Below are 225594 nucleotides of genomic sequence, written 5' to 3' on the forward strand. Positions count from 1 at the left end.
GCAAGCCACAGGGTCCCGCGCGGGCTGACCGCGTGCTGGATGCGGTCGGTGACCGACAGGCCATCCGTGCCCGTCCGTGTCGCCATCACCAGTCCCACGATGTAGCGCCGCAGCGCCGGGGACAGGTGCACCTGCACCACCTCCGCCTTCATCGCGGCAAGCGTCTGAAGGTCGAGGCAGGACACCGCCTGCCCGGCGGGCGCGCGCAACTCCCCCTCGACCAGATCGAGGATCGCCAGTTCGGTGTCCTCGTCCGGCAGGTCGAGCAGAACGTGGAACAGGAACCGGTCGAGCTGCGCCTCCGGCAGGGGGAAAGTGCCTTCCTGTTCGAGCGGGTTCTGCGTCGCCACGACCATGAAGGGCTCCGGCAGAGCACGCGCGATGCCGCCGCTGGTCACCTGCCCCTCCGCCATGGCCTCGAGCAGGGCGGATTGCACCTTGGGCGGGGCGCGGTTGATCTCGTCCACCAGCACGAGCGACTGGAAGACCGGCCCGGGAAGGAAGACCATCTCGCTGGTTTCCTGCCGCCACGCCTGCGTGCCCGTCACGTCGGAGGGCATCAGGTCGGGGGTGCACTGGATGCGGGAAAAACTGCCCTCCACCGCCTCCGACAGCCGCCGCACGGACCGCGTCTTGGCCAGCCCCGGCGGCCCCTCGATCAGGATGTGACCGCCGGTCAGCAGGCAGATCACCAGCCGTTCGACCAGCGTCGACTGTCCGATCAGCCCGGATTCCATGCGCTGCGTCAGACGCCGCGCCGCATCCGTCAGCGTGCCTGCAGGTGCCAGATCTTCCATGCGCTCCTCCCATAGGTGCCCGCGCAGGAAGGCACGAACCCGCGGAAGGACAAAGCTTTTCCGACGGAATCCGGGAATGTCGGGCAATTTGCCCGCGACAAGACGGCACGATTGCCCGATCCTCGGGAACGCGGAGATCGGGGAGGACACACCATGAGTCTGAGGCTGCGGCTGGTTCTGACGCTCTGGCTGGTGACGCTGCTGGCCGGGGCGATCACCATAGGGTTCGCCGCGGCAGGCGCGTACGACGCCGCCGACCGTGCAACCCGAAATACCCTGACCCGCGCGGGCTACGTCCTCGAACGCAACTACCACATGGAGCCGCGCGCAGGCGATCCGCTCTATGCCGAGATGACGTCGATCAAGCTGCTGGGGCTGATGGCTCCGGGCACCTGCATCCGGTTCGAACAGCGTCTGATCTCGGAGCGGCGGCTCTGTTCGAGCTGGCAGATGTTCGGGCCGGTCGCGCCGGATCGGTTCCGCAAGACCGTCACGCGCATCTTCGGCGCGATCGAACCGGCGAAGGGCAATGGCAGCGCCTCGCAGGACAGCGTCTTCGGGATCGAGGTGACCTTCGATCCGGTGGCCGCCGCGACGCTGGCGTGGCAGCGGGTGAAGCTGGCGCTCTGGCAGACGCTTGGGATGGCGGCGGGTGTGCTGTGCCTTGGTACGCTGGCGATCTATTCCCGGCTGGAACCCGTCGGTCCGATCGTCCGCGGACTGGATCGCCTGAGCGCCGGTGACCTCGACACCCGCGTGCCCCCCTCCGGCGCGCCGGAGTTCCGCAAGATCGCCGAAGCGGTCAACCGCCTCGCGCAGCAGCTGAAGACCGGCACCGAAGCGCGGCGCCTCCTGACCCGCCGGCTGATCGAGGTCGAGGATGTGGAGCGGCGGCAACTTGCCCGCGACCTGCACGACGAGTTCGGCCAGATGCTGACGGCGACCGCGGCGCTGGCCGCCTCCATCAGCCTTGCCGCGCCCCCATCGAACCCGGCGCTCGCCCGCGATGCCGATGCCATCGGCGCCAACATCCGCGCCATGATGACCTGCCTGCGCGGCGCCTTTGCAAGGCTTCGGCCGCCGGACCTCGACGAGGTAGGCCTGATCGCCAGCCTGCGCGGCATGCTGGGGGGATGGCAGGCGCAAAGCGGGGCACGGCTGACACTGGACAGCACGCTGGACGAGGACGGACTGAGCGGCGCCGTGGCGCTGGACCTCTACCGGATCGTGCAGGAGTGCGTCACCAACGCCATGCGGCACGGCGCGCCGTCCCGCGTGGAGGTGGCGCTGCACTCCGGCGGTGACACCATCGTCCTGACGGTGGCGGACGACGGCGGCGGCGGTATCGACGGGCGCGCGCCTGGCCACGGGTTGATCGGTATGTCGGAGAGGACGGAGGCGATGGGAGGCACGCTGCGGCTCGAGGATACGGGCAGCGGTGTGCGGATCCGCGTGACCCTCCCGGACACACGGGGGCGCTGCGCGGCATGAAGGACTACAGCGTCATCATCATCGACGACCACCCGGTCGTGCGCGAGGGCTACCGCCGCCTGATCGACCTGCAGCCGGGGCTGAAGATCGTGGGCGAGGCGGAGGACGCCCGCTCTGCCTATGCGGCCTTCCGCGACCTGCGCCCCGACGTCGTGGTCATGGACGTGACCCTGCCCGGGGCCAGCGGGATCGAGGCGATCCGCCACATCCGCCAGTACGACGACACCGCGCGCATCGTGGTCTTCACCATGCACCTCAGCGCCGCCTTCGCGCTGAAGGCCATCAAGGCGGGCGCCACCAGCTACATCACGAAAAGCAGCGATCCCAAGGTGCTGATCGAGGCGATCTTCGGCGCGCTGCGCGGGCAGACTGTGATCTCGCCCGACGTGATCGAGGCCATCGCCCGCGACCGCATCTCCGGCGTGGGGACCGGGCTCACCGATCTCAGCCCGCGGCAGACCGAGATCCTATGCCTCCTGGCCCGGGGGTGGTCCGCCGAGCGCATCGCCGGGGAACTGTCCATCAGCCAGAAGACCGTCCGCAACAATCACTACCAGATCAAGAGCATACTGGGCATGGAGACGGACGCCCAGCTGGTCTGGTTCGCGCTCGAGACAGGGCTGCTGCAAGCGGTCTGAATTGTCCCGGCCTTCTCGGTACTGATTTCTGTGGGGGCGCCATTTTTGTGGCGGTCAGGCGGGTTGGCATGTCGCCTGACCGGGCAGCAGCACATGGCCATCATTGCGGGCTTGGGCCAATCGAATCTCTACCGAAGATGCAGGGATTGGCGCCTTTCGCGTCCGTCACGCACGCCGCTTTCGGGGCCGAACAGACACCGGATACGAGGCGCTCCGCCTATGCCCCCGACGGAGGGGAACGACAGGCATGATTGTCGCGTTCACTTACTAAATGAAAGGCTTCTGACATGAACAAGTTCTTGATCGGCAGCGCCGTGGCGCTTGCTTTGACGACAACCTCCCTTTCCGCGGCCCCGATCCACGCAAAGGGCAACGCCGGAGGCTTCACCGTCGCCCAGGGCGAACAGGTCTGGCTCGCCAAGGGACCGCAGGGCAACGGTAACGGCAAAGGCAATGGTGGCGGCAACGCCAAGTTGCTGAAAAAGGGCAACGGCAACGGCAATGCCGGGAAGGGTAATCCGGGCAACGGGAACGCCCAGGCCGACAACGGCAAGGGCAAGGACAAGCCCGGCAAGGGCAACGCCCAGGCCAACAACGGCAATGGAAACGGCAAGGGCAAGCCCGAGAATGCCGGCGGCCCGAAGAACAACGGAAACGGTGTCGCGCAAGCTGCGAACGGCAACGGCAACGGCAAGGCGGGCAAGGGTCGCAAGGCCTACACCGCCGCCGAGCGTGAGGAAGTGGTGAAGCGCATCGTCTCCACCCCGGCACCCGCAGGCCGTGACATGACCCGCGTCATCGGGGCCACCGCGCTGGCCCTCGCGACGCCGCAGCTTCTCTGGTCCGACGTGACCGACGATGAACTCATCACCTACACCAACTGCCCGCCGGGGCTGGCCAAGAAGGATCCGCCCTGCGTGCCGCCGGGCCTCGCCAAGAAGGGCGTGACCTATGACGAATGGGTGTCCTACGACCGCGACCGCTACGAGGAAATCTGGCTTGAGCGCCGCGACGAATGGCTTGGTCGCGGTGTGGACGTCGACCCGGACCCGGACCTGCTGCTCTTGCAGTCGGACCAGATCGCCGAGCTCTTCAACCTCGCGCCCGCACCGGACGGCCAGCGGTACGCCCTGATCGACGGCCTGCCCGTGCTGCTCGGCGAAGAGGACTACACCTCGCTGCTGCTGGTCAACCAGACGGCACAGGCGGCCGACCTGCTGAACGGAGTGCCGATCGCACCGACGGCGGCTTTGACGCAGGAAGAGCTCATCAACCTCTACCGCCTGCCGCAGCTTGGCGCGGACGAGAACTATGCCGTGGTGAACGGTCAGCTCGTGCAGTTGAACGACTCGGAATACGAGCTTCTTCAGATGATCCGCATCGCGCGGGCCGTGCTGTAAACCATGCGTCGACCCACCCCTACGGTGCGGACGCAACCGGAAATGAAGCAGCCGCCGGGTAACCGGCGGCTGTTTTCATGTCGGCGGAGGTTGCTGTCCTTCCGACCCCCGCCCGTCTTCAGACCACCGGGGTCAGGACCGGCTCTCCGCGCAGGTGGGCGCGCAGGTTCTTCACCACGAGGTCGCCCATTGCCGCGCGGGTCTTGTGCGTGGCGCTGCCGATGTGCGGCAGCAAGACGACGTTCTCCTGTGTCCGGAGCGCCTCCGGCACATGCGGTTCCTGCGCAAAGACGTCGAGCGCCGCACCCGCGATGGTGCCCTTCGACAGCGCGTCGATCAGCGCCTCTTCGTCCACCAGATCGCCGCGGGCAACGTTCACCAGCCGCCCGTCGGAGCCCAGTGCCTCCAGCACCTCGGCGCTGACGATGCCGCGCGTCTGCGGCGTGCTGGGAGCGATCACCACCAGCCAGTCGACGTCCCGCGCCATGGAGACCGGGTCGGCGTAATACTGGTAGGGCTGGTGCGCCTGCTCGGACCGGCCGTGATAGACGACGCGCATGGAGAAGGCCTGCGCCAGCCGGGCGATGGCCTTGCCGATCCGCCCCAGCCCGATGATCCCCACCGTCGCGCCGGTCAGCTCGGCGGTCAGCGGCATGGCGCCCTCGCTCTCCCACCGGCCTGCGCGGACGTATTCGTGGCTGTCGGGCACCCGGTGCGCCAGCGCCAGCATCAGGGCAAGCGTCACCTCCGCCACGCAGTCGTTCAGCACGTCCGGCGTGTTGGTCACGCGGACGCCGTGCTCCTTCGCCGCCTCGACGTCGACCGCATCGTAACCCACCCCGAAGGAGGAGATGATCTCCAGGTCGGGCAGCGCCTCGATGATCTCGCGCGAACAGCCCGTGCCGCCGCCGGTGGCAATGAAGCGGACGCCTGCAGGCAAGGCGGCAAGGAAGGCCGCCTTGTCCTCTGCGTCGCAATAGCGGTGCAGGGTGAAATCCTGGTCGAGCTGGTCGACCACGCGCGGCGTGAGGTTTGCAACAAGGAGAAGATCGGGTTTGGTCATGGTCATATCGGTCTTTGGTCAGTTGGATGTGTCGGTGGCCGCCGTCCCGGACCCTTTGCGGCGCAGCAGCATCAAGACAAGCGGCAGCATCCAGACGGCGATGGTGAACAGCCCCAGCCCGGCAGAGATGGGCCGTTCGAAGAAGGCAAGGAAGCTGCCGTCGGACTTGATCATTGAGGTGACGAAGTTCTGCTCCAGCATCGGTCCGAGCACCAGCCCGAGGATCGCGGGCGCGATGGGGATGTCGTTCTCCTCCATCAGGAAACCGATGATGCCGAAGACGAACATCAGCCAGATCCCGAAGACGGAGTTGTTGATGGCGAAGGACCCAACCATGCAGAACATCAGGATGATCGGCATCAGCACACGCTGCGGGATGGACAACACCTGCCGCGCGCCCTTGATCGCCAGCCAGCCCAGCGGCAGCATCAACAGGTTGGCGACGAGGAAGACGATGAACACCGCGTAGATCATCTGCGGCTGGGTGATGAAGACCATCGGGCCGGGGTTGATGCCCTTGATGTAGAGCACGCCGATGACGATGGCGGTGATGGAGTCGCCGGGAATACCGAACACCAGTGCCGGGATCCACGCCCCGGACATGGCGCCGTTGTTGGCCGATCCGGCCTCTACCAGACCCTCCACGTGGCCCTTGCCGAACTTCTCGGGCGTCTTGGAGAACTTCTTGGACACCGCGTAGCTGATCCATGCGGCGATGTCGGCCCCTGCACCGGGCAATGCACCGATGGCGGTGCCAAGCGCACTGCCGCGCAGCGCCTGCACCGGGTACTTGCGCATGTTCTTGAACTGCTCGCGAAAGATCCCGCGGTTGCCGGTGGCGGGCGGCTTCTCGTCGCTGCCACGGTGGATGAAGGCGCGGATGACCTCCGATACGGCGAACAGGCCGATCATCGCGGGAATGAACTGTACGCCGCCCATCAGCTCGACGTTGCCGAAGGTGTAGCGCGGCTCGCCGGCCGGGTTCTCCAGCCCCACCGTGGCGGCGAAGAGCCCGATGAAGAGCGAGATCAGCCCGCGCGCCGGAGAGCCCGGCGAGATGAAGACCGCGCAGGACAGGCCGAGGACGACGAGCCAGAAGTATTCGAAGGACGAGAACTTCAGCGCGACCTCGGCCAGCACCGGCGATGCGGTGATCAGCACCAGCGTGCCGAAGATGCCGCCCAGCGAGGAAAAGACCAGCGACGCACCGAGCGCCGCCTCGGGCCTGCCCTGTTTGGTCAGGGCGTAGGCGTCCTGCACGTAGGCGGCGCTGGCGGGTGTGCCGGGCATCCTGAGCAAGGTGCCCGGGATGTCGCCTGCAAAGATCGCCATGGCGGTGGCCGTGACGATGGCGGCGATGGCGGGCACCGGCTCCATGAAGAAGGTGACGGGCACAAGGAGCGCCGTGGCCATGGTGGCCGTGAGCCCCGGGATCGCACCGACGAACATGCCGAAGGCTGCCGCGGCAAGGATGACCAGCAGGACGTATGGCTGAAAGACAAGACCGGCGGCTTCGGCGACTACGGACATGACGGCCTCACCAAAGGAACGGCAGGAAGGGGCTGCGCGGCAGCGGCACCAGCAGCAGCTTGCCGAAGCTCTGCTGGATCGCCAGGGCGGCGACCAGCGCGACCGGCACGGCGATCACGAGGCGCACGCCCAGAACGAGCATCGCCAGCACCATCACCGCAAGCGCCGTCGGCAGGAACCCCAGTAGTGGCGACAGCAGGATGTAGGCGAGGATCAGCAGCAGGACGCAGGCCATGCGGATCAGCGAGGCGGTGTTGCCCGTCCATTCCGCCAGCCGCAGGCCCGGCAGCCGTTCGCCCGCCATGACCGCCTTGACGATCAGGAAGAGCCCGGTCAGCACCGTCACCAGCGCGATGGCGCGCGGCATGGTGCCTGCGCCGTAGGCCTGTCCGGGGATTGCCTTGAAGTTCCAGGCCGAGATGTAGATCGCGATGCCCCCCAGCAGGGTCAACAGCCCAAGGGTCAGATCGGTGACGCGCATTCTGCTGTCCTCGTTGATTGGTCCCGGAAGACGGGAAAAGGGCCGGAGGTGATGCCATCATCCCCCGGCCCCCGCTGTCGGTCGGACCTTACTCGGCCGCCAGACCGGCCTTCTTCATGACCTCGCCGAAGGCGGCATCGTCGTCTGCGACGATCTGCGTGGCCTCGTCGCCGCGCGCCCACCGCAGGCCGAAGCCGCGGTCCTTCATGAACGTCTGGTACTCTTCCGAGTTGTAGGCGGTTTCGATGGCGTCCATCAGCTTGGTCTTCACGTCGTCGGGCAGACCGTCCGGAGCGGCGACGGAGCGCCACACGGCGACCGTCCAGTCAGACCCGGTGGATTCCGCCAGCGTTGGCACGTCCGGGAAGGCGTTCTGCCGTTCCGCCGACATGGTGGCCAGTGCCACGACACGGTTCGCGTCGATCATCGAACGGCCCTCGGCCAGCGACGACGGCACGATGTCCACACCGCCCGCGACCATGTCGGTCAGGCCGGGCGCGGCGCCCTGGCTGGGGACGAAGGTCACGTGGTCGGGGGCCAGCCCCTCGGACAGGAGCCACCCGGCGAGGCCTACGTGCCAGATGCCGCCCTGCCCGGTGCCGGACGCCTTGTAGGTGCCCGCAGGCTCGCTCTTTATGCTCTCCAGCAGCGCCTCGACGCTGTCGAAGCCCGAGTCGGCCGAAACCATGACGCCGCCCGGATCGGCGTTGACGATGGCGAGGATGTCGAAGTCCTCGTAGGTCAGCTCGGTCAGGCCCTGCCAGTGCATCATGTCGATCTCGATGGTCATGATGCCGATGGTGTAGCCGTCGGGCTCGGCGTTCGCGATGGCGCTGTGGCCCACCACGCCCGAGCCGCCGGTGCGGTTCACCACGTTGACCGGCACGCCCAGCTCCTTCTGGATCTCGGCGCCCAGCAGACGGCCGACGGCATCGGTGCCGCCGCCCGCGCCCCACGGCACGATCAGCTGGATCGGCCGCTCGGGGTACTCTGCCCAGGCGGCGCCGGTCACGGCGGCAAGCGTCACGGCCGCGGCGGCGGCGGTTTTCATGAAGTTCATGGTAATCCTCCTCTTTTCCCTGTTTCCGGCTGCGGGTCAAACGCGCCCGCGCCGCGAATCTGCGAGGGGTCGGAAGCGGATCGGCACGCCCGCGGCACATGTCCGCATGGCGCCGATGCTGTCCGTGGTTCCCCCCGTAGTCTCCTCCACCGTTGACGCTATCCAGCGCAGTGATAACGTTCCAATGAAACAATCCACTTCTGCGATCGCGAAAAGCGATTGCTCTTCCGGGGAGGCACAGGCTGGACAGGGACATCACCGCCAACCTCAAGGTGCGGCATCTTTCGCTGATCGTGGCGCTTGCCGATCACGGCACGACCCACAGCGCGGCGGACGCGCTCAACATGACGCAATCGACCGCGTCCAAGATGCTGCGGGACGTCGAGGAGATCTTTCAGGCCTCCCTGTTCGAGCGCAGCCCGCGCGGCATGGTGCTGACGCCGCTGGGCCAGTTCGCCGTGGACAACGCGCGGGCGCAACTTTCGCGGCTGCAACGGTTTTCCGAGGAGTTCTCCGCCCGGCGTGCCGGCGGTTACGGGACGCTGGCCATCGGCGCCATCACCGGGGCGGCGCCGGACCTGGTGGCCCGCGCCGTGGCCGAGATCAAGGCCCGCCGCCCGCAGCTCTCCGTGGCTCTGCACGGAGAGACCAGCGACGGCATCCTGTCGGAACTGGAGGCCGGGCGGCTCGACCTGGCCGTCGGGCGGTTCAGCGCAGAACGGCACAGGACCGTGTTCTCCTTCGAACCGCTGGCGGAGGAACGGCTAGTCGTGGTGGCGCGCTCCGGTCACAGGCTGGCCAGCGGCGCGCGGCGGCTCGACGACCTCCAGGACTGCGCCTGGGCGTTGCAGCCGGAAAGCAACCCCTCACGCCAGGTGCTCGACGCGGCCTTCGACCGGGCGGGCCTGCGGCGTCCGCGGGACACCATCGAATGTTCGTCGATCCTGCTGATCCTGAACTTGGTGCAGGAGTCCGAGGCCGTGGCCCTGCTGCCCGCAGCGGTGGTTCAGGCGCATGTGAAGGCAGGATTGTTCACCGTCCTGGACATACGGCCGGAGATCCGGCTGTCGGGCTTCGGCCTCGTCACGCGCCGCAAGGAACCGCTGGAGCCCGTCGCGCTGGAGTTCTGCGACATCCTGCGCGCCCGCGCCCGCGGGGACAGCCCGCGCCGGACGACCGGGCGCGCCGGGTCTTCCCGAACCTAGACGGCAACGCGGTCGGGCATGGCCCTGCCCCGTCCCCGCTCTGCACAGTCGTCGACCGGATCGGGCAGACCGGGCGCCCTCAGCGCGCCTGTTCCAGTTCGGAGAGGGCGTCGCGCAGGGTCTCGACCTCGTTGAGGTGGTGCAACGCGGCGTCGCCCAGGGCTTCGGCGGTATCGGCGGCCAGCAGGCGCAGAACCGTCATGACGCCCACGTAGCTGTCCAGCGGCAAGGCGGTCTCCACCGCGCAGGTCAGCGTCCATGTGGCGAAGGCGGGCGCTTCGCGCAGCCCTTTGTCCGCCACCAGGACAAGCCGCGCGCCGCGCCCGGCCAGCAGCCGCACGAGGTGCCCGAACTGCGCCGGGCGGCGGCGCAGGCCGATCACCACGACCACGTCGCCCGGGCCGACCCCGGCGATGCCTTCTGCCAGCGTCTGCCCTTCCAGCGCGAGGGGCGCCACATCGGCCCGCAACTGCGCAAGCTGTGCGGTCAGGTAATCCGCGAGGAAACGGCTGTTCCGGAACCCGATAAGGCGCACCTGACGCGCCTCCGCCAGTGCCCCGGCGATCTCGACCAACATGCGCGGGTCGATCTGGGCCAGCGTCGCCTCGATCACGCCTGCCTCCGCGCGCAGCAGGTCGGCATGGCTCGACGCCATCTGCATGTCGCCCTTCATGAACAGCGGGGAGCCGGTCTCGCGCAGGGTGCGGGCGTCCTGGCGCGCATCCTCGAAACTGCGATAGCCGAGCCGCTGCACGAAGCGGCTGACCGTCGCGTTGGACACCCCCGCCAACCCGGCCAGTTCCGAGGCGGTCCAGACCGGCATCTCGGAGGGCGCATTCAGGATCGTGTCCGCCACGCGCGTCTCGCGGTCGGGCAGGCTGGCATAGGTCTCGTGGATTCGCCGCAGCAGGGAGCCACGCGCATCGGAAGGGGCGTCAGCGTTCATGTTCCATGACATTTACCCCTTTTCATCGACATGCAAACTCATTTTCACCGCCACCTGCTCCGTCATGCCGCCCCCTCTCCCCATATCGAAAACGACCGTTTCCCGGGCGCCGGCACGCCGGGTCTGCCACATTTCCGGGCAAACCGTGGCCGCAATCCTGTTTTCACCATTTTAACTTATACGAAAATCAGTTTTCATGCCACCCTCGGCACATGGCCCTTCCCGGCAGGAACCGACCCGCCGGCACGGCCCTGCACAACAAGAATGACAAAGACCCGCCCGACAGATCCAACAGAGAGGAAGACCATGCACCGCCGAACCCTCCTTCAATCCGCACTGGCCGGCACCGCGCTTGGCGCCCTGGCCCCCGCCACGCGAGCCTTTGCCGCCACCGACATCCTCTGGATGACATGGGAGAACCTGGCCAAGGACGAGTACCTCGCGCCCTTCCTGTCCGCCCATGACGTGACGCTCACCAAGACCTTCATCGGCACCGACGACGAACAGTTCGCCAAACTGCGCGCCGGCGGCGCCTCGTCGGTCGACCTCATCACGCCCGGGCTCGACAAGGTGGAGTTCTACACCGCCTCCGACCTGCTTCAGCCGATCGACTTCGAGAAAGTGCCGAACGCCGCCCTGCTTTACGACACGTTCAAGCAGACCCCGCTGGGCAAGGTCGATGGCGAGACCTACGGCATCCCGTTCTATTGGGGCATCAACCCCATCGTCTACCGCGCCGACCTGATGGACGAGGAACCCGACTGGTCGGTGTTCTTCGAAGGCGACAAGTACGACGGCAAGCTCGCCATGCGGGACTACGCGCTCGAAGGCATCATGATCGCGGCCATGTACCTCGGAATCCCGGAGTCCGAGATGTTCGACATGGACGACACCCAGCTGGCCGAGATCAAGCGCGTGCTGATGATCCAGAAGTCCAAGCTCAGGACCTACTGGAACTCCATCGGCGACCTGACCAACCTGTTTGCCACCGGCGAAGTGGTCTGCGCCTTTTCCTGGGTGCCGCCCTACTACGACCTGCGCGCGCAGGGCATCGACATGGGCATGGCAAAGCCCGAGGCCGGCGTGATCGGCTGGTGCGACACCATTGCCGTGCCGAAGGGCGTCGAGGGCGAGCGGCTGGACGCCACCTTCGCGCTGGTGAACTACCTGCTCGGCCCCGAGTACGGCAAGATGCTGGCCACGGGCGGCCCCTATGCGCAATCGACCAGCGCCGCGCGCGACATGCTGAGCCCGGAAGAGCAGTCGAAGATCTTCGTCGACGACCTGTCGGTGATGGACAGCTTCGTCTGGAAGAAGAACCCGCCGCGCTACAACGAGTGGGTCGCGCTCTGGAACGAGGTCAAGGCAAGCTGATGCCGGCCCTCCTGGAAGCGTCCGCGCTGACAAAGACCTACGGTCGCGTGACGGCCGTGGCCGGGGTGGATTTCACCCTGGCCGAAAACAGCTACGTGACGCTTCTGGGACCCTCCGGCTGCGGCAAGACGTCGATCCTGCGGATGATCGGCGGGTTCGAGGACGTCAGCTCCGGCGCCCTGCGCCTTGACGGCAAGCGGCTGGACCAGGTGCCGGCCGCAAAGCGCCCGATCAACACCGTCTTCCAGAACTACGCGCTATTCCCGCATCTCACGGTGCTGGAGAACGCGGGCTTCGGTCTGGCCTATGCGGGCAATTCCCGGGCCGAGATCGCCACCCGCGCCCATGACGTCCTGAAGACCGTGCAGATGGAGGGGTTTGCCGAGCGCCGCCCCTCGCAACTCTCCGGCGGGCAGCAGCAGCGCGTGGCGCTGGCGCGTGCCATCGTCAACCGGCCGCGCCTGCTGCTGCTGGACGAGCCGCTCTCCGCGCTCGACCGGCGCATGCGCAAGGACATGCAGATCGAGCTGAAGGATCTGCAAAGGCGGCTCGGCATGACCTTCCTGCATGTGACTCACGACCAGGAGGAGGCCTTCGCCCTCTCCGACAGCATCGTCGTCATGCGCGATGGCCGCATCGAACAACAGGGCCGCCCGCAGGACATCTACGCCCGTCCGCGCACCGCCTGGGTCGCCGATTTCATCGGTGGCGCCACCTGCGTGCCCGGCGAGGTCCGCGCCCGGACGGGCGAGACCGCCACCCTGGACACCCCCCTTGGCACCTTCACCTGCCCGGCGGCGGCAGAGGCCAAGGGCGGCGCGGTACTCTGCCTGCGCCCCGAGCAGGTGGGGCTGGCGGACGAGGGCATCCCCGCGACCGTCACCCACTGCGTCTTCCGCGGCGCGGACTGGCTGATCGAGTGCAGCGCGGGGAACCTGACCGTGCAGGCGACCCATGCGGGCACCCCTCCCGATCCCGGCGCGACCGTGGCGCTGGCCTTCGATCCGTCCCGCGCGTGGATCGCCGCATGACCCGGCTGGGCACCATATTGGCGAGCCCCGTGGTGGCGGCCCTTCTGGCGCTCTGCCTCGCGCCGCTGGCGATCCTTTTCGTCTACAGCTTCTACCAGGTGGATTTCGTCGCCATCTCGCGCGAACCGACCCTGGCCAACTACGCCAAGATCGCCGGGTCCGCGACCTATCGCAGCCTGATCGCCCGCGCCTTCGGCTCTGCCGCGCTTGTGGTCGTCATCACAGCCGTGATCGCCTACCCGGTGGCGTGGTTCCTGGCCAAGCGGGTGGGCGCGGCGAAGTCGACGCTGCTCACGCTCCTCCTTGTGCCGCTCTACTCCGGGGACCTTGTCCGCATCTTCGCATGGCGCGTGCTGCTGGGGGCCGAAGGCGTCATCAACCGCAGCCTGATGTGGCTCGGCATCATCGAGACACCGCTGCAGAGCCTGCTGTTCAGTCCCCTCGCCACCCATATCGCCCTCGTCTACAACTACCTGCCCTTCATGGTCATCGGGCTCTGGCTGGCGTTCGAGGCGCTGGACGACGCCTGGCTCGAAGCCGCCGCCGACCTCGGCGCCCCGGCCCGGGACAGGTTCCGCCGCGTGGTGCTGCCGCTGACCCTGCCCGGGCTGATCGCCGGCGGGCTGATGGTCTTCCTCATGGTGGCGGGCGACTACCTGACGCCGCAACTGCTGGGCGGCGCGTCTGGCATCACCATCATCTCCGCCATCAACGACCTCTTCGGCACGGCCTTCGACTGGCCGCTCGGGTCGGCCATCGCCTGGACCATGCTCGCGATCCTGATGATGGCCTTCGCCGCCGGGGCGCTTGCGATCCGCCGGTCGAGCCTCGTGGAGGGCCGCACATGACCCGCGCCGCCCAAAGCTGGACCCTGCTGGTCTTCGGATTCATGTACCTGCCCATCGCGGTGATCCTGATGTTCTCGCTCAACGCGTCGGACATCATGGCCCTGCCGCTGCGCGGCTTCACCATGGAGTGGTACGACGCCATCCTGCACGACGGGCGCCTGGGGCAAGGCTTCCTGACGACGCTGAAGACCGCCTTCCCCGTCGCCATCCTCGCCACCCTCTTCGGGGCGCTCGCGGCACTGGCGCTGACGGTCTACCCGATGCGGTTCCGCGGCCTGATGGTGGTCATGCTCCTCCTGCCCTTCCTCGTGCCCAAGCTGATCCTCGCGGTCAGCCAGTTGATCCTGCTGAAGGAACTCGGGCTCGACCGCGGCCTCTGGACGGTGATCGCCGGACAATCCGTCATCGTGCTGCCGTTCTGCACGATCATCATCGCCTCCGTCCTGATCCGCATCGACCTGCGCCTCGTCGAGGCAGCCGAGGACCTCGGCGCCTCCCGTTTCGAGAGCTTTCGCCGCGTGATCCTGCCGTTGATGCGCAACGGGTTGATGGCCTCCTGGGTGATCGCCTTCGTGCTGTCCTCGGCGGAATACGTGCTCACCGCCTTCCTGGGCGGCCGGGAACAACCGCTGTCGGTGCTGGTGGCCTCCGACTTCCGCTTCAACCTTTCCCCCAGTCTCAACGCCCTCGCCGTGCTGATCGTGCTGGGCAACATCGCGCTCGTGGTGCTGGCAGAGTCGATCCGCCGCCGCTCCGGGCGCGCGAACCGAGGACTTTCATGAAATACGACACGCCTTTCGGGACCTCTGCCGAACTGATCCTGAACCCGCATTTCGACGCAGCGGCAGACTATGGCGCCACGCAGCAGGCGGTGCTGAACGACGCGGCCTTCGACACGGCGCGGGCCACGATTTCCGCCTGGCCCGGTTATGCGCCGACGCCGCTCCACGCATTGCCGGGACTGGCGGCCGAGGCCGGTGTCGCCGCGATCCACTACAAGGACGAAAGCGCGCGCTTCGGCCTCGGCAGTTTCAAGGCACTCGGAGGGGCCTATGCCGTGCTGCGACTGCTGGTGCGGACCATCGCCGAGGAAAAGGGGGTGGAAGCCACGGTAGCCGAGATCCTCGCCGGCGCGCACGACGACGTGGTGAACGGCATCACCGTCTGCTGCGCGACCGACGGCAACCATGGCCGGTCCGTCGCATGGGGGGCGCAGACCTTCGGCTGCCACTGCGTCATCTTCATCCACGCCACCGTCTCGGACGGGCGCAAGCAGGCCATCGAGGGCTACGGGGCGGAGGTCCGGCGCTGCGCCGGAAACTACGACGACAGCGTGCGCGAAGCCGACCGCACCGCCCGCGAAGAGGGCTGGACGGTTGTCTCCGACACCTCCTACCCCGGTTATACCGAGATCCCCAAGGACGTGATGCAGGGCTACGAACTCATGGCAGCCGAGGCGGCCGAGGCGCTGCCCCGGCCGCCCACACACGTCTTCATCCAGACCGGCGTCGGCGGCGTGGCGGCGGCGGTCGCGGCGCAGCTCCGGCGGCGGTACGGCACGCAGGCGCCCAAGGTGATCCTCGCCGACCCGGAGAAGTCCGCCTGCTGGCTGGAAACGCTGCGCCACGGCGAACCGACCCCGGTGCACGGCGATCTCGACACGCTCATGGCCGGGCTGGCCTGCGGCGAGATCTCCCTTCTGGCGTGGGACGTGCTGAAGCCGCTGGCCTTCGCTGCCGTGTCTGTCGCCGACGAGGATGCCGTGGCCCTGATGCGCCGGCTCGCCGATCCGCACCCGGGCGATCCGGCCATCGTCGCAGGGGAAAGCGCGGTCGCCGGGCTGTCCGCGCTCATGGCCGCCGACGCCCATGCCCCGGCCCGAACGGCGTTGGGGCTGGACGAAACCGCGCGCGTGCTGGTCTTCGGCACGGAGGGCGACACCGACCCGGCGCTATACACCGAACTGGTGGGCCGCCCCGCCGATGCCGTCCGGGGCGCCGCATGATCGACCTCGACCGGCTCCTCGCGCGCATCGAACACCTCGGACAGGTCGGCGCCCTCCCCGGCGGAGGGTGCAAGCGGCTCGCGCTCTCGCCCGAGGACGCCGCCGGTCGCGCATTGGTCACCGCATGGTTCCGCGACCTGGGGCTCGAGGTGACAACCGACGTGATCGGCAACACCTGGGCCATCCGTCCCGGCCTGCGCGACCTGCCGCCCGTGGTCATGGGATCGCACATCGACACCGTCGCCACCGGCGGGCTGTATGACGGCACGCTCGGCGTGCTGGCGGGGCTCGAAGTGATCCAAAGCGCCATCGAGGCGGGCATCGAGACCGATCACCCGCTCGCCGTCGCCTTCTTCACCAACGAGGAAGGCGCCCGCTTCGCCCCCGACATGATGGGCTCCGGCGTGGCGACGGGGGCGCTGCCGCTCGACGCGATGCTGGCCAGCCGCGGCATCGACGATGTGACCGTCGGCGACGCACTGACCTCCATCGGTGCCCGCGGCGACGCCCCTGTCGGCGCGCTGTCCCCGGCGGCCTACCTCGAACTGCACATCGAACAGGGCCCGGTGCTGGAAGCCGAAGGGCTGCAGATCGGTGTGGTGACGGGTGTGCAGGGCATCTCGTGGACCGAATTCACCGTAAAGGGCCGCTCGGCGCACGCGGGCACGACCCCCATGCCCATGCGCCGGGATGCGGGCCACGTGGCCGCCGCCATCGCCATGGAGGCGCGCGCCATCGCCACCGATTTCGCCCCCCCGCAGCTCGCCACCGTGGGCCGCCTGTCGTTCTCTCCGGACCTCGTCAACGTGGTGCCCGAACGCGCCACGCTGACCGTCGACCTGCGCAACACCGACGAGAACCGCCTGGCCAAGGCCGAGGCGCGGCTCTTCGCCTTCGCGGAGGCCGCGGCACGCAAGGAGGGCTGCACCCTGACCCGCCGCGCGCTGGCCCGCTTCGAACCCGTCGCCTTCGACCCGGCGCTGGTGGACGACATCGCCGCCGAAGCCGACCGACTGGGCTACAGCCACCGCCGGATGCCCTCCGGCGCGGGACATGACGCGCAGATGTTCGCGCCGGTCTGCCCCTCTGCCATGATCTTCGTCCCGTCCCGCGACGGCATCAGCCACAACACCGAGGAATACACCGCGCCCGAGGACCTGGCACGCGGCGCGCGGCTTCTGGCCCACGTCGCCCTCGCCCGGGCGGGTCAAACGAAAGGACCCCGCGCATGAGCCGCAAGATCGTCGCCGCCACCGCCCAGCTTGGCCCCATCGCCCGGGACGAACCGCGCGCCTCTGCCGTCGCCCGCATGATCGCCCTGATGCGGGAGGCGCATGCCCGCGGCGCGCGTCTTGTGGTGTTCCCTGAACTGGCGCTGACCACCTTCTTCCCGCGCTGGCTGCTGGAAGAGCCGGAGCTCGACCGGTTCTACGAGACGGAGATGCCCAGCCCCGAAACCATGCCGCTGTTCGAGGCCGCTATGGAGATGGGCATCGGGTTCTACCTGGGCTTTGCCGAACTGCTGTTCGACGGCGAAAGGGAACGCCGCTTCAACACCTCGATCTTCGTGACGCCCGATGGACGGATCGCGGGCAAGTACCGCAAGGTTCACCTGCCCGGCCACTACAACTACGAGGACTGGCGCGCCTTCCAGCACCTCGAAAAGCGGTACTTCGAACACGGCGACCTCGGGTTTCCGGTGTTCGAGGCGATGGGCGGCACCATGGGCATGTGCCTGTGCAACGACCGCCGCTGGCCCGAGACATTCCGAGTGCTCGGCCTGCGCGGCGCGGAACTCATCATGCTGGGTTACAACACGCCGCAGCACTATCCGCAGGCGCCCGAACACGACCATCTGCAGGACTTCCACAACCACCTGTCGATGCAGCACGGCGCCTATGCCAACGGCGCGTGGGTGATCGGCACCGCCAAGGCCGGGCTGGAGGAAGGCTGCGAGCTGATCGGCGGCTCCTGCATCATCGCGCCGACCGGAGAGATCATCGCCCGCACCCAAGGCCGGGGCGACGAGGTGGCGGTGGCGGAGATCGACCTCGACCGCTGCCGCGAGCTGCGGGAAAACGTGTTCAACTTCACCCTGCACCGCGAACCGGGCGACTACGGACCGATCTGCGAGGGGGCAGCCGACCGTGACCGGACGCGGGCCGAGACCACCCGCAACAGCCACTTCACCGGCACGGGACCCGCGACCTCGGAGTGACCTTTCCGGGCGGCTCTGCCGGGGTGCGGCGGGACGCCAGCCCCGCCCCGCCCGTCCATTTTGCCACCGTTCGATGTACCGAGGAAAGCAAAAGGCCCGTAGCACGTACCGGGCCTCGCGCCTCTGTCGAGATTGACAATTCTCCGGTTTGAGCCACCTGTTGTGCACGTCGAGCCAGAAGCAGAGCCGGTCAGGCCCCGGGAGACGCCCCATACGCCGGTCATGTCCGCCTGCTCCGAACAGACCGCAAAGGAGCGCGCCATCGAAGCTCAAGTGATCGCCATAATCATCGTGTTGCCGTTCGCCCTCGCCTTCATCTACGCGGGGGTTCACGAATACATGCGCTTCAAGTCCGATGGCCGGGCCAACTACGGGCTTGTCTACAACGAAGAGACAGGCACCACCCACATCACCGGCATACCCGAGGACGAAGAAGCCTTCGACCCCGACGAATTCGACCCCAACAACTACAGGGATCTGGAACTCCGGCGCGGGTCCGACGACGAGAGGTCGTGACCCTGTTCCGTCCGGTCGCCTGAACGGGACCCCGGCAGGTCGCAGATGCGCCCCGGTCCCGCGGATCGCCGCCATCTCGGACCGCCGACACAGCCAGCCAGGCGTGATAGACTGTCGTTGCACGTGGGGCCGGAAGCTCATGGACCTGACACAGATATCGCTTGTCGCAGCCGCGGAGATGATCCGTTCCGCACGGATGTCCTGCCGCGAGTTTGTAGAGACGCTGATCCTGCACGCCGAGGAACACGCCGACCTCAATGCCTTCACCCGGTTCGATGCGGAGGAGGTTCGCCGCGCCGCGCGTGAAGCGGACAGGCGTCAACGGGCCGGCGGTGACTTGGGCGCCTTGCATGGCATGCCCGTGGCCATAAAGGACTGCATCGACATCGCCGGGATGGCCACGACCGCGGCGACACCGGCCCTGAAGGACCATGTCGTCGGCCGCACCGCATCCGTGGTGCAATCCCTGCAATCGGCCGGCGCCATCGTCTTCGGCAAGACCAACATGTACGAACTGGCGTTCGGCATCACGGGCAACAACGACCACACCGGCCCGGCCCTGAACCCGCACGACCGGACCCGCTCTGCCGGGGGAAGCAGCAGCGGATCGGCTGTGGCCGTGGCGGCAGGAATCGTCCCGGCCTCCGTAGGTACGGACACGGCAGGTTCGGTCCGCATTCCGGCGTCGTTCTGCGGCGTGTTCGGCTTTCGGCCCTCAACCGGCCGTTACGGCAGCGACGGGGTCATGCCGGTGTTTCCGACGCGCGACGTTCCCGGCCTGTTTGCCCGCTCGGCCGAAGATCTGTTGCTGCTGGATGCCGTCCTGGCCGATGAAAAGGACGTTCCCGACATCCCGCTTAAGGGCGTCAGGCTTGGCCTGCCCGGTGGCTATTTCCTGTCCGATCTGGAAAGCGGTGTCGCGGCAGCATTCGAAGAAACCCTTGCACGGCTGGTTTCCTGCGGTGTCGAGATCGTCGATGCGGCGATGCCCGACGTCCCGCATTGGCTGAAGGAAATGGCCGGTCCGATCCGCGCGTGGGAGCTGCCGAGAGCGCTGGAGGCCTACCTGAAGGCGTCGGGCGCGCCTGTCGACTTCCGTTCATTGATCTCCGGCGTTGCAGGCTCATACGTGCGGGAGGAGTTCGAAGAGGCGATGCTAGGCGCCGATGACGAGGACCTGGGCGAAAGATACCGGCACGTGATCTCCGTCGCGCTTCCCGAATACCGGAAAAGGTACGTCGAACACCTCAGGCACAACGGACTGGACGCCATCGTCTTTCCCACGACACCGATTGCAGCGACGCCTCTGGGTGAGGAGAGGAACGTCATCATCGATGGTCAGCAGGTCTCCGTCTGGAAGACCTTGCGGAACACCGAACCGGCGACATTCTTCGGCGCACCCGGGGTGACGATGCCGATGTCACGCAAGGTTCACGGCGTTCCGGTGGGGTTCGAACTCGATGGGCTGCCGGGAGAGGACCGAAGACTGCTGGCTGTTGCGGCAAGGATTTCAGAAGGGCTTCGAGGGCGCGGCACCGGCTGAGGGCCACACAGCCTCATTGATCGGCCCTGGCAGGACCGACCTTGTCTCGCCGCAAGATGCGCAGCAGACAGGCGCCCGGTCACGTCCTCGCCCGGCCGGCGGCCAGTTCGGCGATCTCCTCCGTGATCTCGTCCTGCCGCAGCCTCCGTGATGTGGCGACCAGACTGTCCAGCTTGTCGGCCACGTTCTCGTGTGCGGCCACCATCGCACGCATCCGGGCGATGTTCTCGGCGGCAAAGGCAAGCACGACCGCCTCGATGAGTTCGGCGACGATGTACTCCTCGGTCAGGGACGCCAGCAGCCTGTCCGGCGGGAGCGTGATCCGCGGCTCGCCGGATCTGCCGCCGTGGGCAAAGCGCGCATAGTCGAATGGCACCAGCCGCTTCGTCACGACCTCGAAACCGCCGGCGCTGACAGGGGCGGCGTGGACCACCCGGACCTGTGCCACGGACGCCTCCGCCAGCATGGCAAAGAGCGCGTCGGTCATCCGTGTGACCAGCGCCACTGCCTGCGCCGGATGCACGATCATCTCTCCGCTCCAGCGCACGTGCCGATGCGCCTCCGCCGCGAGGATCGCGCCCCTGTGACCCACGAGAAGCAGATCGTTGCCGCCCGACAGCAGCGGGTCCGCCGCTGCGAAGACCTGTTCGTTGTAGGTCCCGACAAAGCCCTGCTCTGCCGCGATGAGGATGACGGCGCCGCGCTTGTCCTGCGTAGGAGCCGTGTCGGCCTCCGGCACCGGGAACATCGCCAGCGCCTCGGCAATTGCCTCGCCGATGGTCCCGGCATAGGCGCGGATGGCGGCGGCATGGTCCCGCGCCTCCTGCACCCGGGCGGTGGCGATCCCGCGCATCGCACCGACGACGGTCCCCAGTTTTTCGACCGAACCGATGCGGCCCTCCAGTTCGGCGAGGCGCCCGGTCATGACGCGCCCGCCTTCCCGTCCATGTCGCGGACCAGTGCGGCCACCGCCTCAGACAGGACGGCGCGTGTCTGCGCGTCCAGCTGCCGGGTGTCGCGCAGGTTGTCCATCGCGCTGGCTGCATGGCTGCGCAACCACCCCGGCAGACGCGCCCGGAGCGTGGCCATGCGCTCGGGCGCCATCCCGTCCAGCGCGCCATCGGCGTGGGCCGCAAGAAGCGCCACCTGCACCGCCATCCCGAGGCCCGCGAACTTCGGCTGGGTCAGCAGCGACCGGATGCGCCGCCCGCGATCCAGTTGCTGCCGCACCCGGTCGTTGGTTACACCGCCGAAACGGCTGAACATCTCCAGCTCCTGGAACTGCGCGTAGTCCAGCCGCACCCGGCCCGAAACCTGCCGAAGGGCGGGCCATTGCGCCTTGCCGCCGACCCGGCTCACCGACAGCCCCACGTCCACCGCGGGCCGGTGGTTCGCCGCGAACAGCGCGGTGTCGAGCACGATCTGCCCGTCGGTGATCGAGATCAGGTTGGTCGGGATATAGGCCGACAGGCTGCCCGCGTCGGTCTCGGCAATCGGCAGCGCGGTGAGGGACCCGCCCCCCCGTTCCGGCGCCAGCTTCGCCGCCCGCTCAAGGAGCCGCGCGTGCAGGTAGAAGATGTCGCCCGGATAGGCCTCCCGCCCCGGCGGCTCATGGGTGAGGAGCGCAAGTTCGCGGTGGGTCGCCGCATGGCGCGTCAGGTCGTCGATCACGATCAGCGCATGCCGGCCCGCGTCGCGGAAATGCTCAGCCATGGTCATGCCCGCGAAGGGCGCGATCCACTGCAGGCCCGGGCTGGCAGAAGCGCCGCCGACGACGAAAATGCAGCGCTCCGGCGCGCCGTGGCTGCGCACCGCCTCGATCACCCGCTGGACCGCGGCGGCCGGCTGGCCCACGGCGACATAGACGCAGATCACGTCGCTGTCCTTCTGGTTGACGATCGCATCCACGGCGAGGGACGTCTTGCCGGTGGCGCGGTCGCCGACGATCAGCTCCCGCTGGCCGCGCCCCAGAGAGAAGAGGCTGTCCACCACGAGCACGCCCGTCTCCAGCGGTTCCGTCACCTCCGCGCGGTCGATGATGGCGGGGGCGGGCCGTTCCACCGGCAGCCGCATCTCCGTCTCCGGATCGTCGCCACCGTCGAGCGGACGGCCCAGCGGATCCACCACCCGCCCCAGAAGCGCATCGCCCACCGGCACCTCGAGCACGCCGCCGGTGTCCGCCACCCGCTGCCCTGCCCCGATGCGGCTGCCGTCGTCGCAGATCACCACGTCGATCTCCTCCGGCCCGAGGCTGTGGGCAAAGCCCAGCTCGCCGCCCTCGAACCGCAGGAGCGCCCCCATCGCCGCGTCCGGCAGGCCCGACACCTGCGCGATACCGTCGGCGATCCGCTCGACCCGCCCGACCGCCAGCGCCTCCGGCGCAAGGCGCGCGCGATCAAGGGCGGCACGGCTGCGGGCCAGCCAGTCGGACGGGGCGTCAGGCGTGGTCATCGGCTGCGATCCTCTCCGCCATCCCGTCCAGATCGGCGCGGAGCGTATTGCGGACAACGGCGTGCGGCGTGTGCAACTCCAGCCCGGCGATCAGGCTCTCGTCCGTCTCCACCCGCACGTTCACAGGGTGGCCCAGCACCGCCGCCAGGCGCGCCGCCACCTCCGCCTGCTCCCCCGCTGCAAGGTCGCGCGCCGCGCGCAGCACCACCGGACCGTCCGTCCCGATCCGCGCCTGCGCCGCGTCGGGCAGCGTCCCCACCGCCTCGGCCAGACCGTCGGCGAAAGCCGCCGCCCGCGCGTCATCAGGCAAGCGATCAAGCAGCCGTTCCGTCATGTCCACCGCCAGTGCCGCCGCCTCCGCCCGCCAGCGGTGCGCCTCCGCCTTGTGCAGCCGGGCGAGGTCGGCGCGCGCCTCGGTCTGCATCCTCTCGGCCTCCGCCCTGGCATCGTCCAGCATCTGCCGCTTGCGGGTCCCGGCCTCCGCCTCCGCCGCGGCGATCAGATCCGAGCGATCCCGTGCAACCGCGTCCTTGTGGGCCTCTGCCTCCGCCAGCGCCGTTTCTGCCGCCGCGCGCGCTGCCTCGGCCTCGTCCAGCACGGCATGCGCCGCCGCCTGCCGCTCGGCGATGATCCGGCTGACCGGGCGGAACAGGAAGCGCGCCAGAAGCCAGACCAGGACGAGCGCGTTCACCGTCTGCAGGCCGAAGGTCCACCAGTCGAAATCCAAGGTGCTGTCCGATCAGACGAAGGGGTTGGCAAAGAGCAGAAGCAGCGCGACGACCAGCGTGTAGATCGCCATCGTCTCGATCATCGCCAGACCGACAAAGAGCGTCCGGCTCAGCGTGCCTGCCGCTTCGGGCTGGCGGGCGATGGCGTCCATGGCGGCGGCGACGGCGCGCCCCTCGGCCAGCGCCGGACCGATGGCGCCGAAACTCACGGCGAGCGCCGCCGCGAGGATCGAGACGATTTCGACGAGATTGCCTGTCATTGCGGAATGTCCTTCGGGTTGAGGCGGGGTTCGGGGCGGTCCTCACCGACCGCGGCCCCGATGAAGACGGTTGCGAGAACCGCGAAGATGTAGGCCTGCACGGCCCCGGTCAGCAGGTCGAGCGCCATGAGCGGGATCGGCACGATCAGCCCGGCCAGCGACAGCACGATGCCGACCACGAAGACGCCGCTCATCACGTTGCCGAACAGCCGGACGACAAGCGAGAAGGTGCGCGTGATCTGCTCGACGATGTTCAGCGGGATCATCACCCAGGACGGTTCCGCGAAGGTGGCGAGATAGCCCTTCACGCCGCGCCCGCGGATGCCGGACACCACCGTCGCGATCAGCACCACGACCGCCAGCGCCGCGTCCGTTTCGAGATGCGCGGTCGGCGGCTCCACCTCCGGGATCAGCGCGGACCAGTTGGCGGTCAGCACGAACAGGAAGAGCGTCCCGATCAGCGCGCGGAACGGCGCCGGGTCGCGGCGCATCGTGTCGCCGACCTGATCGTCCACGACGCCCACGAACAGCTCCAGCACAGTCTGCGTCCGGTCGGGACGCAAACGGAGCTTGCGGGTGGCGAGGAAGGCAAAGAGGCCAAGCGCCACCATGATGCCCCATGTCACCACCACCGGGGCGCTGATGCCCACGGGTCCCAGGTGGAACAGGATGTCGAGGTCGAGCGGGTTCTCCATCACGGCGCCCCCCTTGTGCGGCGCAGAACGATGGTGCGCCCCGCAAAAAGCCCGAGACTGCCCGCCAGAAGCGGCAGCGCCCCCGCCAGCGCAAGCGCCACGAGCCCGCCCGCCAGCACCGCGAGCCGCACGAGTTGCAGCGCCAGCGCCCGCAGCGCGTTGTCCGCCGAGAGGTACAACTCCGTGACCCGGCGCAGCGTCGCGAAATGGATCAGGCCAAGCACCAGTCCCGTCAGGAAGGCTGTGATGGCGACGGGCACGGGGTTGGCGGCGAAGAGGTCGGTCATTGGTGATGCATCCATGTCCAGGCGGAATAGAACCCTATCGCGGCACCGATCAGGATCGCGGGGGCGGTGAAGAAGATGCCGGTCTCGAAATGCCGGTCCGCCGCCCGGCCCAGCAGGATGCCCAGCAGGATCGGCATGAGGATGGCCCATCCGAGGATGCCGATCTGGCCCATGCGCCTGCCGAAGGACGGTTCCGGCACGTCCCGGGCCAGCTTCTCGCGGTCCGCGGACCGGCGGGCGGCCTCTGCCGTGCGGTCGGGGATGGAGGGGTCAGGCGCCATCGGCACGCCCTCCGTCATCGGGGCCAACCTGGGGCGGATGGTCGAAGGCGCCGGGCCGGTCGGGCCGCAGGTAGCGCATGATCTGCCGCACGGCGCGCGAATGCAGCCGGGTCTGTTCGACGCGCGCGCCGCGCCCTGCATCCTGTTCCTCGTGGCGCAGCCGCGCCACCCGGGCAATCAGGTCGTCGAGGTCGTCGCCCAGAACCCCCTCGCGGCAGGCGATCGCCACGTCCGCACCGCCGGTCACCGTCAACACCCCGGCGCGCAGCGCGCAGTAGCCCCTCCGCCCCGCCCCGTCGCGCCAGCGCACGACGGAGGCCGGCAAGGCGGTCAGGTAGTCCGAATGCCCGGGCAGGATGCCGAAATGGCCGCTCTCGTCCTCCGCCCGGACGGACCGCACGTCCGCCGCATCGACCAGCACCGCCATCGGCGTGGTGATCGTCAGGTGCAGCGCCCCCCTCATGCCACCGCCCGTGCCCCGCGCCCGGCCTCCTCCTTGGCGCGGGCCTCCTCGAAGGTGCCCACCATGTAGAGCGACCCTTCGTCCCAGTCGTCCGCCTCACCGGCGAGGATCGCGTTGCACCCGGCGACGGTGTCGCCGATGTCGACCGACCGCCCCTCGATGCCGGTGAAGGCCTCCGTCACCGTGAAGGGCTGCGTCAGGAACCGTTGCAGGCGCCGCGCCCGGGCCACCGCATCGCGATCCTCCCGCCCCAGTTCCTCGACCCCGAGCAGGGAGATCACGTCTTGCAGTTCCCTGTAGTGCTCGATGGTGCGGCGGACCCGGTTGGCCGTGGCGACATGGTCTTCGCCCAGCACCAGCGGGTCGAGCAGGACAGAGGTCGACGCGATGGGATCGACCGCCGGGTACATGCCCTCCGCCGCCATCGCCCGGCTCAGCACCACCGTGCTGTCCACATGCGACGCGATGGTGGTGACGGCCGGATCGGTGAAGTCGTCGGCCGGCACGTAGACCGCCTGGATGGCCGTGACCGACGCCGACCCGCGTGCCGCGATCCGCTCCTGCAACTCGGCCACCTCGGTCGCCAGAGTGGGCTGGTAGCCGACGCGGCTGGACATGCGGCCCAGCACGCCCGACACCTCCGCCCCTGCCTGGACAAAGCGGAACACGTTGTCCATCAACAGAAGCACGTTGCGGTGCCGGTCGTCCCGGAAGTGCTCGGCAATGGCCATGGCGGCCAGCGGCACCCGCCAGCGCGCGCCCGGCGGTTCGTTCATCTGGCCATAGACCAGCACCGTCCGGCCCAGCACGCCCGCACGGGTCATGTCCGACAGCATCTCGTGCCCCTCGCGCGACCGCTCGCCCACGCCGCAGAATACCGAGATCCCCTCGTAATGCGCGACCATGGCCTGGATCAGCTCCATGACTAGGACCGTCTTGCCGACACCGGCACCGCCGAACATCGCCTCCTTGCCGCCGCGCGACAGCGGGGCCAGCAGGTCCACCACCTTGATCCCGGTACGGAACACATCGTGACGGCCCGCCTGCTCCGACAGCGGCGGCGGCGCGTTGTGGATCGGCCGCCGGGGCGTGTCCTCTGGCAGCGGCGCGCCCCGGTCCCGCGCCACCCCGGTGACATCCAGCAGCCGACCGAGCACGGCCTCACCCACCGGCACCCGGACCGGACCGCCGGTGCGCCGCACAGCCATGCCGCGCCGCAGCCCGTTGGTGGGCTTCAGCGCGATGGCGCGCACGGTCGTGGCATCCAGATGCGACTGCACCTCGGCGACAAAGGCCTCGCCCTCCGTGCCGTCTACCTCGACCGCGTCATGGATCGCCGGCAGGTCCTCCGCCCGGAAGACGATGTCCAGAAGCGCCCCGCGGATGGCGAGGATGCGACCGTGATCCGGATGTTCCGCCATGCGAAGAAGAGCCCCCTGAACCGATGTGCAACTGCAGCAATCATAGCGGGCCGGCCGAACCGTCACACGATCCAGATCAAATGGCTCCGCATTTCCGGTATCGCTGCCCGCAACTCCGGCTTTCGGGGCCAACGGGTGACAAGCGGTCCTCTGTCCCCCCGGGGCCAAACGGCCCCGATCCGCAGACACCCGATGACACCGATCATACCTCTCCGATACTTTTTCATTATGGACGGTCGCGGGCCTCCTTCTCTATCCTGTCGGACACCGATGAAAGGAGAGCACGATGTGCCAAGTTTTTGCCGGCCAGGATCCTGCGCGATACACCTCGACGACGCGGCGTTTGCGGCTGAACGGGCAAAGCACCAGCATCCGGCTTGAAAATGCCTTCTGGGACATTCTCGACCAGATCGCCGAGGCCGACGACATGTCGACACCGGCCTTCGTCTCGCGTCTGCACTCGGAAGTGCTTGAAACCCGGGGCGAACCCGTCAATTTCACGTCGCTTCTGCGCACTGCATGCCTTGTCTTCGTGGGCCAGTCGGGCAAGACCGCTCACCACGACAGAACCACACCGATGGCCGCCGAATAGGCAGTCAGATCACAAAACGTGCATGTAGTACGTCCCTACTACCCGCACGCGCCGAATATCCTTCATCCTGAATTGGTCAATAATTCGAACCGATTCAGGAGGCCCCGTTGGCCAAAGCCATCCACAGCATGATCCGCGTCCTCGACGAGGACCGCTCCGTCACGTTCTACCGCAAGGCCTTCGGGCTGGAAATCGCCGACCGGCTGGATTTCCCGGAGTTCACGCTCGTCTACCTGAGCAACGACGAAACCGGCTTCGAAGTCGAACTGACCGTCAACAAGGGCCGGACGGAGCCCTACGACCTCGGCGACGGCTACGGCCACCTCGCCGTGTCGGTCGACGATCTCGATGCCGAACATGCCCGTTTCGAGGCCGAGGGCCTCGCCCCCCGCAAGCTTGTCGAATTCGCGCCCGCCGGTGAACTGGTCGGCCGCTTCTTCTTTGTCGCCGATCCCGACGGCTACCAGATCGAAGTGCTCGAACGCTCGGGGCGCTTCAAGTGACGCACTGACCCAGATTTTTTCAAGGGAGGAGACCACATGAACACCAACAGCAGCCCCAAGGGGCTCACACGCCGGCAGTTGCTGTCCCGCGCCAGCGCCGCCGGTGCCGCCTTCGTTGCGGGGGCGGGCTTCATCGCCGCGCCGGACGCGGCCTGGGCCTACGAGACAACGCATCTCGACTCCCAGGTCTTCGCGACGCTGGTGCAGATGGCGCGCGACATCTACCCGCACGACCGCATCCCCGACGCCAACTACGTCGAGGCGGTGAAGGGCTATGACATGCCGGAAACCGCGGTGGCGATCACTGCGGGCATCGCGGCGCTGGATGCGGCCGCCCGCGGCAAGGGCTTTGCGTCCTACATCGACACCGGCTGGGAACGCGACCGCGTGGATATCCTGCGCGGCATGGAGGAGAGCGCGTTCTTCCAGCAGGTCCGGGGCGGGCTCGTGACCGGGCTCTACAACCAGAAATCGGTCTGGCCGATCTTTGGCTACGAGGGGGAGAGCTACTCGCAGGGTGGCTACATCGACCGCGGCTTCGACGACATCAACTGGTTGTAATCGGCGGCCATCCTCCCGCCCCGCCTCTCCCGCCGAACGCCGTGCCAGATGCGCAGGGCCCCTTCGACGGATGCAGAAGCGAGACGAGAGGCCGGCTCCGGGAGGAGAATGAACATGACTGCACCCTTTGATCTCAACGACGACAGCGTTGTCGTCATCATCGGCACGGGGGCCGGTGGCGGCACGCTGGCCAACGAACTGGCCCAGAAGGGCATCAGCGTCGTCGCTCTGGAAGCGGGCGGGCGCTACCTGCCCGAGGACTATGTCAACGACGAGTGGGAGAGCTTCGGCCAACTGGCCTGGACCGATCCGCGCACCACGTCCGGCGACTGGCGCGTGGCGAAGGACTTCAGCGGCCTGCCCGCGTGGATCGTCAAGGCCGTGGGCGGCACGACGACCCACTGGGCCGGCGCCTCGCTGCGGTTCCAGGATCACGAGTGGAAGGCCAGGACCACCTACGGCGACGTGACGGGGGCCAACCTGCTCGACTGGCCGATCGACGCCGCCGAAATGGCGCCGTGGTACGACAAGGCCGAGGAGAAGATGGGCGTGACCCGCACGGGCAACCGCCCCGGCCTGCCCGGCAACAACAACTACAAGGTGTTCGAGGCGGGCGCCAAGGCGCTTGGCTACACCGAGGTCCACACCGGCCGCATGGCGATCCAGACCCGCGACGACGGCGACCGCATCCCCTGCCAGCAGACCGGCTTCTGCTTCCAGGGCTGCAAGTGGGGCGCCAAGTGGTCGACCGCCTACACCGAGGTCCCGGCAGGCGAGGACACAGGCAACCTCGAAGTGCGCGAGCGCGCCCATGTGGCCCGCATCCTGCACGACGACAGCGGCAAGGTGACGGGCGTCGAGTACTTCGACGCGGACGGCAACCTGCAGATGCAGAAGGCACGGATCGTCTGCGTCGCGGGCAACTCCTTCGAAAGCCCGCGCCTGCTGCTGAACTCCGCCTCGTCGATGTTCCCGGACGGCCTCGCCAACAGCTCGGGCCAGGTGGGGCGCAACTACATGCGCCACATGACCGGGTCGGTCTATGCGACCTTCGACAAGCCGGTGCGCATGTGGCGCGGCACCACCATGGCGGGCATCGTGCAGGACGAGGCGCGGCACGATCCGTCGCGCGGCTTCGTCGGCGGCTACGAGCTGGAAACCCTGTCGCTCGGCATTCCGTTCATGGCCGCCTTCCTCGACCCCGGCGCCTGGGGGCGGGAGTTCACCTCCGCCCTCGACAGCTACGAGAACATGGCCGGGATGTGGATCGTCGGCGAGGACATGCCGCAGGAGACCAACCGCGTCACGCTGAACCACGACGTCACCGACCAGCACGGCCTGCCGGTGGCCAACGTCCACTTCAGCGACCACGCCAACGACAAGGCGATGCGCGCCCATGCCTACAAGCAGGGCATCGCCATGTACGAGGCGGTGGGCGCGACCCGCGTGTTCCCGACGCCGCCCTACCCGTCCACGCACAACCTCGGCACCAACCGGATGTCCGAGAACCCGCGCGACGGCGTGGTGAACAAGCACGGTCAGACCCACGACATCGCGAACCTGTTCATCTCGGACGGCTCGCAGTTCACCACCGGCGCGGCAGAGAACCCGACGCTGACGATCGTGGCGCTGGCGATCCGGCAGGCGGATCACATCGCTGCCGAGATGTCGCGCGGTACGCTCTGACGCGACGCTGATCCCCGGACCGGGCGCAGCCCTGCTGCGCCCGGTTCTGTTTTTCCGGCCCCGCCCGGATGCCGCCTTCCCCTGCCACCCGCAGAAAATCCGGTCCGGGCGATTGACGCGCACCGTGACGGATGCAAGTGTCCCCGCACTAGCGACGGGGGCGCTCGGGAAACCGGGCTGAGACGTACCCTTCGAACCTGAACCGGATAATGCCGGCGGAGGGAGGCGCAGCGGAACGTCCGGGCTATGCCCCGTCCTTCGTCCGATGTCTTCCATGCCGTCCGGCAAAGGAGGACACGATGCAGACACCGGACACATACCTCGACCACATGCGCGCCACCGCACCGCTGGTGCAGAACATCACCAACTTCGTCGCGATGAACGTCATGGCGAACGTCATGCTCGCCGCCGGCGCGTCGCCCGCCATGGTGCACGCACAGGAGGAGGCGGCCGAATTCGCCGCCATCGCCAGCGCCCTGACCGTCAACATCGGGACACTGTCGCCCGCATGGACAGCCTCCATGCAGACCGCCGCCAAGGCCGCCAACGACCGCGGCAAACCTTGGGTGCTCGATCCCGTCGCCGTCGGCGCCACCACCTACCGGCGGGAAGTCGGCGCAAAGCTCCTCGCCCTGAACCCCACCGTCATCCGCGGCAACGCTTCCGAGATCATCGCCCTCGCCGGTGAGGGCGCCTCCGGCAAGGGGGTGGATGCGGGCGACGCGGTCTCGCAGGCCTCGGACGCAGCCGTCCGCCTCGCGCGCCGGACCGGGGGCGTGGTGGCCGTGACCGGGGCTGCGGACCTCGTGACCGACGGCACCCGCTTTGCCGAGGTCGAGAACGGCCACCCGCTCATGCCGCGCATCACCGCGCTGGGATGTTCCCTGACCGGCATCGTCGGCGCCTTCATCGCCGGTCAGGACCCGTTCGAGGCGACGGTCGCCGCGCTGGCCTACTACGGCCTTGCCGGAGAGAGGGCCGGCGAAAAGGCGAAAGGCCCGGGATCGTTCCAGGTGGCCTTCCTCGACGCGCTCTACACGCTCGACGGGCAGGACCTGGCGCGCGGCGCGCGGATCATCCGGCCATGATACCGCCGCTCTGTTTCGTCACCGACGCGACGGCCCCTGCCCCGGTTCCAGCGCAGGCAATCGCGGCGGCACAGGGCGGCGCGGGCTGGATCCAGCTCCGCGACAAGACCCGGTCTGACGCCGATCTCCTGCCGCTCGCCCGTGAGCTGAAGGCTGCGCTCGTGCCCCTCGGTGCCCGGCTGATCGTCAACGACCGGGTGGAGGTCGCCATCGCCGCCGGCGCCCACGGCCTGCATATCGGTCAGGGCGACGGCGACCCCGCCGCCATCCGGGCGCGCATCGGGCCGGACATGATCCTCGGCCTCTCGGTCGAGCACGCGGACCAGCTGGCGGCCGTTCCGGAGGGCGTCGATTACCTCGGCGTCGGGCCGGTCTACGCCACCGGGTCGAAGCCCGATCACGCCCCCCCCATCGGCATCGACGGCTTCGCCGACATCGCGGCGCGCACCGCGTTGCCCTGCATCGCCATCGGCGGCCTGACCGCCCGAGACGCCGCCGCGCTGAAGGCGGCGGGCGGGCACGGCATGGCCGTCGTCTCCGCCATATCGCGGGCCGCCGACATGACCGCCGTGGCCCGTGCCCTTTGCGACGCATGGAGGACAACATGATCCCCAACATCCTCTCCATCGCGGGCTCCGACCCTTCAGGCGGCGCGGGCATACAGGCCGACATCAAGGCGATCTCCGCCATGGGCGGCTATGCCATGACCGCGATCACCGCGCTGACGGTGCAGAACACAAGGGGCGTCACCGGCGTCAGCCTCTGCGACACGGGGCTGATCGCCGACCAGATCGCCGCCATCCGCGCGGACATCCATATCCACGCCGTCAAGATCGGCATGCTCGGCGACGCCGCCATCATCGAGACGGTGACCCGGGGCATCGACGGGCTCGACTGCCCCGTGGTGCTGGACCCGGTGATGGTCGCCAAGGGCGGCGACCGGCTGCTGCAGGAACCCGCGGTGAAGGCGCTGTGCGCCATGCTGCCCTGCGCCACGGTCATCACCCCGAACCTGCCGGAAGCCGCCGACCTGCTCGACTGGCCGGAGGCCACGACCCGCGCGGAGATGGTCGCGCACGCCCGCGCCCTCCTCGACCTCGGACCACGCGCCGTGCTGCTGAAGGGCGGCCACCTGCCCGGCGACACCAGCCCGGACCTGCTGGCCACGCGCGAGGGCGAGACCTGGTTCGACGCCCCGCGCAGCCCGACCCGCAACACCCACGGCACCGGCTGCACCTACGCCTCCGCGCTGGCCACGGCGCTTGGCGCGGGCCTGCCGCTCGACCGGGCGGTGGACCGGGCCAAGCGCTACATCGGCGCGGCCATCGCTGCGGCGGACAGGCTGCGCGTCGGCTCCGGCCACGGGCCGGTCAATCACTTCTACCAGATGGATACCCTGAAATGACCTTCACAGACGACCTTGCCGCACAGACCCTCTCGCTCCGGCAGCAGATCCACGACATGCCCTTCAACACGGAAATGGCGACCGGACACCTGCGCCGGGATGTCTTCCAGGGCTACATCGTGCAGGACGCGCTCTACCTCGAAGGGTTCGCCCGGGCGCTGTCGCTTGCCGCCGCCAAGGCGCCCGACTCCGCCGCCGTCGCGCAGCTTGCCGGGTCCGCCGCCGGTGCCATCGCGGTGGAGCGCGAACTCCACACGCATTACATGGACCGTTTCGGCGTGTCGGAGGCGATGCTGGCCCGGATGGCCCCCTCTGCCGCCTGCGATCACTACGTGTCCTTCCTGCTGAGAACCGCGGCCCTCGGCCCCTTTGCGGAGGCGGTGGCCGCCCTCCTGCCCTGCTTCTGGATCTACCGCGACGTGGGCCGCGACATCGCGACCCGCAGCGCGCCGGACAATCCCTATGCGGCGTGGATCGACACCTATTCGGGCGAAGCCTTCGACGAAAGCGTCGCGCGAATGATGGCCCTGACCGACCGGCTGGGCGCAGAGGCGGACGCCCCGGCGCGGGCGCGCATGTCGGAGGCTTTCGAACGGGCGTGCTGGCACGAATGGCGGTTCTGGGACAGCGCCTACCGGATGGACGGCTGGACGCAGCCCGCAGACATGCCCGCATCCGGCCGGAAGGCCGCCGCCCCGACGGCCTGAACGCCACGGGGCGGAGCGGTTCACCCGCTCCGCCCCACCCGGTTTCCACGTGGTGCAGACCGCCACCCCGCGAATCCACGCCTCCGCCACGCAGGTCGACGTGCCGCCGGGCAGCGCCGCAAGGAACGTCTTCCGCGGCAGCGGGACGACATAATGCCCCGATATGAAAACGAAACATTAATTAACGCATTCACAATAAAGCTGATAACCTTTTCACAAGAAAAAATCCCGCCTCGCCCCTGCCGAGGCATTTCAGAACAGCCTTGAATTCCGCCTGTTTCCCGCGACCGGGCAACTTGAGCATTTACCCGCACCCTCCACCGGAAGGTTCATTTCAGCATGGCGTACACCACCCCCCCGGCCCCGATCGATTTCCAGACCATGCTCGAGGCCGGAACCACCTTCGATACAGTCAACCGGATCGGAGACGATGTCTCCCAGGTCGTCGCCGTGAACGACAATGGCGATTTCGTCGTGGCGTGGTCCTACATTTATTCCGCGTCGGATTCCGACGTCGTGTTCAGGGAATACAACGCCGACGGTACGCCCAAGGGGGTGGCTCATACGGTCGCCGACAGCGCGGATGCCGAAACGGTCACCGACATCGCCTATGCCCCCGACGGAACGGTCCTTGTCGTCTACAGCTCGGTGACGAGCGGTATCGAGAACGTCTTCGTCCAGCGGGTCACAACCACCGGCACCCGCATCGGATCCGCGATCCAGGTGGAAAGCGACGCGGCGACGGTGGCCAACAAGGACCAGTCGAACGGCAAGATCGCGGTATTCGACAACGGCGATTACGCGGTCGTGTATCAGAACGCGTTCTCCAGCACCGACAAGGATGTCCGCCTGCGCCTGTTCAATGCCGACGACACGGCAAAGGCTGCGTCGCAGTACGTCTCCACGGCTGCGTCCGACCAGTCTGACCCGGACATCGCCGCGCTCGCCAGCAAGGACACGGGCGACGGCAGCTTTGCCTTCGCGGTGACCCTGACTCAGGAAGAGGTGGACAACACCGGGTCGCCCAACGATGTCTCGCTCTACCGGTACGATTTCAGCGGGACGCTTCTCGGCAACACGACCGTGAACACCGTCACGAACCGGTCGGAGGGCAACTCTGCCGTCGCCGTGGACGCGGACGGGCGGATCTACGTGGCCTTCGGCTCCACCGACGGCGCGACCGGAGGTCAGGTCTTCTATCGGCGCTTCGAATCGAACGGGACCGCCGTGGACGCAAGCCAGGTCTTCGTCACGTCGACACAACTGCCGCTGCCGAACACCGATATCGACGTCAGTGACGACGGACGCTTCGTCCTCGCCTTTGACGGTTTCACCACCCAGAACGTCACCGTCAAGATGTATGCGGCCGACGGGACCGCCGATACCACCCGCGGCTTCGACGGCACCGGCAGCGAGCTTGGCCCGTCGGTCGCCATCACCACCGACGGCGCGCGGACGGTCGTGGCCGCGCTGAGCGACATCGGACTGACGTACCACGAGGCCCGCTTTTCCGTCTACGAGGGCATAGGCTTCCAGGCCGGCACCGGCGGCAGCGACACGCTGGTCGGCACGGATCTCGGCATAGACCAGAAGGATCACCTCGTCGGGGGAAGCGGCGACGACACCCTGACCGGCGGAGAAGGCGCAGACACACTGGACGGCGGCGACGACGACGACAGCGTGGCCGGCGGCGCCGGTGACGACCTGATCATCGGCGGGACGGGCTCCGACATGATCGATGGCGGTGCCGACACCGATACGCTCGACTACTCCGCGCTGTCCGGCTCTGTGATCGTGGATGCCAACTCCGGCGAGAGCCAACATTCCCTCGGGGATCTGGACAATTTCACAAGCATCGAACGCTTCATCCTGACCGGTTCCGGCGACGTGTTTTTCGGCGATTCCGGCGATATGTTCGTCAGCGCACTCGGCGGCAACGATCACCTGACGAATGGCCCGGGACGCGACACCCTTCTCGGCGGGTCCGGGAACGACACCATCAGTTTCATATATGGCGACGGCCAGTCGGGGCAGAGCTTCGATGGCGGTCCGGACTCTGACACGTTGTTCTTCGACGGTAATCTTCCCTACAGCAGCTTCAACCTGCGCGATGACACCGTGGTCGGCTTCGAAGTCATAACCGTCGATCAGAACTTCGGGTATCCCGGCGCGCCGACCCGCATTTCAATGACGGCAGCGCAGATCAGCACGATCAACACGGTCGAGGTCCTCAAGATCGGTAGCGATCTCGTCGGCCTCGACCTCCATATCTACATGGAGGACACCACGGCGCTCGATCTCTCGGCCGTCTCGATCTCGACCATGTCAGACGCGGACGGCACCGGCTTCTCCATCTTTGGCGATGACGACGCCGAAAGCGTGACCGGGACGGCTCTGGGCGACAACATCCGGACCCAGGGCGGCGAGGACACGGTCGACGCCCTGGGCGGCGACGACACGATCGAGCTCGGCGGCGGCGGGTCCTATTCGGGCGGAGACGACGACGATCTCTTCATCCTGCTCGACGGCCTTCCCATCGGTGACGGCGTCGGCGACATCGTCAACGGCGGCCCCGGCAACGACACGCTCGACATGAGCGGCGTCACCGGCACCGGCATGAAGGTCAACCGGCCCGGTTTCAGCCTCGACACGAACGTGTCGTCCCTCGACGACCCGGCCCAATCCACCGAAATGATCAGGGTAGAACACTACATCGGCACCGACCAGGGCGACGATTTCCTGATGTACGCCGGAGACGTCTCAATCGAAGGCCGTGGCGGCAACGATACCATCCTGGCTGGCTTCAATTCACAGACGATCAGCGGCGGCGACGGCGATGACGTGATCGACAGCGACTTCGAGCTGGTGTCCAGCATCAGCGACAATCTGAGCGGTGACGCAGGCAACGACACCCTGAGGGGCTCGGAGTCCGGTTCGGACACGATCGACGGCGGCGCCGACAACGACGAGATCGACGGCCGGGGCGGTGAGGACCGCCTGATCGGCGGGCTCGGCGACGACACGATAGATGGCGGCGCGGCCACGGATACAGCGGTCTATGCCGGGGCGCGGGGGGATTTCGCGGTGTCGGTGACGCGTGACGGGACCGTGTTCGTCGAGGACCTGAACCCCGACGACGGCGACGAAGGTCGCGATGTGCTGCAACGGGTCGAGAGGCTGGAATTCGCAGACGGCATCGTGAACGTCAGCACGCTTGCAAGCGGCGCCTTCGGCGAGACCGGGACGGTCGTTCTGACCCACCAGAAGACCACCCTGACCCTCCAGCGCACCTACATCGACCCGGTGGTGATCGCCTTCGTCGCCTCCGACACCGGCGCGCATGAGGTCAACGCGCGCATCCAGCAGGTCTCCGGCAACACGCTGCGGATGTTCGTGCAGGAGCCCGATTACCTCGACGGGATACATCCCACGGGCGAAACGGTGCATTACATGGTGGTCGAAGCCGGAAGCTGGATCCTGCCCGACGGCACGCTCATCGAGGCCGGGACCCTGACCTCCGGCACCCTCGCGGAGGCTGGCTTCGACCAGGTCGCCTTCGACAGCGAGTTCGACAGCGCGCCGGTGGTCATCTCCCAGGTCCAGACCACCAACGGCCCGGCCTTTGTCACCACCCGGCAGAACGGCACGAGCGCCGAGGGCTTCGGCGTGAGCATGCAGGAGGAGGAGGCCGCCACAGACGGCGTGCACAACGCCGAGAAGATCGGCTGGATCGCCATCGAGGGCGGCAGCGGATCCGTCGCGGGGTTCGCCTGGGAGGCGGGACAGGTCTCCAACGTGCAGGCCTCGAACACCGCGGCACAGCTCTCGTTCGCGGCGGGCGGTGTGGTCGCGGGGCTGTCGAGCTACGGCGGCAGCGACCCGGCCTGGGCCGGCGGCACCGGTCTGAACGGCACCACCTTCAACGTCCGGGTCGAGGAGGACAAGAGCGCCGACGGCGAGACGGCGCACGGCCCGGAAACCGTTGATTACTTTGCCTTCTCCGGATCGCAGACGCTGGCCGCCGCACCGCGTCAGGAGATCCTGGAAACCGGCAGCGCGACCCTCACCCACCAGCAGACGACCCTGACCCTCGGCCGCACCTACGACAACCCGGTGGTGCTGGCCTACGTCGAGACCGACAACGGCCTGCAAGAGGTCAACGCACGCATCACTCAGGTCACGGGCAACAGCGTGACCCTGCGCGTGCAGGAGCCCGACTACCTCGACGGCCTGCATCCTGTGGGCGAGCGGGTGCATTACATGGTGGTCGAGGCGGGCACTTGGGTCCTGCCCGACGGCACGGTGATAGAGGCCGGCACGCTGAACACCGCCAATCTCACGGCGGACGGGTTCGAGCAGGTCAGCTTCGCCGCCGACTTCGACGCGGCGCCGGTTGTGCTGAGCCAGGTGCAGGGCACCAACGGCCCCTCCTTCGTCACCACGCGGCAGCAGGGCTCGACCGTGGACGGCTTCGAGGTGGCGATGCAGGAGGAGGAGGCCTCAACCGACGGCGTGCACAACGCAGAGACGATCGGCTGGGTCGCGATCGAGGCGGGCACGGGCCAATTCGGAGGCTTCTCGTGGGAGGCAGGGCGCCTTTCAGGCGTGCAGGGCTCCGTCACCGCGGCGCCTTTGTCGCTGGCGGCGGACGGCGTGCTGGCGGGCCTCTCGACCTACGGCGGCAGCGACCCGGCCTGGGCGGGCGGCCCGGGCCTCGACGGCACGATCTTCAACGTGCGCGTCGAGGAGGACAAGAGCCTCGACAGCGAAACCGCCCACGGCAACGAGACCGTCGACTACTTCGCCTTCGCGGGCAGCGGGATCGTCTCTGCCTACGACTACGACCTCTTCGTGTAGGGAGGGCGAGGGGCGGCGGCCCCCGCGCGGCGTCAGGTGTTGAAGAGGAAATGCAGCACGTCGCCGTCCTGCACCACGTAGCCCTTGCCCTCGGCCCGCATCTTGCCGGCCTCTTTCGCCGGACCTTCACCGCCGAGCGCAACGTAATCGTCGTAGGCGATGGTCTCGGCCCGGATGAAGCCCTTCTCGAAATCGCCGTGGATCACGCCCGCGGCCTGCGGTGCGCCGGTGCCCTTGCGGATCGTCCAGGCGCGCGCCTCCTTCGGCCCCACGGTAAAGTAGGTCTGCAGGCCCAGAAGCTCGTAGCCCGCCTTGATGAGACGGTCGAGACCGGCCTCTTCCAGACCCAGCTCGCCCAGGAATTCCTGCGCTTCCTCGGCGTCGAGCTGGCTGATCTCTTCCTCGATCTTGGCCGAGATCACCACCGCCGAATTGCCCTGCGCCGCCGCCATCTCGAAGACCTTGGCCGACAGGGCGTTGCCTTCCGAGGCGTCGCCCTCGTCGACATTGCAGACGTAGAGCACCGGCTTCGCGGTCAGAAGCTGCATCATCCGCCACGCCTTCATGTCCTCGGCGTCGACCTCGACCACGCGCGCGGGCTTGCCCTGCTCCAGCACCTCCAGCGCCATCTTCATCAGGCGCTCCTGCTGGACCGCCTCCTTGTCGCCGCCGCGCACCTTGCGGACGATGTTCTGCAGGCGCTTCTCCAGCGATTCCATGTCGGCGATGATCAGCTCGGTCTCGATGGTCTCCGCGTCGGACACCGGATCGACCCGGCCGTCGACGTGGGTCACGTCATCGTCCTCGAAGCAGCGCAGCACATGCGCGATGGCGTCGACCTCGCGGATGTTGGCAAGGAACTGGTTGCCCAGGCCCTCCCCCTTCGACGCGCCCTTCACGAGGCCCGCGATGTCCACGAAGGTCATCCGCGTCGGGATGATCTGCTTGGACCCGGCGATCCCGGCCAGCTTGTCCAGCCGCGGGTCCGGCACCGCCACGTCGCCCACGTTGGGTTCGATCGTGCAGAAGGGAAAGTTCGCCGCCTGCGCCGCGGCGGTCTTCGTCAACGCGTTGAACAGCGTGGACTTGCCCACGTTCGGCAGTCCAACGATCCCCATCCGAAATCCCATCACATCGCTCCAAGCCAAGGGTCCGGGGCCTTCTAGGCAGAGCGTCGCCCAAACGCAAGGCGAGGCATTGACCCGGAGGCCCTCCACCGATTACGTTGATATCAAATTAATGAAGGAGACGACCATGCAGATTACCCCGTACCTGTTCTTCAAGGGCAACTGCCGCGCGGCCTTTACCCGCTACGCGGAAATCCTCGACCTGCCCGCGCCGCAGATCATGGACTTCTCCCAGTTGCCGGAGGCGGACAAGGCGAACATGGCCGGTGCGCCCGAGGACGCGGTGATGCACGCCATGCTCATGCTGCCCTCGGGCGCGCTGATGGGCTCCGACGACATCGGTCCGGATGTCCAGCCGATGGCCGGCTGCTCCGTCAACCTGACGGTCGCCACGGCGCAGGAGGCCAACCGCATCTTCGACGCCCTCGCCGAAGGCGGCGAGATTCGCATGCCGCTGGCCGAGACGTTCTGGACCCCCGCCTTCGGCACGCTCACCGATGCCTTCGGCATCCGCTGGATGGTCATGGCCGAAGCGCCGCAGGGCTGACGCAGACGCAAAAGGCGCGGGACACCTGCCCCGCGCCTCCGGTCATGTCCCTTGAAAGGTCTCAGCCGAAACGGTTCGGCGCGTTCTCGGGTGCCTTGGCGAACCAGACGATCAGGATGATGAAACCGATGAGCGGGATGAACACCAGCAGCTGCCACCAGCCGGACCGGTCGATGTCGTGCAGACGGCGGGCGCCGATGGCGATCTGCGGCACGATGATGGCCAGCGACCAGAGGCCGCCGAGGATCGGTACGCCGATGATCGCGTCGATGATGTTCGCCACGATCGACACGACGAAGCAGGCCAGCCACGCCTTCCAGAATTCGCCGCGGTTCGAGCGGCCCTCGAAGTTGATGTAATTCTTGAAGAACCGGCTCAGCGCCTCGCCGAAAGCCACGTCCTCGCGGTAGTTGCCGCCCCCCGCCGGGGCATGCGCCATGGTGGTGTCCATCAATCTGTCTCCTGTAAATGCATATTCTTGTAAGTGTTTCGCGTTTCCGGCGCCCGCGCGGGGGCCTTCCTCCAGTAAATCACCGGCAGGGGTTTTCGATCAATGGTGAAATACCCCCACCCGGGCCTCAGACCTCAGACCGGCATGGCGATCAGGCCGCGGCCCCGGGTCCAGAAGCGCGTCATCAACAGCACCGCCGCCACCGCCAGCCCGCAGACCAGCCCCAGCCAGACACCCACGGCGCCGAGGCCCAGCGAGAAGCCGAAGACCAGGGCGGCGGGCATGCCCACGCCCCAGTAGGCCAGCGTCGCCATGATCATCGGCACGCGCGTGTCGTGCAGCCCGCGCAGAAGACCCACGTGGATCACCTGCAGCGCGTCCATCAGCTGGAACAGCGCCGCCATCAGCAGCAGCAGGCGGCCCACGCGCAGGATCTCGTCGCGCAGCGGGGACAGCGGGTCGATGAAGGCGCTCAGCAGCAGGTTCGGCACCGACACGAACAGCAGCACCGACAACGCCACCGCGACCAGCCCCATCCACAGCGCCACCTTGGCGCCGCGCATCAGGTGGTCGCTGTCGCCCCGGCCAAGCGCGTTGCCCGCGCGCACCGTCGCGGCGTTCGACAGGCCAAGCTGCACCATGAAGGTCGCGGTCGAGATCTGCAGCGCGATGCCATGCGCAGCCAGCGCCACCGCGCCCAGCCAGCCCATAAGCACCGAGGACCCGGCAAACAGCGCCACTTCGGCCAGCGTCGTCAGCCCGATGGGCCATCCCAGCGCGAAGACGCGGAAGAACATCTCGCGGTCGGGGCGCCACATCCGCACGAAGAGCGTGTGCTCCGGCAGCACCCGCACGGCGTAGATCACGATCAGCACCAGCGACAGAATCTGCACGCCGAGCGAGGCGATGGCCGCGCCCGCGATGCCCAGCTCGGGCAGGCCCCACTTGCCGAAGACCAGTGCATAGTTGGCCACGCCGTTGGCCGCCGCCGCCGCCACCGTGACCCAGAGCACGACACGCGTCCGCTCCAGCCCGGCGAGGTAGTTCTTCAGCACCATCACGCCAAGCGCCGGCAGCATGCCCCAGCCCGCGATCCGCAGGTAGTCCTGCGCCAGCCGCGCGATCTCCTCCGCCTGCCCCATCGCCCGCAGCAACGGGTCCGAGAACCACAGGAGCGGCATGACCAGCACGAAGTACATGGTCGAGATCCACAGCGCCATGCGCGTGGACCGGCGGATCATCACCTCGTCGCCCTTGGCGGCGAAGGTCGCCACCATCGGCAGGATCGCCCAGGCGAACCCGGCGCCGAACAGGAACAGCGTGAAGAACAGCGAGGTCGCCAGCGTCAGCGCCGCCAGTTCCGGCACGCCGTACCAGCCCAGCACCACCGTATCGGTCAACCCGATGGCGAATTGCGCAAGGTGCCCGCCGACAAGCGGCAGGCCAAGGCTCAGCAACGCTTTCGCGTGCTGAGGATATGTCATCACCGTCCGGGTCATGATGTGGCGATTACGTGGGCATTCGTCCCGCCGCAAGCATGTGTTTCCGCACGCTTCAGGTGCGGATATGAGAATTGTGTGTTAACGTAGCGGAAATTACTCCTCGCATTGACACCCGAATGGCCGATCCGATTGACCTCGATCACCTCTTTCAGGATGCACGCGCCTTTCTCGGGGAGCTGGCGCAGTCCAACTCGCGTGAGTGGTTCCAGACCCAGAAAACCCGCTACGACACGGAGCTGAAGCGCCCCTCCGAGAAGCTGCTGGCCGAAACCGCCACGTGGCTCGAGGCCGAGACCGGGCAGCAGCCCCGCACCAAGCTCTTCCGCCCCTACCGCGACGTGCGCTTCTCGCCGGACAAGACGCCCTACCACACGCACCTGCACATGATGTGGTCGATGCGCGACGGGCGGGCGTGGATGCTGGGCATCGCGCCCGACTATGCCACCATGGGCGTGGGCATCATGGCCTTCGGCCCGGCGCAGGCCGACCGCTTCCGCACAGCCATTGCCGGCCCCGAAGGCGAGACGCTGGAAGACCTTCTCGCCCAGGGCTGGCGCATCGATCCCCCGGCGCTGAAACGTGTACCCGCGCCCTACCCCGCCGACCACCCCCGCGCCGATCTTCTGCGGCACAAGGGGCTGGTGGCCTGGGCCGACGGCCTCGACGACGCGCTGACCGGCGACATAGGCACGGGCGTCCGCGACGTCATGATCCGCGCGCGGCCCATCATGGGCTGGCTCGCCACCGTCGCCTGACCGACCGGCCGTCCCGCTCTGACCTCGCTCAGACCTCGGTCAGAACGTCCCGCCAGGAATGCGCGGGCTGGTAACCCAGCATCTCCTTGGCCTTGCGGTTCGAATAGAAGGTCTCCCGCTCGCCCATCTCGCGCTTGACCGGCACACCCGCATAGAAGCGTTCGCGCACCTCTGCGTTGCTCAGTGCCACGGACAGATCGTCGTTCGAGACGTTGAAAACCTCGTAGCCCAACCCGTCGGTCTTCAGGCAGCACTCCACCATCTGGCCAAGATCCCGCACGTCGATATAGGCAAAGATGTTGCGCCGCCGGAGCGACGGGTCCGCCACGAAGGACGGGAACATCTCGGTGTATTCGTGCGGCTCGATCACGTTGTTGATCCTGAGCCCATAGATGTCGCGGCCCCAGCGCGCGTGAAAGCTGCGCCCCGTCGCCTCGTTGCAGACCTTCGAGCAGGCATAGGCGTCCTGCGGCACGGTGGGATGTTCCTCGTCGACCGGCACGTACTCCGGCTTCACCTCGCCATCTGCAAAGCAGACGCCGTAGGTCGTCTCCGACGAGGCAAAGATCACCTTGGGAACGCCCGCCTTCATCGCCGCCTCCAGCACGTTGTAGGTCGACAGCGTGTTGACCCGGAAGGTCTCGCAGTCGGGCTTGATGAGGATGCGCGGGATCGCCGCGAAATGCACCACGGCATCGAAGGACGGCAGCCCGGTGCCGGGTTCCAGTTCGTCGAGGTCGGCATAGCTCTGCATGGCAGAGAACACCTGCCCCGGATCGGTCAGGTCGCAGATCATGTTATCCACGCCCTCCGCCTCCAGCGGCACGAGGTCGAGGTTCAGAACCCCGTGCCCCTGTTTCACGAGGTAGGGCACCACGTGCCGCCCCGCCTTGCCCGCTCCGCCGGTGAACAGAATACGCATGTTGCCTCCCTTGCAGTCCTGTCGCGATGGCGGGGCCATTGATTTTCCCCGCCCGTTCCGGCAACAGACCTAGAACGCTGACCGGAGAGAACCATGACCCGCATCGAATCCAAGTTCGCCCAACTTCGCGAGGAAGGAAAGAAAGCCTTTGTCGCCTACATCATGGCGGGCGATCCGGATGTGGACAGCTCGCTGGCGGTGATGAAGGGCCTGCCCGAGGCCGGGGTCGACGTGATCGAGCTGGGCCTGCCCTTCACCGACCCCATGGCCGACGGCGAGACCATCCAGCTTGCCGGGCAGCGCGCGCTCGAAGGCGGGATGACGCTGGTGAAGACGCTCGACATGGTGCGCGCCTTCCGCGCCGGCGACAACACCACGCCGATCGTTCTGATGGGCTACTACAACCCGATCTATTCGCGCGGGGTGGACCGCTTTCTTGCAGAGGCGAAGGAGGCCGGGATCGACGGGCTGATCATCGTCGACCTGCCGCCCGAGGAAGACGAGGAGCTCTGCCTGCCCGCGCAGGCGGCGGGCCTGAACTTCATCCGCCTTGCAACGCCCACCACCGACGACAAGCGCCTGCCGAAGGTCATGCAGAACACCTCCGGCTTCGTCTATTACGTGTCGATCACCGGGATCACCGGCGCCGCCGCCGCCGAGGCGGGCGACGTGGGCCCCGAGGTCGCCCGCATCAAGGCGGTGAGCGACCTGCCGGTGATCGTGGGCTTCGGCATCCGCACGCCGGAACGCGCCAAGGCCATCGCCGAGGTCGCCGACGGCTGCGTGGTCGGCACCGCCATCGTCGGCCAGATCGCCGAGGGCAAGTCCACGGCGGAGGTCCTGTCCTTCGTGAAGACGCTGGCCGACGGCGCGCACAGCGCCTGACGGTCCGTCCCGGACGGTTCCCGGTTTCGCCACAGGTGTCGTTCCGGCTGCGCCTGGCCGATCCGCCGATTGTCGTGCTCCGCACGACCGGGGGCGCCGCCCCCGGACCCCCGAGGTATTTTTGCCAAGATGAAGGGGGGCAACGTGACGACGGGTCTGATCGGGAAGTAGGACGGGTCTGGGGAACGGCCTGCGAGGGGGACGGCCGAGCCCGGGGTCAGGAGGGGCTGCGCAGGAGGCGGGCCATTTCCTGCACCAGCTCCTCGCGCCGGAAGGGTTTGCCCACATGGGCGTCGATGCCCTGCGCGGCATAGTCCGAAACCTGATGCGTCATCACGTTGGCGGTGAGCGCCATGATCGGCACGCGCGGCCGGCCCGCCCCCGCCTCCCACGCGCGGATCTCGGCGGCGGCGGCGAGGCCGTCCATCACCGGCATGTTCACGTCCATCAGCACGAGGTCGAAGGGCCGCGTCCTGCAGAGCGCCACAGCCTGCGCGCCGTCCGTCACCATCCGCAGGTCGAGGTCGAAGGGCTTCAGCACCAGCCGCAGCACCTTCTGGTTGGTCTGGCTGTCCTCCGCCACGAGAACCCGCCAGCGCCGGGCGTTCAGGATCTGCTCAGCCTCGTACCCCTCGGACCGGTCGACCCGCCGGTCGGCCACGGGCGCCGCGCCAAGTGCCACGGTTGCCACGAAGCAGGCGCCGCCGCCGGGGGCGTGTTCGTGCACGAGGTCGCCCCCCAGCAGCCGGCAGAAGCGGCGCGAGATCGCAAGCCCCAGCCCCGTGCCGCCATGGGTGCGCGACACGCTCGGGTCGCCCTGCGTGAAGGGGTGGAACAGTTTGCGGCGCTGCGCCTCCGACACGCCGGGGCCGCTGTCGGTCACCCGCATCTCGAGCCGACCGTCCCGCACCGTCAGCCGGGCAGAGACCGCGCCCTCCCGGGTGAACTTGAAGGCGTTCGACAGGAGGTTCGACAGCACCTGCCGCAGCCGGGTCGGATCGCTGACCACCAGCGCCCTCTCCGCCGTCACCTCCACCGTGAACGCCAGCCCGCGCGAGGCCGCCGTCTCTGCAAAGAGGGCGCGCTCGTCCGCCGCGAAGGCGCGCAGGTCGAAGGGGCGCATCTCCACCTCCATCCGGCCCGCCTCGATCTTCGACAGGTCGAGCAGGTCGTTCAGCAGGTCCAGCAGCACCCGGCCCGACGACAGGATCACCTGCGCCATCTCGTGCTGTTCCGGCGGCAGCGCGCTTTCCTCCAGCCCGGCGGCCATGCCGAGGATCGCGTTCATCGGCGTGCGGATCTCGTGGCTGATGACCGCGAGAAAGCCGCTTTTGGCGTCGTTGGCCGCCTCCGCCTCCGCCCGGGCGCGTTCCAGTTCCTCCGTCCGGCTGCGGACCGCCTCTTCCAGCGCCTCCGCCTGTTCGCGCAACGCCTTGTTGGCCTCCCACAGGGCGCGGCTCTTCTCTTCCAGCAGGGCTTCGGCCTCTGCGCGGGCCTTCAGCGCGCGTTCGTAGCGGGCGCGGGACACCATGTCGCCCGGAAGGGATGACGGCTCCCCCAAGCTACCGCTCCACCGCCACGTCGAACACCGCCTCGCCGTCCGAGACCCGCGCCACGCCGACCCTGAGCGGTGTGCCGTAATGCGCCCCGCAGGCGTGGATCATCCCCTCGCAGAAGGCCACCAGCGGGCGCGGCGAGACGTAGCGCATCCGCAGCCCCTCCCCCTGCCACGTGGTTTCGAACCGCGGCAGTTCGGCATCCGGGTAAAGCTTGCGCACCTCGACGTGCACCTCCGTCTCGACCGACTGAAGCAGGTCCAGCGGACCGTCCTTCGCCGCGAAGACGTCGGGATAAAGCTCCGTGAAGCGGGTGTGCATCCACGCCCCGAAACGCCGTTGCAGGTCTTCCGCCGCAAGACCCGTCCGCCCCGACAGCGCCGTGACGATCGCCAGAAGCTCCGAACAGGGGTAGTTGCCCACGCGGCTGTAGGCACCGCCCGATGCGAGCGCCAGATCGTCAAGAACCTCGTCCACCGCCGCCTCTCCGACGACGCCCTCTGCCATGGCCAGCAGCTCCGTGAACACGATCCCCTTCATCCGATCCTCCCGGCATCACGCGGGCGGAGCCTAGCTGCGGCCGGTGAAGACGGGCTTAAGCCCCTTGCCACGCAATTCCCCGATTGGTAACCAACTCTTACCAAAATCAGCGGAAAAGAGGTCCCCATGCCCGTCATCACCAACATCGAGGACCTCAAGCGCGTCTACCGCCGCCGCGTGCCGAAGATGTTCTATGACTACTGCGAATCCGGGTCGTGGTCGGAACAGACCTTCCGCGAGAACGTCTCGGACTTCGACGACATCTACCTGCGCCAGCGCGTCGCCATCGACATGGCCAACCGTTCGACGAAGACGCAGATGATCGGGCAGGACGTGGCAATGCCCGTGGCGCTCGCCCCGGTCGGGCTGACCGGCATGCAGAACGCCGACGGCGAGATCAAGGCGGCCCGCGCCGCCGAGGCCTTCGGGGTGCCCTACTGCCTGTCCACCATGTCGATCTGTTCCATCGAGGACGTGGCCTCGCACACCTCGAAACCCTTCTGGATGCAGGTCTACACCCTGAAGGACGACGACTACATGCAGCGGCTCTTCGACCGGGCGAAGGCGGCGAAATGTTCGGCCGCCGTCATCACCGTCGACCTGCAGCTTCTGGGCCAGCGCCACAAGGACCTGAAGAACGGCCTCTCGGCCCCGCCGAAGCTGACGCCGAAGTCCGTGGCCAACATGATGACCAAGGTGCCGTGGGGGCTGGAAATGCTCCAGACCAAGCGCCGCTTCTTCGGCAACATCGTGGGCCATGCCAAGGGGGTCACCGATCCCTCGTCGCTGACCACCTGGACCGCCGAAAGCTTCGACCAGTCGCTGAACTGGGACCGTATCCGCGAATTCCGCAAGATGTGGGACGGGCCGCTCATCATCAAGGGCATCATCGACCCGCGCGATGCGCTGGAGGCCTGCAACGTCGGTGCCGACGCCATCGTGGTGTCGAACCACGGCGGCCGGCAGCTTGACGGCGCGCTGTCATCCATCCGCGCGCTGGAACCGATCCTCGACGCCGTGGGCGACCGGATCGAGGTGCATCTCGATTCAGGTGTCCGCTCCGGTCAGGACGTGCTGAAGGCGGTGGCCATGGGCGCCAAGGGCTGCTGGATCGGCCGCGCCTACGTCTACGGGCTGGGCGCCATGGGCCAGGCCGGCGTCACCAAGGCGCTGGAGGTCATCCACAAGGAACTCGACACCTCCATGGCGCTCTGCGGGCACCGCGACATCAACACCGTCGACCGCGACATCCTCATGGTCCCGCGCGGCTTCTCCGGCGACTGGGCCTGACATCCGGGCTGCGGCGGCGGCGCGTTACGGGCGCGCCGCCCCGGCCATTGTTTCCCGCCTCACACCAGTCCCGCGGCGGAACATCGTTAACCGCCGAAGTTGGCATCGAAACAATCCGTTTCCAAATGCGCCGCCTTGGTTTTGCCTCAATCTGACGTAATTGCCGAATTGCTGCCGTATTCTCCCCTGCGCGAGCCGCATCTAGCCGCGCTTTCGCCAAAATGTGCCCATTCCGGCCATATTTCAGGGAGACTTCAATGCCAGACCCCAAGGTATTCAACTACACGATGGACGGGCTGTCCTATTCGGTCACCGTCTACGAAGAGGACGGAAAGATCCTCGCCGACATCGAGATGCTCGAAGGCTCGATGGACGTGAACGCCGTCTACTTCGGTGACGACGACTATTCCGGCTCCAGCACATCGCTTGGCGGCCCGCTCAACATGAACGGCGCGCAGTACGACGGCGAGAAGGTGCAATGGGACGGCGCCTCCTACGTCAGCGACCCCGGCCTCGGGCCCGACGCCGACGAGAAGGAAAGCTACATCCACGCCGGTGACACGCTGACCCTCGAACTCGACGCCGACAGCCTCGACGACATCGACATCTTCGGCATCCGCGCCACCTCCACCACGACCGACGCCGGCTCCATCAAGGCCGTCTCCGGCGATCCCGAGGAACCGGAAGAGCCCGAGGACCCCGATGAGCCGACCTTCGACAAGGTCCTCTTCGGCACCGAGGTGGACGAAGCCGGCAACGTGATCGACGGCGTCACCCTCACCGCGCTCGACGATCCGGCCTACGGCATCCAGCTCCCCGAGGGGACCGAGCCCACCTTCGACAACTACCTCGCCTTCTTCGACGAGGAGGTCGAGGGCTACGACGTGGAGTCCCTCGAAACCATCCGCTTCTTCACCACCAGCCCCGAAGGCTGGGCGGTCCAGATCGGAGAGCTCCCCGCCCCCGAGGACGGCTGGACCAGCGTCGACGACGTGCTCGAGGACTACGACGCCCTGGTCGATTCCGGCGCCTTCGATACCGAAGACCCCGGCGCCGAGGGCCTGAGCCTGATCGCCGCGCTCAGCACCGGCGACGAGGAAGAGGACGCCCCCGTCGAAGAAGAGCCCGAACCCGAAGCGGAGATGGACCTCGTCTGACCGCCGCGCGGCCCGGGGCGGCGCAACACCCCCGCCCCCAACACGGACCCGCAAACGAAAAAACCCCGGCCAGCGCCGCAACGCTCCGGCCGGGGCACGTGCACCCTGACGCATCCGCCCGCAGACGCGGGCCCCGGATCAGCCCTTGCCGCCCGTGCCGTCCGTTCCGCCATCGCTCTCCTGGGCGAGGCGCGCGGCCCGCAGCGCGGCGGTCTTCTCGTCCCGCTTCCGCGTCTCCGTGTCGATCAGCTCCTTGGCGACCTCCGAGGTCTTCTCCATCGCGGTCTTCGGATGCGGCTTCACCGCCTTGAACGCCGATTCAAGACGTGTGCGGCGCGCGTCGGCCGTTTCCGCGCGCGCCTTCATCATGTCTCCGAACGTCGGCTTCACGCCAGTTCCACGTCCTTGGCGGATTCGCGACCGTCGCGACCCTCCTCGATCTCGAACGTCAGAGCCTGGCCGTCTTCCACGGTCCGCAGCCCCGCCCGTTCGAGCGCCGAGATGTGCAGGAACACGTCCTTGCTCCCGCCCTCAGGCTGGATGAAGCCGAAGCCCTTGTTTGCATTGAACCATTTCACGGTGCCTTTGGCCATCGTGGGTCTCCCTCATGTGTGCTGCCCGCAGAATGCGACAGCCCGGCCGGTCAGATCGAGAAGCAGACTGAGGCCGGTGAAGGAGACAGGTGCGGTCGGAATAACGTAGCCTTCTACAGATAAGCCTCGGAGGCGGGTTTGCAAGGGGGGGGGGGGGGGGCGTGAAGACAATTGTCGGCACGACTACAACCATCTGTCGATTGAAAACCACCAACGAGACAAGAAAGTCAACCAATCCAATTTATACCGGACAGTCCCACTGGCGCCCCGGATCGTCGATAAAAGTTGCGAGATTCTTCAAAATTCGCTTATCTTTCAAGTGAAACGGAGGGCGCCACCTTGCATGATCTGAAGATAATCGACGCATACCTTTCCATTCCAGCGGGAATTGAGTTTAAAGTTCCCAAATTTACAGTCATAATTGGGCAAAACGGTAGCGGAAAATCTCACCTTTTACAAGCACTATCAGGATTACACAGCCGATCAAAAAACACAGGCAACCCTCGAGCAGTTCAAATTCGTTTAGGCGCCCTGACTAAATTCGGGAACAGACCTTATGATGTCGCAAGAATTTTTGAAGACCTCAAGAGACAGTCATCCTGGATCAAGATAGCCCTCAAGACATTCGCACTCGACGACATCGGAAGCATGGAAGAGAGATTGAAAGAAACCGAATTCGAAAGAGGTCAATACCTAGACGAAAGGGGCGCGATAGAATTCCTTATCAAAGCGCATGAATTAGGATTTGATCTGTCAAAACCGACACCTTATATAGCAGGGTTACTCACGCCAATTTCCAAGCTATCAGAAACATCCCTATTGAACCTGAAAGACGTGGACCTAAAGTCATTGTTTTTTGAATACAAAACAAGACAAAGTCACAACGATTTTGTCGCCTATCAGTTTCAGAGCGGAAAGAATCCATTCAAACCGCTTTCGGAAATCGAATTTAAAGAATTCTTTGGGCCCTCGCCTTGGGAGTCCCTTAATGACACGCTTGAGCAATTAGGCCTGCCCTATGAATTTCAAGAGCCACCCGACCCGTTGGATTTCGATGACTACAAAATAGAACTACTTCACAAAAGCAAAGGAATTGGTGTTGAACCATCATCCCTATCATCTGGGGAACTAACACTCCTTTCGATCTCCACTCTTATGAATATCTTGCCCGCCACTGGAAATAAAGATCTTATCCTGCTTTTTGATGAACCCGACGCCAGCCTGCATCCATCAAATTGCAAAACTCTCGTAAAATTAATCCGCGAGTCTTTAGTAGGGAAGCACGGATACTCAGCCATTGTAACCACTCACTCCCCAACAACTGTGGCAATTTGCCCTGAAGACTCAATATATGAAATGAATGCTTTAAGCAGGACACCTGAAAAAATAGAACAACAAAAGGCGCTAGATGTGCTGACCGAAGGCGTTGACGAGTTCCGAATTTCTACAAAAAACATCCGCCAGATTTACACTGAGGGAGCCGATCCTGAAATCTACCAACAGCTATTTTTTTGCCTCAACAGAGCGAAGCCCTTCAACTACCGGGCCGTGTTCCCCCAGACCGGAGGAAGAGCGAACCGAGAGACGGTCGTCAACATTGTTAAACTATTGAACGACGCCGGGAACGATTTAGCGAAAGGAGTCACAGACTGGGACACAGTTGAAACAAGACTAATTGCACCAAACGTTGAAATCCTTGGAGGCAATAGGTACTCCTTGGAAAACTACATCCTTGATCCGATTTACGTAGCCTTGGCGACACGCGCGCCAAACTCAAACAGGCCTTTCTCTAATTTAGATTTAAATTGGGAGATCGGGCTTTCAGAGATTTTCGCAATGAAGGGGAAAGACCTTCAAGCGCTTTCCGATTCGGTTCTACAAAGATGCGAGATCGATCCAGAACATGAAACTGAATGCTTGCTGGAAAACGGAGAAAGCGTCAAACTCCCAAATAAATTTTTAAAACTAAAAGGCCACACATGGTCTCATGCATTAGTAAAGCACTTTGGCAACGAACTAAAACGGTTCACTAATAGCGATCCTCATTACGACAAGCTGATGCCTCTACTGATGAAGACAATCCGCGATTTTCCCGCATTCTTATCGGTCGACATTCGTTACACGTTTGACAAATTTTAAAAATCCCCGTCGGCCGGCCCGCACGCACAGCGTGTTGGGCCGCGGTCCAAAAACCAAACGTAGCAATGAGCGCACAATATGCCATTAACCCATTGTTAACAAAAGGAGGTTTCGCCGCGAAACCTCCCTCCCGGCACCGAGCCTTCATCCGGGGCCCCGTGGGCTCCAGATAAGCCTTGCCAAATCCCCCGATCCGCGCTACCCGCACGACCTCACGCGGGGTGACAGCCTTGGAGGCACCCCGCCCTAACTTATGGAGAAACAAATGGCTGGTGAGATTCCGGATCTTCAGGCCCAGGAACGCACGGGGACGGGCAAGGGCGCCGCTCGCGCCGCACGCCGTGACGGCATGGTTCCTGGCATCGTGTTTGGTGGCGACAAAGAGCCCCTGCCGATCAACATCCCCTTCAACGTGCTGCTGAAGCGCCTCAAGCAGGGCCGCTTCAAGTCGACCCTCTTCAACCTGCAGGTCGAAGGCCACGAGGACGTCCGCGTCATCTGCCGCGACGTGCAGCGCGATATCGTGAAGGACCTTCCGACCCACGTCGACTTCATGCGCCTGCGCCGCACCTCGAAGGTGAACCTCTTCATTCCCGTCGAATTCCTCAACGAAGAGACCGCCCCCGGCATTCGCAAGGGCGGCGTCCTGACCGTCGTGCGTCCGGAAGTCGAGCTGGTCGTGACCGCCGGCGAGATCCCGGAGAAGGTCGTGGTCGACCTCGGCGGCATGCAGATCGGCGACATCGTTCACATCAACGACGTCACCCTCCCCGAGGGCACGAAGGCCACCATCGACCGGAACTTCGTCATCGCCAACATCTCGGCACCGTCGGGCCTCAAGGCCTCCGACGACGCGGATGAAGCGGCCGAAGAGACCGAAGAAGCCGAAGCCTGACACCGGCCCCGCGGCGACCCGTTTCGCCGCGAACCCGAACGCCAGAGCCCCCGCCCGCAAGCGGGGGCTTTTTCGTGCCTATTCCAGCACCTGCACCGCCTCGAAGATCTCCAGCTCCGGCGGCCCGAGGTACATCCCCGTCGACGCCTTCGCCCCGCCGTGCGCCTTGCGGAAGGCCTCCGACTTCGTCCACGCCACGAAGCTCGCCTCGTCCTCCCACACCGTGTGCGAGGCATAGAGGACATGGTCCTCCCGCTCCGGCCCCTTCATCAGCGCGAAGCTCCGGAAACCCGGCACCTCCTTCAGATGGCTGTCGCGGCTGGTCCACATCTCCTCGAAGGCTGCGGCCTGCGCGGGCACGACCTTGAACCGGTTCATCGTCAGATACATCGCTCAACCCCTTGGTAATTCAACGCTCATTGGTCTAGATAGGGTCAGCGAACCAGCCTGCGGAGGGGCACGTGCAGATTTTCGTTGGCCTCGGCAACCCCGGGGCGAAATACGCCGCCAACCGGCACAACATCGGCTTCATGGCGATGGACCGGATCGCCGAGGACCATGGCTTCGGCCCGTGGAAGTCGAAATTCCAGGGCCAGATCGCCGAAGGGCGGCTGGGCGGCGACAAGGTGATCCTGCTGAAGCCCGAGACCTTCATGAACCTCTCCGGCCAGTCGGTGGGCGAGGCCATGCGGTTCTACAAGCTGGAGCCGGGCGACATCACGGTGTTCCACGATGAACTGGACCTCGCCCCTGGTAAATGCCGGGTCAAGATGGCGGGCGGTCATGCCGGGCACAACGGGCTGCGCTCGATTCACGGCCATATCGGCGAGGCCTACCGCCGCGTCCGGCTGGGCATCGGGCATCCGGGCCGCAAGGAACTGGTGGCGGCCTACGTGCTGCACGATTTCCACAAGGCCGATCAGGAGTGGCTGGACGACCTGCTGCGCGGCATCTCGGACGGGGCGCCGCAACTGGCCGATGGCGACGCGGGCAAGTTTCAGAACGCCGTGGCGCTCAGGACAGCGCCGCCGCGGTCCTCCGGCAGTGCCGCCAAGAAGGATGAAGCGCCCGCCGCAAAGCCCGATCCCGACACGGAAAAACCCGACGCGCGCAGCCCCCTGCAGCGGCTGGCCGACAAGTTCCGGTGATGCGCCGGCTCATCAGACGCACCGGGCAGATCCTGGCGGTGCTGCTGCTGATCCTCGCCGCCCTCGCGGCGTGGAAACACGAAGAGATCAAACGTCTGCGCGCGGTCACCACGCTCTTCGACGAGGACAGGATCGTCCATAATTTCAGCCACATGGATGCGCTTTTCGAAAGCACCCCCATGCCGGTCCCTGCCCCGCCGGAGCCTCTGCCCCCCGGCCCTGCGCTGAGCATGCCCGCCGACTGGGACGACTGGCTGGCGCGCCGCGCCGTGACCGGCGTCGTGGTGCTGAAGGACGGCAAACGTGTACACGAGGACTACCGGCTGGGCACGCAGCAGTCGGACCAGCGCATTTCCTGGTCTGTGGCCAAATCCTATTTGTCCGGGCTTGTCGGCATCCTGCTGGCCGAGGGTCATGTGGACAGCCTGGACGACCTCGTGACGCGCTACGTGCCCGAACTGGAGGGCAGCGCCTATGAGGGTGTGACGATCCGCAACGTGTTGCAGATGACCTCCGGCGTGACCTTCGACGAGGATTACCTCGATTTCTGGAGCGACATCAACAAGATGGGGCGCGTCCTTGCGCTTGGCGGCTCGATGGACGATTTTGCCGCCGGGTTGTCGGAGCGCGACGGCCCCGCAGGCGAGCTTTGGCACTACGTGTCGATCGACACCCATGTGCTGGGCATGGTGGTGCGCGGCGCGACGGGGCGGTCTCTGCCCGACCTGATGGCGGAAAAGCTGCTGGTGCCGATGGGGACATATGGCACGCCCTATTACCTGACAGACGGTTACGGCGTGGCCTTCGCGTTGGGTGGCCTGAACGTCACCACGCGCGACTACGCCCGCATGGGCGAGATGTTCCGCCTTGGCGGCGTCCTGCAGGGCCGTCAGATCGTGCCGCAGGACTGGGTCGAGGAGAGCACGGCCGCCTCTGCCCCGACCGAGGCAGGCAAGCTGCGCTACGGCTACCAGTGGTGGATCCCGGCGGACGCACGTAAAGGTGAATTCATTGCGCGTGGCGTTTACGGCCAATACGTCTATGTCGACCGTCAGAGCCAGACCGTCGTGGCCATCAACGCCGCCGACAGGAATTTTCGCGACGCCGATGCCTTCGACGACGCGCTGGCCATGTTCCGGCAAATCGCGGGAGGGACGAGATGATTCAGAAAGACAAGGAAATCAACGTACTGGGGGAGCCTCTGGCGGCCTGCTCCAACGAACCGCTGACCGGCTTCTTTCGTGACGGGCACTGCAACACCTGCGCGGAGGACCGCGGCAGCCACACCGTCTGCGCCGTGATGACGGCGGAATTCCTCGCCTATTCGAAATACGTGGGCAACGACCTGTCTACCCCGCGCCCCGAATTCCGCTTTGCGGGCCTGAAGCCCGGCGACGCCTGGTGCCTCTGCGCGGGGCGGTTCTTGCAAGCCCATGACGAGGGTTGCGCGCCGAAGGTCAACCTGGCCGCCACGCACGCCCGCGCGCTGGACATCGTGCCGCTGGACGTGCTGGAAGCGCACCGCACCGATGGTCCGGAAAAGGGTTGAGGATAACCTCTCAACCCCTTGGCATTGCTGTGGGAAGCGTTGGTTTTGACGGGTGTGCCGTGGCGATGACCTGAAGATCTTGCTTTTTTGCGATGTTATAGGGGCCGGTGAAGTCATTCCCTAGGGCCGTCCTGTCGTATACACGATCAATCCCCAAGGTTATCCACAGGGAATGGTCAGGCGGCTTTCGGTGTCTGTTCCACGAAAAGCTCCTCGATGAACAGGCTGAGGAGCTGCGCCCTGCCCGACACGGAGGCCTTGCGGTAGATCGCATTGGTCTGCGCCTTTACGGTGCCCTCGGACGTCTGGCGCATCGCGGCGATTTCCCCGGTCGACAGCCCCTTGATCAGGAACATCGCCACGTCACGCTCTGCCGGGGAGAGCGACCATTCGGTGAAGCGTTCCTCGATCACTTCCATGAGCGCGCCCGAGGCCAGCCTGAGCCGCGATTCCGCGTCGGCCTGGCGCAGCATCGCGCTGCGCAGGAGCACACCGCTGGCGATCACCCCGAGCAGCAGGCCGAGAATGGCGCCGATCTCGATCAGCTCCATCAGCGCCCAGGAGACGGGGTTGTACTGCAGGCCGAGGAGCGAGGCGAGCACGTCCCACAGCAGAAAGCTGCCGCAAACGAGTTGCAGCAGCAGGAGCAGAGCGAAGACGGGCCAGACCTTCACGAGGCGCGGAATGCGTGTATGAGCATTCACGCAGTTTGGCGCTTGCTCGTCGAATGGTCGAGAGAAGACTGATCGTCTTTGCCGCCGCCGTTGGATTTGCCGGACGAATTCCCCTTGTCGGACTTGTCCTTGCCGTTTCCGGACCCGCCAGACGAATTGCCGCCGGAAGAATTCCCGCCGGAGTTGTTGTTGCCGGAAGAGTTGGAGGATTTGCCGGAGCTGTTGCCCGATCCGCCGCTGGCGGAGGACGAGCTGCCGGCACCCGATGCATTGTTGGCGGCCTGCGGCGTGGTGGTGCGGGACTTCGGCGCGGCGCTGTCTTCGCGGCCGCTGTGGTAGTCGCGCAGGATCGCCCCGGTGGAGGGGTTCAGCACGATTTCCCGGTCGCCGGACTTGCCGGTGGCGGTCACCCTGATCCGCCCGAGCAGCGTGCGCTGGACGCGGATTTCCCCGTAGTTCTCGGCGCGCAGGCGCTCGACGATCTGATCGACCGCCGACTGGGCCAGTGCCGCCGTGCCGGACAGGAGCATGGCGGCGATGAGCGGGGCGAGGACGAGGCGTTTCACGAACGGTCTCCAGAAATTGCAGTCCGTGTCGGTACGGACGGACATGTCTGCGCCGACATCGCGGATGTTCTGAAAGTCGACACGGCGGGGCGCCGCAAACACTGCCATCTTACCGAGCTTGCCGCACGCGGAGCAGGTGTTGGGGACATTACTTCGCGTCACGATAAGACAACATGCGCCCCGCCGTATCTGCATCCGACATGGTACAGCGCTGGCGGAATGACAATAAACTCCCGGAAAAGCGGCATAAACCTGAGTTTAGCACCGCTTTTCCGGAAGGCTTCGCAAAGTGTTATCCCATATCAACGCCAAGATGCTTGGCGACGGTGAAGATGTCCTTGTCGCCGCGGCCACAGAGGTTCATGCAGATGATGTGATCCTTAGGAAGCTCCGGCGCGATCTTCATCACATGGGCCAAGGCGTGGGACGGTTCGAGCGCGGGGATGATTCCCTCCGTCTCGCAGCACAGCTGGAACGCCTCCAGCGCCTCCTTGTCGGTGATCGCGACGTATTGCGCGCGGCCGATCTCGTGCAGCCAGGCGTGTTCCGGCCCGATGCCCGGGTAATCGAGACCCGCGGAGATCGAGAACCCTTCGAGGATCTGCCCGTCGTCGTCCTGAAGCAGGTAGGTGCGGTTGCCGTGCAGAACGCCCGGACGTCCGCCCGTCAGGGAGGCGCAGTGCTCCATCTTGTCGTTCACGCCCTTGCCGCCGGCCTCGACCCCGATGATCGAGACCTCCTTGTCGTCGAGGAACGGGTAGAACAGCCCCATGGCGTTGGAGCCGCCGCCGATGGCGGCGATGATGGTGTCGGGCAGACGGCCCTCGGCCTCCATCATCTGTTCCTTGGCTTCCTTGCCGATGATCGCCTGGAAGTCGCGGACCATCGCCGGATACGGGTGCGGGCCGGCCACGGTGCCGATGCAGTAGAAGGTGTCGCGCACGTTGGTCACCCAGTCGCGCAGCGCGTCGTTCATCGCGTCCTTCAGCGTGCCGCGGCCGGAGGTCACGGGAATCACCTCGGCGCCCAGCAGCTTCATCCGGAAGACGTTGGGCTGCTGGCGTTCGACGTCATGCGCGCCCATGTAGACCACGCATTTCAGGCCGAACTTGGCGCAGACGGTGGCGGTGGCCACGCCGTGCTGCCCTGCCCCGGTTTCCGCGATGATCCGGGTCTTGCCCATGCGTCGGGCGAGGATGATCTGGCCCAGCACGTTGTTGATCTTGTGCGCGCCGGTGTGGTTCAGCTCGTCGCGCTTCATGTAGACCTTGGCGCCACCCAGACGCTCGGTCATCCGTTCCGCGAAGTAGAGAGGCGACGGACGGCCGACGTAATGCTTCCAGAGGAAGTCCATCTCGGACCAGAAGCTGTCGTCGGTCTTGGCCTTCTCGTACTCTTCCTCAAGCGAGAGGATGAGCGGCATAAGCGTTTCCGACACGAAGCGCCCGCCGAAGATGCCGAAGCGGCCCTTCTCGTCCGGGCCGGTCATGAAACTGTTAACGAGATCGTCCATAACGCCTCTCCTCATGTGTGTGCATGGGCTGAATAGGGCATTTGGACGGCCTTGGCGAGAGCGGTCAGGCGCGCGCGGCGGCCCTTTCCAGCGCCGGATAGCGCAGTCCGAGGGTCAGCCCGCGAGCGGCAAAGGCCACGAGCAGCGACAGCCACAGCCCGTGATTCTCCATCGGCCCGATCAGGAGGAAGACGCTGGCGAAGTAGCATGCCGCCGAGATCACCATCATGTTGCGCATGTCGCCGGTGCGGGTGGCACCGATGAAGATCCCGTCGAGCATCCATGACGCCAGACCGACCAGCGGCGCGGCGACCATCCACGGCAGGTAGGAACGCGCGGCCTCGCGCACCGCGGAGTCGGCGGCCATGGCGTCGATGATGAACCCGCCGAGCAGCGCGAAGCCCAGTGCGAAGATGACATTGCAGATCAGCCCCCAGAGGCTGGTCATCAGCGCGGCGCGGCGGACGCGGTCGATGGCCCGGGCACCCACCGCCTGCCCCACCAGCGCCTCCGCCGCGAAGGCGAAGCCGTCGAGCGCATAGGCCATGATGTGCAGGAACTGCAGCAGCACCTGGTTTGCGGCAAGCGTCACGTCGCCGAACCGCCCGCCCAGCAGCAGGAAGGAGACGAAGATCGATTCCAGCATCAGCGAGCGGATCAGGATGTCGGTGTTGACCACCGCCATGCGCTTCAGCTTCACGCGGTCGAAGACGCGGTCCCAGTCGCGCCATGACGGCACGCGGAAGGCGGCACGGCAGAGGAAAAGTCCCATTGCGAGACCGGACCATTCGGCGATGAAGGTCGCGGTGGCCACGCCGGTGACGCCCCAGCCCAGCGACAGCACGAACCACAGATCGAGGGCGACGTTGATGCCGTTCATCCAGAGCTGCAGCAGGAAGACGTCGCGGGTCCGCTCCTGCGCGATCAACCAGCCGTTGATACCGTAAATGGCGATGGCGGCGGGCGCGGACCAGATGCGGATGCTCATGTAGTCGCGGGCGAGCGCCTCGACCTCGGCGCTGGCGGGCGAGACGGCGAAGGCCACGCGGTAGACCAACGCCTGCAGCACGATCAGCGCGAGCCCCCCGGCGAGGCCGATCATCAGGGCGCGGGTCAGGAGGGCGGCGACCTCGGCGCGGTTGCCCTCTCCGGCGGCCTGCGCGGTCAGCCCGGCGGTGCCCATCCGGAGGAAGCCGAAGAGCCAGTAGATGGCGGTCAGGACGACGCTGCCGACACCCACGGCGGCGATCGGTTCGGGCGACGGGATCTGCCCGACGACGCCGGTGTCGACCGCGCCCAGCAGCGGCACGGTGACGTTGGCCAGAAGGATCGGCAGGGCAATCTTCAGGACCCGCCCATTGGTGATCGGTGCAAAAGCGGGTGAGGTCATGCCGTTTTCCTTCGGGACTTGCACCGCTGTTTGAAACGATGCCGCCGGGAGGTCAAGGCGGTGGGGGGCGCGTGCCGGGGCGCGCGGGTCAGCCCTGCTGGCCGCGCGGCATCAGGAAATGCGCGGTGGCCTGCGCGAAGGGCCGGTCGCGGTTGTCCTGCCATGCCTCGGCCTGGACAGAGGCGTAGCGCCGGCCGGAGCGGGTGACGCGGGCGCGGCCGTAGGCGTCGCGCGGCAGGCCCGAGCGCAGGTAATCGACGGTGAAGTCGATGGTCTTGGGCAGGCGCGGCAACTGACCCGAGGCCATGGCGTCGAGGTCCAGCGCGCCGGATTCGAGGTCGCCCCAGAGCCAGGTCCAGTTGAGCGTGACCATGGCGGTGACTTCGAGGAAGGCCGCCGTCACGCCGCCGTGGATCGCCTGCAGGAAGGGGTTGCCGATCAGGTCCTCGCGGAAGGGCAGCACGGCGGTCAGCTCGTCGCCGCGGCGGTCGAATGTGACGCCGAGGTAGGCGATGTAGGGCACGCCGGAGACCAGCGCCGAAAGGGCCGCGTCGCGGCGCTGCTTGACCACCTGGACGGGTTCGGGGGCGGCACGGTTCATGTCATGTCTCCGCGGTCTTTGGTGTTGGGCGCCTGTTCGACGGTGAAGGTCCCCGTGGCGGCGGCCACCGGGCGGTCGGTGTCGTCGTCGCAGGCGGTGGCGCGGATGAAGGCGACGGAGCGCGTGATATGGTAACACTCGGCCCGCGCGGTGATGGTCTGGCCCGGGGTCGCGGGGCGCATGTAGTCGATGCGCAGGCTGATCGTCGCGGTGCCGGCGGGGGCACGCGGGTGGCTCATGACGGCGGCGCCCGAGCAGGTGTCCATCAGCGCCGAGACCGCGCCGCCGTGGATCACCCCGCTTTCCGGATCGCCGATGAAGCGGCTGTCGTAGGGCATTTCGATCACCGCGACGCCTTCGCCGATGTCGACGATGTGCATGCCGAGCGCCTTCGAATGTGGGATCGTCTCGATGAATTGCCGCGCGATGCGGGCCTTGTCGACGGTCATGCTGGGACTCCTGCGGCGGGTTGGGGCGGACGGTGCCATGCCGCTCAAAAAGGGTCAATCGGCGGGCCAATCTTGCCAGACGCAACGCTGCGGCATAGCTTTTCCCGGTACGAGCTGGAGAGAGTGGGATGGGCAACGTGCGATTGAGCTTCAAGGAGATGTGCGCGAAGTTCGATGTCACGCCGCGTACCCTGCGGTATTACGAGTACATCGAACTGCTCTCGCCGGAGCGCGAGGGACGCTCGCGTTTCTACGGTGCGCGGGAAATCGCCCGCATGACGCTGATCCTGCGCGGGCGCAAGTTCGGCTTCCCGCTGGAGGACATCCGGCAGTGGCTGACCATCTACGAGCAGGACGGAAACCAGGCGCAGATGCGCGCATGGGTTGTACTGGCGGACAAGCAGCTCAAGGAACTCGAAGAGCAGAAACAGCAGATCGAGGAAGCGCTCACCGAACTCAAAGCGCTTCGGGACGAAACTGCGCAGTCGCTCGGTTCGTGACAAACTCCTTTGTCCGGGCGCTTTGAGCGTTCTTCTTATGCGGGTAAGGTTTACCTTACCCAACGTCCGCGTGATCCATGTAACAAAATTGCTATGTGTACGCCGGGCCCGTGCAGGAAGTTACGTCAGTTACCATGTGACGCAGCGTATGAGTTACGTCACCGAAATTTCCCATTGTAAGAATGGATCGAAATCCGCACCTCGGGCGTCTCTTCTATGAGAAACCGAGGAAAGCGGACATGACCGAAGACAAACTGATGACCATTAGGGAGATGTGCGACGCCTACGAGGTGACCCCCCGGACCCTGCGTTTCTATGAGCAGAAAGAGCTTCTGGCCCCCATCCGGGAAGGACAGAAGCGGCTCTACACGAAACGCGAACGGGCACGCCTCGTGCTGATTCTGCGCGGCAAGCGCTTCGGGTTCAGCCTTGAGGACATTCGCCAGCTCCTGGACCTGTACGAACTGGGCGACCAGCAGCGCACGCAGCTGGAAAAGGCCTACGAAATTGCCGAAGCGCGGCTGGACGAGATGATCCGGCAACGCGACGACCTCGACAGCGCGATCGTCGAGCTGAAGGAACAGATGAAGTGGGGCGAGAAGATGCTCGGCTCCATGGAAGAGAAGAAGGCGGCGGCAGAGTAGATGTCCCGCTGAACCACCGGCGCGCCGACACGCGCGCAGGATCAAGGGAGAGAGACATGCCGACATACAATGCCCCCGTGAAGGACCAGATGTTCGTTCTGAACGACGTCCTGAAGATCGGCACGGCGGACATACCGGGATACGAGGACCTGGACAGGGATACTGTCCAAGCGATCCTGGACGAGGCGGGAAAGGTCGCACGCGACGTGCTGGCTCCGCTGAACGTGGTCGGCGATACAGAAGGATGCGTCCTCGAAAACGGCGTGGTGCGCACGCCGAAGGGTTTCAAGGACGCGTTCGACCAGGTGCGGGAGGGCGGCTGGACGGCGCTCGACTGCGATCCGGAATTCGGCGGTCAGGGCCTGCCCTACGTGGTCGCCACGGCAGTGGGCGAGCAGTTCTCGGCCGCGAACATGGCTTTCAACATGTACCAGGGGCTCACTCACGGCGCCTATTCGGCCATCCACACTCACGGGACCGACGACCAGAAAGCCACGTTCCTGCCGCGCATGGTGACCTGTGAATGGACCGGCACCATGAACCTGACGGAGCCGCATTGCGGCACCGACCTCGGCCTGATGCGCACCAAGGCGGAGCCGCAGGACGACGGCACCTACAGGATCACCGGGCAGAAGATCTTCATCTCTGCCGGCGACCACGACATGTCCGACAACGTCGTGCACCTCGTGCTGGCGAAGATACCCGGCGGCCCCGACGGCATCAAGGGCGTGTCGCTGTTCATCGTGCCGAAGTTCCTCGTGAACGAGGACGGCAGCCTCGGCGACCGCAACGAGGTCTCGGTCGGCAAGATCGAGGAGAAGATGGGCATCCACGGCAACTCCACCTGCGTCATGAACTACGACGGCGCGACGGGCTACCTGCTGGGTGAGGCGCACAAGGGGATGCGCGCCATGTTCACCATGATGAACGAGGCGCGGATGGGCGTGGGCCTGCAGGGCTATGCGCAGGCCGACGTGGCCTACCAGAACGCGCTCGAGTACGCCAAGGACCGGCTTCAGGGCCGCGACGTGACGGGGGCAAAGAACCCGGACGGCCCCGCCGATCCGCTGATCGTGCATCCCGACATCCGCCGTTCGCTGATGGACCAGAAGTCCTTTGTCGAGGGCGCGCGCGCCTTCGTCTACTGGGGCGCGTCGATGATCGACCGCGCGCACCGCAACTCGGACAAGGACGCGGACGGGCTGATCTCGCTGATGACGCCGGTCATCAAGGGCTTCCTGACCGACCGCGGCTTCGACATGTGCATCCAGGCGCAGCAGGTCTACGGCGGCCACGGCTACATCGAGGAATGGGGCATGTCGCAGTTCGCCCGCGACGCCCGGATCGCGATGATCTACGAAGGTGCGAACGGCGTGCAGGCGCTGGACCTCGTGGGCCGCAAGCTGGCGCAGGACGGCGGCAAGCACGTCATGGCCTTCTTCGACATGGTGAAGTCCTACATCGCCGAGGCGAAGGGCAAGGACGAGGCCTTCGACAAGGCCTTCCTGGAGCCGCTGAAGGCCGCCTCGAAGGACCTGCAGGGTGCGGGCATGTACTTCATGCAGAACGGCATGAAGAACCCGAACGCTGCGCTGTCGGGGTCCTATGACTTCATGCACCTCTTCGGGCATGTCTGCCTTGGTCTGATGTGGGCGAAGATGGCGGAGGCCGCGACCGAGGTGCTGGCCTCGGGTGCGGGGGATGCCGAATTCCTCAAGGCGAAGATCGACACGGGTCGCTACTACATGGCGCGGCAGCTGCCGATGACCGCGACGCACCTGAAGCGGATCGAGAGCGGCGCGGACCCGGTGATGGCGCTTGAGGCGGACGCCTTTTGAGAGGAAGGTGGGGTATAACCCCACCCTACTCCGGAGGAGCCCGTGCCCAAACGCTTTCGCCTGACCCGACGCTTCCCGGTGGCCATGACGGAAGACGGCTACCGCAGGCTGAGGGCCTTCGCGCAGGAGGCCGGGCTGGATGAGGGAGAGGCGCTGTCCTTTCTCTTCGAACACTTCGAGAGCGTCACGGACGAACATGCGCTGGCCCATCGCCTGCGCCTGTTCAACGCCGAGCTGGAGGCCCGCAAGCGATGAGCCCCGCGCGGCGTCCGTGCCATGGCGGGCGGCCCGTCCGCGGACCGCGCCGCACCGCCTGAACAGGATGGAAGACTGCTGATGACCTGGATGACCGACGAACACGCCATGCTGGCGGAGATGACGCGAAAGTTCATCGAGACCGAGTGGCAGCCGCTGTACGACAAGTGGCGCAAGCAGGGCCAGATGGACCGCGAGACCTGGACGCAGGCGGGCGAGCTCGGCCTGCTCTGCCCCTCGGTGCCGGAGGAATACGGCGGCGCGGGCGGCGACTTCGGCCACGAGGCGGTGATCCTGATCGAGGCGGCGCGCGCCAACCTCGCCTCCTGGGGGCATGGCATCCACTCGGGCATCGTGGCGCATTACATCCTGGCCTACGGTACGGAAGAGCAGAAGGTGCGCTGGCTGCCGAAGATGGTGACCGGCGAGCTGGTGGGCGCGCTGGCGATGACCGAACCCTCGGGCGGCTCGGACGTGCAGAACCTGAAGACCCGGGCGGTGCGTGACGGCAACGCCTACCGGCTGTCGGGGCAGAAGACCTTCATCACCAACGGCCAGCACGCCAACCTGATCGTGGTGGCGGCCAAGACCGACCCGTCGCAGGGGTCGAAGGGCACCTCGCTGATGGTGGTGGAGACCGATGGCGCGGAGGGATTCACCCGCGGCCGCAACCTCGAGAAGATCGGCTGCCATGCTGCGGACACCTCGGAGCTGTTCTTCGACAACGTGGAATTGCCGCCCGAGAACCTGCTGGGCGGCGAGGAAGGCCAGGGGTTCTACCAGATGATGAAGCAGCTCCCGCAGGAGCGGCTGATCATCGGCTGCGGCGCGGTGGGTGCGATGGAGGGCGCGGTGGCGCGTACCATCGCCTACTGCAAGGAACGCGAGGCCTTCGGCGGCCCGCTGACCCAGTTCCAGAACACCCGCTTCAAGCTGGCGGAATGCGCCACCAAGACGAAGGTGGCGCGCGCCTTCCTCGACAGCTGCATGGTCCAGCACCTGAAGGGCGAACTGACCGTCGAAACGGCTGCCATGGCGAAATACTGGCTGTCGGACACGCAGGGCGAGGTGCTGGACGAATGCCTGCAACTGCACGGCGGCTACGGCTACATGCAGGAATACGCGGTGGCCGAGATGTGGACGGACGCCCGGGTGCAGCGCATCTACGGCGGCACGAACGAGATCATGAAGGAACTGATCGCGCGCGCCCTCTGACGGAGGGGCGCGTGGCGAGGGAGGAATTCGAGTATTTGGAAAGCAGAGAAACAGGAAGGTCGCACATCGGAACCCCGCTCCGGGGCGGCGGTCGACCTTCCTGCCTTGCCTGCGCCTTTGGCGAGATGCAGGGCTTCTCCGCTTGCGGTCATCGGCTCTCCAGCCTGTACCGCCACATGAGGATCGGGCATCGGAGTTAACGCCCGCTTACCAGGGAAGCGCCCTTGTGCTTCTTTGCTTCGAAAATACTCCACGGGGGTCCGGGGGTGTGAAACCCCCGGTCCTGCAAGGGACACAGGCGCTTTGGGAGGTGCTGCGATATGACGATGACACTCTACTGCTTTGGCGAGTCGGGCCATTCCTACAAGGCGGCGCTGGCGCTGCAGCTGGCGGGGCTGGACTGGCGACCGCAGCAGGTCGATTTCTTCGGCGGCGAGACGCGCGGGGCGGCCTACCGCGCCGAGGTCAACGAGATGGGCGAATGCCCGGTGCTGGTGGACGGCGAGGTGAAGCTGAGCCAGTCGGGGGTGATCCAGCAGTATCTGTCGGACACCTACGGGCATTTCGGCGGCACGACGCCGGAGGAGAAGCGCGAGGTGCTGCGGTGGGTCTTGTGGGACAACCACAAGCTCTCGTCCATGGCCGGGATGACGCGGTTCCTGATGAACTTCCTGCCCGAGGACAAGCGCCCGGCGGAGGTGATCGCCTTCAACCAGGGGCGGCTCAAGTCGGCCTATGGCATCCTCGACGCGCATCTGAAGGGGCGTGACTGGATCGTGGGCGACGGGCCGACCAATGCGGACCTTACCTGCTGCGGTTACCTCTATTACCCGGAGCCCTTCGGCTTCGACCGGGGCGACTGGCCGGAGATCGACCGCTGGCTGGGCAACATCCAGGGCCTCGACGGCTGGAAGGCGCCTTACGACCTGATGCCGGGTTCTCCGGCGGACCGGGCCTGAGCCATGCGCCGGGCGGCGGGAATGGCAGGTTGGCAGGGCCGTGCGGGCCGGGATCTCCCGGCTGGCACGGGCAGGACCTGCCTGACGGCGCCGGCCGCCCTGGTGGCACGAAATTCGAAATACACGACGATGAAAGGACGGGTCTCATGACCGAAGCCTATATCTATGACGCCGTGCGCACGCCGCGCGGCAAGGGACGCAAGGACGGCGCGCTGCACGAGGTGACCTCGCTGCGTCTTTCGGCGCAGGTTTTGAACGCGGTGAAGGAGCGCAACGGGCTCGACGGCCATGCCGTTGAGGACGTGATCTGGGGCAACGTCACGCAGGTCGGCGAACAGGGCGGCTGCCTCGCACGCTCGGCGGTGCTGGCTTCCGATCTCGACGAGTCGATCCCCGGCCTCGCCATCAACCGGTTCTGCGCCAGCGGGCTGGAGGCGGTGAACCTCGCCGCCAACCAGGTCAAGGGCGGCGCCGGATCGGCCTATATCGCCGGCGGCGTGGAGATGATGGGCCGCGTGGCCATGGGCTCGGACGGGGCGGCGATTGCCGTCGATCCCAGCCTTGCCATGGACCGCTACTTCGTCCCGCAGGGCATCAGCGCCGACATCATCGCGACGGAATACGGCTTCTCGCGCGATGACGCGGACGCACTGGCAGTGGAGAGCCAGCGGCGCGCGGCGGCGGCCTGGGAGGACAACCGCTTCGAAAAGTCCGTGGTGACGGTGCGCGACGTGAACGGCCTGCCGATCCTCGACCGGGACGAATACATGCGCCCCGGCACCGACATGCAGAGCCTCGGTGCGCTGAAGCCGTCGTTCAAGGACATGGGCGAGGTCATGCCGGGCTTCGACGCGGTTGCGCTGATGAAGTACCCGCATCTGGAGCGGATCAACCACATCCACCACGCGGGCAACTCCTCGGGGATCGTCGACGGCTCGGCCGCCGTTCTGATCGGCAACAAGGCGTTCGGCGAACAGTACGGGCTGAAGCCGCGGGCAAAGATCCGGGCGACCTGCAAGATCGGCACCGATCCGACCATCATGCTGACCGGCCCGGTTCCGGCGACGGAAAAGATCCTGAAGGACGCGGGCATGTCGATCGGCGACATCGACCTCTTCGAGGTGAACGAGGCCTTCGCCAGCGTGGTGCTGCGCTTCATGCAGGCGTTCGACGTGCCGGACGACAAGGTGAACGTGAACGGCGGCTCCATCGCCATGGGCCACCCGCTGGGCGCGACCGGGGCGATCATCCTGGGTACCCTGCTGGACGAGCTCGAGCGCACCGGCAAGGGCACCGGGCTGGCCACGCTGTGCATCGCCTCGGGCATGGGGGCGGCGACGATCATCGAACGGGTGTGATCGCTTCGCTTTGCGCGAACCGGGTTTCCGTTGCGCCACCGGGCCGTGTATGACGGCTGCAGGATGTCCCGCCGGCACAGGCGGGACGGCAAGACTGGAAGAAGGAAGGCAGAATGCCGAAGATCAACTTGGAGAGCGTTCCTGCGCGGACCGGGTCGGGGTATCCCGCGCCCTACGACGCGCAGGTGGCCGGCCGCAGCGTGCAGCGGCTGGGCGATGCCGGCGGCCTGTCGCAGTTCGGCGCGAACCTCGTGCGGCTGGCGCCCGGGTCGATGTCCTCGCTGCGTCACTGGCACGTCCGCCAGGACGAGTTCATGATGATGACCGAGGGCGAGCTGGTGCTGGTCGAGGACAACGGCGAGACGGTGTTGCATCCGGGCGACTGCTGCGCCTTCCCCGCCGGGGTCGAGAACGGCCATCACCTGGTGAACCGTTCGGACAGCGAGGCGGCCTTCCTCGTGATCGGCACCCGGACGGAGCGGGAGACCGGCTGGTATACGGACGTCGATCTGAAGGTCGAGGTCACGGACGGCCAGATGCGTTTCACCCGTCGCGACGGGTCGTCGCTCGGGCAGGATGCGGGCACCCCGCAGCCGGTGAAGGGAGAGATCTTCGCCGAGCTGGGCAGGCGGCTGACCAAGGCGCTGCTGACCGGGGATTTCGAGCTGTACAAGACGGTCTTCCACCTGCCGCTGAGCGTCTACCCGCGCGCGGGCGACCCCTACACGCTGAGCACGGAGGCGGAGCTGCGCCAGGATTTCGACCTCTACCACGCGGCGGTGAAGGAGCAGGGCATCGACGACATCCGGCGCGACGTGGTCCGCATCCTGCGGCCCGATCCGGAAAGCAAGGTGGTCGAGGCGGAGATGCACTTTGTGAGCGGTACGGAAGAGATCGTGGAGCCCTTCGTGACCACCTTCCGGCTGGAGAAGCACGGTCCCGGCTGGCGGATCGCGCGGATCATCAGCTCGCTCGGACACATCAGCTGGACCCGGGGACAGTCCCGGATCCGCGAGAACCTGAAATTCGAACTGGACTGAAGGCGCGGGCGTCCTGCCCGGCCCGGTCCCTACACTGACTAGACAAGAGGCGGAGACAACATGACCGATTTCACCAGTGCGACGGACGCCGACGGCGTCGCGGTCATCACATGGGACGTGCCCGGCAAGTCGATGAACGTGCTGAGCCTTGAAGGGCTGGAGGAACTTGACGGGCTGGTGGATGCCGCCCTCGCCGACGAGGCCGTGAAGGGCATCGTCATCACCTCCGGCAAGGACACCTTTGCCGGCGGCATGGACCTCAACATCATTGCCAAGATGAAGGACATGGTGGGCGACGACCCGGCCAAGGGCCTTTTCGAGGGCGTGATGCGGATGCACGGCGTGCTGCGCAAGATCGAACGCGCGGGCATGGATGCGAAGACCAACAAGGGTGGCAAGCCCATCGCGGCCGCCCTGCCCGGCACGGCGCTGGGGATCGGGCTCGAACTGCCTCTCGCCACGCACCGGATCTTTGCCGCCGACAACCCGAAGGCCAAGATCGGCCTGCCGGAGATCATGGTCGGCATCTTCCCCGGCGCGGGCGGCACGACGCGGCTGGTTCGCAAGATGGGCGCGATGGCGGCCTCTCCCTTCCTGCTGGAGGGCAAGCTGTCCGCCCCGGCCAAAGCGAAATCGGCAGGCATCATCGACGAGGTGGTCGAGGATCCGCTGGCCGCGGCGAAGGCATGGGTGCTGAACGCCAAGGACGCCGACATCCTGAAGCCCTGGGACGCGAAGGGCTACAAGATGCCCGGCGGCGCGCCCTATCACCCGGCGGGCTTCATGACCTTCGTCGGCGCCTCGGCCATGGTGAACGGCAAGACCAAGGGCGTCTACCCGGCGGCCAAGGCGCTGCTGTCGGCGGTCTATGAAGGCGCGCTGGTGCCCTTCGACACCGCGCTGAAGATCGAGGCGCGCTGGTTCACCAACGTCCTGATGAACCCGTCGTCGGGCGCGATGATCCGGTCGCTCTTCATCAACAAGGAAGCGCTTGAGAAGGGCGCGGTGCGTCCCGAGGGCGTGCCGGACCAGCGAGTGAAGAAGGTCGGCGTGCTGGGCGCGGGCATGATGGGCGCGGGCATCGCGATGGTCAGCGCGCAGGCGGGCATCGAGGTGGTGCTGATCGACCAGAAGCAGGAGGCCGCCGACCGCGGCAAGGCCTACACCGAAAGCTTCATGGACAAGGGCATCGCGAAGAAGAAGGCGACGCCCGAGAAGAAGGAAGAGGTGCTGGGCCGGATCACCGCGACCACGGATTACTCCGCTTTGGCCGATGCCGACCTGATCATCGAGGCGGTCTTCGAGGACCCGAAGGTCAAGGCCGAGGTGACGAAGGCGGTCGACGCGGTGACCTCCGATGACTGCATCTTTGCCACCAACACTTCCACCCTGCCGATCTCGGAGTTGGCGAAGGCGTCGAAGAACCCGGAGCAGTTCATTGGCATCCACTTCTTCTCGCCCGTCGAGAAGATGATGCTGGTGGAGATCATCCGGGGCAAGGAAACCGGCGACCGCGCGGTGGCCAAGGCGCTGGACTACGTGCGCCAGATCCGCAAGACGCCGATCGTCGTGAACGACGCGCGCTTCTTCTACGCCAACCGCTGCATCATCCCCTACATCAACGAGGGCATCCGGATGGTGAAGGAGGGTGTCTCCCCTGCCCTGATCGAGAATGCCGCGAAGCTGGTGGGCATGCCGCTGGGGCCGCTGCAACTGGTGGACGAGACCTCCATCGACCTCGGTGCCAAGATCGCGCGGGCGACGCGGGCGGCGATGGGCGATGCCTATCCCGATGGCGAAGTCGACGAGGTCATCTTCTGGATGGAGGAACAGGGCCGTCTGGGGCGCAAGGCCAAGGCCGGGTTCTACGACTACGACGACTCGGGCAAGCGGCAGGGCCTGTCGGAGACCGTGAAGGCGAAGTACCCTGAGGCGGAGGACCAGCCTTCCCTGACCGACGTCCAGCACCGTCTGCTGTTCGTGCAGTCGCTCGAGGCCGTCCGCGCGCTGGAAGACGGCGTGCTGATGGACATCCGCGAGGGCGACGTGGGCGCGATCCTCGGCTGGGGCTTTGCGCCGTGGTCGGGCGGCCCGCTGAGCTGGCTCGACATGCTGGGCGCGGCTTATGCGGCCGAACGCTGCGACGGCCTGGAAGAGGCCTACGGTCCCCGGTTCCACTGCCCGGACCTGCTGCGCGACATGGCCTCCAAGGGCCAGAGCTTCTACGGCCGTTTCGGAACGCAGGCCGAAGCCGCCTGATGCGTGTTCCCGCCCGCGCCCTGCAACCGGGGTGCGGGCGATTTTCGCGTGGAGCCCCTGCCCTCAGTCGGCGTGCAGCGCGGCGAAGCGTTCGGCCCTGTCGATCTGCGGGGCCAGCGTGCACCAGCGGCCGCCGGTCTCGACCCAATGCGCCGCACGGGCATCGGCCTCGATCACGATTCGGTCGGGCGCGGTGGTCACGATGTCGAAGGGCAGCAGGTTCAGGAAGAGGACAAGCGCTTCGGTGGTCAGGCACATGGGAGGCAACTCCGTTTCTGGTTCGGTCTGTGGCGTCCTCCCACTGGCGCCGCGATGAGCCTAGCATCGGTTCTGATTTTCATGCTGCAGCGCAGCGAAAATTCAGGGCGCATGCGGCGGTCGTGCCCAATCGGTCCGCCAACTTCCTCAGAAAGACTGTTTTTTCATCGCGGTTCATGTGTCACGATGCCGTGAAGCAACGCCGACGGATGTGTTTTGCACCTCTCCGGTTTGCCTCTGCCTGGAGGCTGGGATCGTCGCAACGCTGCTGTTAACCTGTAATGTGCACACCCTGTGCGTGCGCACACTTTCCCGAAGAGGGCTGTCAGATGGTCGATCTCACCCCTTTGCCCGCGCTCCTGGCCACCGAGGACTGGCCCGAGGCCGAGCGTCTCCTGCGGTCTGCCGCGGCCGAGGAAGAAGCCACCGCGCCGGTCTGCTACAACCTGGCCAAGGTTCTGGAAAAGCAGGAGAAACATGCCTCCCGCGAGGACTGGTTGCGCCGCGCGCTGGCGCGCGATCCGGCGCATGGCAAGGCGTGGTTCGAACTGGGGCGCCTGCGGCTCGCCGCTGACAACCTGGAGGAGGCGGAGGCGGCCTTTTCGCGCGCGGCCGAGCACATGCCGCAGGACATGGAAAGCTGGCGGATGGTGATGCGCGTAAGGCTGCGCCTGGGGCTGTGGGACGGTGTGCGCGATGCGCTGATGTACCTGCCGAGCGATGCCGAGACGCGCAGCGTTGCACGCAGTGTCGCGGCCGAGATCCAGCGCCAGACGCGCGGCCTTTGCCGGCCCGCGGTGCAGCCCCGTCCGGCCTGACCCCAGCATCTACGGCTGCCCGTCGCGCACTTGCTCAAATTGAAACTTCTCGCATTCGCCCGAACTGGCTTCGGTGCGGTCAGGCCCCTTGTTTTCCTGACTATCCGTAGCGCTGCGCGCCGGTGCGCGTGAGATCATCCGCACATTCCGGCGCCTCGCAGCGCAATGTGGCGTCCTTTCCATGAAACTCGGAACTCTTTGTTAAGACAGCGTGCGTATTCCTGCTGAGCGTCAAACGCGCCGCACGACAGGCGCACGAAGTGCCACGAGGGATGCTGTTCGCGATGCCAGACATAAATTTCCATGCGCTCGGGCCACACCGCGCCCGTTCCGGTGAAGACCCGCTCGTTTCGTTTCTGCTGAACGCGCGGAAGGCCCCGGTGACGGTATCGGCGCGCGACGTGGCGCGGCTCGATTCCCACCGGCTGCAACTGCTTCTGGTGGCGCAGAAACAGTGGGAGGCCGACGCGGTGAAGTTCGAAGTCACCGAGATGTCGCCCTCCTTCCGCGAAGGGCTCGAACGGCTTGGGCTCACATCCGACCATTTCGACAGGGAGTTGCCCCAATGACGACCAAGGTCCTGGCGATCGACGATTCGCGTACCATCCGCAACCTGCTTCGCGTCTCTCTGGAGGGGGCCGGGTTCGAGTTTCATTCCGCCTGCGACGGGCAGGAAGGGGTGGACATCTTTCCGGAGGTCGATCCGGACGTCGTGATCACCGACATCAACATGCCGAAGATGGACGGCTTCGGCGTGATCGACACGCTGCGGGGCGGACCGAACCGGACAAACGTGCCGATTCTCGTCCTCACCACGGAGAGTTCGGACGATCTGAAGGCGCGCGCCCGCAATGCCGGCGCGACCGGATGGATCGTGAAACCTTTCGATGACGCATCGCTGGTCTCGGTGCTGCGCCGACTGACGGGACACATGGGCTGATGAGCGGGAATTCGATCAGGGACACCTTCTTCGAGGAATGCGAAGAGCTTCTCGAAGCGCTGGTGGAAGGTCTGGCCTCCATGGAGGAGAGCCCGGACGACATGGAAATCATCAACGCGGTCTTCCGCGCGGTGCATTCGATCAAGGGCGGCGCGGGGGCCTTCGGTCTCGAACGGCTGGTCAGTTTCGCCCACGCCTTCGAGACGGTGCTCGACAAGGTTCGCGACAAGGAACTCGGCATCGACGAGAAGCTGATGTCGGTGGCGCACCGCTCCGGCGACCAGCTGTCGGATCTCGTGGCCTCCGCCCGCGACGACAGCCCCTTGGACGAGGCGGCGGAAGACGAACTCAAGAAGGAGCTGGAAAGCTACCTCGGCGGCAGCGCCGATGCCGAGGAGTTCTCCTTCGACGCGCTGACGCTGGACTTCGGCGGGGGCGGCGCGACCGCCGCCGTGGAAGAGGCCGAGGCAACCGGGCAGCGGGTGTTCTCCATCCGGTTCAAGCCGATGAAGGCGCTCTATGAAAACGGCCACGAGCCGCTGCTGATCTTCGATGCCCTGGCAGAGTTCGGCACGCTCAGCGTGACGGCCGACCTGTCCGGCCTGCCGGCCTTCGACGCCTTCGATCCGAACGACGCGGTGATCTCCTGGACGCTGACGCTCACGACCGGGGAAAGCGAGACGACCCTGCACGAGGTCTTCGAGTTCGTCGAAGGGCTGTGCGAACTGGACGTCAGCGTGGAGGAAGGCGCGGCCCCCCGGTCATGGTGGCCGCCCCACCGCCAGCCGCCTCCGCCCCTATAGCGGATGACTTGCATGACGACGACCACGACGAGGTACACGCCCCGTCCAGCAGCGCAAAGACGCCCTCTGCGTCGGCCTCCAAGGAAGCGCGCGGCCCGAAGCCCACGCTGCGCGTCGATCTCGACCGGGTGGACCGGCTGATCAACACGGTGGGCGAGCTGATCATCAATCAGGCCATGATCTCGCAGCGGATCGAGGAACTGGATCTGCCGACCGTGGCGCACCTGACCAACGAACTGGAGGCCTACAAGCTTCTGGCGCGCGACATCCAGGAAGGCGTCATGGCGATCCGCGCCCAGCCGGTGAAACCCCTCTTCCAACGCATGTCGCGCATCGTCCGCGAAGCGTCCGATGCCACTGGCAAGAAGTCGAAACTGGTGACGGTGGGCGACTCGACCGAGGTCGACAAGACGGTGATCGAACGGCTCGCCGATCCGTTGACGCACATGATCCGCAACGCCGTGGACCACGGGCTCGAAAAGCCCGATGTGCGCGAAGCTGCGGGAAAGGACGTGGTCGGCACGATCCGCCTTTCGGCTGCGCATCGCTCCGGCAGCGTCTTCATCGAGATCTCCGACGACGGCGCCGGCCTGAACCGCGAACGCATCCTCGAAAAGGCGATCGAGAAGAACCTCGTCGCGCCGGAGGCGGAGCTTTCCGACCCGGAGATCGACAACCTTCTGTTCCTGCCCGGTTTTTCGACTGCGGGCCAGGTGTCGAGCCTCTCGGGCCGCGGGGTCGGGATGGATGTGGTCAAGAACGCCGTTCAGGCGCTTGGCGGCCGGGTCTCCATCACCTCGACGCAGGGCAAGGGCACCACGTTCACCATCGTCCTGCCCCTGACGCTGGCCGTGATGGACGGGTTCGTCATCTCCGTCTCGGACCAGACGATGGTCATCCCGATCTCCTCGATCCTGGAGACGATCCGCCCCAATCCGCGCGACATTCACACCGTCGGAACGGATAGCGAGGTCGTCAGCGTGCGCGGCTCCTACGTGCCGATTGTCGATGTCGCCGAGAGCCTCGGCCTCGAACACGCCGGCGCGCGCAACAACACCGGCATCCTGCTGCTGGTCACGACCGAGATGCAGGGGCTGACCGCGCTCCGGGTCACGGCCATCCACGATCAACGTCAGGTCGTCATCAAGAGCCTGGAAAGCAACTATGCGGCGATCCCGGGTGTCTCGGCAGCCACCATTCTCGGCGACGGCAAGATTGCCCTGATCCTCGACCCGGAAGAAATCATCAGGCTTGGCCATTCTTCCGGACCAGACCTTTTTGCTCAGCACACCAGAATGGAGCTTCGTCATGTCTGAACCAGCAGAAATGCGCGCGGATACGCAGTTCGAATTCATCACCTTCTCGGCCGGCGGTCAGAACTACTGCCTGGAGATCACGCAGATCCGGGAGATCCGGCGCTGGACCCCGGTGACCGCTCTGCCCCACACCCCCAAGGACGTGCTGGGCGTGATGAACCTGCGCGGGGCGGTCATTCCCATCTTCGACCTGGCAGCACGGTTCGGCCTGGGATCGACGCCCGCAAACGAGCGCAACGTGGTGATCGTGGCCGCCATGGAAGGCACGACCATCGGCCTGCTGGTGGAATCCGTCTCGGAAATCCTCTCGGTGGAGAAAAGCGCCATCCAGGAGACGCCGGACATCAAGTCCGAAGCGACGCGACACAGCATCCTCGGGATGATCTCCGTCGACGACACCATGGTCCGGGTCGTCAACCTCGAAGCCGTGCTGGAGTCGGGCAAGGGCGTCACCTCATGACACAAGCGGAAGTTGGCAGCACACTCAGGGAGATCCCGTTCAGCGATGCCGACTTCCGGGCAATCGCGGATCTGGCCCTGGCGGAGTTCGGCCTCAACCTTGCCGAAAGCAAGAAGCCGCTGGTCTATTCCCGCCTTTCCAAGCGGCTGAAGGCACGCGACGTGCCGAGCTTTCCGCTTTACCTGGCACTGCTGGAACGCAAGGAAGAGAACGACGAACGGCTTGAGCTGATCTCGGCCCTGACGACCAACGTCACCAGTTTCTTCCGCGAGAAGCACCATTTCGACATGCTGCGCGACGAACGCGTCCCGGCGATGATCGAAAAGATCAGGGCGGGCGAACGCATACGCATCTGGTCGGCAGGTTGTTCGTCCGGCCAGGAGCCTTACTCGATCGCCATGACCATCCTGGACAAGATCCCGGACGCGGCCCGTCAGAATGTGAAGATCCTCGCCACCGACATCGATCCGAAGATCGTGGAGCGTGCCCGCAACGGACAATACCCGGAAACGGAAGGCACGGGCATACCGCCCGCTTTCCTTCAGAAGTGGACGCAAAAGGTCCCGCCGAACGAGATCCGAATGTCGAACGAGTTGCGCTCGCTGATCACCTTTGCGGAGCTGAACCTGATGAGCGAATGGCCTTTCCAGGGGCCGTTCGACGCGATCTTCTGCCGCAACGTCGCCATCTATTTCAACCAGGAGACGCAGCAGCGCCTCTGGTCCCGTTTCGCCGACAAGCTCGCGCCGGACGCACTGTTCTGCATCGGCCATTCGGAACGGGTCACCGGCCCCGCCACCCAGCAACTGGCGGCAACCGGCATCACCAGCTATCGCAAGACCGGGTCCACCGGTCGGCACGCATCATAACAGGAGACTGAGATGAGCTTGAAGGACTCGCTGAGAATCATGGTGGTCGACGACATGGCCACCAGCCGTGGGCTCATTACCCAGGCCTTGGACGACATCGGCATCAAGAATTACATCACCGAAAACGACGGGCGCAAGGCACTGGAACGCCTCGGCGCCAACCCGGTCCATCTGGTCCTGTCGGACTACAACATGCCCGGGCTCGACGGTCTGGGACTGCTCAAGGCGGTGCGCAGCTCTGCCGCCACGCAGAAGATCGGGTTCATTCTCGTGACCGGACGCCCCACGCCCGAGATCGTTGCACAGGCGAAACAGCTTGGCCTGAACAACATGATCAAGAAGCCTTTCACCTCGGACACCATGAAGCAGTGCATCGAAAGTGTCGTGGGACGGTTGTGATGCGCATGGAGCCGCCCCCCTTGCCTCTCAGACTGGCGGCTGAACGCGTGTCGGCCGAGCTTGAAGCGCTGTATGACCGGCTCGAACGGCTGGAGTACGGGCTGGACATGGTGTTCATGCACACCACCGAAGCCCTCGACGGCCAGACGATCAGCATGCTTCAGGAACTGGACATGCTCCGGCAATCGCTGGGCGCGCTTGCCGATTTCCTCGTGCATCTGGCGAGGGATACGAACGAGTGCGGTCTCGTCAACCCTGAAGAGGCGCTGAGGTCGGTGCCGCTCAGGGACATGGCGGTCAGGCTCGGCGGCAAGACGAAGGCCGAGCCGGTCAGCGGCCACGCGGAACTGTTCTGAGCGCCGCCGCCTACACGTAACGCCAGCGCCGGCCTCTCCGCCGGCTTGCAGAGGTCGAGGAATGGTTACCCACAGCGTCATCGTTGCGACACCCGACGGACTTCAGCGCAACCGTCTGGCCCGGATCGTCGACACTGCGCCGGAGTTCGAAGTGATCGCCTGCACAAGCGATCTCATGAACACCTACAACGAGGTGGAAGAACGGCTGCCCAACGCCGTGCTGATCGCCGAAGTGCTTGCGAACCTGCCGGAGTTCGAGGTCATGCACGCGCTATTCTCGACTCTGGACATCCGCTGGCTGGTGATCACCGGGCGGGGCGCTGCCAGCGCGAACCTCGCGCGCGCGCACAAGCCGCGGCGCAGCAGTGCCGACCTGTTCTCGATCCCCATGGATTCACCGGCCGACACGGTCATCGAGCAGCTGAAAAGCCTGACGCGCACCGCGGCCTCCAGACGGCCCGCCGCCAAGAAGCCGGTCCATACCCCGCCGCCAGCGCCGCGCCCGACAGCTAGAACACCGCCCCCGGAACTGCCGAGGCGGCCGCAGCCCGGCGTGCCCAGAGGACAGGGCAGTCCGCTGATCCTGATCGGCGCCAGCACGGGCGGCGTGGACGCATTGCTGAGCGTGCTGGACAGTTTCCCGTCCGATTGCCCGCCCACCCTGATCGTGCAGCACACCGGTTCAGGTTTCGGCGAAAGCTTGGTCAGCCTGCTGGACCGGCAATGTCGTGCCCGCGTCGAACTGGCGACAAGCAGCCGTCCGCTGCGGCCCGGTGTCATCACGGTCGGGGCCGGCGTCCGCAGGCACCTCGTCATCGAGGATGCAGCGGCCCGCACCTGCGGCCTGGGCGACGAGACCCCGGTCTCCGGCCATGTGCCGTCGGTCGACGCACTGTTTCATTCCGCGGTGCCGCTCGGGCCCTGCATTGCCGCGGCCCTGCTGACGGGCATGGGGCGGGACGGCGCGGTCGGGCTCAAGGCGTTGCGCGATGCGGGCGCGATGACCGTCGCGCAGGATCAGGCAACAGCGGTTGTCTACGGCATGCCGCGCGCCGCGGCAGAGCTGGACGCCGCGGTGCGTATCATGCCGCTCGACAAGATCGGACCGGCTTTGTTGCAGTATGCGGCAGGCACAAGACAGGAACGCAGGGAGGTCATGCGATGATGGCGAAACCGGAGAAGCTGATCAACGTCATCCAGGGCGACTACGTGATATCGGAGGACTCCGACGCGGTGCTGACGACGGTGCTCGGGTCCTGCATCGCGGTCTGTTTCGTTGATCCTGTCCGCAAGATCGGCGGCATGAACCACTTCCTCCTGCCCAGCCGGGAAGGGCTTGAGGGGGCGAACGTGCGCTACGGCGCCTACGCGATGGAGCTTCTGATCAACGGCCTTCTCAAACGCGGCGCGGACCGGTCGCGCCTTCAGGCGAAGATGTTCGGCGGAGCCAGCATGATGGGCAACTTGCGCGACATCGGCGCCTCCAACGCGGCCTTTGCCCGGAAGTTCCTCAAGGACGAGGACATACCGATCACGGCAGAAAGCACAGGCGGCACCTCGGCGCGGCGGATCCGTTTCTGGCCGACGGACGGGCGGGTGCGCCAATTGCTGGTCAGCGCCGACGTGGAGCCGCTGCCGGTGGAGAAACCCGCACCGGTGCCGCGCCCGGTCAAGGACGACATAACGCTTTTCTGAGAAGGGTGTGGGGCTGCAATGGCCGCATGTTCGTCCCCTGCGCGATCTGCTAGGCAGGCCCGGACGACGAAGCCCGGCCGGATCGCGGCATGGGGCGCGCGCGCCGGTTGCCTGAACGGCCCCCTCGGGTCGCGGCATCGGTGGCGCAGATCCGGAAGGCCAAACGATGCAGGACAAACCCCTGCCCTATACCCGCGACCTGCTGCTGATCGGCGGCGGTCACACCCATGCATTGGTGCTGCGCATGTGGGGCATGTCCGCTCTGCCCGGCGCCCGGGTGACGGTGATCAACCCGGAGCCCACCGCGCCCTATTCGGGCATGTTGCCGGGGCATCTGGCGGGACACTACGACCGCCGCGCACTGGACATCGACCTCGTGCAACTGGGGCGGTTTGCCGGGGCACGGGTGATCGTCGGCCGGGTGACGGGCCTCGATACGGTCGCGCGGGTGGCCAAGCTGGAGGACGGGCGGCAGATCGCTTTCGACGTGGCCTCGGTCGACGTGGGCATCACGAGCGACATGCCGACCCTGCCCGGCTTCGCCGCCAACGCCGTACCGGCCAAGCCGCTCGGCCCCTTTGCCTCGGCCTGGGAGCGATACCTGGAGGGCAGCAGTCCCGCGAAAGTCGCGGTGGTCGGCGGCGGTGTCGCGGGCGCGGAGATCGCGCTGGCCATGGCGCATGCCCTCGTCGCTCGCGGGCGCAGCGCGGAAGTCCACCTTGTGGAGCGTGACACGGCGCTCTCCGCCCTGCCCCCGCGCAGTGCTGCCCGTCTGCGCGCGGCCTTCGCGGGCATGGGCGTGACGGTGCACGAAGGCGCCGACGTCAGCGCAGTGACCGAAGACGGCGTCATGATCGGCGACCGTCTGCTGGAAGCAGATTTTGTCTGTGGCGCCGCGGGCGCGCGCCCGCAGGCCTGGCTAGGCGAGACAGGGCTGGCCCTTCACGACGGTTTCGTCGCGGTGGGGCCAACTCTGGAGACCTCCGTCACCGGGATCTTCGCAACCGGGGATTGCGCCCACATGACCGCGTCGCCCCGGCCCAAGGCGGGCGTTTATGCCGTGCGGCAGGCGCCGGTGCTGCTGCACAACCTGCGCGCGCGGCTGTCCGTTCAGGACCGGCTGAAACGCTACCGCCCGCAGCGCGACTACCTGAAGCTGATCTCGCTGGGGGAGAAAGCGGCCCTTGGCGACCGCTTCGGGATGACCTTCCAGGGCAAGTGGGTCTGGCGGTGGAAAGACCATATCGACCGAACGTTCATGGACAAGTTCCGCGACCTGCCCGCCATGACGCAGCCGGCGCTGCCGCGCGACCATGCCGATGGTCTGGCCGATCTGCTTGCAGGCAAACCGCTGTGCGGCGGCTGCGGCGCCAAGGTCGGACAGGAAGCGTTGATGGCCGCACTGGCCGAGACCGGCGGCACCGCCCTGCCCGGCGACGATGCGGCCGTCTTGACCATGGGCGCGGAACGCATGGTGCTGAGCACGGACCACCTGCGCGAGATGGTGCGCGATCCGGAGGTCATGACCCGCCTCGCCGCGCATCACGCCCTCGGCGACATCTGGGCGATGGGTGCCGAACCGCACAGCGCGACGGCCAACATCGTCCTGCCGCAGATGGCACCGCGCCTCGCGGGCCGCACCCTGCGCGAAGTCATGTCGGCGGCGCATGAGGTCATGGCCGAGGCCGGCGCGACCATCGTCGGCGGCCACACCTCGCAGGGGGCCGAAATGACCATCGGCTTCACGATCCTCGGCCGCGCGCCCGGGACGCCGATCACGCTGGACGGTGCCCGCCCCGGCGACATCCTCGTGCTGACGAAGCCCATCGGCTCGGGTCTGATCATGGCGGCAGAGATGCAGGGGCTGGCCGACGGCGATTGGGTGGTCGGCGCGCTGCGGCAGATGACCCGGTCCCAAGGCGCAGCCTCCCGCCTCCTGCGCGTGGCGCATGCGATGACGGATGTCACGGGCTTCGGCCTTGCCGGGCACCTGCGCAACATCTGCCTGAACTCCGCCGTGGGGGCAGAGCTGCGGCTCGACGATGTGCCCCTTCTGAACGGCGCGTTGGAACTGGCGGAGACCGACCTGCGCGCCTCGCTCTTTACCGAGAACCGCGCGCTTCTGCCCGACGCGCCTGCCGGTCCGCGGGCCGATCTGCTGTTCGATCCGCAAACCGCCGGGGGCCTGTTGGCCGCCGTCCCCGAGGCGGAACGCGGCGTCCTCGCCCGGCTGCGCGAGGCCGGCTATCCCGTGGCCGAGATCGGGCGGATCACTGACCGCGTCGGTCAGATCTCGATCGTCTGAAGCCGCTCCGCGATGCGATCCGCGAGGTCGTCCTGCGCCGCCTCTGTCAGCGCATCGGCGTGGAAGACCTCCAGCACGCGGGGCGTCAGCGCCGACATGGACTTGCGGTAGGCCGGGTCATAGTGGTCGGCGGCGAGCGAATGGCAAAGCGTTTCCAGCCGCCCTTCCCCCACGAGTTCCCCCCAGTGGTCGACCAGCGCGTGGCCCCGGTGGTAACGCAGGGGCGCGAGTTTCTCCATCAGCGCCGCACCGTCGGCCAGGATGTCGGCGTAGGCCTCCGCCAGGTAACGTGCGCGCACTTCCACCGGGATCTCGACCTCCAGCCACGGCGCGGCCTTCATCCCCTCCCACAGCGACGGCGGCAGGTTGATGTCGCCGATCTTGCTGCTTTCGGCCTCGACGATCACCGGGCGGTCCGGCGACAGCTCCAGGAGCCGCTGCGCCAGCTCCGTCTCGAACGCCTTCTGGCTGGGCTGTCCGTCGGCCATGCCGCCCAGAAGCGAGCCGCGGTGGTTGGCCAGCCCCTCGAGGTCGAGCACCTGCACCCCGCGCCGCCCCAGCCGGTGCAGGAGTTCGGTCTTGGCGCTGCCGGTGTAGCCGCCGAGCTGGATGAACCGATGCGGCAGGGTGTTGTCGTAAAGGTATCCGCTCACCAGCCGGCGGAAGGTTCGGTAGCCGCCGTCGATCAGCCCGGGCCGCCAGCCGATCTCGCCCAGCATCCATGCGAAACTGCCCGAGCGCTGCCCGCCACGCCAGCAATAGACCAGCGGCCGCCAGTTGCCCTCGTGGTGCGACAGCGAGGTGCGCAGATGGCGGGCGGCGTTCTCGAACACCAGCGCGGCGCCGATCTTGCGGGCCTTGAAGGGGCTCTCCTGCTTGTACATCGTGCCGACGCGCGCCCGCTCCTCATTGTCGAGGACCGGCAGGTTGATGGCGCCGGGCACGTGGTCCTCGGCAAATTCCGCCGGGCTGCGCACATCGATGACCGTGTCGAAGCCGTGATCCAGCAGCTCGGGAAGCGTTTTCGGAGAGAGTTTCATCCCCGCGATTTAGCCTTGCACGCGCCGCGAGGGAAGAGGCTGCTGCGTGTTGGAAAAAAGCGTCGATTTTCCGCTGGACACCGGTTTCGGCCTCGACTAAACCGCCTCCACCCGAAGGCGGTGCCCTCTGAGAGAGGACAGGCCTTGACCCGTGCCCGGGTAGCTCAGGGGTAGAGCAGTGGATTGAAAATCCTCGTGTCGGTGGTTCGATTCCGCCCCCGGGCACCATTTACTCAAACATCAGTGATGATTGGACCGCTTTCTGCGAGCGGCCGTTTTGATCGTCCGCCCGTTCAGACCGACATGGTCCAGAAGTACGTGGGTTTATTCCATACCCCCACTTGGCTTGCGGCCAATTGAAGAGGATCGGCGCACGTCACACGCCCGGCTTGGGCGGGGCTTTCGGGATGAAGAGGGCGCGGTCCGGTTTGATGTCCAGCAGCGGCGTGCCGTCGAGGCAGTCGAGGCCGCGCACGGTGAGGGTGCCGTGCTCGATCCGGTCGAGGCGGACGATGGATGTGCCGATGGGATTGGGCCGGACGGGAGAGCGGAGCGCGAAGGTGCCGAAGGTCGTGACGTCGGCGCGGGGCGACTGGGTGAGGAGGTCTCGCCTGGACCGGTCGAGCCAGTAGAGCACCTCAATCGTGGCGTAGGCCTCGAGTCCTGCGAGCGCCGGGTGCCAGGCCTCGTCCACGACGAGCGTGCATTCCGGCCCGTCCTCGCTGCCCTGCCGCGGACAGTCGCGCCGGTCGGTCCAGGGCGTCCGGATGCGGCCGATGAAGGTCAGCCGGGCGTCGGCTGCCGGGGCATCAGCGACCGTCGCTTCCCCTGCGCGGATGTCCTTGTCGGTCATGCTCCCCCCTCCCCCTGGTGCCACATCGCCCGCTTCTCATGCTGGCGCGGGGCGCGGTGAAAGGCCAGAGCCGGAGAAGGGCTACTCTGCCGCGACGAGCGTGGCGGGATGCGACGCGGCCGCCATGGACTTCGGGTAGCGCACAAAAAGGATCGCCGGGCTGCGTACGCCTTCGGCGCGGATCGTGTCGGGCAGCGTGTCGAGCGTGCAGGCCACATGCCGCTCGGCCTTTGTGCTGACGGAGGCCACGATGTCCACCGGGCAGGCCCCGGGGGCACCGGCCTCCATGAGGTCGCGGCGCACCGCGCCGGCCTTCTCCACCGCCATGTAAAAGGCCACCGCCGTTCCCGGATGTGCAAGGCGCGCGCGCGCCGGATCGGCCTCGCCGGGTCGGCAGGTGCCGGTCGTGATGGCGAATGTGTCGATCTCTCCGCGCTCGGTCAGCGGTGTCTTCAGGCGGGCGGCGGCGGCAGAGGCGGCGGTGATGCCGGGGACGATCTCCACCTCGATGCCTGCGGCTTCGGCGGCGGCCAGTTCCTCTGCCGCGCGGCCGAAGACCGAAGGGTCGCCGGATTTCAGGCGGACGACGCGGCGCCCCTTACCGGCTTCGGCGACGATCAGCCGGTCGATGTGATCCTGCGGCCAGGCGCAGGCGCCCACCTCCTTGCCGACGTAAACCCGGTCGGCGTCGCGGCGGGCAAGCTCCAGCACCTCCGGATCGACCAGGCGGTCGTAGAAGATGACGTCGGCCTGCTGCAACCTCTGGACCGCGCAAAGGGTCAGCAGGTCGCGCGCGCCCGGACCCGCGCCGACCAGCGCGATGTGCCCTTTGGCTTCGGGGGAGGTGCCTGCGTTCACGGCCTCCTTCAACAGGCGTGCGGCCTCGCGTTCCCGCCCGTCGAGGTGGGCGCGGAAGGGTTCGCCGTCGAAGGCCCATTCCCAGAAGCCGCGGCGGCGTTGGGGGGCAACACGTTCGGCGACCGCGCCGCGCAGGCGGCCCGCCAGCGCCACGAAGGGCCCGAGGCGCGGCGGCAGCATGGTTTCGATGTCGGTCTTGATGCGGCGGCCCAGGACGGGGGCCGCGCCTTCGGTGCCGATGGCGACGACAACCGGGGCGCGGTCGACGATGGAGGGCGTGAAGGCATCGCACATCTCGGGCCGGTCGACGACGTTGACCACCGCCCCTGCCGCCCGCGCGAGGCAGGCCAGCGCAGCGTCATGCGCGGGGCAGCCGGTGGCGATGAAGGTCAGCGCCGCGCCGTCGAAAGTGCGTGCGTCCGGGGCGGCCTCATGGCGCACCCGGCCGGAAGCGATGAGGCCGTCCAGCTCCGGATCCCCGATGGGGCCGGTGACGACGATCTCGGCCTCTGTCTTCAGCACGAGCCGGCATTTGCGAGCCGCCTCCTCGCCGCCGCCGCAGATGACCACACGGCGTCCGTCCATGCGCAGGAACATCGGAAAATTCTTCATGTCCAGTCTCCAGACTTGTCTCCAGAACGCGAAAAAGGCCGCCGACACGGTCACGACCCATGTCGTGACGCATCGAGCAGCCTTGCTCATTTCACCCGTTTTCGGGAACAGCGACGCCGTTGCCGCTGATCGAAGCCTTAACGGCGGCCCGCGATTCGGCGCAAGCCAAACATGCCGCGCTGCCGCATGTTTGCCTTTGCAGCCGTTGAGACGCCCAAAACAGCGGCATTTAGTGTGCGACTGGCGCCACGAAGGGCAGCGGATCAGCCGGTGACGGTGCGCAGCAGGTCGAAGGAGGCCATGAGAAGGCCTTCCGCCTTGTCGGCAGGCAGATTGTGGAACTCCGGCGCGAAGGCCTCCATCGACACGGGGCCGGTGTAGCCCGCCGCCTTCAGCGCCGAGAGCTGGCCGAGGTTGTCCATCCGGTCGTCCTCCGTCACCACACCGCGGTCGCGGTCCGCTATGGTGACCAGAGAAATGTCGGGATCGGTCACGCCCGAGACATGCACCATGCCGGTCCAGTCGGCGAAGATCTCCGTCTCGCCGGACAGGAAGTGGTGGAATGTGTCGTGCACCAGCCTGAAGCGGCCCGCGCCGCCCACCGCTTCGATGGCCTCGATGGCCTCGGCCTTTGTGCGCAGCGAGGACTGGACGAAGCCCAAAGGCTCCACCAGCGCGGTCATGTCGGCCTCTTCCAGAAGCGGCAGGATCTCCCTTAGGGCGGTCTTCACCGCGTCGAGATCGTCGAGCCCGGTGCCGTCGTTGCGCGGGATCAGGCTGATGGTCTCGGCCTCAAGATCCTGCGCGATGGTGATGAGCGAGGCCACTTCCTGCGCCTTCGCATCGGACCAGTCGTTGAACATGCCGACCTGGCTCAGCCCGAAGATGCGCAGCCCCAGTGCCTGAGCCTCCTCGCAGACGGTTTCGGCGGTGAAGCCTTCGAACAGCGGGCGGCCCAGGTCGTTGCGGAATTCCACGCCCGCGCAGCCGGTGCGCTTCGCCAACATCAAAAGCGCCCTCCAGTCGAGGCGCGGCGTCGTCATATGGTTGAGCGCAAGCTGCATCGGTCCCTCCCCTGCCGCGATCCGTGGCGCGGCACAATCGAGAGACGACCACGGCCCGGCGCGCCGCACAAGGGTTTCCGCTCAGGCGTGGGCTCTGACGATGCCGGAGGTCACCCACTCATCGAAGGTCTCGAGCACCGCATCAGTGAAGGCGGTGTCGTTGATGTGAGCGCCCAGCTCGCGCAGCGTGACGTTCGGCGGGCAGGCCTTGCGAACCTCGTCGATGAAGGCGGCGAGCCCCTCGGCGTCATGCAGCGGTCCGCCCGGGCGATCCCACTCGTTGCCGCCCTGGAGGGGGAGGAAGAAGACCGTCTCGCCCTCGGCCTTGGCCAGCTTGGCGCATAGGGCCTGCGCCACCTCCCTGCGCTGACGCGCGTCCAGCAGGACGGAGGACAGGAGGCGGTTGTGGGCGTGGACTTCCTGATCCGCCAGCCGCGCGGGCGCCGCCTGCCAGCCGACGAAGTCTACGAGGTCGTAGCACCCCGGCGCCACCATCTGCGGCACGCCGCGCCGTCCGGCGTTGGTCATGCGGTCCGCTCCGGCGCTGATCGTCGAGCCCATGAGGTGGTTTCCCACCTCCTGCGGCGCGAAGTCCATGACGCAGGCAAAGGCGCCCTCGGCGGCCAGCGACTCGAAGGCGCGCCCGCCCATGCCGGTGGCGTGGAAGACGGCGACCTCGAAGCCGCGCGCCTCCAGCTCCGGCTTCAGGGCCACCATGTAGCGCAGCACGGTCTTGCCGAAGGAGGTCATGCCGATCAGCGGGCGGTCGCGGTCGGGGCGCTCGACGGCACGGGCGGCGCCCAGCACCGCGCCCGCGGCCTGCGACAGCGAAGCCTTGCAGACGGAGTTCAGGCCATAGAGACCGCCCGCCCAGAGGATCATCTGGATGTCCGCCGCGAGCCGTTCCGCCGGAATCAGCGGCGAGAAGGAGACGGTCGAGACGACGTATTTCGGCACACCCAGCGGCAGTGCCGCGCAGACGTCCAGCGCGAGGTCCGTGCCCATGGTGCCGCCCAGCACGATCACCCCGTCGATCCGCCCTTCGGTATGGAGCCGGAGCGCCACGGTAGAGGCCCCCGCCGCCATGATCTGCATCGCGGCGTTTTCATCTTCCGTGGCGATGGCCGCTGCGATGGACGATCCGCCCGCTTCCGCCACATCGTGCTTGGAAACGTCGCAGGGGCGTTCGGGATCGCCCAGCACGCTCACGTCCATCGTCAGCACGCCGCCGCCCTGCCCCCGGATCACCCCGGCGATGTAGTCAAGTTCGTCGTTCTTGGTGTCGTAGGTGCCCACGACGAGGATGGTGCGGTCCGGCGCGGCGTCGGTCATCTCAGGGCTCCAGCTTGATCCAGGCGGTCTTCAGGTCGAGGTACTTGTCGAAGGCGTGCAGGGACTTGTCGTGGCCGTTGCCGGACTGTTTCACACCGCCCAGGGGCACGGTCAGGTCCGTGCCGCCGTAGGTGTTCACATGCACGACACCGGCGCGGATGCGGCGCACCATGCGATGCGCGCGCGACAGGTCGGAGGTCCAGACCGCCGCCGCCAGCCCGAAGTCCGTGCCGTTCGCGAGGGCCACCGCTTCCTCCTCCGTATCGAAGGCCATGACGGCGAGGACGGGGCCGAAGACCTCTTCCTGCGCGAGCCGGTCGGTGGGGTCGACGCCGGTGACGATGGTCGGCTCCATGTAGTAGCCACCCGTGTCTTCGAGAATGCGACGCCCGCCCAGCACTGTCCGTCCCAGCCCGCGCGCCTCCTCGACGAAGGCAAGGTTCTGCTGGAGTTGCCTCAGCGAATTGACCGCGCCCGCGTTGGTCGCCGGGTCGAGCGGATCGCCGACCTTCATGCCCTGCGCCACATCGGCCAGCAGCGCCGTGAATTCTTCAGCGATGGTGCGTTCGACCAGCAGGCGGGAGCCCGCGACGCAGACCTGCCCGGCATTGCGGAAGATCCCGGCGGCAGAGACCTTGGCCGCCTCGCGCAGGTCGGGGGCGTCGGCGAAGACCACGTTCGGCGACTTGCCCCCGAGTTCGAGGTAGACGCGCTTCATGTTCGACCGGGCCGAGGCTTCGAGCAGGCGGCGCCCGGTGGGGCCCGAGCCGGTGAAGACCAGCACATCCACGTCCATGGAATGCGCCAGCGCGTCGCCGACCACGGCGCCCTCGCCGCAGACCACGTTCAGCACGCCCGGCGGCAGTCCGGCCTCCAGAGCCAGTTCCGCGATCCGCACCAGCGTGAGGGAGGCGGTTTCGGCGGGTTTGAGGACGACCGAACAGCCCGCCGCCAGCGCCGGTCCCAGCTTCCACGCGCCGATCATCAGGGGGAAGTTCCACGGCACGATGGCGGCGACGACGCCCGCCGGTTCGCGGTGAACGAGGCCGAGGATGCCGTCGGCGGTCGGCGCGATCTCTCCGCCGATCTTGTCGATAGCTTCGGCGTAGTAGCGGATCGTGGCGGCGGCGGAGAGCGGCTCCGCCTTCAGCGCCATGCCGATCTCCGTCCCGTTGTCGCGCACGCCCAGGACAGCGAGGTCGAGCGCCCGCGCTTCGATCAGGTCGGCCCATTTCAACAGGACCTTCTTGCGGTCTGCGGGGGCACGTCCCGCCCAGCGGCGGTCCTCGAAGGCGGCGCGCGCCGCGGTGACGGCGCGGGCGGCATCGTCCCGCGTGCCTTTGGCCATGGTGGTCAGGGCGCGCCCGTCCAGCGGAGAGATCACCTCCATCTCGGCGCCATCGGAGGCAGCGCAGGACGCGCCGTCGATGACGTGGCGCGCGGGCGGAACCTCTGCGGTTCTCAGTTCGGATAGTCGTGACATGTCCATAGGTGCGCCCCTTGTCGGTTCATTATTCAAACCTGTGGTGGTGATATATTGGGCGGCGGTTGCGGCAGCTGTCAATCCGGCCCTTTTCGCAAAGAAGACGATTGACAGGTTGCGGATCGCGTCTGATGATATTTTCACACCGATGGTTCAAATAATGATCCACAATACCAGGGAGACGACCATGAAATCCATCTTCACCGCCTCTGTCGCGGCGCTGGCTCTGACCGCCGGTGCGGCGCTGGCCGAGTATCCCGAGAAGCCGGTCACCTTCATCGTGCCGTGGCCCCCGGGCGACCTCGAGGACGTGCTGACCCGCATGATCGCCGAGGACTTCCAGGAGGAATACGGCGTCGCGGCTGCGGTCGTGAACAAACCCGGCGGCGGCGGCGGCCCCTTCCCCGGCGCCATCGAGGTGGCGAACGCGCCCGCCGACGGCTACACCATCGGATCGTTTGTCCCGGCCGTCGCGCTGATCGGCCACGAGATCGACATCCCGGAACTGGCGCCGGAGAAGTTCGACCCCATCGGCATCTTCCTGACCTACCCCTTCGTGATCGCGGCGGGCGGCAACGCCCCCTACTCCAGCATGGAAGAACTGGCCGAGTACGCCAGGGAAAACGACGTGGTGCTGGGCCACTTCGGCGATGTGCTGACACCGACGCAGGTGACCAAGGCGCTGGCCGCGAACATGGATTTCGAATGGGCCTCCGACGCGGCGTTTGACGCGCTGGACTGCAACACGCTGGCCTCCGGCGACGCGGACGTCATCAACACCACGCTGCAACTGGTGCTGCCCTGCCTCGACCAGGTGAAGGTGCTGGTGTCGATCACCGGCGAGCGGATCTCGAAGGTTCCGGACACGCCGACCATCGGCGAGGTGGACCCATCGCTGAACATCTCGCTCTGGAACGGGCTGTTCGTCGGAAAGGACACGCCGCAGGACGTGCGCGACAAGATCGCCGCCGTTGCCGAGAAGACCGTGATGTCCGAGCGCGCCCAGAAGGTGGCCGAGGAAACCGGCGCACTGGTCTACTGGAAGAACGCCGAGGAAAGCGCGGAGATCATCGCCAAGGACAAGGAGACGCTTGGCGCGATTTCCGAGGCGCTCGGCCAGTAACATCTGCCACCGGAGGGGCCGCGTGACGGCCCCTCCCTTCCCCACACCCGCTGGCAAGGGCCACCCATCGTGAGCACGGAATCCGAACTTCAGGCGCGCACCCGCGTCTCTGGCCAGATCGTCTTTATCGGCGCGGCGCTGCTGGTGTCGCTCGTGCTGCTGGTGCAGATCCCGACGCAGACCACATGGATCGAGGACGCCAAGAGCTTTGCCGCGCAGCCGCGCTTCTGGCCCGGGGTCGCCATCGTGACCATGGTCGTGACTTTCGGTCTGCACCTGTGGCTGATGAAGCGCCGCCGCCCCGTCGGCGCCGACTGGGCCGAGGCCAAGCGATGGCTCGAGCCGATGGAATACGCCGTCTGGTTCATGGTCTATGTCTTCGCCGTGCCTTGGATCGGCTTCCTGCCGATGAGCATCGCCTTCGCCGCCGCGCTGACGTGGCGGCTGGGATATCGCACCCCCTTGTACCTGTGGCTTGCCGTGGTCTTTGCCGTGGGGACCGTCCTGCTGTTCAAGGGGTTCCTCGGCGTGAAGATCCCCGGTGCCGCGCTATATGAACTGCTGCCGGACGCGCTCCGCAGCTTTGCCCTGCAGTACCTCTGATGGACGTGTTTTTCGCAGCCCTCGACGTTCTGGCCCGCTGGGACGTGATGCTGGCCCTGGTGGTCGGCTCCATCGGCGGTGTGGCCATCGGGGCGATCCCCGGCGTGGGCCCCGCCGTCGCCATCGCCATCCTTCTGCCCGCGACGTTCAGCATGGATCCGATCGTCGGCCTGACCATGCTGCTGGGCATCTACGGGTCGTCGATGTACGGCGGCGCGATCCCGGCGATCCTGATCAACACCCCTGGCACGGCGGTCAATGCGCTGACCACCTACGACGGCTTCCCCATGACCCTGCGCGGAGAGGGCCGCCGCGCCCTGTCGCTGGCCTATTCCGCAAGTTTCTTCGGCGGCATCTTCTCTGTCCTCTGCCTGATCCTGCTGTCGCCCGTGCTGGCAAAGGTCGCGCCGATGTTCGGCTCGCGCGAGATCTTCCTCGCTGCGCTTCTGGGGATCATCCTCGTGGTGACCGCGCACAAGGGCCAGATGCTGATCGCCGCCGCGCTGTCGGGTTTCGGCATCCTGCTGTCGACGGTGGGGCTGGAGCCGGTCAAGTACACCCGCCGCTTCACCTTCGAGCAGACATGGCTGGCCTCCGGCGTCGACCTGATCGTGGTGGTGCTGGGCCTGTTCGCGCTGAGCCAGGCCTTCCTCCTGCTGACCATGGACGACGAGAAGATCCGCATGCCCCGGTCGCGAGGCTCGCTGTTCCAGGGCTTCCGGGAGCTGATGCGGCATCCGCGCGTCGCGGGAATTTCCGCCTCCTTCGGGGTGCTGATGGGCATGATCCCCGGCGTGGGCGAATTCACTGCGCAGTTCATGTCCTACACCTCGGCCCGCAAGCTGTCGAAGTCGCCCGAGGCCTTCGGCCATGGATCGTCCGAAGGGCTGATCGCGTCGGAGACCGCGAACAACGCCGTGCCCGCCGCCGCGATGATCCCGCTCCTGGCGCTTGGCATCCCCGGAGAGGCGCTGACCGCCATGATGCTGTCAGTCTTCTACGTGCACAACGTGGTGCCGGGGCCGGGCCTGTTCCTCTACCAGATGGATTTCGTCGTGGCGCTCTACATCGCGCTGCTGATCCTGAACGTGCTGGTGGTGGCCTTCCTGCTGGTCTCGACCGGGGCTCTGGTGAAGCTGACACAGATCCCCAACCGCTTCCTCGGCATGTGCATCCTGCTTCTGTCCTTCGTCGGCGTGTACTCGATCCGCAACTCCGCGGTCGACTGCGCCATCGCCGCCGTCTTCGGCCTGTTCGGCTACGTGCTGAAGCGGCTGAACCTGCCCATTGTGCCCATCGTGCTGGGCATGGTGCTGGGCAACATCATGGAGGTGAAGCTGCGCGCCGCGATGAACCGGGTGAACACGCCATGGGACTTCATCGACCGGCCCATTGCCTTCGTGCTGTTCGCGGTGATCGTGCTGATCGTCGTCAGCACGATCTGGAAGACGTGGCGCGACTGGCGGCCGGTGGACCGCCGCAGCCTTGCCCGCAAGTCGTCGGCTCGCTTCGCGAAACGCATCTCGGGGCGCAAGAGCCGCCACTTCGACGACCGCCTGAAAATCCAACGCAGAAAGCGCACCTATGACCATCTGGGCTCCTGAAGACGACGGGCACGCCGATCTCGGCTCCCACGATTCCTTTGCGGACGGTGCGCCGTACAACACCTTCGCCCGCATGCGGTCCGAGGCGCCGTGTGCCTGGTCGGACTTCGCGCATGGCAAGGGGTACTGGTCGATCACGCGGCACGAAGACGTGGTGCAGATGATCCGCGACACGGAGACCTTCACCTCCGCCCGCGGCATCCGGATGGAGGATCAGACCCACGAGGAATACATGGCCCGCCGCACCTTCCAGGAGACGGACGGGCGCGAGCACCGCAAGGTCCGCATGAAGGTGGCCAAGGCATTCTCCGCCCCCGTGGTGGCAGGCTTCGAAGGGCAGATCCGCGACCTTTGCGGGCCGATCCTCGACCGCGCGCTGGAGATGGGCACATTCGACGCCACGCGCGAGATCGCCCGCGAATTGCCGATGCGGATGCTGGGCCAGATCCTCGGCACGCCCGAGGAGGACCTGCCCTGGCTGGTCGAGAAGGGCGATGCGCTGATGGCCAATTCGGACCCCGACTTCACCGAGCACGTGGTCGACCGGATGGACACCGACGCCTACCGGATGATGCCGTTCAACTCCCCCGCCGGGGCGGAACTGTACGAATATGCCCGCGACCTGATGGACCGGAAGAACGCCGCCGGGGAAACGGATGGCGTGCTGCACATGGTCCTCCAGCCCGACGAGAACGGCGAGACCATCTCGGAGACCGAGTTCCGCAACTTCTTTTGCCTGCTGGTGGCGGCGGGCAACGACACCACCCGCTACTCCATCGCCGCGGGCATACAGGCGCTGGCGCGTCAGCCCGGGCTGCTGGAACAGTTCCAGTCCGGCGAGGTCTGGGCCACCGGCACCGACGAGATCGTCCGATGGGCCTCCCCCGCCACCTACTTCCGCCGCACGGCGACGAAGGACGTGGAAGTGCACGGTCAGACCATCCGCGCGGGCGACAAGGTGCTCTACTGGTTCGCCTCCGCCAACCGCGACGATACGGTGTTCGACGATCCCTACAGGCTCGACCTGACGCGCAAGCCCAACAGGCAGCTCGCATGGGGCCAGGGCGGCCCGCATGTCTGCCTCGGGATGCACCTCGCCCGGCTCGAGGTGCGCGTGCTGTTCCAGGAACTCTGCGCCCGGATCAGGGCCATCGCCCCCGCCGGGCCGGAAGCGTTCGTCCGATCCAACTTCGTCAACGGTATCAAACGTCTGCCCGTGACAGTAACCCCGGCCTAGGGCACCGGCCCGGTGCCTGCCACTTCGCCTCCTGAGGACAGGTTCGTGTCCTACCCACTTCGCCACCTGAGGACAGGTTCCTTGTCCTACCCGCTTCGCTACCTGAGGACAGGTTCCTTGTCCTACCGCTTCGCTACTTGAGGACAGCTTCCTTGTCCTACCGCTTCGCTACTTGAGGACCATATGCAAGACCGCCTGCGCGCCATGTTCTGTGACCACCTCTCGATCTGCCGGGGGAAGTATCTGCCGGGATCGAAGATCGGCGACGAAAGCAGCCGTTTCGCCCGCGCGACCTTTGGCGTGCATTACGACCGCGACCTGCTGCTGGACGCGCCGCACGCCAAGGTGCGCGAGGGGATGCCCGACATGGAACTGCGCTGGCAGGCCTCCGACATCCGCGAGGGGTGGGAACCGTCGACCCGCGTGGTTCTGGGCGACCTCTACGACGAGGACGGCCCCCTGCCGCTCTGCCCCCGCGGCGCGCTGAAACGCGCCATCGCGGACTGGGAGAAGCTGGGCCTCAAACCAAAGCTCGGGATCGAGCTGGAGGCCTTCGCCCTCCAGGGCGATGAGACCGGGCGCCTGCGGCCCTACGATGCGCCGGGCGGCGTGGTCTACGGCACCGGCCCCTTCGCCGATCCAATGCACATCAACGATATGATCTGGGCCAAGGCCGAGGCGCTCGGGTTCCGGCTGGACATGATCACCGCCGAATATGACAGCCCGCAGTATGAATACACGCTGACCTTTGACGACGCGCTGAAGGCGGTGGACGATATCGTGCTGTTCCGCCAGATGGCCCGGGAGATCGCGCTGAACCACGGCGTCGTGCTGACCTTTCTGCCGAAGCCCATCCCGGAACTGGGCGGCTCCGGCATGCACATCAACTTCTCCTTCGCCGACGAGGGCGGCCGGAACGCACTGTCGACCGGGCCGAAAGGTGGCCCCGATCACCTGAACGACCTGTCGCGCGGTTGCCTTGCCGGGCTGGTGCGCCACCACAAGGGGCTGGCCGCGCTGGTGGCACCGACGACCGGCAGCTACCTGCGCCTGCAACCCGGCGCGATGTCGGGCTACTGGAGGAACTGGGGCGGTGACCATCGCGGCGTGACCACGCGCATCTCGACCGAGGGCGGCGCCAAGGCACGGCTGGAACACCGGATGGCCGATGCTTCCGCCAATCCCTACACCGCCGCCGCCGCCGTGCTTCAGGCCGCGCGTCTGGGGGTAGAGGGCAAGTACGATCTGCCACCGATGGAGACGGGCGACGGCTTCGACCGCATCGATGCCAAGGAGAGCACGGCGCAGAACCTGCGGCAGGCGGTGCGTGATCTGTCCGCCGACACCGCGCTGGCAGAGGCCGTGGGACCGGAGCTTTGCGCGCATCAGGTCTTCATGAAGGAGCGCGAGTTCCGAAAGACCCGCGACCTTGAACCGAACGCCCTTCTCGATTTCTACGTGTGGTTCGTGTGATGCACATCGCCATCCTCATAACCAACACCGATTTCAGCGACTTCGCGGCGGCCCGCCCCGACGACGGCGAGAAGTTCGCGACCCTGCTGGGCACCGCCCGACCGGACTGGCGGTTCTCGCCTTCTTGGGTCTGCAAGGACGACTTCCCCGAGGACGTGTCGGCGTTCGACGGGCTGGTCATCACCGGAAGCCCGGCCAGCGTGACGGAGGATGCCCCGTGGATGCTGCGCCTGAAAAAGTTGGTGCTGGCGGCCATCGACCGGCGGCAAAAGGTGTACGGCGCCTGTTTCGGCCATCAGCTGATCGCGCGCGCGCTCGGCGCCCGGATCGTCCGCAATCCGGGTGGCTGGGGGCATGGCCTTCTGCCGCTGCACCGTGTCACGCCGATGCCATGGGCCATCGGTCCGGAGCAGATGCGGTTCTACGGCTCGCATATCGAGCAGGTGGCCGAGGCGCCCAAAGGCACTGACATCGTGTACGAGGGCGACGGTCTGCCGGTGGCCGGGCTGATGATGTGCGATCACCTGTTCACCGTGCAGCACCATCCGGAGATGTCGCACGGGTTCATCTGCGATCTGGTGGAGGAATACGCGGACGTGGTCGGCCCGGAGGTCACCGCGCGCGCCCGGCAGAGCCTTCACGAACCGGCCGACCGGAGCTTCATCGGCGAGGAGATCGCCCGCTTCTTCGAGTGGGGGCGCTGATGGGCACGATAACCAAGGCGCTGGACCTGCTGAACCATTTTACCGCCGCGCGGGCGGAGATCGGGCTGGGCGAGTTCGCCCGCCTCGCCGGGCGCGACAAGGCGACGGTGCACCGTCACCTGACCGAGCTGACAGGGAACGGGTTCCTCGAACAGCATCCCGTCACGCGCGCCTACCGGCTCGGTCCTGCGCTCTTGCGGCTGGCCGGGGTGCGCGAGGCCGCCTTCCCGGTGCGCAAGCTGCTCCGGCCCATCGTGTCGGCGCTGGCCGAAGCGACCGGAGAGCTGGCCCATGCCTCGATCCTGCAGGGCGACGCGCTGTCGACGGTGGTTCATGCCGATCCCCACCTGCACGGCATCCAGGTTCATTTCGACGAGGCCGAGGTGCTGCCGCTGCACGCCACCTCCTCCGGGCTGGCGGTGCTGGCCTTCGGTCCGGAAGATCTGCGCGCGCGCGTCCTGTCGCGGCCGCTGACGCATCACACCGGCAAGACGGTCACCGATCCGGCCCGCCTGAAGGCCATGATCGAAGACGTCCGGCAAAGCGGGCTCGCCCAATCGGACGGCACTTTCGACGCGGAGGTCGCCTCTCAGGGGGTGCCGATCTATGGCGAGGACGGACGGGTGATCGGCGCGCTGTCGGTCGCCGTTCCGGCTGTCCGCGCCCACCCGGACCGACTGGTCGAGATCGCAGACAAACTGCGCCATGCCGCCCGCGATGCCTCGCGCTCGCTGGGCGGGGCATGGCCCGAGACACATGACACACGCCGGCCCACTCCGGCGGAACGATAAGAGGCCCCCGATGAAAGACAGCAACTTCCTCAAGGAAAACAACGCGCGCCACCTGTGGCACCCGATGGCACATCCCGCCGACAGCCTTGCCAACCCGCCGGACATCATCGTCGGCGGCGAAGGGGTGGAGATCACCGATGTCGACGGCTTCCGCTCTGTCGATGCGGTGGGGGGCCTTTGGAACGTGAACCTCGGCTATTCCTGCCAGCCGGTGAAGGACGCCATTACCGAGCAACTCGACCGGCTGCCGTACTACTCGATCTTCCGGGGCACATCGAACGACGCGGTGATCGAGCTGTCGTGGATGCTGAAGGAGTTCTTTGCGCCCGACGGGCTGAGCCGCGCCTTCTTCACCTCCGGCGGGTCGGATTCGGTCGAGGTGTCGCTGCGCCTCGCCCGGCAGTACCACAAGCTGCGCGGAGAGGCCGGGCGGACCAAGTTCCTGAGCCTCAAGAAGGGCTACCACGGCACGCATACGCTGGGCGCCTCGGTCAACGGCAACGCGAACTTCCGCACGCAGTACGAACCGCTGATGGCGGGCTGTTTCCACATCCCCGCGCCCTACACCTACCGCAACCCGTTCAACGAGACCGACCCGGAGCGGCTGGCGCAGATGTGTCTTGCCGCGCTGGAGGACGAGATCGCCTTCCAGGGCGCAGGCACCATCGCCGCCTTCATCATGGAACCGGTGCTGGGCGCAGGCGGGGTCATCCCGCCGCACGCAAGTTTCATGCCCGGCGTGCGCGAGATCTGCGACCGCAACGGCATCCTTCTGATCGCCGACGAGGTCATCACCGCCTTCGGACGCACCGGCGACTGGACGGGCTCGCGCCATTGGGGCGTCCAGCCCGACATGGCCTGCACCGCGAAGGCGATCACCAACGGGTACTTCCCCTTCGGCGCCGTCATGCTGTCGGACAAGATCGTGGAGGTGTTCGAATCCGACACCTCCGGCAAGGGCTCCATCGGGTCTGGCTACACCTATTCGGGCCACCCGGTCGGCGCGGCGGCGGCCATCGCCTGCCTGAAGGAAACGGAGCGGCTGTCGATCAAGGACAACGCGGCAGCGCGGGGGGCGCAGCTTTTCGAGGGGCTGAACGCGCTGAAGGAGAAGTTCGAGCTGATGGGCGACGTGCGCGGCGGGCATGGCCTGATGTGCGCGCTCGAGCTGGTGTCTGACCGGGGCTCCAAGACCGCGATCGACAAGAAGACCATCGGCCGGATCCACCGCGCCACCTATGAGGCAGGCGCGATGGTGCGGGTTTCCGGGCCGAATATCATCCTCTCGCCGCCGCTGATCCTGACGGCCGCGCATGTGGACACGATTCTTTCGGCGCTCGACGCCGGGTTCGCCTCAGTCGCATGACCCCTCGGCGCGTCCCGCAACCGGGGCGCGCCGAGGCAGGGATCAGGCCGCCTTCAGCGCGGTGATGACGCCGCGCATCTCGGCCATGCCACGCATCCGCCCGATCAGCGGATAGCCGGGGAAATTGTCGCGGGTGAGGTCGTCGAGCAGGTCGTGACCATGATCGGGCCGCCAAGGGATATTGGCATCCGCACGGCCCTCTGCCCGCCTCCGCGCCTCCTCGTCCAGAAGGACGCGCGCAAGGGCCACCATGTCGGTGTCGCCCTCCAGATGCGCCGCCTCCTCGAACGACCCGTCGGGTTCCTTGCGGACGTTGCGCAGGTGGGCGAAGTGGATGCGGTCGGCGTGGGTCCGGGCGATGGCGACGGGATCGTTGGCAGGGCCCGCCCCCAGCGAACCGGAGCAAAGCGTCAGGCCGTTGGCGACGCTGTCGACCGCACCCATGACCCAAGCCACGTCCTCGGCGCCCGAGACGACCCTCGGCAGGCCCAGGATGTTGCGCGGCGGATCGTCCGGGTGCACGCAGAGCCGCACGCCAAGCTCTTCGGCGGTGGGCACCACCTCTTCGAGGAACCGTTTGAAGTTCGCGCGGATGTCGTCGCGGGTCATCCCGTCGTAGCGCGCCAGCGCCGCGCGGAGCTGTTCTATGTCGTAGCGGTCGTAGGCGCCCGGCAGGCCGCACATGATCGCGTTCAGCAGCGCGGCATGGTCATCTTCGGAAGATTCCGCATGCCAAGCCGCCGCCTTCGTCACGACCTCGGCGGAATAGTCGTCCTCTGCCGCGGCGCGACCCAGCATGTGCAGCTCGAACGCCGCCATCTTCACCGCGTCGAAGCGCAGGCAGGTCCCGCCCGAGGCCACCGGCGCGGCAAGGTCCGTCCGGGTCCAGTCGATGAGGGGCATGAAGTTGTAGCAGATCGCGGTGACGCCCTCGGCGGCGAGGTAGGCCATCGACTGACGGTAATTCGCGAACAGCGTCCCGAGATCGCCGGTGCCCAGCTTGATGTCTTCGTGCAGCGGCAGGCTTTCGCAGACGACCCATTCCATGCCCGCCGCGCGGATGCGGGACGTGCGTTCGGCGACCGCCTCCCGCGACCACACTTCGCCATAGGGGATCTCGTGCAGCGCGGTCACGATGCCGGATGCGCCTGTCTGGAGGATCTGGTTCAGCGAGATCGTGTCGAGATCCCCATACCACCGCCAGCTTTCGATCATATCGTTCTCTTCCCTGCCAACCCGCCACCCGCGTGGCACGGGATTCTGGTATACCATTCGCCGCGATTTGCAAACGCCGGGTGAAAAAGGGCGGGTCCGCGCGCCGAAATCAACCTTACGTCAACTTTTGCCCGACAACCCTTCCATTACCGCGCCCGTCATTGCAGTTTGCCGCAAAGGCACGGCGACGGTCGCCGGCCACGCAGCGAAGAAGGTCTTGCCCCCAGATGCGCGCGTTCTGTCTCTTTGTCCTGCTGCTTGCGGGTCCCGTTGCCGCGCGGAGCGTGACCGACAGCGCAGGGCGCGTCGTCGAGATCCCCGACGAGGTGCAGACGGTCTTTGCCGCCGGTCCGACCGCAGCGGTGCTTACCTATATCGTGAAGCCCGACACCCTGCCCGGCTGGCCGCGCGCCCTGCGTCCCGAGGAACGGACCTACATCGCCGCGCCCTACCGTGACCTGCCGGAAACCGGGCGGCTCACCGGACGCGGCGGTGAAGCGAACCTCGAGCGGGTGCTGTCCCTGCGGCCCGACCTGATCATCGACTTCGGTTCTGTCCTCGACACCTACATCGATCTCGCGGACCGGGTGCAGGACCAGACGGGCATTCCCTACATCCTCGTCGATGGCCGGTTCGAGGCAACGCCAGACGCGCTGCGCCTCGTCGGAGACATCCTCAGCGTGCCCGACCGCGGAGAGACGCTGGCCGCAGATGTCGAGGACACCTTTGCCCGGATCGACGCGATCCTGTCCGGCATCCCCGAAGAGGACCGGCCGCGCGTCTACCTGGCGCGGGGGCCTGACGGGCTGGAGACCGGGATGAAAGGCTCCATCAACACCGAGATCATCGAGCGCGCCGGGGGCCGCAACGTGGCCGACGACGGCGGTGCGACGCGCGGGCTGGTGAACGCCTCGATGGAGCAGGTCATCGTCGCCAATCCGGACACCATTGTCACCTGGGACGACACTTTCTATCCAGGCGTCTTCGACGATCCGCTGTGGGCCGGGATCGACGCGGTGCAGAGCGGGCGTGTGTACCTTTCGCCGGTCGAGCCCTTTGGCTGGATCGACGGCCCGCCCTCCGTCAACCGGATGATCGGGCTGATCTGGATGGCGGGGCTGCTGTATCCGGATCAATGGACGTCGGACCTGCGCGACGACACGCGCGCGTTCTACCGGCGCTACTATCACGTGGACCTCGACGAGGACGAACTGGACAGGCTTCTGGAATGGACGGACGGGCGACCCCCGAGGTAGGCAACCCGCCAAGGGACCGCGCGGCACGCATCCTGACGGGGGCGACGCTGACCGGCGTGTTGATCGCGCTGGTCTGCATGACGGCCTTTGCCGCGATCATGATCGGCCCCTACGCCCTTTCCCCGGGCGAGGTGCTGGCCACGCTCGCGGGCCGGGGGGACACGCAATCCACCATCGTGGTCTGGAGGATCCGCCTGCCGCGCGTCGCCGCAGCACTTATGGTGGGTGCGGCGCTGGCGGCGGCGGGGGCCAGTTACCAGGCGCTGTTCCGCAACCCGCTTGTATCGCCGGACATCCTCGGAGTATCCGCCGGGGCCGGGCTGGGCGCCGTCGCGGGCATCTTCCTGTCGCTGCCGGTCGTTGCGATCCAGGGCTCGGCCTTCGTCGGCGGCATGGTCGCAGTGGGGGTGGTCATGCTGGTGGCCTCGGCGGTGCGCGGCACGGACCGGACCCTGTCGCTCGTGCTGATCGGCGTGGTGATCGGCGCGCTGGCAGGGGCGGTGACGTCGCTTCTGAAGGTCATGGCGGACCCCTACGACCAGCTTCCGGCGATCACCTTCTGGCTGCTGGGATCGCTCGCGGCCACCACCTCCGACGATATCATGCCCGCGCTGCCCCTCGTCCTGCTCGGTCTGGTGCCACTGTGGCTGTTGCGCTGGCGGATCAACGTGCTCTCCCTCGGCGACGAGGAGGCCCGGTCGCTCGGCATCGACGCCGGCCGAACCCGGTTCCTCGTCATCGCCGCAGCCACGCTTGTCACCGCGAGCGTGACCGCGCTGGCGGGCGTGGTCGGTTGGGTCGGGTTGGTGATCCCGCATATCGCGAGGATGATTGCCGGGCCGGGGTTTGGCAGGCTGCTGCCCACATCGGTGCTGATCGGCGCACTCTACCTGCTGGTGGTGGACACCGCCGCCCGCTCCCTTGCCGCCGCAGAGATCCCGCTTGGCATCCTCACCGCCGTCATCGGCGCGCCTTTCTTCGTCTGGCTCCTCGCCCGCGGGCGGCGGGGCTGGTCCTGATGCTGGTCGCACGCGATCTGTCCATCGGCTACGGACAGCAGGTGATCGGTTCCGGCCTTGGCCTAGAGGTGGCACCGGGCGACGTGCTGTGCCTGCTCGGTCCGAACGGCTGCGGGAAGACGACGCTGTTCCGCACGCTTCTGGGATTGCTGCCGCCGCTCTCGGGCGAGGTCCTGCTTTCCGGCAAGCCCATCACCGCGCAGCGCCGGGCCGAGGTTGCGCGGCAGATCTCCTACGTGCCGCAGGCACACGCCCCGCCCTTCCCGTTCGAGGCGCTGGACGTCGTGCTGATGGGTCGGACCGCGCGCCTCGGCGCCTTCGGCCAGCCCTCCCGCACTGACCGGGAGGCGGCCTTTGCCGCCATGGTGCAACTGGGGATCGGAGACCTCGCCGCCTCCGACTACTCCCGCCTGTCCGGCGGCCAACGGCAACTGGTGCTGATCGCCCGCGCGCTTGCGCAGGAGGCACCGCTGATGGTCATGGACGAACCGACCGCCAGCCTCGACTTCGGCAACGAGGCGCAGGTGCTGGCGCGGATTTCCGCCCTGGCCCGCGCCGCGGCACATGGCGCTCATGGTGTCGTTCTGTCCACCCACAACCCCGACCACGCCTTCCAGCTTGGCGCGCGCGTCCTGTTGATGAAGGCCGGGCAAAGGGTGGCGGAGGGCCCCTGCGACGAGGTGCTGACCACTCAGACCCTGAGCGCGGTCTACGGCATCGGCGTCACGGTGGAGACCACGCCTTCGGGCCGCAAAGTCTGCCTGCCGGGCCTGCCCGCGGCACCATCCGGCGGCGCGCGGCGCGTGGGGGATGCGGGCCTGTGACGCCCTGACGATGCGATCTGACGTTGACGAGTTTACATGGCGGCAGACATGCTGCATCGATTGCTCAATCGATTGAGCGGCCCGATGGGGCGCGCCGGAGATGATCAAGCCCTCAAGCGAAACCGGGCTCATGTCCTGCAGCGGGGTATCTCGGGCGTAGCGCGCCGGGCCTGACTTGGAGGAGGAACCGGATGTCCCAGACACGAAATCGCGCCGCCTGCGCAGCGGCAAGGACAGGTCAAGGCTCGGGCGGAATTAATGCGTGGTGCGGGAAGGAACTGGCCTGCGGTTGGCCACACGGCTCAGGCGGCTCGGACATGACGATGACACGGCACATGGCTTTCCCGCCCGAAAGAGAGGTTGACTGAGATGAAACACCTGATCGGTATCGACGTGGGCACAGGGTCGGCGCGGGCCGGGGTCTTTGACGAGACGGGCGTCCTGAAGGGATCCGCCGTGCAGGAGATCGCGATCTGGAAAGGCGACGGCAACCGGGTCGAGCAGTCCTCCGTCGACATCTGGTCCGCCGTCTGCCAGGCCGTGCGCGGGGCGGTCGACGCCTCCGGTGTGGACCCGGCCAGCGTGGCCGGCATCGGCTTCGATGCCACCTGTTCGCTGGTGATCCTCGGCCAAGGCGGCTTGCCGCTGCCGGTCAGCGAAGATCGCAACATCATCGTCTGGATGGATCACCGCGCCACCGGACAGGCGGAGCGGATCAACGCGCTTGGCCATCCGGTGCTGGACTACGTGGGCGGCGTGATCTCGCCCGAGATGGAGACGCCCAAGCTCCTCTGGTTGAAGGAGAACGCGCCCGACATCTACGACGTTGCTTGGCAGTTCATGGATCTCACCGACTTCCTGACGTGGAAGGCGTCGGGCGATCTGGCCCGGTCTGTCTGCACCGTCACCTGCAAGTGGACCTACCTCGCCCACGAGAACCGCTGGGACGCGAGTTATTTCGAGAAGGTCGGGCTGGGCGATCTGAGCCGCGACGACTTCTTCCGGATCGGCAGCCGGGTGGTGCCCGCCGGGACAGCGCTTGGCCATGGTTTGACCGCCGAGGCCGCCGAAGACATGGGCCTGCCGGAGGGCACACCGGTCGGCGCCGGGCTGATCGACGCGCATGCCGGGGGTCTGGGAACGGTCGGAACGGCGGGCGATCCGACGCGCGACCTTGCCTACGTCTTCGGCACATCTTCCTGCACGATGACGACCACAGCCGAGCCTGCCTTCGTGCCGGGGGTCTGGGGGCCCTACCATTCGGCGATGGTCCCGGGCATGTGGCTGAACGAAGGCGGCCAATCGGCGGCGGGTGCTGCGGTGGACCAGCTGATCGACCATCACCCTTTCGCGCAGGTGGCCCACCGGCAGGCCAAGGCGGCAGGACAGTCCCTGCCCGCGTGGCTGGCGGATCGTGTGGGGGGCCGGGACGTGACCCAACTGGCCGCCGGGGTCCATGTTGTCCCCGAGGTTCTGGGCAACCGCGCGCCTCATGCCGACCCGCACCGGCGCGCCACCGTCATGGGGCTTGGCATGGATCGCGGGCCGGAGAGCCTGCTGGCGCTCTACCTCGCCACGCTGTGCGGACTGGGCTACGGGTTGCGCCAGATCATCGCTGCGCAGGCCGCCGCCGGTGCCGGGGTGGACCGCATCGCGGTGAGCGGCGGCGCGGGACGGCATCCGCTGGTCAGACAGATCCTCGCCGATACGACGGGCAAACCGGTGCTGGCGCCCGAGACAGACGAACCCGTGCTGCTGGGGGCCGCGATGCTGGGGGCACTGGCGTCCGGGTTGCGTAAAGATGCGGGCGACGCGATGCGCGCCATGTCGCGCGCCGGTGTCATCAACCATCCCGATGCGGAAGCAGTCCGGCGCCACGAAGGCAGATATGCCATCTTCGAGGCGCTTCAGGATGTGGCCGCACGGGCGAAGGCCTAGACACCTTGCGCCGGGGCGGCCGACAGACAGCCGCCCCAAAGTGCGTCGGATCAGCTTGCGGCCAGGACCCTGCTTCTCTGCTCCCCCAGCCCCGCGATGCCAAGCGAAACGGTCTCTCCGCCCTTCAAGTAACGCGGCGGGGTCTTTCCCATGCCGACGCCCGGGGGCGTGCCGGTGGAGATCACGTCGCCGGGCTGCAGGCTCATGAACCGACTGCAATAGGCGACCAGATGGGGAACCTTGAAGATCAGCGTGGCGGTGCTGCCCGACTGCATCCGTTCGCCGTCGACGTCGAGCCACATGTCGAGCGCGTCGACATCGCTCACCTCGTCGGGCGTAACGAGCCACGGGCCGGTCGGTCCGAACGTGTCGCAGCCCTTGCCCTTGTCCCAAGACCCCGCGCGATGCAGCTGGAAGTCACGCTCTGACACGTCGTTGATGACGCAGAACCCGGCGACATGGTCCATCGCGTCGGCCTCCTCGATGTAGACGCCGGGCGCGCCGATCACCACGCCAAGCTCGACCTCCCAGTCGGTCTTTTCCGAGCCGCGCGGAACCTGGATCGGGTCGTTCGGCCCGCAGATGGCAGAGGTCCACTTGTTGAAGATGATCGGCTCTTCCGGGATGGGCATGCCGGATTCGGCGGCGTGATCGGCGTAGTTGAGGCCGATGCAGATGAACTTGCCGATGCCCCCGACACAAGGACCGAGGCGCAGGTCGTCCTGCGGCGTGCCCTCGACCCGCGGCAGGCTGGACGGATCGAGATTGCGCAGCGCGGCAAGGCCTTCGGGGCGCAGCACGTCGCCGGAGATGTCCGCCACCACGCCGGAGAGGTCGCGCACATGGCCCTCGCTGTCCAGAAGCCCGGGTTTCTCGGCCCCGGGCGGGCCGTAGCGCAGAAGTTTCATGTCTGGTCCTTTCCTTGATGTCCGGCGAGGGCACAGCCCGGGTTGCGGACCTGCCGAGGCCGGAGCGTGCGGTTCACGCCACCTCCTGGCCAATGCCCGAAATCGCCTGGATCAGGCTGTCCTCGGTCACTTCCTCGGAGGTGAAGGTCCGCATGATGCGGCCCGAGTACATGGCGACGATCCGGTCGGAGACGTGCAAGACCTCCGGCATTTCCGAGCTGATGACCATGACAGCATAGCCCTGCGCTGCCAGTTCGCGCAGCAGCTTGTGGATCTCCGACTTGGAGCCGACGTCGATGCCGCGCGTGGGTTCGTCCACGATCAGCACTTCGGGGTGCATGGAGAGCCACTTGCCGATGACGATCTTCTGCTGGTTGCCGCCCGACAGGTTGCCGACCTTCTGTTTCCAGCCGGGCGTGCGGATGTCGAGCCGGTCGCGGTACTGGTCGAAGATCGCCACCTCGGCCCCTTCGGCCATGAACGGCCCGGTCTTCAGGTCGTCGACCTGCGGCAGGGTCATGTTGTCCCGGCAGTTCATGCCAAGCACCAGCCCCTGCCCCTTGCGGTCCTCGGGGACTAGGGAGATGCCCTTTGAGATGGCGTCCGTCGGGCTGTGTATGCTGACCTCCTTGCCCGCCAGCCGGATCTGCCCGGCAGAGGGGGTTCGCAGGCCGAAGAGAGTTTCCGCGATCTCGGTCCGCCCGGCGCCGACCAGGCCGTAGAAGCCCACGACCTCGCCGCGCCGGATCTCGAAGGAGACGTCCTTGTAGAGCTTGCCGCAGGACAGGCCCCGCACCTCCAGCGCAACCTCTCCCAGTTCGTGGTGCGCGGCGTTGCGGCTGAGGTCGAGCTTGCGGCCGATCATCATCTGCGTCACCGCCTCCTCCGTGGTCTCGGCGGTGTTCACCGTGCCCTGGTACTGGCCGTCGCGCAGGATAGAGATGCGGTCGGTGATGCGGAAGATCTCTTCCATGCGGTGGGAGATGTAGATGACCCCCACCCCGTCACGCTTCAGGTCGGCGATCACGTCGAACAGGACGACCTTCTCCGCATCGGTCAGAGAGGCGGTGGGCTCGTCGAAGATCACCGCCTTGGCGTCCACGGTCAGGGCGCGGGCGATCTCCACCATCTGCTGGTTGGCGATCGACAGGTCGCCAACCCGGGTGCGCGCGTCGAAGCCCACGTTCAGCTTGCCGAGGATCGCGTCGGTCTTCTTCGTGAGCGTCGCCCAGTCGACCCGGCCGAAGCTCTTTCGCGGCAGTTCTCCGAGGTAGATGTTCTCGGCCACGCTCAGTTCCTCGGCGAGGCTGAGCTCCTGGTGGATGAAGACGATGCCCTTGGCCTTCGCCTCAAGCGGGCCGGCCATGACGACCTTTTGGTCGCCCATGTAGATCGCGCCTTCGGTGGGCTGGTGGATGCCGCCGAGCACTTTCATCAGGGTCGACTTGCCGGCCCCGTTCTCGCCCATGAGGGCGTGAACTTCGCCGGGCATGACGGAGAGCGACACCCCGTCCAGCGCCCGGACGCCGGGGAAGGTCTTGACGATGTCTTCGAGACGCAGAACCGGTTGTGTCATACCCTCAGCTCCTCTTTGCCCTTGATGTTCAACTGCCGGTCGAGGAACAGAACCGCGATCAGGATCAGACCGATCACAAGGTTTACCGTTGAAGTATCTGCCCCGATGTGGCCCAGCCCCTTGCGCAGAAGCTGGATCGCGATGACCCCGCCGAAGGTGCCGATGACGTTGCCTGCCCCGCCGGTGATCTTGGTGCCGCCCAGCACGACCGCTGTGATGACCCAGAGCTCGTAGAGCTGCCCGTCGTTGGGGTTCACCGACCCGCTTTCCGAGTAGAAGACCACCGCCGACAGTGCGGCGAGGAAGCCGATGATGGCGAAGTTGATCATCATGTGCGGGCCGACGCGGATGCCCGCATTCACCGCCGCCTCGCGGTTGTCGCCGATGGCATAGGCGTTGCGGCCATGCACCGTGCGGGCCATGAGGAACCACATCACGAGCGTGACGCCCAGCAGGAACCATGTGGCGGTCGCCAGCCCGAGGAACTCTGCCTCGGCGAAGTCCACCAGCGTCCAGTTGAGGTGGCTTGTCGGGTTCTCGCCGTTGAACATGAAGACGATGCCGCGGTAGCCCAGCATGGACCCAAGCGTGACGATGAAGGCGTCGACGCCGGTCTTCCATACGATCAGACCGTTCAGCGCGCCCAGCAGCGTACCGACCGTCAGGGCCAGCAGCCACGCCACCGGGATCACCCAGTCGCCGAGGCCCGCGAAGATCGGCCAGGTCATGGAGTCGAGCAGGATGATCGCCGCGATGGCGAAAGTGGCGCCGACCGACAGGTCGATGTTGCCGTTCACCATGACGATGGTCATGCCCATGGCGATGATGCCGATGGGCGCCGACTGCTTGAACAGCAGCAGCATGTTCTCGAGGTCCATGAACGCCTTGTCGGAGACCGAGAGGTATTCGCCCGCGATGCTGAAGAACAGCAGTTCCAGCAGGATGAAGCCCCAGATCGCGCCGCCCTTGAGCGCTGCGGAGAAATTGACCTTTTGCATTGCCGTGCCTCCCTTACGCGATCATGGACCAGAGCTTGCCGCGCTTGGCCGCAATATCCAGCCAGACCGCGAGAATAATGATGATCCAGGTGACGACGAACTGGACGTAGAACTGCAAGCCCACGAGCAGCAGCCCGTTCTGGATGAAGCCGAGGATCAGCACCCCGATCACGGTCTTGAAGATCGTTCCCGACCCGCCCAGCAACGACGCCCCGCCAAGGATCACCGCGGCCAGCACCTCGAGTTCCAGCCCCTGCCCCACGGTGTTCTGCGACCCGAGCGAGCGGCTGGCCTGGATCAGGCCGGCGGTCGCAACACAGCCCGCCGAGATCAGGTAGCAGGTGAAGACGGTGCGCGCCCTGCGGATGCCCGAGAAGGTCGCCGCCGTGCCGTTGCCGCCCACCGCGTAGACCTTGCGCCCGAAGGGCGTCCTCGCCAGCGCCAGCCCGAGGAACGCGGCCAGTGCCAAGAAGATCAGGATCGGGACGGGAATGCCAAGCGCCGTGCCCTGCCCGAAGACGGAGAACCATGTGCCCTCCTTGTCCGCGATGTCCATGTTCTGGCCGCCGGAATAGGTCAGCGTCAGACCGTGGATCGCAGACAGCATCCCCAGCGTCACGATCAGCGAGTTGAGCCTGAGATAGCCGACCAGGAACCCGATGAAGGCGCCGAGGCATAGGGTCATGGCGAACATCAGCGGAATGGCCAGCGCGGGGCCGACCTTGTCGTGCAGGTCGAGCACCACGATGGTCGAGAAGGACATCATCGATCCGACCGACAGGTCGAGGTTGCCGCTGATGACGACAAACGTCACGCCAAGCGCCATCACGCCCAGGATCGCGGACGACCGCACGACGCTGAAGACGTTGTCGACGGAAATGAACTTCGGATTGGCGATGGTGAAGGCGATCATGAACAGCGCGAAGGCGATCAGGATACCCTGTTTCGCCAGAACGCTGCCGATCTCCCTTTTGTCGAAAACTGCCATGATCCCCTCCCTGAAATCGCAGGCCTGCGTATGGTATCGAACGTGTGGTCGGTGGGCGATGTCAGACCAGCGTCATCCCCCCGTCGATCATCACGATCTGCCCGGTCATGTAGTCGCTCTCTCGCGACGCGAGGAAGGTGGTCGTTCCCGTGATGTCGGGCGGCGTGGCAACACGGCCCTTGAGTATCGAGGAGGAGAACTCCTCCATCGCCTGACCGGGCCGGGCAGAGGCGCCGATCTCCATAAGGTCGCGGTCGACCTGTTCCCACATCTCGGTCTTCACGACACCGGGCGCGAAGCCGGTCACGGTAATCCCGTGCCTGGCAAGGTCGCGAGCGCCGGATTGCGTCAGCGACACCACAGCGAACTTCGACGCGCAGTAGGGTGCCACATTGTCGAAGCCTTGACGGCTCGCGACAGAGGCGGTGTTGACGATCTTGCCCGCCATGCCATCGGGTCCCCGGCCCTGCGCCATCATCTGACGGGCCGCCTCCTGCATGCCGATCATGCAGCCCAGACCGTTCACGCCCATGATGAAATTCCAGTTGGCTTCGTCCACGTCCATGAAGTTCATCGGCTTGTTGACGCCCGCGTTGTTGAACTTCACGTCGAGCCGTCCGAAGGTCTCGACGGTGTGGTCGATCATCGCGCGAACGGCGGTGCGGTCCGTCACGTCCACCCGGGCCGAGGTCACGTTCTGCGCGTCGAAGCGTGCGCTGTTCTGTTCGGCGACCGCGGCGACACCGTCACCGTCGATGTCGGCAAAACAGACCTTCGCGCCCTCTTCCAGCAGCGCCTCGCCGATTGCGCGGCCGATGCCGCGCGCCGCGCCCGTCACGATGCAGGCGCGCCCCGTCACACGTCCCATGGCGTGTTTCCTCACATGTCTTGGGTTTGGTCCAACCGACAATGCGGGGCACGCAGGTATTTGCGCGCGCCCCGCACCGCGGGAGGATCGATCAGAACACCGGCTTGGAGAACTCTTCCATGTTGTCCTGGGTGATCTTCGGCGTGTCGAAGTAGTTCAGGAACGGCACCTCTTCACCGCTCAGCACGTCGACCGCGGTCTGCAGCGCGGCCTTCGCGTCGTCGACCGGCGACTGGTAGATCGAACCCCAGTAGTCGCCCGCTGCCATGGCCTCGTAGCCCACGGCGAAGTTGGTCGCGCCGACAAAGATGATGCCGTCGCGGCCCGCGGCCTTGGCGGCGTTCAGCGCGCCCACACCCATGTTGTCGTCGCCGGCATAGACGCCGTCGATGTCATCGTACTTCACGAGGAAGGCTTCCATGACCTGCTGCGACTTCTCGCGGTTCCAGTCGCCCGGCTGGGTGTCGACGACGGTCACGTTCGGGCAGACCTCCGGCAGGCGGTCCTCAAAGCCCTTGGCGCGCTCGATGGCGGTGGTGTAGCCCGGCTGGCCGGTGATGTGGACGACCTGCGCCTCGTCCTCGATGCCCATTTCCTTGAACTTGTCGCACATGATCTCGGCCGAGCGGGCGCCCTGCGTGATGTTGTCCGGACCAGAGAAGGACTTCACGAAATCGAAGCCCTGCTCGGCGATGTTCGAATTGGTCACGATGACCGGTATGCCGGCCTGGTGCGCCTTGCGAACAGCGGGGATCACCGCTTCGCCGTTGGTCGGCCAGATGATGATGGCGTCCACATCCTGCTGGATGAGGTCTTCCATCTGCGCGATCTGGCGGGCCACGTCGCCGCCCGCGTCGAGCACGATGGTCTCGACCATGTCGTTGGCCTCTGCCGCCTCGATGAAGGCCTTCTCGTAGGTGGTCTGGTAGCTGTCGACGCCCACGTTGTTCTGCGTGATGCCGATCTTCATCGCGCCGCCGTGGCTTTCGGCAAAGGCGGCCCCGCCGAACGTGACCGCTGCGGTGGTGACCGCAAGAATCGTCCTGATCTTCATGTTATTCCTCCCATGGAATTGACTGAGCGGGTGCCGCACCTCTTGCGACCATCCCCGGGGCTCCTCCCGGGCCCCCTGAACCATCCGGCCTGGCCGAATGAACGTGACTCAGCGTGCCCGGTTTTGACGCAGAGGCATCCATCAAAAATATCCGAAATGAGATATGATTTATCCAGAATGGACAGATTCTCGATACGCACCGGGGATCACATTGGACATCCTGCAAGGAGACCCGCGGTGACACAACGCGATTCATCCAAGATGGATGCGGCGAATGGGCCGCACAGCCACCCGAACATCAAGAAGAAGACGCAGGCCATGAACGACATGGGAGGACATGACCGACAAAGCCCCGCCGCACCGCTGGCGAAGCCGGAGGCCGTGGAGATCCTGTCCTTCCTCGAAGCCTTCAGCGACGAGCTTGAGGGCGCGCTCGACCTCGTGGCCCCAAACGCGCACCTGCGCATGATGATGCACCTGCTGCAGGGGCACCTGGACGGCAAGACGGTCACGCCCACTTCGCTGATCGGCGCCAGCCGCGTGCCCTATGCCACGGCGAACCGACGACTGAAGGAGATGGTCGATGCCGGCCTGATCGAACAGCGCCCGCGCACCGCTACCGGCAAGAGCTTCTCGATGCACCCCAGCGAGGCGATGATCGAGACGTGGATGCAGCTGTCGGGCCGCCTGCGCCGCTTGGGCGAAACCACCTTCGGCGGGCCGGGCCGTGGGCAGGACACCCGCGACTATTACTTCGGCGGCAGCTACATCGCCGCGCAGTCCATCCCGCCGCTGCGGGTGCTGCACGAACCGCTTAAGGTCTCGGGCGGGCTGCGGGTGCTGGTGCATGGCGATCCGACCTTCATGGTCATGGACACGCTCAAGCGCCAGTTCGAACAGGTGATCGGCACGGAGATCAGCCAGCGCGCCTTTTCCATCGACCGCCTGCGCGAAGAGGCCCTGCGCAACGCCGCCCGCGACGCCAGCCGCTACGACATAATCGCGGTGGACCTTCCGTGGATCGGCGAGTTCGCCAGCAAGAACGTCCTCATGCCGCTGGACGATGCCATGGACCTTTCCCGGCTCGACCCGGCGGACTTTCACACCGCGGGCTGGCAAGGCGCGCATTGGGGCGGACGGGCCTACGGCGTACCGGCGCAGACCACGCCGGAACTCCTGTTCTACCGCCATGACTTGTTCGCCAAGGCCGGGCTTGAGCCGCCCTCCACCACCGAAACGCTGCTGGATGCGGCGCGTGCGCTGCATGACCCGCAGCGCGGCAAGTACGGCATCGCCTGGAACGCCGCGCGCGGGACTGCGCTGGGTCACACGGTGCTGATGACCTTTGCCGACTTCGGCCAGCCGATCCTCGACCTTCCGGAACAAGCGGGCGGTTTCGGGACGGAACACCTCGCCCGGGGTCATTACCGCGCGACGATCAACACCGATGCCGGTCTGGCCGCGGCCGAGTTCCTGCTGGAGCTTCTGAAGTATTCGCCCCCCGACATCCTGTCGATGTCCTGGTACGAGCGGGTCCGCCCCTATGCCGCCGGGAAGGTGGCCATGGCCTACGGCTATACGCTGCTGGCCCCCTACTTCGAACTGGACGAGACCTCGCCCGCCTGCGGCCAGACTACCTACCTGCCACATCCGCCGGCACCGGGCATGCGGCCCGTCGCCCCGGTCGGCGGCTACGTCATGGGCATCCCCGCCAACCTCGCGCCAGAACGGGTGCCCGCGGCGGTCGAAGCGCTGCGGGTCTTCACCTCGCCGGAGGCGCAGAAGCTGTACGTGCAGAACGGCAGCCGCACCAACCCGCGCTACTCGGTCGGGGCGGATCCGGACGTGCGCCGCCTCTCGACCATCTTCGAGGCGGTCGACGGGATGTCATGGCGCGACGAACTGCAATTCTGGCCGCGCCCGCCGGTGCCGGAGATCGGCGACATCTTCAAGATCTGCGGCGAGGAATTCCACGACATGCTCCGCGGGATTGTCTCCCCGCGCGAGGCTTTGCGCCGCGCACAGGACCGCGCCGACGCATTGATCGGACAAAACGGGACACCGTGATAGGAGGAGGAAATCACCATGGACCCCAATCGCTTGAAGGGAAAGAACATCCTGATCACCGGTGCCGCGCGCGGCATGGGTGCGGCCAGCGCCGAAAGCTTTGCCGCGCAGGGGGCGAACGTCTGCCTCGGCGACCTGGACGAGGCCGAGGCGCAGAAGGTCGCTGACCGGATCAACGCCGCCGGGAACGGCCGCGCCATCGCGGTGAAGATGGACGTGACCAAACGGGAGGATAACGCGGCCGCCGTCGCGGCCGTGGTGGACGCCTTCGGATCGATCAACGTCGCCCTGTTCAACGCGGGCCTGAACAAGCCCCGGTTCTTCATGGATATCGATGAGGACAACTGGGACATGATCATGAACGTCAACACCAAGGCCATGTGGCTTGGCATGCAGGAGACGGCGAAGCAGATGATCGCGCAGGGCCCGATGGAGGATCATCCCTACAAGCTGATCAACGTGGGCAGCATCGCCTCCCGCAAGCCGCTGGTAGACGTGACCGTCTATTGTACGTCGAAATACGGCTGTCTGGCGCTGACCGAATGCGGCGCGCTCGGACTGGCCGAACACAACATCACCGTCAACGGCTATGCGCCCGGCGTGGTCGTCACCCCGCTGTGGGAGCAGCTCGACAAGGACCTGGTCGAGATCGGCTTCAAGGAACGCGAGGGGCAGGCCTACGACGACATCGTCGCCAACAACCTCGTCATCAAGCGCGTCTCCTACCCCAAGGACATCACCGGGACCGCATCCTTCCTGGCGTCCGACGACAGCGACTACATGACCGGCCAGATGATCTCCATCGACGGCGGCTGGGTCACGAAGTAACCCACTGACTTTCCGAACAATTTCAACCCACGCAACGGGCCGCCCGCGCGACCCGGAGGAGCTTTCCATGTCCCGCGCACTGATGCCGAACCTGCTGACCCCGCAAGACCTCGAACCCAATTGGGAGTGGCGCGAACGCCTTCCCGCATGGGGCCATACCTCAGTCGACTTCGAACGCCGCATCGACCATGACCGCCTGCGCCGCTACCGGCTGGCCCGGACGCGGCAGGCGCTGCAGAACTCGCCCGCAGGCACGCTCTTGCTGTTCGACGTGAACAACATCCGCTACGTTTCGGCCACCAAGATCGGCGAATGGGAGCGGGACAAGATGTGCCGCTTCTGCCTGCTGACCGGCGACGACAGCCCCTACGTCTGGGATTTCGGATCGGCCGCCGAGCATCACAAGCGCTACTCCGACTGGCTGGAACCCAGCCATTGCCTTGCCGGCGTGGTGGGGATGCGCGGGACGATCCCGCCTGAATTCGGCCTGATGAAGAAATACGCCAAGCAGATCGCCGGGCTGATCCGCGACGCAGGAATGGGCGACATGCCGGTGGGTGTCGATTATGCCGAGACGGCGATGTTCCACGCGCTGCAAGAGGAGGGTCTGCACGTCGTCGACGGCCAGCAGATCATGCTCGCCGCGCGCGAGATCAAGAACTGGGACGAGATCCAGCTTCTGACGCAGGCGGCCAGCATGGTCGATGGCGTTTACCACATGATCTACGAAGAGCTGAAACCCGGCATCCGCGAGAACGACATCGTCGCGCTGTCGAACAAGATGCTCTACGAGATGGGCTCGGACGACGTGGAGGCGATCAACGCCATTTCCGGCGAGCGCTGCAACCCGCACCCGCACAACTTCACCGACCGCTACTTCCGCCCCGGGGATCAGGCCTTCTTCGACATCCTGCAATCCTACCAGGGCTACCGGACCTGCTACTACCGGACCTTCAACATCGGCCGCGCGACGCCGTCGCAGAACGATGCCTACGTAAAGGCGCGTGAGTGGATCGACGCCTCGATTGCCGCGATCAAGCCGGGGGTGACGACAGATCAGGTGGCAAAGCTCTGGCCCAAGGCAGAGGAATTCGGATTTCCGAACGAGGACGCCGCCTTCGGCCTGCAGTTCGGCCACGGTCTGGGTCTGGCGCTGCACGAACGCCCGATCATCTCGCGTGCCGTCAGCCTCGATCACCCGATGGAGATCCAGACCGGAATGGTCTTTGCGCTGGAAACCTATTGCCCGGCGACCGACGGCTACTCCGCCGCGCGGATCGAGGAAGAGGTCGTCGTGACCGAGAAGGGCTGCGAGGTCATCTCCCTCTTCCCCGCCGAAGACCTGCCCATCGCGAACCGGTACTGAGCGATGCGCAATCCGTTCGATCTGACAGGCCGCAAGGCCCTTGTCACCGGCGGGGCGACCGGCATCGGTGAGGGCATCGCCCTCGCCCTTGCCGCCGCCGGTGCCGACGTTGCCCTCACCTACCGGAGCCACCAGCCCGAGGATACGCTGGCCCGGATCGAGGCTGTGGGACGCAAGGCCGCCGCCGTGCGCGCCGATTTCGCCGGGATGGACGAGGCCGGCGCCAGGGAGGTTGTGACCTTCGCTGCCGACGCGCTTGGCGGGCTAGACATCCTCGTCAACAATGCGGGCATCATCCATCGCGAGGACTCGACCGACATGGCGCTGGACGACTGGCGCCGAGTGCTTTCCGTTAACCTCGATTCCGTGTGGCTTCTTTCACAGGCCGCCGGACAACGCATGGTCGCCCAAGGAAGCGGGAAGATCGTCATCGTGTCTTCGGTGCTCGGCTCGCAGGGGGGGCTGCGGGTGCCGGCCTATGCCTCCTCGAAACACGCGGTGTTGGGCCTGACAAAGGCGCTTTGCAACGAGTGGGCGCCGCACGGCGTGAACGTCAACGCCATCGCCCCCGGCTACACCGCCACGGACAACACGCAGGCACTGCGCGACGATCCCGACCGCTCGAAGGCGCTGCTGGACCGCATACCGGCAGGCCGCTTCGCCGAGCCGTCGGAGATCGCGGGCGCCGCGGTGTTCCTCGCCTCCGAAGCCGCCGCCTACTGCCACGGCAGTTGCGTGACGGTGGACGGCGGCTGGCTCGCCCGATGAAGGAGAAGACCATGGAACAGACACTTGCGGGCAAGACCGCCCTCGTCACCGCCGCCGCCAACGGTATCGGGCGAGCGTCTGCCGAGGCGCTGGCCGCGCGCGGTGCGACGGTCATCGCCACCGACATCGACGGCGACGGCGTGGCCCGGATTGCCGAGGGGACAGACCGGATCAGCGCGCACCGACTGGACGTGCTGGACGCAGACGCCGTCGCGGCGCTGATCGCCGATCTCCCGCCGGTCGACATCCTCGTGAACTGCGCCGGATGGGTGCATGACGGCAGCATCCTCGACTGTGACGATGCGGTGTGGGACCGGTCGTTCGAGCTGAACGCCAAGGCCCTCTTCCGGCTGACGAAGGCCGTCCTGCCGGGCATGCTGGACAAGGGTGCGGGCTCCATCGTCAACATCGCCTCCATCGTATCGAGCGAGAAAGGCGCGCCGCGCCGCTTCGCCTACGGCGCCTCCAAGGCCGCGATCATCGGCATGACCAAGTCGATCGCCGCCGATTTCGTGAAGGACGGCATACGCTGCAACGCGATCTGCCCGGGCACCGTGCAAAGCCCCTCGCTCGAAGACCGGCTGCGCGCGACAGGCGACTTCGACAAGGCGCTGGCCAGTTTTACCGCCCGCCAGCCCATGGGCCGCCTCGGCAAGCCGGAGGAGATCGCCGCGATGGTCTGCTACCTCGCCGGCGACCTGGCGGGTTTCACCACGGGGCAGGCCTTTGCCGTCGACGGCGGGTGGTCGATCTGATGCGACTGGACCGTGCCGCCTCCATCGACGATCTGCGCGACATGGCCCGTCGCCGCATCCCGCGCTTTGCCTTCGATCTGGTTGATGGCGGCGCGGAGTCAGAGCGCAACATGCGCCGCAACTGCACCGCCTTCGAGGAGATGGAACTGGTGCCGCGCTACATGGTCGATGTCTCGAAAATCGACACGCGCACGGAGGTTTTCGGTCAGACCTACAATGCCCCCTTCGGCATGGCCCCCATCGGCATGCTCAACGCCTTCTGGCCGGGGGCGGACATCGCGCTGGCGCAGCTTTGCAAGCGGGAGAACCTGCCCTATGTCGCCTCTTCCGCCGCCTCAACCACGCTGGAGGCGCTGGCCGAGGCCGCGGATGGCAACGGCTGGTTCCAGCTCTACGTCTCGGGGGACGGCACGGTGACGGAGGGGCTCGTGTCCCGCGCCGAGGCTGCGGGCTACGACGTGATGCTCGTCACCGCCGATGTGCCCGCCGCCGGGAAGCGGGACCGCGACATCCGCAACCAGCTGGCCGTGCCGTTCCGGATCACGCCGGAGGTCGCGCTGGGGCTCCTGGCCCATCCCCGCTGGTCGCTGGAGACGCTCCTTCACGGAAAACCCAACATCGCCAACTATGCCGACCTGCTGCAATCCGCGACGTCCTACGCCGAGGTTCAGAAGACCCTCATCACGCCGGCATTCGATTGGGAGGCCCTGCAGCGGCTGCGCGACCGCTGGGGCGGCAAGCTGCTGGTGAAGGGCATCCTCCACCCCGACGACGCCCTGCGTTGCGCCGGGACCGGGTGCGACGGCATCGTCGTCTCCAACCACGGCGGCCGCCAGGTCGCCTTCGGCCCAGCCACCGCGGACGTTCTGCCCGGCATCGCAAAGGCGGTCGCGGGCCGGATGAAGGTGATCGTGGACAGTGGCATCCGGCGGGGTGCGGACCTCATGCGCGCAAAGGCCCTGGGGGCAGACTTCGCCCTGACCGGACGGGCGCTCGCCTTCGGCGTGGGCGCAGGCGGCGCGCATGGCGCGGCGCGGGCGGTGGAGATCCTCGAGCTGGAACTGGTGCGCGCCCTGGGCCAACTCGGCGTCCCCCACTTCGGCGACGTCGGCCCCGAGCACCTGGCACGGTCGCGAACGTAAAGGGCTGTGGGTTGAAGAGATCGTCTGCGCGTTCCGGCGGTATAGGCTGCTGCCGCTGGACGCCTCCCTCTATGCGCTACACCCCACGATCACGCACTTGACGCGGCCGGCGCTCCATCGGTGTCTTCCGCGGCACGGTGTTTTGCGTTTGCCGGATATCGAGGGAAACAAGCCCAGAAGCCAAAGGTTCAAACGCTACCCGGTTAGGATCTTCCACATCGACATCGCCGGGGTTCAGACCGCTGAGGGCAAGCTTTTTCTCCATGTGACCATTCACCGGACCAGGAAATTCGCGGTGACCCAACTGGTCGAGCAGGCGAACCGCAAGACGGCCTTGGGAGTTTCTGGAGCTTCTCCTCCAAGGCCTGCCCTATGGGATCCACACGATCCTGTCAGATAAGGGCATCCAGTTTGCCAAACTGCCGCGAAACCGCAAGACGAACCATTATCGGCCGATACGCTTCGACATGACCTGTGAGGACGATGGGATGGAGCATCAGCTGACGAAGCCGACCGTCCGGGGGGCAACGGCCAAATCCAGCCCATGAACCGCAAGATCAAGGACGCGACCGTCAAGCGGAACGCGCCGTCTCACCCTTTCAAACGATGCATCGCGGCAAATACGCGCCGAGATAAGTGTCACACGTAGGCCAAAGCGGAAGAGGCCGAGACAGGGACCGAGAACAGACGCCTTCGAACCTCCCTGAACGAGGTCGAAAAAGGAACCGAAATCATCGGGCGGTGATGCTGATGGAAAAACTGCGCCGAGCGCCCGGTGGGGGCGGCGGACAGGAGCCAACACGGCGGATCAGTCGAACCGCCACGCGGTCGAGCGCAGCATTGCCCGACCGACCAGCCAGACCGACGCCCGTAACCCGGCCACTGGTGCTCACGCTGAATGACACGCGCGCCGTGCCGCCGCCGGACACATTGGGTCTTCCCGCCCGCGACACACAGGACATCACCAAGCCGGGATAGTTGTTTGCTGCCGCATTGCCCGCCGCCTGCCTCTTGCTGTCGCCGGACCCGCTTTGGCGGTTGGTCGCCTGGCGCGACCCGTTGGTCGATCCGGCGCGGGCGTTCTGCTGAGCGTTGCCGCGTGGGGCTGCGGAGGCCGCCTTGGTCCTTGCAGTGCGGGCTGCGCGCTGCCTGGTTTCGAAGGCCCTGGCCTTGGGGGCGACGGTTTCCTCGAAGGCCGCCGTGCGCGCGGGCGGCGGGCGCAACGACCGCGCCACGCTGGCATGGGTTGGGGCTTCACCGGATACGGATTCGGTCTCGGCCACCGGCGGCGTCGCCGCCAAGCGACCGGTCGCGGAAGCCTCGGGCCGCATCGCCTGCAGGGGTTGCACGGGCAAAGCGGCAATGCGCTCCGGAAGAAACTCGGGTTGTGCCTCTTCAGACGGGGTGAGCGCAAGGCTGCTCAAGGTATCAAGTGGCGCGGAAACTGCCGCCTCCGGCAAGACCGTGGCACTTTCGCGCGGTGTCTCGCCTGGGATCGTTTGGGGGCGTTGGTGCGGCGCGGTCTCGGGGCGTTCGGCAGGGGCCAGCGGCTCAGTCTGCGCCCTGTCCGCGGGTTGCACCTCATCCTGCGCCGCGGCAAGGGGCTGCGCCGCCGTCGGCTCCAGTCGATCCTCCGTCTCCGCAGCATGCATTGTCCCGGCCACGAGATCCGCGAAGGACGCGCCCAACTGCACCTCGGACCTGCCCGCCGCACCTTCGGTCTGGACAGGCTCGCCGGTCAGGAGCACCAGCGCGACCGCCGCATGGGCGCTGGTGGCGACCAGCGCCGCGGCAAGTTTCACCGGATGGGAGTGCGCGATCATTCCAGCCCCCTTTCTGTCACCAGAACCACGCTTTGTGCCCCAGCGGTGCGAAGCGCGCGCCCCAGTTGCACTAGGTCCTGCGCTGGCAGGTCGCGGTCCGGCACAATCCGCACGCGGACGCGCTCTTCCTCTGTGAGACTGGCCAGATGTGCCTCGGCGGAGACGACTTCGGCACCGCGATACGTCATCCGCCCGTCCACATGTACGACCAACGCATTCGCCGGGCTCTGCCTGTCGAGGTCTGCGGTGCGCACGAGGCTGAGGGCCTTGTCCAGCGGTTGCGCGAGAGTGCCCGCGACGAGGAAGAAGATCAGCATCAGGAAAACGATATTGATGAGCGCGGTGGTGGGTTCGCGGTCGGATGTGTGGCGGCGGCGTTGCATCAGGACTGCTCCAGCACTGTAACTTTGGCCCCGGGCACCTGGCGCAGGGCCACCAACAGGTCCGTCAGCCGTTGCGCGCTGACCGCATCCCGCAGAGCGACGAGCACGACGGGGTCCTGCGTCTCTCCGAAACGGTCGCGGAGCGTTTCGAGCGCCACGGTGCGGCCATTGATATCCAGCGTCTCCGCACCCAGACGCAGAAAGAAGGGAGGCGCGTCGCTGGAGACTGCCGCAGCGCCACCGGCTCCAGCAGCCGCAAGCTCGACCTCGGAGAAGCGGGTAAACGTCGAACTCAGCATGAAGAACAGTAGCAGCAGGAAGATGACGTCAATCAGAGAGGTCATCGAGAGCCTGCGACGACGGGTGCGTTTACGCATGGGACGGCCTGCGCGGTTCGACCGGTTCGGGCATGCGCCCCTGCTGTGTGCCGAAGCCCTGATCCCTTCCGGCGGGCGACAGGATGGCGCACAGAGATTGCCCCGCCAGCACGCGTTCCTTGTCCATACGCGCCTCGAACCAGCTGAGCACGACCGAGGTGGGCATGGCCACGGCCAGCCCCACCGCCGTCGTCAGCAGCGCCACCCAGATGCCGCCAGCCAGAATGGAGGGATCGACCTGACTGCCCGCCTCTTGCAGGGCCTGAAAAGCGGAGATCATACCGAGCACCGTGCCGAAAAGCCCGAGGAGCGGCGCCAGTTGCGCCACCGAATCGAGCAGTCGGAATCCACGCTCCAGGCGGGCAAAGCGCATCTCTGCCTCCGCCTCCAGCCGCGCGCCGTCCTCTTGCCCGGCCATGGCCATGGCGATCACGGGAGCAAGATAGCTTGTCGATCTCTTGAGGTGCCGCCGCGCATCGGACCGATCCCCACCGTCCCATGCTGCCACCGCCTGCCCAAGCGCCATGTGCCGCCCGACACCAGCCGAATGGAATTGCCACAGCTTGTAGAGCACCACCGAAAGCACCACGACCGACATGGCGCAGAGCAGCAGCACGACCGGCCCGCCAAGGTCGTAGATCCGCTCGATCGCATTCCGCAACTCCATCATCAGCCGATCACCTCCACGTCGATCCGCGAGCGCAGGTTCAGCGCCTTGCCGCAGAAATCTTCCACGGCGGTCGTTTCGGTATCCGTTTCGCAGGTCTGCGCGCCGTTGATCAGTACCTGCCCGAGGGTGTCGCAGTTGAGTTGCGGCACGACGAATTGCCGGACACGGGTCCGCATCGCTGGCAGCGCCCCGAAGTCGAACAGGGTCATCCGGTCCACCGCACCGGATTTGTCGAAGAGCACCGCTTCGAAGACGGCGGATTTCAGGTCGGTTTCAAAGCCGTTCAAGACGACAAAGCTCATGCGGCAATTGCCGTCCTGCGCTTCGATGGAGTTCAGTTCGATGGTCAGCTTGTCGGACGCATCCTCCTGCGCCTGGGCGGGGAAGGCCAGCAGCGCGGTGGTGGTCACGGCAAGTAGCGAAGTCAATGCACGTGGCATTCTTGCGGTCTCCTGCATGAGGACGGGTATATAGCTGGCACCGTGATGAGGGGCGTTCCCACCGGGCTGGCTGAACATGAAAGCCCGAGGCGGGCTGCGCTTCTGGTCACGCCTTAACCCGATGAGATAGCTTGGTTAAGTGGACCGGAGGGGATGCCCCCGGTCCTGCGGGCCTCAGAAGGACTTGGTGAGCGCCACCTTGAAGGTACGCCCCGGCGCCTTGCGCGTGGCCGAGGACAGATGCCCGACGTAGTCGAGGTCCAGAGCATTTTCGATGCCGAACCGCACTTCCGACCCTTCCAGCCATTTCACATCGGCGGGCCGCCATGTGGCGCGCAGGTTGTGGACCGTGGCGTCCGACAGGTCGGCGCCGGCGGAATCACGGCGGTCAGTCGCATGAACGACTTCCCAGCTCAGGTCGAGACGGTCGTCCCACTTCCGGCCGATGGCCAGTTGCACACGGTCCGACGCGCTGTTGCGCCATACGGCGCTGGTGCCATCGGGGTCGAACTCTGTGCCTTCGCCGACGTGCCCGGCGAGGTCGAAGTAAAGACCCGAAGCCATGCCATAGGAGGCTTCCAGCTCGACCCCCTTGGTTTCCACCCGGTCGAGGTCCGTCGAGGTGTCGCCCGATGCGGTGTACGTGGTGATGTCCCAAAGCTCCGTCTTGTAGAGATTGCCGCGCAGGGTCAGGTTGTCGCCCCGCGCAAAGACATCCATCCCGGTGTAGGCCGCGCCCAATTCGAAGGTCTTGGATTTCTCCGTCATGTCGAGCCGGCGCTGGGACGTCGCGGAGGCGCCCAGATCGTCGATCAGCGGCAGACCCTCGGTATAGGCCGCCGAGCCGAAGATCGAGAAACCGTTACCGAAGTCATATCCCAGCGCCAGCCCGCCCATGAGCGCATCTTTTTCATAGTTCTGCGGCACTCCGACCAGCGTCTCGGAGCTTTCGAGCCGCGAGGATTCGTACCGCAGCGCGGGCGTGACGGTGACCTGACCGATGGTCATCTCGTCCACGACGAAAGCCGCCAGCCGCCGATCCGTGCCGCCCGGCGCCGATGAGGCGTTCAGCCGCTCCTTGCGGATGGCCTCGACCCCGGCCAGCATGTCGTGCTGCACCATACCTGTGGCGAAGAGCGCGCGGTTGGAGATCGTCAGCTTCTTGGTCTGGTAACGGTTGTCGGCACAGACCACCCCGGTGAAGGAACTGGCGCAGAAGTCCTCCGCCGACCCGAACTGGTATTCCGAACTGCCGTCGATATAGGTCGTGTCGATCTGCTGGTCGGCATAGGAAAGCGTGGCGGTCAGATCGATCAGGTCATTCGCGGGATTGTAACGGTACTCCAGCGTGCTTTGCTCCGTATCCGTCAACCGGTCCACGCTTCCGAAAGAAGCGGCGGAGGTCTGGAACTGGTCGTAGGGCACGTTCTTGTCATCGGCCACGGTGCGGGAATGGCTGAAGGTCAGCGAATGAGAGTCGTGCGCGCCGAAGGTGAACTTCGCCTTGGCGAGGTAGGAAGGCGTGCGGAAGGCGCTGTTGCCGATGGTTTTCCCGTCTCCGGCGGTCAGGTCATCCTGGTCGCGCAGCGTATAGTTGAGGAGGAACTCTGCGCCCTCAGCCGGCATCCACGCGAGATTGGTCGAGGTGGCAAAACCATCGCCGTTCGAACTGTATTCCAGCGTTTGCGAGCCGCCGAACCCCGGCACACCGCCGGTGAAATCCGAAGCATCCTTGGTTTCCAGCTTCACCACGCCGCCAACGATACCTGATCCGTAGGCAAAACTGCCGATGGTCCCACGCAGCACCTCCGCCTGACGATAGAGGAGCGGATCGGTGAACAGCTGCGTGCCGATGCGGTAGATCTCTTCGGAACCGACCGTGGCGCCGTCGATCATGACGGCGATCTTCTGGTCGCTGCCGTAGGTCGTATTGGCGCCAAAGCCACGGATGTTGATCCCCGAGCCCTGAGGCGTGGTGCCGTTCACCAGCGTGACACCGGGCACCGAATCGATAAGTTGCGCCACGGTGCTGGCTTGCCGGTCCTGGATTTCCTCTTCGTCAACGACCGTTCGCGACAGCGCTGTGCCAAAGCTGAGGTCACGCTTGCCGCTGGTGAGAACCAGCGTTCCGAGAAAGCCGGGGTCGCTGTCCTGCGCCATGGCCGGCATGGCCAGTGAGAGGCAGACAAGCGCGGTCGTGCCGCGCATCAGGGAGGTGAGCATTCGCGCCATCCTTCGTGAGTTTTAGGCCATGGCTTGCGAAGGCTTGCGGGGCGGTTGTGATTATTTTGCGATACCCATTATCGCGATGGGTTGCAGCGTTAACCTTATCGCACTAAAACAGTCAAGTAATTTGAGACAGCCACGCACCGCTTCCCTCCGCGCGCAGCCATCGGACCACTTGAACCCTCCGAGGATGCCCATGACGCAGCAAGCCCTGTCTGACCCTTCCGCCATTCGTGCCTTTCTGGCTGACAATCCCAAGCTGCGCGCCCGCGATGCCGCAGATGCCATGGGGATTTCCGAGGCGCAGCTCGTCGCCGCCAGCATCGGTCAGGGCACAGCGCGGATCGCAGCCCATCCCGACCTGATCGTTCCCGCCGCCGAACGGCTGGGAGAGGTCATGGCATTGACCCGTGTCAGCGCCTGCGTGCATGAAAAGGTCGGCACCTACGGGAATTACCATCCGGGCGAACACGCCGCGATGACCCTAACGGAGGAGATCGACCTGCGAATCTTCCCGTCGCACTGGGTCCATGCCTACGCCGTCGAAACGCAGGCAGACGCAGGGCAGCCCCCCCGCCGCTCGTTGCAGATCTTCGATGCGGCGGGCGACGCGGTTCACAAGATTCACCTTCGCGCCGGATCAAACCATGACCTGTGGGAAGGGATCGTGGCGGAGCTTGCGCTGGACGATCAGTCCGAAGGTCAGGAGGTCGCACCTCGCACGCCGACCGAGGCTGCGAAGGCCCGCCCCGACAAGGTCGACATGCTGCGCGCGGAATGGGCGAAGCTGACCGATACCCACCAGTTCCTGCGTCTGTGCTCCAGGCTCAAGATGAACCGTCTGGGCGCTTACCGCATCGCGGGCGCGCCTTTCGTGCGGGCGCTGGAGCCTTCCGCGGCCAATGCCATGCTGGAGGCGGTACAGGCGGCAGGTATCGAGGTGATGATCTTTGTCGGCAATCGCGGCTGCATACAGATCCACTCCGGCAAGATCGGCACCCTCAAGCCCATGGGGCCATGGCAGAATGTCATGGACCCGGGCTTCAACCTGCACTTGCGGCTCGACAAGGTGGCGGAGGTCTGGGCCGTCGAAAAGCCGACCCAGCGCGGCCCGGCGGTCTCGGTCGAAGCATTCGACGCCGAGGGCGGGATCATTTTCCAGGTCTTCGGCCTCGGCAAGGAAGGCCGCGATTCACGCGCGGACTGGGCGCGGATCGTGGAGGCGCTTCCCGCCGCTGAAAGCGTGGCTGCGTGACGAGGTTTGACGCAACGGCCTGCGCGGCATGGCCACGGCAGTCGTCGTCGTATTCGTGACCACGAAAAACGGATGCTGCCGTTTCTGGCCGGACAGTTCCAGATGCAGGGAAAACGGCAGCAGTAGCATGCCGACGATACAAAAAAGGGTTCGAAGAGATGTTTTGCAAGGCAGGCAGGTCTGGTGATTTTGCGGCTTATACGGCGCTCATGGTGTCAATGTTTGTGGCTTTGCTCGCGCTGAACGTTGGCGCGCAACAAAGTTCGGGCGTGCCAAACCCCCATGCCGATGTCGTCTCCATCGGCGGCTCCGTAACGGAAATCGTCGTGGCGCTGGGTCAGCAGCACCGGCTGAAAGCGCGCGACACCTCCTCCAGCTATCCACCCGACGTCATGGCGCTCCCTGACGTGGGATACATGCGAGCGCTGTCGCCTGAAGGCGTGCTCTCTGTCGGCCCCTCGCTCATTCTCTCCGAGGAAGGCGCGGGCCCGGTCGAGGCTCTTGACGTGATCCGCGCGGCGGATGTGGCATTCGTCGAGGTGCCGAACGCGCTCGACGCCGAAGGGATCCTGCACAAGATCGAGGTGATCGGCGCGGCGCTCGACGTGCCTGAAAAAGCCCGTGAACTGAAGGACGAGGTCGGCCGCGCGCTCGCCGCGGCAATTGGCGACGCCGACCGGCCCGAGGCCGAGAAGAAACGCGTGCTCTTCGTGCTCTCGACCGAGGGCGGCAAGATCAACGCAAGCGGCACCGGCACGGCGGCGGATGCAATCATCCGCATGGCGGGCGGCGTCAACGCGGTCACGGCGTACGAAGGCTACAAGCAGATCACCGACGAAGCAGTGGGCCTGGCCGCGCCAGATGTCATCCTGATGATGACGCGCGGCGGCAGCCACGGCGTTGACAACGATGCCCTCTTCGAGATGCCCGCGATCCGCCTGACCCCGGCGGCGCAGGCCCGTGCCATCGTGCGCATGGATGGGCTGCTGTTGCTGGGCTTCGGCCCGCGCACGGCAGAGGCGGTGCGCGATCTCAACGCGGCGCTCTATGGCGACGAGGCCTGAGCGGTGGCCGCTATTTCCGACAGCTTCACGCCGCCACGAGACAGGCTGGCACGGGCCCGCGCGCTGCACGGGCTGCTGGCGGCCGCGCTGTTGGTCGCCTGTGCGCTGAGCCTGCAGACCGGAGCGACCGACGTGCGCCTGACTGCCCTGCTGGCCAAGCTGGCGCAGGGCGAGGCGCTGAGCCGGATGGAGCGCGTCGTCCTGTTCGACATCCGTCTGCCCCGGCTGGCCATGGGGGCGCTCGTGGGGGCGGCGCTGGCCGTTTCCGGCGCGGTGATGCAGGGGCTTTTCCGCAACCCGCTGGCCGATCCCGGCATCGTCGGCGTTGGCGCCGGGGCGGGCCTCGGCGCGATCCTCGCTATCGTCCTGGGGGGCCTGCTGCCCTTGAGCCTCGCGCGGCTGGTCGGGCCGCACCTCGTACCGATCGCCGCCTTCCTTGGCGGCTGGGGTGGGACGCTCCTGCTCTACAAGGTCGCCACCCGCCACGGTCGCACCTCGGTAGCGACGATGCTGCTGGCGGGCATCGCGCTTGCCGCACTGGCGGGCGCGCTGTCGGGGGTGATGGTCTATATCGCCGACGACAGCCAGCTGCGCGACCTGACCTTCTGGGGGCTGGGGTCGCTCGCCGGCGCAAGCTGGGCCAAGGTGCTGGCCGCCGGGCCGCTGGTCTTGCTGGCGCTTGCCGCGTCGCTCACCCTTGGGCACGGGTTGAACGGGCTGGCGCTGGGAGAGGCCACAGCCGCCCATATCGGCATCGACGTGCAGCGGATGAAATCCGTTGCGATCCTGACGGTCGCCGGAGCCACCGGCGCCGCCGTCGCCGTCGCGGGCGGGATCGGCTTTATCGGCATCGTCGTGCCGCATCTGCTGCGCCTCGCCTCCGGCCCCGATCACCGCACGCTCTTGCCCAATGCGGCGCTGCTGGGCGCGACCATGCTTATTCTCGCCGATGTGATCGCCCGCGTGGTCATCGCCCCCGCCGAGCTGCCCATCGGCATCGTCACCGCCGTGCTTGGCGCGCCGGTCTTTCTCTGGATCCTGCTGAAGCGTCGCGGACTGGTGGACCTATGAGCCTGATTGCCGAGGATATCCGCGTGTTCTACGGGCGTCGCGAAGCGTTGCGCGGAGTGTCTTTGCGCGCAGAGCCAGGCGAATTTACCGCCATCGTCGGGCCGAATGGCTCGGGCAAGTCGACGCTGCTGGGGGCGCTGACGGCGTCACTGCCATACTCGGGCCGCGTCATGCTGAACGGGCGCGACATCGACGGGTTGAAACCCTGGGAACTCTCGTCCGAGCGCGCCGTGCTCCCGCAGGCCTCAAGGCTCGCCTTTCCCTTTACCGTGCTCGAAGTCGTGCGGCTGGGTGTGCAGGCGGGCACCGCCGGGGATCGACCAGAGGTGCCGATGCAGGCGCTGGCCCGGGTCGGCCTTGACCACTACGCCGAACGGACCTTTCAGGAACTCTCGGGCGGCGAGGCGCAGCGTGTGATGCTGGCCCGCGTGCTGGCGCAGGTCTGGTCCCCGGTCGAGGACGGTCGGCCGCGCTGGCTCTTGCTGGACGAGCCGGTCTCCAGCCTCGATATCGCGCATCAGTTGCAAGTCATGGAGATCGCGCGCACTTTCGCCCGCGCGGGCGGGGGTGTGATCGCCGTCATGCATGACCTGAACCTCACCGCGATGTTCGCCGACCGTGTCGCCGTTCTGGCAGAGGGTCAGCGTCTGGCCTTTGGCACGCCACGCGAGGTCTTTTGCGATGGCATCCTGTCGCGCGCCTACGGCTGTGACCTGCGCGTTTCGGCGCCGCCACCGGTCGGAACACCCTATATCCTGCCGCATGCGGCCACTGCCTGAAAGAAAGCAATGCCCCTGAACGCCTCCATCCCCACTGCCCTGCTGCTCTTTCTCGCGATACCCGCGCTGGCCGATCCCGTGGCCGATATCGTCATTCTGGGCGAGGTCCATGACAATCCGGACGCACATTTGGGCCAGGCCGCCGCCCTGAGCGACCTGCAACCCACCGCTGTCGTCTTCGAGATGCTGACCGCGGAGGAGGCGCGCGTGGCCGACGCCAACCGCGACGCTATCGCCGACGCATGGGAGGCCAGCGGCTGGAGCGACTTCGAAATCTATGCGCCGATCTTCGACGGGTTGGGCAACTCGCGCATCGTGGGGGCCGCCGCCCCGCGCGAGGCGGTGCGCAGGGTCTATTCCGACGGTGCCGCCACGCTCTTCGGGCCGGATGCCGGGCATTTCGGGCTGGACACGGACTTGCCGGAGGACCAGCTGGAGGCGAGGAGGCAGCTTCAGTTCGACGCGCATTGCGCGGCTATGCCTTTGGAAATGATGGACGGGATGGTCGCGGTCCAGCGCTATCGCGACGCGGTCTTCGCCCGGGCAGCGCTAGAGGCGCTGGAGACCTACGGTCCGCCCGTGGCCGTGATTGCCGGCAATGGCCATGCCCGTACCGACTGGGGAATCCCTGCGATGATCGCCCGCGCCGCGCCGGACGTGAGCACCTATGCCTTGGGCTTCGTCGAAGCAGACAGCGGCGTGCCCTTCGACGAAATCCGGGTCGTGCCGCCCGCAGCGCGCGATGACCCCTGCAAAACCTTTAAAACCAACTGAGGACGCCCCCATGTATCTTGCCATGAACCGTTTTACCGTGCCGCTGGAGAACGCCGCAGAGTTCGAGGAGCTTTGGCTGAGCCGCGAGAGCCGCTTTCAGGACATGGAGGGTTTCGTGTCCTTTCACATGCTGAAGGGACCCGAGACGGACGGCCGCGTTCTCTATGCCTCGCACACGGTCTGGCAAACGGAGGCGCATTTCCGCGCCTGGACCACCAGCGAGGAATTCCGCGCCTCCCACGCCCGTGCGGGCCAGACACGCAAGCTGCACGAAGGTGCGCCGCGCTTCGAAGGGTTCACCGTGACCTGCCACTGAACTTTCATCCAGCCACGACCGGAGCCCGGTTAGTGTTTACGCCGGTTGGCGCAGGTTGAGCAATCGCCCGGCGCGCGGAGCTTTCATCTCGCGCAGCGGGGCGGGCGATTGCGGTGGTCAGGGTCCGCGCGTAGGCAGCCGGGGTCTGGTAATCCAAGGCCGAATGGGGGCGCTCGGTGTTGTAGTCCGTAGCCCAGGCTGCGATCACGATCCGCGCATGGGCCAGATTGCGGAACATGGTCTCGTTGAGCAGCTCGTCGCGCATCCGGCCGTTGAAGCTTTCGACGAAACCGTTCTGCATCGGCTTGCCCGGCGCGATGTAGTGCCATTCGACCCGGTGCTCGGAACACCACCGCAGGATCGCGTTACTGGTCAGCTCCGTCCCATTATCGCTGACAATCATGCCGGGCTTGCCGCGGCGCTCGATCAGGGCCGTCAGTTCACGCGCGACACGGCGCCCTGAGATCGAGGTGTCCGGGATCGCCGCCAGGCATTCCCGGGTGACGTCGTCGACCACGTTGAGCACGCGGAAGCGCTGGCCGTTGGCGAACTGGTCATGGACGAAATCCAATGACCAACGGGCGTTCGGTCGCGCCTCGACCAGGATCGGTGCCCGCGTTCCGACCGCCTTGCGCCGCGCCTTCCGCTTGCGCACCGTCAGCCCTTCTTCGCGGTAGAGCCGATAGATCCGATTGATCCCCGAGGGCTCGCCCTCGCGGCGCAGCAGCACGAACAGGCGCCGGTAGCCGAACCGCCGACGCTCGTTGGCCAGGTCCCGCAACCGGCCGCGCAGAACCGTGTCCGGCGCGCGCTGAGATCGATAGCGGATCATCGTGCGATCCGCGCCGACGATGTGGCAGGCCCGCCGTTCCGACAGGCCATGCTCAGCCTGAAGATAGGCGACGACTTCGCGCTTCACCGCGGGCCCTACCACTTTTTTGAAACCAGATCCTTCATCGCCGCCAGATCCAGCATCTGTTCGGCCAGAAGCTTCTTCAACTTGGCGTTCTCATCCTCAAGCGCCTTCAGCCGCTTGGCCTCTGATACCGTCATGCCACCGAACTTGGCCTTCCAGTTGTAGAAGGTGCCTTCCGACATGCCGTGCTTGCGGCATAGATCGGCGCACTTCGCGCCGGCCTCATGCTCGGCCAGGATGCCGATGATCTGCTCGTCCGTGAATCTCGTTCGCTTCATTGTCCGTCCTCAGGTTGGGCCGGACTCTAATCGACGGTGGAGGAAAAATCCCGTGGCAGGTCACGCCTTTCGGGCCCAAAGTGTTGGCAAAGTCTTCAGCCAAGCGCGTCCGCCTCAGGCCTAGACCGGACCTACTTCGCATGCTCAGCGTCGGAACAATCAGGTCGTGGGCGTCAAATCATTGCGTGCGATATCTAGCACCCACCTCTTGGCCGCCAAGCTCGCTATCCTTGTCTTAAAAATAGGCGCTCTACGGAACTCACACTCGAGTTCGCTACCCCATTTCTTCTCCAACATCTTTAACAAAGCCGCCCCCGATCGCCACCCAGCGCCAAGCTGCCCTATGGATACCCTCCCAGAACCATTCCTTTTTATGTCTCGCGCGACATCCTCATCCACCAATCTGTTTGAATCCTCCCCCAGAACAAATACACCAGGCACAGTCTCAACCTCAAAAAATTCAGATGTGAGAGAATTGTAACCAGCAACCTCGAGAAAAGAGTCGTATCGAAAATTAAGGGGGATACAAACCCGCTTCAGATCCTCAAGCTCCATCAGAACTTCTTTTGCGGTCAAAAATTTACCCTTGCAAAAAGCAAAAGGCAGGTGGATTTCTATGCCCATATCAGAATAGAAGTGAGACGATATAAGCATCTGCTCCGATTTCTTAAGCAGACTTTCATCAATCAGCGAGATCTGCTCCTTAAGCCAAGCTTCTATTACATCGTCAGGCGCTGTAATCGACGAAATGTCTCTCGCAGCGCGCTCCGTTTCGCCCTCAATGACGCCAATATAAGGAACAGTTAAGCGCGAATTGGACCTACGCAGCGGACCGACATCCGCTGAAACAATTCCACCAACGGAGATATAGCCATAAAAATTGCCTTCATTTTTGACTAGAGAATTGACGTCCAATGCCGCAATTCCGAAAGCATCTCCATCAGGTTTCGCAACTGGCCTCAAGCTTTCCTCGGGGTTGAAGTTGTCTTTCCGGACGAGTTTTTCAATGCCGAGCTCCCGCAACAAATTTTCGCCATCTTTTCCATAAACATCTGGAGAATGAATAAAACTCGACCCATTTCTCTTGTCTGTGAAAACTATCTTGACATCGAGGAATGCGCACATTTGGCGCAAGGCCACCCTAAGACCTTCTGAAATAACATTTTCTTCTACGATCACGCCCCCGTAACGTTTTGAGTAGATACGTTTTTCTTGAAAACCCACATCAAGGGAGGACTTCCTCACAACAAGCGTAACCCTTGTGTTGACGCCGAATGGCAGCTCATCTTGTCCGCCCTCACGCAGTAGTGGACGAGCGGTCAACCCTCTAAAATCAAGAACTCTGGTATTATCCAGCCCGCGATCATAGGTATGCCTCCGGTGGAGGCCGTCTGACGGGGTTTCAGCGTCGGTGCTAAGTCCGACCTTATGGCCGACCATAAGTTCAGACCCGAGATTGAAGTCCTCTCTGCCGCGGATGCGCCGCGCCGTCGTCACTGGAGCGATGGCGACAAGATCGCGATCGTGAAGGAGAGCTTCCTGGGGCATCGCCAGGTGACAGCCACGGCGCGGCGGCATGGCGTATCTCGCTCTCTGCTGACGATATGGCGGCGCCAGTATCGCGCTGGCGAACTTGGCGCCGAGACACCGCCTTCCTTCATCCCGCTGGCTGTTTCGCCGCCCATGGCACCTCCGACCGTGCCCGCGACCGCACGGGAGGCGCCACGCAGCACGCCTGATGTCCAGCTCGAGATCGTGCTGAGGAACGGGCGACGGCTTCTCGTCCCTTCGTCGGTGGAGCCAGAGGTTTTGGCGCGGCTGCTGCCGGCCCTGGAAAGCCGATGATCGCCTTCCCGGCGGGGGTGCGCGTATGGATTGCCGGTGGGGTCACCGACATGCGGCGAGGGATGAACACCTTGGCGCTGACAGTGCAGCAGGGTTTGGGACGTGATCCGCATGCGGGCGAGATTTTCTGCTTCCGCGGGCGCAAGGGCGACCTGGTAAAGTTGCTTTGGTACGACGGTGTCGGCATGTCGCTTTATACCAAGCGGTTGGAGGCCGGGAAGTTCATCTGGCCGACCAGCGGAAGTGGTGAAGCGGTGCAGATATCCGCAGCCCAGCTCGGCTATCTCTTGGAGGGGATCGACTGGCGCAATCCGCGCTGGACGCAACGCCCTGCAAAGGCGGGATAAATTGGCTTCTCCAGCCTTATTCTTATGGGCTTTCCGATGCCTGCATGGTAGGTCTCGGCCATGTCAGATGCCGCTTCCGAGATCACCAGATTGCGCGCCGCGCTTGCGGCCTCGGAGGCCCGTGCCGAGGCCGCAGAGAGCGAGCTGGCGCAGACCCGGGCGGTGGTCTCGACCTCGGAAGCGATGATCAGGCATCTCCGGCTTGAGATCGCCAAGCTCCGGCGCGAGCAATATGGCCACAGCTCCGAGCGCCGCGCCCGCCTGATCGACCAGATGGAATTGCAGCTTGAGGAACTCGAGGCCGCAGCCACTGAAGACGAGATCGCCGCCGAGAAGGTAGTGAAGACCACGTCCGTCGCGGGGTTCGAGCGTCGCCGCCCGGCCCGCAAACCCTTCCCGGAGCATCTGCCGCGCGAGCGCGTGGTGATTTCGGCGCCCACGGCCTGTTCCTGCTGTGGCTCGGATCGCATCGTGAAGATGGGCGAGGATATCACCGAGACGCTGGAGGTCATTCCCCGGCAGTGGAAGGTGATCCAGACGGTCCGCGAGAAGTTCACCTGCCGGGCATGCGAGAAGATCAGCCAGCCGCCAGCGCCGTTCCATCCCACGCCCCGTGGCTGGGCTGGGCCCAACCTGCTGGCGATGATCCTGTTCGAGAAGTTCGGCCAGCATCAGCCGCTGAACAGGCAAGTCGAGCGCTACGCCAAGGAAGGTGTCGAGGTCAGCCTGTCCACCCTGGCTGACCAGGTCGGCGCCTGCACCGTTGCGCTGGAGCCGATTCATGCGCTGATCAGGGCCCATGTCCTGGCCGCCGAGCGGCTGCACGGCGACGACACCACGGTGCCGCTCTTGGCCCGGGGCGGCACGAAGACCGCGCGGCTCTGGACCTATGTCCGCGACGACCGGCCCTTCGCGGGCGGTGCGCCGCCGGCCGCGCTGTTCTACTTCTCGCGCGATCGGGAGATGGCTCACCCGAACCGGCATCTCGCCGGGTGGCGGGGCATCCTTCAAGCCGATGCCTATGGCGGTTACAACGACCTCTATCGCGGCGATCGTGATCCCGGTCCGGCCGGAAGCGCGCTCTGCTGGAGCCATGCCCGGCGGAAGTTCTTCGAGCTTGCCGACATCAAGGGCAATGTCCGCAAGGGCAAGTCCGCCCACGATATATCTCCTGTCGCACTGGAGGCGGTGGCAAGGATCGATGCGATCTTCGACATCGAACGCCAGATCAACGGCCATGATGCCACGTTCCGGCTCGAGGCCAGGCACCGGTTGTCCTGTCCCTTGGTTGAGGCATTGCACGCTTGGCTGCGCGCCGAGCAGGGCACGATGTCGAAGCACAATCCTGTCGCCAAGGCGATCAATTACATGTTCAAGAAAGACCGATGGGAGGCCTTCACGCGCTTCCTCGAGGATGGGCGGGTCTGCTTGACGAACAACGCGGCCGAGAGAGCACTCCGCGGTGTGGCCCTTGGCCGGAAGTCATGGCTCTTCGCCGGCTCCGAGCGCGGCGGTGACCGCGCCGCCTTCATGTATTCGCTGATCGTCACTGCGAAGATGAACGATGTCGACCCTCAGGCCTGGCTCGGCGACGTCCTCGCCCGGCTGCCTGGCACGACAGCCTCCCGGGTGCCGGATCTCCTGCCTTGGAATTGGTCCCCGACACGGCAAAGGATCGCCGCATGACCCTGATCGCCCGCCTCCGGATCATCTTGAACGACGTCGAGCCAATGCCGATGCGCCACATCGAGGTGCCGCTGAAGATCAGGCTCGACCGGCTGCATGAGGTCATCCAAGCGGCCATGGGCTGGACCGACACCCATCTCTACGAGTTCCGGGTGGGGGATGCCGGTTGGGGCATGCCCGACCCGGACGGGTTCTACGACGGCCCCATGGACGCGAAGAAAATGACTTTGGAAAAGCTGCTCGACCAGACCGCCACCAGGACGATCCAGTATGTCTACGACTTCGGTGATGACTGGGACCACAGCATCCGGATCGAGCGGGTGGGCGAGGCCACTCAGGGCGTGACCTATCCGCGGCTTCTGAAGGCCGCGGGGGCCTGTCCACCGGAGGACGTCGGCGGCGCCTGGGGCTACGAAGAGTTCCTCGAAGCCCTCGCCGATCCCGATCACGAGCAGCACGAGGACATGGTCCACTGGTCGGGCGGGGACTTCGACGCCGAGGATGCCGGGGCCGGCACCATCATCGAACGCTTCGAGCGGCTGGCGAAGAAATGGGCCCCGCGGCCTCGCAAACCCAAAACTACGATCTGAGTGACGCCAGCGACCGCGGCCTACGCCGGATGGTTACGATCATAGCGACGGGAAGCAACTTTCACCGCATCCGAAATTTCGAAGACGGAAAAGAACCCAATTCCAAATTTCCCAATAGCCGACACCTTCTTTGACTTAAGGCCAGGAAACTCCGCAATGAGGGCCTCAGAGTTCCAGAAAGACTTTCCAAAGTCCACCAAAGTCGTACTTAAAGTGCTCTCACTCATGCCTATTCCATCATCGTCAACCGTTACAATTGCGAGAGCCGAATCTGATGGATGGTGGTCAATTACAATTGAAACACTTCCCATTTCACGACCAGCGTTTAGAAGAGATCGCTTCGCCCTGACTGCGTCCACCGAATTTTGTACTAGTTCTCGAAACGGGACAATTTGGGAGGGACCATACAAATTTCTCCCTCCCAAAGTTCTCGCCATTAGAAGCGGGTCTGAAATTTTTATGCTCGCATCAATCGGACGCCAAGACGTTGTTCGAACCCGCTCAGAAAACTCTGCTGGCGAAACAACTCCCGATACGCGCGCAGCAGCGAAGCTTTCAAGCCCCATGTCTCCAAGTATCGCATTAGACGACTTTATTTCTCTATCAAGTAGTAGGGCCAGATCATACGCTACCCACCAGGCATCAGCGTCGTCCACAGAGAAGGATGTCGAGGATGTAAAGTTGATAGCGTCTTTGGTTCGCGTAAGCCGGTTCAACTTGTTTTGCGCTCGCCAATGGAGATCTGAAACCCCACTGGGTCCTAAAGCAGCATAAGCCATAATAGGCGCCCGAGTTCGGTCCACTTGCGCGGCGTCTGCGCATCTAATCAAACACCCAAGTTTTCGTTCATTGACGACCCAAGACGGAGGCAATTTGTGGCTTCCGCCGACAGTCTCGCGAAGATCTGCTTGAACTCTCGAGGGGCTCCAATGGTGACTGTGCGCAATCCTGCCGATGGTTTCGCCGAATGAAAGGCGCAATTCGCTGTCATCAATTAGGTATATGGTCCCGGAAGTTTGTGATTTCCACTCTCGAGTGCAAAGCATTGAAGCTTGTTCTGCATGAAGTCCTCGGAGGACTTCGAACAATATTGCGTCTTCATTATCACCGTTTTCCAGACCCGTTGCCGCGTCTTTCCACAGAGTGGTTTCACGCAAACCTTCTCGTCCCTTCTCATAAGCAAGTGTTGTCAAACCGGCATCGTGGACAAGCGCCGCAGCTCCGAAGACAAACGCCTCCGCGGGATTTAGGCTCCAACTATCTCCAGCCACGAGCTCAGCGGCTTCCCACATTGCGTCAAGATGCGAGATATCATGGACAGTGAGACCCCTGCAGTCATTCGGAATATGAGAAACCAGTTGAGCCACTTTGCTGCGCATGTTGAGCAGCTGTTGCCTGAGCATTTCTCGTTCTTCACAGTGTGGGTCCTCTGGCCGCGCTTCAAGAGCGTCAGTCCAAAGTCTCGTATTCTTAAAACCCATGTCCGACTCAGCATTTTGTTTGTCCAGACCATGAGCGTACCAGCCTCATCGCGTCTTGTGATAGACGGTGAAATAGAATTTTTGGTTGCAAGGATCATTTGGAAACTAGGTCAACGGCCGGCAAAGATAGTGGCAATCGTCAGCTTCTTTGCCCCTTATCTTGGGACTGAGTGGCAGGCACCTCGGGCGCTGACAGAGCCGAAACTGATGGGTACTGCTCAGCGTTTGGCAGCTTTTCTCGCAATACAAACCTATGTAGGCGGCTCAACGAAGGTAAGTTCTACGCCGTTATTGCGAGATTCCGAACGCAATCTGTTGCGCACTCTGGACCATCCGAGTCGGATAATCTCGGACGGTCGGACAACAGTTGTCTCGGAAAACGAATATCTCTGTATTTTTAGGATCTTAGTGGTGCCCCCACACGGACTCGAACCGCGGACCTACTGATTACAAATTACGAAGCAATCAAGTATTTTCAAACACTTAGAATATTTTGGCTGTCGAAAAATTCTGTTCCTTTCCAATACCTTCCAAAATGTCGAACCGTCAGGGTGTCGGATAGCTAGGGCACGCCGCCCGCCAGGCTGGCGCTGGCAAGCAACTTGAAATGCCGAGGAACAATTATAGGTTGCGAAAAAATGGGCATGGCTCCGGAATGCAGATCCCGATACCAAAAGGCTTCTCAGCAACCGTCATATGCGGACAATGCGACGGCGACGTCGAACCGCTGCCAGGTGGGTCAGATCAGCCTGACCAAGTGGTGTGTGTGAACTGCCAAAATACTGCGACCGTTCTCGCTGCCCGGTCATCAGTGCAGAGGTTCGTCAAGTATGAACATGTACGCCAGCTATACATGGAAGCGATCAGAAAGACTGGCGCTGACAAGCCGAGCAACGAGACCATCGATATTATGGAAGACGAGGAATTTCCCTTTGTCCTCAAGCCTGAATGATACAGCGCGGGCGACCAAATGCTGGATTTCAAGCGGATGGCCCACTCACCTAGCGTTCTATCACGTCAGCATCGAGGTGCCGCTAAGCCAGCGCTGATACCGCCACTAGTCCCAACAGTATAATGGCAATCGTGACGATCAGATACTCTATCCTCAAGTGATTGTAGAAAGGTGTCGGAGAAAAGCAGTCCCCGCACCGCGAACTGCCAAACCGCAGCCGGTGCCCGCAAAGGGGACAGTGAAACAATCTGACAACTCGCATTCTCGGTCCCACGATCCTTGCAACCATCGAAGGTTTACCTTCTGTGATCCAACGGAATGCAGCAAGTGTGATGGTTGTGCTTGATTAGCGTTGGCTAACTTTTCTGCGCAAACTCTCTGCACTGCCGCAAAATCCGGCCCGAAGCACAAATAAGCCCCGCCCGGCTGTCACACCAGGCGAGGCTTTGTCGTATGAGGAGAGGCTGCCCTACGGCGCGGGCCTTCATGGGCACGCCGCCCGGTAGTCGGAGATCTGCGCCGTCAGCCCCTCGGCCGTCTTCTGAGTGTCCGACCTGGACGGCAAGAACAGACCTTCGCCCCAGATCCTGCAAAGCGTGTGCTCAGTCTCGATACCGGATGTCGGCCGGTTGAGCCACACGGCGCAGCCGCTCACGGTCAACACGAGCGCGCACCTCAGAGCTGCGGCGGAAATCCCTTGCATCGGCTTTGTCCTTTGCGGTGCGGCGGCCGCGACGGGCGCCCAGGTGGAAAAGCAGCAGGCCCGCGATCAGCAGGCCCACGGTGTGGGTGACGGCTTGGCCCAGGGCGCTGCCGGCAAGCCAGCGCATCATCGGCCCACGTTCGCGCCGGTGCGCGCGTCCTCGATGCGAGCGGCCTTCATCTGCCGGATCAGGATGTAGCCCAGCACCAGCGCGCCAATTGCCAGCAGCACCGGCCAGTTCTGCTGCAGGGTCGGCAGCAGGTCCTGAGTGTCTGACATCAGATCCCGCACGACAGGCACCGCAGCCAGCACCCCACCCCCGGTCAGCGCGACCTCGGCCGCATCGCCGCCCTTCATCGTGCTGGAGCCCTCGGCCCGGAGATCCGCGGGCTCGATGTCACGCAGCCGGCGGGGTTCGGCCTTTGCCAGCATCGCCCAGGTCTGTTGCCCTGCCACGGCATCGGTGGCCAGCCCGTTGTCCGCCTGGAAGGCCAGCAGCGCCGCCCGCGTCAGCTCGGCAAACTTGCCATCAAGCCGGCCGGAGAAGTAGCGCAGGCTGGCCAGGTCCTCCTGCAGAATGCGCACGTCCGCGCCCTGGTCGCCGAAGCGCAGCACGGGCCGGTTGCTCGCGGGTGCGGCCTCGCCCAGGAACGACTTAATCTTCGCGCGCAGGTAATCGCCCACGGGATAGGCGCCCACGAGGTCGGGCTTGTAGGGTAGCCGGGCGATGTCCCACTTGCCCAGCTGGCGCACGCCCAGGGTCGGCTGCACCTCGGCATGGGTCAGCACGGTCTCGCGTGTGACGGGGATGCCGTGCGCCCGGCAGAGATCCGCGACAAGGGCGCAGGTTGCATCCACCTGCACCTCCGTCAGGGGCGATGGGCCGGGGCTGAACGGCATTTCGATGGCGTCCCGCATCCCGCACATGGCAATCCCGATCGAGCCGGTATTCAGATCGCGGGTGTGCGCGGCATAGTCGCCGTCGCTGGTCACGATGTTGTCGGCCAGCTCCTCGGTGCCGAAGATGATCCGGCCGTCATGTTCCACCAGGCGGTGATAGTGGCGGGTATCGAGGGCATTGGCGCGGCCGCCGCCGCCCGTCCAGTGGATGATGATGCGTTTCAGTCCCATGTAGCTTTCCTTTCAGCTAAGGCCGACGAACAAAGACCCGCCACGCGGCCGACCAGATCAGCCCGTGCATCCCGAAGTAGACGGGTATCCAGCTCAGGGCGCGCGGCGGGCGATAGTCGTGGATGAGCTGCACCTGCTCGGCGGCGTGCATCAGCAGCGACACGGACAGCAGGGCCGAAAACAGGCGCATGGTGAAGTTGATCCGCAGCGGCCAGCGCAGCTGCATGACGAGGGCTGCCAGAAGGACGGCAGAGATCACGTTGACCGGCACCAGGACATAGCTGACCGCGATCATTCTCTTGGCTCCCGATTGCTCCGCAGGCGGGCCGTCTCACGAAGAAGGCTGACCAGCCAGTCGTTTGATGAAAGCAGGCGCGCGATCACTTCGAGCACCCACCAGATGACAAAGCCGGTCAGCGCAGACCGCGCCAGAACGGCATCGAGGTCGTCGCCGCCCATCCAGGTCATGAAGGGCAAGCTGTCCGCCAACGGCGCGAAAATCACCCCCATGGTGATACCGACCAGCGCGCGGTAAACGGCATTCCGCGTGCCCTCCGGCGCCACCATGATGAGCGAGGCCATGACGCCAACCATTGCGCCGATCACGCGCACAGCCGCGCCATAGAGCCATTCGTTGTCTTGCATCAGATCCTCTCGTTACGCGTTCAGCCCGTGGAGCTTGTTGGAGGCGTTGATGCTCTCAGAGTGAGCCTTCACCTCCACGATCAGTTTCAGGAGCTCGGCCGGATCGGGCGCCGCCGGGTTGCTGATGTGCGCGCTACCAGTCACCGCTGGCATAGCCCCGGTGCCCACCGTTGTCGTGACGTTGGCAATAGCCGGCTGCCGCGCGCCGATGACCTTGTCTGCCCCGACGAAATAGGCGCCGTCGTGCCGGATGCGGAAACCCGTTGTCGGCGCACCCGTGTAGTCCGTCACGCCCTCAATGAAGTCCCGGCCGTCAGTGCCGAGCTTGCCGGTTTCAATGAGAAGCTCCGGCTCCGTCGCGCCTGTCGTGCGGGTCTGACGGATGACGGCCACCGACCGCTGATAGTTGCCGCTTTCCGCCAACAGGGCGACGTCGCCATCTGCTGCACCGAAACCGGGCGAGTAGACAACGTGCAGCCCCGGCCCCTTGTTGTTCTCGTTCTGCCTGAAATAGGCGATCGTGCCAGCAAATGCCGGTGTGCCTCCGGCATAGAAGCGCGCGAACATATTTGCCGCCGCAACATTTTGCCCCGCCATCGGCCCCGAGTAGCGGTAGGTTTCCTCTGGACCGAGCGTACAGGTCGGGCCGTTGCCTTCCCGATTGTCGAGGATCGCGCTCAGGGGGTTGAGGCCACCTTCGTCCCAGTCGTTGAAACCGATCACATGGCGGCCATGAAACGCGTTGGTGCCCTCGATACGAATGAGGCTCGGCAGCGCCCCGTTGTTCCGGAAGTTATTTCCGGTGATCGTACAACCAAGCCCAATGATCTCGATAAAGGTGTCGCATCCGACGGTCGTGCCGGGACCTTGGAAGTTGACCAGTTGGCAGCCGATGACCGGCGTATGACTGTCGATCCTGATAGCGGGGCGGAGCGCGCCGCCCAACAGGTTGGACCCGGCATGGAACTTGCAGGATTGAATGTGATGATGGTTGCCGCGCAGATCCATCATCATCCCATTGGACTTTTCGATCCGAAGGCCGATGAACTTGGAGCTGTTGGTATTGGCGGACGAGTTATTGCTGTTCAGCATGGTGATCGCCGCATCGCCGTCCGGCTGGCCGCCTCCGACGATCTCGCAGTTGATGCAGAACAGGTCCCACGCTTCGGTCGACTTCCACGCCGCGGTCCGGCCCGGCCGGAAGTGAACGTGCTCGAGCGTCCATCGCGCCGGGCGGTGCCCCTGGATGAGGGCCGTATCGGCGGAAGTGTTGATATAGAGGTCATCCCGTCCGATCGTCAGGTTCGCGATCTTCACGTTCACGGAGCCCGGATCTTGGGAATGCAGATCCTGGCCGGATGTAAACACGGTGCCCGTGCCCAGGATGTTCAGATAGGTGCCATAGGTCGAAGGCCCGGCCGAGCCCGTCGAGGCGATGCTCGGACCCTGACCGATGATCTGGATACCGCTGGGGAGTGCAAGCGCGCTCGGATCGAGGTTGATGACACCTGCCGGCAGGAAGACATTCGGCGCCCCACCTTCACCTAACTTGGCGCCCTCCCGGCTGGCGGCGGCGATCATGGCATTGAAGCGGGCCGTATGGTTTACGCCGATGCCCGGGAAGATGCCGAACGCTTCCGCGTGCCAGACCTTCCCGGCACTATACATCGGCCGCAAGTGCTGCCCGGCACCATTGTCCATCTGGACATCGCCACCCTCGTCCAAGGTTGCCCAGGCCAGCCCCATCACGACGTCGGTCAGGATCTCGTCGGGGCCATAGGTGTCGGCTGCTCCCAGCAGGGCCGCGGGATCGTCGTATCCGGGCCGATGCCGCCATGCCACGAAGTCGGAGTTTGCAGCATCCAGCCGGCGCCAGACCTTGACGCCACGGCCGACCAGTTGAAGGTGCAGATCGCCATCGGCAACCAATGCGCGGCCCTCTTCAACGGTGTCGCGCATTGGCGCTTGCGATGCTTCCGCGTAGAACCGGCTCGCCTGCTCGGACTGCGACGCAGCCAGTGCCGACGATGCAGCAGCCGTCTGGCTCGCGGCCGCGGCATGGGCGTCTGCGTTCACACCTGCCACTGTCGTCGTGGTCGGCCCCGTGACCAGCGATGTGCCGTCCGGAGAAAAGGCCAGCATCATGTCGCCGCGATCAGCGGGCGCGCCGTCGAAGGCGCCCACAGGACCGCGCGGCGTCGGCGTGCGCAATGTGCTCGCCAACTGCCGCTCAAGATCCTGCAAGCCCATGGTGATGCGGTTAAGCTGCTCCTGCAGGCTCACCTCACGCGGCGAGTAGACAGCCTCCCAGACCTGCCGGGCCTCCGTCACACGAACCAAATACATCGTGCGCCCGTCATGCGTCGCCGCGGCCGCCTCAGTCAGGATCACGTTTCCGTCGGAGGTCGAGCTTTTCGACGCGTCCGGGTCGATCGAGTATTCTTCCGGCTGGAGCGAGACCAGCCCGTCATCAGTCAGAACAATCGGTTGAACTGAACCATACGTGTATTCATGACCGACCGGATATGGACCGATCCCGTCGATAAAGTGGCCTTCCAGATCCGGCAGCTTCTCTACACCCATAGCGCGCGCCCTTCCGTGTCAGGTGTGGATGGTGCGCCCCGCCGGCGATGCCTCTTTCGCGGTTGCGGGGCGCACCCGGGCGACAGGCACATTTGCCTTGCCGCCAAACCCCACGCCGCAGCGCGGCCGGGGCTGTTCTGGATCAGGATCAACGCCCCTCTCCCAATGCGTTTGACCAGTCAGGTCCACGCTGCGGGGCCATCTCTCCGTGACCCCACCAATTGCCGTTTCCATAGTCCTGCCGCTGCTTCCGCTCCTGGCGCTTCCAGGTCGCCTCCGCATCCCCATCGAGCAAGAGTTGCAGCTGATCCGCCACCACGGCATCGAAGGCCACGCGCGTCGGCCAGAAGCTCGAGGCAACCGGCGTGTTGAACCGGACAAAATTCGCCACGTCGGCGCCCAGGTTGGTTTCCTCGCCCTCGATCATCGCGTTGACGTTGGACATGGGAATGCGCATCACGTCGCCGGCCAGGCCCGCGACGGGCCCGGCCAGTGTCTGCTCAATGCCGCCCCCAAAGCGGTTCCGCTCCGAGAATGCGAAATCGCCGAAGATCCCGAGACCGCCGGACTGCATGAGAGCGGCAAACCAGAACTTTGGTTCGTCCATCGGTCGCGGGTCACGGCCCTTAACCAGCTCCTTCAGCTGCACCGCGACTGCACCCATGGTCAGCATCGAGGCCGCGAGCGTCGCCAGATAAACGCCCTTGGTTTGCGGCGTCGGCAGCGACCGATAGAGGTGGATCTGCCCCATCGTCAGGGACAGGGCGTAATTCTTGAAACCCAGCGTTGACCGCAGCAGCTCGCCGCCGGCCGTGCCAGGGCGCGATGCGCCGAGCACCGACCGGGTGGCTCTCGTCCGCTTGGTAGGCACGAAGAGCTCCGCCTGATCCATCAACGCCGCCTGCAGCCGCAGCGCCACGCCTTCCGCGCGTGTGCGCGGGAGCGTCGACTGATGAGCCAGCCACCAGAACGGCGCGATGAAATCGGACCCGTTCGGCGCGATGAAGCGCCCGCCCTGGTCGAGACGCAGGGCGTCCCAGTCCTCGGCCGTGATGCCATTGCGCTCGAGGAGATTGCGCAACATGGGGTCCAGATCCGCCAAGGCCCGATCCGCCTCGCCGGCCATATGTCCCGCCGTTTCCATCTGAACGGCCGTCCTCATGCTGTCGGTCCAGTGGGCAAGCCCTTGGGCACGGATCACGAAACCGGACAGCCGGGACATGATGTCACCAGCCACCACATCGTTCGTGAGGCGCGCCGAACTGGTTGCGATCGACATGAGCGTTTCCGCGACGAAGCCGGCGCGGGCGGCGGTCTCGCGTGATGCGGAACTGAAGGTCAACGACATGGCGCGCGCCAGGACGTTTGCCGGGTTTTGGCCCATGGCCGTCGCGCCCGTGATGATCGTGGCCGTGTCGGTGACGGCCGACGCGATGGTGGCGCCGAGCTTCGTCGCCACGTTGAAGTGCCGGACGTTAGAGAAGAACCGGGCCCAGCCTTCATGCTCGGGCTGGTTCACCGCGCCGTTCGCGTGGAACATCTGGACCTGCGCGCGCTTTGTCGCCTGTGCGACGCGCTTTTTCAGGCCGGGGTCGCGTGACTTTTTCGCGATGATGTCGGCGGTGTTGACCGCAAACGCCAGCCCCGCGTTCGGGTTCGGACCGAAAACCCGCATCAGGGCGACCTCTCGGGCCATGGCGTCCATGCCCCCGATCATGGCCGCCCATGGGTCTGTCCGGCCAAACTGTTCGTTGTACGCCAGCCAGGCATCGCCGTTCTGGAAGTGCAGCACACGCGCGTCGTCGTACTTGCGATAGAGCGCCTTGCTTCCCAGCACCATCGTCGGCTCGCGATCCAGCGCGCCCTCCGTTGTGATCGTGTCGAAGATCCGCTGAAGGAACGCCAAGGCCTGAGGACGGTTCGGCCGCAAGGCCGCGTCCGTCACGAAGGGCTTGCCCGTATTCAAGTCAACGATGCGTGACCAGTCCAGCTGGTCAAACACGGTATCCGCCCAGCTATTGAAGCCGGCGGCCTGGATCGCATCAGCATCATGAGTGTGACGCACCCCGTAGTCTGCGATCTGGCCAATGTCCCCGCCCAGATCGTTGAACATCTCGCGCAGCCAGGTCTGAGTGCGGCGCACCTGGTCCGCAAAGCCTACGGCGATCGGGTTGCCACTTGGCTGGCCATGCAGCTCGCGCAGCAAGTCCCTCAGCCCGGCCTTGTCACGGTTGCTGCCAAGCACATTCAACCCCATGTGCCGCAGCACGTCGCGCAGATCCGCGCGAATGCGGGCCGTCAGCGCCTCCTGAAGGAACCGGACATTCTCTCCGGAGTAGGTCGAACCCGGCAACGTCTCGAACATATCCAGCAGCGCACGCGCGGCGTCGGGCGCGTCCTCGATCTGCGCCTTGATCCGCCGTGCCATCTGCAACTGGTTGAGCACCATGTGACGCCGCGAACGCCGGGCGCGCGAGGTCGTCTCCTTCAGATCCTTAAGGGCGGCCTCCTCCGCCTGGACCTCTGGCAAGATCTGCCTGTAACGGTCCAACAGCTGGTCGAACTCCTCGCCCGCTGCCTCGGCCTTGTCGGCGTCGAGATCGCCCGACTGGACGGCACGTTGCAGACAATCGTGAATGTTTGCCATCAGGCTACCCCTCTCGCAGCACATGCCGAAACCGTGACGTCCAGAGCATCATCCGCATCCAGCTCGGCGAGGATCTCGCTGACCTTCCACGTCCGACCATCAAGCTCGACGCCGAGATCCATCACGTCCGCCAGATCCGGCGCCTGCAGCGCCTCCTCGATCGCGTCGTCCACGGCCTCGGCCGCCGGGCTGGCCGCGCCATCCGGATATGGACCAATCGCCTGCGGCTCGACCTCGAGCGGCTGAGGCGCCGGCTCCGGGCCCCGCGGCGCGCCCAGGTCCTCGAGACCGGCGAAGGTTTCGCCGTCGATCGCACGCAGCGCGTCCGCCGGCGTCGGACCATCGCCGAACAGCCCTGCGTCGGGTGTGCCCACCTTGCGCGCCTCGACCGCGTAGCGGCGCAGGAAGTCAGCAACCTGCCCTGCTGGGGCTACACGCTCGCCGGGGAAGAACTTGCGCACCAGCGCGGCGCTGAGGGGCGCCATGGCGCCATCCAGCAAATCGGTGTCGTCCAGCAGCTCGCGCACCAGGACCGGCAGCTTGCCGTCGCCCGCGGCCGCCATGCGCCGCGCCGTCGCAATGGTTCGCACCGCCTCAAGGAGGTGGCCGGTGATGTCAAACTCTGCTGCCATGCGCCCGTCGCGCGCTGCCGCACGCATCCCGGCCCATTCCGGCGCAACCTGCTCCAGCGCCTGCACCAGTGACTTGAGATGTCCGCCCCCATCAGCCTCGGCGAACTCGGCCAAAATGTCCGGGGCCTCGTAGGCTGACGCGAATACCGCCTGACGGAGACGCAGCACCCCTTCGGCATTCAAACCGCCGCTGCCATCGGTCAACCCCGAACGCTCGGCTTGGGGGATGCCCGACATGGCTGCACGCACGAAAGGCGCATTCGCCACGGCGGACATTGGCTGACCAGGCTCGAGCAGGGAAAGGACATCAGCCGTGATCGCCTGCGCATCTACTGCCGCGCGCTCCGTCGCGGACATACGTGCAATCGTGGACGTGTTGGCCTGGCGCACGAAGTCGCGGCGCTGCTCGGCCGTCAGGTCGGACGTCCGCCGGGCGATCAACACGGGCTGGTCGACGCCTTCGGGGATCTCGTAGCCGGCCGCGATGATCTGCTGGCGGTATGCCTGCGCCCGATCAGGGTGCCTTTCGTAGGCACGAGCGATGCCCATTACCCGGCCATTCCCGCTTTCGATCATGTTGTCCGGACCGACGACGGGCGTGCCGCGATCCGCCTCCGGCGCCGGCATGAGGCGGGCAGGATCGAGACCGGCCGCGATGCGCGACACCTGTTCGTCACTGGCAGCGCGGGATCTGTCGCGCGGCTGCAGGTCGCCGGTCGCTTGCCGCAGGCTCCGCAGATCGGTCACAACATAATCGACGTCCACGCGGAAATCGTCGCCGACCGTGATGGTTCCGGTGGACGTGTAGCCGCGCTGCGTCGTGTAGGGTCTCGCGGCGGCTCGGGTGGCCGGCGCAGCATCCGGCGGCGCACCTTCGGTTCCGGGCCGACGCGGGCCTTTGTAACCCTCCCATGCGCCGGTGCCCTGGTTGCGCAAGATCCACTCGCCCATCCGCTCCTGCAGCTCGGGCGTCATCTTCTCGTCGCCGCGCAGCCGCAAGCCCTTTTTGACAAGCCTCAGGGTCTTGCCAACGATCTGATACCCCCCCATCGGCGTCGCCACGCGGTCGATCTGCGACTTGACCCATTGCGCATATGGCCCGGTCGGCTTGGAAAACTCGATGGCCTCGTCCACGGTCATTTCCGTGAGGCGCACGTTGGAAAACTTGCCTCCGGGCCTGTTGGAAAAGTTAAACAGGGCGTCGTAGTCGCCGCGGCTTTCCCCGGCAAAGATCCCCGCGCGGACCTCTGGCGTCATCGTGCCGTAGGGGGCCGGCCGGATCGACCGCCGACCGACAAGATCGTCTGCCGCCTCGTCTACCGCCTCCCCGCAGGACAGCTGATCGACATCTGCCGGCCGCCGCGCGCCGATACTGTCGGCCTTGATCTTGCCATAGCGCAGCACGCGGGCCGCGGCTGGCAACGCCGTTCCCAGGGCCGCCCCGCCAGCTGCGCCCATCGTGATTGACAGGAACGGGTTGGGCTCCTCGAGGTCCAGCCGTTCCGACGCGCGATACCGTTGCGGCAGGGTCAGGGCTTCGCCCAGGCCACCGGCCACCCCCTCCGCCAGCGCGATCTTGCCCAGCTGGCCCGTTCGCGAGAACGCCCCGAAAGGCAACATCATCGTGACGAGGGATGTGTTGTCGGTCGTGGCACCCCAGATCCTGCCAAGCAGCTCGGCGCTCATGCCTCCGCCATCGAGGACGAGCTGGGCATCTTCCCATTCTGCGCGCGCACGATCTCCGATGGTCTGGAAAAACTCCTCGCGCGAGGCCGGCAGATGTTCATACCGGCCGTCCGCGTCGTTCTCGCGCAGCTCCGCCCCGCGGGCAACGATGTAGTCCACGCGGTTGTTGAACTGTGCAGTCGTGGATCGGCTGCGCGTTTCCTCCGGGCCGGGCCCGTAGGCCGTGCCCAGGCTATCTTGCAGGTCGGCCAGATAGTCGCGCTCCATGTGCTCGAGGCGCAGGTTGCTGTCGCTCTCGATGCGCTCGGACAGAAGCCCCGCCTGGAACACGTCGCCCCAGTCCGGCGTCTGCGCCTCGAGCGGCGGCAACCGCAGCGGCGGCGCCTCGAAGCTGTCGTTCGTGCCGGTGGTCTGGTTCATTGACCGCCTCCGGTTTCACGGATCAGCCGACGCAGGCTGAATACGAACGGCGCGCCGCTTTCGTTGTAGACCACACGCTTGCCGCTGCGCGTGTCGGCCAGGGCGACGAAACGATCTTCACCAACCGCCATGAGGTAGAGGCTGTCGAGCGTTTCCGGTGCGATTGGCTCGCCATTGATCTGCGGCACCTGCCCGCCGGATGCTGCCCGCCAATGCTCGGCCGCCAGATCCGGATTGTAAGCGAGCGAGGCACCCCGGCCGCGTGCGGCCCGCTCATCACGGGGCAGCTCTTCATGGCCCAGCATCTCGAGGGCGCTTTCCACGGCCGACGCCCGGATGCCGACCGGCAACATGGTCATTTGGCCCCGGACTTCCTGCACGCCGCCTGTGGCATCGCCGGAGTTGAACTCGCCGGTTCCACCCATCACCGCATGCAGCGCCTGCTTGTAGGCCCGTTCGTCGATCTCGCCGCCGACCTCTGTCCGACCTGTACGCCGGGCATAGAGCGCGTCCGCCGCACCGATCGCGGCCGCAAGGGATGCCTCTCCTGCCGGCACGTCGGCAAAGAGGTCCTCGATCAAGCCATACGTCGCGCCAAGGCGTTCCGCCGCCGGCGGCAAGGTGACGTTGTTCGCCTCGATCATCTGCTGACCGCGCAGCGTCTCCAACGCGGTCGCCTTGCTGCCGCCCCGCCAAGCCATCGCTGCAACGTGGGCCAGCACGGGATCATCGACCACGGCCGTCAACCTGTCGGCGGTCCCGCCCTCGCCCAGCTCGTTTGCCAGAACGGCGGCCAGCGCCAGGCGATCTTCGGGGTCCTTGTCCACGGCCATTTGCCGCTGCAGGCGCGCCAGCTCCTCATCGTCGAAGAGACGCACCACGTCCGCCTTGACGTGGCCTTGTTCCACCAGCTGCTCGGCATCCACACGGCGCGCACGCAGCGCGGCCGCAAAATCGGGCGCGGTGTCGGTTGTGAAGTCAGGCAGATCCGTGATGGATTTGGGGTTGATCTGGCGCTGGTAGGCGATGGGATCGGCACCGTAGCCGCGCTGATGATCGGCACGCACCTTGTCCAGAAGCTCGAGCCGCTCGAGCTGGTACTTGTGTTTCAGCTTCCGTGACTTTTCCTGCTGGATCAGATCGTCAAGCTCATCCGTCGTCATGGCGAAGATGTTCTCGCGCTCGACGAAGAGCGAATAGGCCGCCATGGTCTCGGCGTACTGCGGGTGCGCCTGGTACTCCGGATCGTCCAGCCGCGCGATTTCGGCCACTGGCTGACCAGCCAGCATGATGTCGCGCATGTCGTTCAACTCGGCCTTGACCTCGACCTCGCGCTGTTTCTGCACACGCTTCTGCTCGGTGATGAACTCCTTGTGCCGCGCCTTCAGACCCGCCTCGGCCATGGCGCGATATGTCGCGAGGGTGTTCCCGTCCATGCCCTCGAAGCCACCTTCCAGATCCTCGGTCAGGAAGCCTTCAGGGTCGTTCTCGAGAAGATCGGCCGCGCGCGCGCGGCTGATGTCCCCGCGCAAGGCGATGCGGCGTTTCTCGGCCTCGGCCGCGTCGATCGCGCCGACTGCCACCAGCTCGTCGATCTGGCGGTCCACGTCGGCGATCATTTCGGCGCGGGCCTCCGGCGGCGCGATCGCGGCATTGCGCACGGTCTCATGCACGCTGGCGAGATAGGACGCCTCCAAGCTGCTGCTCATGTCGCCACGAACGGCGATGCGCCGCCGGGCGGCCTCGGCCTCGTCTATGACGCCCGCAGCCACCAGCTCGTCGATCTGCTGGTAGACCGTCTCCATCATCTGGCCACGCAGCTCAGGGGGGCCGCAGCGGCGCTGCGGATCGTCTGATCCACGAGGTCGATGTAATTGCCCTCGCGCTGCGCACGCCTTTGCCCGATGAAACGCCGGCCCAGACCAACCGATGCCGCGTTGGTCAGATCGTCGAACTGCAGCTGGAAACGCTCTTGATTGCGCTTGGACACGCGCGGCCGGCCTTCAGGGCCGGGCTGCATGTATCTCGACTGCAGCGCCTGGACGCCTGTCTGCCAATGCGCCTCAGCCGCGTCGGGATCTCCGATCTGCTCGGCCTCCAGAACCAGATCGTTGACGTCCTTCGTCAGATCGACCTGGTGGCGCTGCATTTCCCGATCAAGACGATCATTCTCCACGGCGACCCCGACGCGGGCCATGGTGTCGCCCAGTTGCGCAAGCACCTCGCCGCTCTGATCGACCTCGACGGGTTGGGCCTGAAAGCCACGCCCCGGATTGACGCCGCCGGTCGGGATCGTGAGCCCACTCATGACAGCAAATCCGGCCACAGATCGGGCGCCTGTTTCAGCAACGTGCCTGCCGCCCCGACGCGCCCCTTGTAGACGGCCATCCGGCCGCGCGCGTCGAGGACACGCTGATTGGCCGTCAGCTCGCGTTGCGTCGAACTGGCCCCCTGCCGGATCGCAGCCCCCTCAAAGGCCATTTCCTGCCCGGCCTGCTGCGCCAGATAGAGTGCTGTGGGACTGCCCAGGTCGAAGCCCCGCGCGCCAATGGTCGCCTGCTGCTGACGCATCTGGCGCTTCATCTTCTCGCGCGTGCGCCACTCTTCGATCGAAGCGAGCTGAGCAGCTTCCTGCTTCTGCGTCTCGATCTGCGCGGACTGCTGCTGCATGGCGGCGCGGGTCATTTTGCCCTGCTGCACCTGCCCATACATCGACAAGGCTGTGCCCGCGACACCCACCACCTGGCCTATGGTTCCCAACCCGGAAACAAGTGCAGCGACACCCGGCGCGAAACCACACATGCTATGCCCCCTCTTCCTTGATGGCCGCGACCCAGCCAGTAATGGTCATTGGGGCAAGCCCCCGCGGCTCGAACTCGAGCGCCACTTCGTCGGCATATGCGGACGTCACCGTTGAGCGGAGCGTACCCGACTTGACGACCGGCTGCGGGGCAAGGACGGGAAGGTCGAAGAGGAGCTGCCGCCTGTTGGACGCCCAGGCATCCCCATTGTTGCGCTCGACCGCCCGGACGTAGCCGCCGGACGTGCCAGAGACCATCACGGCGGAGCCCTTCTCGATCTTGCGCTTGCGGCCGCGACTGTCCCCGTCACGCGCCGCCGCGATGAGCGGCAACGATCGGAGCTTGTGGGTTTCATCGAACAGACCGATTATGGCCCGCGTCACCTCGTACTTCAGGGTGACGGTCCCGTCCTCCGCCACAAGCAGATCTTCAAGCCCGCCCTCGTCGGTCCAGGCCGCGACCGTTTCGCCCACCAGGTGCGGCACGTCGAATGTCGCGCTGGCGGGATCTGCGGTAAATGTCAGCGCACAATAGGCGTGGTTTGCCTCGACGGCCGGAACCTGAGATCTGCGTACACCGGAATTGTCCGCCAATTCCTCGACGCAGCGGATCTCCTGACCGTTGATCGTGCGCCGCACAATCAATGTCACCACGTCGCGAGCGCCGTCGGCCGACGGCGTTGCGCAGATGTCCTCGACGAACCCACCCGCGACCGGGACAGGCGCCCAGCCCAGCACGTCCTGCTTTGGATCGTAGACGAAGGCACAGAGGGTGCCATCGCCGCGACGTATCCAGCCCGTCTTGTCGCCGCCGGACTGCCAGACGATTTGCAAAAAGCCCGATGCTCCCAGATGCGCTGCCGGAAGGCTCAGATCCACCGGGTCCATTTCGTCTTGCGCCAGGTCGAACCGGACTTCCAGAAGCCGATCACCACCTGAAGACACGTAGAGCGGCCAGCCGTAGGGCGTCACCGGCCGGACAGGCGCCGCCCCTTCCCCTGAAACCGTGTCCAGCTTGAACGTGGTCGGCCCGATTGCCTCGCCGTTGTCTGCGTAGCCGCGCCGAACCTCGCCCAGCGATCCGACATAGACGCCGCGCTTGCCCTCGAGGAGCCAGCTGATCGCATTGCGAGAACCGCCACCGCCAATGTCGTAAGCGAAGCTGGACGTTGCATCGTCGCCAGGCAGGAAAGACCGATAAGCCCCCTGTTCGCTGGCAAAGAGGGTCCGCGGATCGGAAGGTGCGCCCGCTGCAAACATGCGCTGCTGGAACCATGCGAGAAACCGGGGATAGTCATATACCCTGTTCCATGCACCCAAAGACCACCGATAGGTCGGTTCATCAAAGACAGGCTGCGGGATCGGCTCGATCACCAGACCGTCAGCTTGGTTTTCGTCTGTGACCGACGTTATCTTGACGATGCCGACTTCGCTGGAGATGTGGCGATAAATCGTCGTGTTCGACACATCCACGCGCTGCTCGCCTGATGTGTGCACAGGCGGGTTCACGCCAGTTGTCGCAGTACCGCCGGCATAGATGGAGGCGCCGCCGATAACGCTGCCGAGCTGGTACACGTTGCCTTCCCACCGGACAAGCGATCCGCGCGGCAGCACCGCGTTGCCCACCCAGATTGCGACGGCTCGCCAGTCTTCCGGCTCCAGCCGGATCAGGGCGCCCACGTGATCCGGCGTGAATATGTCGCCCACCCCCAGGAGCTCAACGGTCGTTACACCGCCGACCTGCACCTGCGCTGTGGTGCCGATGTATTCCCAGTAAGCGTCGATCTGCGGCGGTCCCTCTGCGACCAGGTACGGATCTACGCCGGAGGTGTGGGTCGGGGCGAAATAGCCAACATTCCCATCGACCGCAGTCCCCAGGCTGTCGCCCGTGCCCCTGAACTCGTAGATCCGGTTTTCGACGAGACGCAGGTTGCCGACGACAAGATCCTCGCCGGCAACCCAAGGCGTCAACGCGGCAGCGTTGCCGATGTTGGCCCGCACGGTCTTGCCCTCGTCGAGGTTTTGAGGCCGGAATGGTCCAGCCTCCAGCTCGGCCGGCGCGAGCGTCCAGTTGTCCAGGGCAAACCGGCTGAGCTGCTGCATCGGGTTCCGCCCGTCCAACAGGTACATGACGTCGGCGTCCTGGCTCCAATTGAGGTTCGGCAGATCGTCCTCGAGGAAGGGCGTAGGCAGCTCAAAAGGCACTCCCCCATCGAGCACCAGAGAACCGTAGCGCCAGACCCGCATGATGCCGTCCGTGAACTCGAGCTCAACAGCATCGTTGCGCGCAAAGACGAAGGGAACGCGCACCGCCCGCTGATTGTTCAGCGTCGTGCCTTTGAAATAGGTCCCCGGCGCTCGAGTACCGCCGCCCTGCCGCATGGGAAGGAAACCCCGACAAATGGCCGCGCCGGTCTGATGCCGCTGGAAATCCTCACGAAAATGCAGCGTGGGGTCAATTTCGCCGCTGCTGATCGCGACCTGCGAGGTCCGGGTTGCCGTCATCGCGTCACCTGCGAAAGCCAGTCCCAGCCGGTGCTTTCGTCGAGACCATCCAGCCGCGCATCGGACGCGCTCGTGCGGTCGGCTGATTTTGCCACTGTCAAGGCATCGGCGAGGTCCTGACGCATGTCAGCCCGTTTCGTCCGGGTGGTCACCCATTTTGGCGCCAGCAGCACGGCGAGTTGAAGCGCCACCGCGTGGCGCACGAGATCCGGCAAATCGGCCTCGCGCTTGATGTCCCGAGTAATGATCGCCTGAACATCCTCCGCGTCGGCCCGGACATGATCTCCATCGCGGCGCCACTTGATCGGCCAATCGGGATTGCCGGCCGGGAACACGCGGCGCAGCGTCTTGAACTCTGCCGGCAGGCTGAAAGTGTACGGAAGGTCAGCGTCGGGCTCCGTCTCGGGCGAACCGGAAACGACACGCGGCAGCCTGACGAGACGGCGCACGAATGACCAATCGTAGCTTTCGAGCACCATTCCCAACGCCCGGGGGTAACGCTGCGCAGCCAGCACCGCTTCTTCAGTGTCGTCCCCGTAGGACGACAAGGGCCGCAACTCGAGCTCGATGAAGGCTTGCGACGCGATCTCGCTGTCTGTGATCGGAAGGGGCGTGGTCACGGTCGAGGCTCCGGAGGGTGCAGGCCGGGCTTCACGCCCGACCTAAAGTCGATGGCCCGGATCAGGGCATGATGTAGACGACCTGAAACTGCATCGAGCCCGCGCCTGTCGCCGCAGCCTCAGCATGGGCGTACAGGGAAAGCTGACCACCGGGATCGGAGGCGAGCCCAAGGATCGTCCAGAGCGCCAGGCCGTGCATGGCACCGCCCTGGGCGATCGGAGTGACGACGTTTTCGGTCGCCTTGGTCTGGTCGACCAGGGCGTCGGTATCGTCCTCCGATCCGATGACGATTTGCGCAAACCCCCAATTGGTGACGTTGAAGAACGTCAACGGGTGCAGGAGGCAAATCGACGGAAGACGCACCAGCTCCCACTTGGACAGGTTGCTGTCGGTGGCCGCGTTCTCGACCGTTCCGGTCGCCGTGATGAGACGGCCCTTGGCCGCGACCGGATCGGGCGGATCGGTGAGATACGACATTGCGGGGGTGATGAGGTTGGAAATGCCGGATACGACGGCCATTTTTGTCTCCTTCGGGATCTGGGCGGGCTATCGCCCGGCTGTGTCTGAAGGTCCCGCGGGCATTCCCGCGGACCCGTCGATCAGGCTTCGGCGCAGCGGAGGACCCGCACGCCCTTGTCCTCAATCCGACCGCAGGCGGGATAGGCGTCAACGTGCACGTAGGGCAGGTTCTTGGCGCTGGTGTCGTTCCACATATTGCCCTGCACGTCCTGCCAGAAGCCCGCGACGACGTTGGCTTTGGTCCAGACAGGGCAAAGGCGATAACCGTTCGGGTCCTTCGCAACCCGGTTCGAGAACAGCCAATTGATGCCCAGCAGCTTCCCCGGCTTGCCGTCCTCGATGTTCTTGACCTCGAACGGGTTCAGGTTCTTGCCCGTTTCGAACGCAAGCGTCAGCAAGTCGGTTTTCTGCTTCGGAGTGATGACGGAGTAGATCTCGTCGTCGCTTTCGAGGCCGAAATCTTCCAGCTCCATCGCCTCCGTCGCGCCGCGCAGCTTCTTCAGCGTCATGCCGGCCGGCGTACCAGGTTCGTCAACATCGACCGCGATGTAGTTTCCTGCGGGCAGGGCCGAGGTGGAGGACGGCGTTTTGCCCTCGTAAACTGCACCCATGATGCCGCCGCCGGCCACCTCGTAGTCGGCGCCTTTCTTGCGAACGCCCAATATGCGGTCGTGTACGCCGCGCTCGACCGCCTTGATGTGGTTGCGCACCAGCGTCGAGCTCGGATCCTGCGCCTTGTCGAACTGCTCTTCTTTGGTGATGTACTGCCCGCTCTCGATGACGGTCGGCCGGATCAGCCAGCGGCGCTTGTTCTGGGCGACGTTTTCCGGATTGCGCCGGTCGTAGTCGGTGCCCTCCAGGTACTCGAGCGCGTCGATCAGATCGGCAATGTCTTCTGCTTCGCCGGAGCATTGCGCGATTGTCACGGCGGCGCGCAGCGGGTTCTGCATCTGCTGCGAGACCAGACGGACATTGCCGTTGAAAGTCAGTCGGTGGTGCGGTTCCACCAGTTGTTGGTAAGCCATCTATGAGCCCCCTTTTCGAAAAATCAGCGATGTGATGAGATTTCGGAGGGGTTGCCCGATGCCGGACCCTATCCTGTGCCTTCCGCGGGCCTACGCGCCGGAATTGACCGGATCAGGCGGACCCTGAAAGGGTTGCCCGCCGCGCATGACGATGCTGATTTAGCGGAAAAAGTCAAGCGCGGCGAGCGATATAACGGCCAGCCTCAGGTGCCGGCAGCGAGCTTAATCAGATGTTGCCGACGGGCTGTCAGCTCGGCCCAGTTGGCCGGCGTCTGACCGTTGCGGCGCGCTTGCACAGCCTTGCCGTATTCACTATCGGGCGCGTCGAACCTCGCCAATTCGGCCCGCGCTTCTGCCGGTGTGGTCGAAAAGCCGCCTTTGTTAGATCCGTCCCGGGGCAAGACGTCCTCGCCCATCATGTCGCCAAGGGCGGCGAAGATCCGCAGCGCGTTGGCATCGCCGGCTTTCTCGGAGAGGACCTCGGCAAAGTTGGCAATCGCGTCGGCCGGCAGACCCGCCTGCTCCGCCACGGCGTGAAACGCCTGCTGCGCTCCCGAGACCTTGGCCGCGTAAGCATCGCCCCAGTCCTTTGTGAGCTCTGCCTTCAGCTCCGCCTTCGCTTGGTCCAGCCGCTGTTCGGCACCGCCCAGCGTCTCTGCGACCGTTCCGGCGTAGAGATCCACCATGGCTTGCGCCGCGGTTGGCGTCATGCCCAACTCATGGGCGCGCTGCTTCAATGTGGCTTCGGCCTTATCGTCCCACGGGGCGTCCTTCGGCCACGTGTCGGGACGTTTCAGATCGTAGCCGTCGGCGCTTTCGGGAATGCCGAACACGTCTGCATTGCCCTTCATCCATTCAGTCAGATCCTGCCCGTCCTTCGGACGATCCATCAGCGTGTCCGCTGGCCTGCCCAGGCGTTTTTCTGCATGGGTGTAGAGCCCGGCCAGTTTTCCCATTGCCTCGAGCGGATCGTCCACGGTCAGACCTTTGGCCTGCAGCATGGTCCGCGTGCCTTCGTCGAACCGCCTAGTATCGCCCCACCACGGCGTGCCGGTTCCGCCGGCCGGGGCCGTGCCGGTTCCGCCGGCCGGGGGCGTGCCGGTTCCGCCGGCCGGGGGCGTGCCGGTCCCGCCGGCCTGGGGCGTGCCGGTCCCGCCGGCCGGGGGCGTGCCGGTCCCGCCGGCCGGGGGCGTGCCGGTCCCGCCACCGTTCAGCAAATCCGCACCGGCGCCGCCGCCTCCTCCGGCTTCCGCCGTGTTGAACGTGCGCTTGGTACGCAGTCGTGCGAGGAATTTATTCATAGTCCTGCTCCTTCATGAGGCTGTTCACTTCGTCGATCGACAGGCCAGCGGCTGCAATGAGCTGCACGGCCAGATCCCGCCGGCCAGCTTCATAGGCCAGCCGGTAGGGGTCCATTGGCGCTTGAAGAGGAACCCCGCTTTCCATCACCACGGGTTGCGCTTCCAGCAGACCACCCTGCCGGATGAGATCCGGCACCAGCTCCGGAACTTTTGCCGCGGCCTGGCGCCAGATGCGGGAATGCTTCACCGCAACCTGCCGGCCCTGATCTGTGTTTCCGAACCGGCCAAGCAGAATGCCCAGATGGTGGAGGATCACGCCGCACCTCCACCCATCATTTCACCCAGCGGAATGCCGGCCCCGGCGAGCTTCTGGGCGATCTCGCTGCCCTGGGACGCCGCGGCCATTCCCTGGGCTGCCTGCTCCTGCTGCGCGCGCGCCTGGCGGGCCTGCATCGCGACCTCGCGGGGCACCAGAAGCTTCTGGGGCAGCGTAGTGTTGGCGTCGTGCAGGACCTCGGCGTAGTCGTCGGCGCTCAGCCGATCGAGCACCTCGGGCTTGAACTGAGACAGCGCCGTCAGATCCCCCACGAAAGTCCGCGCGGCCTGCGCCTCCGATGCCCGCAACGCCATTGTGGCAGCGCTGGTATAGCTGACCTGCATCGGTATTCCGCTCGGCGTACCTTGGGGCGGCGGGGGGATCTGGCCGGCCCGCCAAAGCATCCGGAACCGCCGCTCGAACTTCCGAGCCGCGTACTCCTCCATGATCCGGTCGGCGTGTGGAGCCCAGTTGCGCAAGCGCGCCTCCTCGATCACGCGGTTTTCATCGTCGGAGATCCCGGTGCGGCCCGCCAAGGACATGACGGAGTAGTAGAAAGCCTCTTTCACGTCCTCGAGGGCAGCGCGCTTCTCTTCGAGGGTCAGGCCGATGTTGCCGTTGAAATCCTCCGTCCGGATCATCGGGTTGCCCTGCATGTTGACAGCGCCGTAGATCACGCTTCCCGGCCGCCAAACGCCATTGAGCGGAACGACTTCACGGTCGGGAGCCAGCTTGACCGGATCTGCTGCGCGCTGTGCCGCCCGCAACGTCGCTTCGTCCATCAGGTTCAGCTTGCGCGCCGATGGCAGGGCCACGAACCCCGGCCCGATGCCGTAGGGCATGTCGCTGTCCACGTCCCACCTCGGATAGTAGAACGGCATCTCGTCATAGCCCTTTTCCGACAGCAGAGTGTCCTCCACCTCGCTGACGGTGAACGACTTCCACCGCTTACCCTTCACGCCGAACATGCCGGGCCGATAGTCGAAATTCTCGACGATGTGGCGGAAGTAGGCGTGCTGTGTGGTGTCGCCCTTCTCGGCGAGATCCGCGACCTTGGCCGGCACCTTGCCCCTGAATGCCTTCACCGCCTGCCTCGGTGCCAGCATGTAACGCCGGATCACCTCGACCACGAAACCGCCCTCGTCGATGTCGACCACGACTTGCGCGATACTGATGGTCACATCCCGAAACCGCCGTTTGTCGAGGTCAAGCTCGTCGTAACATGCCGCGTTTCCGAACACCGCAAGGTCGGCATAAGCCTGGTAGCTCTGCGGATAGAAGGATGACATGGACGGGCTGAAACTGCGGTGCACTTTCGCCGCGCAAAGGTCCATCCAGTCGGCCATCGGCGCCCAGTTGTTTAGGTCCTCGTCGGGCGTAGTGAACCCGCCCCAGCGCGTGGCCGGGTTCGTGATGCCGGCGTAGATGCCAGCCGCAAAATGCCCATGCGCGATGATCGGCCCGCTGTTGAGCGGCTTGGAGAGATCTCGGACAGAGGCCGTGGAGAGGTTGAACCCGCCCCGCTGAGGCCGGATCAGGCGGGCCATATCCTCCCAGTCTTCCTCGAACTTCGCGCGCGTGGTTTTCAGCTCCTGCCAGCGTTGTTGGGTTTCCTTCGCCTGGTCGGAACCGGGCATCACCATGTCAGCGTGTTTCACTGCGGCGCCCCCAGCTGCGAAGTCGCGCCGGACGGAATACCCAGGGGCGAGGTGAGGATGTTGGCGAGGGTGCCGCTACGCGCGCGCCTGTAGCGCGCCGCAATATCGGCCTGCTTGTTGGCGTCGGCACTTCGCGGGGCGGCAAGGATCTGCGGCGCCACCTTCGGAGTTTCAATTTTCGGCGTATTGCACATTGCTTTTCTCCTTTCTGCTCGTGGTCCATGAAAACTGGTGAAACACCGCGCGCCCATCGGGACCAAACCCGGACAGCGTGGCCTCTTGAAGGAAGCCGCACCCCGTCAGAAAACGGGATGCGGTCGGATGGCCGGCCCATGACCGGGCCTCGATGCGCGTAATAGCCTGTTCGTCAGCCCACCCACCCAACGCGCTCCGGATCAGGACCGCCGCCTGCGCCAACTGGCGCCGCCACCGCTTATGCGAACGTGCCAGAAGCGCCGCCTGAGCCAGACCCACGCAGCCGGGCACACGCGCAACGGCCAAGACGGCGAACGGCGTGCCGGCCGCGCTGGTGAGAACCAACGACAGCGGGCAGTAGGGCTGCGCCTGGCGCCAGTCGGCCCACAGATCGAGGTGGTCGCAGGACCCGCCGCGCATCAGCATCGCCTCGCAGCGATCCTCCGGGTCGAGATCCCTGAACACGGCCAACGCAGCGGCGTTTTCGAACGGGATGGGCTGGATCATCAGGCGTTGCCCCTGACTGCGCAGGCGGTCAACCGCATCTGCGCCTTGAGCGACAGCCGGCGCATCAGCCGCAGCTCCGCATCACGGCGGAGAGCGGCACGCTGCTGCGCGCGCTTCTGATCTTCGGTCTGAAAGCCCGCCTTCATCTCGAAGAAACGGCCCCACATATCGGCCGCAGCCTGCGGGTTCAACGTAGGTACGCCGCCCATCAGACCGCCCCCCCCACTTCGACTACATGCCAGTCCTCAGCCAGCATGTCGGTCTGGTTTGCCAGCCAGCCGACGACCATCGAACCATCCGCCGCGCGCATGTCGATGTGCGGCAGCAGCTCGATCTCGCCGTGTGGATCATCCACTTCGACAGCGCGCTTGGCTGCGGCATGGCCGCATTTGGCGTGCCGGGCCTCGAATGCCGACCCCGGCGTCAGGGCGATCCACATGCCCTTGCCGTTCCAACCCTTCCGGGCGACGGCCGCGCCATTCTTCATCGCACAGAGTGCAAGGCCGAAGTCAAAGCCCCGATCGGACAGCCGGACACCAGCGTCGGACGCCTGATAGGTCTTTTCGAAGATGTCCGGCTTGCAGGGGTAATGCTCGCCCTGCACGCCGCGGATGATCCAGTCGCCGGGTGTGGCGTCCAGGGTGCCCTCCAGCGTGATGATCTTGAACTTGTGACCGTCGGACGCGACATGCGCCGCGTAATCATCGAAGCTCTTGAAGTGCTCCGACCAGGTCGGATGCTTGCCGGTGAACTCCAGCACGTCGGCCAGGTTGTCGCCGTTATACTGAATAGCCTCGATCTCGACGGGCTTTTTCGTGAAACGCCCCATCAGACCAGGCCCCGCACATGGCGGCGGGCCTTGGACAGCCAGCCCCCCATCGCGTCGAACACCCCGGCCGTGGACTGGCACTTGAGCCCGGCGATCGCGACCGTGACGGTGCCGGATCGGTCCGTGACCTTCGCGCCCTCCTGGTCCTTGAGCCGGTCGAGCAGCTCAAGGCGCTGGCGCTCCGTGAACTCGCCCGCGAGCTGCGTTATTTGACGCAGCGCCTCCATATCCGGCCCCTTCTGGGCCGCCTTCGTCGTCGTCTTCCGTGCCATGTCAGTCTCCTTCTGGCTTCGGTTTCGGTGAAATCTTGGGAATGCGGGTCGGTCCCCACAGGATCAGCCGGCCAAGGGGGTCGAAACCGGCGAGCCGCGCACCATAGAGGCGCCTGAGCAGGTCCTGCTCGGCCAAGGCCGCATCCGTACGGGAAAGGGGCGCCGCCGCGCCGCTGAGTTGGCACATCACATCCCCCTCCCGTACGGATTGAGAACATCCCAGCCGGTCTGCAGCCCGCCACCCTGCGCGCCTATCGGCGGCCCGCCGTTGTGACCCATGTTGCCCCGCGACTGACGCCCGGGTCGCTTGTCGTCCGCATGTGCCGCGTAGGGCGACAGGCCGTCCCCGCGATGCTGCGACAACAGCAGATACTGCAGCCCGTCGTGCACGTTGGCCTCGGTAAAACTCTTGTCCGGAACCTTCCGCTTGTCGCCGGTCTTGTTGACCTCTTCCGTCCAGACATACCGGGCCTCGAAACCGCGGATCAGGATGGGGCATCCGTGAGGGTCGATCAGCAGACCAGGCTCGCCACCGTCTAGCTCCGCCTCCAAGGCGGCACGCACAGCCTCCAGCCGCGGCTGCAAGCGGTTGGTGCCGATGCGCTGAGGGCGGATGTTGAAGCCCGCGGCCCGGCCGACCAGCATGTTCCAGGTATGGTTTTCGTCGGCCGCCTGGCTGGCGCCATGCTCACCGGCCATGTCCCCCCAGCCAGCCTCGATGCGCGCGCCGGGAAACCGCTCGTCGATCAGATCTCGCAGCAACTGGCCGAACTTGACGGCCATCAGCCTCCGTTTCGGAAAGTGCAGCTCGGCCAGGATGCGCCAGCGGTAGAAACCGTGCATCTGCGCGATGACGGCGGCACCCTTGAAGCCTTGGTCGAGGCCGATCATCAGCGGCAGAGACGGCTCCCACGGGATCGGCCCGTCGCTGACGTGGATACGGCGGTTGAACTGTTCAGCGAACACCGGATCGCCAACCCGGAGGTATGTGACCTTGTTGTAGACCAGCTTTGCCGTGACGTCCGACTTGCCTGCGAGCTTGTTGCCGGTGATCTGGCGGGGATAGAAGCCCGGCCCGAGGTTGTGCAGGTTCTCACAGCCCGGCTCACCATAGCCCGGCTGGTTGTAGAAGTTGACCTTGATGGGCCGCACCGGCTGGGGTTCGCGCCCCTCTGCCCTCGCCGCCGCCTCCTCCTCGAGTTGCATCGCGGCGGTCATATCCGCCACCATCCGCTTGCGCTTTTGCTCGTCGTGGAAGGTCGTATAGGTCCAATCGTCCTCATCCGGCGCGTTGAAGACACACACGACCTGGCCATAGCTCTGCAGGTGCCGAGGCAGCCCCTTGAAGTGCCGGCGGGCCGGGTAGCGGTCGATCCGGCCCATGCCGATCGACAAGGTCTCGACCGGCACGGTGTCCGCCTCCTCGAGGTCGAGATCCGTAAACTCGGTGCCCTTGAGGCTCGCCATGATGTTGTCGCCGAACGCCATGAACTCGGCGGCGAACTCGATCACGCCGTGGTCATCCTCGAACCGGATCTTGTGCGTGACGGGATCTCCGCGCCCCCCGGCCCATTCGCCCAGGTCTTTCGGGAACGTCTCGAGGTAGCTGGGGATCGTACCGGACCACAGTTGGCGGTAAGTCTCCCGCACGAACAGTACCTTGTAGCGCCGCACGCCGTCGATGGTCGACCGAGGCATCATGATCGCCCGGCGCAGTCGGGATTTCATGTTCGTGGTCGTCTTCCCGCTGCCGACCGGCCCTTGGATCGCAACGATGTCGCCGTCATCGAAATAGAACGCCTGGGCGATGGGACCCGGGAAGTCCAGCTGGCCCCTCGTCAACTCATCAAGGGGGTTGACGGTCGCAAATTCCCCCTTCAGCTTGGCAACTGCCTCTTTCGCGTCCAGATCCTCCAGATCCTCGACGCTCTCACCCCGCACCCCTTCCCGGCCGTCGGCCGGGGCACGGCAAGGCACCCCCGCACCCCAACCGCCCAATCCAACAATCGCGCTCAATTTTCGGCCCTCCCGGTCTCGGAAACCCTGAATGGGGTCGGAGCCAGGGGCACAGAGGCGGGGCCGCAGAGCCCCCCCCGGGGGGTCTGGGCCTCGCGGGCGCTCGAGCAATTGCCGCGCGCGACCCCGCAGGATGCGCGAGCCATGCCGCGCGCGAGCGGCGACTGATTTTTTATCAGTGCGCTGAGCGGAATTTCCCTAGCGTTTTCAATCGCTTGAATCATTCGTCCGATCCTCGCTGTCCGCGTCGCCATTTTCGGCGCTGCTAACCTCTTGTTTTTGCTCGATTTCATAGGCGACGTCCGCAGGCACCATGTGGCCCAGCGATCTGGCGCGCGGCGTCACGTCTCGGGGCGCTGCCGGTGCCGCCTGCGGCATGATGATCTGAACGGCTGCGCGCTGTTCGCCTTCCGGCGCGGCCTTCGGCGTGCCGTAGGGCAGCAGCGCCTCCGATGCCCGCAGCGCGGCGGCGTAGCAGGTCATGAACGCTGACAGGCGTTGCTCCGGGCTGGCGGTCCGCGCCTTGCCGTCAACGTCCTTCGCCTCGTCGAACGCCCAAGCCAGCAGCCGCTCCGCCTGCGTCAAGGCGTGCATCATCACGCCCTCGCCGCTGGCCAACCCGGCGATCTCGGCCAGCTGCTCCTCCGGCATCCGGTATCCGCGCGCCGCCAGCCATTGCCGCAACTGGCTCGACCCCTTGCCCATCGCGCCCTTGGGGCGTCCGGGCTGGCCGGTGCCTGCCTCTTCCGGCGTCCTGCCGCCTTCGTCCGGGAGGAATGAAAGCTGCTCGCCGCTGGCGCGCACCTTGTCCAGCCGCCGCGCCGCTTCTGCGGCCTGCGCCTCGAATGTGTTGCGGGCTTTGGTCATCAAAAACCCCCTTTTTTATTGAATTTCAGTGACTTACCCGTCACCCAAAACACCCAAAACACCAGTTTTGGCGCGTGTTTTGGGCTGCGTTTTGGCTTTTCTGTCAATCTTTTCAGTGACTTAATACCTATCCAAAACAGAAAAACAGAAAAACAGATACCGCCACACGCGCGCGCGCAAGCGCATGTGCATGAGGGGGGCGCGATTTCGCGTTTTGGTGTTTTGGCTGGCGGGTAAGTGTTTGGGATGACTGGAAAAATTGCCAAAACATCGACCAAAACAGTCGGTCGCCCGTGTGTTTTGGTGTTTTGGCCCCTGACCCAATCGGCAGGCGTCACCCCTCGCGAAATCATGGCATGCCAAGGGGTGTGGGGCAAGCGGCCACCTGCGGCGCGCGGCAAGAGGTGGGCCATGATGACGCGGGCGAGCGGCGGCACAGATGCCGCCCAGGGCGCGGGCGTTGTCCTGGGCGTTGCCTGCCACCTGTAACAATTCGTGATGAATTGGGAAGTTTCGACCCCTTCACAATGGGAAGAAACGGCCCTATCTAGTGGGTCGGGGCGTAGCTGTGCCCACCGCTCAAGCCAGACCGAGCGGCCCACCTGAGACGAAAGGAAAGACCCATGACCGACTATCGCCTGACCTTCGACCAGCTTGACCGGATCGCCCGCGAACACGGCTGCGCCGGTGTCCTTTGCCACGGCAACAAAGCGGCCAGCCTGCGGGATCAGCTGGGCGAAGAGGACGGCCATTGCCGCATTCGCCGCCACCCGAAAACCGGCCTTTTCAGCCTCAACGATACACGCGAGGCGCTGGGTTACTGACGCATCGGTGAGGGGCGGCGCCGCCGCTCCCATCCCATGCGCCAGACCGGCACATGACCGCGCAAGCCAGACCGCGCGGGAAACCCGAGACCAAAGGAAAAGACCATGACTTTCACCAACCGCAAAATTCCGCTCGAAAAGCTGACATGCTCTCGCCTGAACGTCCGCGCCATGGGGCGCGGCAAGGGGATCGAAAGCCTTGCGGCCCAGATCGAGGCGCAGGGGCTTATCCAGCCGCTTACGGTCTTCAAGGCTGGCGAAGGCTACGAGGTGGACGCAGGCGCGCGCCGCCTCGCCGCGATCCGCCTGCTGGCTGACCGGGGCGCGTGGTCGCAGAATGTCGACTGCCGCGTGGTCGATGCCACCACCAACGACGAAGACCGGCGGGCGATCAGCTACGCGGAAAACGCGGGCCAGTTGCCCATGCATCCGCTTGACCGGATGCGCACCATTGCCGCCTTTGTGCGGCGCGGCATGGCGGCGGATGTGATCGCCGCCCGCTTCGGCACCACGGAAAACGAGGTTTCCAAGGTGCTGACGCTGCAGCGCCTCGCCATGCCGATCCGCGCCGCCGTCGCCTCCGGTGCCCTGTCTGAGGCGCAGGCATTCGCCTATGCCTCGACGCCTGACCACGGGGTGCAGATGGATGTTTTCGGGGAAGTCTCCATCCAGTGCCCCAGCCGAAGCATTAAGCAACGGATCGCGGCTAAGACCAAGGGCACCAGCGGGCGCGAGCGGATGACGGAGACGCACCGCCTTTTCAAGGCGCTCGGCGCGGATGCCTACACGGCTGCGGGCGGCAACTTCGCGGGCGACCTGTTCACCAATGACGGCGAGCGCGAGGTTGACGGAGCCTTGGTTGTAACGCTGCTGCGCGAGGTGATCGCGGAAAAGGCGGCGGACCTGCGGCGCGAGGGGGCGGCATGGGTCGAAACCTCGCTTTACTCTCGCGCCGCCGTGAATGCTTCTTGGTGGGACGAAGACCCGACCCAGCCCGCGCCGGTCCCGCTCGGCTACACGGTGACGGTGACAGGCTACGGCGCCGTGACAGTCAACGGGCCGCTTGTCCTCGACGCGGACTATGAGGCGTGGGAAGACGCCCAGCGGGCCGCACAGCAGGACGACGACGACGCAGCACCGGAGGTCATGGCGGCACCGCAGGACGACGACGCGGCACCGGAGGTCATGGCGGCACCGGAGGTTGACCCGGAGACGGAGACCAAGGCACCAACGCAGCCCATGCTTGACGACGCGGCGGCGGCGCTGAATACGGCGCTGGAAACCGCGCTGGCCGATGACTTCCAGACCGCTTTCGACCTGACCTTGGCGCGCTGGATCGTGGAAATCGTGCACGAGGGCCGCACGGACCTTTTGATCCGGCTGTGCCCCAGCATCGCGACCCATCCCGCGCTGGAGGACGCCTTTAACGACCTGCTGCCGGAAGACTTCGACGGAACCACGATTTTTTCCTTCGTGCGCGACATGGGAGGGGCCGACAAGCAACGCCTGTTCGCCGCTTTCGTGGCGGGGCAGATCGACGTGACCGCCCACGATTACCGCATGGCAACGCGCGACACGCCCAAGGCGCAGGCGGTCGAATTGGCCCACGTCCTCAAGGTGTCGATGTGGGACGCATGGTCGGACGATGACCGCGCCGCATACCTCGCGCGGATGACGAAAACGGACCTTGTGCACGCGGTCCTCGGTCTGACGGGCGACGATGCCGCCGCTGCCATGAAGGAAGGCAAGGCCGATCTGGTGGAGCGGGCCAAAGCCGCGCACTGGCTGCCGCCCTACTTCGCGGGGCTGCCTGACGCTGCGGCAAGCGCGCCGACGCTCGCACTGGCGGCTGAATGACGCATCGGTGAGGGGCGGCGCAGCCGCCCCCATCCCATGCGCCAGACCGGCACATGACCGCGCAAGCCAGACCGCGCGGGAAACCTGAGACGAAGGGAAAAGACCATGCAACGTTACATGAACGGAATGAGCAACGGGGGCGCGATCACGGCGCGCGGTTTCGAGCCGCTGTCTGAGGATGTGCTGCGGGCGGCGGTGCCGTCGATCTTCGCAGAGGACGCCCACGAAAGCCGCTCGGATCGTTACGCCTACGTGCCCACCATCAACGTGGTGCGCGGCCTGCGCCGCGAGGGTTTCGACGTGTTCAGCGCGCAGCAGGCTTTGACGCGGACAGAGGGCCGCGAGGGGCACACCAAGCACATGCTGCGGATGCGGCATCGCGGGCTGATGAACGCGCAGGGGCAGGCGTTCGAAATCATCATGGTAAACAGCCATGACGGCAGCAGCGCCTACCAGATGATACCGGGCTTTTTCCGCTTCGTCTGCGCGAATGGTCTCATGGTCGGCGACACGTTCGAGGACGTGAAGGTCCGCCACACGGGCGACGCGGTGGGCGAGGTCATCGAAGGGGCTTATCGCGTCCTCGAGGATGCCCCCGCGCTGACCGATCAAGTGCGGCGGTTTCAGGGGGTTCAGACCACGGAGCAAGAGCGCGCCGCCTTCGCCGCTGCCGCGCACACGCTGCGGTTTCCCGACGCTGAGACGCCCGAGGCGGCGCCCATCACGCCCGACGCCCTGCTGCGCCCCCGCCGCGTCGATGACCGCGCCGCCGACCTGTTCACGACCTTGAACGTTGTGCAAGAGAACGTGATCCGGGGCGGACAGCGTGGCATGACGCGCACCGCCAGCGGCCAGCGGCGTCGGCAGAAGGTGCGCGAGGTCAAGGGCATCGACCAGAGCCGCGCGCTCAACCGCGCCCTGTGGACACTCACGGAACGTTTCGCGGAATTGAAGGCGGCCTGAGCGGCACAAAGGGCGGGGCGCGATGCCCCGCCCCTCTGCCCCGCGCCGTTGCCAGACCGCGCAGGGCTTGCCCGAGACGTTCGGACCTGAAAAAGATAGATCACCCCGGCAGAGATTGCCAGCGACACCGGAGGCCGGACCATGGACACGACCACGAAACACCCCGACTACGCGCGGGCGCTCGCGCAATTCGAGCGGGCGGGCGGACCTGCGAGCGGGTACGGGCTGAACCGCTGGCTTTCGCGCGGGCTCGGCGTCAGTGATCGGCGTGTGAAGGTCTGGCGCGTTGAGGGGTTCCCGACCTACGCCCTGCGCGTTCTGGATCTGTTGGCGCGGCTGGACGTTCGCCGCTGGCCGGAGGACTGGCGCCTGCAGTAACATCAGAAGTGCTCGAAGTTGTCGACCTGCCCGCCGTCACGTTCCGTGGCAGCGGTTTTTGCGTCGGACGGGTTATCAGGGAAGGCGTGAAGCGACGGGATCGAGGTTAGCGGGATCATGGTTCCGCGTGTGGTGACACCTGCCAGCGTTTTTGTGGTCTTCGGCACGTAGGCGCGCGGGATACGTCGCGCGGACTGCGCCCAGGCACCGCCCGACCATTGCGAACCTTCGAACAGCTTGCCCAACAGCATCGGCCCGCGGTTGCCGATGAACAGCGTCTGCTCGTCCTCCATATAGACGCCCAGCCCGTATTGCCGCAGCACTTCGGTGGCGCGTTTGCGGCGGTCTTCAATCTGGAATGCGGCGTCTCCGGTAGTCGGCAGCAGTTGCGACGGGGCGCCTTTCAGGCCCGCCGCAACCATGATCCACTGTGCCACGGTCCACTGTTCGCCGCGACGGAATGGGTCCATCACCTGCCCCAAAAGGTGCGCGATCAGCGCGTCCGCGTCGTTCGTGACGTCATCCCGATCCGCCTGCACCTGCAGCGCAGCCTTGCGCGCCCATGCCCGCGCGACCTCGGCCGAGGCAACGTCGCGGTCCTTCGCCATGTCGGCCATGGCGAGCACGATTTCCCAGTTGTCCGCGTTCCGGCCGGTCACGCCCTCCTCCTCGAGGGCGTGGCGGAAAACCCCGATACGTTCCGGCAGCGTGGCCCATCGCTCGATCAGCCGACCTTTCAGACGAACGCCACGCGCGCGCCAGGTCCTGGGCGACAGCGACAGCCCGCGCGTGTCCTCGATGCGGTTCATGTCCAGGCGGATGAGGCGTTGCAGATCCTGCGTCTTCATGATCCCGGGAATGAGGATCGACGAGAACATGAATGCCGAATAAACCTTGCCGCCAATCGACGCCTGGTCCGGAGATCCGCGCGACCAGTCGCCGCCGGAGCTGGCGAGGCGCGCCAGGTTGATGATCTCGCGTTCCTTGTTCGACCGCTCGTCGCCGGGCTCGAGCTCGTCGACCGTGACCGGCAGCGAAGACTGCCGGATACGCGAGGTGATCCCCGACTTGGTTGTGTCGACCGAGTGGATCAAGGCTTCGCCGTGCAGGTGCTGCAGCAGCTCCTGAAACGAGGACTTGCCTGACGCGGCCGGTGCAGTCAGCCAGAAGGTCGGCCGCCAGCGCAGCGCGCCGCCCATCATCTGGATTGCGATCATGCCCAGGGCAACAAACGGGTGCAGATCGGGCACCGCCCAATTCCACGTTTCCAATGTGTCAAGGATATCTTCGGCTGGGTCCGGGCCCTTCGTCGAGGGGCGGGGCAGCGGGTGCTCGGCCTGGTAGATCCTCCCGGCGATACGTCCCGGCGGCAGAAGCTGGTTCTTGTAGAACACCACGTCGCCCAGGTGATAGACCAGCTCGCCATCGTCATCGAGCCAGGCACCGGACCCGCGCACCGTGTTGTCCGGGTTGAACACCCCGCACTCGCCCGCGGCCCGCCAAAGGGCGTGCGATGCCGCGTTGCCCTTGAACTCGCTGGGCTTGCGCCTGACCACGCCCTCGTCGTCCTTCGTGAAAACAGGGAAAGCGTTGCAGAGATAGTCGAAGTTGGCCGCGAACAGTGACGCGATGAACTGCAGCTTGAGATCCTTGGCGTGTCGCATCTGCCCCAGCGCATCGAGGAAGTAGGCATGATCGCCACGCACCCCCAATGCGACCACCGGGCAGCCCTCGAGCAGCTGGCCCCGCGCGTCACGGATGCGGCCGCGCAGCTCGGCCGCGTTCCCGCCATCGCCGTCCTCGGTCTCGTCGTAGTCCTGCACCGGAGCGCCCTCCAGCGCAGCCCGCACCTCATCCGGTGTGGGCTGTTCGGGTCCCGCCTGTGTCATGATTTCCCTCAATGCCCTTGGTTTTGTTGGCGCTTCGCAGCGCATCGTTCAGGTCCTTGCCACCCCATGCGTTCTTGAACAGCCGCACACGCCGGCCGCGGTCCTGGTGGGCGCGCACGCCCGCCCGGAGCGCCTCCTGCGCCTCTTCGCCGGGGTCATTGTCTCCCACGATCGTCAGATCCGAGACGTTGCGGGGCAGCCAGAGCTGTGCCAGGTTGTCGAGGCTGACCGCCGCAACCACCCGCACATGCGGCAGCAGGGCGACGACGCTCAGTGCGTCCTCGATCCCCTCCGTCGCATAGACATGCGTTCTGGGCGGACACATCGACAGGCTCACCGGCTTGCCACCCTTTGGCCCGATGCCCCGCCAGACGTTGATGCCGCAGCCGCCGTACCGGCCCAGCACTTTCTTTGCCTCGGGCACACGCGCCTTGCCCCAGCGCCCGTCATGCAGCTCGAGGTAGGTTCGGTGCACCGCGACGAACTTGCCGTTGCGGTCGTGGATCGCGGTGACCATGGCCGGCCAGCGACCTTCGATCACCTCGCCGGTTTCCTTGTCGACATGCTGATAATAGCACTCCGGCACGAACCTCATGCAGCGCGGCTGCCGGCCGAGCGCCGCCAGGTCGATGCCCCGCGCGTCCCGCAGATATGCCTCGACCGGCGTGCCACGCAGCCGCTCCTGCCCACTAAGGAAGATCCTGTGTGCCGTCCGCCGGCGCTTCTCCTCCTTCTCGGCGGCGTCCTGCTCTGCCTGCTTGCGCGCCTTGGCGGCACGTTCGGCCGCCTCGCGCAGCATCCGCTCGCGCCCAGGATCTTTCGCGCCCAGACCAAGGAAGGATCTCGCCTCCTTGATGGCGGCCGAAAGATCCTTGCGACCTTCGCCGTGAAGCGCCAGGTCGATCAGGTCGATCAGGTCGCCGCTCGATCCGGTGGCAAAATCCTTCCAGCGCCCGGCATTGACGCCGATCATCGTGACCTTGAAGGAACCAACGTGCCGATCCGCGCGGCCGGGGTTCAGCGTCCAGTATTCCCCCTTGTCACGGTACGTGCCGGGGCCGGGCGGCGCGTAGTAATTCACCACGCCCTCGAGCTGTCCCAGCAACATCGACTTGATCTCGTCGAGGGAATAGGTCGCGCGGCTCATGGCGTTGTTCTTGTCGCCAACACCGCCGCAGGATTGGCCTCTACCTCAACATCGCCAGTTTCGGTCAGCAGGTTGATACTTTCAGGCCGTCCCGGAACGGCCAGATCGCCAACATGGACGCTCATTTCGAAGCGGCCGTTCACAATGCCGAAGCACGGCCGCCAGCCCTCGGCGATCAGCTCCTCGCGCATAGCGGTGAACAGCAGCAGCAGTCTTGTCTTCGGGTCAGCCGATGTGATGTCTGTCAGCGCGTAGCGCAGCGCGGCGGAGGCATCTTCGTGGGCGGTGCGGATGAGGGGCTTCATGCGGCTTCCTCCTCCGTCTGAGTGCGGCGGCGGATGAAGGCTTGGGCCTCGCCCAGGCGCCACATATGGAAGGCGTGCAGCGCAAGCCGCGCCTCGTGTTCGGAGCGCGCCTTGATGTCGTGCCGGCGCGGCGACTTCGCCTGCAGCATGATCCGTTCTGCGATCTCCAGCAGCCGGCGCACCTGGGGCGCCTCGGCGGTGGCGTGGTGGCAGGCGTCGGACAGCACCGCCAGCAGCATTTCGTCGTTCACATTGTCCGACCACGGCTGCAGGATGACCGCCTGCAGCGCGTGCACCAGTACGTGATCCCATGGCGACATTTTTGGATCAGCCATAAATGTCCCTCCTGTCTTGATCGGGGGTTTCCGGCATGTTGGCCGCGTCGATGTAGGTCAGCAGATCGTCCGCCAGGGCGGTCAGCGCAGCCGGGTCTCCCGCCGCATCGAGGACCTTGCCGTGAAACCCGACGATGGCGCGCACAACCGGATGCCCCGGCGGCACGACCAGCACGGCGAGGTCCAGCAGGCGATCGAGATCCCGCGCCTGCAGCGTATCGGCCTTGAGGTTGAGGGCGACGGTCAGGGCCTGGAATTTGAGGGAGGTCAGCACACGGTCCATGGCGCCCTCCGGTCCAACGCGGGGCTGCCGGTTTGCCCATCGGCAGCCCCACGGGATCGACGCCAGCCGGGCAACTCACCGGCCAGCGGATGGGAATGGAAGGACGCGGCGGGCCCAGGCACCGCCGCGCCAGTTGCCGCCGAACGGGGACGTGCCCGGCGGTGGGCAGCCAGCAAACGCGCGGGAGGAGGAGAAGCGCGATATGCCGACAGGGAATTCATTGTGCCGCCACGTCCGGCAGATCGCCGCCGCGGACAGCACCGAGATGATCAGCCCTAAAAGGGCGAGCATTGATGATCCGATCCACCTCGAGGTCGGTGGCTCCATAAATCAGGTGCTCCGGTCTTAGATCGAAACCGCGACTGCGGGCCTCTTTGAGCAGCGCACGCTGGCATGGCCCCGCGAGATCGCCGGCCGAACGATACTTGGTCGCCTGCAGCCAACCGTAACCCGTCTTTGGCCCCAAGCCACAGATCGGCCCCAGCTTTTCAATGCCGCCAAATATGCGCACGCACACTTCTGTTGGTGTCAGGTGGTTACTCATGACGCCAGATTTAGACTTATCGGGCCGCTCATTGCAACGCATATTTTTCGTTTAACGCAGACGCAATGTGCGTCACGAGTTGTTACCTGCGAGGCATGGATGAGAAGTGGTTCAAGGCTCAGCAGAAGAAGGTCGGCGTTACCGCAGCCGACATCGCCGCGATCATGGGACGGGATCGCTCAGCGGTCTCGCACATCTACACAGGCCAGCGACGAATGAGCCTTGAGTGGGCGCGCGCTTTCGCCAGAGCGCTACAAGTCCCCCTAGACGAAGTTCTCGAGCACGCTGGCGCCCTCGAACCAGAAGAGCAGAAACAGGTTCGAATAGGCGCAGCCGAGGGAGACGTATCACCGCTCCAACCCCGGCCCAGCCAAGCCGACACACTCAGCCGACGGCTTGAAGCCTTTGGGGTCAATCGACCCGGTGTGAACGCTTGGACAATTAACAAGCCCACCATGGTTTTGGACGGCTACCTTCCGGGCGACACCATTCTAGTCGATACAGATCAGAGCGAACTCTGCAAAAGCGGAGACATCGTAGTTGCACGGATTTACGACTGGCAGACGGGCGAAGCATCAACGATCCTAAGACGTTACGAGCCGCCCGTTCTCATCGCCTGCACTGCAGATCCAAGTACTCGCACAGTGCATGTCGTCGATGGCAAAAACGTCGCTATCCAAGGCAAGATAATTGCCAGCTGGAGGGATCTCGACCATGCCGGTTCTGTTTGAGAATGACGTTTTCCAAGTGAGCCAGCGACTTCTCGGCCTGCGCTGGAAAATCGTGCACAAACCTACCGGCGCCCGCATTCGGCCAAGCTATGCACTCTCATCTCAGCTCGGCTTCGTGTGGCGCCTCATCCGAGGAAAGCTCCGCGGCGCCTGCCCTCCCGGCACCATTGCCGAAGACGTTATGTTTGAGGCCTTCGCCTATTGCGCGATCAACCCCAAATCCGAAACCGCCGCGAGGCTTTGCGCTCAAGCGCCCAAAGACACGGCGCTCGATATCGTCAGGGAAGCGAACATTCGCGCAGCATCCGCGAACCCGTATCCTTAAATTTTCGTTTTTCGCACATTTTGCGTTGACAGTAGAAGGTCGCAACTTCTAACTCTTGTGCATCCTTCCGCATAAGAGGTTTGCCCATGTCCCTACAGCCGAAAGATCCGGTGCGCATTGCCACGGCCGAGATCGCCGATGACGCCCTGGTCGCTATTGCCCAGCTCGGTCGCAAGACTGCGGGTTCCCACGTCCTCGATCACTCGGAGGCCTCGCTGGTCTTCATGGCGTTTGGCCCCATGGCCGAGGAGCTCCTGCGCCGCCGTCAGCACATGCGCGCCATCAACGCCTTGGCCGCCGACAACGTGGTCTACCTGCCGGAGCAAGGTTGATGGCCCAGCTGATCCACACGGCGAACTATGACCGCCGCATGCATGGCGTGGTCCAGCTGCTCCGGCTCTACGAAAAATCCTGCGACATTCCCGACAGCGCGTTGCCCGACACACAGCTGTCCGCGCCGCTCAGCACGGCCGAGGCACGCGGGGCGCAGCACGCCCTCGACGTGATGATGTCCTGGGCGGCGCAGATCGAGGCCAGCGCCCAGCATCTGTCCGACGATCCGGCCTGCGCGGTGCTGTGCACGCCCCGCGTCCTCGCCGTTGGGCGCGCCATGTTCGCGCATGATCTGGCGCGTATGCAGCAGCTCGGTTTCTGCAGCTGAACGAGGTCCCCCGGGGCGGCCGAGGCGCAAGCCTGCCCGGATCTTCAACCCAACCGTTCCCCGGCGCAGCCGCCGCTGGAACCCAGGTTTCCCAAGGGGCGCGACCCCGGGCATTTACTCCCGCCCGGCCCTTGCCACCACTCACAGTCCCCGGCAGGTCGCGGACCGGGGCAGCGAGGCGCAGCCCATGCAGTCCACCGACGAAAGACAGTCGATCATAGACAGCTTCCCCGACTTCATCACCGCCAGCCAGGTCGCGGCGATGACCGGGTTTTCCAACGCGACCGCGTTCCTCAAGGCGCGCGACCGGCTGGAGCGCGACGAGGAGTTTCCCGCGCCGATGCCGACGCAGCTGCGCCCGATGAAGTGGCGCCGCGATGCCGTCGCCGCATGGGTCGACGGGCTGGCCGCAAGCGATCCGATCCCGCCGGCACATGGCGGCAACGTGGTCGCCTTTCCGGCCCGGATGTGAGGCAGGCCATGACGAAGAAACCGCTTCAATGCCGCAACGGCCGCATGGCAGGACCGCACGCCGATCCCGCCTATCGGCCCTATCAGCCGAAGAAACATGACCCCCTGTCCGCGCCCGTCTGGGCGGGCCTGCAGATCAAGCAGGTTCCGGCGGGCACCGTCATCGAACACGACGGGCAGAAGCTCGAAGTCACCGAGACGCAGGCAGTCCAGAAAGCCGGCGCGCTCTACATGACCGCCGCGCAGATCGGCGCGATGGGGGCGTTCTGCAAGGAGAAGCCGAATGGCTGACAAGGTTCAGACAGGACGCCTCGCCTTCCGCGAGGAAGGCACACTTTGGGTGGCCTACTACGCTCTACCGGGCACGATGAAAGGGGCGGTCTTCCTCGGCTCGATCCAGATGGCATTTGTTCAGGACTGGACGGCCAAGGAAATGTTCATGTCGCTGATGCGGGATGCTGTCACGGCGATCATCCGCGAACAGACCGGCACCGCGCCGGAATGGCCGGAGCCGCAGGGCCGCCCGGCACCGGAGCATGAGCGCGGGGGCCGGGCATGACTGTCGGATTTGAACACTACGTGACCGGCAATGCAATCGCTCGGGCACTGCTCGGCGACACCGAAGAAGCCGCGCAGATGATCGAGGAGTTGGCGCGCCGCACGGATGCCGACTGGATCGCCGATGTGGTCGACTGGATGATCCTGGACAACGAGGCCACGGAAGAAGCCAAGGCCGCGCTGGCCAGCCTGTTCGAACTCTTGCGCCCGGTGGAATGATGACAAAGCCGCCGTTTCCCTCTCTCCCGCGCGGGCTCGGGATGCGCCAGCGTCAGAAGGCGGACGGCAGCTGGCGCCTCTGGTGGGAGCCTACGCCCGCGCAGCGGGCCATGGGCGCCGCGCCGGAGGATCTGGACGCCAACCGCCCCACCTGGTCGAAGCGCCGCGCAGAGGAGCTGCGCGATGCCGCCGCCGGCAAGGCAAAGCGTCGGGCCGGATCGGGTGGCCGCACGCTGGCGGCGCTCAGGGCGGATTACTGCAGATCCAGCATGTTCAAGCGGCTCTCCGCCTCCACCCGCAAGGGCTACGAGGCCGACTTCAAGCGGATCGAGGATCGCTGGGGCACGACGCACGTCGCGCGGATCGCGCGGCCGGACGTGCGGACCTGGTACGAGGGGATCGAGGCCACGGCGCCAACCATGGCCGGCAAGCTGGTGCGGTCCATGTCCGTCCTCATGTCGCACGCGGAGCTGCGCGGCTGGCGGCCGGAGAACAGCAACCCGTGCAGCAAGCTCAAGGTCGCACCGATCCAGCGGCGCAAGCGGTTCGCCAGCTGGGACGAGCTGGACGCACTGGTGAAGGCGGCCGAGGACAAGGGCTGGCCCAATATGGCCTGCGCCATCCTGCTCGCCGTGTATTCCGGTCAGCGCCAGGCCGACGTGATCGCCTGCGAGCTGGATGAAATGCGCGACGTGCAGACGCCTGACGGCCCGGTCCTGACGTGGGACCTGGAGCGCCAGAAGCGCGGCAACCGGGGCATCGTGCCGATGCACTCGGACGTGGCGGCCAGGCTGCGCAACCGGATCGCCGGCGCGGCCGACGGCCAGGTGCGCCTGCTGCTCGATGACGTGACCGGCGCGCCATGGTCCGGTGACCTGTTCCGCAAACGCTGGGCCGAGATCCGCGCCGCGGCCGGCAAGGCGTGCCCCTCGATCAAGCGCCCGGCCCTGCAATTCCGCGACCTGCGCCGCACGTTCGGCATTCTGGCCCGCCAGGGCGGCGCGACACGCGACGACATCGCCGACGTGCTGGGCAACGGGGTGGACGTCAGCGATGCGCTGGCGGGCATCTACACGCCGGCCCAGATCGCCGCCACCCAGCGCGCCGTCTCCGCGGTACGCCGCCCGGCCGAGGAACGCAGGGCATGAATATCCTTCTGGCCTATGTCGCCATTGCCTTCGGTGTGACCGCTGCCTTGACCTTGGCGTACTGGGACCAGTTCGACGCGCAGGATCGTGCCACAGCCTTTGCGATCTCCGCGCTGATCGTAACGCTGCACCGCCTTCTTTCCACTTTGTGACGAACCGCAGGTTCCTCGCGAAACCACCGTAGCCCTGAGATACCCAATTCTGTCGCGCCCGGCCCTGAGCGGTCGTTCGTCCTGGGCGCGGCGGATGGCCGGTCCCAGCCCAAAGCAGACCTATATCTGCGAGTTCCCGAACCCACAGACTCACGCCGGAGCTAAATTTCGCTACGCACACGTAAAACGGCTCAGGTACGCTTAAAGTGTAAAATAGACGTCTCTACTGTGAGTAGGGCGCTGAATTCAGACGCTCATCAATCTTAAAGGCCATTTCGTACATTATATCATAGACTGCTGACTCGAAGCCTCGGTAATATGATACCTCTGCAACAATGTCCCTTTTGCCATGAGCGATATTGTTTCTTCTATTTACCAATGTGGAGATCTTAACTCGATGCAAATCAAGGGATGTCAAAGAGATGTCTGCATCTCTCAGGAGGTCCTCAAGAACGTTTGGCCAGAGATTGGACTTTGTATCAACTTCTGGAAATATTGGTCCACTGGCGTAGAATATAGTTGAAAAGTTCTCCAACTCATTTAAAAGTGGCTCGGGGGAAAGACTTCTCAGTGTTCTCAATTTTTTCTCAAGAGCGAATAATCTAGTATTGATCGGTAACGAACCACAATTCGCAACGTATCTCTTGGCGTAATCGTAAAATACAGTCAGTGAAGTTTTTGAGAAACCTTCGTAATGAGCATATAGCAACGCCCACGACGCGCGGAGCAGGACAACTTTTTGATGCTCAGTAACATCATCTCTTGAAAGTAGTAATTTCAAAGAGCCAAGTTCTGCCTCTCGCCAATTCAAGTCTTCGGTGATTGTATCAAGCGGGGATCTCGTCACAGAGATACTCCCGCACAACTTTAATTCTCTGATGAAGCTTAGGGATAGTATTGGCGCCAGGTCCGGTAGCGTTCTTAAAATCCTCACTGTCAAATGCAGACTTCAAGCGTTCAAGTAGAATGCTTGGCTGAACATCTTTCAGATCGGGTCCGCGCTCTATAAACGCGGCACACACCGCCTCATAGTAGGCTGGGGCGAGGCGACCGGTTGCCTCGCCATGGGTATTAAAACGCGTGAAAGCTTGATCGCCGAGTTTTTCAAATATGGCAGTAAAGGTTGTCTTGAATACTTCATCCATGGCGATGGGATCAAAATTTTTCTCTCCGAACAGGACGGCCTCCATATAACCATCCAGCCACTCCTCGATATTACCTTTAAATGTGTCTCTCGAATTCATCAGAGCAAAAAATCTAAGAACTAGTTCTTCATTGGCGCGAAGCTCCACCATGCTTTCAGGAAGCCGCGAAGTTGCCGAGGCAAAAGGCGAAAATTGGGAGAGCTTCTGAAGCACTTCGTAAAAGTCTGCGCCGCCATCTACCATGCGGGAAGAACAGTTTCGTATTTCCTGAGCCGAAAGAAGTGAGCCGCCAGTGTTCAGCCGCTTGAAGAGTTCATACTTCACAAACGCATCACCAGACTTGTTAATGATCGTTGCACGGATAGGGCTCCGCTTAATCTTCAGTCGGGTCACGGTATCAATTTGATCTATCGTCTTGCCGTTTAATTCCTTGATAAAGTCGCACCCCTCAAGAACCAGTTCCGGCTGATTGATGGCCTCATGATCCAAGAACTGGAGTACGGAACTCGTTCTTTGGAGACCATCAATCAGCTCAAGGACACCTTTATCATTTTCAATTAGGAAGATTGGCGGAATTGGCAAACCCATAACGATAGACTCAATGAGGCGCGATCTTTGCTCATTAGTCCATCTGAAGAGTCTTTGGTATTCTGGACGAATTATGATTTCTTTGTCTCGATGAAGATTGAGGAGCTCGCCAAACGAAAAATCTACGGCTGTAGTCCGAATTTCACGTTCTTGGCCGTTCTGGTTGCTTTCAGTCACGATGAATACACCTTGTGAAGTTTAGAATGACGCTACCCGCCACTGTCCTGATCAGCAAACACAAATTCGGGTTTTGACCTATGATGATCGTGCTCTGCATGCCCTGGAGCAAAGTCAATAAAGCACTAAGGCTGGACACCCTCTGCGCATGATAGGAACGGCAGTAATGGTCCGTACTGGCAGAGATCGGCGACAACGGCTGGCGACTTTGCAAACGCCGCTTCCTGCGCATCTCTGCCGTTCGTCCGAGATGCAGCGAAGGTCGGCACTCCGCCCTTCTTGTAGGATCATAGCACGCAACGTTTTGCGAACCCCGCACCGTCCGAGTCGGACAAATTCGGACAGTCGGACGGACGCACAACGCTAATCCGGCAAGACTTTGAATTTCTTTGTAAAAGTGGTGCCCCCACACGGACTCGAACCGCGGACCTACTGATTACAAATCAGTTGCTCTACCAGCTGAGCTATAGGGGCACTCGCTGGGTGGTGTGCGGACTACCACCATCCCAATTCCCTGTCGATAGGCAAAGTTCATCGCGGGGTCTTGCGGGGCGCCTTTGCCGGGTCGGGCGGCGGCGAATGGGGGGGCTTGAGTAATGCCGCGCTGCCTCGCGAGACCGTCAGGCTTGTGGCGCAGCGAACCATCTCTCGGCACCAGCACAACGTCGCGGGTTAAGGCAATGGTGCGTGGAACCGTGTCGATGGCGGGTCGGGCGATGATCTGGTCCTGGTTACGGGCGACCGACTGCTCCGGCACCGGATCGAGGATGACCGTCCTGCGCGTGGCGACCATCCTGCGTTTCAAACCTGAAGAAACCCTTACCGGTTCGCGCGCGCGAGCATACCCACCGCCGCCAGTCCGAAGAGGATGACGAGGATCGCCGCCGGGGCGGCTTCTCCCAGTGCTTCGAGGGAGGCTTTTTCGTGCACCCGCGTGGCCAGCGTTTCGTAGTTGAAGGGGCGCAGGAGAAGGGTCGCGGGCAGCTCCTTCACGCAGTCGACAAAGACCAGCAGCAGGGCCGAGGCGACAGAGGCGCGCATCAGCGGGTAGTAGACGGCGGTCAGCACCTGTCCCTCGCTCCGGCCAAGGGACCGGGCGGCCAGCGGCAGGTTCGGGGAGACGCGGCCCATGGCGGCGTCCGCCGCGCCCTGCGCGATGGCGAAGAAGCGCACGCAGTAGGCGAGGATCAGCGCGAAGGCGGTGCCGGTCAGCACGAGCCCCGGGTCCCAGCCCGTCGCCCCCCAGATCGCGTCGGCCATGGTGTTGTCGATGGCGGCAAGCGGGATCAGGATGCCCACCCCCAGCACGGCGCCGGGCGCGGCGTAACCGATGGTGGTCACCGGCATCAGGAGGCGCGGGAGCTTCTGCCCCGACAGGCGCACGCCGTAGACGAGGAAGATCGCGGCCAGCACGGTGATGACCGCGGCAGAGCCCCCGACGACGGCGGTGTTCAGCCCTGCCCGCCAGAGCGCCGTATCGGTCCAGAACTCCGCGTTATCAAGCGCATGGCTGAGGATCACGCCCGCGGGCAGCACGAAGCCCACGGCCAGCGGGAAGGCGCAGGCGGCGGTGGCGATCCATGCGGGCGCGCCGGTCAGCGGATTGCGCATGGCGGGGCGGTGCCGGGTGGAGAGGTTGAAGAAGCGCATCCGGCGGCGGGAGACCTTCTCGAGCACCACGAGCAGCACGACGAGCAACAGCACGACAGACGCGATCTGCGCAGCGCCGCCCGCGTTGTTGGATTCCAGCCAGACGGAGAAGATGCCGGTGGTCAGGGTCTGCACGGCGAAGTAGTCCACCGTGCCGAAATCGTTGATACTTTCCATCATGACGATGGCGACGCCGGCGGCGATGGCGGGCCGGGCCAGCGGCAGGCCTATGCGCCAGAACCGCCCGAAGGCGCCTGCGCCGAGCGAGCGGGCGACCTCTTCGGAGGAGGCCGACTGTTCGCGGAAAGCGGCGCGGGCCAGCAGGTAGACGTAGGGATAAAGCGCTGCGGACAATACCAGAATCGCGGCGCCGAGGGAGCGGATCTCGGGGAACCAGTAGTCGCGCGAGGTCTGCCAGCCGAAGAGGTTGCGCAGCCCGGTCTGCACCGGCCCCGCGTATTCGAGGAAGTCGACCAGCGCGTAGGCGCCCACGTAGGCCGGGATCGCCAGCGGCAGCAGCAGAAGCCACTCCAGCCAGCGCCGTCCGGGAAAGTCGTAGCGCGCCACCATCCAGGCCGCGCCGGTGCCCACCATCGCGGCGATCAGGCCCACGCCGAACATCAGCCGCGCGGTGGTCCAGAGGTAGCGCGGCAGCGTCGTCGACAGCAGGTGCGGCCAGATGTTTTCCCTTGGAAACAGGGCGATGCCCAGAACCGCGACGATCGGTGCGACGACGATCACGGCGATCAGGACGGCGCCCACGGACCAGCGGCTGGGAAGACGCATGCGGCGGATCGGTGTCTCGGTCAGTGCCATCTGGGCCCCATTTGCGTGGTGTTCCTCCCGTGGTAAATCCCTATAGTGCCAACGTCGAGCAACCGAAAGACCAACCGCCCATGCAGGTGATCCTCCATACCGGCGTGCATTGCACGGACGAAGACCGCCTGCTGAAGTGTCTCCTGCGCAATGCGGAAGCCTGGCGGCACGAGGGCGTGGCCATTCCCGGCCCCTCCAAGTACCGGAAATTGCTGGGCGATTCCATCAACATGCTGAAGGGCACCGAGCCGTCCGCGGAAACGCGCGAGATCCTGCTGGACGCGATCATCCAGGACGATCCGGGCAAGATCGACCGGCTGGTGCTGTCGAACGACAACTTCTTTTCCGTGCCGAAGCTGATGTTCCAGAACGGGCTTTTGTACCTCAAGGCTGAGGCGCGGCTGCAGACTCTGGTGAACATCTTCGACGGCGACGAGGTCGAGCTTTACATGGGCCTGCGCGACCCGGCGACCTTCCTTCCGGCGGCCTTTGCCGCGACGCCGCACGACAGTTTCGGGGCCTTCATGGCGGGGGTCGATCCGATGCATCTGCGCTGGTCCGACCTGATCCGGCGGATCCGGGACGCGCTGCCGCAGGTGCCCATAACCCTTTGGTGCAACGAGGATACTCCGCTGATCTGGGGGCAGATCATCCGCGAGATGGCGGGGATCGAGATGACCCGCAAGATCAGCGGCGCCTTCGATCTGTTCGCGCAGATCATCGACAAGGAAGGCATGAAGCGGTTCCGCGCCTTCCTGGCGGAGAACCCCGGCATCAACGAACGGCAGAAGCGGCGGGTGATGGCGGCGTTCCTCGACAAGTATGCCATGGACGAGGAGATCGAGCAGGACGTGGACCTGCCCGGCTGGGATGCGGCCTATATCGACATGCTGACGGAGATCTACGAGGACGATCTGGAGACCATCGCGCGGATGCCGGGTGTGACGCTGATCACGCCCTGAACGCGCCTGAGACCATTAAACCTAACGCGTCTCGCCTTCGTGTGAACGGGGCGCGCGGGGGTCTAACGGGGCGCACGGTCGTTTGGCCACAGGATGTGGTGGGGCCCCTGCCCCGGACTCGCAACGGGTTAACGGATCTTAACGTCTGGTCCCCCCGCATTAAGGGCCGAACCGGCCGATTTGACCCCGATTCCCGGCCGGTTGTTAACCTTTGCCCCGAGTCGGGGTCCGGCAAACCGTTGCGCGGAAATCTTTTTCGTTAACCTGTTCCGCGGCCCCGTTTCACCCGCCCTGTCGGGCCTGTCCGGCAGGCTCCAACCAGTGCTCTGCCGCGGCGCGGACATCGTCGGGCACCTCCACCGCGCGGCGGGTTTCGAGGCTCAGCATCACGCATTTGAAGACCGTCTCGAAGGCCAGCAACTCGCCGTCCGAGCGGATCAGCCGGTGCCGGAAGGTCATCGACTTCGTGCCGACCGTGACGACGGAGGTTTCCAGCCGGATCGCGTCGCCTGCCGTCAGTTCGGCGCGGAACTCGCTTTGCGCGTTGACCACGGCGAAGGACAGCCGCCGCCCGCTGCGCATGTCGCTGGCGGTCAGGCCCATCTCGGACTGGATGGCAAAGACGCCGTCGGAACAGGCCGCGAAGTAGCGCGAGACGTTCATGTGGCCGAGGAAATCGCAATGCGCGGGGTCGACCACGGAACGGAAGGAAACAAGGGCCGCCATCGCGCTCTCCTTTTTGCAGGTTCGGGTGGGAAGGGTAGCAAACATCGGTGCAGGTCCATAGCGCGGGATGCGCGCACCGGACCCGCATAAAGCGGGTTGATCCCCTTTCGTTCTCATTGCACCTTGGCGCCAAAGACGTTCGGAGGCCCCGTGACCCCCCTGAAGATCCCCAACCGCGCGGCCCGGCATCTGTGGCTGGCCGCGCACGGGCTGGATGCCCCGACCGCCGGCAGGCCGGACCCCGCCGCCATGGTGCGCGCGCTGGGTTTCGTGCAGCTCGACAGCATCCAGGTGGTCAGCCGTGCCCATCACCACATTCTTTGGAGCCGCAACCGCAACTACCGCGAGCCGATGCTGGACCGCATGATGGCGCGGCGCGAGGTGTTCGAGCATTTCACCCACGATGCCTCGGTGCTGCCGATGGAGTTCCTGCCGATGTGGCAGCGCCAGTTCCGCCGCAAGCGCGAGATGGTGCGCCGGTCCGCATGGTACGGCGGGTTCGACCCGGCGCTGCTGGACGAGGTGAAGCGGCGCATCGCGGACGAGGGGCCGCTGTCGACCCGGCATTTCGACACGAAGGTGGAGGGCAAGCGCGACATGTGGGTGCGCCCGCCGCACAAGAAGGCGCTGGATTACCTGTGGTATTCGGGCGAGCTTGCGACCTGCCACCGCGACGGGTTCACCAAGGTCTACGATCTGGCGGAGCGGGTGTTTCCGGAGGATCTGCGCCGGGCGGAGGTGTCCGACCGCGAACAGCTAGACTGGCTGTGCCGCGCGGCGCTGGAGCGGCTGGGTTTTGCCACCACCGGCGAGGTGCGCAAGTTCTGGGAGGCGGCGGAGGTGTCCGAGGTGGCGGACTGGGCCGAACGGGACGCCGCGTGGTGGGTCCCGGTGGAGGTCGAGTCGGCGGACGGCACATGGACGAAGGCGCTGGCCGCCCCGGACATCGAGGCCCGGCTGGAGGCGGTCCGCCCCCCGGGCGGCGGGCTGCGCATCCTCAACCCCTTCGATCCGGCGATCCGCGACCGGGTGCGGCTGAAGCGGCTGTTCGGCTTCGATTACACGGTGGAGATGTTCGTGCCCGCCGCAAAGCGTCAGTGGGGATACTACGTCTTCCCGCTGCTGGAGGGCGACCGTTTCGTGGGGCGGCTGGAGGCCAAGGCCGACCGGGCGCGGGGCGTGCTGGACGTGACGCGCCTGTGGCAGGAACCGGGCGTGCGCGACAGCGCGGCGCGCATGGCGCGGCTTGAGGCGGAACTGGCGCGGCTGGCCCGGTTTGCCGGCGTGGCGGAGGTTCGCCTGCATTGGCGGCAATGACGGGTTGAGGCCCCCTGCCCGCCCCTGTAAGCGAAGCGCGGGCGGGCCCCTTCGGGGCGCGCGCGGGACTGGGTGAGCGGGGTGTCGGGCGCATGTCGAACAAGCTGAAACTGGCCATCGGCAGCCTCCTCCTCGGCCTCGTGGTGCTGGCGCTGAAACTGCTGGCCTGGGCGCTGACCGGATCGGTGGCGCTGCTGTCCGATGCGCTGGAAAGCACGGTGAACCTTGCGACGGCGCTGGCGGCGCTGATCGCGATCCGGGTCGCGGCGATGCCCGCCGACACCAACCACCCTTTCGGCCACCACAAGGCGGAATACTTCAGCGCGGTGCTGGAAGGCGTGCTGATCATCGTGGCGGCGCTCCTGATCCTGCGCGAGGCCTGGACGGGGTTCTGGGCGCCGCGCCCGCTGGACGCGCCGCTTCTGGGCCTCGCGGTCAACATCGGCGCCACGGCGCTGAACGCGGCCTGGGCCTATGTGCTGGTGCGGCAGGGGCGGAAGCTGCGCTCTCCGGCACTGGTGGCGGATGGCAAGCACCTGTGGGCGGACGTTGTGACCTCGGGCGGGGTGGCGGTCGGCGTGCTGCTGGCGCTGTTCACCGGGTGGTGGGTGCTCGACCCGGTCATGGCGGCGCTGGTGGCGGTGAACATCCTGTGGTCGGGCTACACGGTGGTCATGGCCTCGCTGTCGGGCCTGATGGACGAGGCGGTGCCGGAGGACGTGCAGGAGAAGATCCGCACGGTGATCTCGGCGCAGGCGACCGGCGCGGTGGAGGCGCACGACCTGAAGACCCGCCACGCGGGCAGCGCGACCTTCGTGGAGTTCCACCTTGTGGTGCCGGGTGAGATGAGCGTCTTCGACGCCCACGAGATCTGCGATCGGGTGGAGCGGGAAATGGCCCGCACGGTGCCGGACGTGCGCACGACCATCCACGTGGAGCCGGACCACAAGTCGAAGGACAGCGGCGTGATCCCGGTGGACGAGGGCTGAGGCGCGCGGCCTAGCCCTTGTCTTCCGGGTTTCTCTGCGCGTCGTCGAAGGTCCACTTCGGCTGCTGTTCCAGCGCGTCCTTCAGGGCGTTGCCCCAGCCCTGGCTGACCGTCTGGAAGTAGGGATCGTCCTGCAGGACGCGGCCGGTGTGACCGATCTTCAGGCTGTCCTTCTCGTAGCAGTGGTAGTCGAAGGGCAGGCCCACGGTCAGATTGGCCTTCACGGTGGAGTCGAAGCTGACCAGCAGGAGGGTCATCGCCTCTTCGAAGGTCATGTTCGGATCGTAGGCGCGCACGAGGATCGGACGGCCGTACTTGATCTCGCCGGTCTGGAAGAAGGGCGTGTCGCCGCCGGCCTCGATGAAATTGCCTTCGGGATAGATCAGGAACAGCCGCATCGGCCCGCCGGCGATCTGCCCGCCCAGAAGGAGCGTGGCGTTGAAGGCGGTGTCGGCGCGCTGGCCGACGTTGGCGTGGCGGTCGATGACCTCGCGCAGGGTGTCGGCGACAAGGCGCGCCGCCTGGAACATCGAGGGCACGGCCAAGAGCGAGGGCGAGCGTTCGGACGGCGCCTTCAGTCGCTCATCGAGTTCGGAGACGACGGCCTGCGTGGTGGCGAGGTTGCCGGCGGACAGGAGCGTGATGACCCGTTCACCGGGGTTTTCCCAGATGGTCATCTTCTTGAAGGTGGAGATGTTGTCGAGCCCGGCATTTGTCCGGGTGTCCGACATGAACACCATGCCTCCATCGAGCATCATTCCCACGCAATAGGTCATCTTCTGCTTTCCGACTCACGACAAGGACCAAGCATTAGGGGTTGGTTGGCGGCGTTATCAAGTGTGATGTCCGGACAATCGCATATGTCGCGGGGTCACGGCGCCCTGCCGGGGCAGGAATGACACGGTTTGGGCTTTGGCGCCCGTCAGGTGACGCGAGACCCGGGCGCGTCAAGCCGTGGGGATGGGGCAGCCGCTTTCGGCGCGGGTCGGCATGTCGTCACGGAACATGCGCGGGACTGCGGGGCCCGGAGGCCGGGGGACAGCCGGTGATGACACCGCCGGGGCGACGGCACCACACGCGCCGCCCGACCGAAAGCCCGGCCGGACATGCGCTGCGAAAGGCCGATCCGGCCGGTGCCTACTGCTGCGCGACCTCTATGGCGACGTTCAGCGCCTCGGTCTCGCCGCCGACGCGGAGGCCGTTGACCGGCGCCGCGTCGCTGTAGTCGAGGCCGATGGCCACACGGACATAGCGTTCGTCGGGGCTCATCTGGTTGGAGGCGTCGAAGCCGACCCAGCCCAGATCGGGCACGAAGACCTCCGCCCAGGCGTGCATCGCGTCCTGCGCCACCGTGTCGTCCAGCATCAGGTAGCCCGACACGTAGCGCGCGGGCCAGCCCGCCTCGTGCGCGCAGGCGATGAAGACATGGGTGTGGTCCTGGCAGACGCCGCGGCCCTCAGTCACCGCCTCTTCGGCGGTCCATGTGCTTTCGGAGCTGCCGGTCTCGTATTTCACCGCCTCCCCCAGCGCCGCCATCAGCTTGTGGCAGCGGTCGAGCACGGTTTCGCCCTCGACCGAGCGCAGCAGCGCCTTGACGCCGGGGCCCGCCTTGGTGCGCGGGGTGTGGCGCTTGTAGAGCCAGAGCGGCACGGGGCCGACATGCTTGCCGACGACGCCGTGGTTCTCGCTTACCTCGACTTCCCCCTCGCAATGGACTGTGACCTCCGTCACGTCACGGTCGAAGCTGATGAGGTTCACCTTGTTGTGGTGGTGGTCGTCGTAGGAGAGTTCCTGCTTGCCGCCGGTGATTGTCATCTTCCAGTCGGTCACCGTCTGGTTGCGGCCGCTGCGCGGCGTCAGGCGGAGCTGTTGCAGCCCGGAGACCACGGGAGCGTCGAAGGCGTAGCGGGTCGTGTGGGAAATTTTCAGCCGCATGATCTCACTCGTAGAACCGGTAGTCGATCTCGATCTGGCGCCCGACGCGCGCGATCACCGACTGGATTTCCTGAAGGTACTCGTGCAGGCCGAATTCGAAGACCGCGTCGATGTCGAGCCTGAGGTACTTCTCTTCCATGGCGCGGAGCATGTCGCAAGAGGTTGTCACCTGCCCGTATTCCGACGTGAGGAATTCCATGTTCGACCGCATGGTCGAGATGCAGAACGCGAGGCTGCGGGGCATCCGGCGGTCGAGGATCAGGAACTGCGCGATGTCGCGGGAGTCGCGCGAGGCGCCGTAGGCCATGCGGAACCCGCCACGGGCGGAGACGGAGCGCAGCAGGATTTCCCACTGCACGTTGTCCATGGAGGACCCGACAGAGACCACAGCGGGCAAAAGCACGTAGTATTTCACGTCGACGATGCGCGCGGTGTTGTCGGCCCGTTCGATGAAGGTGCCCAGCCGCGAGAAGTCGTAGATGTCGTTGCGCAGCATGGTGCCGTGGGTGGCGCCGCGCACCATGGAGGTCCGCTGGCGGATCAGCCGCAGCACCCCCGGCAGGTCGCGTTCGTTGACGCGGCGGGCCAGCCCTTCCTTAGCGGCCATGTAGGCGGCGTTGGTGGCTTCCCAGACCTCGGTGGTCAGCGCGGTGCGCACCATGCGGGCGTTCTGCCGCGCCGAGGCGATGGAGGACATGACCGAGGACGGGTTGTCCTTCGACCGCAGGAGCCAGTCTATGGTCGCTTCCTTCGTGACCTCGTCGTGGCTTTGCATGAAGAGTTCGTAGGAGCCGGAGGTCTGCAGGACCGACTTCCATTCTTCCTCGGTGGAGCCGAGGCGGGTGAGCGCGATGCGCTGGCCCGTCTCGATCAGGCGCCCGATGTTTTCCGCGCGCTCCAGCGAGCGGTACATCCAGAACAGGCCGTTTGCGGTTTTTCCCAGCATCAGTCTTGCAGCACCCAGGTGTCCTTCGTTCCGCCGCCCTGCGAGGAGTTCACCACGAGGGAGCCTTTCTTGAGCGCCACGCGGGTCAGGCCGCCGGGCGTGATCTTGATGCCTTTCGGGCTGACCAGCACAAAGGGGCGCAGGTCGACGTGCCGCGGGGCCAGCCCTGCGCGGGTGAAGATCGGCACCGTCGACAGCGACAGCGTGGGCTGCGCGATGTAGTTGGCGGGCCTTGCCTGCAGCTTCCTGCGGAACTCTGCCAGGTCCTTCTTGGTCGCGGTCGGGCCGATCAGCATGCCGTAGCCGCCGGAGCCGTGCACCTCCTTGACGACGAGGTCCTTCAGGTTGTCGAGCACGTAGGCGAGGCTGTCGGGATCGGCGCAGCGCCAGGTCGGCACGTTTTCAAGGAGCGCCTTCTCGCCGGTGTAGAACTCGACGATCTCGGGCATGTAGCTGTAGATCGCCTTGTCGTCGCAGATGCCGGTGCCCGGCGCGTTGGCGATGGTGAGCCTGCCCGCACGGTAGACATCCATGATCCCCGGCACGCCCAGCGCGCTTTCGGGGTTGAAGTTCAGCGGGTCGAGGAAGGCATCGTCGATCCGGCGGTAGACCACGTCGATGGGCTTGTAGCCGCGGGTGGTGCGCATGGCGAGCCGCCCGTCCACGACGCGCAGGTCGTTGCCCTCCACCAGCTCGACCGACATCTGGTCGGCGAGGAAGGCGTGTTCGAAATAGGCGGAGTTGTAGATGCCCGGCGTCATCACCGCGACGGTGGGCTTTTCGCCTGCCCCTTCCGGCGCGCATTCCGACAGCGACTGCAGCAGGTCCATCGGGTAGGTCTGCACCGGCTGCACGCGGTTGTGGGCGAAGAGCTCCGGGAACATCTGGAGCATGGTCTCGCGGTTTTCCAGCATGTAGCTGACGCCCGAAGGCGTGCGGCCGTTGTCCTCCAGCACGTAGAACTGGTCGGGGCCGGTGCGCACCAGGTCGATGCCGACGATATGGGTGTAGACCTTCCCCGGCGGCGTGATGCCGATCATCTGCGGCTCGAACGCCTCATTGCGCGAGATCATGCGTTCGGGAATGCGGCCCGCCTTCACGATCTCCTGCCCGTGGTAGATGTCGTGCAGGAAGGCGTTGAGCGCGCGCACGCGCTGCTCGATCCCCTTGCTCAGCCGCTGCCATTCGTGGCCCGAGATGATGCGCGGGATGATGTCGAAGGGGATGAGCCGTTCCTCGGCCTCGGCGCGCCCGTAGACGTTGAAGGTGATGCCCGTCAGGCGGAAAAGCTCTTCCGCCTCGCGCTGTTTCGCGCGGAGGTCCTTCGGATCCTCCCCCTCGAACCAGCTGTTGAACGCCTGGTAAGGACCACGGACCTCGTCACCCGTGCCCGTCATCTCGTCAAAGACCGGCTTCTCGCCCATTCAACCCCCTGTGCCCCGTTTTCCGGTGTGCCGTATGAGTACAGCTTGGGAACAACGCTAGAGTGCGGCGGATGCGCAATCAACGGCTTGGAAGGCGTTTTGCGGAATTCCCGGCGTTTTGCCTCATATTTGGGCGTATCGCAAAGGCGGGCCGGAACGCGCCCCGACCGCGGGCGGAGCGGACCCGCGCGCCACCGCGCACGGGCCTTGGCCCCAAGGGGCTCAGGCCATGCCCAGCGCGGCCTTGTACATCTCGAGGACCGCCTCTTCCTCGGCGATGTCGTCGGCGTCGCGCTTGCGGAGCGAGATCACCTTGCGCAGGATCTTGGTGTCGTAGCCGCGGCCCTTGGCCTCTGCCATCACTTCCTTGATCTGCTCGGAGATGTCCTTCTTCTCTTCTTCCAGCCGCTCCACGCGCTCGATGAATGCCTTGAGCTCTCCGGCGGCCACGCCGTAGCTGTCGGTCGGGGTGTCCTGCATGTCTTGCCTCCATGGGATGAGCCCTCCCGATACAGCCGCACCGCGCGCCCATCAAGACCCATGCCGCGCCAGTCGCGCCGCCCTGCCGAAACGTCTTGCCTAACGGGCCTTCGTCCTTTAGGCGGCGGGCGGTCACGCAACATCCGCAATTCCCATCCGCAACCCTTGAGGAGGACGACATGGCCTGGCTGATCTGGAGCGGCGCGCTGGTATCCCTCGCAGGGCTTGCCGGTCTCGTCTGGTGCATCGTCAAGGTCTGGTCCGCCCGCCGCAGGGGCCTGCCCGACGAAGAGCTGCGCGCGCTGGTGCGCAAGGTGGTGCCGCTGAACATGGGCGCGCTGATGCTGTCGACCATCGGGCTGATGATGGTCATCACGGGCATCTTCCTGAAGTGAGTTGAGCTGAGGGCGCGGCCCCCGGCCCGTCACCTGCGCGGCGGTCGGTGGCCCGCCCGTCCCAAGGCGGGACAAGCGCCAGCCTAGCGGCTGAGAAACGTCCGCCCGTATTTCACGTGTTCGCCCCAGGCGGGTTCCGGCGTCCAGAAGTCGCGGTCTGGATGGTCCAGCCGCTCCAGCCGCTTCATGATGCGCAGCATCCCCCAGAGACCGACAGCCATCATCGGCCCGCCGCGCAGGCGCGGGAAGTCCAGCGCGAGGATCGCGACCGCGTCGATGTCGGAGGGGCGGCGCACCATGCCCTCCGCCAGCATCCGCGCGCCCTCGTTCGCCATGGCGCCGACCAGCAGCTCCACCAAGTCGTCCGCCGCCCAGGCCCGCGCCGTGCGCTGACCGTTCAGCAGCCGCCTGACAGAGGTCGCGCGTTCCGCGCCGCCATCGGCCCAGTCGTAGAACCCCTTGCCGGAGATCCAGCCGCGCCGCCCGACCTCGATCATCAGGGCCGACCAGTTCTCCGCCCCTTCGGCGCGGGGTGCGCGGGCCAGGTCCTCGAGCCCGCTCATGTCGCGGGTGCGGAACGGCGGGCGGCCCCAGCCCCAGCCCTCCACCGCCGCGTCGAGGTCGTATGGGTCGGCGCCGAGGTCCACCAGCGCATCCGCCGCGCGGTGCATTGCCGCCGCGAGACGTCCCGCGATGCTGGCGCCCTGAGAGCGCACGTGCACCGCGACCTTGTTCATCCGTTCGGCCAGCGCGAGGCCCAGCGCCACCTCGGCGGGCGTGCCTTCCGGTCCCTGCACCACCTCAACCAGCCGTGTGGCAAAGACCGGCGGGGCAAATCGCAGGCCCAGCCGGTCGACCCGGCCCGACATCGCCACGGCACGCACCGTGCCTTCGGGCGCGGCCACGTCGCCCTGCCCGCGCGCCGCATGCAGGACGATATCCGTGCCGGGGATCATCTCGGCGCTTTCGCCCCAGTGCAGCAGGTCGAGGCGCGCGGCGGATTGCGAAGGGCTGAGCCCGCCGCCCTTCACCCCGGCCGAGAAGACGTCGCGCAGTTGCGCCACGCCCTCGGTCAGCTTCTCCGGCTCGCGCGCGCCCCAGTTCACGCCGATCCCGGCGTTCAGTGCCGAGACCGCGATCTGCATGGCCAGCGGCCCCGGCCCCAGCACGGCGATGCGGTTGACCTCGCCCGCGGGCGTGCCCTTCGGCAGGTTGAAGCGCCGCGCGAGGTGTTCGGCGGTAAAGGCGTGGCGCAGTGCACGGGCGGCGTCGGAGGCGAGACAGGCCGCGAAGGCGTCCTCCTCCATCGCCACGCCTGCGTCGAAAGGCAGAAGCGCCGAGGCCTCGATCAGGTCGATGACCCGGGCCGCGGCACTGTCGGGCGCAGCAGAGAGCGTGTCGCGCCGGGCCCTGATCGCCGTGGTGAAGGCCGCGTGGTCCGCCATGCCGTCGCGCAGGTCGCGGGTGCGGCGCGGCGGCGTTCCGTCATCGGCCAGCGCACGGGCAAGGTTGGCCGCGGTGCCCAGCAGGTTGTCGTCCACGAGGTCGTCGACAAGCTGCCGCCCCGGCCCGCGGTCCAGCGGCATGGTGCCCCCGGCCAGCGCCAGTTCCAGCGCCAGCTCCGCCCCTGCGAGGCGCGGCAGGCGCTGCGTCGCACCGGCAGAGGGCGTGAGGCCCATGCGCACCTCGGGCAGGCTGACACGGGTTCCGGCGCGGGCCACCCGGTAGTGCGCCGCCAGCGCCAGTTCGAAGCCGCCGCCGTAGACCGTGCCGTGCAGCGCCGCCACGACGGGCTTGGCGCAGGCCTCCACCCGGTTGCAGAGGTCACGCAGGAAGGGCTTTGCCATGCCGGTTTCGTATTCCGCCAGATCGGCGCCCGCGGGAAAGGTGTTGCCGGTGCCCGCCAGAACGATGCCGCGGATCGCCGGGTCCGCCTCTGCCCGGTCCAGTCCCGCCGCCAGCCCGACCCGGGCCGCCCGCGACAGCGCGTTGACCGGCGGGTTGTCGACACTGAGCAAGGCAATGCCGTCCTCGACCGAATAATGGATACCGTCTGCCATCTGCCCGTTTTCCCGCCCGGGCCCCAAACGCCCGGATCTGCCCGTTTATCGCGCATTTCGCGCTCTTTTGCGGGGATTAGACGCGATCAGGCGAATCAAGGCAACGTCCTTGTGCCCCGGACATGCCTCCCGGGCGCGCGGAAACACGGCAAGCGAGTCCTTTCGGACACGGCCCTCGGGCGTTCCGGAGGCGATACGAACGCGGTGCCGGGCCGGAAGCGCGGATCCCGCGTCCGGCCGCCCGGGTCAGATCGGCATGTTGTCGAACTGGTCTTCGAGGTCTTCGTCGCGATGCGCCTCGACGCGGTCGCGCGCCCAGACCGGCGCGCGGGCGCCCCTGCCCTCGAGCTGGCGGACCGCCTGCTCCAGATGGTCGAGCGCCTCCGCACGGGCGGTGCCCTCGGTGTTGTCGATCTCGTCGCGCAGAGCTTCGATCCTGGCCTTGAGTGCCTCGGTCATGGTCGTCCTCCTCTCCTCTCCCACCCGGATCACCGGGAAACGCCGCCTCACCCCGCGGCGCACGCGGCGCAGAGGGGTGTCTCCGGGACCGCATCAAGGCGGGCCGGGTCGATCTCTTCGCCGCATTTCACGCACAGGCCGTATTCGCCGCGGGACATCCGCCCGAGCGCGGCCTGGATTCGTGCAATCTCAGATTGACCGCTGGCGCCGAGTCGCTCAAGCACCTCTTCGCCCTCACGCTCGATCGCCTGGTCGTCCCAGTCCCTGGAGTGCTCCGTCTCGAGCGCGTCCTCGATCCCTTCGAGGCGCACGCCCAGTTCGCGCAAACGGTTGACAAGACGTGTTCTTTTATCGTGATGAGACATGGTCAAGGGCCTCCTCGCCCGCGATGGAAGACTGCCCCGCGCGGACCGTGCCCGCCTTGATACAAATCAACAGGCAGATGGGACTTGAAACACATTCGTTTTTACGTATATGTTCTTCCAGACGCCAGGGAAGTCCTCAGGAGATGTACCCATGAAACCCGAAGTGACCGCCTTTTTCGACGAGGCCACCAATACGATTTCCTATGTCGTTCGCGATCCGAACGGCAAAGCCTGCGCCGTGATCGACAGCGTGCTGGACTTCGACTATTCCTCCGGCCGCACCGACACCCGGTCCGCCGACGCGATCATCGCCTTCGTGAAAGAGAAGGGCTATGACTGCCAGTGGCTGCTGGAAAGCCACGTGCACGCCGACCACCTCTCTGCCGCGCCCTACATCCAGCAGCAGCTGGGCGGCAAGATCGGCATCGGCGACCGGATCACCGTGGTCCAGGACACCTTCGGCAAGGTGTTCAACGAAGGCACGGAGTTCCAGCGCGACGGCTCGCAGTTCGACAAGCTCTTCGTGGAGGGCGACAGCTTCCACATCGGCCAGTTGCGCGGCGACGTGCTGCACACGCCGGGCCACACGCCCGCCTGCCTGACCTATGTCATCGGCGACGCGGCGTTTGTCGGCGACACGCTGTTCATGCCGGACTTCGGCACCGCGCGCTGCGACTTCCCGGGCGGTTCGTCCGAGACGCTGTACGACTCGGTCCAGAAGATCCTCGCCCTGCCGGACGAGACCCGCATCTTCGTGGGCCACGACTACAAGGCGCCCGGCCGCGACGACTACGCGTGGGAGACCACGGTGGGCGAGCAGAAGGCGCTGAACGTCCACGTCGGCGGCGGCAAGTCGAAGGAGGACTTCGTGTCCATGCGCGACAGCCGCGACGCCACGCTGGCCATGCCGAAGCTGATCATCCCGTCGCTGCAGGTGAACATGCGCGCGGGCCAGATGCCCCCGGCCGACGAGAAGGGCGACGTCTTTCTCAAGGTGCCGGTCAACAAGCTCTGACCGGCTGAGCCACCGCCTTCCCCGTCCGTGCGCATGCGCCGGGCGGGGACGACAGACCACTTTGTATCACGCCCCGATGCGAACCGGGGCGCCCCCTACGCACGTCAAGGAAACGCACACATGCCCATCGACTGGATTTGGGGCCTGATCGGCGGATTGCTGATCGGCACCGGAGGCGCCGTCTACCTCCTTGGAAACGGCAAGATCATGGGAGCCAGCGGGATCATCGGCGGACTCGTCGATGGCTCGGGCCGCTCGACCGCCTGGGAACGCATCCTGTTCCTGGCCGGGGTCGCCGTGACCCCGATGCTGCTGATGCCGTTCTACCGCGAGGTGGACACGCACATCACCGACAATTTCCTCGTGCTGGCGATTGCCGGCCTGCTGGTCGGTGTCGGCACGCGGATCGCCAACGGCTGTACCTCCGGTCACGGGGTCTGCGGCATGTCCCGCCTGTCCATCCGCGGCTTCGTCGCCACGGCCTGCTACATCCTCGCCGGCGGTGTCGGCGTGATCGTCTTCCGCCACTTTCTTGGAGTGATCTGACATGCTCCGACACCTGATCGCCCTCATCGCAGGCAGCCTGTTCGGCGCGGGCCTGTTCATCTCCGGCATGACCGACACCGCGAAGGTGCAGGGTTGGCTGGACGTCTTCGGCGCATGGGACCCCACGCTCGCCTTCGTCATGGGCGGCGCGATGATCCCCATGGCGCTGGCCTGGATCGTGCGCAACCGCCGCACCACCGCCCTGACCGGCGCGCCGCTTCCGCCGCCGCCGTCGAAGGAGATCGACAGCAAGCTGATCCTCGGCTCCCTGCTGTTCGGGGTCGGCTGGGGCCTCGCCGGGCTTTGCCCGGGGCCGTCCATCGCGTCGCTGAGCTATGGCGGGGCGGGTCTGTACGTCTTTGTCGCGGCGATGCTGACCGGCATGGTCCTTGCGCCGGTGCTGCGGGCGCGGCTGGACAAGCCCGTTCCGGCGGAATAATGCTGCGTCATGACACCGCGCATTCTCACCGACAACTACCACGTGTCGCCGCAGATCTCCCCCGAGGATGCGGCGGCCATCCGCGACGCCGGCTACGTCATGGTGCTGGACAACCGGCCCGACGCAGAGGTGCCGCCGGAGTTTCAGACCGACGCCATGCGTGAGGCGATGGAAGCGGCGGGCCTCCGGTTCGAGGCCCTGCCCCTGACCCACCAGACCATGAACGCCGAGAACATCCTGGCGCAGGCCGATCTTGTGGCCAGCGCCAACGGTCCGGTCCTGGCCTACTGCGCCTCCGGCACCCGCTGCACGGTGATCTGGGCGCTCGCCAACGTCGAGAGCATGGGCACCGATGCCGTGCTGGAGACAGCGGCGCGGGCGGGCTACGACATCTCCGGCCTGCGCCCGACGCTGAACGCGCTGGCCGAAAAGTAGACACGACCTGCCGTCCGGGCGTTTCCGGGCGGCGGTTTCATTTGGTCGCCTGACGGCCCCGAGATCACTCGTTGAAGTCGATCTCCATCGGGGCGGTGGCGAAACCGCCGAAATCCTCCTCCTCCCCTTCTCCGCCTTCGGACATGACGCTTTCGAAGTCGAAGTCGTTGCCGTCGCCGAAATCCATCGGCGGGAGGTCGGGCAGATCCTCCGACATGCCGTCGCCCATCGCGGGAAAGTCGGGAAGATCCGAAGCTCCGTCCCCTGCCCCGGGCAGCGAGAGCTGGCCGCCCCCGAAATCGCCGCCGAAATCCGCGCCCGTGTCGGCGGCGGCGCCTGCCGGTGCGGCAAGTGCGGCGGGTCCCAGCACAGGCCATGTCAGCCGCACCGCGCGGGCACCGTTCAGCTGGCCCATGCGCCCCTTGGCCACCATGTGACCGCGCCCGGCAAGGATCTCCACCCGGTCGAGCGCGTCCTTCGACAGCTTCAGCACGTCACCTGGTTTCAGCGCCTGCGCGCGCGACAGGGGCAGCGTGATCCGCGAGAGGACCGCGTCCAGCCGGGCCGGGACGCGGTCGAGGATCGCGGCATGGGGGCCCGGCGCATCGGCCCCGTCCTGCGCGGAGCTCCGGGGGTTCGGCTTGCGTTCGGGCAGGATGAGGCTGAGGCTCCCCTTCCGGCGTCCGAGCGCAAGGTCGACCTGCGCCCGGAACGCACGGTAGCCCGCCGCGTCGAGCAGCAGGCCGGCGGAGCGGGCGTCCTCCAGCATGACGCCGAAGCGGAAGCCCTGAAGCATCTCGCCGATGGGGCTGTCGGTCAGCGCGCCCGCCATGCTGTGCAGCGTGCCGTCGATCAGCGGGGCGATCATGGCGGCGTCGGTCTGGGTCAGGATGCGGTCCTCGTCCACCGGCATCTGCGTGACCTGAAGGATGGTCTGCACCTCCACCACGCCGGTCAGCACCTGCCGGTCGACGGAGGCAAGGCCGATCGCCCCGTCCGGCCCGTCGAGCAGCACGAGCAGGTCCTTGGGGGACAGCCCTGCGATCACGCCGTCCTGGTCCAGCGATTCGACGGTGACCGACTGGGTGACGAGCGCGAGATCCCACATGACGTCGGCGGTGCGCGACAGGGCGCGCCTGAGCGCCTTTGCAGGCGACATGCCGCGTGCCTCGAACGCACGCTGTGCCGCTTGCGCCTTCTGGCCCAATACGTCGTCTCGTGCCCCGTCAGCCATATAAGGTTGCGTCCGTCATCAACTGCCTCCGCCCCTCCTTATCTGCGGATTTGGTTACCAACCGCTTTAACGAAGTGTTTTTTGGCAAGTGCAGAAAGAAATCGCCGCGGGTGCTGCGGCTATTGCGCGGCCATCTGGCGGGACATCGGCAGATCGACGCGGAAGGCCGCGCCGCTGTGGTCCTGCAGGTAAGTGATCTCGCCCCCGAGCCGCGCGACGATCTGGCGGCAGATCGCAAGGCCCAGCCCGGCGCCGCCGGCCTTCTGGTCGCTGACCCGGGCGAATTTTTCGAAGATCACGTCGCGCGCCTCGGGCGCCACGCCGGAGCCGTTGTCGATGAAATCGACGTGCAGCCGGTCGCCCGATCCGTGTACCCGGATGCGGAGTTCCGGGGCTTCGGCGTCGCAGTACTTTCGGGCATTTGCGACAAGGTTGATGAACACCTGGCTCAGCCGTTCGAGGTCGGTGTTCAGCCAGACCTGTTCGTCCGGTGCGTGCCGGATGACCTTCAGCCTTGCGCCGTCGTCGGCAAGGGCTGCGGCCACCGCACGGTCGATGACGTCCGACAGCCGCCCGCCGGTCACGTTCAGGCTGACCTGCCCGTTCTCCAGCACCGAGAGGTCGAGCAGGTCGTCCAGCAGGCGCGTCAGGCGGATCGCCTCCTCGTAGATGATCGAGGCATAACGGTTCTGATCGGCGCGGCTCAGGCCCTCGGCATCGCGCAGGATCTCGGAGAACGCGCGGATCGAGGTCATGGGCGTGCGAAGCTCGTGGCTGATCTGGCTGAGAAAGGCATCCTTCTGCACCGAAAGACGGGTCAGCTTGTCGTTGGCGGCGCGCAATTCGGCTGCGGTGCGCGACAGCTCGCGCGACTGGGTTTCGAGCCGGGCGGAATACTCCATCATCTGCGCGGTCTCGTCGGCCACGGCCATCAGGTCCTCGACCGAGACGGCCATGCCGCCGACGATCTGCCCCACCATGGCGTGCGCCGTCGCCGCCCCCACGGACCCGGACAGCGTGCGTTCGAGCCGTTGCAGGAACTCCGGCGTGGGCGCCGGGAGCTGGCCTTCGGACCCCTGCCGTTCGGCCTCGCGCCGGAAGAGGTCGCGGGCGTCCTGCGCGCCGAGTATGCGCTGCGCCATGATCATCAGGTCCTCGGTCTGCGCAGTGCCGTGCAGCCAGCTGCGGGCGCCGCCCTGCGCCTGCTGGATGTTGACAAACTGCGCACCCTGCAGCCGTTCGAGCGGCGAGGGAAAGGAGAAGACCGAGACCACGAAGAAGGCCACGGTGTTGAGCGTCAGCGACCAGAAGACCGCATGCAGCAGCGGGTCCATGCCGGTGATGCCGAAAAGCGCCTCGGGCCGCAGCCAGCCGATGCCAAGCGGCCCTTGTGCGAACCATGCCTCGGGGACGAGCGTCCCGGCGCCCAGCGACGGCAGGTAGAGGGTGTAGAGCCATGTGGCGAAGCCGAAGGTCAGCCCGGCCAGTGCGCCGCTGCGGGTCGCGCCCCGCCAGAAGATGCCGCCCAGCATGGCGGGCAGCACCTGCGCGACGCCGGTAAAGCTGACGAGGCCGATGGTCGCCAGCGCCGCGCCGCCGCCCGACAGCGCGTAGTAGAGGTAGCCCAGCAGCAGCACGCCGCCGATGGACAGGCGCCGGGACAGCAGGACAACGTTGCGCACGTCGCCCGAGACGGAGGCGGTGCCGCGCCGGAGCTCCAGCCAGATCGGCATGACGATGTGGTTCGACACCATGGTCGACAGGGCGATGGCCGCGACGATCACCATGGAGGTCGCCGAGGAGAAGCCGCCAAGAAAGGTCAGCAGCGCCAGCCCGTTCTGGCCCTGGCTCAGCGGCAGGGTCAGCACGAAGAGGTCGGGGTTGGCGCCCGCGGGCAGGTGCGTCATGCCGATCACCGCGATGGGCATGACGAAGAAGCTCATGAGCATCATGTAGAGCGGGAAGGCCCATGCGGCGGTGCGCAGCTGCGCGTCGTTGTCGTTTTCGACCACCAGCACCTGAAACATGCGCGGCAGGCAGAGGAAGGCCGCCGCCGACAGCAGCATCAGCCCGGCCCAGCGTCCGCCGTCGACCTCCCACTGTCCGAGGTCGGAGGCGTCGATGCGGGCGAGCGTCTCGGACACGCCGCCCGCCATGCCCCAGACCACGAAGCTGCCGACGGCGAGGAGCGCGGTCAGCTTGACCACCGCCTCGACCGCGATGGCCATGACGACGCCGTGGTGGCGTTCGTTCGAGTCGAGATTTCGGGTGCCGAAGATGACGGTGAAGACCGCGAGCCCCACGGCCACCCAGAAGGCGGTGGTGTCCGCCCGACCGTCGCTGCCGGCATCGAGCCGGGTGAAGACCTCCACCGAGAGGGTGACGGACTGAAGCTGCAGCGCGATGTAGGGGGTCGTGCCGACGACGGCGAGGATGGTGACGCCCACACCAAGCAGGTTGGACTTGCCGTAGCGCGAAGAGATCAGGTCGGCGATGGAGGTGATACGCTGCGAGCGGGCGATGCGCACCAGCTTGCGCAGGATCCACCACCAGCCGATCATCACGAGGCTGGGGCCGAGGTAGATCGTCAGGTACTCGAGCCCGGTGCGCGCCGCCGATCCGACCGCGCCGTAGAAGGTCCAGCCGGTGCAGTAGATCGAGAGCGACAGCGTGTAGACGACCGGAGAGCGCAGCCACGCCCCCCGCCCCCGCGCCGCCGACCGTTCGGCAAAGAAGGCCACGCTGAACAGCAGCGCCACGTAGGCCAGCGAGATGGCCGCGAGCGCGTTGAGCGTATTCACCGGCGCGCCTCCGGGCGGTCCGGGGCGCTGTTGCGCCTGATGGCGAGGATCAAAAGGCCGGTGGCCGCGGGCAGCGCCACCCACACCGAGAAGATGTAGATCAGCGCCTGCGAGGTGGGGACCGGCTCATCCGTGCCGCGCCACAGGAGCGGCAGCCACCACAGCACGAGGCCGAGGAAGGGCAGCCCGCAGGCGGCATCGACCATGCGGCGGCGGCGGAAGGTCTGGCGCTCGACGAACTGGGGCATCCGCCGGGGCATCGGCGCGGTGTAACGGTATTCGGGACTGTCGAGCGACGTCGGAGGCCATGTCTCGGACGCGGAGCGCTGCCGCCCCTCGGGCGGTCCCTCCTCCGGCCCGCGTCCGGTGGTCATGTCCCCGAGAGCGACCGCACCGCGTCGAGCACCTCGGCGTTCGAGAACGGCTTGGTCATGAACCGGCTGGCGCCCGCGCGTTCGGCCATCTCGCGGTCCTTGGTCTGGCCGCGGGCGGTGAGCATCAGGATCGGCAGCGACGCGAAGGCCGCGTCCTCGCGCAGTTCGCGCAGGATCTCGTATCCCGACCGGCCGGGCAACATCGCATCGAGTATCACCACGTCGGGCGCACGGTCGCGCACGGTCTGCACCGCCGTCTCGCCATTCGAGTGGGAAAACACCTGCCACCCCTCACGCGCCAGAATGAACTTGATCGCCTCGATGATGTTCGGTTCGTCTTCGATCAGAAGAACCTGTCCGTTCATGCCTCACCCCTTACCTTGCCGGCCCCAGGGACTGGGTCCTCCCCCCGCAAGTGAGACGATTGTATGACTTTTACAAACCGGGTGTCAAAACGCCTTTGCCCCGCAAGAAAGAAAATTGCGCAGAGAGCAGGTCAGCCATGCGTTCGTTTCAACGGGAGGAGAGGATCGACGGCTCCCTCCGGCCCGGGCAGGCGCTGCGCGAACAGATGCGGCAGGAGGCGCCGACCTCTTCCGGGGCGGCGTGGTCGCGGTCAGGCGGGGCGAGACGCACCATCATGTGCGACTCGTAAAGCGGATCGGCATTGACGGCGAGGCCCCCGGTCAGCGTGGCCTGCGCATCGGCCCAGATCACCGCGTTGGCGCGGCCCATCTGCACGAGCGGGGCGGTCAGCACGACATGCGGCCGGTTCAGTGCCTTGTAGAGCGGCCAGAGCGGACAGGCCGCCCCGAAGCGCGGCATCGGGAAATCGGGCAGCGGCTTGCGGTACGACAGCACGCCCGAGCCGTCGCAGATCGCCAGCCCCACGGGATCGGGCAGGATCTCCTCGGGCATGGCGGCGAGGCGGCGCATGATGCGGGCGGGTTCGGCATGAAGATCGCGCGCGAGGGCCACCGGGTCGGGGCCGTGGCGGTCGATCGCGGGGCGCAGCACGTCGATGGGCAGGGCGCGGGCGTCCTCTGCGTAGCGTTCGAGCCAGGGGCGCAGCAGCGCACGTGCCGTTCCGGACATGCGCTTGCCCAGCCGCGCGAGGGCGGCGGCGGTGTCGGCGTCGCTTTCGAGTTCGGGAACGTGATGCCCCGCGGCCTCCAGCGCGGTGTCCAGCTCCTCCTGCGGGGTGCCGGTCTCGGTCGCCTGCGCGTTGTCGGCCTCCAGATAGGTGACGAGGCCGCGCGAGGTTTCGGCAAGGCGGCCCGAGTCCTCGTAGATGTTGCGGTGAAAGCGGGCCTGCCATTCCTGGTCGATGTCGCCCGGTTCGGCGAGGATCGAGGCGGCGGAGCGGATCGCTGTCACGGTCGAGAGCATCTCGTGCAGGGAGGCGGCAAGCTGCGGGTCGTGGGTCATGCGGTCGGTCAGCACCTCGACGGAGCGTTCGAGCTGCTGCACCCGGGCTCGCGTCGCGACGAGCAGGTCGGCCCAGCCGGGAAAGCGTCCGGCGAATTCGTCGGTCCGGTCAAGCTCCGCACCGGCGTCGGGCAGGTCGGAGGCGGCCTCCCGCAGGCCGGCGATCAGCGCAGCCCCTGCCCCTTCGGTCAGATGCGTCGGTTCAACCGACAGCGCGTCGGCGATTTCGAGCAGCAACTTCCCGCCGATTCTTCGGCGATTGTGCTCGATCAGGTTGAGGTAGGAGGCAGAAATCCCGGCAATCTTTGCAAGCTCTGATTGTCTCATGCCCTGCGCGATCCGCTTTTCGCGAATCCGCGATCCTGTGAGCGTGTCCCTTGGCATGGCCGTTCCCTTGCGTAATCAAGCACTTTCTGCGCCGCGACATAAACGAGTTTACAGTATATCACGGTCCACTTTTCAATAATTGACAAAAAAAGCCTTAGGGAAAAGGGAGTTGTTGCGCGATTTTCCGCTGTCACCCCATAGTACCTTTGCACAATGGTGCGCGCCGCCGCGTTGAGGAGCGCAGGCGACGCATTTCAAAAAAATGGGAGGAATTAATGTCCAAAACCGATCTGACTCGCCGTGGCGTGCTCCGGTCCGGTGCCATCGGCGGCGCCGGTCTTGCGCTTCCGACGATCTTCACCGCGTCCTCGGCCTCCGCGTTCACCAACGAGCCGACCGGCGACACCGTCACCCTTGGTTTCAACGTTCCGCAGACCGGCCCCTATGCCGACGAGGGCGCGGACGAACTGCGCGCCTACGAACTGGCCGTCGAGCACCTGAACGGTGGCGGCGACGGCGGCATGATCAACACCTTCTCGTCCAAGGCGCTGGAAGGCACCGGCATCCTGGGCAAGAAGGTCGAATACGTGACCGGCGACACCCAGACGAAATCGGACGCCGCCCGCGCATCGGCCAAGTCGATGATCGAAAAGGACGGCGCCATCATGATCACCGGCGGTTCGTCGTCGGGCGTGGCGGTCGCGGTGCAGGGTCTCTGCCAAGAGGCGGGCGTCATCTTCATGGCGGGCCTGACCCACTCCAACGACACCACCGGCAAGGACAAGAAAGCCAACGGTTTCCGTCACTTCTTCAACGCCTACATGTCGGCCGCCGCGCTGGCGCCAGTGCTGAAGAATCTCTACGGCGAGGACCGCAAGGCCTACCACCTGACCGCCGACTACACCTGGGGCTGGACGCAGCAGGAATCGATCGCCGCGGCGACCGAGGCGATGGGCTGGGAAACCGTCGAGAACGTGCTGACGCCGCTGGCGGCCACCGACTTCTCCTCCTACATCGCGCCGGTCCTGAACTCGGGCGCCGACGTACTGGTGCTGAACCACTACGGCGGGAACATGGTCAACTCGCTGACCAACGCCGTGCAGTTCGGCCTGCGCAACAAGGAAGTGAACGGCAAGAACTTCGAGATCGTCGTGCCGCTCTTCTCGCGCCTGATGGCACGCGGTGCGGGCGAGAACATCAAGGGCATCGTCGGCTCCACCAACTGGCACTGGTCGCTGCAGGACGAGGGGTCGAAAGCCTTCGTGAAGTCCTTCGGCACCAAGTACGGCTTCCCGCCGTCGCAGGCCGCGCACACCTGTTACGTGCAGACGCTGCTTTATGCGGATGCCGTTCAGCGCGCCGGTTCGTTCAACCCCTGTGACGTCGCAGCCGCGCTGGAAGGCTTCGAGTTCGACGGCATGGGCAACGGCCCGACCCTCTACCGTGCCGACGACCACCAGTGCTTCAAGGACGTGCTGGTCGTGAAGGGCAAGGAGAACCCGACCTCCGAGTTCGACCTCCTGGAAGTGGTCGAAGTCACCCCGGCCGCACAGGTCACCTACCCGCCGGACCACCCGATGTTCGCCGGCGGCCAGCTGGGTTCGTGCAACCCGGGCGCGTAACGAGTGCGAAAGGGGGCGTGGCGACACGCCCCCGACAGCATCGCGGCCCCTTCCCGGCTGCACCGGCACTCTGACTTTGTCGCTTTCTCTTTTCGCCCTCTGACCGCGCGTCGGAGGCTTCTCCACACTCAATGCAAAGGTGGGGTCCATGGACGCAATCCTGCTTCAAATTCTAAACGGGCTCGACAAGGGCTCGGCCTATGCGCTTATCGCGCTCGGCCTGACGCTGATCTTCGGCACGCTCGGCGTGGTGAACTTCGCGCACGGTGCGCTGTTCATGATCGGCGCCTTCTGCGCCGTCACCATGCAGCGGCTGTTCGGCCTGTCGTTCGAGACGGTCGATCCCGGCAAGACCGACTTCCTCGGCAACCCTATGAAGGTCAAGACGCCCTACCTGGAGGCCTGGTTCGGCCCGGACGTGGGCGGCGCGCTGATCGACTGGTCGGTTCCGCTGGCGATCCTGCTGGCCATCCCGGTCATGCTGATCATCGGCTACGTGATGGAGCGCGGGCTGATCAAGCACTTCTACAAGCGTCCGCATGCCGACCAGATCCTCGTGACCTTCGGCCTGGCCATCGTGCTGCAGGAGCTGATCAAGCACTACTACGGCGCCAACCCGATCCAGACCCCCGCCCCCGAGGCGCTGGCCGGTGTCGCGCAGCTACTGCCCGGGGTGGTCTACCCGATCTGGCGGATCGTCTACTTCTGCTTCGCCGTTCTGATCATCGGCGGCGTCTTTGCCTTCCTGCAGTTCACCACCTTCGGGATGGTCGTCCGCGCCGGCATGGCCGACCGCGAGACCGTGGGCCTTCTGGGCATCGACATCGACAAGCGGTTCACCCTGATGTTCGGCATGGCCGCCGCGGTGGCGGGCCTCGCGGGCGTGATGTACGGGCCGATCAACGCGCCGAACTATCACATGGGGATGGACTTCCTCGTGCTGTCGTTCGTCGTGGTCGTGGTCGGCGGCATGGGCTCGCTTCCGGGCGCCGTGGCCGCCGGGTTCCTGCTGGGCATCCTCGAGAGCTTTGCCTCGACGACCTGGGCCACCACCACGATCCCCGGCATCAACCAGATCATCATCTACCTGGTCGCCATCATCATCCTGCTGACCCGTCCGCGCGGTCTGATGGGACGCAAAGGCGTGATGGAGTAAACCTATGTTCGGACTAGACAAAAAAGACGGCACCCTGCTGATCATCGTCGCCATTCTGACGATGTGCGCCCCCTTTATCCTGAACCCCTTCCCCGCCAACAGTGCCATGGCGCAGTTCAATGCGGGCTACCCGGACCTGATGCAGAGGTTCGTGATCTTCGGGATCTTCGCCATCGGCTTCAACATCCTGTTCGGCCTGACCGGCTACCTGTCCTTCGGGCACGCCGCCTTCCTCGGCGTGGGGTCCTATTCGGCGGTCTGGATGTTCAAGCTGCTCAGCATGAACATCCTTCCGGCGATCATCCTGTCGGTCATCATCGCGGGACTCTTCGCGCTGGTCATCGGCTTCGTGTCGCTGCGGAGGTCGGGGATCTACTTCTCGATCCTGACGCTGGCCTTCGCGCAGATGTCCTTTGCGCTGGCCTACTCGGTGCTGACGCCCATCACCAACGGCGAGACGGGCCTGCAGGTGACGCTGGACGATCCCCGCATCCTCGGCGTGTCGGCGACGGCCGACGGGTCCATCCCGGTCACCAACCTCTTCGGGCTGGAGATGCGCGCCGCCTACGACATGGCTGTGGGTCCATGGTCCTTCACCTTCTCGGCGGGCTACTACGTCTGTGCGGTGATCCTGCTGGTCGCCTTCTACCTGTCGATCCGCATCTTCCGCTCGCCCTTCGGCATGATGCTGCGGGCGATCAAGTCCAACCAGACGCGGATGAACTACACCGGCCTGAACCCGAAGCCCTACACGCTGGCGGCCTTCGTCATCTCCGGCATGTACGCCGGTCTCGCAGGCGGTCTGCTCGCGGCGATGGACCCGCTGGCCGGGGCCGAGCGGATGCAGTGGACCGCCTCCGGCGAGGTGGTGCTGATGACCATCCTCGGCGGTGCGGGCACGCTGATCGGCCCGGTTCTGGGCGCCGGCATGATCAAGTACTTCGAGAACATCTTCTCGAAGATCAACGAGGCCACGCTGCACGGCTGGTTCGACTTCCTGCCCGAGCCGCTGGAAAACGCCACCGTGTGGGTGCTGGAGCACTTCGTGGGCGCGGGCTGGCACCTGACGCTGGGCGTGATCTTCATGCTCGTCGTGATCTTCCTGCCCGGCGGGCTGGTCGAGGGCGGACAGCGTATCGGACGCCTGTTCGGACGCAAGAAGGCGGCCACCAAGGCCACCGAAACCAAGCCTGCCGAATAAGGAGAGCGGACCATGGGCATTCTTGAAGTCAAGGACGTGGGCAAGCGCTTCGGCGGTCTGAAGGCGCTGAGCGACGTCAACCTCAGCGTGGCAGAGAACACCTGCCACGCGATCATCGGGCCGAACGGCGCGGGCAAGTCGACGCTCCTGAACTGCCTCGTCGGCAAGCTGATCCCCGACACCGGGTCGGTGATGTTCGACGGCCAGTCCGTGCTGGGGCGCTCCCCGCACGAGATCAACCAGATGGGCATCAGCCGCGTGTTCCAGACCCCGGAGATCTTCGGAGACCTGACGGTGATGGAGAACATGATGATCCCGCTGTTCGCCCGCCGCGACGGCTCCTACCGGCTGCACGCCATAGAGTCGGTGGCGAGCGAAAGGGACCTGACCGCGCAGGCCGAGCAGATGCTCGACGAGGTCAACATGCTGGACAAGCGCCACATGCACTCCGCCTCCATGTCGCGCGGCGACAAGCGCCGGCTCGAGATGGCGATGTGCCTGATCCAGCGGCCGAAACTGCTGCTGCTGGACGAACCCACCGCCGGGATGGCGCGCGCCGACACCAACAACACCATCGACCTGCTCCGGCAGATCAAGGAAGAGCGCGACATCACCATCGCAATCATCGAGCACGACATGCACGTGGTGTTCTCCCTCGCCGACCGGATCACGGTGCTGGCGCAGGGCACGCCGCTGGTCGAGGACACGCCCGAGAAGATCAAGGGCCATCCGAAGGTGAAGGAAGCCTACCTGGGCGAAGCCGCCGCCTGACACCCCTCGGGCGGGGCGGCGCAAAGCCCCGCCCTGTCCCATGTCGCGCCATATCGTAGGGCGGGGCTATGCGCCGCCTCCCTTTCCGAAAGGACCCACAGATGAACGTCCGTCCCGATTTTTCGAAACACGCCAACCACGCCGAAACGGCGCCCGCGTTCCTCTCCGTGTGGGACATGCACTCCTACTACGGCGAGAGCTACATCGTGCAGGGCATTTCCTTCAACGTGCACGAGGGCGAGATCCTCGCCCTGCTGGGCCGCAACGGCGCCGGCAAGACGACGACGCTGCGCTCCATCGCGCGGCTCGACAATCCGCAGGTGATGAAGGGCGAGATCTGGCTCGACCACCAGCCGCTGCACACCATGCGCTCGCACCAGGCGGCGGTGGCGGGACTGGGTCTCGTGCCCGAAGACCGGCGCATCATCCCCGGCCTGACGGTGGAGGAGAACCTGCAGCTGGCCCAGATCGCGCCGCCGATCGGATGGTCGCTCGACCGCCTCTACGAGCTGTTCCCGCGCCTCGGCGAACGTCGCAAGCAGGAGGGCGTCACCCTGTCCGGCGGCGAGCAGCAGATGCTGTCCATCGCCCGGGCACTGGCGCGCGACATCAAGGTCCTGCTGCTGGACGAGCCCTACGAGGGTCTCGCCCCGGTCATCGTCGACGAGATCGAGAAGACCCTGCGCCACATCAAGGAACAGGGCATGACCACGATCATCGTCGAACAGAACGCCGTGCGCGCCCTGCAACTGGCCGACCGCGCCGTGATCCTCGACACCGGCAGCATCGTCTACGACGGCTCCGCCGCCGAGGTGCTCGAGAACGAATCCCTGCGCGCCGAATACCTGGCGATCTGATCCGGTCGCGCCCGCCGCGGCGCGGTCCGTCCCGGCCACACGACCAACGAACCACTTGATTTCAGGGGCGGGGAGGTTTTCCCTGCCCCTGACCGATTTAGGAGGAGAGACAATGTCCAAAACCTACCCGCCGTCGTCCGAGGTGGTGTCGCGCGCGCATGTGGATGCTTCGAAGTACGAGGCGATGTATGCGGCCTCCGTTTCCGATCCGGATGCGTTCTGGGCGGAGCAGGCAGAGCGCCTGGAGTGGATGAAGCGGCCGACCGAGATCCGCAACGTCGACTTCACCCTGGGCCAGGTCTCGATCGAGTGGTTCCGGGACGGCACGCTGAACGTTGCGGCCAACTGCGTCGACCGCCATCTCGAGACCCGCGGCAACCAGACCGCCATCATCTTCGAGCCCGACGACCCGAACGAACAGGCGCAGTCGATCTCCTACAACGACCTGCACCGCCGCGTCTGCCGGATGGCCAACGTGCTGGAATCGCTGGGTGTCCGCAAGGGCGACCGCGTGGTCATCTACCTGCCGATGATCCCCGAGGCCGCCTACGCCATGCTCGCCTGCGCCCGCATCGGCGCGATCCACTCCATCGTCTTCGCCGGCTTCTCTCCGGACGCGCTGGCCGCCCGCATCAACGGCTGCGACGCAAAGGTGGTGATCACCGCCGACGAGGCGCCGCGCGGCGGCCGCAAGACCCCGCTGAAGACCAATGCCGACAAGGCGCTTTTGCACTGCAAGGACAGCGTCAAGTGCCTCGTGGTCAAGCGCACCGGCGGCCAGACCACCTGGGTCGAGGGCCGCGACTTCGACTACAACGAGATGGCGCTGGAAGTCTCCGACTACTCCCAACCCGTTGAAATGAATGCCGAAGACCCGCTGTTCATCCTGTACACCTCCGGTTCGACGGGTCAGCCGAAAGGTGTCGTACACTCGACAGGTGGATATCTGGTTTACGCCGCCCTCACCCACGAGGTCACCTTCGATTACCACGACGGCGACGTCTACTGGTGCACCGCCGACGTGGGCTGGGTCACCGGGCATTCCTACATCGTTTACGGGCCTTTGGCGAACGGCGCGACCACGCTGATGTTCGAGGGCGTGCCCACGTACCCCGACGCCAGCCGCTTCTGGCAGGTTTGTGAAAAACACAAGGTAAACCAGTTCTACACCGCGCCGACCGCGATCCGCGCGCTGATGGGCCAGGGTAACGAATTCGCAACGAAATGCGATCTATCCTCGCTGCGGCTTCTGGGCACGGTGGGCGAACCGATCAACCCGGAGGCCTGGAACTGGTACAACGACGTCATCGGCCAGGGGCGCTGTCCGATCGTCGACACTTGGTGGCAGACCGAAACCGGCGGGCACATGATGACCCCGCTGCCGGGCGCGCATGCCACGAAACCCGGCGCGGCGATGCGCCCGTTCTTCGGCGTGCAGCCCGTGGTGCTGGACCCGCAGTCCGGGGCAGAGATCGACGCCGTCCCGACGGAGGGCGTGCTGGCCATCAAGGACAGCTGGCCCGGCCAGATGCGCACCGTCTGGGGCGATCACGAGCGGTTCGAGAAGACCTACTTCTCGGACTACAAGGGCTATTACTTCTCCGGCGACGGCTGCCGCCGGGACGCCGACGGCGACTACTGGATCACCGGCCGGGTCGACGACGTGATCAACGTCTCGGGCCACCGCATGGGCACGGCAGAGGTCGAATCGGCCCTCGTGGCGCATGAGAAGGTCGCGGAGGCCGCGGTCGTCGGCTACCCGCACGAGATCAAGGGCCAGGGCATCTACTGCTACGTGACCCTGATGAACGGCGTCGAACCCTCGGACGAACTCCGCAAGGAGCTGCGCACCTGGGTCCGCCAGGAGATCGGCCCGATCGCCTCGCCCGACCTCATCCAGTGGGCCCCCGGCCTGCCCAAGACCCGCTCCGGCAAGATCATGCGCCGCATCCTGCGCAAGATCGCCGAAAACGACTACGGCGCACTCGGCGACACATCCACACTCGCAGAACCAGCCGTCGTCGACGACCTCATCGAAAACAGAATGAACAAGGACTGAAGCCCGCGCGGCACCATGCAGGGCCGCGATAAAATTAAAGCGCGACCGCCCCGGCGGTCGCGTTTCCTTTCGGATAACAGCTCATTCGGAAGACACCGCCAGCCAACCGTTCGAAACGCCTGGCGGATCGTTTACAATAGGTGAACACACGCATTTATGTCCGGATACTCGTTTCCACCCTCAACCCGGTCTTAGCCTCCGTTAATCAGCACCTCAGAATTTCCTTCCAATTCTAGCGGCATGGCTGCGAAACTGCAGAACATATGCTAAACATGATCTGGTGGGGGCGCACTGGACGGAGCAGTGGAAATGCAACTCTCAGGCCTCTCTTTCACGAGTGCGCCGCAGGTGATGGGCCAGACACGCGGCCTGCCCGCCGTCGAGGACAAGACGGTGGATGTTCAGAAGATCAAGCCAATCCTCGACGCACGCCAACCGGAGACCCAGCTCGGGTCGCCGCAACCGCCCTCATCGTTCTGGAACACTGCGCAAGGCAAACCCGATCCGCGCAACCATAACGCGCCGCCATCGATCATGCAGATCAAGATCAGCCAGATGCTGAACGATCAGGCGACGGAACATGCGGCCGGGCAGCCGGACGAGACGACGGAGGACAAGCCGGAAGTGGCCGTCGCCGCCACCGGCGCCCCCCGTCCCGCGCCCGAAGCCGCGAAGGCCAATGCGTCCGAGCACGCGATCCTGCCGTTCCCGAACCGGGAACCCGAGAAAGGCGAGGAGACCGCGCTCATGCTGCCGCAGATGCCCGAGCCGCCCGCAAGACCCGCACCGCGGGAGATCGAGGTCAAGGAGGCGCGGCCCAGCCAGGCTCAGGCGGGTTACGGCGACGCGGCCAGCATGTCGCGCAAAGATGTCTTCAGCACCTTGCCATAGTTGTTCTTCGGCAATTCCTCGACCGCGAAGTAGGCTTTGGGCCGCTTGAACCGCGCGATGCGGTCCAGGCAATGTGCGTCCAGCGCGGCCACGTCCAGCGCGCCACGGCTGACCACGAAGGCCACCACGTCTTCGCCCCATTCAGGATGCGGTCGCCCCAGAACGGCGACCTCAAGCACGTCCTCATGTTCCAGCAAGGCCTCCTCGACCTCGCGCGGGTAGATGTTGGTGCCTCCGGAAATGATCAGGTCCTTCGAACGGTCCTTCAGCGTGACGTAACCGTCCGCGTCCATGCTGCCCAGGTCGCCGGTGCACAGCCATCCATCCCTGAGCGTCTTCGCCGTGGCCTCCGGGTTACGCCAGTACCCCGGCATGACCACGTCGCCGCGCACGAGGATTTCACCGATCTCGCCCGGTTCGGAGGCGCCGTCGATGCGCACCTCCACCACGGATTGCGCCCGCCCGACAGAACCCAGCCGCGACCGCCAGTCCGGGTGGCTCCGGTCGCTCACTTCGCCCTTGGTCAGCGCGGTGATCCCCATCGGGCATTCGCCCTGCCCGTAGATCTGCGCGAAGACCGGACCGAAGGTTTCGGTGGCCTCGAGGATGTCGGACAGGTACATCGGCCCACCGGCGTAGACGATCGTCTTCAGCCCCTCGCCGCTGCGGTGCGCTTCGCGCGCGTGGCGGGTCAGGCGCTGGACCATCGTCGGCGCCATAAACATGTGCGCCCGTCCGAAATGCGCCGCCAGATCGAGGGTTTCTCCCGCATCGAAGCCGCCCGAGGCCGGGAAGACGTGACGCGCGCCGGCGCGGACATGAATCAGGCTGTAAAGCCCGGCACCGTGGCTGAGGGGCGCCGCGTAGATCGTCGCATCCCCGGCCTCCACCCGTTCGAGATCGGCCTGATAGCTCAGCGACATGGTCATCAGCATCCGGTGCGTGATCATCACGCCCTTGGGGCGCCCCGTGGTGCCGGAGGTGTAGAACAGCCAGGCAAGGTCATCCGGCGCGCGGGCCACTGTCGGCAGAGGCGTGGCAAAGAGTGCGTCCCACTCCGGCGATCCGGCCGCCACGACGGGCACCCCGGTCACATCGGTCAGCGCACCGGCCAGCGAGGACGTGGCCAGCGCAAGGCAGGTGCCGGAATTCCCGATGATCCAGGCTGCCTCTCGCGCGTGGAGCTTGGCGTTGATCGGCACCACAACGGCGCCCGCACGCCAGACGGCGAAGAGCGCCACGAGGTACTGCGGGGTGTTCTTCATGAAGATCGCCACGCGGTCGCCCGGAACCAACCCGCGCGCCGCCAGCCCGCCAGCCAGCGCCGCCACCGCCGACTCGAAGCTGCCGTAGTCCGAAACGCAGTCCGTGCCGTCGAAAAGCGCGCCGCGCCCGGGGTCCCCGGCGGCGGCCCGGGTCAGCCATTCCGCTATGTTCATGCCCGATCCTCCCTGCCCCTGATCCAAACATTAAGCGCCGAGCCGCGCAATCTGCGCCGGCGTCGCTTTTCACCGCCGCAAACCTCACCTATAAGCGCTGACAGCCTGCGCGGACCAAAGGCGCGGGCGCCATCGGCATTGGCAGCGGCATGAGCACGGCACGAGGACGGCATGAGCAAGAACACCCACGAGACAGACGTGGCCTTCATCAAGGCCCTGGCGGAGGTCCTTCAGGAAAACGACCTGACCGAGCTGGAAGTCAAACGGGAGTACGGCGAGGACGACAGCCTGAACGTCCGCGTGTCGCGCGCGGCACCGGCGGTGACCTACGCAGCCCCGGCGCCCGCCGCGGCCCCTGCCCCGGCAGCCGCCGCAGCGCCCGCAGCACCTGCCGCCGCGGCGGAACTGCCGGAAGACCCGGCGGCGCATCCCGGCGCGGTGACCTCTCCCATGGTCGGCACGGTCTACATGCAGCCCGAACCGGGCGCGCCGTCGTTCATCTCGGTGGGCGCGCAGGTCAAGGAAGGCGATACGCTCCTGATCGTCGAAGCGATGAAGACCATGAACCACATCCCGGCCCCCCGCGCCGGCACCGTCAAGCGCATCCTCGTCGAGGACGGCGCACCCGTGGAATACGGCGCCCCGCTGGTCATCCTCGAATAAACCCAAGAGGAACAGCATGTTCGACAAGATACTCATCGCCAACCGCGGCGAGATTGCGCTCCGCGTCATCCGGGCCTGCCGCGAGATGGGCATTCCCTCCGTCGCCGTGCACTCCACCGCGGATGCCGACGCGATGCACGTCCGTATGGCAGATGAAACCATCTGCATCGGTCCCGCACCGTCGCCCGACAGCTACCTGTCGATCCCGGCGATCATCTCGGCCTGCGAAGTGACCGGCGCCACGGCGATTCACCCAGGCTACGGTTTCCTTTCCGAGAACGCCCGCTTCGTGCAGATCGTCGAAGACCACGACCTGACCTTCATCGGGCCGTCGGCGCAGCACATCTCGATGATGGGCGACAAGATCACCGCCAAGGACACCGCGAAGGCGCTGGGGATTCCCTGCGTGCCCGGGTCCGCGGGCGGCGTGCCCACGGTCGACGACGCCAAGAAGATCGGGGCGGAGTTCGGCTATCCGGTCATCATCAAGGCCACCGCCGGCGGCGGCGGTCGCGGCATGAAGGTCGCGGCGGACGAGACGCAGATGGAACGCGCCTACCAGACCGCGCGGGCCGAGGCGAAAGCCGCCTTCGGCAACGACGAGGTCTACATCGAGAAATACCTGCAGAAGCCGCGCCACATCGAGATCCAGGTGTTCGGCGACGGTCAGGGCGGCGGTGTCCACCTCGGCGAACGAGACTGTTCGCTGCAGCGTCGTCACCAGAAGGTCTTTGAAGAGGCGCCCGGCCCCTGCATCACCCCCGAAGAGCGCGCACGGATCGGCAAGATCTGCGCCGACGCAATCTCGGAAATGGGCTATCGCGGCGCGGGCACCATCGAGTTCCTCTACGAGGACGGCGAGTTCTACTTCATCGAGATGAACACGCGTCTCCAAGTGGAGCATCCAGTGACGGAGGCGATCTTCGGTGTCGACCTCGTGCGCGAACAGATCCGCGTCGCAGCCGGTGAGAAGCTGTCCTTCACCCAGGACGAGCTGACGATCAACGGCCACGCCATCGAGGTCCGGATCAACGCGGAGAAGCTGCCGGAATTCCGGCCCTCGCCCGGGACGATCTCGCACTTCCATGCGCCCGGCGGGCTTGGCGTGCGGATGGATTCCGCGCTGTATGACGGCTACCGCATCCCGCCCTACTACGACAGCCTGATCGGCAAGCTGATCGTGCATGGCCGCGACCGGCCCGAGGCTCTGGCCCGGCTGAACCGCGCGCTGGGTGAGCTGATCGTCGACGGCGTCGACACCACGGTGCCGCTGTTCCACGCGCTGCTGCGGGAAAAGGACATTCACACGGGCGCCTACAACATCCACTGGCTGGAGAAATGGCTGGAGTCCGGCGGTCTTAAGTGATCGCGTGATACCAGAGGCCGCCCCCGGGGCGGCCTTTCTGCTTGAAGCCGACTGTTGCCCGCGCAGTTCCCGTTGCCGCCAACACCCGTTTGCCGCGCCCCCGGCGATCCGTTACCGTTGTCGACACACCTCGTCGCTTGCCCGCGGATCATGACCGTCACTCCGGACCTCCTGTTGCACGCCTATCGTTCCGGCATCTTCCCGATGGCCGAACGCCACGACGATCCGGAGATCTTCTGGGTCGATCCCCGCCGTCGGGGCGTCTTGCCGATCCGGCAGTTCCACATCTCGCGCAGCCTCGCCAAACGCCTGAAACGGGAAGATTATTCCGTGACGCTGAACGCCTGCTTCGGCGGGGTGATCGACGGCTGTGCCGACCGGTCGGAGACCTGGATCAACACCGAAATCCGCCTGCTTTACGAAGAGCTGTTCGACATGGGCCATGCCCATTCGCTGGAGGTCTGGTCGAGGGGGGCGCTGGTGGGCGGCGTCTATGGCGTGTCGGTGGGCGGTGCCTTCTGCGGCGAAAGCATGTTCTCGCGGATCACCGACGCCTCCAAGATCGCGCTGGCCTGGCTGACCGACCTTCTGGGCCGGACGGGTTACACCCTGTTCGACACGCAGTTCCTGACGCCCCACCTCGCGACGCTCGGCGCGACAGAGATCACCCGGTCTGAGTACCGGCACCTGCTGGCCCGGGCGCTGATGGAGGACGCCGACCTGACGCGGGCGCCGCTGGCCTCAAGCGGGGCGGAGGTTGTGGCGCGTAATGCGGCCAACCGGGCGGAGCGGTCCGTTTCCTGAAGCGGAGGGCAGCCCCCTGCCCGTCACTCCGTCGTGCAGCGCAGGACCCAGACGTCGTAACGCGGGTGATCGAGCGGGAAGAGCGCAGGCGACGAGGCCACCATCCACCCTTCGAACACCGGCTGGGCGACGCCCGCCTCGCGGATGGTGAGGAAGGCATAGGCATTGCCGGACGGGTCGCCGACCGGGTAGCGGCATTCGCGCAGCACGACCTCCAGGAGGCCCATGACATGGCTTTCGCCGTTGCGCAGGGTGAAGTCCGCCACCTTGGCGTTCAGCTTGTCGAGGCCGCGCAGAACGGCGCCTGTGCCGGCATTGACCTCTTCCTGTGCCTGCACCGCGCCGCCGAGGCACAGCGCCGCCAGTGCGGTCGCCAGAAAGGCCTTCCGGAATGTCATTCTTCGTTCCCTCCGCCGACGTACTTCAGCAGCAGTGACAGCAGGCTGACGGAGCCCTGGGTGTCGAGGATCTCGTCCCCGGCGGCAAAGAAGAACGGCGAGCCACCCGGCGAGATTTCCACGTAGTTGCCGCCAAGCAGCCCTTCGGACGCGATGATGATCGCACTGTCGTCGGGGATCTGGATGCCGTCTTCGACCGTCACCACCGTGTCGGCGCGGTAGGTCGTCGGATTGAGGGCGATGTCGGTGACGGTTCCCACCTTCACCCCGGCCAGCCGGACGTCGGTGCCGACGGTCACGCCCTCGATCGAACGGAAGGAGGCGGTCAGGTCATAGCCCGTACCGCCAAGCGAATAGCCCGTGCTCTGGATCGTGTAGACGCCGAAGGCCAGCGCGCCGGCCAGAACCGCCGCGCCCAGCGTGACTTCGCCGGCGGAATGGCTCATTCCGGGCTCCAGGCCTCGTAGTCCTGACGCTCCGCAGGATGGGCCTGGCGGATGGAGCCCTGGGGCGCATAGGCCAGCGCGGTGCCGGTCAGGTTCTCGATATGGGACTTTTCCCACGGCTTGTGCGGCAGCGGCTTTTCGCTGGGCAGGTCGTCGAAGGTGTAATGCAGCCAGCCGTGCCAGTCGGGCGACACGCGGGAAGCCTCCGCCTCGCCGTTGAAGATCACCCAGCGCTTGCCGTCGGCGCCGGTGTAGAAGGCATTGCCTTGCTCGTCCTCGCCGACCTTCGTGCCCTTGCGCGCCGTGTACATCAGGGTGTTCAGGGTTGCGCCGTTCCACCAGGTGACCGCGCGCAGAAGGGTTTTGAGAATGCCCATGGACGACTCCTTCGACGTTTCAATCGCTTGTATGGCGAAACACGGGGCCAAGGTCCAGTGGCCCGGGTGACGCAGATGGCCCCTGTCTTCACCCATTTGCCAAAAATCGCTGGTGTGGCGGGGTCACCGTGGCACAGTTGGCGAAAAGATCATCGCATACGTTGCACCTCAAGCGAGCAGCCATGACCGAAATGACCCACGCGGCCGTCTGCAAGGGCGTCAAAGTGCCATCGTCTCCGTTCCTGACCGAGACGCGCATCAAGCGGATGGCAGAGGCGCGCTACGAGGGCGAAGAGATCGCCGGTGCCCTGGCCGTAGTGCGCGAAGGCGACCGTGTGCTGGAGATGGGTGCTGGCCTTGGCGTCGTGGGGGCCGTGACCGCGCTGAATGCAAAGCCTGAGGCGGTGCTGTCGTTCGAGGCCAATCCCAGCCTCGTGCCGCATATCGAGAAGCTCTATGCGCTGAACGGGCTGGAGGACCGGATCGAGGTCCGCAACCAGCTGGTGATTTCCGCCCCCGACCGGCCGGAGAGCATGACGTTCCATGTCCGCAACTCCTTCCTCGGCTCGTCGCTGATCGACCGCGAGGGGCGCCGGACACGCCCGGTGGAAGTGCCGACCGTCGCCTTCGACAAGGTCCGGGAGGAGTTCCGGCCCTCTGTCCTGATCATGGACATCGAGGGCGGAGAGCTGGATTTCCTCAGCCATGCCAACCTTGACGGCATCCGCGCCGTGGTGATCGAGTTTCACCCCGACCTCTATGGCACCAGGGGCACCAAGCAGTGCAAGGACGCGCTGCGGGCGGCAGGTTTCGCGAAGGTCGAGGAGAAGTCGACGCGCTTTGTCTGGACCTGCATCCGCAAGGTGCGCCTGTCGCCGCCGCAACCGACCGAAGGGTGGTCGCGGGAAAGCGTGACGCTTGAAGGGCCGGTGGTCGTGCCACCCGCCGCGCGCAGCCATGTGCAGGAAACGGGTGTGCTGACGCGCGAGGGACTGCCCGTTCAACATGCCGGACTGTGGCGGGGCCAGCGGCTGCTGACCGTACCGCCTGCCATGCCGGAGGGCGCGGTGGAGCGCCTGCCGGGCAAATGGCTGTGGGGCGGGGTGCTGTGGCGCTACTTCCCGCATTTCATCACCGAGAGTGTCACCCGCCTCTGGGCGCTTGAGGGGATGGACCAGTCGGACTTCGACGGCATCCTGTTCGTGCCGAAGAACCCCGGCAACGACGATCCGGCGCCCGGCTTCCATCGGGCCTTCCTCGACCTGATGGGCACAAGCCTCGAGATCCGGGAAGCGCGCGTGGCGCTCAGGCCGGACGAACTGGTGGTGCCGGGACAGGGGTTCGGGCTGGGCGAGATCAGCAAGGGCACGCCGGAGTTCCGTGCGGCAATGGCGGCGCGGTTCGCCAGGGAGGTGAAGGCAGAGGGGCCGGAGAAACTTTACATCAGCCGCGCACGGCTGGGTCCGCAGCGCGGTGCCCTGCTGGGCGAGGCCGCGCTGGAGGCCTTGCTGGAGGCGGAAGGCTACACGGTCTTCCACCCGCAGGAACACAGCCTGGAACTGCAGATCGCGCACTACCGCGCCGCGAAACAGGTCATCGCGGCGGAAGGGTCGTCGCTGCACCTGTATGCATTTGCGGGACGTCCGGATGCACAGGTCGCGATGATCCTGCGGCGCAAGTCGAAGGCGACGCAGCATATCTCGACCCATATCGAGGGGTTCACCGGGGTGAAGCCGCTCTGGATCGACCATCTGCGCCGCACATGGGGCCGCTCGGATACGCCGCGCAAGCGCCTGCATATCGGAGAGCCGGACTTTGCAGCGATCCAGAATGACCTGATCGCCGGCGGGTTCATCGGCCAGGGGGACGCTTGGCTACAGCCGCCTGAGGAAGAGATGCAGGCGTTGCTTGGCCCCGACTACCAACTGGTCGACGAGGCCATGAAGATCGCAAGCTGAGGCCGCTCAGGCGATCGCGGTCAGCTCGATCTCGATCCGGTACTTCGGGTCGATCAGGTTGCACTCGACCATCGTCGCCGCGGGCGGGTTGTCCCCGAACACCTCGGAGAGGATCGGCCAGCAGGGTTCGAACTCTGCCGCGTCGGGCAGGTAGTAATTGACGCGCACCGCCTTGTCGAAGCCCGATCCGGCCTCTGCCAGCGCCTTGCCGATCACGTCCAGCGCCGCGCGGCATTGTTCGGTGACGGTGTCGCCCTGCCCCACGGTGCCGGCGACATGCACGAAGCCCCCGGCCACCACGGCCCGGCAATACCCGATCTTGGCCTCGAACGGGCCGCCCGAATGAATACGTCTGATGGTCACTTTGTTCTCCAGGAAAAGTGGTGTTCCCACGCAAGAGGGCGGGGAAACCCCCGCCCTTTGAAACATGTCCTGCCTGCCGAAACCTCAGCCCGCAGACGCGCCTTCCTTCTTCTGGTCGGCATAGATCATCAGCGGCTTGGCGTCAGAGTTGACGGCCTCCTCGTTCACGACGACCTCCGTCACCTCTTCCATGCCCGGCAGTTCGAACATGGTGTCGAGAAGGATGCCTTCGAGGATGGAGCGCAGACCCCGTGCGCCGGTCTTGCGCTGGATCGCCTTCTTGGCGATGGCGGACAGCGCATCGTCGGTGAAGGTCAGGTCGGTGTCTTCCATCTCGAACAGGCGCTGGTACTGCTTGACCAGTGCGTTCTTCGGCTGGGTCAGGATGGTGACAAGCGCGTCCTCGTCCAGGTCTTCCAGCGTCGCCACGACGGGCAGACGGCCGACGAATTCCGGGATCAGGCCGAACTTCAACAGATCCTCGGGCTCCAGCGACTTGAAGGTTTCGCCGATGCCCTGCTCGCTGTCGTCACGCACGTCGGCGCCGAAGCCCATGGCCGATCCCTTGCCGCGCTGCTTGATGATCCGATCCAGACCGGCAAAGGCGCCGCCGCAGATGAACAGGATGTTGGTGGTGTCCACCTGCAGGAATTCCTGCTGCGGATGCTTGCGCCCGCCCTGCGGCGGAACGGAGGCCACTGTGCCTTCCATCAGCTTCAGAAGCGCCTGCTGCACGCCCTCGCCCGACACGTCGCGGGTTATGGACGGATTCTCCGACTTGCGGGTGATCTTGTCGACCTCGTCGATGTAGACGATGCCGCGCTGCGCCCGCTCGACGTTGTATTCCGAGGACTGAAGCAGCTTGAGGATGATGTTCTCCACGTCCTCGCCCACATAACCGGCTTCGGTCAGCGTGGTGGCGTCGGCCATGGTGAAGGGTACGTCGAGGATGCGCGCCAGCGTCTGTGCCAGCAGCGTCTTGCCGCAGCCCGTGGGGCCGATCAGCAGGATGTTCGACTTCGCCAGTTCGATGTCGGAGGACTTCTGCGAATGGTTGAGTCGCTTGTAGTGGTTGTGCACCGCAACCGAGAGGACGCGCTTCGCCTTCATCTGGCCGATAACGTAGTCGTCCAGCACTTCGCAGATTTCACGGGGGGTGGGCACGCCGTCGGCCGACTTGAGGCCGGCGCCCTTCGTCTCTTCCCGGATGATATCCATGCACAGTTCGACACATTCATCGCAGATGAAGACGGTGGGACCTGCGATCAGTTTGCGCACCTCGTGCTGGCTCTTCCCGCAGAAGCTGCAGTAGAGCGTGTTCTTGCTGTCACCACCTGTATTCGTCGCCATGCTCTGAACCTTTCCCGGGTTTCCCGGTCTTCATCGTCCGCGGAGGGTCGCCGTATGCGGCCCGGACAAGCGTCTTGCGTCAATGTCCGGACAGCTTAGGCCACCCCTCCCGGCGCGACAATCCGAAATTTCGCCCCATGCCTAACGGCAACGGGACCATGCAGATCAACTGTCTGATTCTTCACCTTCAGGCACGCGGGACGTGACGATCTCGTCTATGAGGCCCCATTCCTTGGCCTTTTCGGCGTCCATGAAGTTGTCACGCTCAAGCGCGGCCTCCACCGCCTCGTAGGTCTGGCCGGTGTGCCTCACGTAGATTTCATTGAGGCGGCGCTTCAGTTTGATCGTTTCCTCGGCGTGGATCATGATGTCCGTCGCCTGGCCCTGGTAGCCACCGGAGGGCTGGTGCACCATGATGCGCGAGTTCGGCAGCGAGAAACGCATGCCCGCGGCACCGGCGGTCAGCAGGAGCGACCCCATGGATGCGGCCTGGCCGACCACGAGGGTGGAGACCTTCGGCTTGATGTACTGCATCGTGTCGTAGATCGACAGGCCGGAGGTCACGACACCGCCCGGCGAGTTGATGTACATCGAAATCTCTTTCGACGGGTTCTCTGCCTCGAGGTGGAGGAGCTGCGCCACCACCAGCGACGACATGCCGTCATGCACCGGGCCGTTCAGGAACACGATGCGTTCCTTCAGCAGGCGCGAGAAGATGTCGTATGCGCGTTCGCCGCGGCTGGTCTGTTCGACAACCATGGGAACGAGGTTCATGTAGGTTTCAACTGGGTCTCTCATCTCGGGCCTGCCTGCTGCTGCGTCATTTGAGTGTCGTATCGTCGAGGTGTTACCTGAGTCTTAGTATCGGGGTAGAGGGGCTGCAAGTGGCGGCGGGTATGTATGGCATCACGCTTGAAGCGCGGTCGCCGCCCCCTACCCTTCCGCCCGTGACCGATCATACCTTCCATCCCTCGCGTGAGGCGGCCCTTGCCGCGCTGTCGGAATTCGTGCCGCGGGCCGGCCGGACCTATGCCGAGGGCCGCAACTTCGACCATGGCCCCGGACGGCGAGACGCCGTGTCGCAGCTTTCGCCCTACCTGCGGCACCGGCTGATCACGGAGGAGGACGTGCTGCGCGCCGTGCTGGACCGGCACACGCCCGATGCGGCGTCGAGGTTCGTGACGGAAGTGTTCTGGCGCACCTACTGGAAAGGCTGGCTGGAAATGCGTCCGTCCGTCTGGACTGCCTATCGCGGCGGTCTGGGACAGGCGTGGAACGACGTGCAGACGCAATCCGGCCTGCGCGGACGGTGGGAGGATGCCTGCGCGGGCGAAACGGGGATCGACTGCTTCGACGCCTGGGCGCGGGAACTGGCGGAGACGGGCTATCTGCACAACCACGCCCGCATGTGGTTCGCATCGATCTGGATCTTCACGCTCGGCCTGCCCTGGGAGCTGGGCGCCGATTTCTTCCTCCGCCATCTGCTGGACGGCGATCCGGCCTCCAACACCCTGTCATGGCGCTGGGTGGGCGGGCTGCAGACGCGCGGCAAACACTACGTCGCCACGGCGGAGAACATCGCCGAATACACAGGCGGACGATTCCGCCCCGCACCCGGCGAATTGAACGAAGATGCGGCATCGCTCGACGGCCCGCTCCACCCTGATCCCATTGCGGCACCGGAGAGATCACGGATCGACCTGCGGGACTACTCCGCGCTGATCCTGCACATCGACGACCTGTCGCCGGACTGGCTGCTGGACGACGGTCTGACGCCGCTCGTGACCTTCGTCCTTGCCCCGCCGGCGGACGCGACACCGCTGAAGATGTCGGACCGGGTCCAGGACTTCCGCCGCGCGGCGCTGGAGTCGACGGTCGGGCGCCTGTCGTCCCGCCTTGGCCGCGTCGTGCCCTGTGCGGATGCCGGGGCCTTGAAGGCCGCCGTCGCTGATCTGGGCGCGGCGCGGGCAGTGACGCCCCATGCGCCCGTCGGGCCGGTGGCAGAGGCGCTGACCGAGGTGCCCGCCGAACGCGCGCTCAGGCCCTACGATGCGCGGGCCTGGCCCCATGCGACCGCCGGTTTCTTCAAGTTCCGCAAGCACATCTCCGCGCTTCTGGCGGCCACGCGGGGGATCGAGGTCGTCTGACCGCTCGCTCGGTGCCTCACATGCCGATGCGGCGCGGATCGACACAGACATGCGCCGCGCACTCCATCTCCAGCGTCACGTGGACAAGCCCGTGGTCACGATGCAGCGCCTCCTTGACCTGTGCCTTGATGGCATCCGCCCGGGACCATGCGCCCCTTTCGATGACGACATGGGCCATCAGGGCCGTCTGCTTCTCGTCGATCTGCCAGAGGTGCGCGCCGTGGACCTCCGTCACGCCGACGATCCCCTCGGCGCTTTTCAGGACGTCCTCGGGCGCCATGCGGGGCGGCGTGCCCATCATCAGGATGCGGATCACGCCGCCGATCTCGCTGGCCGCGAGCCACAGGATGTAGGCAGCGATGCCCAGCGTGACCAGCGGGTCCACCCAGGTCCAGCCGAAGAGCAGGATCAGCGTACCTGCAAGGATCACCGCCACCGACCCCAGCGCGTCTGCGAGGTTGTGCAGGAAGGCGGCCCGGATGTTGACGCTGTCCTGCGCCATCTTGAAGGTCAGCCATGCGGTCACGAGGTCCACGACCAGCGCCACACCCGCGATGACGACAACCAGCCAGCCGGTCACCGGCTCGGGATTGAAGAAGCGCAGGACGGCCTCGTAAAGCAGGTAGAGGCCGATCACGATCAGCGTCGTCAGGTTGATGAGCGCCGCGACGACCTCTGCCCGGCCGTAGCCGAAGGTCATGTCGTCGTCGGCCGGACGCCGGGCGATCCTGCGCGCCCAGACGGCGATCAGGAGGCTCGCCGCGTCAGAGAAGTTGTGAAGCGCATCGGCGATCATCGCCAGCGAACCGGAGACCAGCCCCCCGACGATCTGCGCGAAGGTCAGGAGCACGTTGACCCCGACCGCCGCCGCCATGCGACGGTCCCCGGTCAGTTGCTCCGGCGTGATGTGGTGGTGATGGCCGTGACCGTGATCATGGTCGTGGTCATGGTGCGCGTGATCGTGTGGCATGGCCGCAGATGGCGCCCACGTGGCGCCGAGGTCAAGGGGAGGCTGACGGATTGGAGGGTGGGGCCAGGAAAACGTGAACGGTGTCGTCCGAATGTGGGCGTTTCGGAACGTGGTGCCGGGTCCGAGATCCCGGACATGCGGGGAGTTTACGGCTGGCGTGCAGAGGTCCTGGTCCTCTTTTCCACGGCTCATGTGGGAGGACCGTCGTGGCGCCTTGGCGAGATTGGAACACAGGCGATGGCTGCGTTGTCCTGCTTGCCGTGGCAGTGGGGCCACCGCGATCCGGGCAGGCAAGTATTTGAAATATTGAGATTATTGGCTGCGCGGCCGTGGCATTTGTCGTTTGACGCCGTTGCGGTCAGACTGTGCCACAGAGAAAGAAACGGCTGGCCCCGCATTGGGGCCAGCCGTCAGAAGGCTGTCATCGACGGCCTGTTTCTTTGTCCCGGCGGCTTACGGATGCGCCTTGAGGTACTCGATCACCGCGTCGATTTCCTCGGCCTTGCGCAGACCGGCAAAGGCCATCTTGGTGCCTTTGACGTAATCGCGCGGCTTGGCGAGGAAGGCGTGCAGCGCCTCGCTGTCCCAGACCCCGTCCATGCCGTCCATGGCCCCGGAGTAGCTGAAGCCGTCGACAGAAGCGATGTCGCGGTCGACCACGCCGTTCAGGACAGGGCCGGTCTTGTTCTGGGCGCCCTCGCCGACCTGGTGGCAGGCCTGGCACTTCTTGAAGACCCGCTCGCCCGCGGCGACCAGTTCGGGATCGAGCGCCGCGTCTTCTGCAGGCGCGTCACCCTCGGCTGCGGCTTCCTCGACAACAGCCTCTTCGGCGGGCGCCTCGGTCTCTTCGGGAACGGACGCGGTGTCGGCCTCCGGCTGGGCGGTTGCGGCGGCGTTGGAGTTGTTCATTTCCTCCGGCGCTTCGTCGCCGCCCTGGTCGGGCGTCACGTCGAGAACCGTGGCGCGCATGGTGATCTCCACCGGGCTGTCCTTGCAGTTTTCCATGCAGGGCTCGGTCCGCCACTGGCTGTACTCGGTCTCTGCCCGGTCATCGACAATGAATCCGTCGGCGTTGGGCATCTCGACCTCGCCCCATGTCTCGCGCGACAGCTCGAACTCGTCGTCGATGATGTCGTTGGAGTAGAGGATATAGGCCACGATGGCATAGACCTCGTCATCCGACAGCGACTGCGCGTTGCCGAAGGGCATGGAACGGTGGACGTAGTCCCAAACGGTCGACAGGTAGGGCCAGTAGGAGCCCACGGTCTTCAGCGGATCGTCGTCCGCCAGCGTGCCGTCGCCGCCCGCCAGCTTGGGCCAGTTGCCGACACCTTCCGCGAAGGAGCCATGACAAACCGCGCAGTTGTCCTCGAACAGAGGCTCGCCGTCGGAGGCATTGCCCGAACCGTCCGGCAGGTCGGAGCCGTCGGGGTGCACGTCGACGTTCCACGCGGCGACCTCTTCGGGCAGGGCTTCGCGGCCCAGACCGAAACGGGTGCCGGTGCTCGCCTCGTCCGCCTGCGCGCTGGCAACGAACAGACCGTCTGCCGGGGCGGACTCTGCCTGCTGCGCCGGGGTTTCCGGCTCGGGGATCGGGGCGGGCAGTGCCGCCAGCATCGGCGGGTTCTTCGGCTGCGGTGCGACGTTGCGGTCGGCGAAGTTGTAGGCCGCCGTCAGCATCACCACGAGACCGACAGCAGTGCCGCCATAGAGTTTAAGAGACTTCGACATTTTCCGCCTCCCCGTTGGCTTTCACGTGCCAGGTCTGGATACAGTTGTTGTGGTAGATCGAGTTCAGGCCGCGCACCTCGCGCAGTTGCGCCTTGGTCGGCTGCACGTAGCCCGTCTCATCGATGGCGCGGGACTGGAGCAGCCACTCCTCCCCGTTCCAGGTGGTGTCGAGGTAGAAGCGCACCAGCGCCTTGTCGTCGCCGGGGTTGGCCAGACGCGCGGTTTCCCACGTCATGCCGCCGTCCTTCGAAACATCGACGCGGGAGATCTTGCCATGGCCGGACCATGCCATGCCTGTGATGACCACCGGGCCATGGCCGTGCTTGATCGGCGCCTGCGGGCTGGGCGAGGTCACGACGGACTTGGCGTCCATGACCCAGGTCCACTTGCGCGAGGTGCCGTCCGCCAGCGTGTCCGTGTACTTGGAGGTCTCCTCGCGGCTTTCGACGGGGGCGTCCATGACCTCGATCCGGCGGAGCCATTTGACCCACATGTTGCCTTCCCAGCCGGGAACGACGAGGCGCGCAGGGTAGCCGTGTTCCTTGCGGAGCGCCTCACCGTTGGCCTTGAAGGCCACCAGCACGTCGTCCATCGCCTTTTCCATCGGGATGGAGCGGCCGTTGGAGGAAGCGTCGGCACCTTCGACGTAGACCCACTTGTCCTTGAAGTCGCCTGCCGCGTCGAGGCCGGCCTCGGCCAGCAGCGTGCGCAGCGGGACGCCGGAATATTCCATGTTGTGGATCATGCCGTGGGTGAACTGCGCGCCGTTGAGCTGCGCCCCTGCCCATTCCATGCCGGTGTTTGCGGCGCATTCGCAGAAGTAGACGTGGTTCTCGCGCGGGAAGCGTTCGAGATCGTCGTAGGTGAAGACCAAGGGCTTGTCGACGAGGCCATTGATCATCAGGCGGTAGTCGTCCTTCGCCAGCTCGATCGCGCCGGAGTGGTGCCGTTCGAAGGCGCAGCCCGCAGGGGTGATCGTGCCGTCGAGCGCATGGATCGGCGTGAAGTTGATCGAGGAGATCGTGTCGGCGGTCAGCCATTCCACGTTGCGGCGGATGACATCATTCTCGAACCGGATCGGCAGACCGTAGGGCGTGGCATCGACACCGTCGCCAAGGCCGGTCGCCCAGTCCTGCACCTCTGTGATCAGCGGATCGGGGTCCGCCGCCTTTGCAGCCGTTGCGACCACGGCCCCTGCCCCCAGCGCCGCGGCGCTGGTCAGGAACTGCCGGCGCGACGGCGCGGTCTTTTCCTTGCTCATGGCATACTCCTTACGGATCATGTCATTCATCTATGTGAATGAATTGGGAGGAAAATCGGCGGGCACGCAGGCCCGCCGAAGGGGATGTCAGGCGCCGATGACCTCGACGCTGTTGTTGGGATCGAGCTTGATGGTGCCTTGCTTGCGGATGTGGCTTTCGACCACGTCCCAGATCTGCGGCCCCTCCGTGCCCTCGTTGACCGAGGCCCAGCCGGCGACGATGTAGGTCTTGGCCGGATCGATGGCTTCGCCGGTCTTCATCAGCATCATCTCGGAGATGCGCTCGCCCTGCGGTTTGGCGATGTCGATGCGGTAGGCCAGGCCACCGATCCGCACCATGTCGCCGCCCTGCTGGTAATACGGGTCGGGGTTGAAGATGTTGTCGGCCACGTCCTCGAGGATCACCTTGATGAACTCGCCCGTCATCTCGGAGCGGTACGCCTCGCCGTAGGTCATCGAGGTGACGTTCCAGATGTCCTCGCGCGTGATGTTGTCGCCCGGGATCAGCGACGGCCCCCAGCGGACGCCCGGCGACATGGCGATGTCGGCCTCGCGCTCGGAAATCAGCGCGTTGCAGATCAGGTCGTCCCAGGTACCGTTGAAGTTGCCGCGGCGATAGAGAAGCTCGTCGGTGGTGCCGATGACCTCTTCCAGTTCTGCCTTGAAGGGCGCGCGCTGCTCGTCGATCAGGGCGGCCATCTCGGCATCGGGTTCGATCACGTCCGAGAAGATCGGGATCAGCTTGTGACGGAAGCCCATCATCCGCCCGTCGCGCACGTCGAGGTCGACGCGGGAGACGAACTTGCCGTTGGAGCCGGAGGCTATGATGATCGTCTCGCCCACAAGCACCGGTTCCGGCAGCGCGTCATGGGTGTGGCCGGACAGGATCACGTCGATGCCGGTGACGATGGAGGCCATCTTCTTGTCCACGTCGAAGCCGTTGTGCGACAGGCAGACCACCAGCTCGGCGCCCTGCGCGCGGACCTCGTCCACCATGGCCTGCATGTTCTCGTCGCGGATGCCGAAGGAGAACTCCGGGAACATCCAGCGCGGGTTGGCGATGGGCATATAGGGGAAGGCCTGACCGATGACGGCAATCTTCACGCCGCCCCGCTCGAAGAACTTGTACGGCGGGAAGAGATCCGGCAGCGGTTCGTCCCATTCGGCGTCGAAGATGTTCTGGCCAAGCGCCGCGAAGGGCAGGCTTTTCACCAGTTCCTGAACGCGCTCGGAGCCCAGCGTGAATTCCCAATGGAAGGTCATGGCGTCGGGCTTCAGCCCGTTCATGACGTTGACCATGTCCTGCCCCTCGGTTTGGTAGCAGGTGTAGGAACCGTGCCAGGTGTCGCCACCGTCCAGCAGCAGCGCATCCGGACGCGCCGCGCGGATCGAGTTCACCACCGTGGCGACGCGGTCGAGACCGCCGACCTTGCCATAAGCCTGCGCAAGCGCAGAGAAGTCACCGGACGACAGCGCGTAGTGGGAGGGAGAGCCGTCTTCGATGCCGTAGAGTTTGCGGAAATCGGCGCCGGTGACGTGGGGCACCTCCCCCCGGTTCGGACCGACGCCGATGTTAATGGAGGGTTCACGGAAGTAGATGGGCTTCAACTGCGCATGGATGTCGGTGACGTGGATCAGGCTGACGTTGCCGAAGGTGTCGAATTGCAGAAGCTGATCCTGGGTGAGGCTCTGCTGCGCGGCCAGCCGGGACCAGTTGCCGAAGCCGGAGGCGCCGACCAGAGCCGAAGCCGCCATGGACACTTGCAGGAAATCGCGTCTTGAGATCATGGGGGAGGGTCTTTCTCTCATGACACACATGCGCATGTGTGAATGGGTTGATCAAGGGAAACCCCGCGCGCCGACCGACGCACGGGGTCAAGTTCATCAGTTGCGGACGGCCGGCCCTTCGACGGAAAGACCGTTGCCGCGCGATTTGACGTAAAGCTCCAGCGCGATGAATTCCGGCGAACCTTCGCTGTAGGTTTCGGCGCGGGTGTCGCGGATGCAGCCCTTGAACCGGTTGTGAATGCCGTTCAGCTTGGCGTTCTTCAGACGGTACGTCGGGAAACCGTTGACCTGGCCCTGGCTCAGGTGGTCGGCGCGGATGTAGTTGCCGTAGTTCTCTTCGTGGCAGGACGCGCAGGACAGGTCCAGGATGCCGGTCCGGGTGTAGTAGAGCTCCTTGCCCTTCTCCCAGTACTCGGCGGCCGGACCGTCGATGGCGACCTGCACGGGCGTGCCACGACCGACGGAGGTGATCAGCGCCTCCATGGAGACGGCATCGCCCGAGTCGTACTTCCACGCCTCGGCGCCCATGCGGTTCACTCGGCAGTCGTTCACCTGCATCTGGATGGTGCGCAGTTCGCCGGCTTCCTCGTTGAACTTCGGATAGGTCGGCCCGACCATCGCCA

General features: G+C 65.7%; 226 protein-coding genes, 2 tRNA genes, 1 pseudogene and 1 riboswitch (2 of these 230 cut by a window edge). Of the genes and pseudogenes, 115 read left to right on the forward strand and 114 right to left on the reverse strand.

What is annotated here, in order from left to right; all coding sequences use genetic code 11:
- Window positions 1-797: the 5' portion of a MoxR family ATPase gene (locus tag CDO87_RS02695; protein WP_100927329.1), read on the reverse strand. 181 nt of this gene lie to the left of the window's left edge; the window shows 797 of its 978 coding nt (coding positions 1-797); its start codon is at window positions 795-797; the stop codon falls past the left edge of the window.
- A gap of 153 nt (window positions 798-950) precedes the next feature.
- Between CDO87_RS02695 and CDO87_RS02700 the strand changes: the two genes are divergently transcribed.
- The 3 genes from CDO87_RS02700 (at window position 951) to CDO87_RS02710 (ending at window position 4326) form a co-directional block, all read left to right on the forward strand.
- Window positions 951-2288 (forward strand): HAMP domain-containing sensor histidine kinase, encoded by a 1338-nt coding sequence (locus CDO87_RS02700; RefSeq protein ID WP_100927330.1) that lies wholly within the window; start codon window positions 951-953, stop codon window positions 2286-2288.
- A complete protein-coding gene (locus CDO87_RS02705) occupies window positions 2285-2926 on the forward strand; it encodes a response regulator transcription factor (protein ID WP_100927331.1) in 642 nt (213 codons plus the stop codon). The genes CDO87_RS02700 and CDO87_RS02705 overlap by 4 nt, the downstream gene beginning before the upstream one ends.
- A 287-nt stretch (window positions 2927-3213) precedes the next feature.
- Window positions 3214-4326, forward strand: a complete 1113-nt coding sequence (locus CDO87_RS02710) for a hypothetical protein (protein WP_100927332.1) — start codon at window positions 3214-3216, stop codon at window positions 4324-4326.
- Window positions 4327-4444: 118 nt separating this feature from the next.
- On the opposite strand, the gene CDO87_RS02715 is transcribed toward CDO87_RS02710, so the two are convergent.
- The 4 genes from CDO87_RS02715 to CDO87_RS02730 form a co-directional block, all read right to left on the reverse strand.
- Window positions 4445-5395, reverse strand: a complete 951-nt coding sequence (locus tag CDO87_RS02715) for a 2-hydroxyacid dehydrogenase (RefSeq protein WP_254698303.1) — start codon at window positions 5393-5395, stop codon at window positions 4445-4447.
- Window positions 5396-5407: 12 nt separating this feature from the next.
- Entirely contained in the window at window positions 5408-6919 is a 1512-nt protein-coding gene (locus CDO87_RS02720) for a tripartite tricarboxylate transporter permease (protein WP_100927333.1), read from the reverse strand.
- Between the two features lie 7 nt (window positions 6920-6926).
- The gene (locus tag CDO87_RS02725) at window positions 6927-7400 is read right to left on the reverse strand and encodes a tripartite tricarboxylate transporter TctB family protein (protein ID WP_100927334.1); all 474 of its coding nucleotides are present in this window, start codon (window positions 7398-7400) and stop codon (window positions 6927-6929) included.
- Between the two features lie 88 nt (window positions 7401-7488).
- The gene (locus CDO87_RS02730; protein WP_100927335.1) at window positions 7489-8460 is read right to left on the reverse strand and encodes a tripartite tricarboxylate transporter substrate binding protein; all 972 of its coding nucleotides are present in this window, start codon (window positions 8458-8460) and stop codon (window positions 7489-7491) included.
- A gap of 272 nt (window positions 8461-8732) precedes the next feature.
- On the opposite strand from CDO87_RS02730, the gene CDO87_RS02735 reads away from it, so the two are divergent.
- Window positions 8733-9665 (forward strand): LysR family transcriptional regulator, encoded by a 933-nt coding sequence (locus CDO87_RS02735; protein WP_254698305.1) that lies wholly within the window; start codon window positions 8733-8735, stop codon window positions 9663-9665.
- Window positions 9666-9744: 79 nt separating this feature from the next.
- On the opposite strand, the gene CDO87_RS02740 is transcribed toward CDO87_RS02735, so the two are convergent.
- The gene (locus CDO87_RS02740; protein WP_100930815.1) at window positions 9745-10611 is read right to left on the reverse strand and encodes a MurR/RpiR family transcriptional regulator; all 867 of its coding nucleotides are present in this window, start codon (window positions 10609-10611) and stop codon (window positions 9745-9747) included.
- A 306-nt stretch (window positions 10612-10917) separates the two neighbouring features.
- Here CDO87_RS02740 and CDO87_RS02745 point away from each other — a divergent pair, with 306 nt between their 5' ends.
- The 9 genes from CDO87_RS02745 to CDO87_RS02785 all read left to right on the forward strand — a co-directional run bounded on the left by CDO87_RS02745 (window position 10918) and on the right by CDO87_RS02785 (window position 20146).
- Window positions 10918-11985 carry an extracellular solute-binding protein gene (locus CDO87_RS02745; RefSeq protein ID WP_100927337.1) on the forward strand — a complete coding sequence of 356 codons (1068 nt, stop codon included), beginning with the start codon at window positions 10918-10920 and terminating at the stop codon, window positions 11983-11985.
- Window positions 11985-13016 (forward strand): ABC transporter ATP-binding protein, encoded by a 1032-nt coding sequence (locus tag CDO87_RS02750; RefSeq protein ID WP_100927338.1) that lies wholly within the window; start codon window positions 11985-11987, stop codon window positions 13014-13016. The genes CDO87_RS02745 and CDO87_RS02750 overlap by 1 nt, the downstream gene beginning before the upstream one ends.
- Window positions 13013-13864, forward strand: coding sequence for an ABC transporter permease (locus tag CDO87_RS02755; protein WP_100927339.1), 852 nt, complete (start codon window positions 13013-13015; stop codon window positions 13862-13864). Before CDO87_RS02750 ends, CDO87_RS02755 begins: the two co-directional genes overlap by 4 nt.
- Window positions 13861-14646: an ABC transporter permease gene (locus CDO87_RS02760; protein ID WP_100927340.1), complete on the forward strand. Its 786-nt coding sequence runs from the start codon at window positions 13861-13863 to the stop codon at window positions 14644-14646. Before CDO87_RS02755 ends, CDO87_RS02760 begins: the two co-directional genes overlap by 4 nt.
- Complete coding sequence (locus CDO87_RS02765; RefSeq protein WP_100927341.1) at window positions 14643-15869, forward strand: diaminopropionate ammonia-lyase; 1227 nt, start codon at window positions 14643-14645, stop codon at window positions 15867-15869. The genes CDO87_RS02760 and CDO87_RS02765 overlap by 4 nt, the downstream gene beginning before the upstream one ends.
- Window positions 15866-17101, forward strand: coding sequence for a Zn-dependent hydrolase (locus CDO87_RS02770; protein ID WP_100927342.1), 1236 nt, complete (start codon window positions 15866-15868; stop codon window positions 17099-17101). Before CDO87_RS02765 ends, CDO87_RS02770 begins: the two co-directional genes overlap by 4 nt.
- Window positions 17098-18087, forward strand: coding sequence for an N-carbamoyl-D-amino-acid hydrolase (locus CDO87_RS02775; protein ID WP_100927343.1), 990 nt, complete (start codon window positions 17098-17100; stop codon window positions 18085-18087). The genes CDO87_RS02770 and CDO87_RS02775 overlap by 4 nt, the downstream gene beginning before the upstream one ends.
- A gap of 222 nt (window positions 18088-18309) precedes the next feature.
- Window positions 18310-18603 carry a hypothetical protein gene (locus tag CDO87_RS02780; RefSeq protein ID WP_306418222.1) on the forward strand — a complete coding sequence of 98 codons (294 nt, stop codon included), beginning with the start codon at window positions 18310-18312 and terminating at the stop codon, window positions 18601-18603.
- 139 nt (window positions 18604-18742) lie between these two features.
- Window positions 18743-20146 (forward strand): amidase family protein, encoded by a 1404-nt coding sequence (locus CDO87_RS02785; RefSeq protein ID WP_100927344.1) that lies wholly within the window; start codon window positions 18743-18745, stop codon window positions 20144-20146.
- Between the two features lie 79 nt (window positions 20147-20225).
- Here the strand turns inward: CDO87_RS02785 and CDO87_RS02790 are convergent, their stop codons facing one another.
- The 9 genes from CDO87_RS02790 to atpD are packed head-to-tail and all read right to left on the reverse strand — an operon-like array spanning window position 20226 to window position 26732.
- On the reverse strand, window positions 20226-21071 hold the full coding sequence (locus CDO87_RS02790) for a F0F1 ATP synthase subunit gamma (protein WP_100927345.1): 846 nt from the start codon (window positions 21069-21071) through the stop codon (window positions 20226-20228).
- Window positions 21068-22597, reverse strand: a complete 1530-nt coding sequence (locus tag CDO87_RS02795) for a F0F1 ATP synthase subunit alpha (protein ID WP_100927346.1) — start codon at window positions 22595-22597, stop codon at window positions 21068-21070. Before CDO87_RS02795 ends, CDO87_RS02790 begins: the two co-directional genes overlap by 4 nt.
- Complete coding sequence (locus CDO87_RS02800) at window positions 22584-23324, reverse strand: F0F1 ATP synthase subunit delta (RefSeq protein ID WP_100927347.1); 741 nt, start codon at window positions 23322-23324, stop codon at window positions 22584-22586. Before CDO87_RS02800 ends, CDO87_RS02795 begins: the two co-directional genes overlap by 14 nt.
- Before the next feature lie 12 nt (window positions 23325-23336).
- Window positions 23337-23585: a F0F1 ATP synthase subunit C gene (locus CDO87_RS02805; RefSeq protein ID WP_100927348.1), complete on the reverse strand. Its 249-nt coding sequence runs from the start codon at window positions 23583-23585 to the stop codon at window positions 23337-23339.
- Complete coding sequence (locus tag CDO87_RS02810) at window positions 23582-24283, reverse strand: F0F1 ATP synthase subunit A (RefSeq protein ID WP_198521806.1); 702 nt, start codon at window positions 24281-24283, stop codon at window positions 23582-23584. Before CDO87_RS02810 ends, CDO87_RS02805 begins: the two co-directional genes overlap by 4 nt.
- Window positions 24280-24567 (reverse strand): ATP synthase subunit I, encoded by a 288-nt coding sequence (locus CDO87_RS02815; protein WP_157814897.1) that lies wholly within the window; start codon window positions 24565-24567, stop codon window positions 24280-24282. Before CDO87_RS02815 ends, CDO87_RS02810 begins: the two co-directional genes overlap by 4 nt.
- Window positions 24564-24848: an AtpZ/AtpI family protein gene (locus CDO87_RS02820; protein ID WP_100927351.1), complete on the reverse strand. Its 285-nt coding sequence runs from the start codon at window positions 24846-24848 to the stop codon at window positions 24564-24566. Before CDO87_RS02820 ends, CDO87_RS02815 begins: the two co-directional genes overlap by 4 nt.
- Window positions 24838-25311, reverse strand: a complete 474-nt coding sequence (locus CDO87_RS02825; protein ID WP_100927352.1) for a F0F1 ATP synthase subunit epsilon — start codon at window positions 25309-25311, stop codon at window positions 24838-24840. Before CDO87_RS02825 ends, CDO87_RS02820 begins: the two co-directional genes overlap by 11 nt.
- Window positions 25308-26732 (reverse strand): F0F1 ATP synthase subunit beta, encoded by a 1425-nt coding sequence (atpD, locus tag CDO87_RS02830; protein ID WP_100927353.1) that lies wholly within the window; start codon window positions 26730-26732, stop codon window positions 25308-25310. The genes CDO87_RS02825 and atpD overlap by 4 nt, the downstream gene beginning before the upstream one ends.
- Window positions 26733-27018: 286 nt before the next feature.
- On the opposite strand from atpD, the gene CDO87_RS02835 reads away from it, so the two are divergent.
- The 9 genes from CDO87_RS02835 to CDO87_RS02875 all read left to right on the forward strand — a co-directional run bounded on the left by CDO87_RS02835 (window position 27019) and on the right by CDO87_RS02875 (window position 38131).
- The gene (locus CDO87_RS02835; RefSeq protein WP_100927354.1) at window positions 27019-27324 is read left to right on the forward strand and encodes a ribbon-helix-helix domain-containing protein; all 306 of its coding nucleotides are present in this window, start codon (window positions 27019-27021) and stop codon (window positions 27322-27324) included.
- A 107-nt stretch (window positions 27325-27431) separates the two neighbouring features.
- Complete coding sequence (locus CDO87_RS02840) at window positions 27432-27827, forward strand: VOC family protein (RefSeq protein ID WP_100927355.1); 396 nt, start codon at window positions 27432-27434, stop codon at window positions 27825-27827.
- A 36-nt stretch (window positions 27828-27863) separates the two neighbouring features.
- Window positions 27864-28388 (forward strand): Twin-arginine translocation pathway signal, encoded by a 525-nt coding sequence (locus CDO87_RS02845; protein ID WP_100927356.1) that lies wholly within the window; start codon window positions 27864-27866, stop codon window positions 28386-28388.
- 114 nt (window positions 28389-28502) lie between these two features.
- Window positions 28503-30074: a GMC family oxidoreductase gene (locus tag CDO87_RS02850; protein ID WP_100930817.1), complete on the forward strand. Its 1572-nt coding sequence runs from the start codon at window positions 28503-28505 to the stop codon at window positions 30072-30074.
- A gap of 146 nt (window positions 30075-30220) precedes the next feature.
- A riboswitch (TPP riboswitch) is annotated at window positions 30221-30315 on the forward strand.
- Window positions 30316-30373: 58 nt separating this feature from the next.
- Window positions 30374-31162, forward strand: a complete 789-nt coding sequence (thiM, locus tag CDO87_RS02855; protein WP_100927357.1) for a hydroxyethylthiazole kinase — start codon at window positions 30374-30376, stop codon at window positions 31160-31162.
- Window positions 31159-31770 carry a thiamine phosphate synthase gene (gene thiE / locus CDO87_RS02860; protein WP_100927358.1) on the forward strand — a complete coding sequence of 204 codons (612 nt, stop codon included), beginning with the start codon at window positions 31159-31161 and terminating at the stop codon, window positions 31768-31770. Before thiM ends, thiE begins: the two co-directional genes overlap by 4 nt.
- Entirely contained in the window at window positions 31767-32567 is an 801-nt protein-coding gene (thiD, locus tag CDO87_RS02865; protein ID WP_198521807.1) for a bifunctional hydroxymethylpyrimidine kinase/phosphomethylpyrimidine kinase, read from the forward strand. The genes thiE and thiD overlap by 4 nt, the downstream gene beginning before the upstream one ends.
- Window positions 32564-33274 (forward strand): thiaminase II, encoded by a 711-nt coding sequence (gene tenA, locus CDO87_RS02870; RefSeq protein WP_100927360.1) that lies wholly within the window; start codon window positions 32564-32566, stop codon window positions 33272-33274. Before thiD ends, tenA begins: the two co-directional genes overlap by 4 nt.
- A gap of 339 nt (window positions 33275-33613) precedes the next feature.
- Window positions 33614-38131: a calcium-binding protein gene (locus CDO87_RS02875; RefSeq protein WP_100927361.1), complete on the forward strand. Its 4518-nt coding sequence runs from the start codon at window positions 33614-33616 to the stop codon at window positions 38129-38131.
- A 32-nt stretch (window positions 38132-38163) separates the two neighbouring features.
- On the opposite strand, the gene ychF is transcribed toward CDO87_RS02875, so the two are convergent.
- Window positions 38164-39261, reverse strand: coding sequence for a redox-regulated ATPase YchF (ychF, locus tag CDO87_RS02880; protein ID WP_100927362.1), 1098 nt, complete (start codon window positions 39259-39261; stop codon window positions 38164-38166).
- A 124-nt stretch (window positions 39262-39385) separates the two neighbouring features.
- Between ychF and CDO87_RS02885 the strand changes: the two genes are divergently transcribed.
- Window positions 39386-39805 carry a VOC family protein gene (locus CDO87_RS02885; protein ID WP_100927363.1) on the forward strand — a complete coding sequence of 140 codons (420 nt, stop codon included), beginning with the start codon at window positions 39386-39388 and terminating at the stop codon, window positions 39803-39805.
- 61 nt (window positions 39806-39866) lie between these two features.
- Here CDO87_RS02885 and CDO87_RS02890 read toward each other — a convergent pair whose 3' ends face one another.
- Window positions 39867-40256, reverse strand: a complete 390-nt coding sequence (locus tag CDO87_RS02890; protein WP_100927364.1) for a DUF805 domain-containing protein — start codon at window positions 40254-40256, stop codon at window positions 39867-39869.
- Between the two features lie 134 nt (window positions 40257-40390).
- Window positions 40391-41740 carry an MATE family efflux transporter gene (locus tag CDO87_RS02895; protein WP_254698307.1) on the reverse strand — a complete coding sequence of 450 codons (1350 nt, stop codon included), beginning with the start codon at window positions 41738-41740 and terminating at the stop codon, window positions 40391-40393.
- A 134-nt stretch (window positions 41741-41874) separates the two neighbouring features.
- Between CDO87_RS02895 and CDO87_RS02900 the strand changes: the two genes are divergently transcribed.
- A complete protein-coding gene (locus CDO87_RS02900; RefSeq protein WP_100927366.1) occupies window positions 41875-42513 on the forward strand; it encodes a TIGR02453 family protein in 639 nt (212 codons plus the stop codon).
- Between the two features lie 28 nt (window positions 42514-42541).
- On the opposite strand, the gene CDO87_RS02905 is transcribed toward CDO87_RS02900, so the two are convergent.
- Window positions 42542-43435, reverse strand: coding sequence for an NAD(P)-dependent oxidoreductase (locus tag CDO87_RS02905; protein WP_100927367.1), 894 nt, complete (start codon window positions 43433-43435; stop codon window positions 42542-42544).
- A 93-nt stretch (window positions 43436-43528) separates the two neighbouring features.
- Here CDO87_RS02905 and trpA point away from each other — a divergent pair, with 93 nt between their 5' ends.
- The gene (gene trpA / locus CDO87_RS02910) at window positions 43529-44320 is read left to right on the forward strand and encodes a tryptophan synthase subunit alpha (RefSeq protein WP_100927368.1); all 792 of its coding nucleotides are present in this window, start codon (window positions 43529-43531) and stop codon (window positions 44318-44320) included.
- Between the two features lie 217 nt (window positions 44321-44537).
- Here trpA and CDO87_RS02915 read toward each other — a convergent pair whose 3' ends face one another.
- Both CDO87_RS02915 and CDO87_RS02920 read right to left on the reverse strand, forming a co-directional pair.
- Window positions 44538-45881: an ATP-binding protein gene (locus CDO87_RS02915; RefSeq protein ID WP_157814898.1), complete on the reverse strand. Its 1344-nt coding sequence runs from the start codon at window positions 45879-45881 to the stop codon at window positions 44538-44540.
- Between the two features lies 1 nt (window position 45882).
- Window positions 45883-46416 carry a heme NO-binding domain-containing protein gene (locus CDO87_RS02920; RefSeq protein WP_100927370.1) on the reverse strand — a complete coding sequence of 178 codons (534 nt, stop codon included), beginning with the start codon at window positions 46414-46416 and terminating at the stop codon, window positions 45883-45885.
- Between the two features lie 126 nt (window positions 46417-46542).
- Between CDO87_RS02920 and CDO87_RS02925 the strand changes: the two genes are divergently transcribed.
- Both CDO87_RS02925 and CDO87_RS02930 read left to right on the forward strand, forming a co-directional pair.
- The gene (locus CDO87_RS02925; RefSeq protein ID WP_100927371.1) at window positions 46543-47706 is read left to right on the forward strand and encodes an alpha-hydroxy acid oxidase; all 1164 of its coding nucleotides are present in this window, start codon (window positions 46543-46545) and stop codon (window positions 47704-47706) included.
- Between the two features lie 257 nt (window positions 47707-47963).
- Window positions 47964-48863 (forward strand): hypothetical protein, encoded by a 900-nt coding sequence (locus CDO87_RS02930; RefSeq protein WP_100927372.1) that lies wholly within the window; start codon window positions 47964-47966, stop codon window positions 48861-48863.
- Window positions 48864-49001: 138 nt separating this feature from the next.
- Here CDO87_RS02930 and CDO87_RS02935 read toward each other — a convergent pair whose 3' ends face one another.
- Together CDO87_RS02935 and CDO87_RS02940 are read right to left on the reverse strand one after the other, a co-directional pair.
- Complete coding sequence (locus CDO87_RS02935) at window positions 49002-49253, reverse strand: hypothetical protein (protein WP_100927373.1); 252 nt, start codon at window positions 49251-49253, stop codon at window positions 49002-49004.
- A complete protein-coding gene (locus CDO87_RS02940; protein ID WP_100927374.1) occupies window positions 49250-49456 on the reverse strand; it encodes a cold-shock protein in 207 nt (68 codons plus the stop codon). Before CDO87_RS02940 ends, CDO87_RS02935 begins: the two co-directional genes overlap by 4 nt.
- Window positions 49457-49795: 339 nt before the next feature.
- On the opposite strand from CDO87_RS02940, the gene CDO87_RS02945 reads away from it, so the two are divergent.
- Together CDO87_RS02945 and CDO87_RS02950 are read left to right on the forward strand one after the other, a co-directional pair.
- Window positions 49796-51595: an ATP-binding protein gene (locus CDO87_RS02945; RefSeq protein ID WP_157814899.1), complete on the forward strand. Its 1800-nt coding sequence runs from the start codon at window positions 49796-49798 to the stop codon at window positions 51593-51595.
- Window positions 51596-51860: 265 nt separating this feature from the next.
- The gene (locus CDO87_RS02950) at window positions 51861-52490 is read left to right on the forward strand and encodes a 50S ribosomal protein L25/general stress protein Ctc (RefSeq protein WP_100927376.1); all 630 of its coding nucleotides are present in this window, start codon (window positions 51861-51863) and stop codon (window positions 52488-52490) included.
- Window positions 52491-52568: 78 nt separating this feature from the next.
- Here CDO87_RS02950 and CDO87_RS02955 read toward each other — a convergent pair whose 3' ends face one another.
- Entirely contained in the window at window positions 52569-52880 is a 312-nt protein-coding gene (locus CDO87_RS02955) for an antibiotic biosynthesis monooxygenase (RefSeq protein WP_100927377.1), read from the reverse strand.
- A gap of 71 nt (window positions 52881-52951) precedes the next feature.
- Between CDO87_RS02955 and pth the strand changes: the two genes are divergently transcribed.
- From pth to CDO87_RS02970, 3 genes are read left to right on the forward strand one after another with little or no spacing between them, the layout of a single operon-like run.
- Entirely contained in the window at window positions 52952-53638 is a 687-nt protein-coding gene (pth, locus tag CDO87_RS02960; RefSeq protein WP_100927378.1) for an aminoacyl-tRNA hydrolase, read from the forward strand.
- Window positions 53638-54801 (forward strand): serine hydrolase, encoded by a 1164-nt coding sequence (locus CDO87_RS02965; protein WP_100927379.1) that lies wholly within the window; start codon window positions 53638-53640, stop codon window positions 54799-54801. Before pth ends, CDO87_RS02965 begins: the two co-directional genes overlap by 1 nt.
- Window positions 54798-55187, forward strand: a complete 390-nt coding sequence (locus CDO87_RS02970) for a DUF2237 family protein (protein ID WP_100927380.1) — start codon at window positions 54798-54800, stop codon at window positions 55185-55187. Before CDO87_RS02965 ends, CDO87_RS02970 begins: the two co-directional genes overlap by 4 nt.
- Window positions 55188-55363: 176 nt before the next feature.
- Here CDO87_RS02970 and CDO87_RS02975 read toward each other — a convergent pair whose 3' ends face one another.
- The 6 genes from CDO87_RS02975 to CDO87_RS03000 all read right to left on the reverse strand — a co-directional run bounded on the left by CDO87_RS02975 (window position 55364) and on the right by CDO87_RS03000 (window position 60380).
- Complete coding sequence (locus tag CDO87_RS02975) at window positions 55364-55891, reverse strand: LuxR C-terminal-related transcriptional regulator (protein WP_306418221.1); 528 nt, start codon at window positions 55889-55891, stop codon at window positions 55364-55366.
- The gene (locus CDO87_RS02980) at window positions 55888-56427 is read right to left on the reverse strand and encodes a PepSY domain-containing protein (protein WP_157814900.1); all 540 of its coding nucleotides are present in this window, start codon (window positions 56425-56427) and stop codon (window positions 55888-55890) included. Before CDO87_RS02980 ends, CDO87_RS02975 begins: the two co-directional genes overlap by 4 nt.
- 292 nt (window positions 56428-56719) lie before the next feature.
- On the reverse strand, window positions 56720-57940 hold the full coding sequence (gene trpB / locus CDO87_RS02985) for a tryptophan synthase subunit beta (RefSeq protein WP_100927383.1): 1221 nt from the start codon (window positions 57938-57940) through the stop codon (window positions 56720-56722).
- A gap of 64 nt (window positions 57941-58004) precedes the next feature.
- Window positions 58005-59330, reverse strand: coding sequence for an MATE family efflux transporter (locus CDO87_RS02990; protein ID WP_100927384.1), 1326 nt, complete (start codon window positions 59328-59330; stop codon window positions 58005-58007).
- An 88-nt stretch (window positions 59331-59418) separates the two neighbouring features.
- Window positions 59419-59931, reverse strand: coding sequence for a PaaI family thioesterase (locus tag CDO87_RS02995; RefSeq protein ID WP_100927385.1), 513 nt, complete (start codon window positions 59929-59931; stop codon window positions 59419-59421).
- A complete protein-coding gene (locus CDO87_RS03000) occupies window positions 59928-60380 on the reverse strand; it encodes a PaaI family thioesterase (protein ID WP_100927386.1) in 453 nt (150 codons plus the stop codon). The genes CDO87_RS02995 and CDO87_RS03000 overlap by 4 nt, the downstream gene beginning before the upstream one ends.
- Window positions 60381-60508: 128 nt before the next feature.
- On the opposite strand from CDO87_RS03000, the gene CDO87_RS03005 reads away from it, so the two are divergent.
- The 9 genes from CDO87_RS03005 to CDO87_RS03045 all read left to right on the forward strand — a co-directional run bounded on the left by CDO87_RS03005 (window position 60509) and on the right by CDO87_RS03045 (window position 70448).
- Window positions 60509-60880 (forward strand): MerR family DNA-binding transcriptional regulator, encoded by a 372-nt coding sequence (locus tag CDO87_RS03005; protein WP_100927387.1) that lies wholly within the window; start codon window positions 60509-60511, stop codon window positions 60878-60880.
- A gap of 239 nt (window positions 60881-61119) precedes the next feature.
- A complete protein-coding gene (locus CDO87_RS03010) occupies window positions 61120-61524 on the forward strand; it encodes a MerR family DNA-binding transcriptional regulator (protein ID WP_100927388.1) in 405 nt (134 codons plus the stop codon).
- A 56-nt stretch (window positions 61525-61580) separates the two neighbouring features.
- A complete protein-coding gene (locus CDO87_RS03015) occupies window positions 61581-63362 on the forward strand; it encodes an acyl-CoA dehydrogenase C-terminal domain-containing protein (RefSeq protein ID WP_100927389.1) in 1782 nt (593 codons plus the stop codon).
- A gap of 42 nt (window positions 63363-63404) precedes the next feature.
- Window positions 63405-63617 carry a hypothetical protein gene (locus tag CDO87_RS03020; protein WP_100927390.1) on the forward strand — a complete coding sequence of 71 codons (213 nt, stop codon included), beginning with the start codon at window positions 63405-63407 and terminating at the stop codon, window positions 63615-63617.
- Between the two features lie 81 nt (window positions 63618-63698).
- On the forward strand, window positions 63699-64832 hold the full coding sequence (locus CDO87_RS03025) for an acyl-CoA dehydrogenase family protein (RefSeq protein ID WP_100927391.1): 1134 nt from the start codon (window positions 63699-63701) through the stop codon (window positions 64830-64832).
- 320 nt (window positions 64833-65152) lie between these two features.
- Window positions 65153-65791 carry a glutathione S-transferase family protein gene (locus CDO87_RS03030; protein WP_100927392.1) on the forward strand — a complete coding sequence of 213 codons (639 nt, stop codon included), beginning with the start codon at window positions 65153-65155 and terminating at the stop codon, window positions 65789-65791.
- Window positions 65792-65937: 146 nt separating this feature from the next.
- Window positions 65938-67149, forward strand: a complete 1212-nt coding sequence (locus CDO87_RS03035) for an acetyl-CoA C-acetyltransferase (RefSeq protein WP_100927393.1) — start codon at window positions 65938-65940, stop codon at window positions 67147-67149.
- 113 nt (window positions 67150-67262) lie between these two features.
- Window positions 67263-68189 carry a cupin domain-containing protein gene (locus CDO87_RS27480; RefSeq protein ID WP_100927394.1) on the forward strand — a complete coding sequence of 309 codons (927 nt, stop codon included), beginning with the start codon at window positions 67263-67265 and terminating at the stop codon, window positions 68187-68189.
- Between the two features lie 60 nt (window positions 68190-68249).
- Window positions 68250-70448, forward strand: a complete 2199-nt coding sequence (locus CDO87_RS03045) for a 3-hydroxyacyl-CoA dehydrogenase NAD-binding domain-containing protein (protein WP_100927395.1) — start codon at window positions 68250-68252, stop codon at window positions 70446-70448.
- Window positions 70449-70511: 63 nt separating this feature from the next.
- Here CDO87_RS03045 and CDO87_RS03050 read toward each other — a convergent pair whose 3' ends face one another.
- Window positions 70512-70706 (reverse strand): hypothetical protein, encoded by a 195-nt coding sequence (locus CDO87_RS03050; RefSeq protein ID WP_100927396.1) that lies wholly within the window; start codon window positions 70704-70706, stop codon window positions 70512-70514.
- A gap of 329 nt (window positions 70707-71035) precedes the next feature.
- Between CDO87_RS03050 and CDO87_RS03055 the strand changes: the two genes are divergently transcribed.
- The 11 genes and pseudogenes from CDO87_RS03055 (at window position 71036) to selD (ending at window position 80667) form a co-directional block, all read left to right on the forward strand.
- Window positions 71036-71524, forward strand: a complete 489-nt coding sequence (locus tag CDO87_RS03055; protein WP_157814901.1) for a tetratricopeptide repeat protein — start codon at window positions 71036-71038, stop codon at window positions 71522-71524.
- Window positions 71525-71808: 284 nt separating this feature from the next.
- Window positions 71809-72093: an STAS domain-containing protein gene (locus CDO87_RS03060; RefSeq protein ID WP_198521808.1), complete on the forward strand. Its 285-nt coding sequence runs from the start codon at window positions 71809-71811 to the stop codon at window positions 72091-72093.
- Window positions 72090-72464 (forward strand): response regulator, encoded by a 375-nt coding sequence (locus CDO87_RS03065; protein ID WP_100927399.1) that lies wholly within the window; start codon window positions 72090-72092, stop codon window positions 72462-72464. The genes CDO87_RS03060 and CDO87_RS03065 overlap by 4 nt, the downstream gene beginning before the upstream one ends.
- A pseudogene (locus CDO87_RS27645) lies at window positions 72464-74583 on the forward strand (chemotaxis protein CheA). Before CDO87_RS03065 ends, CDO87_RS27645 begins: the two are co-directional and overlap by 1 nt.
- Entirely contained in the window at window positions 74576-75043 is a 468-nt protein-coding gene (locus CDO87_RS03075; protein WP_254698309.1) for a chemotaxis protein CheW, read from the forward strand. Before CDO87_RS27645 ends, CDO87_RS03075 begins: the two are co-directional and overlap by 8 nt.
- A complete protein-coding gene (locus CDO87_RS03080; protein WP_100927401.1) occupies window positions 75040-75912 on the forward strand; it encodes a protein-glutamate O-methyltransferase CheR in 873 nt (290 codons plus the stop codon). The genes CDO87_RS03075 and CDO87_RS03080 overlap by 4 nt, the downstream gene beginning before the upstream one ends.
- A gap of 12 nt (window positions 75913-75924) precedes the next feature.
- Entirely contained in the window at window positions 75925-76311 is a 387-nt protein-coding gene (locus CDO87_RS03085) for a response regulator (protein ID WP_100927402.1), read from the forward strand.
- 20 nt (window positions 76312-76331) lie between these two features.
- On the forward strand, window positions 76332-76667 hold the full coding sequence (locus CDO87_RS03090; RefSeq protein WP_157814902.1) for a chemotaxis protein: 336 nt from the start codon (window positions 76332-76334) through the stop codon (window positions 76665-76667).
- Window positions 76668-76728: 61 nt separating this feature from the next.
- Window positions 76729-77832: a CheB methylesterase domain-containing protein gene (locus tag CDO87_RS03095; RefSeq protein WP_100927404.1), complete on the forward strand. Its 1104-nt coding sequence runs from the start codon at window positions 76729-76731 to the stop codon at window positions 77830-77832.
- On the forward strand, window positions 77829-78362 hold the full coding sequence (locus CDO87_RS03100; RefSeq protein WP_100927405.1) for a chemotaxis protein CheD: 534 nt from the start codon (window positions 77829-77831) through the stop codon (window positions 78360-78362). The genes CDO87_RS03095 and CDO87_RS03100 overlap by 4 nt, the downstream gene beginning before the upstream one ends.
- 166 nt (window positions 78363-78528) lie before the next feature.
- Window positions 78529-80667: a selenide, water dikinase SelD gene (gene selD / locus CDO87_RS03105; RefSeq protein WP_100927406.1), complete on the forward strand. Its 2139-nt coding sequence runs from the start codon at window positions 78529-78531 to the stop codon at window positions 80665-80667.
- Here selD and mnmH read toward each other — a convergent pair.
- A complete protein-coding gene (gene mnmH / locus CDO87_RS03110; RefSeq protein ID WP_100927407.1) occupies window positions 80649-81707 on the reverse strand; it encodes a tRNA 2-selenouridine(34) synthase MnmH in 1059 nt (352 codons plus the stop codon). The two genes, selD and mnmH, sit on opposite strands and share 19 nt — an antisense overlap.
- Window positions 81708-81860: 153 nt before the next feature.
- Between mnmH and CDO87_RS03115 the strand changes: the two genes are divergently transcribed.
- Window positions 81861-81935: transfer RNA gene (locus CDO87_RS03115), tRNA-Phe, on the forward strand.
- Between the two features lie 148 nt (window positions 81936-82083).
- Here the strand turns inward: CDO87_RS03115 and tsaA are convergent.
- From tsaA to CDO87_RS03140, 5 genes are all read right to left on the reverse strand, one after another.
- A complete protein-coding gene (tsaA, locus tag CDO87_RS03120) occupies window positions 82084-82560 on the reverse strand; it encodes a tRNA (N6-threonylcarbamoyladenosine(37)-N6)-methyltransferase TrmO (protein WP_100927408.1) in 477 nt (158 codons plus the stop codon).
- Between the two features lie 81 nt (window positions 82561-82641).
- Window positions 82642-84030 (reverse strand): siroheme synthase CysG, encoded by a 1389-nt coding sequence (gene cysG / locus CDO87_RS03125; protein WP_100930818.1) that lies wholly within the window; start codon window positions 84028-84030, stop codon window positions 82642-82644.
- A gap of 263 nt (window positions 84031-84293) precedes the next feature.
- Window positions 84294-85094 (reverse strand): TIM barrel protein, encoded by an 801-nt coding sequence (locus CDO87_RS03130; protein WP_100927409.1) that lies wholly within the window; start codon window positions 85092-85094, stop codon window positions 84294-84296.
- 81 nt (window positions 85095-85175) lie between these two features.
- Complete coding sequence (locus tag CDO87_RS03135) at window positions 85176-86426, reverse strand: Tm-1-like ATP-binding domain-containing protein (RefSeq protein WP_100927410.1); 1251 nt, start codon at window positions 86424-86426, stop codon at window positions 85176-85178.
- Between the two features lies 1 nt (window position 86427).
- Window positions 86428-87915: an aldehyde dehydrogenase family protein gene (locus CDO87_RS03140; protein WP_100927411.1), complete on the reverse strand. Its 1488-nt coding sequence runs from the start codon at window positions 87913-87915 to the stop codon at window positions 86428-86430.
- Window positions 87916-88096: 181 nt separating this feature from the next.
- Between CDO87_RS03140 and CDO87_RS03145 the strand changes: the two genes are divergently transcribed.
- The 8 genes from CDO87_RS03145 (at window position 88097) to CDO87_RS03180 (ending at window position 96810) form a co-directional block, all read left to right on the forward strand.
- The gene (locus CDO87_RS03145) at window positions 88097-89032 is read left to right on the forward strand and encodes a tripartite tricarboxylate transporter substrate binding protein (protein ID WP_100927412.1); all 936 of its coding nucleotides are present in this window, start codon (window positions 88097-88099) and stop codon (window positions 89030-89032) included.
- Window positions 89033-89101: 69 nt separating this feature from the next.
- On the forward strand, window positions 89102-89635 hold the full coding sequence (locus tag CDO87_RS03150) for a tripartite tricarboxylate transporter TctB family protein (protein WP_100927413.1): 534 nt from the start codon (window positions 89102-89104) through the stop codon (window positions 89633-89635).
- On the forward strand, window positions 89635-91239 hold the full coding sequence (locus CDO87_RS03155; RefSeq protein ID WP_100927414.1) for a tripartite tricarboxylate transporter permease: 1605 nt from the start codon (window positions 89635-89637) through the stop codon (window positions 91237-91239). Before CDO87_RS03150 ends, CDO87_RS03155 begins: the two co-directional genes overlap by 1 nt.
- A complete protein-coding gene (locus CDO87_RS03160) occupies window positions 91220-92476 on the forward strand; it encodes a cytochrome P450 (protein WP_100927415.1) in 1257 nt (418 codons plus the stop codon). Before CDO87_RS03155 ends, CDO87_RS03160 begins: the two co-directional genes overlap by 20 nt.
- A 183-nt stretch (window positions 92477-92659) precedes the next feature.
- Window positions 92660-93949, forward strand: coding sequence for a glutamine synthetase family protein (locus CDO87_RS03165; protein WP_100927416.1), 1290 nt, complete (start codon window positions 92660-92662; stop codon window positions 93947-93949).
- On the forward strand, window positions 93949-94653 hold the full coding sequence (locus CDO87_RS03170; protein ID WP_100927417.1) for a type 1 glutamine amidotransferase: 705 nt from the start codon (window positions 93949-93951) through the stop codon (window positions 94651-94653). Before CDO87_RS03165 ends, CDO87_RS03170 begins: the two co-directional genes overlap by 1 nt.
- Complete coding sequence (locus tag CDO87_RS03175; protein WP_254698311.1) at window positions 94653-95444, forward strand: IclR family transcriptional regulator; 792 nt, start codon at window positions 94653-94655, stop codon at window positions 95442-95444. The genes CDO87_RS03170 and CDO87_RS03175 overlap by 1 nt, the downstream gene beginning before the upstream one ends.
- Before the next feature lie 10 nt (window positions 95445-95454).
- On the forward strand, window positions 95455-96810 hold the full coding sequence (locus CDO87_RS03180; RefSeq protein WP_100927419.1) for an aspartate aminotransferase family protein: 1356 nt from the start codon (window positions 95455-95457) through the stop codon (window positions 96808-96810).
- A 42-nt stretch (window positions 96811-96852) separates the two neighbouring features.
- Here the strand turns inward: CDO87_RS03180 and uxuA are convergent, their stop codons facing one another.
- Complete coding sequence (gene uxuA / locus CDO87_RS03185; RefSeq protein WP_100927420.1) at window positions 96853-98025, reverse strand: mannonate dehydratase; 1173 nt, start codon at window positions 98023-98025, stop codon at window positions 96853-96855.
- Window positions 98026-98252: 227 nt separating this feature from the next.
- Here uxuA and CDO87_RS03190 point away from each other — a divergent pair, with 227 nt between their 5' ends.
- From CDO87_RS03190 to CDO87_RS03205, 4 genes are all read left to right on the forward strand, one after another.
- Complete coding sequence (locus CDO87_RS03190; protein ID WP_100927421.1) at window positions 98253-99281, forward strand: iron ABC transporter substrate-binding protein; 1029 nt, start codon at window positions 98253-98255, stop codon at window positions 99279-99281.
- A complete protein-coding gene (locus tag CDO87_RS03195) occupies window positions 99254-100300 on the forward strand; it encodes an iron ABC transporter permease (protein WP_100927422.1) in 1047 nt (348 codons plus the stop codon). The genes CDO87_RS03190 and CDO87_RS03195 overlap by 28 nt, the downstream gene beginning before the upstream one ends.
- The gene (locus tag CDO87_RS03200) at window positions 100300-101124 is read left to right on the forward strand and encodes an ABC transporter ATP-binding protein (protein WP_100927423.1); all 825 of its coding nucleotides are present in this window, start codon (window positions 100300-100302) and stop codon (window positions 101122-101124) included. The genes CDO87_RS03195 and CDO87_RS03200 overlap by 1 nt, the downstream gene beginning before the upstream one ends.
- A gap of 369 nt (window positions 101125-101493) precedes the next feature.
- Window positions 101494-103062: an FGGY-family carbohydrate kinase gene (locus tag CDO87_RS03205; RefSeq protein WP_100927424.1), complete on the forward strand. Its 1569-nt coding sequence runs from the start codon at window positions 101494-101496 to the stop codon at window positions 103060-103062.
- A 50-nt stretch (window positions 103063-103112) separates the two neighbouring features.
- Here CDO87_RS03205 and CDO87_RS03210 read toward each other — a convergent pair whose 3' ends face one another.
- The 6 genes from CDO87_RS03210 to CDO87_RS03235 all read right to left on the reverse strand — a co-directional run bounded on the left by CDO87_RS03210 (window position 103113) and on the right by CDO87_RS03235 (window position 109454).
- On the reverse strand, window positions 103113-103970 hold the full coding sequence (locus tag CDO87_RS03210; RefSeq protein WP_100927425.1) for a fumarylacetoacetate hydrolase family protein: 858 nt from the start codon (window positions 103968-103970) through the stop codon (window positions 103113-103115).
- 73 nt (window positions 103971-104043) lie between these two features.
- Window positions 104044-105546, reverse strand: a complete 1503-nt coding sequence (locus CDO87_RS03215) for a sugar ABC transporter ATP-binding protein (RefSeq protein ID WP_100927426.1) — start codon at window positions 105544-105546, stop codon at window positions 104044-104046.
- Complete coding sequence (locus CDO87_RS03220) at window positions 105543-106544, reverse strand: ABC transporter permease (protein WP_100927427.1); 1002 nt, start codon at window positions 106542-106544, stop codon at window positions 105543-105545. The genes CDO87_RS03215 and CDO87_RS03220 overlap by 4 nt, the downstream gene beginning before the upstream one ends.
- Window positions 106545-106557: 13 nt before the next feature.
- Window positions 106558-107532: an ABC transporter permease gene (locus CDO87_RS03225; RefSeq protein WP_100927428.1), complete on the reverse strand. Its 975-nt coding sequence runs from the start codon at window positions 107530-107532 to the stop codon at window positions 106558-106560.
- 61 nt (window positions 107533-107593) lie between these two features.
- Window positions 107594-108400, reverse strand: coding sequence for an SDR family oxidoreductase (locus CDO87_RS03230; RefSeq protein WP_100927429.1), 807 nt, complete (start codon window positions 108398-108400; stop codon window positions 107594-107596).
- Between the two features lie 91 nt (window positions 108401-108491).
- Window positions 108492-109454: a sugar ABC transporter substrate-binding protein gene (locus CDO87_RS03235; RefSeq protein ID WP_100927430.1), complete on the reverse strand. Its 963-nt coding sequence runs from the start codon at window positions 109452-109454 to the stop codon at window positions 108492-108494.
- Window positions 109455-109715: 261 nt separating this feature from the next.
- Here CDO87_RS03235 and CDO87_RS03240 point away from each other — a divergent pair, with 261 nt between their 5' ends.
- From CDO87_RS03240 to CDO87_RS03265, 6 genes are all read left to right on the forward strand, one after another.
- Window positions 109716-111521, forward strand: a complete 1806-nt coding sequence (locus tag CDO87_RS03240; RefSeq protein ID WP_100927431.1) for an ABC transporter substrate-binding protein — start codon at window positions 109716-109718, stop codon at window positions 111519-111521.
- Window positions 111522-111539: 18 nt separating this feature from the next.
- Window positions 111540-112349 (forward strand): SDR family NAD(P)-dependent oxidoreductase, encoded by an 810-nt coding sequence (locus CDO87_RS03245; protein ID WP_100927432.1) that lies wholly within the window; start codon window positions 111540-111542, stop codon window positions 112347-112349.
- A gap of 67 nt (window positions 112350-112416) precedes the next feature.
- Window positions 112417-113715: a Xaa-Pro peptidase family protein gene (locus CDO87_RS03250; RefSeq protein ID WP_100927433.1), complete on the forward strand. Its 1299-nt coding sequence runs from the start codon at window positions 112417-112419 to the stop codon at window positions 113713-113715.
- 3 nt (window positions 113716-113718) lie between these two features.
- Complete coding sequence (locus tag CDO87_RS03255; protein ID WP_100927434.1) at window positions 113719-114483, forward strand: glucose 1-dehydrogenase; 765 nt, start codon at window positions 113719-113721, stop codon at window positions 114481-114483.
- Between the two features lie 11 nt (window positions 114484-114494).
- Entirely contained in the window at window positions 114495-115238 is a 744-nt protein-coding gene (locus tag CDO87_RS03260; protein WP_100927435.1) for an SDR family oxidoreductase, read from the forward strand.
- Complete coding sequence (locus tag CDO87_RS03265; RefSeq protein ID WP_254698313.1) at window positions 115238-116380, forward strand: alpha-hydroxy acid oxidase; 1143 nt, start codon at window positions 115238-115240, stop codon at window positions 116378-116380. Before CDO87_RS03260 ends, CDO87_RS03265 begins: the two co-directional genes overlap by 1 nt.
- A gap of 731 nt (window positions 116381-117111) precedes the next feature.
- On the opposite strand, the gene CDO87_RS03270 is transcribed toward CDO87_RS03265, so the two are convergent.
- From CDO87_RS03270 to CDO87_RS03295, 6 genes are all read right to left on the reverse strand, one after another.
- The gene (locus tag CDO87_RS03270) at window positions 117112-118203 is read right to left on the reverse strand and encodes an energy transducer TonB (RefSeq protein WP_100927437.1); all 1092 of its coding nucleotides are present in this window, start codon (window positions 118201-118203) and stop codon (window positions 117112-117114) included.
- Window positions 118200-118586: a biopolymer transporter ExbD gene (locus CDO87_RS03275; RefSeq protein WP_100927438.1), complete on the reverse strand. Its 387-nt coding sequence runs from the start codon at window positions 118584-118586 to the stop codon at window positions 118200-118202. Before CDO87_RS03275 ends, CDO87_RS03270 begins: the two co-directional genes overlap by 4 nt.
- Window positions 118586-118963 carry a biopolymer transporter ExbD gene (locus tag CDO87_RS03280; RefSeq protein ID WP_254698315.1) on the reverse strand — a complete coding sequence of 126 codons (378 nt, stop codon included), beginning with the start codon at window positions 118961-118963 and terminating at the stop codon, window positions 118586-118588. Before CDO87_RS03280 ends, CDO87_RS03275 begins: the two co-directional genes overlap by 1 nt.
- Window positions 118956-119633 (reverse strand): MotA/TolQ/ExbB proton channel family protein, encoded by a 678-nt coding sequence (locus CDO87_RS03285; protein WP_404944744.1) that lies wholly within the window; start codon window positions 119631-119633, stop codon window positions 118956-118958. The genes CDO87_RS03280 and CDO87_RS03285 overlap by 8 nt, the downstream gene beginning before the upstream one ends.
- Entirely contained in the window at window positions 119633-120073 is a 441-nt protein-coding gene (locus tag CDO87_RS03290) for a hypothetical protein (RefSeq protein ID WP_100927440.1), read from the reverse strand. Before CDO87_RS03290 ends, CDO87_RS03285 begins: the two co-directional genes overlap by 1 nt.
- A gap of 174 nt (window positions 120074-120247) precedes the next feature.
- On the reverse strand, window positions 120248-122296 hold the full coding sequence (locus tag CDO87_RS03295) for a TonB-dependent receptor domain-containing protein (protein ID WP_100927441.1): 2049 nt from the start codon (window positions 122294-122296) through the stop codon (window positions 120248-120250).
- 199 nt (window positions 122297-122495) lie between these two features.
- Here CDO87_RS03295 and CDO87_RS03300 point away from each other — a divergent pair, with 199 nt between their 5' ends.
- From CDO87_RS03300 to CDO87_RS03325, 6 genes are all read left to right on the forward strand, one after another.
- Window positions 122496-123554 carry a hemin-degrading factor gene (locus CDO87_RS03300; protein WP_100927442.1) on the forward strand — a complete coding sequence of 353 codons (1059 nt, stop codon included), beginning with the start codon at window positions 122496-122498 and terminating at the stop codon, window positions 123552-123554.
- A gap of 158 nt (window positions 123555-123712) precedes the next feature.
- Window positions 123713-124618, forward strand: coding sequence for an ABC transporter substrate-binding protein (locus CDO87_RS03305; protein ID WP_254698316.1), 906 nt, complete (start codon window positions 123713-123715; stop codon window positions 124616-124618).
- A 3-nt stretch (window positions 124619-124621) separates the two neighbouring features.
- Window positions 124622-125689 carry an iron ABC transporter permease gene (locus CDO87_RS03310; protein WP_100927443.1) on the forward strand — a complete coding sequence of 356 codons (1068 nt, stop codon included), beginning with the start codon at window positions 124622-124624 and terminating at the stop codon, window positions 125687-125689.
- Window positions 125686-126468 (forward strand): heme ABC transporter ATP-binding protein, encoded by a 783-nt coding sequence (locus tag CDO87_RS03315; protein WP_100927444.1) that lies wholly within the window; start codon window positions 125686-125688, stop codon window positions 126466-126468. The genes CDO87_RS03310 and CDO87_RS03315 overlap by 4 nt, the downstream gene beginning before the upstream one ends.
- 9 nt (window positions 126469-126477) lie before the next feature.
- A complete protein-coding gene (locus tag CDO87_RS03320; RefSeq protein WP_100927445.1) occupies window positions 126478-127242 on the forward strand; it encodes a ChaN family lipoprotein in 765 nt (254 codons plus the stop codon).
- A 10-nt stretch (window positions 127243-127252) separates the two neighbouring features.
- Window positions 127253-127558 carry an antibiotic biosynthesis monooxygenase gene (locus tag CDO87_RS03325; RefSeq protein ID WP_100927446.1) on the forward strand — a complete coding sequence of 102 codons (306 nt, stop codon included), beginning with the start codon at window positions 127253-127255 and terminating at the stop codon, window positions 127556-127558.
- Between the two features lie 4 nt (window positions 127559-127562).
- On the opposite strand, the gene CDO87_RS03330 is transcribed toward CDO87_RS03325, so the two are convergent.
- Together CDO87_RS03330 and CDO87_RS03335 are read right to left on the reverse strand one after the other, a co-directional pair.
- A protein-coding gene (locus CDO87_RS03330; protein WP_100927447.1) for an IS3 family transposase occupies window positions 127563-128752 on the reverse strand; the annotation gives its coding sequence in 2 pieces (ribosomal slippage) (window positions 127563-128500 and window positions 128500-128752; 1191 coding nt in all).
- 159 nt (window positions 128753-128911) lie between these two features.
- Window positions 128912-130192, reverse strand: coding sequence for a hypothetical protein (locus CDO87_RS03335; RefSeq protein ID WP_157814903.1), 1281 nt, complete (start codon window positions 130190-130192; stop codon window positions 128912-128914).
- On the opposite strand from CDO87_RS03335, the gene tnpA reads away from it, so the two are divergent.
- The 4 genes from tnpA to CDO87_RS03355 are packed head-to-tail and all read left to right on the forward strand — an operon-like array spanning window position 130181 to window position 133220.
- The gene (tnpA, locus tag CDO87_RS03340; protein ID WP_100927449.1) at window positions 130181-130597 is read left to right on the forward strand and encodes an IS66-like element accessory protein TnpA; all 417 of its coding nucleotides are present in this window, start codon (window positions 130181-130183) and stop codon (window positions 130595-130597) included. The two genes, CDO87_RS03335 and tnpA, sit on opposite strands and share 12 nt — an antisense overlap.
- Entirely contained in the window at window positions 130594-130944 is a 351-nt protein-coding gene (tnpB, locus tag CDO87_RS03345) for an IS66 family insertion sequence element accessory protein TnpB (RefSeq protein ID WP_100927450.1), read from the forward strand. Before tnpA ends, tnpB begins: the two co-directional genes overlap by 4 nt.
- Before the next feature lie 60 nt (window positions 130945-131004).
- Window positions 131005-132630: an IS66 family transposase gene (gene tnpC, locus CDO87_RS03350; protein ID WP_100927451.1), complete on the forward strand. Its 1626-nt coding sequence runs from the start codon at window positions 131005-131007 to the stop codon at window positions 132628-132630.
- Window positions 132627-133220 (forward strand): plasmid pRiA4b ORF-3 family protein, encoded by a 594-nt coding sequence (locus CDO87_RS03355; protein ID WP_027264264.1) that lies wholly within the window; start codon window positions 132627-132629, stop codon window positions 133218-133220. Before tnpC ends, CDO87_RS03355 begins: the two co-directional genes overlap by 4 nt.
- 20 nt (window positions 133221-133240) lie before the next feature.
- On the opposite strand, the gene CDO87_RS03360 is transcribed toward CDO87_RS03355, so the two are convergent.
- The 26 genes from CDO87_RS03360 to CDO87_RS03485 all read right to left on the reverse strand — a co-directional run bounded on the left by CDO87_RS03360 (window position 133241) and on the right by CDO87_RS03485 (window position 161531).
- Window positions 133241-134701, reverse strand: coding sequence for an ATP-binding protein (locus CDO87_RS03360; protein ID WP_100927452.1), 1461 nt, complete (start codon window positions 134699-134701; stop codon window positions 133241-133243).
- 1554 nt (window positions 134702-136255) lie between these two features.
- Entirely contained in the window at window positions 136256-136486 is a 231-nt protein-coding gene (locus tag CDO87_RS26650) for a hypothetical protein (RefSeq protein ID WP_157814904.1), read from the reverse strand.
- On the reverse strand, window positions 136483-137487 hold the full coding sequence (locus CDO87_RS03370) for a peptidoglycan-binding domain-containing protein (protein WP_100927454.1): 1005 nt from the start codon (window positions 137485-137487) through the stop codon (window positions 136483-136485). The genes CDO87_RS26650 and CDO87_RS03370 overlap by 4 nt, the downstream gene beginning before the upstream one ends.
- A gap of 16 nt (window positions 137488-137503) precedes the next feature.
- Complete coding sequence (locus tag CDO87_RS03375) at window positions 137504-137782, reverse strand: hypothetical protein (protein ID WP_100927455.1); 279 nt, start codon at window positions 137780-137782, stop codon at window positions 137504-137506.
- Window positions 137779-138132: a DUF6107 family protein gene (locus tag CDO87_RS03380; RefSeq protein WP_254698317.1), complete on the reverse strand. Its 354-nt coding sequence runs from the start codon at window positions 138130-138132 to the stop codon at window positions 137779-137781. The genes CDO87_RS03375 and CDO87_RS03380 overlap by 4 nt, the downstream gene beginning before the upstream one ends.
- A 12-nt stretch (window positions 138133-138144) precedes the next feature.
- Window positions 138145-140715, reverse strand: a complete 2571-nt coding sequence (locus CDO87_RS03385; protein ID WP_100927456.1) for a hypothetical protein — start codon at window positions 140713-140715, stop codon at window positions 138145-138147.
- 148 nt (window positions 140716-140863) lie between these two features.
- Window positions 140864-143362, reverse strand: coding sequence for a hypothetical protein (locus tag CDO87_RS03390; protein WP_100927457.1), 2499 nt, complete (start codon window positions 143360-143362; stop codon window positions 140864-140866).
- Entirely contained in the window at window positions 143362-146100 is a 2739-nt protein-coding gene (locus tag CDO87_RS03395) for a hypothetical protein (RefSeq protein WP_100927458.1), read from the reverse strand. Before CDO87_RS03395 ends, CDO87_RS03390 begins: the two co-directional genes overlap by 1 nt.
- Window positions 146097-147908, reverse strand: coding sequence for a hypothetical protein (locus CDO87_RS03400; protein WP_157814905.1), 1812 nt, complete (start codon window positions 147906-147908; stop codon window positions 146097-146099). Before CDO87_RS03400 ends, CDO87_RS03395 begins: the two co-directional genes overlap by 4 nt.
- Window positions 147905-148408 (reverse strand): hypothetical protein, encoded by a 504-nt coding sequence (locus CDO87_RS03405; RefSeq protein ID WP_100927460.1) that lies wholly within the window; start codon window positions 148406-148408, stop codon window positions 147905-147907. Before CDO87_RS03405 ends, CDO87_RS03400 begins: the two co-directional genes overlap by 4 nt.
- A complete protein-coding gene (locus CDO87_RS03410; RefSeq protein ID WP_100927461.1) occupies window positions 148405-148902 on the reverse strand; it encodes a hypothetical protein in 498 nt (165 codons plus the stop codon). Before CDO87_RS03410 ends, CDO87_RS03405 begins: the two co-directional genes overlap by 4 nt.
- A 1-nt stretch (window position 148903) precedes the next feature.
- Entirely contained in the window at window positions 148904-151405 is a 2502-nt protein-coding gene (locus CDO87_RS03415; protein ID WP_100927462.1) for a hypothetical protein, read from the reverse strand.
- Complete coding sequence (locus CDO87_RS03420; RefSeq protein WP_100927463.1) at window positions 151402-152025, reverse strand: hypothetical protein; 624 nt, start codon at window positions 152023-152025, stop codon at window positions 151402-151404. Before CDO87_RS03420 ends, CDO87_RS03415 begins: the two co-directional genes overlap by 4 nt.
- 61 nt (window positions 152026-152086) lie before the next feature.
- A complete protein-coding gene (locus CDO87_RS03425) occupies window positions 152087-152545 on the reverse strand; it encodes a hypothetical protein (protein ID WP_100927464.1) in 459 nt (152 codons plus the stop codon).
- Window positions 152546-152625: 80 nt separating this feature from the next.
- Window positions 152626-153570: a phage capsid protein gene (locus tag CDO87_RS03430; RefSeq protein ID WP_100927465.1), complete on the reverse strand. Its 945-nt coding sequence runs from the start codon at window positions 153568-153570 to the stop codon at window positions 152626-152628.
- A 203-nt stretch (window positions 153571-153773) separates the two neighbouring features.
- A complete protein-coding gene (locus CDO87_RS03435) occupies window positions 153774-154871 on the reverse strand; it encodes a hypothetical protein (protein ID WP_100927466.1) in 1098 nt (365 codons plus the stop codon).
- On the reverse strand, window positions 154864-155187 hold the full coding sequence (locus CDO87_RS03440) for a hypothetical protein (protein ID WP_100927467.1): 324 nt from the start codon (window positions 155185-155187) through the stop codon (window positions 154864-154866). The genes CDO87_RS03435 and CDO87_RS03440 overlap by 8 nt, the downstream gene beginning before the upstream one ends.
- A complete protein-coding gene (locus CDO87_RS03445; RefSeq protein WP_100927468.1) occupies window positions 155184-156830 on the reverse strand; it encodes a portal protein in 1647 nt (548 codons plus the stop codon). Before CDO87_RS03445 ends, CDO87_RS03440 begins: the two co-directional genes overlap by 4 nt.
- Window positions 156831-156841: 11 nt before the next feature.
- Entirely contained in the window at window positions 156842-157039 is a 198-nt protein-coding gene (locus tag CDO87_RS03450; RefSeq protein ID WP_100927469.1) for a hypothetical protein, read from the reverse strand.
- Window positions 157017-157547, reverse strand: coding sequence for a hypothetical protein (locus CDO87_RS03455; RefSeq protein ID WP_100927470.1), 531 nt, complete (start codon window positions 157545-157547; stop codon window positions 157017-157019). The genes CDO87_RS03450 and CDO87_RS03455 overlap by 23 nt, the downstream gene beginning before the upstream one ends.
- Window positions 157547-157738 carry a hypothetical protein gene (locus CDO87_RS26655; RefSeq protein ID WP_157814906.1) on the reverse strand — a complete coding sequence of 64 codons (192 nt, stop codon included), beginning with the start codon at window positions 157736-157738 and terminating at the stop codon, window positions 157547-157549. Before CDO87_RS26655 ends, CDO87_RS03455 begins: the two co-directional genes overlap by 1 nt.
- A gap of 17 nt (window positions 157739-157755) precedes the next feature.
- Entirely contained in the window at window positions 157756-158376 is a 621-nt protein-coding gene (locus CDO87_RS27150) for a DUF2829 domain-containing protein (protein ID WP_254698319.1), read from the reverse strand.
- Entirely contained in the window at window positions 158376-158648 is a 273-nt protein-coding gene (locus CDO87_RS03470) for a hypothetical protein (RefSeq protein ID WP_100927471.1), read from the reverse strand. Before CDO87_RS03470 ends, CDO87_RS27150 begins: the two co-directional genes overlap by 1 nt.
- A gap of 1 nt (window position 158649) precedes the next feature.
- The gene (locus tag CDO87_RS27430) at window positions 158650-158784 is read right to left on the reverse strand and encodes a hypothetical protein (RefSeq protein ID WP_256388395.1); all 135 of its coding nucleotides are present in this window, start codon (window positions 158782-158784) and stop codon (window positions 158650-158652) included.
- A 50-nt stretch (window positions 158785-158834) separates the two neighbouring features.
- Window positions 158835-160664 carry a hypothetical protein gene (locus CDO87_RS03480; protein WP_157814907.1) on the reverse strand — a complete coding sequence of 610 codons (1830 nt, stop codon included), beginning with the start codon at window positions 160662-160664 and terminating at the stop codon, window positions 158835-158837.
- 207 nt (window positions 160665-160871) lie between these two features.
- Entirely contained in the window at window positions 160872-161531 is a 660-nt protein-coding gene (locus CDO87_RS03485) for a hypothetical protein (protein WP_100927474.1), read from the reverse strand.
- Between the two features lie 623 nt (window positions 161532-162154).
- On the opposite strand from CDO87_RS03485, the gene CDO87_RS03490 reads away from it, so the two are divergent.
- The 4 genes from CDO87_RS03490 to CDO87_RS03505 all read left to right on the forward strand — a co-directional run bounded on the left by CDO87_RS03490 (window position 162155) and on the right by CDO87_RS03505 (window position 165553).
- Window positions 162155-162355: a hypothetical protein gene (locus CDO87_RS03490; protein WP_100927475.1), complete on the forward strand. Its 201-nt coding sequence runs from the start codon at window positions 162155-162157 to the stop codon at window positions 162353-162355.
- A 105-nt stretch (window positions 162356-162460) separates the two neighbouring features.
- Window positions 162461-164212 (forward strand): ParB/RepB/Spo0J family partition protein, encoded by a 1752-nt coding sequence (locus tag CDO87_RS03495; RefSeq protein ID WP_100927476.1) that lies wholly within the window; start codon window positions 162461-162463, stop codon window positions 164210-164212.
- Between the two features lie 105 nt (window positions 164213-164317).
- Window positions 164318-165175, forward strand: a complete 858-nt coding sequence (locus CDO87_RS03500; RefSeq protein ID WP_100927477.1) for a DUF932 domain-containing protein — start codon at window positions 164318-164320, stop codon at window positions 165173-165175.
- 141 nt (window positions 165176-165316) lie between these two features.
- The gene (locus tag CDO87_RS03505; protein WP_100927478.1) at window positions 165317-165553 is read left to right on the forward strand and encodes a hypothetical protein; all 237 of its coding nucleotides are present in this window, start codon (window positions 165317-165319) and stop codon (window positions 165551-165553) included.
- 2 nt (window positions 165554-165555) lie between these two features.
- Here the strand turns inward: CDO87_RS03505 and CDO87_RS03510 are convergent, their stop codons facing one another.
- The 6 genes from CDO87_RS03510 to CDO87_RS26660 all read right to left on the reverse strand — a co-directional run bounded on the left by CDO87_RS03510 (window position 165556) and on the right by CDO87_RS26660 (window position 170056).
- Window positions 165556-167376 (reverse strand): hypothetical protein, encoded by a 1821-nt coding sequence (locus tag CDO87_RS03510; RefSeq protein ID WP_157814908.1) that lies wholly within the window; start codon window positions 167374-167376, stop codon window positions 165556-165558.
- A 28-nt stretch (window positions 167377-167404) separates the two neighbouring features.
- Window positions 167405-168589 carry a toprim domain-containing protein gene (locus CDO87_RS03515; protein ID WP_100927480.1) on the reverse strand — a complete coding sequence of 395 codons (1185 nt, stop codon included), beginning with the start codon at window positions 168587-168589 and terminating at the stop codon, window positions 167405-167407.
- Window positions 168586-168894 carry a hypothetical protein gene (locus CDO87_RS03520; protein ID WP_100927481.1) on the reverse strand — a complete coding sequence of 103 codons (309 nt, stop codon included), beginning with the start codon at window positions 168892-168894 and terminating at the stop codon, window positions 168586-168588. The genes CDO87_RS03515 and CDO87_RS03520 overlap by 4 nt, the downstream gene beginning before the upstream one ends.
- Window positions 168891-169229 (reverse strand): hypothetical protein, encoded by a 339-nt coding sequence (locus CDO87_RS03525; protein ID WP_157814909.1) that lies wholly within the window; start codon window positions 169227-169229, stop codon window positions 168891-168893. Before CDO87_RS03525 ends, CDO87_RS03520 begins: the two co-directional genes overlap by 4 nt.
- Window positions 169222-169512 (reverse strand): hypothetical protein, encoded by a 291-nt coding sequence (locus CDO87_RS03530; RefSeq protein ID WP_100927483.1) that lies wholly within the window; start codon window positions 169510-169512, stop codon window positions 169222-169224. The genes CDO87_RS03525 and CDO87_RS03530 overlap by 8 nt, the downstream gene beginning before the upstream one ends.
- A gap of 217 nt (window positions 169513-169729) precedes the next feature.
- Window positions 169730-170056, reverse strand: coding sequence for a hypothetical protein (locus CDO87_RS26660; RefSeq protein ID WP_157814910.1), 327 nt, complete (start codon window positions 170054-170056; stop codon window positions 169730-169732).
- Window positions 170057-170151: 95 nt separating this feature from the next.
- Between CDO87_RS26660 and CDO87_RS03540 the strand changes: the two genes are divergently transcribed.
- From CDO87_RS03540 to CDO87_RS26665, 10 genes are all read left to right on the forward strand, one after another.
- The gene (locus CDO87_RS03540) at window positions 170152-170787 is read left to right on the forward strand and encodes a LexA family transcriptional regulator (protein ID WP_157814911.1); all 636 of its coding nucleotides are present in this window, start codon (window positions 170152-170154) and stop codon (window positions 170785-170787) included.
- The gene (locus CDO87_RS03545) at window positions 170771-171112 is read left to right on the forward strand and encodes a hypothetical protein (protein WP_100927486.1); all 342 of its coding nucleotides are present in this window, start codon (window positions 170771-170773) and stop codon (window positions 171110-171112) included. The genes CDO87_RS03540 and CDO87_RS03545 overlap by 17 nt, the downstream gene beginning before the upstream one ends.
- A gap of 86 nt (window positions 171113-171198) precedes the next feature.
- Window positions 171199-171444, forward strand: a complete 246-nt coding sequence (locus tag CDO87_RS03550) for a hypothetical protein (protein ID WP_157814912.1) — start codon at window positions 171199-171201, stop codon at window positions 171442-171444.
- Window positions 171444-171773 (forward strand): hypothetical protein, encoded by a 330-nt coding sequence (locus CDO87_RS03555; RefSeq protein ID WP_100927488.1) that lies wholly within the window; start codon window positions 171444-171446, stop codon window positions 171771-171773. The genes CDO87_RS03550 and CDO87_RS03555 overlap by 1 nt, the downstream gene beginning before the upstream one ends.
- A gap of 187 nt (window positions 171774-171960) precedes the next feature.
- Window positions 171961-172245, forward strand: a complete 285-nt coding sequence (locus CDO87_RS03560) for an AlpA family transcriptional regulator (protein ID WP_100927489.1) — start codon at window positions 171961-171963, stop codon at window positions 172243-172245.
- An 8-nt stretch (window positions 172246-172253) separates the two neighbouring features.
- The gene (locus CDO87_RS03565; RefSeq protein ID WP_100927490.1) at window positions 172254-172535 is read left to right on the forward strand and encodes a hypothetical protein; all 282 of its coding nucleotides are present in this window, start codon (window positions 172254-172256) and stop codon (window positions 172533-172535) included.
- Window positions 172528-172803, forward strand: a complete 276-nt coding sequence (locus CDO87_RS03570; protein ID WP_100927491.1) for a hypothetical protein — start codon at window positions 172528-172530, stop codon at window positions 172801-172803. Before CDO87_RS03565 ends, CDO87_RS03570 begins: the two co-directional genes overlap by 8 nt.
- On the forward strand, window positions 172800-173021 hold the full coding sequence (locus CDO87_RS03575) for a hypothetical protein (protein ID WP_100927492.1): 222 nt from the start codon (window positions 172800-172802) through the stop codon (window positions 173019-173021). The genes CDO87_RS03570 and CDO87_RS03575 overlap by 4 nt, the downstream gene beginning before the upstream one ends.
- Window positions 173021-174169, forward strand: a complete 1149-nt coding sequence (locus tag CDO87_RS03580; RefSeq protein ID WP_157814913.1) for a tyrosine-type recombinase/integrase — start codon at window positions 173021-173023, stop codon at window positions 174167-174169. The genes CDO87_RS03575 and CDO87_RS03580 overlap by 1 nt, the downstream gene beginning before the upstream one ends.
- Entirely contained in the window at window positions 174166-174321 is a 156-nt protein-coding gene (locus tag CDO87_RS26665; RefSeq protein ID WP_157814914.1) for a hypothetical protein, read from the forward strand. The genes CDO87_RS03580 and CDO87_RS26665 overlap by 4 nt, the downstream gene beginning before the upstream one ends.
- Window positions 174322-174544: 223 nt before the next feature.
- Here CDO87_RS26665 and CDO87_RS03585 read toward each other — a convergent pair whose 3' ends face one another.
- The 4 genes from CDO87_RS03585 to CDO87_RS03600 form a co-directional block, all read right to left on the reverse strand.
- On the reverse strand, window positions 174545-175168 hold the full coding sequence (locus tag CDO87_RS03585) for an MAE_28990/MAE_18760 family HEPN-like nuclease (protein ID WP_100927494.1): 624 nt from the start codon (window positions 175166-175168) through the stop codon (window positions 174545-174547).
- A complete protein-coding gene (locus CDO87_RS03590; RefSeq protein ID WP_100927495.1) occupies window positions 175149-176231 on the reverse strand; it encodes a DUF262 domain-containing protein in 1083 nt (360 codons plus the stop codon). Before CDO87_RS03590 ends, CDO87_RS03585 begins: the two co-directional genes overlap by 20 nt.
- A 398-nt stretch (window positions 176232-176629) precedes the next feature.
- A tRNA-Thr gene (locus CDO87_RS03595) sits at window positions 176630-176705 on the reverse strand.
- 345 nt (window positions 176706-177050) lie between these two features.
- Window positions 177051-178697 (reverse strand): iron ABC transporter permease, encoded by a 1647-nt coding sequence (locus tag CDO87_RS03600; protein ID WP_100927496.1) that lies wholly within the window; start codon window positions 178695-178697, stop codon window positions 177051-177053.
- Between the two features lie 80 nt (window positions 178698-178777).
- Between CDO87_RS03600 and CDO87_RS03605 the strand changes: the two genes are divergently transcribed.
- Entirely contained in the window at window positions 178778-179659 is an 882-nt protein-coding gene (locus CDO87_RS03605; RefSeq protein WP_100927497.1) for a hypothetical protein, read from the forward strand.
- Between the two features lie 282 nt (window positions 179660-179941).
- Here the strand turns inward: CDO87_RS03605 and CDO87_RS03610 are convergent, their stop codons facing one another.
- On the reverse strand, window positions 179942-180385 hold the full coding sequence (locus CDO87_RS03610; protein WP_157814915.1) for a thioesterase family protein: 444 nt from the start codon (window positions 180383-180385) through the stop codon (window positions 179942-179944).
- A 150-nt stretch (window positions 180386-180535) separates the two neighbouring features.
- On the opposite strand from CDO87_RS03610, the gene CDO87_RS03615 reads away from it, so the two are divergent.
- Together CDO87_RS03615 and CDO87_RS03620 are read left to right on the forward strand one after the other, a co-directional pair.
- Window positions 180536-181702, forward strand: coding sequence for a winged helix-turn-helix domain-containing protein (locus CDO87_RS03615; protein WP_100927499.1), 1167 nt, complete (start codon window positions 180536-180538; stop codon window positions 181700-181702).
- A gap of 92 nt (window positions 181703-181794) precedes the next feature.
- Complete coding sequence (locus CDO87_RS03620; protein ID WP_100927500.1) at window positions 181795-182691, forward strand: cation diffusion facilitator family transporter; 897 nt, start codon at window positions 181795-181797, stop codon at window positions 182689-182691.
- A 10-nt stretch (window positions 182692-182701) separates the two neighbouring features.
- On the opposite strand, the gene CDO87_RS03625 is transcribed toward CDO87_RS03620, so the two are convergent.
- The 5 genes from CDO87_RS03625 to CDO87_RS03645 form a co-directional block, all read right to left on the reverse strand.
- Complete coding sequence (locus CDO87_RS03625) at window positions 182702-183466, reverse strand: proteasome-type protease (RefSeq protein WP_198521809.1); 765 nt, start codon at window positions 183464-183466, stop codon at window positions 182702-182704.
- Window positions 183467-183827: 361 nt separating this feature from the next.
- A complete protein-coding gene (locus tag CDO87_RS03630; RefSeq protein ID WP_100927502.1) occupies window positions 183828-184625 on the reverse strand; it encodes a transglutaminase family protein in 798 nt (265 codons plus the stop codon).
- 4 nt (window positions 184626-184629) lie between these two features.
- Window positions 184630-185571, reverse strand: a complete 942-nt coding sequence (locus CDO87_RS03635; RefSeq protein WP_100927503.1) for an alpha-E domain-containing protein — start codon at window positions 185569-185571, stop codon at window positions 184630-184632.
- Entirely contained in the window at window positions 185571-186995 is a 1425-nt protein-coding gene (locus tag CDO87_RS03640; RefSeq protein WP_100927504.1) for a circularly permuted type 2 ATP-grasp protein, read from the reverse strand. The genes CDO87_RS03635 and CDO87_RS03640 overlap by 1 nt, the downstream gene beginning before the upstream one ends.
- A 222-nt stretch (window positions 186996-187217) precedes the next feature.
- Window positions 187218-187475: a DUF2312 domain-containing protein gene (locus CDO87_RS03645; RefSeq protein ID WP_100927505.1), complete on the reverse strand. Its 258-nt coding sequence runs from the start codon at window positions 187473-187475 to the stop codon at window positions 187218-187220.
- Between the two features lie 179 nt (window positions 187476-187654).
- Between CDO87_RS03645 and CDO87_RS03650 the strand changes: the two genes are divergently transcribed.
- The gene (locus tag CDO87_RS03650) at window positions 187655-187870 is read left to right on the forward strand and encodes a hypothetical protein (protein ID WP_100927506.1); all 216 of its coding nucleotides are present in this window, start codon (window positions 187655-187657) and stop codon (window positions 187868-187870) included.
- 83 nt (window positions 187871-187953) lie between these two features.
- Here the strand turns inward: CDO87_RS03650 and CDO87_RS03655 are convergent, their stop codons facing one another.
- The 3 genes from CDO87_RS03655 to CDO87_RS03665 form a co-directional block, all read right to left on the reverse strand.
- A complete protein-coding gene (locus tag CDO87_RS03655; RefSeq protein ID WP_100927507.1) occupies window positions 187954-189930 on the reverse strand; it encodes an enoyl-CoA hydratase-related protein in 1977 nt (658 codons plus the stop codon).
- Between the two features lie 246 nt (window positions 189931-190176).
- Window positions 190177-190389 (reverse strand): hypothetical protein, encoded by a 213-nt coding sequence (locus CDO87_RS03660; protein ID WP_100927508.1) that lies wholly within the window; start codon window positions 190387-190389, stop codon window positions 190177-190179.
- Window positions 190390-190436: 47 nt separating this feature from the next.
- The gene (locus CDO87_RS03665; protein WP_100927509.1) at window positions 190437-190754 is read right to left on the reverse strand and encodes a TraR/DksA C4-type zinc finger protein; all 318 of its coding nucleotides are present in this window, start codon (window positions 190752-190754) and stop codon (window positions 190437-190439) included.
- Between the two features lie 151 nt (window positions 190755-190905).
- Between CDO87_RS03665 and CDO87_RS03670 the strand changes: the two genes are divergently transcribed.
- The 4 genes from CDO87_RS03670 (at window position 190906) to CDO87_RS03685 (ending at window position 193189) form a co-directional block, all read left to right on the forward strand.
- On the forward strand, window positions 190906-191769 hold the full coding sequence (locus tag CDO87_RS03670; RefSeq protein WP_100927510.1) for an MBL fold metallo-hydrolase: 864 nt from the start codon (window positions 190906-190908) through the stop codon (window positions 191767-191769).
- Window positions 191770-191889: 120 nt separating this feature from the next.
- Entirely contained in the window at window positions 191890-192315 is a 426-nt protein-coding gene (locus CDO87_RS03675; RefSeq protein ID WP_100927511.1) for a YeeE/YedE family protein, read from the forward strand.
- Between the two features lies 1 nt (window position 192316).
- Window positions 192317-192754, forward strand: coding sequence for a DUF6691 family protein (locus CDO87_RS03680; RefSeq protein WP_100927512.1), 438 nt, complete (start codon window positions 192317-192319; stop codon window positions 192752-192754).
- Window positions 192755-192763: 9 nt separating this feature from the next.
- Window positions 192764-193189 carry a TIGR01244 family sulfur transferase gene (locus tag CDO87_RS03685; protein ID WP_100927513.1) on the forward strand — a complete coding sequence of 142 codons (426 nt, stop codon included), beginning with the start codon at window positions 192764-192766 and terminating at the stop codon, window positions 193187-193189.
- A gap of 64 nt (window positions 193190-193253) precedes the next feature.
- Here the strand turns inward: CDO87_RS03685 and CDO87_RS03690 are convergent, their stop codons facing one another.
- From CDO87_RS03690 to CDO87_RS03710, 5 genes are all read right to left on the reverse strand, one after another.
- Window positions 193254-194423: a FliM/FliN family flagellar motor switch protein gene (locus CDO87_RS03690; RefSeq protein WP_100927514.1), complete on the reverse strand. Its 1170-nt coding sequence runs from the start codon at window positions 194421-194423 to the stop codon at window positions 193254-193256.
- Between the two features lie 119 nt (window positions 194424-194542).
- Entirely contained in the window at window positions 194543-197224 is a 2682-nt protein-coding gene (locus CDO87_RS03695) for a sensor histidine kinase (RefSeq protein ID WP_100927515.1), read from the reverse strand.
- Window positions 197221-197598: a hypothetical protein gene (locus tag CDO87_RS03700; protein WP_254698321.1), complete on the reverse strand. Its 378-nt coding sequence runs from the start codon at window positions 197596-197598 to the stop codon at window positions 197221-197223. The genes CDO87_RS03695 and CDO87_RS03700 overlap by 4 nt, the downstream gene beginning before the upstream one ends.
- On the reverse strand, window positions 197595-197963 hold the full coding sequence (locus CDO87_RS03705) for a response regulator transcription factor (protein WP_100927516.1): 369 nt from the start codon (window positions 197961-197963) through the stop codon (window positions 197595-197597). The genes CDO87_RS03700 and CDO87_RS03705 overlap by 4 nt, the downstream gene beginning before the upstream one ends.
- 148 nt (window positions 197964-198111) lie before the next feature.
- Complete coding sequence (locus tag CDO87_RS03710; RefSeq protein WP_100927517.1) at window positions 198112-199410, reverse strand: helix-turn-helix domain-containing protein; 1299 nt, start codon at window positions 199408-199410, stop codon at window positions 198112-198114.
- Window positions 199411-199628: 218 nt separating this feature from the next.
- Here CDO87_RS03710 and CDO87_RS03715 point away from each other — a divergent pair, with 218 nt between their 5' ends.
- The 7 genes from CDO87_RS03715 to CDO87_RS03745 all read left to right on the forward strand — a co-directional run bounded on the left by CDO87_RS03715 (window position 199629) and on the right by CDO87_RS03745 (window position 207910).
- On the forward strand, window positions 199629-200975 hold the full coding sequence (locus tag CDO87_RS03715; protein WP_100927518.1) for a substrate-binding protein: 1347 nt from the start codon (window positions 199629-199631) through the stop codon (window positions 200973-200975).
- 148 nt (window positions 200976-201123) lie between these two features.
- A complete protein-coding gene (locus CDO87_RS03720) occupies window positions 201124-202131 on the forward strand; it encodes a branched-chain amino acid ABC transporter permease (protein WP_100927519.1) in 1008 nt (335 codons plus the stop codon).
- Between the two features lie 4 nt (window positions 202132-202135).
- Window positions 202136-203332, forward strand: coding sequence for a branched-chain amino acid ABC transporter permease (locus CDO87_RS03725; protein WP_100927520.1), 1197 nt, complete (start codon window positions 202136-202138; stop codon window positions 203330-203332).
- A gap of 12 nt (window positions 203333-203344) precedes the next feature.
- Complete coding sequence (locus CDO87_RS03730) at window positions 203345-204103, forward strand: ABC transporter ATP-binding protein (RefSeq protein ID WP_100927521.1); 759 nt, start codon at window positions 203345-203347, stop codon at window positions 204101-204103.
- A 101-nt stretch (window positions 204104-204204) separates the two neighbouring features.
- Complete coding sequence (locus tag CDO87_RS03735) at window positions 204205-204960, forward strand: ABC transporter ATP-binding protein (protein WP_100927522.1); 756 nt, start codon at window positions 204205-204207, stop codon at window positions 204958-204960.
- A gap of 112 nt (window positions 204961-205072) precedes the next feature.
- The gene (gene acs, locus CDO87_RS03740) at window positions 205073-207019 is read left to right on the forward strand and encodes an acetate--CoA ligase (RefSeq protein ID WP_100927523.1); all 1947 of its coding nucleotides are present in this window, start codon (window positions 205073-205075) and stop codon (window positions 207017-207019) included.
- 309 nt (window positions 207020-207328) lie between these two features.
- On the forward strand, window positions 207329-207910 hold the full coding sequence (locus CDO87_RS03745) for a hypothetical protein (protein ID WP_100927524.1): 582 nt from the start codon (window positions 207329-207331) through the stop codon (window positions 207908-207910).
- Here CDO87_RS03745 and CDO87_RS03750 read toward each other — a convergent pair.
- Window positions 207856-209349: an AMP-binding protein gene (locus CDO87_RS03750; protein WP_100927525.1), complete on the reverse strand. Its 1494-nt coding sequence runs from the start codon at window positions 209347-209349 to the stop codon at window positions 207856-207858. The two genes, CDO87_RS03745 and CDO87_RS03750, sit on opposite strands and share 55 nt — an antisense overlap.
- A gap of 171 nt (window positions 209350-209520) precedes the next feature.
- On the opposite strand from CDO87_RS03750, the gene accB reads away from it, so the two are divergent.
- The 3 genes from accB (at window position 209521) to aat (ending at window position 212182) form a co-directional block, all read left to right on the forward strand.
- The gene (accB, locus tag CDO87_RS03755) at window positions 209521-210012 is read left to right on the forward strand and encodes an acetyl-CoA carboxylase biotin carboxyl carrier protein (RefSeq protein WP_100927526.1); all 492 of its coding nucleotides are present in this window, start codon (window positions 209521-209523) and stop codon (window positions 210010-210012) included.
- 16 nt (window positions 210013-210028) lie between these two features.
- Entirely contained in the window at window positions 210029-211378 is a 1350-nt protein-coding gene (accC, locus tag CDO87_RS03760; protein ID WP_100927527.1) for an acetyl-CoA carboxylase biotin carboxylase subunit, read from the forward strand.
- A gap of 150 nt (window positions 211379-211528) precedes the next feature.
- The gene (aat, locus tag CDO87_RS03765; protein WP_100927528.1) at window positions 211529-212182 is read left to right on the forward strand and encodes a leucyl/phenylalanyl-tRNA--protein transferase; all 654 of its coding nucleotides are present in this window, start codon (window positions 211529-211531) and stop codon (window positions 212180-212182) included.
- Between the two features lie 23 nt (window positions 212183-212205).
- Here the strand turns inward: aat and CDO87_RS03770 are convergent, their stop codons facing one another.
- From CDO87_RS03770 to CDO87_RS03780, 3 genes are read right to left on the reverse strand one after another with little or no spacing between them, the layout of a single operon-like run.
- Complete coding sequence (locus tag CDO87_RS03770) at window positions 212206-212580, reverse strand: DUF2155 domain-containing protein (RefSeq protein ID WP_100927529.1); 375 nt, start codon at window positions 212578-212580, stop codon at window positions 212206-212208.
- Window positions 212577-213026 carry an outer membrane lipid asymmetry maintenance protein MlaD gene (gene mlaD, locus CDO87_RS03775; RefSeq protein WP_100927530.1) on the reverse strand — a complete coding sequence of 150 codons (450 nt, stop codon included), beginning with the start codon at window positions 213024-213026 and terminating at the stop codon, window positions 212577-212579. Before mlaD ends, CDO87_RS03770 begins: the two co-directional genes overlap by 4 nt.
- Window positions 213023-213403, reverse strand: coding sequence for an NADH:ubiquinone oxidoreductase subunit NDUFA12 (locus tag CDO87_RS03780; protein ID WP_100927531.1), 381 nt, complete (start codon window positions 213401-213403; stop codon window positions 213023-213025). The genes mlaD and CDO87_RS03780 overlap by 4 nt, the downstream gene beginning before the upstream one ends.
- A 182-nt stretch (window positions 213404-213585) precedes the next feature.
- Here CDO87_RS03780 and CDO87_RS03785 point away from each other — a divergent pair, with 182 nt between their 5' ends.
- Window positions 213586-215361, forward strand: a complete 1776-nt coding sequence (locus CDO87_RS03785) for an FkbM family methyltransferase (protein WP_100927532.1) — start codon at window positions 213586-213588, stop codon at window positions 215359-215361.
- Window positions 215362-215367: 6 nt separating this feature from the next.
- Here CDO87_RS03785 and CDO87_RS03790 read toward each other — a convergent pair whose 3' ends face one another.
- From CDO87_RS03790 to CDO87_RS03800, 3 genes are all read right to left on the reverse strand, one after another.
- A complete protein-coding gene (locus CDO87_RS03790; RefSeq protein ID WP_100930824.1) occupies window positions 215368-215724 on the reverse strand; it encodes a RidA family protein in 357 nt (118 codons plus the stop codon).
- An 84-nt stretch (window positions 215725-215808) separates the two neighbouring features.
- Complete coding sequence (clpX, locus tag CDO87_RS03795) at window positions 215809-217074, reverse strand: ATP-dependent Clp protease ATP-binding subunit ClpX (protein ID WP_100927533.1); 1266 nt, start codon at window positions 217072-217074, stop codon at window positions 215809-215811.
- A gap of 165 nt (window positions 217075-217239) precedes the next feature.
- The gene (locus CDO87_RS03800; RefSeq protein ID WP_100927534.1) at window positions 217240-217872 is read right to left on the reverse strand and encodes an ATP-dependent Clp protease proteolytic subunit; all 633 of its coding nucleotides are present in this window, start codon (window positions 217870-217872) and stop codon (window positions 217240-217242) included.
- A 98-nt stretch (window positions 217873-217970) separates the two neighbouring features.
- On the opposite strand from CDO87_RS03800, the gene CDO87_RS03805 reads away from it, so the two are divergent.
- Window positions 217971-219221: an FAD-binding domain-containing protein gene (locus tag CDO87_RS03805; RefSeq protein WP_100927535.1), complete on the forward strand. Its 1251-nt coding sequence runs from the start codon at window positions 217971-217973 to the stop codon at window positions 219219-219221.
- Between the two features lie 16 nt (window positions 219222-219237).
- Here the strand turns inward: CDO87_RS03805 and CDO87_RS03810 are convergent, their stop codons facing one another.
- From CDO87_RS03810 to soxA, 5 genes are all read right to left on the reverse strand, one after another.
- Window positions 219238-220191, reverse strand: a complete 954-nt coding sequence (locus tag CDO87_RS03810; protein WP_198521810.1) for a cation diffusion facilitator family transporter — start codon at window positions 220189-220191, stop codon at window positions 219238-219240.
- A gap of 453 nt (window positions 220192-220644) precedes the next feature.
- Window positions 220645-221922: a c-type cytochrome gene (locus CDO87_RS03815; RefSeq protein WP_198521811.1), complete on the reverse strand. Its 1278-nt coding sequence runs from the start codon at window positions 221920-221922 to the stop codon at window positions 220645-220647.
- Entirely contained in the window at window positions 221906-223183 is a 1278-nt protein-coding gene (soxC, locus tag CDO87_RS03820; RefSeq protein WP_100927537.1) for a sulfite dehydrogenase, read from the reverse strand. The genes CDO87_RS03815 and soxC overlap by 17 nt, the downstream gene beginning before the upstream one ends.
- A gap of 87 nt (window positions 223184-223270) precedes the next feature.
- Entirely contained in the window at window positions 223271-224971 is a 1701-nt protein-coding gene (gene soxB, locus CDO87_RS03825) for a thiosulfohydrolase SoxB (RefSeq protein ID WP_100927538.1), read from the reverse strand.
- Window positions 224972-225067: 96 nt separating this feature from the next.
- Window positions 225068-225594, reverse strand: the 3' portion of a protein-coding gene (gene soxA, locus CDO87_RS03830) for a sulfur oxidation c-type cytochrome SoxA (protein WP_100927539.1). Its footprint extends 325 nt past the window's final position; only the last 527 of its 852 coding nucleotides appear in the window; its start codon lies off the right edge, out of view — the gene reads right to left on this strand; it ends in the stop codon at window positions 225068-225070.

The sequence above is a fragment of the Sagittula sp. P11 genome (genome assembly GCF_002814095.1).
Taxonomy (GTDB): Bacteria; Pseudomonadota; Alphaproteobacteria; order Rhodobacterales; family Rhodobacteraceae; genus Sagittula.

Bases quoted from the DNA above. Each gene is read 5' to 3' on its own strand.
- CDO87_RS02700 (WP_100927330.1), top strand. From the start codon at position 951: ATGAGTCTGAGGCTGCGGCTGGTTCTGACGCTCTGGCTGGTGACGCTG.
- CDO87_RS02705 (WP_100927331.1), top strand. From the start codon at position 2,285: ATGAAGGACTACAGCGTCATCATCATCGACGACCACCCGGTCGTGCGC.
- CDO87_RS02710 (WP_100927332.1), top strand. From the start codon at position 3,214: ATGAACAAGTTCTTGATCGGCAGCGCCGTGGCGCTTGCTTTGACGACA.
- CDO87_RS02715 (WP_254698303.1), bottom strand. From the start codon at position 5,395: ATGACCATGACCAAACCCGATCTTCTCCTTGTTGCAAACCTCACGCCG.
- CDO87_RS02720 (WP_100927333.1), bottom strand. From the start codon at position 6,919: ATGTCCGTAGTCGCCGAAGCCGCCGGTCTTGTCTTTCAGCCATACGTC.
- CDO87_RS02725 (WP_100927334.1), bottom strand. From the start codon at position 7,400: ATGCGCGTCACCGATCTGACCCTTGGGCTGTTGACCCTGCTGGGGGGC.
- CDO87_RS02730 (WP_100927335.1), bottom strand. From the start codon at position 8,460: ATGAACTTCATGAAAACCGCCGCCGCCGCGGCCGTGACGCTTGCCGCC.
- CDO87_RS02740 (WP_100930815.1), bottom strand. From the start codon at position 10,611: ATGAACGCTGACGCCCCTTCCGATGCGCGTGGCTCCCTGCTGCGGCGA.
- CDO87_RS02745 (WP_100927337.1), top strand. From the start codon at position 10,918: ATGCACCGCCGAACCCTCCTTCAATCCGCACTGGCCGGCACCGCGCTT.
- CDO87_RS02750 (WP_100927338.1), top strand. From the start codon at position 11,985: ATGCCGGCCCTCCTGGAAGCGTCCGCGCTGACAAAGACCTACGGTCGC.
- CDO87_RS02755 (WP_100927339.1), top strand. From the start codon at position 13,013: ATGACCCGGCTGGGCACCATATTGGCGAGCCCCGTGGTGGCGGCCCTT.
- CDO87_RS02760 (WP_100927340.1), top strand. From the start codon at position 13,861: ATGACCCGCGCCGCCCAAAGCTGGACCCTGCTGGTCTTCGGATTCATG.
- CDO87_RS02765 (WP_100927341.1), top strand. From the start codon at position 14,643: ATGAAATACGACACGCCTTTCGGGACCTCTGCCGAACTGATCCTGAAC.
- CDO87_RS02770 (WP_100927342.1), top strand. From the start codon at position 15,866: ATGATCGACCTCGACCGGCTCCTCGCGCGCATCGAACACCTCGGACAG.
- CDO87_RS02775 (WP_100927343.1), top strand. From the start codon at position 17,098: ATGAGCCGCAAGATCGTCGCCGCCACCGCCCAGCTTGGCCCCATCGCC.
- CDO87_RS02780 (WP_306418222.1), top strand. From the start codon at position 18,310: ATGTCCGCCTGCTCCGAACAGACCGCAAAGGAGCGCGCCATCGAAGCT.
- CDO87_RS02785 (WP_100927344.1), top strand. From the start codon at position 18,743: ATGGACCTGACACAGATATCGCTTGTCGCAGCCGCGGAGATGATCCGT.
- CDO87_RS02790 (WP_100927345.1), bottom strand. From the start codon at position 21,071: ATGACCGGGCGCCTCGCCGAACTGGAGGGCCGCATCGGTTCGGTCGAA.
- CDO87_RS02795 (WP_100927346.1), bottom strand. From the start codon at position 22,597: ATGACCACGCCTGACGCCCCGTCCGACTGGCTGGCCCGCAGCCGTGCC.
- CDO87_RS02805 (WP_100927348.1), bottom strand. From the start codon at position 23,585: ATGACAGGCAATCTCGTCGAAATCGTCTCGATCCTCGCGGCGGCGCTC.
- CDO87_RS02815 (WP_157814897.1), bottom strand. From the start codon at position 24,567: ATGACCGACCTCTTCGCCGCCAACCCCGTGCCCGTCGCCATCACAGCC.
- CDO87_RS02820 (WP_100927351.1), bottom strand. From the start codon at position 24,848: ATGGCGCCTGACCCCTCCATCCCCGACCGCACGGCAGAGGCCGCCCGC.
- CDO87_RS02825 (WP_100927352.1), bottom strand. From the start codon at position 25,311: ATGAGGGGGGCGCTGCACCTGACGATCACCACGCCGATGGCGGTGCTG.
- atpD (WP_100927353.1), bottom strand. From the start codon at position 26,732: ATGGCGGAACATCCGGATCACGGTCGCATCCTCGCCATCCGCGGGGCG.
- CDO87_RS02835 (WP_100927354.1), top strand. From the start codon at position 27,019: ATGTGCCAAGTTTTTGCCGGCCAGGATCCTGCGCGATACACCTCGACG.
- CDO87_RS02845 (WP_100927356.1), top strand. From the start codon at position 27,864: ATGAACACCAACAGCAGCCCCAAGGGGCTCACACGCCGGCAGTTGCTG.
- CDO87_RS02850 (WP_100930817.1), top strand. From the start codon at position 28,503: ATGACTGCACCCTTTGATCTCAACGACGACAGCGTTGTCGTCATCATC.
- thiM (WP_100927357.1), top strand. From the start codon at position 30,374: ATGCAGACACCGGACACATACCTCGACCACATGCGCGCCACCGCACCG.
- thiE (WP_100927358.1), top strand. From the start codon at position 31,159: ATGATACCGCCGCTCTGTTTCGTCACCGACGCGACGGCCCCTGCCCCG.
- thiD (WP_198521807.1), top strand. From the start codon at position 31,767: ATGATCCCCAACATCCTCTCCATCGCGGGCTCCGACCCTTCAGGCGGC.
- tenA (WP_100927360.1), top strand. From the start codon at position 32,564: ATGACCTTCACAGACGACCTTGCCGCACAGACCCTCTCGCTCCGGCAG.
- CDO87_RS02875 (WP_100927361.1), top strand. From the start codon at position 33,614: ATGGCGTACACCACCCCCCCGGCCCCGATCGATTTCCAGACCATGCTC.
- ychF (WP_100927362.1), bottom strand. From the start codon at position 39,261: ATGGGATTTCGGATGGGGATCGTTGGACTGCCGAACGTGGGCAAGTCC.
- CDO87_RS02885 (WP_100927363.1), top strand. From the start codon at position 39,386: ATGCAGATTACCCCGTACCTGTTCTTCAAGGGCAACTGCCGCGCGGCC.
- CDO87_RS02890 (WP_100927364.1), bottom strand. From the start codon at position 40,256: ATGGACACCACCATGGCGCATGCCCCGGCGGGGGGCGGCAACTACCGC.
- CDO87_RS02895 (WP_254698307.1), bottom strand. From the start codon at position 41,740: ATGACATATCCTCAGCACGCGAAAGCGTTGCTGAGCCTTGGCCTGCCG.
- CDO87_RS02900 (WP_100927366.1), top strand. From the start codon at position 41,875: ATGGCCGATCCGATTGACCTCGATCACCTCTTTCAGGATGCACGCGCC.
- CDO87_RS02905 (WP_100927367.1), bottom strand. From the start codon at position 43,435: ATGCGTATTCTGTTCACCGGCGGAGCGGGCAAGGCGGGGCGGCACGTG.
- trpA (WP_100927368.1), top strand. From the start codon at position 43,529: ATGACCCGCATCGAATCCAAGTTCGCCCAACTTCGCGAGGAAGGAAAG.
- CDO87_RS02920 (WP_100927370.1), bottom strand. From the start codon at position 46,416: ATGAAGGGGATCGTGTTCACGGAGCTGCTGGCCATGGCAGAGGGCGTC.
- CDO87_RS02925 (WP_100927371.1), top strand. From the start codon at position 46,543: ATGCCCGTCATCACCAACATCGAGGACCTCAAGCGCGTCTACCGCCGC.
- CDO87_RS02930 (WP_100927372.1), top strand. From the start codon at position 47,964: ATGCCAGACCCCAAGGTATTCAACTACACGATGGACGGGCTGTCCTAT.
- CDO87_RS02940 (WP_100927374.1), bottom strand. From the start codon at position 49,456: ATGGCCAAAGGCACCGTGAAATGGTTCAATGCAAACAAGGGCTTCGGC.
- CDO87_RS02950 (WP_100927376.1), top strand. From the start codon at position 51,861: ATGGCTGGTGAGATTCCGGATCTTCAGGCCCAGGAACGCACGGGGACG.
- CDO87_RS02955 (WP_100927377.1), bottom strand. From the start codon at position 52,880: ATGTATCTGACGATGAACCGGTTCAAGGTCGTGCCCGCGCAGGCCGCA.
- CDO87_RS02965 (WP_100927379.1), top strand. From the start codon at position 53,638: ATGCGCCGGCTCATCAGACGCACCGGGCAGATCCTGGCGGTGCTGCTG.
- CDO87_RS02970 (WP_100927380.1), top strand. From the start codon at position 54,798: ATGATTCAGAAAGACAAGGAAATCAACGTACTGGGGGAGCCTCTGGCG.
- trpB (WP_100927383.1), bottom strand. From the start codon at position 57,940: ATGGACGATCTCGTTAACAGTTTCATGACCGGCCCGGACGAGAAGGGC.
- CDO87_RS02990 (WP_100927384.1), bottom strand. From the start codon at position 59,330: ATGACCTCACCCGCTTTTGCACCGATCACCAATGGGCGGGTCCTGAAG.
- CDO87_RS02995 (WP_100927385.1), bottom strand. From the start codon at position 59,931: ATGAACCGTGCCGCCCCCGAACCCGTCCAGGTGGTCAAGCAGCGCCGC.
- CDO87_RS03000 (WP_100927386.1), bottom strand. From the start codon at position 60,380: ATGACCGTCGACAAGGCCCGCATCGCGCGGCAATTCATCGAGACGATC.
- CDO87_RS03005 (WP_100927387.1), top strand. From the start codon at position 60,509: ATGGGCAACGTGCGATTGAGCTTCAAGGAGATGTGCGCGAAGTTCGAT.
- CDO87_RS03010 (WP_100927388.1), top strand. From the start codon at position 61,120: ATGACCGAAGACAAACTGATGACCATTAGGGAGATGTGCGACGCCTAC.
- CDO87_RS03015 (WP_100927389.1), top strand. From the start codon at position 61,581: ATGCCGACATACAATGCCCCCGTGAAGGACCAGATGTTCGTTCTGAAC.
- CDO87_RS03025 (WP_100927391.1), top strand. From the start codon at position 63,699: ATGACCTGGATGACCGACGAACACGCCATGCTGGCGGAGATGACGCGA.
- CDO87_RS03030 (WP_100927392.1), top strand. From the start codon at position 65,153: ATGACGATGACACTCTACTGCTTTGGCGAGTCGGGCCATTCCTACAAG.
- CDO87_RS03035 (WP_100927393.1), top strand. From the start codon at position 65,938: ATGACCGAAGCCTATATCTATGACGCCGTGCGCACGCCGCGCGGCAAG.
- CDO87_RS27480 (WP_100927394.1), top strand. From the start codon at position 67,263: ATGCCGAAGATCAACTTGGAGAGCGTTCCTGCGCGGACCGGGTCGGGG.
- CDO87_RS03045 (WP_100927395.1), top strand. From the start codon at position 68,250: ATGACCGATTTCACCAGTGCGACGGACGCCGACGGCGTCGCGGTCATC.
- CDO87_RS03050 (WP_100927396.1), bottom strand. From the start codon at position 70,706: ATGTGCCTGACCACCGAAGCGCTTGTCCTCTTCCTGAACCTGCTGCCC.
- CDO87_RS03055 (WP_157814901.1), top strand. From the start codon at position 71,036: ATGGTCGATCTCACCCCTTTGCCCGCGCTCCTGGCCACCGAGGACTGG.
- CDO87_RS03060 (WP_198521808.1), top strand. From the start codon at position 71,809: ATGCCAGACATAAATTTCCATGCGCTCGGGCCACACCGCGCCCGTTCC.
- CDO87_RS03065 (WP_100927399.1), top strand. From the start codon at position 72,090: ATGACGACCAAGGTCCTGGCGATCGACGATTCGCGTACCATCCGCAAC.
- CDO87_RS03075 (WP_254698309.1), top strand. From the start codon at position 74,576: ATGTCTGAACCAGCAGAAATGCGCGCGGATACGCAGTTCGAATTCATC.
- CDO87_RS03080 (WP_100927401.1), top strand. From the start codon at position 75,040: ATGACACAAGCGGAAGTTGGCAGCACACTCAGGGAGATCCCGTTCAGC.
- CDO87_RS03085 (WP_100927402.1), top strand. From the start codon at position 75,925: ATGAGCTTGAAGGACTCGCTGAGAATCATGGTGGTCGACGACATGGCC.
- CDO87_RS03095 (WP_100927404.1), top strand. From the start codon at position 76,729: ATGGTTACCCACAGCGTCATCGTTGCGACACCCGACGGACTTCAGCGC.
- CDO87_RS03100 (WP_100927405.1), top strand. From the start codon at position 77,829: ATGATGGCGAAACCGGAGAAGCTGATCAACGTCATCCAGGGCGACTAC.
- selD (WP_100927406.1), top strand. From the start codon at position 78,529: ATGCAGGACAAACCCCTGCCCTATACCCGCGACCTGCTGCTGATCGGC.
- mnmH (WP_100927407.1), bottom strand. From the start codon at position 81,707: ATGAAACTCTCTCCGAAAACGCTTCCCGAGCTGCTGGATCACGGCTTC.
- tsaA (WP_100927408.1), bottom strand. From the start codon at position 82,560: ATGACCGACAAGGACATCCGCGCAGGGGAAGCGACGGTCGCTGATGCC.
- cysG (WP_100930818.1), bottom strand. From the start codon at position 84,030: ATGAAGAATTTTCCGATGTTCCTGCGCATGGACGGACGCCGTGTGGTC.
- CDO87_RS03130 (WP_100927409.1), bottom strand. From the start codon at position 85,094: ATGCAGCTTGCGCTCAACCATATGACGACGCCGCGCCTCGACTGGAGG.
- CDO87_RS03135 (WP_100927410.1), bottom strand. From the start codon at position 86,426: ATGACCGACGCCGCGCCGGACCGCACCATCCTCGTCGTGGGCACCTAC.
- CDO87_RS03140 (WP_100927411.1), bottom strand. From the start codon at position 87,915: ATGGACATGTCACGACTATCCGAACTGAGAACCGCAGAGGTTCCGCCC.
- CDO87_RS03145 (WP_100927412.1), top strand. From the start codon at position 88,097: ATGAAATCCATCTTCACCGCCTCTGTCGCGGCGCTGGCTCTGACCGCC.
- CDO87_RS03155 (WP_100927414.1), top strand. From the start codon at position 89,635: ATGGACGTGTTTTTCGCAGCCCTCGACGTTCTGGCCCGCTGGGACGTG.
- CDO87_RS03160 (WP_100927415.1), top strand. From the start codon at position 91,220: ATGACCATCTGGGCTCCTGAAGACGACGGGCACGCCGATCTCGGCTCC.
- CDO87_RS03165 (WP_100927416.1), top strand. From the start codon at position 92,660: ATGCAAGACCGCCTGCGCGCCATGTTCTGTGACCACCTCTCGATCTGC.
- CDO87_RS03170 (WP_100927417.1), top strand. From the start codon at position 93,949: ATGCACATCGCCATCCTCATAACCAACACCGATTTCAGCGACTTCGCG.
- CDO87_RS03175 (WP_254698311.1), top strand. From the start codon at position 94,653: ATGGGCACGATAACCAAGGCGCTGGACCTGCTGAACCATTTTACCGCC.
- CDO87_RS03180 (WP_100927419.1), top strand. From the start codon at position 95,455: ATGAAAGACAGCAACTTCCTCAAGGAAAACAACGCGCGCCACCTGTGG.
- uxuA (WP_100927420.1), bottom strand. From the start codon at position 98,025: ATGATCGAAAGCTGGCGGTGGTATGGGGATCTCGACACGATCTCGCTG.
- CDO87_RS03190 (WP_100927421.1), top strand. From the start codon at position 98,253: ATGCGCGCGTTCTGTCTCTTTGTCCTGCTGCTTGCGGGTCCCGTTGCC.
- CDO87_RS03195 (WP_100927422.1), top strand. From the start codon at position 99,254: ATGGACGGACGGGCGACCCCCGAGGTAGGCAACCCGCCAAGGGACCGC.
- CDO87_RS03200 (WP_100927423.1), top strand. From the start codon at position 100,300: ATGCTGGTCGCACGCGATCTGTCCATCGGCTACGGACAGCAGGTGATC.
- CDO87_RS03205 (WP_100927424.1), top strand. From the start codon at position 101,494: ATGAAACACCTGATCGGTATCGACGTGGGCACAGGGTCGGCGCGGGCC.
- CDO87_RS03210 (WP_100927425.1), bottom strand. From the start codon at position 103,970: ATGAAACTTCTGCGCTACGGCCCGCCCGGGGCCGAGAAACCCGGGCTT.
- CDO87_RS03215 (WP_100927426.1), bottom strand. From the start codon at position 105,546: ATGACACAACCGGTTCTGCGTCTCGAAGACATCGTCAAGACCTTCCCC.
- CDO87_RS03220 (WP_100927427.1), bottom strand. From the start codon at position 106,544: ATGCAAAAGGTCAATTTCTCCGCAGCGCTCAAGGGCGGCGCGATCTGG.
- CDO87_RS03225 (WP_100927428.1), bottom strand. From the start codon at position 107,532: ATGGCAGTTTTCGACAAAAGGGAGATCGGCAGCGTTCTGGCGAAACAG.
- CDO87_RS03230 (WP_100927429.1), bottom strand. From the start codon at position 108,400: ATGGGACGTGTGACGGGGCGCGCCTGCATCGTGACGGGCGCGGCGCGC.
- CDO87_RS03235 (WP_100927430.1), bottom strand. From the start codon at position 109,454: ATGAAGATCAGGACGATTCTTGCGGTCACCACCGCAGCGGTCACGTTC.
- CDO87_RS03240 (WP_100927431.1), top strand. From the start codon at position 109,716: ATGGATGCGGCGAATGGGCCGCACAGCCACCCGAACATCAAGAAGAAG.
- CDO87_RS03245 (WP_100927432.1), top strand. From the start codon at position 111,540: ATGGACCCCAATCGCTTGAAGGGAAAGAACATCCTGATCACCGGTGCC.
- CDO87_RS03250 (WP_100927433.1), top strand. From the start codon at position 112,417: ATGTCCCGCGCACTGATGCCGAACCTGCTGACCCCGCAAGACCTCGAA.
- CDO87_RS03255 (WP_100927434.1), top strand. From the start codon at position 113,719: ATGCGCAATCCGTTCGATCTGACAGGCCGCAAGGCCCTTGTCACCGGC.
- CDO87_RS03260 (WP_100927435.1), top strand. From the start codon at position 114,495: ATGGAACAGACACTTGCGGGCAAGACCGCCCTCGTCACCGCCGCCGCC.
- CDO87_RS03265 (WP_254698313.1), top strand. From the start codon at position 115,238: ATGCGACTGGACCGTGCCGCCTCCATCGACGATCTGCGCGACATGGCC.
- CDO87_RS03270 (WP_100927437.1), bottom strand. From the start codon at position 118,203: ATGATCGCGCACTCCCATCCGGTGAAACTTGCCGCGGCGCTGGTCGCC.
- CDO87_RS03275 (WP_100927438.1), bottom strand. From the start codon at position 118,586: ATGCAACGCCGCCGCCACACATCCGACCGCGAACCCACCACCGCGCTC.
- CDO87_RS03280 (WP_254698315.1), bottom strand. From the start codon at position 118,963: ATGCGTAAACGCACCCGTCGTCGCAGGCTCTCGATGACCTCTCTGATT.
- CDO87_RS03285 (WP_404944744.1), bottom strand. From the start codon at position 119,633: ATGATGGAGTTGCGGAATGCGATCGAGCGGATCTACGACCTTGGCGGG.
- CDO87_RS03290 (WP_100927440.1), bottom strand. From the start codon at position 120,073: ATGCCACGTGCATTGACTTCGCTACTTGCCGTGACCACCACCGCGCTG.
- CDO87_RS03295 (WP_100927441.1), bottom strand. From the start codon at position 122,296: ATGCTCACCTCCCTGATGCGCGGCACGACCGCGCTTGTCTGCCTCTCA.
- CDO87_RS03300 (WP_100927442.1), top strand. From the start codon at position 122,496: ATGACGCAGCAAGCCCTGTCTGACCCTTCCGCCATTCGTGCCTTTCTG.
- CDO87_RS03305 (WP_254698316.1), top strand. From the start codon at position 123,713: ATGTTTTGCAAGGCAGGCAGGTCTGGTGATTTTGCGGCTTATACGGCG.
- CDO87_RS03315 (WP_100927444.1), top strand. From the start codon at position 125,686: ATGAGCCTGATTGCCGAGGATATCCGCGTGTTCTACGGGCGTCGCGAA.
- CDO87_RS03320 (WP_100927445.1), top strand. From the start codon at position 126,478: ATGCCCCTGAACGCCTCCATCCCCACTGCCCTGCTGCTCTTTCTCGCG.
- CDO87_RS03325 (WP_100927446.1), top strand. From the start codon at position 127,253: ATGTATCTTGCCATGAACCGTTTTACCGTGCCGCTGGAGAACGCCGCA.
- tnpA (WP_100927449.1), top strand. From the start codon at position 130,181: ATGGCCGACCATAAGTTCAGACCCGAGATTGAAGTCCTCTCTGCCGCG.
- CDO87_RS03335 (WP_157814903.1), bottom strand. From the start codon at position 130,192: ATGGTCGGCCATAAGGTCGGACTTAGCACCGACGCTGAAACCCCGTCA.
- tnpB (WP_100927450.1), top strand. From the start codon at position 130,594: ATGATCGCCTTCCCGGCGGGGGTGCGCGTATGGATTGCCGGTGGGGTC.
- tnpC (WP_100927451.1), top strand. From the start codon at position 131,005: ATGTCAGATGCCGCTTCCGAGATCACCAGATTGCGCGCCGCGCTTGCG.
- CDO87_RS03355 (WP_027264264.1), top strand. From the start codon at position 132,627: ATGACCCTGATCGCCCGCCTCCGGATCATCTTGAACGACGTCGAGCCA.
- CDO87_RS03360 (WP_100927452.1), bottom strand. From the start codon at position 134,701: ATGGGTTTTAAGAATACGAGACTTTGGACTGACGCTCTTGAAGCGCGG.
- CDO87_RS26650 (WP_157814904.1), bottom strand. From the start codon at position 136,486: ATGATGCGCTGGCTTGCCGGCAGCGCCCTGGGCCAAGCCGTCACCCAC.
- CDO87_RS03370 (WP_100927454.1), bottom strand. From the start codon at position 137,487: ATGGGACTGAAACGCATCATCATCCACTGGACGGGCGGCGGCGGCCGC.
- CDO87_RS03375 (WP_100927455.1), bottom strand. From the start codon at position 137,782: ATGATCGCGGTCAGCTATGTCCTGGTGCCGGTCAACGTGATCTCTGCC.
- CDO87_RS03380 (WP_254698317.1), bottom strand. From the start codon at position 138,132: ATGCAAGACAACGAATGGCTCTATGGCGCGGCTGTGCGCGTGATCGGC.
- CDO87_RS03385 (WP_100927456.1), bottom strand. From the start codon at position 140,715: ATGGGTGTAGAGAAGCTGCCGGATCTGGAAGGCCACTTTATCGACGGG.
- CDO87_RS03390 (WP_100927457.1), bottom strand. From the start codon at position 143,362: ATGGCAAACATTCACGATTGTCTGCAACGTGCCGTCCAGTCGGGCGAT.
- CDO87_RS03395 (WP_100927458.1), bottom strand. From the start codon at position 146,100: ATGAACCAGACCACCGGCACGAACGACAGCTTCGAGGCGCCGCCGCTG.
- CDO87_RS03400 (WP_157814905.1), bottom strand. From the start codon at position 147,908: ATGATGGAGACGGTCTACCAGCAGATCGACGAGCTGGTGGCTGCGGGC.
- CDO87_RS03405 (WP_100927460.1), bottom strand. From the start codon at position 148,408: ATGAGTGGGCTCACGATCCCGACCGGCGGCGTCAATCCGGGGCGTGGC.
- CDO87_RS03410 (WP_100927461.1), bottom strand. From the start codon at position 148,902: ATGTGTGGTTTCGCGCCGGGTGTCGCTGCACTTGTTTCCGGGTTGGGA.
- CDO87_RS03415 (WP_100927462.1), bottom strand. From the start codon at position 151,405: ATGACGGCAACCCGGACCTCGCAGGTCGCGATCAGCAGCGGCGAAATT.
- CDO87_RS03425 (WP_100927464.1), bottom strand. From the start codon at position 152,545: ATGGCCGTCGTATCCGGCATTTCCAACCTCATCACCCCCGCAATGTCG.
- CDO87_RS03430 (WP_100927465.1), bottom strand. From the start codon at position 153,570: ATGGCTTACCAACAACTGGTGGAACCGCACCACCGACTGACTTTCAAC.
- CDO87_RS03435 (WP_100927466.1), bottom strand. From the start codon at position 154,871: ATGAATAAATTCCTCGCACGACTGCGTACCAAGCGCACGTTCAACACG.
- CDO87_RS03445 (WP_100927468.1), bottom strand. From the start codon at position 156,830: ATGGTGATGCCCGGTTCCGACCAGGCGAAGGAAACCCAACAACGCTGG.
- CDO87_RS03450 (WP_100927469.1), bottom strand. From the start codon at position 157,039: ATGTGCAATACGCCGAAAATTGAAACTCCGAAGGTGGCGCCGCAGATC.
- CDO87_RS03455 (WP_100927470.1), bottom strand. From the start codon at position 157,547: ATGATCCAGCCCATCCCGTTCGAAAACGCCGCTGCGTTGGCCGTGTTC.
- CDO87_RS27150 (WP_254698319.1), bottom strand. From the start codon at position 158,376: ATGGGGCGTTTCACGAAAAAGCCCGTCGAGATCGAGGCTATTCAGTAT.
- CDO87_RS03470 (WP_100927471.1), bottom strand. From the start codon at position 158,648: ATGGCACGGAAGACGACGACGAAGGCGGCCCAGAAGGGGCCGGATATG.
- CDO87_RS03485 (WP_100927474.1), bottom strand. From the start codon at position 161,531: ATGACCAAAGCCCGCAACACATTCGAGGCGCAGGCCGCAGAAGCGGCG.
- CDO87_RS03490 (WP_100927475.1), top strand. From the start codon at position 162,155: ATGACCGACTATCGCCTGACCTTCGACCAGCTTGACCGGATCGCCCGC.
- CDO87_RS03495 (WP_100927476.1), top strand. From the start codon at position 162,461: ATGACTTTCACCAACCGCAAAATTCCGCTCGAAAAGCTGACATGCTCT.
- CDO87_RS03500 (WP_100927477.1), top strand. From the start codon at position 164,318: ATGCAACGTTACATGAACGGAATGAGCAACGGGGGCGCGATCACGGCG.
- CDO87_RS03505 (WP_100927478.1), top strand. From the start codon at position 165,317: ATGGACACGACCACGAAACACCCCGACTACGCGCGGGCGCTCGCGCAA.
- CDO87_RS03515 (WP_100927480.1), bottom strand. From the start codon at position 168,589: ATGAGCCGCGCGACCTATTCCCTCGACGAGATCAAGTCGATGTTGCTG.
- CDO87_RS03520 (WP_100927481.1), bottom strand. From the start codon at position 168,894: ATGAAGCCCCTCATCCGCACCGCCCACGAAGATGCCTCCGCCGCGCTG.
- CDO87_RS03525 (WP_157814909.1), bottom strand. From the start codon at position 169,229: ATGGCTGATCCAAAAATGTCGCCATGGGATCACGTACTGGTGCACGCG.
- CDO87_RS03530 (WP_100927483.1), bottom strand. From the start codon at position 169,512: ATGGACCGTGTGCTGACCTCCCTCAAATTCCAGGCCCTGACCGTCGCC.
- CDO87_RS26660 (WP_157814910.1), bottom strand. From the start codon at position 170,056: ATGAGTAACCACCTGACACCAACAGAAGTGTGCGTGCGCATATTTGGC.
- CDO87_RS03540 (WP_157814911.1), top strand. From the start codon at position 170,152: ATGGATGAGAAGTGGTTCAAGGCTCAGCAGAAGAAGGTCGGCGTTACC.
- CDO87_RS03545 (WP_100927486.1), top strand. From the start codon at position 170,771: ATGCCGGTTCTGTTTGAGAATGACGTTTTCCAAGTGAGCCAGCGACTT.
- CDO87_RS03550 (WP_157814912.1), top strand. From the start codon at position 171,199: ATGTCCCTACAGCCGAAAGATCCGGTGCGCATTGCCACGGCCGAGATC.
- CDO87_RS03555 (WP_100927488.1), top strand. From the start codon at position 171,444: ATGGCCCAGCTGATCCACACGGCGAACTATGACCGCCGCATGCATGGC.
- CDO87_RS03560 (WP_100927489.1), top strand. From the start codon at position 171,961: ATGCAGTCCACCGACGAAAGACAGTCGATCATAGACAGCTTCCCCGAC.
- CDO87_RS03565 (WP_100927490.1), top strand. From the start codon at position 172,254: ATGACGAAGAAACCGCTTCAATGCCGCAACGGCCGCATGGCAGGACCG.
- CDO87_RS03570 (WP_100927491.1), top strand. From the start codon at position 172,528: ATGGCTGACAAGGTTCAGACAGGACGCCTCGCCTTCCGCGAGGAAGGC.
- CDO87_RS03575 (WP_100927492.1), top strand. From the start codon at position 172,800: ATGACTGTCGGATTTGAACACTACGTGACCGGCAATGCAATCGCTCGG.
- CDO87_RS03580 (WP_157814913.1), top strand. From the start codon at position 173,021: ATGACAAAGCCGCCGTTTCCCTCTCTCCCGCGCGGGCTCGGGATGCGC.
- CDO87_RS26665 (WP_157814914.1), top strand. From the start codon at position 174,166: ATGAATATCCTTCTGGCCTATGTCGCCATTGCCTTCGGTGTGACCGCT.
- CDO87_RS03600 (WP_100927496.1), bottom strand. From the start codon at position 178,697: ATGGCACTGACCGAGACACCGATCCGCCGCATGCGTCTTCCCAGCCGC.
- CDO87_RS03605 (WP_100927497.1), top strand. From the start codon at position 178,778: ATGCAGGTGATCCTCCATACCGGCGTGCATTGCACGGACGAAGACCGC.
- CDO87_RS03610 (WP_157814915.1), bottom strand. From the start codon at position 180,385: ATGGCGGCCCTTGTTTCCTTCCGTTCCGTGGTCGACCCCGCGCATTGC.
- CDO87_RS03620 (WP_100927500.1), top strand. From the start codon at position 181,795: ATGTCGAACAAGCTGAAACTGGCCATCGGCAGCCTCCTCCTCGGCCTC.
- CDO87_RS03625 (WP_198521809.1), bottom strand. From the start codon at position 183,466: ATGACCTATTGCGTGGGAATGATGCTCGATGGAGGCATGGTGTTCATG.
- CDO87_RS03630 (WP_100927502.1), bottom strand. From the start codon at position 184,625: ATGCGGCTGAAAATTTCCCACACGACCCGCTACGCCTTCGACGCTCCC.
- CDO87_RS03635 (WP_100927503.1), bottom strand. From the start codon at position 185,571: ATGCTGGGAAAAACCGCAAACGGCCTGTTCTGGATGTACCGCTCGCTG.
- CDO87_RS03640 (WP_100927504.1), bottom strand. From the start codon at position 186,995: ATGGGCGAGAAGCCGGTCTTTGACGAGATGACGGGCACGGGTGACGAG.
- CDO87_RS03645 (WP_100927505.1), bottom strand. From the start codon at position 187,475: ATGCAGGACACCCCGACCGACAGCTACGGCGTGGCCGCCGGAGAGCTC.
- CDO87_RS03650 (WP_100927506.1), top strand. From the start codon at position 187,655: ATGGCCTGGCTGATCTGGAGCGGCGCGCTGGTATCCCTCGCAGGGCTT.
- CDO87_RS03655 (WP_100927507.1), bottom strand. From the start codon at position 189,930: ATGGCAGACGGTATCCATTATTCGGTCGAGGACGGCATTGCCTTGCTC.
- CDO87_RS03660 (WP_100927508.1), bottom strand. From the start codon at position 190,389: ATGACCGAGGCACTCAAGGCCAGGATCGAAGCTCTGCGCGACGAGATC.
- CDO87_RS03665 (WP_100927509.1), bottom strand. From the start codon at position 190,754: ATGTCTCATCACGATAAAAGAACACGTCTTGTCAACCGTTTGCGCGAA.
- CDO87_RS03670 (WP_100927510.1), top strand. From the start codon at position 190,906: ATGAAACCCGAAGTGACCGCCTTTTTCGACGAGGCCACCAATACGATT.
- CDO87_RS03675 (WP_100927511.1), top strand. From the start codon at position 191,890: ATGCCCATCGACTGGATTTGGGGCCTGATCGGCGGATTGCTGATCGGC.
- CDO87_RS03680 (WP_100927512.1), top strand. From the start codon at position 192,317: ATGCTCCGACACCTGATCGCCCTCATCGCAGGCAGCCTGTTCGGCGCG.
- CDO87_RS03685 (WP_100927513.1), top strand. From the start codon at position 192,764: ATGACACCGCGCATTCTCACCGACAACTACCACGTGTCGCCGCAGATC.
- CDO87_RS03690 (WP_100927514.1), bottom strand. From the start codon at position 194,423: ATGGCTGACGGGGCACGAGACGACGTATTGGGCCAGAAGGCGCAAGCG.
- CDO87_RS03700 (WP_254698321.1), bottom strand. From the start codon at position 197,598: ATGACCACCGGACGCGGGCCGGAGGAGGGACCGCCCGAGGGGCGGCAG.
- CDO87_RS03705 (WP_100927516.1), bottom strand. From the start codon at position 197,963: ATGAACGGACAGGTTCTTCTGATCGAAGACGAACCGAACATCATCGAG.
- CDO87_RS03710 (WP_100927517.1), bottom strand. From the start codon at position 199,410: ATGCCAAGGGACACGCTCACAGGATCGCGGATTCGCGAAAAGCGGATC.
- CDO87_RS03715 (WP_100927518.1), top strand. From the start codon at position 199,629: ATGTCCAAAACCGATCTGACTCGCCGTGGCGTGCTCCGGTCCGGTGCC.
- CDO87_RS03720 (WP_100927519.1), top strand. From the start codon at position 201,124: ATGGACGCAATCCTGCTTCAAATTCTAAACGGGCTCGACAAGGGCTCG.
- CDO87_RS03725 (WP_100927520.1), top strand. From the start codon at position 202,136: ATGTTCGGACTAGACAAAAAAGACGGCACCCTGCTGATCATCGTCGCC.
- CDO87_RS03730 (WP_100927521.1), top strand. From the start codon at position 203,345: ATGGGCATTCTTGAAGTCAAGGACGTGGGCAAGCGCTTCGGCGGTCTG.
- CDO87_RS03735 (WP_100927522.1), top strand. From the start codon at position 204,205: ATGAACGTCCGTCCCGATTTTTCGAAACACGCCAACCACGCCGAAACG.
- acs (WP_100927523.1), top strand. From the start codon at position 205,073: ATGTCCAAAACCTACCCGCCGTCGTCCGAGGTGGTGTCGCGCGCGCAT.
- CDO87_RS03745 (WP_100927524.1), top strand. From the start codon at position 207,329: ATGCAACTCTCAGGCCTCTCTTTCACGAGTGCGCCGCAGGTGATGGGC.
- CDO87_RS03750 (WP_100927525.1), bottom strand. From the start codon at position 209,349: ATGAACATAGCGGAATGGCTGACCCGGGCCGCCGCCGGGGACCCCGGG.
- accB (WP_100927526.1), top strand. From the start codon at position 209,521: ATGAGCAAGAACACCCACGAGACAGACGTGGCCTTCATCAAGGCCCTG.
- accC (WP_100927527.1), top strand. From the start codon at position 210,029: ATGTTCGACAAGATACTCATCGCCAACCGCGGCGAGATTGCGCTCCGC.
- aat (WP_100927528.1), top strand. From the start codon at position 211,529: ATGACCGTCACTCCGGACCTCCTGTTGCACGCCTATCGTTCCGGCATC.
- CDO87_RS03770 (WP_100927529.1), bottom strand. From the start codon at position 212,580: ATGACATTCCGGAAGGCCTTTCTGGCGACCGCACTGGCGGCGCTGTGC.
- mlaD (WP_100927530.1), bottom strand. From the start codon at position 213,026: ATGAGCCATTCCGCCGGCGAAGTCACGCTGGGCGCGGCGGTTCTGGCC.
- CDO87_RS03780 (WP_100927531.1), bottom strand. From the start codon at position 213,403: ATGGGCATTCTCAAAACCCTTCTGCGCGCGGTCACCTGGTGGAACGGC.
- CDO87_RS03785 (WP_100927532.1), top strand. From the start codon at position 213,586: ATGACCGAAATGACCCACGCGGCCGTCTGCAAGGGCGTCAAAGTGCCA.
- clpX (WP_100927533.1), bottom strand. From the start codon at position 217,074: ATGGCGACGAATACAGGTGGTGACAGCAAGAACACGCTCTACTGCAGC.
- CDO87_RS03800 (WP_100927534.1), bottom strand. From the start codon at position 217,872: ATGAGAGACCCAGTTGAAACCTACATGAACCTCGTTCCCATGGTTGTC.
- CDO87_RS03805 (WP_100927535.1), top strand. From the start codon at position 217,971: ATGTATGGCATCACGCTTGAAGCGCGGTCGCCGCCCCCTACCCTTCCG.
- CDO87_RS03810 (WP_198521810.1), bottom strand. From the start codon at position 220,191: ATGCCACACGATCACGCGCACCATGACCACGACCATGATCACGGTCAC.
- CDO87_RS03815 (WP_198521811.1), bottom strand. From the start codon at position 221,922: ATGTCGAAGTCTCTTAAACTCTATGGCGGCACTGCTGTCGGTCTCGTG.
- soxC (WP_100927537.1), bottom strand. From the start codon at position 223,183: ATGAGCAAGGAAAAGACCGCGCCGTCGCGCCGGCAGTTCCTGACCAGC.
- soxB (WP_100927538.1), bottom strand. From the start codon at position 224,971: ATGATCTCAAGACGCGATTTCCTGCAAGTGTCCATGGCGGCTTCGGCT.